The 221,695-nt window shown below is 62.0% G+C and carries 230 protein-coding genes and 8 pseudogenes (1 of these 238 running past the window's edge); 144 read left to right on the forward strand and 94 right to left on the reverse strand.

Going from position 1 to position 221,695, the window contains the following annotated elements:
* The first annotated feature begins 20 nt into the window (after positions 1-20).
* Positions 21-848 carry a DUF3800 domain-containing protein gene (locus RHEC894_RS05280; protein WP_085736516.1) on the forward strand — a complete coding sequence of 276 codons (828 nt, stop codon included), beginning with the start codon at positions 21-23 and terminating at the stop codon, positions 846-848.
* Positions 849-987: 139 nt separating this feature from the next.
* Here RHEC894_RS05280 and RHEC894_RS05285 read toward each other — a convergent pair.
* From RHEC894_RS05285 to RHEC894_RS05295, 3 genes and pseudogenes are all read right to left on the reverse strand, one after another.
* Positions 988-1,391 (reverse strand): annotated as a pseudogene (locus RHEC894_RS05285) (phosphotransferase); the annotation flags it as partial.
* Between the two features lie 567 nt (positions 1,392-1,958).
* Positions 1,959-2,654 carry a class I SAM-dependent methyltransferase gene (locus RHEC894_RS05290; protein ID WP_085736517.1) on the reverse strand — a complete coding sequence of 232 codons (696 nt, stop codon included), beginning with the start codon at positions 2,652-2,654 and terminating at the stop codon, positions 1,959-1,961.
* A 424-nt stretch (positions 2,655-3,078) separates the two neighbouring features.
* Complete coding sequence (locus RHEC894_RS05295; RefSeq protein WP_085736518.1) at positions 3,079-3,552, reverse strand: nucleoside deaminase; 474 nt, start codon at positions 3,550-3,552, stop codon at positions 3,079-3,081.
* Between the two features lie 202 nt (positions 3,553-3,754).
* On the opposite strand from RHEC894_RS05295, the gene RHEC894_RS05300 reads away from it, so the two are divergent.
* Positions 3,755-4,585 (forward strand): glycosyltransferase family 25 protein, encoded by an 831-nt coding sequence (locus tag RHEC894_RS05300; RefSeq protein ID WP_010065665.1) that lies wholly within the window; start codon positions 3,755-3,757, stop codon positions 4,583-4,585.
* A gap of 62 nt (positions 4,586-4,647) precedes the next feature.
* Here RHEC894_RS05300 and RHEC894_RS05305 read toward each other — a convergent pair whose 3' ends face one another.
* The 4 genes from RHEC894_RS05305 to RHEC894_RS05320 form a co-directional block, all read right to left on the reverse strand.
* On the reverse strand, positions 4,648-6,045 hold the full coding sequence (locus RHEC894_RS05305) for a HAMP domain-containing sensor histidine kinase (protein WP_085738861.1): 1,398 nt from the start codon (positions 6,043-6,045) through the stop codon (positions 4,648-4,650).
* Between the two features lie 111 nt (positions 6,046-6,156).
* Entirely contained in the window at positions 6,157-6,834 is a 678-nt protein-coding gene (locus tag RHEC894_RS05310) for a winged helix-turn-helix domain-containing protein (RefSeq protein WP_085738862.1), read from the reverse strand.
* Positions 6,835-6,974: 140 nt separating this feature from the next.
* The gene (locus tag RHEC894_RS05315) at positions 6,975-8,312 is read right to left on the reverse strand and encodes a TadE/TadG family type IV pilus assembly protein (protein ID WP_085736519.1); all 1,338 of its coding nucleotides are present in this window, start codon (positions 8,310-8,312) and stop codon (positions 6,975-6,977) included.
* Between the two features lie 186 nt (positions 8,313-8,498).
* The gene (locus RHEC894_RS05320; RefSeq protein ID WP_010069739.1) at positions 8,499-8,843 is read right to left on the reverse strand and encodes a helix-turn-helix domain-containing protein; all 345 of its coding nucleotides are present in this window, start codon (positions 8,841-8,843) and stop codon (positions 8,499-8,501) included.
* Between the two features lie 107 nt (positions 8,844-8,950).
* Here RHEC894_RS05320 and RHEC894_RS05325 point away from each other — a divergent pair, with 107 nt between their 5' ends.
* Complete coding sequence (locus RHEC894_RS05325) at positions 8,951-9,697, forward strand: glucose 1-dehydrogenase (protein ID WP_085736520.1); 747 nt, start codon at positions 8,951-8,953, stop codon at positions 9,695-9,697.
* 275 nt (positions 9,698-9,972) lie between these two features.
* Here the strand turns inward: RHEC894_RS05325 and RHEC894_RS05330 are convergent, their stop codons facing one another.
* Positions 9,973-11,679: an adenylate/guanylate cyclase domain-containing protein gene (locus RHEC894_RS05330; RefSeq protein ID WP_085736521.1), complete on the reverse strand. Its 1,707-nt coding sequence runs from the start codon at positions 11,677-11,679 to the stop codon at positions 9,973-9,975.
* Positions 11,680-12,206: 527 nt separating this feature from the next.
* Here RHEC894_RS05330 and RHEC894_RS05335 point away from each other — a divergent pair.
* A complete protein-coding gene (locus RHEC894_RS05335) occupies positions 12,207-14,168 on the forward strand; it encodes an elongation factor G (RefSeq protein ID WP_085736522.1) in 1,962 nt (653 codons plus the stop codon).
* 33 nt (positions 14,169-14,201) lie between these two features.
* Here RHEC894_RS05335 and RHEC894_RS05340 read toward each other — a convergent pair whose 3' ends face one another.
* Entirely contained in the window at positions 14,202-15,140 is a 939-nt protein-coding gene (locus RHEC894_RS05340; RefSeq protein ID WP_085736523.1) for a sialate O-acetylesterase, read from the reverse strand.
* 285 nt (positions 15,141-15,425) lie between these two features.
* On the reverse strand, positions 15,426-16,238 hold the full coding sequence (locus RHEC894_RS05345; RefSeq protein WP_085736524.1) for an alpha/beta hydrolase: 813 nt from the start codon (positions 16,236-16,238) through the stop codon (positions 15,426-15,428).
* 223 nt (positions 16,239-16,461) lie between these two features.
* Between RHEC894_RS05345 and RHEC894_RS33235 the strand changes: the two genes are divergently transcribed.
* The 3 genes from RHEC894_RS33235 (at position 16,462) to RHEC894_RS05360 (ending at position 18,153) form a co-directional block, all read left to right on the forward strand.
* Positions 16,462-16,998: a hypothetical protein gene (locus tag RHEC894_RS33235; RefSeq protein WP_206427897.1), complete on the forward strand. Its 537-nt coding sequence runs from the start codon at positions 16,462-16,464 to the stop codon at positions 16,996-16,998.
* A gap of 135 nt (positions 16,999-17,133) precedes the next feature.
* Positions 17,134-17,475: a hypothetical protein gene (locus RHEC894_RS05355; RefSeq protein WP_085736525.1), complete on the forward strand. Its 342-nt coding sequence runs from the start codon at positions 17,134-17,136 to the stop codon at positions 17,473-17,475.
* A gap of 135 nt (positions 17,476-17,610) precedes the next feature.
* Positions 17,611-18,153, forward strand: coding sequence for a YidB family protein (locus RHEC894_RS05360; RefSeq protein WP_085736526.1), 543 nt, complete (start codon positions 17,611-17,613; stop codon positions 18,151-18,153).
* A 129-nt stretch (positions 18,154-18,282) separates the two neighbouring features.
* Here the strand turns inward: RHEC894_RS05360 and RHEC894_RS05365 are convergent, their stop codons facing one another.
* The gene (locus RHEC894_RS05365; protein WP_085736527.1) at positions 18,283-19,128 is read right to left on the reverse strand and encodes a dienelactone hydrolase family protein; all 846 of its coding nucleotides are present in this window, start codon (positions 19,126-19,128) and stop codon (positions 18,283-18,285) included.
* Positions 19,129-20,115: 987 nt separating this feature from the next.
* Here RHEC894_RS05365 and RHEC894_RS05370 point away from each other — a divergent pair.
* The 18 genes from RHEC894_RS05370 (at position 20,116) to RHEC894_RS05455 (ending at position 38,034) form a co-directional block, all read left to right on the forward strand.
* Positions 20,116-20,352: a hypothetical protein gene (locus tag RHEC894_RS05370; RefSeq protein ID WP_085736528.1), complete on the forward strand. Its 237-nt coding sequence runs from the start codon at positions 20,116-20,118 to the stop codon at positions 20,350-20,352.
* Between the two features lie 18 nt (positions 20,353-20,370).
* Positions 20,371-20,841 carry a terminase small subunit protein gene (locus tag RHEC894_RS05375; RefSeq protein WP_085736529.1) on the forward strand — a complete coding sequence of 157 codons (471 nt, stop codon included), beginning with the start codon at positions 20,371-20,373 and terminating at the stop codon, positions 20,839-20,841.
* Entirely contained in the window at positions 20,807-22,378 is a 1,572-nt protein-coding gene (locus RHEC894_RS05380; protein ID WP_085736530.1) for a terminase, read from the forward strand. The genes RHEC894_RS05375 and RHEC894_RS05380 overlap by 35 nt, the downstream gene beginning before the upstream one ends.
* The gene (locus tag RHEC894_RS05385; protein WP_085736531.1) at positions 22,378-24,513 is read left to right on the forward strand and encodes a hypothetical protein; all 2,136 of its coding nucleotides are present in this window, start codon (positions 22,378-22,380) and stop codon (positions 24,511-24,513) included. The genes RHEC894_RS05380 and RHEC894_RS05385 overlap by 1 nt, the downstream gene beginning before the upstream one ends.
* 17 nt (positions 24,514-24,530) lie before the next feature.
* Positions 24,531-24,842: a hypothetical protein gene (locus RHEC894_RS05390; protein ID WP_010064012.1), complete on the forward strand. Its 312-nt coding sequence runs from the start codon at positions 24,531-24,533 to the stop codon at positions 24,840-24,842.
* A 92-nt stretch (positions 24,843-24,934) separates the two neighbouring features.
* Positions 24,935-25,951 carry a hypothetical protein gene (locus tag RHEC894_RS05395; protein ID WP_085736532.1) on the forward strand — a complete coding sequence of 339 codons (1,017 nt, stop codon included), beginning with the start codon at positions 24,935-24,937 and terminating at the stop codon, positions 25,949-25,951.
* 49 nt (positions 25,952-26,000) lie between these two features.
* On the forward strand, positions 26,001-26,975 hold the full coding sequence (locus tag RHEC894_RS05400) for a phage major capsid protein (protein WP_085736533.1): 975 nt from the start codon (positions 26,001-26,003) through the stop codon (positions 26,973-26,975).
* A 24-nt stretch (positions 26,976-26,999) separates the two neighbouring features.
* The gene (locus tag RHEC894_RS05405) at positions 27,000-27,785 is read left to right on the forward strand and encodes a hypothetical protein (protein WP_010067950.1); all 786 of its coding nucleotides are present in this window, start codon (positions 27,000-27,002) and stop codon (positions 27,783-27,785) included.
* A gap of 198 nt (positions 27,786-27,983) precedes the next feature.
* Positions 27,984-28,550, forward strand: a complete 567-nt coding sequence (locus tag RHEC894_RS05410) for a hypothetical protein (RefSeq protein WP_085736534.1) — start codon at positions 27,984-27,986, stop codon at positions 28,548-28,550.
* Between the two features lie 219 nt (positions 28,551-28,769).
* Positions 28,770-29,708, forward strand: a complete 939-nt coding sequence (locus RHEC894_RS05415; protein WP_085735807.1) for an IS110 family transposase — start codon at positions 28,770-28,772, stop codon at positions 29,706-29,708.
* 191 nt (positions 29,709-29,899) lie between these two features.
* Positions 29,900-30,607 (forward strand): hypothetical protein, encoded by a 708-nt coding sequence (locus RHEC894_RS05420; protein WP_010065681.1) that lies wholly within the window; start codon positions 29,900-29,902, stop codon positions 30,605-30,607.
* Positions 30,604-32,427, forward strand: coding sequence for a hypothetical protein (locus RHEC894_RS05425; protein WP_085736535.1), 1,824 nt, complete (start codon positions 30,604-30,606; stop codon positions 32,425-32,427). The genes RHEC894_RS05420 and RHEC894_RS05425 overlap by 4 nt, the downstream gene beginning before the upstream one ends.
* Entirely contained in the window at positions 32,424-32,840 is a 417-nt protein-coding gene (locus RHEC894_RS05430; RefSeq protein ID WP_085736536.1) for a GNAT family protein, read from the forward strand. Before RHEC894_RS05425 ends, RHEC894_RS05430 begins: the two co-directional genes overlap by 4 nt.
* Positions 32,806-33,810 (forward strand): tail fiber domain-containing protein, encoded by a 1,005-nt coding sequence (locus tag RHEC894_RS05435; RefSeq protein WP_085736537.1) that lies wholly within the window; start codon positions 32,806-32,808, stop codon positions 33,808-33,810. Before RHEC894_RS05430 ends, RHEC894_RS05435 begins: the two co-directional genes overlap by 35 nt.
* Complete coding sequence (locus RHEC894_RS05440) at positions 33,807-34,115, forward strand: hypothetical protein (protein WP_085736538.1); 309 nt, start codon at positions 33,807-33,809, stop codon at positions 34,113-34,115. The genes RHEC894_RS05435 and RHEC894_RS05440 overlap by 4 nt, the downstream gene beginning before the upstream one ends.
* Positions 34,116-34,274: 159 nt before the next feature.
* Complete coding sequence (locus RHEC894_RS05445; protein WP_125460942.1) at positions 34,275-36,026, forward strand: hypothetical protein; 1,752 nt, start codon at positions 34,275-34,277, stop codon at positions 36,024-36,026.
* Between the two features lie 38 nt (positions 36,027-36,064).
* The gene (locus tag RHEC894_RS05450) at positions 36,065-37,423 is read left to right on the forward strand and encodes a hypothetical protein (protein WP_085736540.1); all 1,359 of its coding nucleotides are present in this window, start codon (positions 36,065-36,067) and stop codon (positions 37,421-37,423) included.
* 50 nt (positions 37,424-37,473) lie between these two features.
* On the forward strand, positions 37,474-38,034 hold the full coding sequence (locus RHEC894_RS05455) for an acyltransferase (RefSeq protein WP_085736541.1): 561 nt from the start codon (positions 37,474-37,476) through the stop codon (positions 38,032-38,034).
* A 220-nt stretch (positions 38,035-38,254) separates the two neighbouring features.
* Here RHEC894_RS05455 and RHEC894_RS05460 read toward each other — a convergent pair whose 3' ends face one another.
* Positions 38,255-39,904, reverse strand: coding sequence for a hypothetical protein (locus RHEC894_RS05460; protein ID WP_245339500.1), 1,650 nt, complete (start codon positions 39,902-39,904; stop codon positions 38,255-38,257).
* Positions 39,905-40,317: 413 nt separating this feature from the next.
* On the opposite strand from RHEC894_RS05460, the gene rffA reads away from it, so the two are divergent.
* The 14 genes from rffA (at position 40,318) to RHEC894_RS05530 (ending at position 50,594) form a co-directional block, all read left to right on the forward strand.
* A complete protein-coding gene (rffA, locus tag RHEC894_RS05465) occupies positions 40,318-41,445 on the forward strand; it encodes a dTDP-4-amino-4,6-dideoxygalactose transaminase (RefSeq protein WP_085736543.1) in 1,128 nt (375 codons plus the stop codon).
* Complete coding sequence (locus RHEC894_RS05470; protein WP_085736544.1) at positions 41,442-42,326, forward strand: class I SAM-dependent methyltransferase; 885 nt, start codon at positions 41,442-41,444, stop codon at positions 42,324-42,326. The genes rffA and RHEC894_RS05470 overlap by 4 nt, the downstream gene beginning before the upstream one ends.
* Complete coding sequence (locus RHEC894_RS05475; RefSeq protein WP_085736545.1) at positions 42,323-43,033, forward strand: WbqC family protein; 711 nt, start codon at positions 42,323-42,325, stop codon at positions 43,031-43,033. Before RHEC894_RS05470 ends, RHEC894_RS05475 begins: the two co-directional genes overlap by 4 nt.
* A 91-nt stretch (positions 43,034-43,124) precedes the next feature.
* A complete protein-coding gene (locus RHEC894_RS05480; protein WP_164517665.1) occupies positions 43,125-44,066 on the forward strand; it encodes a glycosyltransferase family 2 protein in 942 nt (313 codons plus the stop codon).
* Between the two features lie 37 nt (positions 44,067-44,103).
* Positions 44,104-44,868: a TylF/MycF/NovP-related O-methyltransferase gene (locus RHEC894_RS05485; protein ID WP_085736547.1), complete on the forward strand. Its 765-nt coding sequence runs from the start codon at positions 44,104-44,106 to the stop codon at positions 44,866-44,868.
* A 25-nt stretch (positions 44,869-44,893) separates the two neighbouring features.
* Positions 44,894-46,345, forward strand: a complete 1,452-nt coding sequence (locus RHEC894_RS05490; RefSeq protein ID WP_085736548.1) for an FAD-dependent oxidoreductase — start codon at positions 44,894-44,896, stop codon at positions 46,343-46,345.
* 64 nt (positions 46,346-46,409) lie between these two features.
* The gene (locus RHEC894_RS05495; protein WP_085736549.1) at positions 46,410-46,772 is read left to right on the forward strand and encodes a hypothetical protein; all 363 of its coding nucleotides are present in this window, start codon (positions 46,410-46,412) and stop codon (positions 46,770-46,772) included.
* A gap of 309 nt (positions 46,773-47,081) precedes the next feature.
* Positions 47,082-47,336, forward strand: a complete 255-nt coding sequence (locus RHEC894_RS05500) for a hypothetical protein (protein WP_085736550.1) — start codon at positions 47,082-47,084, stop codon at positions 47,334-47,336.
* The gene (locus tag RHEC894_RS05505) at positions 47,311-47,775 is read left to right on the forward strand and encodes a lysozyme (protein ID WP_085736551.1); all 465 of its coding nucleotides are present in this window, start codon (positions 47,311-47,313) and stop codon (positions 47,773-47,775) included. Before RHEC894_RS05500 ends, RHEC894_RS05505 begins: the two co-directional genes overlap by 26 nt.
* Entirely contained in the window at positions 47,775-48,137 is a 363-nt protein-coding gene (locus RHEC894_RS05510) for a hypothetical protein (protein WP_085736552.1), read from the forward strand. Before RHEC894_RS05505 ends, RHEC894_RS05510 begins: the two co-directional genes overlap by 1 nt.
* A 22-nt stretch (positions 48,138-48,159) precedes the next feature.
* Positions 48,160-48,369, forward strand: coding sequence for a hypothetical protein (locus RHEC894_RS05515; RefSeq protein WP_085736553.1), 210 nt, complete (start codon positions 48,160-48,162; stop codon positions 48,367-48,369).
* Positions 48,366-49,961, forward strand: coding sequence for a hypothetical protein (locus tag RHEC894_RS05520; RefSeq protein WP_125460943.1), 1,596 nt, complete (start codon positions 48,366-48,368; stop codon positions 49,959-49,961). The genes RHEC894_RS05515 and RHEC894_RS05520 overlap by 4 nt, the downstream gene beginning before the upstream one ends.
* A gap of 10 nt (positions 49,962-49,971) precedes the next feature.
* Complete coding sequence (locus RHEC894_RS05525) at positions 49,972-50,319, forward strand: DUF1515 family protein (protein WP_085736555.1); 348 nt, start codon at positions 49,972-49,974, stop codon at positions 50,317-50,319.
* A gap of 89 nt (positions 50,320-50,408) precedes the next feature.
* Entirely contained in the window at positions 50,409-50,594 is a 186-nt protein-coding gene (locus RHEC894_RS05530) for a hypothetical protein (RefSeq protein ID WP_010066856.1), read from the forward strand.
* A 572-nt stretch (positions 50,595-51,166) separates the two neighbouring features.
* Here RHEC894_RS05530 and RHEC894_RS05535 read toward each other — a convergent pair.
* The 4 genes from RHEC894_RS05535 to RHEC894_RS05545 form a co-directional block, all read right to left on the reverse strand.
* Complete coding sequence (locus RHEC894_RS05535; protein ID WP_085736556.1) at positions 51,167-51,364, reverse strand: hypothetical protein; 198 nt, start codon at positions 51,362-51,364, stop codon at positions 51,167-51,169.
* A gap of 291 nt (positions 51,365-51,655) precedes the next feature.
* Complete coding sequence (locus RHEC894_RS33310) at positions 51,656-51,796, reverse strand: hypothetical protein (RefSeq protein WP_010067426.1); 141 nt, start codon at positions 51,794-51,796, stop codon at positions 51,656-51,658.
* A gap of 42 nt (positions 51,797-51,838) precedes the next feature.
* Positions 51,839-52,150: a hypothetical protein gene (locus RHEC894_RS05540; RefSeq protein WP_010067425.1), complete on the reverse strand. Its 312-nt coding sequence runs from the start codon at positions 52,148-52,150 to the stop codon at positions 51,839-51,841.
* Between the two features lie 166 nt (positions 52,151-52,316).
* Positions 52,317-53,822 (reverse strand): DegQ family serine endoprotease, encoded by a 1,506-nt coding sequence (locus tag RHEC894_RS05545; RefSeq protein ID WP_085736557.1) that lies wholly within the window; start codon positions 53,820-53,822, stop codon positions 52,317-52,319.
* A gap of 552 nt (positions 53,823-54,374) precedes the next feature.
* Here RHEC894_RS05545 and RHEC894_RS05550 point away from each other — a divergent pair.
* Positions 54,375-55,412: a LacI family DNA-binding transcriptional regulator gene (locus tag RHEC894_RS05550; RefSeq protein ID WP_085736558.1), complete on the forward strand. Its 1,038-nt coding sequence runs from the start codon at positions 54,375-54,377 to the stop codon at positions 55,410-55,412.
* A gap of 42 nt (positions 55,413-55,454) precedes the next feature.
* Here RHEC894_RS05550 and RHEC894_RS05555 read toward each other — a convergent pair whose 3' ends face one another.
* Complete coding sequence (locus RHEC894_RS05555; RefSeq protein ID WP_010068579.1) at positions 55,455-56,426, reverse strand: quinone oxidoreductase; 972 nt, start codon at positions 56,424-56,426, stop codon at positions 55,455-55,457.
* 71 nt (positions 56,427-56,497) lie between these two features.
* Here RHEC894_RS05555 and RHEC894_RS05560 point away from each other — a divergent pair, with 71 nt between their 5' ends.
* Entirely contained in the window at positions 56,498-57,364 is an 867-nt protein-coding gene (locus tag RHEC894_RS05560) for a LysR family transcriptional regulator (protein ID WP_085736559.1), read from the forward strand.
* 125 nt (positions 57,365-57,489) lie between these two features.
* Here RHEC894_RS05560 and RHEC894_RS05565 read toward each other — a convergent pair whose 3' ends face one another.
* From RHEC894_RS05565 to RHEC894_RS05580, 4 genes are all read right to left on the reverse strand, one after another.
* Positions 57,490-59,805: a PBP1A family penicillin-binding protein gene (locus tag RHEC894_RS05565; RefSeq protein ID WP_085736560.1), complete on the reverse strand. Its 2,316-nt coding sequence runs from the start codon at positions 59,803-59,805 to the stop codon at positions 57,490-57,492.
* A 174-nt stretch (positions 59,806-59,979) separates the two neighbouring features.
* On the reverse strand, positions 59,980-61,476 hold the full coding sequence (gene cysN / locus RHEC894_RS05570; RefSeq protein ID WP_085736561.1) for a sulfate adenylyltransferase subunit CysN: 1,497 nt from the start codon (positions 61,474-61,476) through the stop codon (positions 59,980-59,982).
* Between the two features lies 1 nt (position 61,477).
* Entirely contained in the window at positions 61,478-62,431 is a 954-nt protein-coding gene (gene cysD, locus RHEC894_RS05575) for a sulfate adenylyltransferase subunit CysD (protein WP_085736562.1), read from the reverse strand.
* Between the two features lie 114 nt (positions 62,432-62,545).
* On the reverse strand, positions 62,546-63,286 hold the full coding sequence (locus RHEC894_RS05580; protein WP_085738864.1) for a phosphoadenylyl-sulfate reductase: 741 nt from the start codon (positions 63,284-63,286) through the stop codon (positions 62,546-62,548).
* 420 nt (positions 63,287-63,706) lie between these two features.
* Between RHEC894_RS05580 and RHEC894_RS05585 the strand changes: the two genes are divergently transcribed.
* Positions 63,707-64,153, forward strand: a complete 447-nt coding sequence (locus tag RHEC894_RS05585) for an Rrf2 family transcriptional regulator (protein WP_010069502.1) — start codon at positions 63,707-63,709, stop codon at positions 64,151-64,153.
* Positions 64,154-64,170: 17 nt separating this feature from the next.
* Here RHEC894_RS05585 and RHEC894_RS05590 read toward each other — a convergent pair whose 3' ends face one another.
* Positions 64,171-65,505, reverse strand: coding sequence for a chloride channel protein (locus tag RHEC894_RS05590; RefSeq protein ID WP_085738865.1), 1,335 nt, complete (start codon positions 65,503-65,505; stop codon positions 64,171-64,173).
* 141 nt (positions 65,506-65,646) lie between these two features.
* On the opposite strand from RHEC894_RS05590, the pseudogene RHEC894_RS05595 reads away from it, so the two are divergent.
* The 3 genes and pseudogenes from RHEC894_RS05595 to RHEC894_RS05605 form a co-directional block, all read left to right on the forward strand.
* Positions 65,647-65,841: pseudogene (locus RHEC894_RS05595) on the forward strand (hypothetical protein); the annotation flags it as partial.
* Positions 65,842-65,963: 122 nt separating this feature from the next.
* Positions 65,964-66,245, forward strand: a complete 282-nt coding sequence (locus tag RHEC894_RS05600) for a YlcI/YnfO family protein (RefSeq protein ID WP_085738866.1) — start codon at positions 65,964-65,966, stop codon at positions 66,243-66,245.
* Entirely contained in the window at positions 66,242-66,541 is a 300-nt protein-coding gene (locus tag RHEC894_RS05605) for a type II toxin-antitoxin system RelE/ParE family toxin (protein WP_010069506.1), read from the forward strand. Before RHEC894_RS05600 ends, RHEC894_RS05605 begins: the two co-directional genes overlap by 4 nt.
* Here RHEC894_RS05605 and betA read toward each other — a convergent pair whose 3' ends face one another.
* From betA to betI, 3 genes are all read right to left on the reverse strand, one after another.
* On the reverse strand, positions 66,542-68,191 hold the full coding sequence (gene betA / locus RHEC894_RS05610; protein WP_085736563.1) for a choline dehydrogenase: 1,650 nt from the start codon (positions 68,189-68,191) through the stop codon (positions 66,542-66,544).
* 203 nt (positions 68,192-68,394) lie between these two features.
* On the reverse strand, positions 68,395-69,858 hold the full coding sequence (betB, locus tag RHEC894_RS05615; RefSeq protein WP_085736564.1) for a betaine-aldehyde dehydrogenase: 1,464 nt from the start codon (positions 69,856-69,858) through the stop codon (positions 68,395-68,397).
* A gap of 1 nt (position 69,859) precedes the next feature.
* Positions 69,860-70,456, reverse strand: a complete 597-nt coding sequence (gene betI / locus RHEC894_RS05620; protein ID WP_010067468.1) for a transcriptional regulator BetI — start codon at positions 70,454-70,456, stop codon at positions 69,860-69,862.
* A gap of 140 nt (positions 70,457-70,596) precedes the next feature.
* Here betI and RHEC894_RS05625 point away from each other — a divergent pair, with 140 nt between their 5' ends.
* The 7 genes and pseudogenes from RHEC894_RS05625 (at position 70,597) to RHEC894_RS05655 (ending at position 77,352) form a co-directional block, all read left to right on the forward strand.
* Positions 70,597-71,193: an HdeD family acid-resistance protein gene (locus RHEC894_RS05625; RefSeq protein ID WP_085736566.1), complete on the forward strand. Its 597-nt coding sequence runs from the start codon at positions 70,597-70,599 to the stop codon at positions 71,191-71,193.
* A 107-nt stretch (positions 71,194-71,300) separates the two neighbouring features.
* Positions 71,301-71,540, forward strand: coding sequence for a type II toxin-antitoxin system ParD family antitoxin (locus RHEC894_RS05630; RefSeq protein ID WP_085736567.1), 240 nt, complete (start codon positions 71,301-71,303; stop codon positions 71,538-71,540).
* Positions 71,541-71,702: 162 nt separating this feature from the next.
* Positions 71,703-73,523, forward strand: coding sequence for an EAL domain-containing protein (locus RHEC894_RS05635; RefSeq protein WP_085736568.1), 1,821 nt, complete (start codon positions 71,703-71,705; stop codon positions 73,521-73,523).
* A 109-nt stretch (positions 73,524-73,632) separates the two neighbouring features.
* Positions 73,633-74,628 (forward strand): NAD(P)H-quinone oxidoreductase, encoded by a 996-nt coding sequence (locus RHEC894_RS05640; RefSeq protein WP_085736569.1) that lies wholly within the window; start codon positions 73,633-73,635, stop codon positions 74,626-74,628.
* Positions 74,629-74,789: 161 nt separating this feature from the next.
* Entirely contained in the window at positions 74,790-75,569 is a 780-nt protein-coding gene (locus RHEC894_RS05645; protein ID WP_010068030.1) for a class I SAM-dependent methyltransferase, read from the forward strand.
* Positions 75,570-75,734: 165 nt separating this feature from the next.
* A pseudogene (locus RHEC894_RS33315) lies at positions 75,735-75,983 on the forward strand (MarR family transcriptional regulator); the annotation flags it as partial.
* A 361-nt stretch (positions 75,984-76,344) separates the two neighbouring features.
* Positions 76,345-77,352, forward strand: a complete 1,008-nt coding sequence (locus RHEC894_RS05655) for an asparaginase (protein ID WP_085736570.1) — start codon at positions 76,345-76,347, stop codon at positions 77,350-77,352.
* A 66-nt stretch (positions 77,353-77,418) separates the two neighbouring features.
* Here RHEC894_RS05655 and RHEC894_RS05660 read toward each other — a convergent pair whose 3' ends face one another.
* Positions 77,419-78,174, reverse strand: a complete 756-nt coding sequence (locus tag RHEC894_RS05660; RefSeq protein WP_085736571.1) for a DeoR/GlpR family DNA-binding transcription regulator — start codon at positions 78,172-78,174, stop codon at positions 77,419-77,421.
* 142 nt (positions 78,175-78,316) lie between these two features.
* Here RHEC894_RS05660 and RHEC894_RS05665 point away from each other — a divergent pair, with 142 nt between their 5' ends.
* Positions 78,317-78,673, forward strand: coding sequence for a hypothetical protein (locus RHEC894_RS05665; protein WP_010066995.1), 357 nt, complete (start codon positions 78,317-78,319; stop codon positions 78,671-78,673).
* A gap of 256 nt (positions 78,674-78,929) precedes the next feature.
* Here the strand turns inward: RHEC894_RS05665 and RHEC894_RS05670 are convergent, their stop codons facing one another.
* A complete protein-coding gene (locus RHEC894_RS05670) occupies positions 78,930-79,868 on the reverse strand; it encodes an IS110 family transposase (protein WP_085735979.1) in 939 nt (312 codons plus the stop codon).
* A 318-nt stretch (positions 79,869-80,186) separates the two neighbouring features.
* On the opposite strand from RHEC894_RS05670, the gene RHEC894_RS05675 reads away from it, so the two are divergent.
* Entirely contained in the window at positions 80,187-80,807 is a 621-nt protein-coding gene (locus RHEC894_RS05675; protein WP_085736572.1) for a glutathione S-transferase, read from the forward strand.
* A 32-nt stretch (positions 80,808-80,839) separates the two neighbouring features.
* A complete protein-coding gene (locus tag RHEC894_RS05680; RefSeq protein WP_085736573.1) occupies positions 80,840-81,346 on the forward strand; it encodes a GNAT family N-acetyltransferase in 507 nt (168 codons plus the stop codon).
* A 36-nt stretch (positions 81,347-81,382) separates the two neighbouring features.
* Here the strand turns inward: RHEC894_RS05680 and RHEC894_RS05685 are convergent, their stop codons facing one another.
* Entirely contained in the window at positions 81,383-81,748 is a 366-nt protein-coding gene (locus tag RHEC894_RS05685; RefSeq protein ID WP_085736574.1) for an MmcQ/YjbR family DNA-binding protein, read from the reverse strand.
* 37 nt (positions 81,749-81,785) lie between these two features.
* Positions 81,786-81,974, reverse strand: coding sequence for a hypothetical protein (locus RHEC894_RS05690; RefSeq protein WP_010068806.1), 189 nt, complete (start codon positions 81,972-81,974; stop codon positions 81,786-81,788).
* Positions 81,975-82,084: 110 nt separating this feature from the next.
* On the opposite strand from RHEC894_RS05690, the gene RHEC894_RS05695 reads away from it, so the two are divergent.
* The gene (locus RHEC894_RS05695; RefSeq protein WP_010068807.1) at positions 82,085-82,981 is read left to right on the forward strand and encodes a LysR substrate-binding domain-containing protein; all 897 of its coding nucleotides are present in this window, start codon (positions 82,085-82,087) and stop codon (positions 82,979-82,981) included.
* Between the two features lie 2 nt (positions 82,982-82,983).
* On the opposite strand, the gene RHEC894_RS05700 is transcribed toward RHEC894_RS05695, so the two are convergent.
* The 7 genes from RHEC894_RS05700 to RHEC894_RS05730 form a co-directional block, all read right to left on the reverse strand.
* A complete protein-coding gene (locus RHEC894_RS05700) occupies positions 82,984-83,649 on the reverse strand; it encodes a glutathione S-transferase family protein (protein ID WP_085736575.1) in 666 nt (221 codons plus the stop codon).
* Between the two features lie 117 nt (positions 83,650-83,766).
* Positions 83,767-84,339, reverse strand: coding sequence for an NADPH-dependent FMN reductase (locus tag RHEC894_RS05705; protein ID WP_085736576.1), 573 nt, complete (start codon positions 84,337-84,339; stop codon positions 83,767-83,769).
* Positions 84,340-84,416: 77 nt separating this feature from the next.
* On the reverse strand, positions 84,417-85,085 hold the full coding sequence (locus RHEC894_RS05710; RefSeq protein WP_010069640.1) for a nitroreductase: 669 nt from the start codon (positions 85,083-85,085) through the stop codon (positions 84,417-84,419).
* A gap of 64 nt (positions 85,086-85,149) precedes the next feature.
* A complete protein-coding gene (locus RHEC894_RS05715) occupies positions 85,150-86,061 on the reverse strand; it encodes an MBL fold metallo-hydrolase (protein ID WP_085736577.1) in 912 nt (303 codons plus the stop codon).
* A gap of 206 nt (positions 86,062-86,267) precedes the next feature.
* Positions 86,268-86,636, reverse strand: coding sequence for a type II toxin-antitoxin system MqsA family antitoxin (locus RHEC894_RS05720; protein ID WP_010069642.1), 369 nt, complete (start codon positions 86,634-86,636; stop codon positions 86,268-86,270).
* Positions 86,637-86,677: 41 nt separating this feature from the next.
* Positions 86,678-86,980, reverse strand: coding sequence for a type II toxin-antitoxin system MqsR family toxin (locus tag RHEC894_RS05725; RefSeq protein WP_010069643.1), 303 nt, complete (start codon positions 86,978-86,980; stop codon positions 86,678-86,680).
* A 164-nt stretch (positions 86,981-87,144) separates the two neighbouring features.
* Entirely contained in the window at positions 87,145-88,512 is a 1,368-nt protein-coding gene (locus RHEC894_RS05730) for a TIGR03808 family TAT-translocated repetitive protein (RefSeq protein WP_085736579.1), read from the reverse strand.
* A 249-nt stretch (positions 88,513-88,761) separates the two neighbouring features.
* Here RHEC894_RS05730 and RHEC894_RS05735 point away from each other — a divergent pair, with 249 nt between their 5' ends.
* Positions 88,762-91,059, forward strand: a complete 2,298-nt coding sequence (locus RHEC894_RS05735) for an EAL domain-containing protein (protein WP_085736580.1) — start codon at positions 88,762-88,764, stop codon at positions 91,057-91,059.
* Between the two features lie 36 nt (positions 91,060-91,095).
* Here RHEC894_RS05735 and RHEC894_RS05740 read toward each other — a convergent pair whose 3' ends face one another.
* Positions 91,096-91,818 carry a LuxR family transcriptional regulator gene (locus RHEC894_RS05740; RefSeq protein ID WP_010063632.1) on the reverse strand — a complete coding sequence of 241 codons (723 nt, stop codon included), beginning with the start codon at positions 91,816-91,818 and terminating at the stop codon, positions 91,096-91,098.
* 528 nt (positions 91,819-92,346) lie between these two features.
* On the opposite strand from RHEC894_RS05740, the gene RHEC894_RS05745 reads away from it, so the two are divergent.
* Positions 92,347-94,215, forward strand: coding sequence for a diguanylate cyclase (locus tag RHEC894_RS05745; protein WP_085736581.1), 1,869 nt, complete (start codon positions 92,347-92,349; stop codon positions 94,213-94,215).
* Positions 94,216-94,255: 40 nt separating this feature from the next.
* Here RHEC894_RS05745 and RHEC894_RS05750 read toward each other — a convergent pair whose 3' ends face one another.
* Positions 94,256-95,227 carry a glycerophosphodiester phosphodiesterase family protein gene (locus tag RHEC894_RS05750; protein ID WP_085736582.1) on the reverse strand — a complete coding sequence of 324 codons (972 nt, stop codon included), beginning with the start codon at positions 95,225-95,227 and terminating at the stop codon, positions 94,256-94,258.
* Positions 95,228-95,418: 191 nt separating this feature from the next.
* Between RHEC894_RS05750 and RHEC894_RS05755 the strand changes: the two genes are divergently transcribed.
* From RHEC894_RS05755 to RHEC894_RS05780, 5 genes are all read left to right on the forward strand, one after another.
* The gene (locus tag RHEC894_RS05755) at positions 95,419-96,069 is read left to right on the forward strand and encodes a glutathione S-transferase family protein (protein ID WP_085736583.1); all 651 of its coding nucleotides are present in this window, start codon (positions 95,419-95,421) and stop codon (positions 96,067-96,069) included.
* 29 nt (positions 96,070-96,098) lie between these two features.
* Positions 96,099-96,929 (forward strand): alpha/beta hydrolase, encoded by an 831-nt coding sequence (locus RHEC894_RS05760; RefSeq protein ID WP_085736584.1) that lies wholly within the window; start codon positions 96,099-96,101, stop codon positions 96,927-96,929.
* Between the two features lie 213 nt (positions 96,930-97,142).
* Positions 97,143-98,501 (forward strand): tetratricopeptide repeat protein, encoded by a 1,359-nt coding sequence (locus RHEC894_RS05765; RefSeq protein WP_085736585.1) that lies wholly within the window; start codon positions 97,143-97,145, stop codon positions 98,499-98,501.
* Between the two features lie 183 nt (positions 98,502-98,684).
* Positions 98,685-99,695 carry a ligase-associated DNA damage response exonuclease gene (locus RHEC894_RS05770; RefSeq protein WP_085736586.1) on the forward strand — a complete coding sequence of 337 codons (1,011 nt, stop codon included), beginning with the start codon at positions 98,685-98,687 and terminating at the stop codon, positions 99,693-99,695.
* Positions 99,696-99,965: 270 nt separating this feature from the next.
* Positions 99,966-101,609 carry a cisplatin damage response ATP-dependent DNA ligase gene (locus tag RHEC894_RS05780; RefSeq protein WP_085736588.1) on the forward strand — a complete coding sequence of 548 codons (1,644 nt, stop codon included), beginning with the start codon at positions 99,966-99,968 and terminating at the stop codon, positions 101,607-101,609.
* On the opposite strand, the gene RHEC894_RS05785 is transcribed toward RHEC894_RS05780, so the two are convergent.
* Positions 101,590-102,165, reverse strand: a complete 576-nt coding sequence (locus RHEC894_RS05785; RefSeq protein ID WP_010066997.1) for a nucleotidyltransferase family protein — start codon at positions 102,163-102,165, stop codon at positions 101,590-101,592. The two genes, RHEC894_RS05780 and RHEC894_RS05785, sit on opposite strands and share 20 nt — an antisense overlap.
* Before the next feature lie 165 nt (positions 102,166-102,330).
* Here RHEC894_RS05785 and RHEC894_RS05790 point away from each other — a divergent pair, with 165 nt between their 5' ends.
* The 7 genes from RHEC894_RS05790 to RHEC894_RS05820 all read left to right on the forward strand — a co-directional run bounded on the left by RHEC894_RS05790 (position 102,331) and on the right by RHEC894_RS05820 (position 106,669).
* On the forward strand, positions 102,331-103,251 hold the full coding sequence (locus RHEC894_RS05790; RefSeq protein ID WP_085736589.1) for an alpha/beta fold hydrolase: 921 nt from the start codon (positions 102,331-102,333) through the stop codon (positions 103,249-103,251).
* Positions 103,252-103,401: 150 nt separating this feature from the next.
* Positions 103,402-104,208, forward strand: a complete 807-nt coding sequence (locus RHEC894_RS05795) for a L,D-transpeptidase (RefSeq protein WP_085736590.1) — start codon at positions 103,402-103,404, stop codon at positions 104,206-104,208.
* Positions 104,209-104,346: 138 nt separating this feature from the next.
* Complete coding sequence (locus tag RHEC894_RS05800) at positions 104,347-105,081, forward strand: L,D-transpeptidase (RefSeq protein WP_085736591.1); 735 nt, start codon at positions 104,347-104,349, stop codon at positions 105,079-105,081.
* 269 nt (positions 105,082-105,350) lie between these two features.
* Positions 105,351-105,560: a cold-shock protein gene (locus RHEC894_RS05805; RefSeq protein WP_010068541.1), complete on the forward strand. Its 210-nt coding sequence runs from the start codon at positions 105,351-105,353 to the stop codon at positions 105,558-105,560.
* Between the two features lie 212 nt (positions 105,561-105,772).
* Positions 105,773-106,057, forward strand: coding sequence for a hypothetical protein (locus RHEC894_RS05810; protein WP_010068540.1), 285 nt, complete (start codon positions 105,773-105,775; stop codon positions 106,055-106,057).
* A gap of 55 nt (positions 106,058-106,112) precedes the next feature.
* Positions 106,113-106,349: a 30S ribosomal protein S21 gene (gene rpsU / locus RHEC894_RS05815; protein WP_003569533.1), complete on the forward strand. Its 237-nt coding sequence runs from the start codon at positions 106,113-106,115 to the stop codon at positions 106,347-106,349.
* Between the two features lie 86 nt (positions 106,350-106,435).
* Positions 106,436-106,669 (forward strand): hypothetical protein, encoded by a 234-nt coding sequence (locus RHEC894_RS05820; protein WP_010068539.1) that lies wholly within the window; start codon positions 106,436-106,438, stop codon positions 106,667-106,669.
* A gap of 42 nt (positions 106,670-106,711) precedes the next feature.
* Here the strand turns inward: RHEC894_RS05820 and RHEC894_RS05825 are convergent, their stop codons facing one another.
* Positions 106,712-107,200, reverse strand: a complete 489-nt coding sequence (locus RHEC894_RS05825) for a MarR family transcriptional regulator (RefSeq protein ID WP_085738868.1) — start codon at positions 107,198-107,200, stop codon at positions 106,712-106,714.
* A 125-nt stretch (positions 107,201-107,325) separates the two neighbouring features.
* On the opposite strand from RHEC894_RS05825, the gene RHEC894_RS05830 reads away from it, so the two are divergent.
* Positions 107,326-107,748, forward strand: coding sequence for an organic hydroperoxide resistance protein (locus RHEC894_RS05830; RefSeq protein ID WP_010065781.1), 423 nt, complete (start codon positions 107,326-107,328; stop codon positions 107,746-107,748).
* Positions 107,749-107,934: 186 nt separating this feature from the next.
* Here RHEC894_RS05830 and RHEC894_RS05835 read toward each other — a convergent pair whose 3' ends face one another.
* Positions 107,935-108,441 carry a MarR family transcriptional regulator gene (locus RHEC894_RS05835; protein WP_085738869.1) on the reverse strand — a complete coding sequence of 169 codons (507 nt, stop codon included), beginning with the start codon at positions 108,439-108,441 and terminating at the stop codon, positions 107,935-107,937.
* A gap of 86 nt (positions 108,442-108,527) precedes the next feature.
* On the opposite strand from RHEC894_RS05835, the gene RHEC894_RS05840 reads away from it, so the two are divergent.
* The 3 genes from RHEC894_RS05840 to RHEC894_RS05850 are packed head-to-tail and all read left to right on the forward strand — an operon-like array spanning position 108,528 to position 110,585.
* A complete protein-coding gene (locus RHEC894_RS05840; RefSeq protein ID WP_010068715.1) occupies positions 108,528-109,256 on the forward strand; it encodes a thioredoxin family protein in 729 nt (242 codons plus the stop codon).
* Between the two features lie 31 nt (positions 109,257-109,287).
* Entirely contained in the window at positions 109,288-109,755 is a 468-nt protein-coding gene (locus tag RHEC894_RS05845) for a DUF1579 domain-containing protein (RefSeq protein WP_010068714.1), read from the forward strand.
* Between the two features lie 50 nt (positions 109,756-109,805).
* Positions 109,806-110,585: a VOC family protein gene (locus RHEC894_RS05850; RefSeq protein WP_085736592.1), complete on the forward strand. Its 780-nt coding sequence runs from the start codon at positions 109,806-109,808 to the stop codon at positions 110,583-110,585.
* Positions 110,586-110,655: 70 nt separating this feature from the next.
* Here the strand turns inward: RHEC894_RS05850 and RHEC894_RS05855 are convergent, their stop codons facing one another.
* A complete protein-coding gene (locus RHEC894_RS05855) occupies positions 110,656-112,176 on the reverse strand; it encodes an ABC-F family ATP-binding cassette domain-containing protein (protein ID WP_085736593.1) in 1,521 nt (506 codons plus the stop codon).
* A 538-nt stretch (positions 112,177-112,714) separates the two neighbouring features.
* On the reverse strand, positions 112,715-114,307 hold the full coding sequence (locus RHEC894_RS05865) for an ABC-F family ATP-binding cassette domain-containing protein (protein WP_085736595.1): 1,593 nt from the start codon (positions 114,305-114,307) through the stop codon (positions 112,715-112,717).
* On the opposite strand from RHEC894_RS05865, the gene RHEC894_RS32865 reads away from it, so the two are divergent.
* Positions 114,306-114,485 (forward strand): hypothetical protein, encoded by a 180-nt coding sequence (locus RHEC894_RS32865; protein ID WP_010069082.1) that lies wholly within the window; start codon positions 114,306-114,308, stop codon positions 114,483-114,485. The two genes, RHEC894_RS05865 and RHEC894_RS32865, sit on opposite strands and share 2 nt — an antisense overlap.
* A gap of 18 nt (positions 114,486-114,503) precedes the next feature.
* Here the strand turns inward: RHEC894_RS32865 and RHEC894_RS05875 are convergent, their stop codons facing one another.
* The 3 genes from RHEC894_RS05875 to RHEC894_RS05885 form a co-directional block, all read right to left on the reverse strand.
* Entirely contained in the window at positions 114,504-114,833 is a 330-nt protein-coding gene (locus tag RHEC894_RS05875) for an XRE family transcriptional regulator (RefSeq protein ID WP_085736597.1), read from the reverse strand.
* The gene (locus RHEC894_RS05880) at positions 114,823-115,125 is read right to left on the reverse strand and encodes a type II toxin-antitoxin system RelE/ParE family toxin (RefSeq protein WP_125460945.1); all 303 of its coding nucleotides are present in this window, start codon (positions 115,123-115,125) and stop codon (positions 114,823-114,825) included. The genes RHEC894_RS05875 and RHEC894_RS05880 overlap by 11 nt, the downstream gene beginning before the upstream one ends.
* A 217-nt stretch (positions 115,126-115,342) precedes the next feature.
* Positions 115,343-116,905, reverse strand: a complete 1,563-nt coding sequence (locus tag RHEC894_RS05885; protein WP_085736598.1) for a helicase HerA-like C-terminal domain-containing protein — start codon at positions 116,903-116,905, stop codon at positions 115,343-115,345.
* A 224-nt stretch (positions 116,906-117,129) separates the two neighbouring features.
* Here RHEC894_RS05885 and RHEC894_RS05890 point away from each other — a divergent pair, with 224 nt between their 5' ends.
* A complete protein-coding gene (locus RHEC894_RS05890; RefSeq protein WP_085736599.1) occupies positions 117,130-117,522 on the forward strand; it encodes a hypothetical protein in 393 nt (130 codons plus the stop codon).
* Positions 117,523-117,560: 38 nt separating this feature from the next.
* Here the strand turns inward: RHEC894_RS05890 and RHEC894_RS05895 are convergent.
* Positions 117,561-117,874 (reverse strand): annotated as a pseudogene (locus RHEC894_RS05895) (type II toxin-antitoxin system RelE/ParE family toxin).
* 2 nt (positions 117,875-117,876) lie between these two features.
* A complete protein-coding gene (locus RHEC894_RS05900; RefSeq protein ID WP_085736600.1) occupies positions 117,877-118,143 on the reverse strand; it encodes a type II toxin-antitoxin system ParD family antitoxin in 267 nt (88 codons plus the stop codon).
* Positions 118,144-118,296: 153 nt separating this feature from the next.
* On the opposite strand from RHEC894_RS05900, the gene RHEC894_RS05905 reads away from it, so the two are divergent.
* A complete protein-coding gene (locus RHEC894_RS05905; RefSeq protein ID WP_085736601.1) occupies positions 118,297-118,752 on the forward strand; it encodes an NUDIX domain-containing protein in 456 nt (151 codons plus the stop codon).
* Positions 118,753-118,883: 131 nt separating this feature from the next.
* Positions 118,884-119,198: a hypothetical protein gene (locus tag RHEC894_RS05910; RefSeq protein WP_085736602.1), complete on the forward strand. Its 315-nt coding sequence runs from the start codon at positions 118,884-118,886 to the stop codon at positions 119,196-119,198.
* A 12-nt stretch (positions 119,199-119,210) separates the two neighbouring features.
* Here the strand turns inward: RHEC894_RS05910 and zwf are convergent, their stop codons facing one another.
* The 4 genes from zwf to RHEC894_RS05930 form a co-directional block, all read right to left on the reverse strand.
* Positions 119,211-120,728 carry a glucose-6-phosphate dehydrogenase gene (zwf, locus tag RHEC894_RS05915; protein ID WP_085736603.1) on the reverse strand — a complete coding sequence of 506 codons (1,518 nt, stop codon included), beginning with the start codon at positions 120,726-120,728 and terminating at the stop codon, positions 119,211-119,213.
* Positions 120,729-120,861: 133 nt separating this feature from the next.
* Positions 120,862-121,632 (reverse strand): trans-aconitate 2-methyltransferase, encoded by a 771-nt coding sequence (gene tam, locus RHEC894_RS05920; RefSeq protein WP_085736604.1) that lies wholly within the window; start codon positions 121,630-121,632, stop codon positions 120,862-120,864.
* Positions 121,633-121,717: 85 nt separating this feature from the next.
* Entirely contained in the window at positions 121,718-122,992 is a 1,275-nt protein-coding gene (locus tag RHEC894_RS05925) for a hemolysin family protein (RefSeq protein ID WP_085736605.1), read from the reverse strand.
* Positions 122,993-123,766: 774 nt separating this feature from the next.
* Positions 123,767-124,246, reverse strand: coding sequence for a cupin domain-containing protein (locus tag RHEC894_RS05930; RefSeq protein WP_010069744.1), 480 nt, complete (start codon positions 124,244-124,246; stop codon positions 123,767-123,769).
* Positions 124,247-124,577: 331 nt separating this feature from the next.
* Here RHEC894_RS05930 and RHEC894_RS05935 point away from each other — a divergent pair, with 331 nt between their 5' ends.
* Positions 124,578-125,396, forward strand: coding sequence for a sugar phosphate isomerase/epimerase family protein (locus tag RHEC894_RS05935; protein WP_085738870.1), 819 nt, complete (start codon positions 124,578-124,580; stop codon positions 125,394-125,396).
* A 324-nt stretch (positions 125,397-125,720) separates the two neighbouring features.
* Here the strand turns inward: RHEC894_RS05935 and RHEC894_RS05940 are convergent, their stop codons facing one another.
* Positions 125,721-126,764, reverse strand: a complete 1,044-nt coding sequence (locus RHEC894_RS05940; RefSeq protein ID WP_010069746.1) for a zinc-dependent alcohol dehydrogenase family protein — start codon at positions 126,762-126,764, stop codon at positions 125,721-125,723.
* A 249-nt stretch (positions 126,765-127,013) separates the two neighbouring features.
* Between RHEC894_RS05940 and RHEC894_RS05945 the strand changes: the two genes are divergently transcribed.
* A complete protein-coding gene (locus tag RHEC894_RS05945) occupies positions 127,014-127,901 on the forward strand; it encodes a branched-chain amino acid aminotransferase (RefSeq protein WP_010069747.1) in 888 nt (295 codons plus the stop codon).
* Between the two features lie 170 nt (positions 127,902-128,071).
* Here RHEC894_RS05945 and RHEC894_RS05950 read toward each other — a convergent pair whose 3' ends face one another.
* The gene (locus tag RHEC894_RS05950; protein WP_003587811.1) at positions 128,072-128,347 is read right to left on the reverse strand and encodes a DUF4242 domain-containing protein; all 276 of its coding nucleotides are present in this window, start codon (positions 128,345-128,347) and stop codon (positions 128,072-128,074) included.
* A gap of 86 nt (positions 128,348-128,433) precedes the next feature.
* Here RHEC894_RS05950 and RHEC894_RS05955 point away from each other — a divergent pair, with 86 nt between their 5' ends.
* Positions 128,434-129,822, forward strand: coding sequence for a tetratricopeptide repeat protein (locus RHEC894_RS05955; RefSeq protein WP_010069749.1), 1,389 nt, complete (start codon positions 128,434-128,436; stop codon positions 129,820-129,822).
* A 259-nt stretch (positions 129,823-130,081) separates the two neighbouring features.
* Here RHEC894_RS05955 and RHEC894_RS05960 read toward each other — a convergent pair whose 3' ends face one another.
* Both RHEC894_RS05960 and RHEC894_RS05965 read right to left on the reverse strand, forming a co-directional pair.
* Positions 130,082-130,636: a hypothetical protein gene (locus RHEC894_RS05960; RefSeq protein ID WP_085736606.1), complete on the reverse strand. Its 555-nt coding sequence runs from the start codon at positions 130,634-130,636 to the stop codon at positions 130,082-130,084.
* Positions 130,637-130,796: 160 nt separating this feature from the next.
* On the reverse strand, positions 130,797-131,699 hold the full coding sequence (locus tag RHEC894_RS05965; RefSeq protein ID WP_085736607.1) for a LysR family transcriptional regulator: 903 nt from the start codon (positions 131,697-131,699) through the stop codon (positions 130,797-130,799).
* 136 nt (positions 131,700-131,835) lie between these two features.
* On the opposite strand from RHEC894_RS05965, the gene RHEC894_RS05970 reads away from it, so the two are divergent.
* The 4 genes from RHEC894_RS05970 (at position 131,836) to nadE (ending at position 136,915) form a co-directional block, all read left to right on the forward strand.
* Positions 131,836-133,050, forward strand: a complete 1,215-nt coding sequence (locus tag RHEC894_RS05970) for an HlyD family secretion protein (protein WP_085736608.1) — start codon at positions 131,836-131,838, stop codon at positions 133,048-133,050.
* Positions 133,051-133,148: 98 nt separating this feature from the next.
* Positions 133,149-134,762, forward strand: coding sequence for an MDR family MFS transporter (locus RHEC894_RS05975; RefSeq protein ID WP_085736609.1), 1,614 nt, complete (start codon positions 133,149-133,151; stop codon positions 134,760-134,762).
* 18 nt (positions 134,763-134,780) lie between these two features.
* The gene (locus RHEC894_RS05980; RefSeq protein WP_085736610.1) at positions 134,781-135,965 is read left to right on the forward strand and encodes an adenylate/guanylate cyclase domain-containing protein; all 1,185 of its coding nucleotides are present in this window, start codon (positions 134,781-134,783) and stop codon (positions 135,963-135,965) included.
* 116 nt (positions 135,966-136,081) lie between these two features.
* Positions 136,082-136,915 (forward strand): ammonia-dependent NAD(+) synthetase, encoded by an 834-nt coding sequence (gene nadE / locus RHEC894_RS05985; protein ID WP_085736611.1) that lies wholly within the window; start codon positions 136,082-136,084, stop codon positions 136,913-136,915.
* 9 nt (positions 136,916-136,924) lie between these two features.
* Here the strand turns inward: nadE and gstA are convergent, their stop codons facing one another.
* Positions 136,925-137,608, reverse strand: coding sequence for a glutathione transferase GstA (gstA, locus tag RHEC894_RS05990; protein ID WP_085738872.1), 684 nt, complete (start codon positions 137,606-137,608; stop codon positions 136,925-136,927).
* 116 nt (positions 137,609-137,724) lie between these two features.
* Between gstA and RHEC894_RS05995 the strand changes: the two genes are divergently transcribed.
* Positions 137,725-138,342 (forward strand): TetR/AcrR family transcriptional regulator, encoded by a 618-nt coding sequence (locus RHEC894_RS05995; RefSeq protein WP_085736612.1) that lies wholly within the window; start codon positions 137,725-137,727, stop codon positions 138,340-138,342.
* Here RHEC894_RS05995 and RHEC894_RS06000 read toward each other — a convergent pair.
* The gene (locus tag RHEC894_RS06000; protein ID WP_085738871.1) at positions 138,304-139,548 is read right to left on the reverse strand and encodes an MFS transporter; all 1,245 of its coding nucleotides are present in this window, start codon (positions 139,546-139,548) and stop codon (positions 138,304-138,306) included. The genes RHEC894_RS05995 and RHEC894_RS06000 overlap by 39 nt on opposite strands.
* A gap of 117 nt (positions 139,549-139,665) precedes the next feature.
* Between RHEC894_RS06000 and RHEC894_RS06005 the strand changes: the two genes are divergently transcribed.
* Positions 139,666-140,007: a nuclear transport factor 2 family protein gene (locus RHEC894_RS06005; protein ID WP_010067670.1), complete on the forward strand. Its 342-nt coding sequence runs from the start codon at positions 139,666-139,668 to the stop codon at positions 140,005-140,007.
* Between the two features lie 15 nt (positions 140,008-140,022).
* On the opposite strand, the gene RHEC894_RS06010 is transcribed toward RHEC894_RS06005, so the two are convergent.
* The 3 genes from RHEC894_RS06010 to RHEC894_RS06020 form a co-directional block, all read right to left on the reverse strand.
* Complete coding sequence (locus RHEC894_RS06010) at positions 140,023-140,754, reverse strand: sulfite exporter TauE/SafE family protein (protein WP_010067669.1); 732 nt, start codon at positions 140,752-140,754, stop codon at positions 140,023-140,025.
* 91 nt (positions 140,755-140,845) lie between these two features.
* Positions 140,846-141,499 (reverse strand): class I SAM-dependent methyltransferase, encoded by a 654-nt coding sequence (locus tag RHEC894_RS06015; protein WP_085736613.1) that lies wholly within the window; start codon positions 141,497-141,499, stop codon positions 140,846-140,848.
* Positions 141,500-141,605: 106 nt separating this feature from the next.
* A complete protein-coding gene (locus RHEC894_RS06020) occupies positions 141,606-141,932 on the reverse strand; it encodes a hypothetical protein (RefSeq protein ID WP_085736614.1) in 327 nt (108 codons plus the stop codon).
* A 224-nt stretch (positions 141,933-142,156) separates the two neighbouring features.
* On the opposite strand from RHEC894_RS06020, the gene RHEC894_RS06025 reads away from it, so the two are divergent.
* The 3 genes from RHEC894_RS06025 (at position 142,157) to RHEC894_RS06035 (ending at position 145,049) form a co-directional block, all read left to right on the forward strand.
* A complete protein-coding gene (locus RHEC894_RS06025; RefSeq protein ID WP_003569477.1) occupies positions 142,157-142,759 on the forward strand; it encodes a superoxide dismutase in 603 nt (200 codons plus the stop codon).
* A 137-nt stretch (positions 142,760-142,896) separates the two neighbouring features.
* A complete protein-coding gene (locus tag RHEC894_RS06030) occupies positions 142,897-143,742 on the forward strand; it encodes a metallophosphoesterase (RefSeq protein ID WP_085736615.1) in 846 nt (281 codons plus the stop codon).
* A 110-nt stretch (positions 143,743-143,852) separates the two neighbouring features.
* Entirely contained in the window at positions 143,853-145,049 is a 1,197-nt protein-coding gene (locus RHEC894_RS06035) for an IS4 family transposase (RefSeq protein ID WP_085736616.1), read from the forward strand.
* 254 nt (positions 145,050-145,303) lie between these two features.
* Here the strand turns inward: RHEC894_RS06035 and RHEC894_RS06040 are convergent, their stop codons facing one another.
* Complete coding sequence (locus tag RHEC894_RS06040) at positions 145,304-145,996, reverse strand: YafY family protein (RefSeq protein ID WP_085736617.1); 693 nt, start codon at positions 145,994-145,996, stop codon at positions 145,304-145,306.
* A 130-nt stretch (positions 145,997-146,126) separates the two neighbouring features.
* Between RHEC894_RS06040 and RHEC894_RS06045 the strand changes: the two genes are divergently transcribed.
* The gene (locus RHEC894_RS06045) at positions 146,127-146,762 is read left to right on the forward strand and encodes a LysE family translocator (RefSeq protein WP_085736618.1); all 636 of its coding nucleotides are present in this window, start codon (positions 146,127-146,129) and stop codon (positions 146,760-146,762) included.
* Between the two features lie 47 nt (positions 146,763-146,809).
* On the opposite strand, the gene RHEC894_RS06050 is transcribed toward RHEC894_RS06045, so the two are convergent.
* The 3 genes from RHEC894_RS06050 to RHEC894_RS06060 all read right to left on the reverse strand — a co-directional run bounded on the left by RHEC894_RS06050 (position 146,810) and on the right by RHEC894_RS06060 (position 149,143).
* A complete protein-coding gene (locus RHEC894_RS06050; protein WP_085736619.1) occupies positions 146,810-147,712 on the reverse strand; it encodes an MBL fold metallo-hydrolase in 903 nt (300 codons plus the stop codon).
* 125 nt (positions 147,713-147,837) lie between these two features.
* On the reverse strand, positions 147,838-148,446 hold the full coding sequence (locus tag RHEC894_RS06055) for an NAD(P)-dependent oxidoreductase (protein ID WP_085736620.1): 609 nt from the start codon (positions 148,444-148,446) through the stop codon (positions 147,838-147,840).
* 28 nt (positions 148,447-148,474) lie between these two features.
* The gene (locus RHEC894_RS06060; RefSeq protein WP_085736621.1) at positions 148,475-149,143 is read right to left on the reverse strand and encodes a DsbA family protein; all 669 of its coding nucleotides are present in this window, start codon (positions 149,141-149,143) and stop codon (positions 148,475-148,477) included.
* A gap of 96 nt (positions 149,144-149,239) precedes the next feature.
* Here RHEC894_RS06060 and RHEC894_RS06065 point away from each other — a divergent pair, with 96 nt between their 5' ends.
* The 4 genes from RHEC894_RS06065 (at position 149,240) to RHEC894_RS06080 (ending at position 152,066) form a co-directional block, all read left to right on the forward strand.
* Entirely contained in the window at positions 149,240-150,121 is an 882-nt protein-coding gene (locus tag RHEC894_RS06065; RefSeq protein WP_085736622.1) for a LysR family transcriptional regulator, read from the forward strand.
* Positions 150,122-150,303: 182 nt separating this feature from the next.
* Positions 150,304-150,744, forward strand: a complete 441-nt coding sequence (locus RHEC894_RS06070) for a cytochrome c (protein ID WP_085736623.1) — start codon at positions 150,304-150,306, stop codon at positions 150,742-150,744.
* Positions 150,745-150,880: 136 nt separating this feature from the next.
* Entirely contained in the window at positions 150,881-151,795 is a 915-nt protein-coding gene (locus RHEC894_RS06075; RefSeq protein WP_085736624.1) for a cytochrome c, read from the forward strand.
* A gap of 7 nt (positions 151,796-151,802) precedes the next feature.
* A complete protein-coding gene (locus tag RHEC894_RS06080; RefSeq protein ID WP_010068854.1) occupies positions 151,803-152,066 on the forward strand; it encodes a hypothetical protein in 264 nt (87 codons plus the stop codon).
* Here RHEC894_RS06080 and RHEC894_RS06085 read toward each other — a convergent pair.
* On the reverse strand, positions 152,063-152,557 hold the full coding sequence (locus RHEC894_RS06085; RefSeq protein WP_010068853.1) for a GNAT family N-acetyltransferase: 495 nt from the start codon (positions 152,555-152,557) through the stop codon (positions 152,063-152,065). The two genes, RHEC894_RS06080 and RHEC894_RS06085, sit on opposite strands and share 4 nt — an antisense overlap.
* Positions 152,558-152,816: 259 nt before the next feature.
* On the opposite strand from RHEC894_RS06085, the gene dmeR reads away from it, so the two are divergent.
* The 3 genes from dmeR to bla all read left to right on the forward strand — a co-directional run bounded on the left by dmeR (position 152,817) and on the right by bla (position 155,136).
* Positions 152,817-153,089, forward strand: coding sequence for a Ni(II)/Co(II)-sensing transcriptional repressor DmeR (dmeR, locus tag RHEC894_RS06090; protein WP_049734460.1), 273 nt, complete (start codon positions 152,817-152,819; stop codon positions 153,087-153,089).
* A gap of 23 nt (positions 153,090-153,112) precedes the next feature.
* Positions 153,113-154,114: a CDF family Co(II)/Ni(II) efflux transporter DmeF gene (gene dmeF / locus RHEC894_RS06095; protein ID WP_010068851.1), complete on the forward strand. Its 1,002-nt coding sequence runs from the start codon at positions 153,113-153,115 to the stop codon at positions 154,112-154,114.
* Between the two features lie 92 nt (positions 154,115-154,206).
* The gene (gene bla, locus RHEC894_RS06100) at positions 154,207-155,136 is read left to right on the forward strand and encodes a class A beta-lactamase (RefSeq protein WP_085736625.1); all 930 of its coding nucleotides are present in this window, start codon (positions 154,207-154,209) and stop codon (positions 155,134-155,136) included.
* 614 nt (positions 155,137-155,750) lie between these two features.
* Here the strand turns inward: bla and RHEC894_RS06105 are convergent.
* Both RHEC894_RS06105 and RHEC894_RS06110 read right to left on the reverse strand, forming a co-directional pair.
* Positions 155,751-158,090, reverse strand: coding sequence for a glucose/quinate/shikimate family membrane-bound PQQ-dependent dehydrogenase (locus tag RHEC894_RS06105; protein WP_085736626.1), 2,340 nt, complete (start codon positions 158,088-158,090; stop codon positions 155,751-155,753).
* A 204-nt stretch (positions 158,091-158,294) separates the two neighbouring features.
* Positions 158,295-159,797, reverse strand: a complete 1,503-nt coding sequence (locus RHEC894_RS06110) for a protein adenylyltransferase SelO (protein ID WP_085736627.1) — start codon at positions 159,795-159,797, stop codon at positions 158,295-158,297.
* A 255-nt stretch (positions 159,798-160,052) separates the two neighbouring features.
* On the opposite strand from RHEC894_RS06110, the gene RHEC894_RS06115 reads away from it, so the two are divergent.
* A complete protein-coding gene (locus RHEC894_RS06115; RefSeq protein WP_085736628.1) occupies positions 160,053-161,531 on the forward strand; it encodes an MFS transporter in 1,479 nt (492 codons plus the stop codon).
* Positions 161,532-161,565: 34 nt separating this feature from the next.
* Here the strand turns inward: RHEC894_RS06115 and RHEC894_RS06120 are convergent, their stop codons facing one another.
* Both RHEC894_RS06120 and RHEC894_RS06125 read right to left on the reverse strand, forming a co-directional pair.
* Positions 161,566-162,084, reverse strand: a complete 519-nt coding sequence (locus RHEC894_RS06120) for a DUF1697 domain-containing protein (protein ID WP_085736629.1) — start codon at positions 162,082-162,084, stop codon at positions 161,566-161,568.
* Between the two features lie 232 nt (positions 162,085-162,316).
* On the reverse strand, positions 162,317-164,425 hold the full coding sequence (locus RHEC894_RS06125) for a S9 family peptidase (RefSeq protein WP_085736630.1): 2,109 nt from the start codon (positions 164,423-164,425) through the stop codon (positions 162,317-162,319).
* Positions 164,426-164,679: 254 nt separating this feature from the next.
* Here RHEC894_RS06125 and RHEC894_RS06130 point away from each other — a divergent pair, with 254 nt between their 5' ends.
* The 3 genes from RHEC894_RS06130 to RHEC894_RS06140 all read left to right on the forward strand — a co-directional run bounded on the left by RHEC894_RS06130 (position 164,680) and on the right by RHEC894_RS06140 (position 166,607).
* Positions 164,680-165,069, forward strand: coding sequence for a DUF930 domain-containing protein (locus RHEC894_RS06130; RefSeq protein ID WP_010069440.1), 390 nt, complete (start codon positions 164,680-164,682; stop codon positions 165,067-165,069).
* A gap of 99 nt (positions 165,070-165,168) precedes the next feature.
* A complete protein-coding gene (locus RHEC894_RS06135) occupies positions 165,169-165,966 on the forward strand; it encodes a polysaccharide deacetylase family protein (RefSeq protein ID WP_010069441.1) in 798 nt (265 codons plus the stop codon).
* An 86-nt stretch (positions 165,967-166,052) separates the two neighbouring features.
* The gene (locus tag RHEC894_RS06140) at positions 166,053-166,607 is read left to right on the forward strand and encodes a PH domain-containing protein (protein WP_085736631.1); all 555 of its coding nucleotides are present in this window, start codon (positions 166,053-166,055) and stop codon (positions 166,605-166,607) included.
* 13 nt (positions 166,608-166,620) lie between these two features.
* Here the strand turns inward: RHEC894_RS06140 and RHEC894_RS06145 are convergent, their stop codons facing one another.
* Both RHEC894_RS06145 and RHEC894_RS06150 read right to left on the reverse strand, forming a co-directional pair.
* Positions 166,621-167,919: an FAD-dependent oxidoreductase gene (locus RHEC894_RS06145; RefSeq protein WP_085736632.1), complete on the reverse strand. Its 1,299-nt coding sequence runs from the start codon at positions 167,917-167,919 to the stop codon at positions 166,621-166,623.
* An 18-nt stretch (positions 167,920-167,937) separates the two neighbouring features.
* On the reverse strand, positions 167,938-169,104 hold the full coding sequence (locus RHEC894_RS06150; RefSeq protein WP_085736633.1) for an AI-2E family transporter: 1,167 nt from the start codon (positions 169,102-169,104) through the stop codon (positions 167,938-167,940).
* Positions 169,105-169,318: 214 nt separating this feature from the next.
* Between RHEC894_RS06150 and RHEC894_RS06155 the strand changes: the two are divergent.
* Positions 169,319-169,591, forward strand: a pseudogene (locus RHEC894_RS06155) (hypothetical protein); the annotation flags it as partial.
* Between the two features lie 38 nt (positions 169,592-169,629).
* Here the strand turns inward: RHEC894_RS06155 and RHEC894_RS06160 are convergent.
* The gene (locus tag RHEC894_RS06160) at positions 169,630-170,595 is read right to left on the reverse strand and encodes a VOC family protein (protein ID WP_206427898.1); all 966 of its coding nucleotides are present in this window, start codon (positions 170,593-170,595) and stop codon (positions 169,630-169,632) included.
* A 186-nt stretch (positions 170,596-170,781) separates the two neighbouring features.
* Here RHEC894_RS06160 and RHEC894_RS06165 point away from each other — a divergent pair, with 186 nt between their 5' ends.
* The 4 genes from RHEC894_RS06165 (at position 170,782) to RHEC894_RS06180 (ending at position 173,452) form a co-directional block, all read left to right on the forward strand.
* On the forward strand, positions 170,782-171,201 hold the full coding sequence (locus RHEC894_RS06165; protein WP_010063341.1) for a universal stress protein: 420 nt from the start codon (positions 170,782-170,784) through the stop codon (positions 171,199-171,201).
* 117 nt (positions 171,202-171,318) lie between these two features.
* Positions 171,319-171,987, forward strand: coding sequence for a hemolysin III family protein (locus RHEC894_RS06170; protein WP_085738873.1), 669 nt, complete (start codon positions 171,319-171,321; stop codon positions 171,985-171,987).
* 53 nt (positions 171,988-172,040) lie between these two features.
* The gene (locus tag RHEC894_RS06175) at positions 172,041-172,580 is read left to right on the forward strand and encodes a GNAT family N-acetyltransferase (RefSeq protein WP_085738874.1); all 540 of its coding nucleotides are present in this window, start codon (positions 172,041-172,043) and stop codon (positions 172,578-172,580) included.
* A 170-nt stretch (positions 172,581-172,750) separates the two neighbouring features.
* Positions 172,751-173,452: a pentapeptide repeat-containing protein gene (locus tag RHEC894_RS06180; protein WP_085738875.1), complete on the forward strand. Its 702-nt coding sequence runs from the start codon at positions 172,751-172,753 to the stop codon at positions 173,450-173,452.
* 318 nt (positions 173,453-173,770) lie between these two features.
* Here RHEC894_RS06180 and RHEC894_RS06185 read toward each other — a convergent pair whose 3' ends face one another.
* Complete coding sequence (locus RHEC894_RS06185; protein ID WP_085736635.1) at positions 173,771-174,298, reverse strand: GNAT family N-acetyltransferase; 528 nt, start codon at positions 174,296-174,298, stop codon at positions 173,771-173,773.
* A gap of 79 nt (positions 174,299-174,377) precedes the next feature.
* Complete coding sequence (msrB, locus tag RHEC894_RS06190; RefSeq protein WP_085736636.1) at positions 174,378-174,791, reverse strand: peptide-methionine (R)-S-oxide reductase MsrB; 414 nt, start codon at positions 174,789-174,791, stop codon at positions 174,378-174,380.
* Positions 174,792-174,980: 189 nt separating this feature from the next.
* Between msrB and RHEC894_RS06195 the strand changes: the two genes are divergently transcribed.
* The 9 genes from RHEC894_RS06195 (at position 174,981) to RHEC894_RS06240 (ending at position 182,334) form a co-directional block, all read left to right on the forward strand.
* Positions 174,981-175,196: a hypothetical protein gene (locus RHEC894_RS06195; protein ID WP_085736637.1), complete on the forward strand. Its 216-nt coding sequence runs from the start codon at positions 174,981-174,983 to the stop codon at positions 175,194-175,196.
* A 115-nt stretch (positions 175,197-175,311) separates the two neighbouring features.
* Positions 175,312-177,675, forward strand: coding sequence for a putative monovalent cation/H+ antiporter subunit A (locus RHEC894_RS06200; protein WP_085736638.1), 2,364 nt, complete (start codon positions 175,312-175,314; stop codon positions 177,673-177,675).
* Positions 177,675-178,094 carry a Na(+)/H(+) antiporter subunit B gene (locus RHEC894_RS06205; RefSeq protein WP_010068036.1) on the forward strand — a complete coding sequence of 140 codons (420 nt, stop codon included), beginning with the start codon at positions 177,675-177,677 and terminating at the stop codon, positions 178,092-178,094. The genes RHEC894_RS06200 and RHEC894_RS06205 overlap by 1 nt, the downstream gene beginning before the upstream one ends.
* Positions 178,094-178,471 (forward strand): Na+/H+ antiporter subunit C, encoded by a 378-nt coding sequence (locus RHEC894_RS06210; protein WP_010068037.1) that lies wholly within the window; start codon positions 178,094-178,096, stop codon positions 178,469-178,471. The genes RHEC894_RS06205 and RHEC894_RS06210 overlap by 1 nt, the downstream gene beginning before the upstream one ends.
* Before the next feature lie 250 nt (positions 178,472-178,721).
* Complete coding sequence (locus tag RHEC894_RS06220; RefSeq protein ID WP_085736639.1) at positions 178,722-180,296, forward strand: Na+/H+ antiporter subunit D; 1,575 nt, start codon at positions 178,722-178,724, stop codon at positions 180,294-180,296.
* Entirely contained in the window at positions 180,293-180,766 is a 474-nt protein-coding gene (locus RHEC894_RS06225; protein ID WP_085736640.1) for a Na+/H+ antiporter subunit E, read from the forward strand. Before RHEC894_RS06220 ends, RHEC894_RS06225 begins: the two co-directional genes overlap by 4 nt.
* Complete coding sequence (locus RHEC894_RS06230; RefSeq protein ID WP_085736641.1) at positions 180,763-181,134, forward strand: cation:proton antiporter; 372 nt, start codon at positions 180,763-180,765, stop codon at positions 181,132-181,134. Before RHEC894_RS06225 ends, RHEC894_RS06230 begins: the two co-directional genes overlap by 4 nt.
* On the forward strand, positions 181,131-181,463 hold the full coding sequence (mnhG, locus tag RHEC894_RS06235; protein ID WP_085736642.1) for a monovalent cation/H(+) antiporter subunit G: 333 nt from the start codon (positions 181,131-181,133) through the stop codon (positions 181,461-181,463). Before RHEC894_RS06230 ends, mnhG begins: the two co-directional genes overlap by 4 nt.
* Positions 181,464-181,902: 439 nt before the next feature.
* Positions 181,903-182,334 (forward strand): MucR family transcriptional regulator, encoded by a 432-nt coding sequence (locus RHEC894_RS06240; protein ID WP_011424588.1) that lies wholly within the window; start codon positions 181,903-181,905, stop codon positions 182,332-182,334.
* Between the two features lie 273 nt (positions 182,335-182,607).
* On the opposite strand, the gene RHEC894_RS06245 is transcribed toward RHEC894_RS06240, so the two are convergent.
* Both RHEC894_RS06245 and RHEC894_RS06250 read right to left on the reverse strand, forming a co-directional pair.
* The gene (locus RHEC894_RS06245; RefSeq protein WP_010067216.1) at positions 182,608-183,030 is read right to left on the reverse strand and encodes a SufE family protein; all 423 of its coding nucleotides are present in this window, start codon (positions 183,028-183,030) and stop codon (positions 182,608-182,610) included.
* Positions 183,031-183,329: 299 nt separating this feature from the next.
* Positions 183,330-183,818 carry a DUF5330 domain-containing protein gene (locus tag RHEC894_RS06250; protein WP_085736643.1) on the reverse strand — a complete coding sequence of 163 codons (489 nt, stop codon included), beginning with the start codon at positions 183,816-183,818 and terminating at the stop codon, positions 183,330-183,332.
* 410 nt (positions 183,819-184,228) lie between these two features.
* On the opposite strand from RHEC894_RS06250, the gene RHEC894_RS06255 reads away from it, so the two are divergent.
* The 3 genes from RHEC894_RS06255 (at position 184,229) to RHEC894_RS06265 (ending at position 187,356) form a co-directional block, all read left to right on the forward strand.
* Positions 184,229-185,809: a HAMP domain-containing sensor histidine kinase gene (locus tag RHEC894_RS06255; RefSeq protein WP_245339501.1), complete on the forward strand. Its 1,581-nt coding sequence runs from the start codon at positions 184,229-184,231 to the stop codon at positions 185,807-185,809.
* On the forward strand, positions 185,781-186,704 hold the full coding sequence (locus RHEC894_RS06260) for a peptidoglycan-binding domain-containing protein (protein WP_085736645.1): 924 nt from the start codon (positions 185,781-185,783) through the stop codon (positions 186,702-186,704). The genes RHEC894_RS06255 and RHEC894_RS06260 overlap by 29 nt, the downstream gene beginning before the upstream one ends.
* A gap of 307 nt (positions 186,705-187,011) precedes the next feature.
* A complete protein-coding gene (locus tag RHEC894_RS06265; RefSeq protein ID WP_085738877.1) occupies positions 187,012-187,356 on the forward strand; it encodes a DUF1491 family protein in 345 nt (114 codons plus the stop codon).
* 27 nt (positions 187,357-187,383) lie between these two features.
* On the opposite strand, the gene RHEC894_RS06270 is transcribed toward RHEC894_RS06265, so the two are convergent.
* Positions 187,384-188,433, reverse strand: coding sequence for a DUF2336 domain-containing protein (locus RHEC894_RS06270; protein WP_085736646.1), 1,050 nt, complete (start codon positions 188,431-188,433; stop codon positions 187,384-187,386).
* A 252-nt stretch (positions 188,434-188,685) separates the two neighbouring features.
* The gene (locus RHEC894_RS06275) at positions 188,686-188,892 is read right to left on the reverse strand and encodes a hypothetical protein (RefSeq protein WP_085738878.1); all 207 of its coding nucleotides are present in this window, start codon (positions 188,890-188,892) and stop codon (positions 188,686-188,688) included.
* 560 nt (positions 188,893-189,452) lie between these two features.
* Here RHEC894_RS06275 and RHEC894_RS32870 point away from each other — a divergent pair.
* On the forward strand, positions 189,453-189,620 hold the full coding sequence (locus tag RHEC894_RS32870; protein WP_164517668.1) for a hypothetical protein: 168 nt from the start codon (positions 189,453-189,455) through the stop codon (positions 189,618-189,620).
* Positions 189,621-189,634: 14 nt separating this feature from the next.
* Here RHEC894_RS32870 and RHEC894_RS06285 read toward each other — a convergent pair whose 3' ends face one another.
* The 3 genes from RHEC894_RS06285 to RHEC894_RS06295 form a co-directional block, all read right to left on the reverse strand.
* Positions 189,635-190,183, reverse strand: a complete 549-nt coding sequence (locus RHEC894_RS06285) for a hypothetical protein (protein WP_010067782.1) — start codon at positions 190,181-190,183, stop codon at positions 189,635-189,637.
* A complete protein-coding gene (locus tag RHEC894_RS06290) occupies positions 190,176-190,763 on the reverse strand; it encodes a DUF1214 domain-containing protein (RefSeq protein WP_085736648.1) in 588 nt (195 codons plus the stop codon). The genes RHEC894_RS06285 and RHEC894_RS06290 overlap by 8 nt, the downstream gene beginning before the upstream one ends.
* 334 nt (positions 190,764-191,097) lie before the next feature.
* Positions 191,098-193,284 carry a PBP1A family penicillin-binding protein gene (locus tag RHEC894_RS06295; protein ID WP_085736649.1) on the reverse strand — a complete coding sequence of 729 codons (2,187 nt, stop codon included), beginning with the start codon at positions 193,282-193,284 and terminating at the stop codon, positions 191,098-191,100.
* A gap of 194 nt (positions 193,285-193,478) precedes the next feature.
* On the opposite strand from RHEC894_RS06295, the gene RHEC894_RS06300 reads away from it, so the two are divergent.
* From RHEC894_RS06300 to RHEC894_RS06315, 4 genes are all read left to right on the forward strand, one after another.
* Entirely contained in the window at positions 193,479-193,955 is a 477-nt protein-coding gene (locus tag RHEC894_RS06300; protein WP_010068262.1) for a YcgN family cysteine cluster protein, read from the forward strand.
* A 271-nt stretch (positions 193,956-194,226) separates the two neighbouring features.
* On the forward strand, positions 194,227-195,210 hold the full coding sequence (locus RHEC894_RS06305) for a TerC family protein (RefSeq protein ID WP_085736650.1): 984 nt from the start codon (positions 194,227-194,229) through the stop codon (positions 195,208-195,210).
* 43 nt (positions 195,211-195,253) lie between these two features.
* Positions 195,254-195,556: a hypothetical protein gene (locus RHEC894_RS06310; protein WP_085736651.1), complete on the forward strand. Its 303-nt coding sequence runs from the start codon at positions 195,254-195,256 to the stop codon at positions 195,554-195,556.
* Between the two features lie 27 nt (positions 195,557-195,583).
* Entirely contained in the window at positions 195,584-196,210 is a 627-nt protein-coding gene (locus RHEC894_RS06315; RefSeq protein WP_085738879.1) for an exopolysaccharide biosynthesis protein, read from the forward strand.
* A 19-nt stretch (positions 196,211-196,229) separates the two neighbouring features.
* Here the strand turns inward: RHEC894_RS06315 and RHEC894_RS06320 are convergent, their stop codons facing one another.
* Positions 196,230-196,790, reverse strand: coding sequence for a TetR family transcriptional regulator (locus RHEC894_RS06320; protein WP_085738880.1), 561 nt, complete (start codon positions 196,788-196,790; stop codon positions 196,230-196,232).
* A 108-nt stretch (positions 196,791-196,898) separates the two neighbouring features.
* Between RHEC894_RS06320 and RHEC894_RS06325 the strand changes: the two genes are divergently transcribed.
* Positions 196,899-197,813 (forward strand): SDR family oxidoreductase, encoded by a 915-nt coding sequence (locus RHEC894_RS06325; RefSeq protein ID WP_085736652.1) that lies wholly within the window; start codon positions 196,899-196,901, stop codon positions 197,811-197,813.
* An 8-nt stretch (positions 197,814-197,821) separates the two neighbouring features.
* Here the strand turns inward: RHEC894_RS06325 and RHEC894_RS06330 are convergent, their stop codons facing one another.
* From RHEC894_RS06330 to RHEC894_RS06340, 4 genes are all read right to left on the reverse strand, one after another.
* Positions 197,822-198,925 carry a fatty acid desaturase gene (locus RHEC894_RS06330; protein ID WP_085736653.1) on the reverse strand — a complete coding sequence of 368 codons (1,104 nt, stop codon included), beginning with the start codon at positions 198,923-198,925 and terminating at the stop codon, positions 197,822-197,824.
* 226 nt (positions 198,926-199,151) lie between these two features.
* Positions 199,152-199,295, reverse strand: a complete 144-nt coding sequence (locus RHEC894_RS32875; RefSeq protein WP_164517669.1) for a hypothetical protein — start codon at positions 199,293-199,295, stop codon at positions 199,152-199,154.
* Positions 199,296-199,337: 42 nt separating this feature from the next.
* Complete coding sequence (locus RHEC894_RS06335) at positions 199,338-199,730, reverse strand: hypothetical protein (RefSeq protein WP_206427899.1); 393 nt, start codon at positions 199,728-199,730, stop codon at positions 199,338-199,340.
* 108 nt (positions 199,731-199,838) lie between these two features.
* A complete protein-coding gene (locus RHEC894_RS06340) occupies positions 199,839-200,702 on the reverse strand; it encodes a LysR substrate-binding domain-containing protein (protein ID WP_085736655.1) in 864 nt (287 codons plus the stop codon).
* Positions 200,703-200,834: 132 nt separating this feature from the next.
* On the opposite strand from RHEC894_RS06340, the gene RHEC894_RS06345 reads away from it, so the two are divergent.
* Entirely contained in the window at positions 200,835-201,221 is a 387-nt protein-coding gene (locus tag RHEC894_RS06345; protein ID WP_010066194.1) for an ectoine synthase, read from the forward strand.
* A 92-nt stretch (positions 201,222-201,313) separates the two neighbouring features.
* Here RHEC894_RS06345 and RHEC894_RS06350 read toward each other — a convergent pair whose 3' ends face one another.
* Both RHEC894_RS06350 and RHEC894_RS06355 read right to left on the reverse strand, forming a co-directional pair.
* Positions 201,314-201,694, reverse strand: coding sequence for a VOC family protein (locus tag RHEC894_RS06350; RefSeq protein ID WP_010066195.1), 381 nt, complete (start codon positions 201,692-201,694; stop codon positions 201,314-201,316).
* A 179-nt stretch (positions 201,695-201,873) separates the two neighbouring features.
* A complete protein-coding gene (locus RHEC894_RS06355; protein WP_085736656.1) occupies positions 201,874-202,491 on the reverse strand; it encodes an NAD(P)-binding domain-containing protein in 618 nt (205 codons plus the stop codon).
* A gap of 102 nt (positions 202,492-202,593) precedes the next feature.
* On the opposite strand from RHEC894_RS06355, the gene RHEC894_RS06360 reads away from it, so the two are divergent.
* Positions 202,594-203,478, forward strand: coding sequence for a LysR family transcriptional regulator (locus RHEC894_RS06360; protein WP_085736657.1), 885 nt, complete (start codon positions 202,594-202,596; stop codon positions 203,476-203,478).
* A 42-nt stretch (positions 203,479-203,520) separates the two neighbouring features.
* On the opposite strand, the gene RHEC894_RS06365 is transcribed toward RHEC894_RS06360, so the two are convergent.
* On the reverse strand, positions 203,521-204,426 hold the full coding sequence (locus tag RHEC894_RS06365) for a S1C family serine protease (protein ID WP_085736658.1): 906 nt from the start codon (positions 204,424-204,426) through the stop codon (positions 203,521-203,523).
* Positions 204,427-204,642: 216 nt separating this feature from the next.
* On the opposite strand from RHEC894_RS06365, the gene RHEC894_RS06370 reads away from it, so the two are divergent.
* Positions 204,643-206,046: a PLP-dependent aminotransferase family protein gene (locus RHEC894_RS06370; RefSeq protein ID WP_085738881.1), complete on the forward strand. Its 1,404-nt coding sequence runs from the start codon at positions 204,643-204,645 to the stop codon at positions 206,044-206,046.
* Between the two features lie 229 nt (positions 206,047-206,275).
* On the forward strand, positions 206,276-206,644 hold the full coding sequence (locus RHEC894_RS06375) for a DUF983 domain-containing protein (RefSeq protein ID WP_085736659.1): 369 nt from the start codon (positions 206,276-206,278) through the stop codon (positions 206,642-206,644).
* Between the two features lie 59 nt (positions 206,645-206,703).
* Here RHEC894_RS06375 and RHEC894_RS06380 read toward each other — a convergent pair.
* Positions 206,704-207,610 (reverse strand): annotated as a pseudogene (locus RHEC894_RS06380) (LysR family transcriptional regulator).
* Positions 207,611-207,745: 135 nt separating this feature from the next.
* Here RHEC894_RS06380 and RHEC894_RS06385 point away from each other — a divergent pair.
* The 4 genes from RHEC894_RS06385 (at position 207,746) to RHEC894_RS06400 (ending at position 210,519) form a co-directional block, all read left to right on the forward strand.
* Positions 207,746-208,357, forward strand: a complete 612-nt coding sequence (locus tag RHEC894_RS06385; RefSeq protein WP_085736660.1) for a glutathione S-transferase — start codon at positions 207,746-207,748, stop codon at positions 208,355-208,357.
* Between the two features lie 61 nt (positions 208,358-208,418).
* A complete protein-coding gene (locus tag RHEC894_RS06390) occupies positions 208,419-209,372 on the forward strand; it encodes a pyridoxamine 5'-phosphate oxidase family protein (RefSeq protein ID WP_085736661.1) in 954 nt (317 codons plus the stop codon).
* Positions 209,373-209,471: 99 nt separating this feature from the next.
* A complete protein-coding gene (locus RHEC894_RS06395) occupies positions 209,472-209,933 on the forward strand; it encodes a nuclear transport factor 2 family protein (RefSeq protein ID WP_010062686.1) in 462 nt (153 codons plus the stop codon).
* 25 nt (positions 209,934-209,958) lie between these two features.
* Complete coding sequence (locus RHEC894_RS06400; RefSeq protein ID WP_085736662.1) at positions 209,959-210,519, forward strand: TetR/AcrR family transcriptional regulator; 561 nt, start codon at positions 209,959-209,961, stop codon at positions 210,517-210,519.
* Positions 210,520-210,643: 124 nt separating this feature from the next.
* On the opposite strand, the gene RHEC894_RS33745 is transcribed toward RHEC894_RS06400, so the two are convergent.
* A complete protein-coding gene (locus RHEC894_RS33745; RefSeq protein ID WP_281069152.1) occupies positions 210,644-210,775 on the reverse strand; it encodes a hypothetical protein in 132 nt (43 codons plus the stop codon).
* 146 nt (positions 210,776-210,921) lie between these two features.
* Here RHEC894_RS33745 and RHEC894_RS06405 point away from each other — a divergent pair.
* Positions 210,922-211,598 (forward strand): annotated as a pseudogene (locus RHEC894_RS06405) (hypothetical protein); the annotation flags it as partial.
* A gap of 27 nt (positions 211,599-211,625) precedes the next feature.
* Positions 211,626-211,931 (forward strand): Dabb family protein, encoded by a 306-nt coding sequence (locus RHEC894_RS06410; RefSeq protein WP_085738882.1) that lies wholly within the window; start codon positions 211,626-211,628, stop codon positions 211,929-211,931.
* Positions 211,932-212,212: 281 nt separating this feature from the next.
* Here the strand turns inward: RHEC894_RS06410 and RHEC894_RS06415 are convergent, their stop codons facing one another.
* Positions 212,213-213,436: an MFS transporter gene (locus tag RHEC894_RS06415; protein WP_085736663.1), complete on the reverse strand. Its 1,224-nt coding sequence runs from the start codon at positions 213,434-213,436 to the stop codon at positions 212,213-212,215.
* Positions 213,437-213,562: 126 nt separating this feature from the next.
* A complete protein-coding gene (locus RHEC894_RS32300; protein WP_125460948.1) occupies positions 213,563-213,769 on the reverse strand; it encodes a hypothetical protein in 207 nt (68 codons plus the stop codon).
* A 131-nt stretch (positions 213,770-213,900) separates the two neighbouring features.
* On the opposite strand from RHEC894_RS32300, the gene RHEC894_RS06420 reads away from it, so the two are divergent.
* From RHEC894_RS06420 to RHEC894_RS06460, 9 genes and pseudogenes are all read left to right on the forward strand, one after another.
* Positions 213,901-214,149, forward strand: coding sequence for a hypothetical protein (locus RHEC894_RS06420; RefSeq protein ID WP_010066013.1), 249 nt, complete (start codon positions 213,901-213,903; stop codon positions 214,147-214,149).
* 54 nt (positions 214,150-214,203) lie between these two features.
* The gene (locus RHEC894_RS06425; protein WP_018241306.1) at positions 214,204-214,875 is read left to right on the forward strand and encodes a response regulator transcription factor; all 672 of its coding nucleotides are present in this window, start codon (positions 214,204-214,206) and stop codon (positions 214,873-214,875) included.
* Positions 214,865-216,268, forward strand: a complete 1,404-nt coding sequence (locus RHEC894_RS06430; protein ID WP_003569355.1) for a HAMP domain-containing sensor histidine kinase — start codon at positions 214,865-214,867, stop codon at positions 216,266-216,268. Before RHEC894_RS06425 ends, RHEC894_RS06430 begins: the two co-directional genes overlap by 11 nt.
* 118 nt (positions 216,269-216,386) lie before the next feature.
* Positions 216,387-216,812, forward strand: a complete 426-nt coding sequence (locus RHEC894_RS06435) for a hypothetical protein (RefSeq protein WP_085736664.1) — start codon at positions 216,387-216,389, stop codon at positions 216,810-216,812.
* A 59-nt stretch (positions 216,813-216,871) separates the two neighbouring features.
* Positions 216,872-218,087 (forward strand): annotated as a pseudogene (gene ccmI, locus RHEC894_RS06440) (c-type cytochrome biogenesis protein CcmI).
* Positions 218,084-218,566 carry a cytochrome c maturation protein CcmE gene (ccmE, locus tag RHEC894_RS06445; RefSeq protein ID WP_085736666.1) on the forward strand — a complete coding sequence of 161 codons (483 nt, stop codon included), beginning with the start codon at positions 218,084-218,086 and terminating at the stop codon, positions 218,564-218,566. The pseudogene ccmI and the gene ccmE overlap by 4 nt, the downstream one beginning before the upstream one ends.
* Positions 218,563-220,560: a heme lyase CcmF/NrfE family subunit gene (locus RHEC894_RS06450; RefSeq protein ID WP_085736667.1), complete on the forward strand. Its 1,998-nt coding sequence runs from the start codon at positions 218,563-218,565 to the stop codon at positions 220,558-220,560. The genes ccmE and RHEC894_RS06450 overlap by 4 nt, the downstream gene beginning before the upstream one ends.
* Positions 220,561-220,736: 176 nt before the next feature.
* Positions 220,737-221,201, forward strand: a complete 465-nt coding sequence (locus tag RHEC894_RS06455; protein ID WP_010066359.1) for a cytochrome c-type biogenesis protein — start codon at positions 220,737-220,739, stop codon at positions 221,199-221,201.
* A 195-nt stretch (positions 221,202-221,396) separates the two neighbouring features.
* A protein-coding gene (locus tag RHEC894_RS06460) for a Do family serine endopeptidase (protein WP_085736668.1) crosses the window boundary here: on the forward strand, positions 221,397-221,695 show its 5' portion. It continues 1,303 nt past the right edge of the window; only the first 299 of its 1,602 coding nucleotides appear in the window; its start codon is at positions 221,397-221,399; its stop codon lies off the right edge, out of view.

The following is a 221,695-nucleotide window of genomic DNA, read 5'->3' on the forward strand; positions in this document are numbered from 1 at the left end:
CCAAGATGGAGGTGCTATGAATGAGTTTTGGCTGGAATCGTCGGCTTGTGAGGCAAATCTACCTGGACGAGGCAGGGACTTCGGCTAATGACACTCACGCTGTCGTGGCAGGGCCTGTTGTCCACGCAGATGACGTTCTTATCCCCCTTCAGACTCACATACATTCTCTAGTTGAAGAATTTATCCCCAAAGAAGACCATAACAGTTTTGGCGTATTCCATATGACTGACTTATGGAACAACGGGAAATATTTCAAAGACAAGAGTGTTTGGACTTGGGAAAAGAAAAAGCCAATTATTGATGCGCTTACAGACATTCCTAGACACTTTAAGCTGCCAATAGTGATGCAGTTCATTGAGCGTTCAAGTTTTGTAGAAGAGCATCCAGAACTCAAGGCTGGCGACGTTGATCTAGCTATTACGGCAATTGCGTTCTCAGCATGTGAGATGGTGGCTGAATCCCTGATGCGCTCGGTTTATCAAGATGAGATAGCTCAAATAATCGCCGAGGATAACGACCACACCAGAAAGTTAATTAAGGAGGCACATAATTCATTCCGTGATCCGAGGAAGTGGGCAGATAACGAAATGGGGACCGATATTTTCCCCTTCCGTCACATACAAAACGGCGTTCTTTTCGCCGCTAAGGGCGAATCCCCCGCACTGCAAGTTGCTGATATGTGCGCCTTTTTCATAAGGGGGCACCTTCGGGGCCAAAGGAATTCGGATCAGTACTACAATAAATTGAAACCTTGGATGTGTGTTTTTCCAAAAGGTGAGGCCGAATATTTTCCTAGTCTTCGTCCTTCGTATCCATTCGGTCCATTGGTGATGGTTTATGGAGAATGATTTTCCTCATGCTTCCTTCGAACTCAACATCTCTTTCATCTACTTCAAGCTCTAGGTGTTTTGTCGCTTCAGCCGGTGGAGCCAGAAGGGTGTCTGGGTGGCGTGTCTTCGAAGCGATGTCGGATGACAGTGATTTTGTATGTTCGAGGTCAAGCCGATAGAGCGCTCCGTCCGGCGAGAATGCCTTGGCTGCATTGTGCATCAGAGCAAGGGTCTTCCCGTTCGCCAGGGCATCGCCGGCCATCCATTGCCTGCGGCTGCGGCCATCGATCGCCCGCAAGAGCATGCCCTCCGGCGCACGTCCCTGAAGGAACAAGGCGCCATCGCGTGTCGGGATCGGCGCGGCGACAGGAACGCCCGTTTGCCGGAGATGGGTGAGAAAAGCCGTTTCGTTTTTGACGTCGGCTGGACCACGCGCGCGCTGATGCGAGAGGCGGAAGACATAGCGCTCGCTGTCTCCGCCAACGGCTAGATAAACGTCGTTCAGGCCGCGTTGAAGCAATCGGCAAGAGACCGGCCTGCCAGGGGATAATGCGGAGTGATGAACCGTTCGACCGCCTCGACCTGAGGAGTTGAATAGAGCGGATAAAGTCGAGCATGGGCGTTGTTCCAGGGCTTGGCGAGAAGGGCATTTCCTAGATTACGGGGAGTAAAGGCGGCGCTGGCGGCCGTCCGGGTTGCCAGTGCTTGTTTGCAGACGCTCGCAAGGTGTGAACCCGAAACCCCTCCCCAACCCCTCCCGACAAGGGGGAGGGACTAACGTGTGGCACCGCTGCAGATAACCTCCAACGCACCAATCCGTGGAACGGCAACACCGGCAAGGCCTCTTCTTTTAGTCGCCGCCGGGGACCGCAGCTTCCCTTGTGGGGAGGGGTTGGGGAGGGGGCTTGGCCGCCGGCGCCAACCGGACAGCCGGAACTCAAGGCCTGGGGATGACGGAGGGGGCGCGAGTGCCGCTGAAAGAATGCGACGCGCTGGTTTTGGCGTGTAACAGGAGCGGGCCGCACAGAGTATCGAAGTGCATGGCTGTGTTGTTACGCACCTCCGCACGGCCCATCATACTTACGATCGGCAAAGCTTCTTGTTCCCGAGACGATGGAAAAATTATCGTCATCCTTTCACCACCGAAAAGAACAGAAACCGCGGTGTGGTCGTCAAGCTCCGATAGGCCTGCGGGAGCAGCGTGGCGGCGCGGGGATCGGGCTGCGGTTCGCTGACGATATCGATCTGAAATCCGGCCGCCTTGAGGGCGTCGAACATGGCGTGCAGCGGCCGGTGCCAGAAACGCATGGCGATCTCCTGTCCGCCGCGCTGCCAGGTCTCGTCGAAGCTGTAGGTCTCGAAATAATTGTCGCGGCCGCTCGACGGGTGATCCATGAAGGGGTGGTGGGTGGAGAAAACCAGGCGGCCGCCTTGAGGCAGCAGCCGGTTGAATTCCCGGAGCGCGCCCGACCAGTCCGGCAGATAATGCAGGACGAGCGAGGCGAGGATCAGTTCGAACGCCTGATCCTCGAACGGCAATGCTTCGCCGAGATCCGCCTGCAGCAGGCGTGCGCGTCCTTCCAGGCGGCGTTGCGCGATCTGCAGCATGCCGGCGCTGGCATCGATCCCGGTCACCACGGCCCCGCGCTCGACAAGCGCTGCCGCATGCGCCCCGCCGCCGCATCCGGCATCGAGCACCGAAAGCCCGGCGACCGCGCCGGCCAAGGCAAGAATGGCCGGCCGCTCGTAATAGGCATTCCAGGCATTGGCCTCATTATCCGCGTCATAAGCGGCCGCGAAGGCGTCATAGTCATTCTCGGCCATGGTTTGCCTTTCCGGTGTCGGACGATTGCGTTGGGTCATGCATGTTTGGTTAAGGGGCAGCCGCACCATTTTTGCGAGAATCGCCGGCGAATGCAAGCTGATGCGGAGCGCATGGCGGCGCCACGGCCGAGAGGTCGTGCCGTGGCCGCCCCCCTCTGCCCTGCCGGACCCGGGGCGAGCCACGGGTCTCGCCCGTCCTTCGGACCCCCCACAGGTGGGGAGATTGGCTAGGCGCGATGGTTTCCCTAAACAACTGGTGTCACAGCAGGGCGAACCGGTAGAGGGACGGGAAGGTTTCGCCACTCGTGATCTCCCCACCTGTGGGGGAGATGCCCGGCAGGGCAGAGGGGGGCTTGAACGGCACATCGGCAGAAATGGGAGGACGGAGATCGGGGGCGCGGTTTCGCCAAACTCCCGGCTGAGGCTAAGCCTTGCCCAGGTGTTTCGGCCAGAATTCCTGATGCACTGTGGCGGCTTCGTCTTCGAGGTTCGTCGGGCCAACCACGGTGACGATGCGTGCGCCGGTTTGCAGCACCGCCCGGCTCGGCACGTTCAGGCCGACCCCTGCCATCTCGCCCAGCCGGGTTTCGGAGCACGCAAACACCATATGCCCGATGCCCGACCAGTAGATCGCCCCGGAGCACATCGCGCACGGCTCCGTGCTGGTGTAGAGCGTGCAGTCGGCGAGAAAACCGGTGTCGTAGTGCTGCGCCGCAGATTTAACCAGGTTCATCTCGGCGTGGTTGGTCATGTCGTGGCCGGTGAAGACGCTGTTTTCGGCGCGCAGGATGACCTCGCCATCCTTCACCAGCACCGAGCCGAATGGTTCGTCGCCGCGGTCCATCGCGGATCTCGAGAGCGCAATCGCCTCGCGTAAAAACAGCTCGTGATCTTCCATCAGAGTCTCCCCAAAGGTTAGAGCCGGACGATTTTGTCTTGAATCGGAGGGAATTCCAAGGGCTGCAAATCCGATTGACGATCGGCGGAGCGGATCGAGTGCAGACACCCGGACCTTACGAAAATGTATAATCCCGGCGAGGTCCCGGTGAGATTTGGGGCGCAGGCTTGGCGCCGTCATTGCCAAGTCGAGGCCAGTTCTCATGAATATGCGTGCCACACCTGCCGCCCTTCTGCCGGCGATCCATCCGGTCAGCCTGCGGCTCGATACCTATCTGATCAATCTCGACCGGGCGCCGTTGCGCCGGTTTCGCATGGAACGGCTGCTGACGGATTTTGGCCTTGCCTTCGAGCGGGTGGCGGCAGTCGATGGCGCGGGGCTGAGCCTGCCGCATCCGGGCTTCGACGAGGCGGCCTATCTCAGCCGGCACGGCCGCCGGCCGAACCCTTTCGAGATCGGCTGTTATCTGAGCCATGTCGAATGCGCCAGACGCTTCCTGGCCGGCCATGCCGAATTCGCGCTCGTTCTGGAAGACGATCTCGACTTCGACGACGATCTGACTGAGCTGCTCGAAGCCGCCCTCGAACACCATGAGCGTTGGGATATCCTGCGGCTCTCCACCGTCAATTCCGGGAAAAAGCACAGGGTGGAGACGCTGACGGCGTCGCGCTCGCTGGCCATCGCGCTGACCCGCGAGAAGGGGTCCGGCGCCTATCTCATCAACCGCAAGGCGGCAGGCTGGATTACCGGCGCGCTTTTGCCCATGCGCCTGCCCTATGATCTCGCCTTCGATCTGGAGTTCGATGCGGGGCTGAACGCCTGTTTCGTCGATCCGCTGCCGGTCAGCCAAAGGGCGGATGGCCATTCCCAGATCCAGGCGGGGCTTTCGGCCTACCGGCTTGGCCGCCGCCGGCCGTGGAGCGTCCTGCCCTATCGCACGGCGGCCGAGCTGCGCCGGTTTACGCGCCGCTTGCGCCGTCTTGCCGCCTTGCGCATGAGCATTCAGGACGTCTCCTCCGAGACCGGCGATTAGGACGTCTCGGAGAGGGCGTTCACCCCAGGTGAGCAGTTAGGACTGCTCACCCATGTGAGCGCTTAGGGGCGCTCATCCGGCATGAGCGGAAAGGCGATCGAGAGGGTGAGGCCGGGATGATTGTCGGCCATGCTGATCTCGGCTGAATGCAGGTCGGCGATCGCCTTGACGAGGCTGAGCCCGAGCCCGCTTCCGGGCGTCGTGCGGCTCTTGTCGAGCCGGTAGAGACGCCGGAAGACCTTGTCTCTTTCGCCGGCGGGAATGCCGGGGCCGGTATCGGCGACCGAGACGATGGCGCGGCCGCCCCGGCAGCGGAGCGCAACCGTGATATCGGTGCCGGCAGGGCAGTGGTTGATCGCATTCTCCACCAGGTTGGCGATCATCTGCGTCAGCAGATCGCGGTCGCCCCGGATGAGCGCCGGACAGCGCTCGGTGATCCTCAGCGATTTCAGCGCATCTTCGGCGACATCGGCATAGACCTCGGAAATGACGGCGAGCACAGCGTCGATATCGGTTGCCTGGAATCGTTCCTTGCGGGCGCCGGCCTCGATCTGCGAGATGCGCAGCAGCGCCTCGAAGGTGGCGTTGATCCGGTCGCTCTCGTGCCTCGCCTCGTCGAGAAGGGTCGAAACGTCAGCCTGCCGGTCATTTCCCGCCACTGCGGCATCGAGCGTCAGCCGCAGCCTGTTGAGCGGCGTTTTCAGATCATGGGCGATATCGGTGCTCACCTGCCGCATGCTCTCGACCAGGCTCTGCAGCCGCACCAGCGCCGCGTTGATCTGGATCGCCACCGTGTCGAGATCGTCGCCATTGCCGCTGATCGGAATGCGGGCGTCGAGCGCGCCGTGGGAGACGTCGTTCATGGTGAGGGCCACCCTGTCCAGCCGCGCCTGGGCGCGAAGGGCGAGAAAGACGCCGCCGCCGATCGCCGTCGCCACGACGATCGCTGCCGCCCATTCGAAACTGACCAGCACGATCCGCAGCATCTCGTCGACATCGTTGAAGTTTTCGCCGACCACCAGGCTGTAGGGGCCGATCGTCGATACCTGCATCCGGTAGCGTTCATGGCCCTTCAGCGCGACGTCGCGCGAGCGGACGGTATAGACGCCGTTCGGGATAGGCGGTGCGGCGAAATTGCCGGCGAGCTTTTTGCCGGCATGGTCGGTCAGCGAATAAAGCCCGTCCGAGGTCGACTGGAAGCTCGCATAATTGTTCAGCGTATTGACGAGATCCTGGGTGTCGCCCGGCTCGTAAGTCGAGACGATGAGCGAATTCATCTCGGTCAGCGACTGTTCGAGATCGCGGGAGAGGCCGAGGTCCAGCATGTGATAGATGACCGCGCCGCTCAGAAAGAAGGTGACGACGAAGAGCACGCCGAAGGTGACGGCAAGCCGGAACGGCGTGCTCCGGCGCAGGCTGGAGAAGGATGCCGAAAAGCGTGTGCGGTCGGGAAAAATCATCATGTTCTACAGCGCGTCGCATCAAACTTGATTCATGCGACGCGCTTTCGTCCTTTGTTTTTATGCATGTCGTTATCCCGGAACCGCTGCACACTTCCGGGCGAACATGCACTAACGCGGCGCATGCAGGCTGTAGCCGGTGTTGCGGATCGTGTGCAGGAGCTGGGCCTGGAACGGCTTGTCGAGCTTGGCCCTGAGGCGGCTGATATGGGTCTCGACGACACTGGTCTTCGGATCGAAGTGGAAATCCCAGACGCGCTCGAGCAGCATCGTCTTGGTGATCACCCGGCCTTCGCCGCGCATCAGCACCTCGAGCAGGGTGAATTCGCGCGGCTGCAGTTCGATCACCTGTCCGGCGCGCCGCGCCTCGCGCCGGATCAGGTCGAGCTCGAGATCGGCGACCTTCAAGACCGTGCGCTGCTCCTGTACCGGCGGCCGCCGGCCGAGCGCATTGACGCGGGCCAGAAGCTCGGAGAAGGCAAAGGGTTTGGTGAGATAATCGTCGCCGCCCGCCTCCAGCCCCTCGACCCGGTCGTCGACGCCGCCGACCGATGTCAGGAACAGCGCCGGTGCGCCGACCTTGGCAGCCCGCAGCGACCGGACGATCGCCAGCCCATCGAGGCCCGGCAGCATGCGATCGACGACGATGACGTCATAGGCCTCGCGCTGCGCCTGAAACAGCCCGTCGCGGCCGTCGCCGATGACGTCGCAGACATGGCCGGCCTCGGAGAAGCCCTTGGCGATATAATCGGATGTCTTGGTATCGTCCTCGATAAGCAGGATTCGCATCGGCCCGATCGCTTTCGCCATGCCTGTAGCGATCAGATCTAGCCGAGGGGGCGGCTTGGCCGCAACTTACGGATTGGTAAGGCGAGGGGTGGGCAGCGGCGCAGCACATTCCCGCCGCCGACAGATCCGCGCAGCCCCGATCAGCTGGTGATCCGCGGGGCGCTGACGATCTTGCGGAACAGGGCTTCCATTGCCTCTTCGATGCCGTCGGTGGGACTGACCGCGAAATAGAAGCCGGGGCTTGCGCATTCTTCCATTTTTGCGGCGATGCTGGTCTCGAAGGGCTTCACCCAGTCCTTGTAAAAGTTGTTGTCGGGCAGGGGCAGGTAGGTCGTATAGAGGACGGCGACCTTGATGCCGCGATCTTTGAGCTTCTTGCAATAAGTCGTGTCGATCGGTTCGATGCAGCGTCCGCCGTTGGCGCCTTTCGGGCTGGTGCAGCCGGCCGGCTTGTAGCTGTCGCCAACACCGTCAGCGACGAAAAACACGATCTTCTGGCGATCGGCATTGCTGGTGCCGGTGCCGATGTTGCCCTTGATTTCGCCTTCGATGCCTTTCAGCGCTTCGTCAAAGCTCGTCTGCTGGTCGTTGTAATAGTTCTGAAAGGGAATGCTCATCAGTTTGATCATATTCGTCGCGTCTGCCACGGCGCCAAGATCATAGTCGAGGTCGGAGACCTTGAAGAGCTTGGCGGCTTTGGCGTCCTGCGCGGTCTTGCCGAACGTATAGGCAGCCACCCGGAATTGGCTTGGCATGGACTGCGTGTCCTCTGCCTTGGCCATCAGGGCTTTCACGGCAGCGGCGACCACGTCGATACGGATGGTCACGCCATTGTTGCGTGCGACATTGTAATAGCTGTTCTTGTCCTCGACGCCCTTTTCCGAAACGATGTGGCATGCGAAGGCGCAGTTTTTATCCTTGCCGCCATCATGGCCGTTGGCCGTGGCTTTTTTCATCGCGGCGATGTCGTCGGTGGTCGCCCCAACGCCCATCGACGGGGTGTTGTCCAGCAGCATGAAGAAATCCATGTAGGACGGCGTCTCGAACTGGGCGGTTGCCGCCCCGGTCACGGCGATCTCGTCAAATCCCATCACCTGCATGAAGGTTGTGGGCATCGCCGCGTTGAAGGATACGGTCGAGCTGAGCGTGCCGCCCTTTTTCTGAACGCTGATGTCGACCGTCACCGGCACGTCGCCCTGTTTTTTGGACATCTGCGAAAAGAAGATCTTCTGCGCTTCGGATTTTCCGAGCGTCAGCGACCCGTCGCCCGACATCGTGTTGGCCTGCGTCGCCGCCTCCGAAGTCGGTGTGATCGATCCCACGGCTGCCGCGTCCGCAGCGGCATAAAGCTCGGTGCGCAAAGACAGGGCATTGCCGAAATCAATGGCTGTACCGGCCACCCCCAGCAGCGGAACGACGAGCAGCGCCGTCATGATTCCGAAGTTGCCGGATCGGTCAGAGATGAAACGATGCAACATGCAAAGGCGGCCTTCCCGTGGGGGCTGTGTCACAGCCCGATCGCGATGCGGCGATCACTAGCAGCCGAACTTAAACCAAAGGCAAATACGTCTGGTTGTGTTCTAACTAAATTGCGCGGGAATTCGCGGTCGCCATCATCCGCGCCGCGGGCGCGTTCGCTCGTCGGCGCCCACATCTTTGGGCCGTCAACCCGTCATCAGTTGCTCGGGAAGCTGTCCGTAAGCCGTCAGAATAGCCCTGACCAAGCCGGGAAAGCGCTCGTCCAGTTCCGGGCAACGGGTCTGATTGCGCATCTCCACCCCCTGGCGCTCGCTGCGGATCAGCCCGGATTCGCGCAGCACCTTGAAATGGTTCGACAGCGACGATTTCGGAATGACGCGGTCGCCGAGATCGGCGAGCGCTGAACAGGTGCCGCCGCAGGCGGCGCCGGCGAGCTTGGCGAAGATCGCAACGCGCTCGGGATCGGAGAGCGCATAGAGGATCGCCTCGGGCTTGATGTCCTCCAGGGCTGGGTGAAAGAGCGGTCGCATGAATTTTATATAGTGCCTCTTGAAACCGAGATCAACAGTTCCGAATTTCTGAACTACGGAACAAGGCCGTCAATTCCGGCGGCCGTCCGGATCAGAAGGAACAAGAGATGGCTAAGCTCACAGGGAAGGTCGCAGTGGTCACGGGAGCCTCCAAAGGCATCGGCGCCGCGATCGCCAAGGCGATGGCGGCCGAAGGTGCGCAAGTGGTGGTCAATTACGCCTCGAGCAAGGCGGGAGCCGACGCCGTCGTCGAGGCGATCGGGGCGGCCGGCGGCAAAGCCATCGCGGTGCAGGGCGACGTTTCCAAAGCCGAACAGGCGCAGGGCGTGGTCGAGGCTGCGGTCAAGGAATTCGGCAAGCTCGACGTGCTGGTCAACAACTCCGGCGTCTATGAATTCGCGCCGATCGACGAGGTGACCGAGGAGCAATATCGCCGCATCTTCGATGTCAATGTTCTCGGCGTTCTCCTCACCACCCAGGCGGCAGCCAAGCATCTCGGCGAGGGCGGCAGCGTCATCAACATCTCCTCGGTCGTCACCAGCCTGGGCCTGCCGGCCACGGCCGTCTACACCGGCACCAAGGGCGCCGTCGAGGGCATCAACAGCGTGCTTGCCAAGGAGCTTGGCCCGCGCAAGATCCGCGTCAACGCCATTCTGCCGGGCATGGTCGAGACCGAGGGAACCCACACGGCCGGCGTCATCGGCTCGGATTTGCAGCAGACCATGGTCGCCCAGACGCCGCTCGGCCGCATCGGCCAGCCGGACGATATCGCCGGCATCGCCGTCTTCCTCGCTTCCGACGATGCCCGCTGGCTGACCGGCGAACGGCTGGTCGCAAGCGGCGGTTTCCGCTGAGATGTGAGTGAAAAGCGCGCGCTTCTCGAGCGCGCGCATACGCGGATACCGGTCCACCCACCCTCCGTCGTTCTCGGGCTTGGCCGGGGAGATCCATGCCGGCCGCCTCGGCTGCGACCATGGATTCCAGGCTCAGGGCCTGGAATGACGGAGGTTGAAGGTGCGTTTCTGCCCGACGCGCCGGCGGCGCAGCGCCTCGCTGTGACAGAGATGGCAGATATGCGCCGCCAGCGCATATCCATTGATCGACGCTTGGGGATTGTCCCCGCCCGCTGTCACGTCTCCGGTAGGCCAGCCTTTCGGAAGCCCTCGACAAAGTGGTCTCGCACAGATGCATCGCGCAGCGGCTGGGAGCTGAGCCAATGACCGATCGTGAAATGAGGGTGGGCGATCAGGAACAATTCTGCTTCTCGCCGCGCCTCCTCATGGTGGCCCAGCTGCGCAAGCGCAGCAGCCAGGAATTTGCGTGAGTTGGTACGATACGTGTCTTTCCTGCGGAGTGTCGCGGTTGCCGCCTCATAGTCACGCGCGGCGTATTGCGCCTGCCCAAGATGACAAAGATACCAGCAGGCCGGATAGGGATTGAGCCGCAGAGCTTTTTCGATCTGCGCCAGTCCGTCGGCAATCCTGCCGTCCAGCACTGAAATATCCGACATGGCGGCCCAGGTGTCGGCGTGGTTGGGGTCCAGTTCCAGGGCCTTGGCGAAGGCCGCCTCCGATTCCTCCCATCGCCGCTCATAGGCCAAAATGGTCCCCAGAACGTAACGGCAGCCGGCATCGTTGGGATCCAGGTCGACCGCCTTCTGCGCTGATGTCGCCGCCATCCGACGGTTCGGATCTTCGGGCTCGCCGAAATGAGTCCAGGCGAGCCAACGGTTATAGGCGAGCAGACCGAGCGCCTCGGCATATGATGGCTCGAGTCTGACCGCGCGCTGGAGCAGCATATAGGCCTCGCGCTCGGTTTGCGGCGACTCTTCCGTCAGCAGGCGGGCGCGCACACACAGGTCGTAGGCCTCGAAGTTCTTGGGCCGATTGCGTGGCGGCGGGGTGGTCAGCCGGCCGACGAGGGCTTCGACAATCTTGGCGTTAACCTCATCCTGCAATTCGAAAACATCTTCCACCGTCCGGTCGAACCGCTCGGCCCACAAGTGCCCGCCGGCAAGCGCGTCGATCAATTGGGCATTGATGCGGACACGGCCCATTGCGCGTCTGGCGCTTCCCTCCAGGACGTAGCGGACGCCGAGTTCCTGGGCGACCAGCTTTACGTTGACCGGCTTGCCCTTGTAGCCGTAGACGGAATTGCGCGCGATGACGAACAGACCGGCCGTACGGGAAAGATCGGTGATCAGGTCTTCGGTCAGGCCGTCGACGAAGGGCGCGTCGGCTTCATTCCCACTCATATTCGTGAACGGCAATACAGCGATCGAGGGACAGTCGGGCAGCGGCAATATGCTCTGCAGCGCATCCGGCCAATGCCACACATGGACAGGGCGGGTCAGGTTCTTCAGGTAGCGTTCGCCTGCGTCGAAGAACCGGTCGTCGATCTTGCCGACGATCTCGCCGTGAACGCCGGCTGAAATGCAGATACCTCCCGGCGCGGCCTGTGTCTCCAGGCGCGCCGCGACATTGACCCCGTCGCCGAGGACGTCTGAACCATCGTCAATGACATCTCCGAGATTGACGCCTACACGTAAAAGTAGTCGCCTGTCTCCGGATGCCTCGACAGGAGTGTTCGCCCGTTGCATTTCCAGCGCTGCTTCGACCGCGTCCACCGCGCTGCCGAATTCGACCAGGAAGCCGTCGCCCACGACCTTGAAGATGCGACCGTTGTGGCGCATCACCGCCGGCTCGATAACGCCAGAACGGAGTTCCCTGAGGTTCTCAAGCGTTGCGACTTCATCAGCCTCCATCAGGCGTGAATATCCCACCACATCGGCAACGACGATGGCAGCGAGACGACGCTGAAGAGATTGATCCGTCATGTGAGAACAAGCCCAACGACCAAATTAGCAAGTTATTGTTCAACTGCGGGTGAGTCAACAACAAGTGGTGAGAGGTAGCGTCCAGGCGATCTCCACCTCCATCGAGCCGTCATCCTTCTTTGTGACCGACGGCGTCGAAGTAAGCGGCGGCTTCCGCTGAGATATGAGTGAAAAGCGCGCGCTTCTTCAGCGCGCGCATACGCGAATACCGGTTGGACCCACGCCGGCCACCTCGGCTGTGGCATGGATTCCAGGCTCAAGGCCTGGAATGACGGAGGCCGGAGGTGCGTTTCCGCCCAAGCCGGCGCGGCAGCCCGCAAGTTCACGCCCAACGACTTGTGTGAGCAGCTTCGGAGTCTCTGGATGGATCGTTTTGAACGCGTCTGCAGCCCCGCTGGCAATTCGGGAACAGCTCCTGCGTCTTCAGGTCAAAGCGGTCTCAAACCGAACACCTCTGGCGCCTTGCAGCGGTTCAGGGCATCCTATGATGGCCGAAAATTGTGTTCATGGCAGTTGGAGGAATGCCGATGCGCTGCTTTACCGTGCTTGGACCTTCGCAGACCGGAAAATCGACAGTGGTGGAAAAGCTCGGCTCCCTGGAGGGGGCGCCGAGAAAATCCAGGTCCCCTTATGGATTGAACCTCACGGAATTCACCTTTGGAAACGAGGCGTGGTGTGCGCTGGATGCGCCAGGACCCAACGAAGCGTTGGCGCATGCACAGCACGCGCTTCTTGCCAGCGACGCCTGCATCCTGTGCGTTTCATCGGCACCGGAGGAGGCCGTGCTCGCCGCGCCCTATCTCAGGATCGTCGAAGCCTCGGGGACGCCGTGCATCCTCTTCGTCAACCGGATGGACGAACCGAGAGGGCGGCTCAGGGACGTGATCGCCGCGCTTCAAGACTACGCCAGCCACACGCTTTTGCTTCGCCAGATCCCGATCCGCGAGGGGGACAGGATCATAGGCAGTTGCGATCTGATTTCGGAACGGGCGTGGCGCTACCGGGAAGGCCAGACTTCGGCGCTGATCGCAATCCCCGAAAGCATCGCCGAGCGCGAGCACGAAGCGCGCAGCGAGCTCCTGGAACACCTGTCCGAATTCGATGACTGGCTTCTCGAGGAATTGGTCGAAGATCGCGAGCCGCCCAGCGACGCCCTTTATGCCATTTCATCGCGGGTTCTGCGCGAAAACAGGATTATTCCAGTCCTGATCGGTGCCGCAAGTCACGGCAACGGCATGATGAGGCTGATGAAGGCGCTGCGCCACGAGGCGCCGCCGGTAGGGATTCTGAGACAGCGCCTGGCTCGTGCGGGCAATGTCGATGAAAACAAGCTGACCGCCGTGAGCTTCCATGCCTATCATCGTCAGAATATCGGCAAGACGGTGCTGGTGCGTGCGTTTGGTGAGGGACTGCGGCAAGGCGCATTACTGGGCGGCTCCGGCCTCGGCGCCGTGCAGGATCCCGCAAACGGACGGTCCAGCGCGGCGATCACGCCTGCACCGGGGGATGTCTTCGCAACGGTCAAGTCCGACCACTTGCCCGTCCCGTCGCTGTTGACATCAGGCGCGGCGATCGCCCCGCCCGAATGGACAGAGCCACCGACGCCGATGCTTGAAAGGATCCTGGTCCCGGGCAGCGACCGCGATGAAAACAAGCTCTCCGAAACGCTGGCAAAACTTTCCGAGACGGATCGCGGTCTTGTCGTTTTGCAGGAGGAAGGCACCGGCGCCCAGCTCGTCCGCGCCCAGGGCCCGGTACATCTGCGCGATCTCTGCCGAACCCTGTCCGACGTCTTCCACATCGACGTCACCGATCGAACGCCCAGCCCGATCTACCGCGAGACAATCGCGAAGCCCTCCGAGGTTCACTACCGGCATCGCAAACAGACCGGCGGTGCCGGGCAATTCGCGGATGTGAAGCTGAGCATTCGCCCCAACGAGCGCGGCCGGGGCTTCACCTTCAGCGAAACCGTCAAGGGTGGCGTCGTTCCACGCAACTACATCCCTGCCGTCGAAGCAGGCGCGCGCGAAGCGATGGAGAAAGGGCCGCTCGGGTTCCAGGTCATCGATGTCGGCGTAACGCTGTTCGATGGCCAGTACCATGCGGTCGACAGTTCGGAACACGCCTTCAGGACTGCGTCGAAAATGGGAGTGCGACAGGCGCTTTCCGAAGGGGCGGCCGTTTTAATGCAACCGGTCTTCCGCAGCGAAATTCACATTCCGTCGATCTATTCCGGCAGCCTCGTCCAGATCGTCTCCGCTCTCAAGGGTCAGGTTCTCGGCTTCGACCGGGATGAAACCGCCAAGGGATGGGACATCTTCCGGGCACTCGTTCCGGGCGGCGCACTCGACGATCTGGCGCGGGCGCTGCGCTCGGCGACGCAGGGCATTGGTTACTTTTCCAAGACCTTCGATCACTTCGAGGAGCTATACGGCAAGGAAGCGGACGCCATCGTGAGAGCACGCGAGGAAGCAGGCGTCGCACACTGAAACGTGTTTTCGCTCAACTCGCCGCCGGGAAGACTATCGCGAGGTTTCCAGGCGGCGATCGCCGCCCAGAATGTTCAGCCAGGCGCGCGACACTTTCTCCGCGCCCGAGCCCCCGATATGGCAATCGTCATAGCGGTCGTCTCCGTCGAGTAGCGCGTCGGAATTGACGCCCTCGCGGATGCCGTGGCCGCTTTTTGACAGGGCCACCTGCGCCTGCACGATCGCATTGTCCGGAATATGCTCCTTGAAGCCGCCGTTGCTCGGCTCCAGGCATTTCGATGCGATCGAAATGTAAACGGGAGCTTCGACGCCGTGCTGACGCAATGTGTCGACCATCGATATGAAACGTTCCTGGTAGGCCTGCGCGGTGGTGCCCAGAACCAGGTCCGCCTCTCCCTGCACCCAGAGGACGCTCGTTATCCGGTAACCGGAATCCTGAAGCTGTTTTATTGTATCGATCAGCACGGGATTGATGTCACCGCCTGTCGCCCATCGTGCGACCGGAGATCCGGAATAGGCGAGAGGCGCGAGGACGACGCTGTCATTTTGCCCCGATGCGATCAAATCATTGCCAAGCAGCGTCCAGTACTCTCCCTTGGTATCGGTCGATCCAAGAAGGGGCGACGCCGCGATGAAGCACTTGCTGTCAAAGGCGTTGACGACGTGAGGGCCATAATTCGACCGGTGCCGTTGTCCACCGTCATTGGCCGCGTTCGATTGGCCGAGAATGAGCAGGACAGCAGTTCGATCCGTTTGAACCGGGCAGGTCACAGGCGTTTTTGTTTCATCCCCGATCAATCGTTCCTTGTCGTCGAACTTGTAACGGCTTGGAGCTGCTGCCTTCTGTCCGCCAACCATTTTTCTCAGCGCGGAAAGTTGCGGCCAGGGAAAGATCTCATGTCTCGCGCTCATGCCGCCGAGAAAGTACATAGCAATCATGGCGATCAGGCCGACTGTGAGCGTTTTGCGCATGTCGTCACCTCTTAATCATCATCCGATGACGAATCGAGGCTGGTTCAGCCGCGAAGGTTCCTCTAAACCAGCCATATCTGCTTGCTCGGGCGTGATCGTTCAGAAAGAATTCGTCATGAAGATCGATGCCCGTCGCTGCTTTCAATTATAGCCCGGACCAGTGATTGCAATCATCCAGTTGGATGAGAGGTCACAGATTGGCGGCGAGGACACAGTCGGCGCGGAGCGCCGGTGACAGCCGGAGCCTGACGATGTGGAGGGCGCGATGATTGTTCTGGAAGCGGCTTACGGCCCGTTTCCCTGCAGCGCTTCCACGAAACGGATCACGTCACCGATCATGCTGTCGTTCCACATATCGTTGTGACTCGCACCGTCATAGATCACCATCCGCTTGGGCTCGGGTGCGATGCGGTACAACGCCTGGCCTGAAGAAAGCGGGATGCTATCGTCAAGCCGGCCGTGGAGGAACAACTTCGGTTGTCTTACCTTGGCGATGTTGAGGTCCGAGCGAAAGGGATCCTTGAGCAGAGCCTCGACCGGCAGGAACGGATAATGCGTCTGCGCAACCGACAGAACCGACAGGTAAGGAGACACAAGGATGACGCCCGCGGCCGGCCTGTTTCCAGCCGTATTCACGGCAACGCCGGTGCCAAGCGACCGGCCCAGCACAACGATCCGGCTTCCGGTGTGTGCCGAAAGCCAGTCGAACGCCGCGATGCCGTCCGTCAGCAGCCCCTGCTCGCTGGGCGAGCCGGTCGATCCGGGATAGCCGCGATAGGAAATCGCCAGCAATCCGATCCTCCGCGCGGCCAGCGCCTGTGCGAGGAACCCGTAATTACCGACGCTATCGCCGTTTCCGAAAAAGAGGAGCACGCAGGGCTTGTCGCTGTCGCCCTGGCTGTACAATCCCCGAAGCATCTCTCCGTCGGGCGTCTTGACGTGGACCGTCTCGCCCCAGTTCGCATGCTCCGGAACCGGTGTGGCGCCTGCTCCGGGATAAAGCAGGGTTCGCTGAGAAAAATAGACCAGCCCGACGAGCGCCATGTAGGCGATGACCGCCATCAGCGGCAGGATCAGCAAGTACCTTGTAGCGCTCACGACAGAATGTACCCGCCGGTTTGAAGTGCCCAGAACGCGTTGCAGCAACCGCGGACCGTTGCGGCGTGGCTCAGCGTAGCGGCAATATATGCACGAAGCTTTCCTGCAGAGAAGAGGGTCGAGGCCCGTCCTTCGACTGCCGCGGGGTGATCGGCTGCGCCGTTGTCTTGCTTTCTCCACCAACCAAACTACGGTGCCGGCAGGGTGATTTGGGGGTGAGTGCTTGCGTTTCTTTGCAGCTTTGACGATTGCAATCCTATCGAGCCAGGTGCAGGCGGTTGCGTGCCCTCTCGATGATACCTTGAAGCTCTGCGTGTTGAATGGCCGAAGCCTGTCTGCCCTGCACAGCGGCGTCGATCGCGGTGATTGGAAAGTCGACGCGATTAGTTCTCCGGTCAATGCAATTTCGGAGCCTCGAACCGGCCGCGAGATTTACACGATGCCGAGCGGGCAGCGGTTCGCCATATATTTTCAGGAATACCAAAATCTCTTTTCGTCCAACTGCTCATTCGATTTTTTCTTAGCCTTGGGCAAGGGCGGTCAGGAAGGGATGCGTTGTTCGAACGCTGAACTTGAAGCCTTCGAAGCCGGGCTCTCTGCTGCCTCTTTGGGTCGGATAACGAAAGAACGCAGGCAAGGCGGCACGGCTTATTTGATAGAGGACCGGAACGCGTGGGTAACGGTAGTGGTCACAGACAGCGGCACGCCGCAGGATGTTTCGAACGCGTGGGTCGAGACTTCAGTCGTCAAAGGGCCGTAGAGCCTGACGAATCTCTGTCGGCGGCTGTACCACGGTCGTCCTGGCAGAGCGGCGCCGGCTCCTCCTCCCGCCAAGGAACAAAATCCGCATGGTGAGGTTGGGATTGCGATAAGCAAAAAACCATCGGAGGAACTCATGCGGAAATCTCTTCAGTTCATCCTGGTCGGGCTGGCGGCCATGACCGGCTTGACGGTTTCGCCGACGATCGCGGCGGCGCAGGATCTGGAATTCCGGATCGGCCCCGGCGGCGTCGGCGGTTACGATCGGGATCGCGACCGTGGTCGGTATGACTTGTATGACCGCCGCGGGCGGCGCGGCTGCGATCCGGAAGATGCGCTCGACATCGCCCGCGGCGAAGGCCTTCGCCGGGTGCAGATCGTCCGCATGTCGCCGCGCAGCATCGTCGTCCAGGGGATGACGCGCCGGGGACCGGAGCGGATGTTCTTCGCCAACCGGCGCGGCTGCCCGGAAATCTGACCGGCAGGCGTGCGGCAAGGCGGACGGCCGGGCCTTTGAGTGCCCGGCGCGGAACCTTTGGCCGCTCCGGACATTGCTGCCCATGCAGCGCTCTGCTTGCGCCTGCGGTCTTTAACGCCATGGGAGGATTTCATCATGATGAGCGGTCAATTGAAGGCGCTTCTCGCCGTTCTTGCCGTCGCCGGTTATCAGAACAGAGACAAGATCGGGGAGCTTCTGCGCGGCATCCAGAACCCGCAGCCGGCCGACCCGCAGCAGGCGCCTGAAGGCCAGCAGCCGGGCGGGCTTGGCGGTCTCCTCGGCGGGCTCGGGGGCTCCGGCGGTTTGGGAGGACTGCTCGGCGGGCTGACCTCCGGCAGCATCGTCAGCGGCGGTCTCGGCGATCTCCTCAAGACCTTTCAGCAGAACGGCCATGGCGACACGATCGACTCATGGGTCAAGCCCGGGCAGAATGCCGAGATCAATGACGGCCAACTGGCCGAAGCCCTCGGCCCCGATGTTTTGAACGAGATCGCCAGAAATACCGGCCTCTCGCGTGAGGAAATCCTCGGCCGGCTGAGCCGCGATCTGCCGAAGGCCGTCGACGATCTGACGCCGCAGGGGAAAGTGCCCACGGCGGAAGAGGCGTTTTTGTCTTCGGCGAGCCAGGCGACATCCGGGCGGCCGAGCAGCATCTAGCCTGCTCTTGCGATAAGGGCGCGCGATCGGCGGGCATGGATTCCAGGCTCAAGGCCTGGAATGACGGAGGTTGGGGAGGCGGTTCTGCCAAACCCGGCCGGCACACGATCTTGCGCAGGTGACCGGGCTTCAGTTCGCCAGGTAGTTGCGAAGAAAGGCGTGAACGCTGCGGATCGATTTTTCCGCGGCGTCGGGATTGTATTTTTCGATATGACCCAGCACCCTTCGTCCCACCTTGAATTCCGGGGCATCGAAATCGTGGTAGGTGCCCTTGTAGATATCGAGCTCGATCGGCGGGCCGTTGTCGCTCAGGCGGGCAAGCCGCTTGCGGCAATGTTCAGCCGGGCTCCAATTGTCTCGATCGCCGGTCATGATCAGGGTTGGCACCGTCGCATCGCCCTGATTTGCGTCGCAGGCGGGGTAATAGGCGACCGCCGCCCTGAATTTGCGCTCCATCAGCTGTTCGTTGCCTTCGATTTTCGTGGCGTCGAGCGTCACCGTGCCGCCGGCCGAAAAGCCCATCAGCGCGACGCGCCCGATATCGACAAAGCCTTGTTTCGATAGGAAATTCAAAGCGCCATAGGCGTCGAAGACGCGATCGGGGAGAGGGCTTTGACACGTGTCCTGAATGTTGCGGGTGGTGAAGCTGTCGACCACCAGCACGGCGTAACCCCATCGGACCAGCCGCTGCGGCCAGAGGCCTTTGACGCTCAAACGCAGGCCGTCGCAGCCATGCAGAATGACGACGGCCGGGAAGGGGCCGTCACCCTGCGGGCGGGATAAATAGCCGAGCAATGGCGTGCCCGACGGTTGGGAGAGAATTTCGCCTTGTTCGGCAGCCTTGCGGATTCGAAAGGCGCTGAGCTTGACGGGCACGCTTTCGAACCGCACCAATTCGTCGGCATCGGCCGGGTTTCCCGCAAGCGTGACGCTGAGAAACGCGGCAAGGCAAAGAAAGAGTCTCGCGGCTTTCACGGAACGCCTCCACCGTTTGACCGAAGCCTGGTGATTGTACGCCGGAGCTGAAAGGCTGGCAAAGCGGGCGGGGCGGCGACCATCGCCGTGGGAGGTTCTTGATCGCTCTGCCATTGTGGATTTGCCACGGAACTCACCTCTTGCTCCGTCTTCCCAGGGCTTGCCCCTGGGATCCATGCCCGCTGCTGGTGGAGGCAAGGTGGATTCCAGGCTCAAGGCCTGGAATGACGGAGTTTCGGGGTAACGTCCGCATATCGCTGCCGGCTCGGAAATCGATCGAAGTTAGCGCTTGATCACCGCCTGGCGGATCACTTAAGACTACCGTAAATCCAAGCTGCGAAATTTGAATCCAGAGGTGATGTCGACGGTCAAGTCGGCGCCGCCCTTCGAACGCATGCGCCGTTCGCCAAGGCTTGCGAACCGGTCCGCGTCAGAGCCGCCACCGCAGATTTGCCAGGGAGCTTACCCTTTGCTCCGTCTTCCCAGGGCTTGACCCTGGGGTCCATGCCCGCTGCTGGTGGAGGCAAGGTGGATTCCACGCTCAAGGCCTGGAATGACGGAGTTTCGGGGTAATTTCCGCATATTGCTGCCGGCTCGGAAGTTAGTGCTTGATCACCCCCCGGCGGATCACTTAAGACTACCGTAAATCCAAGCTGCGAAATTTGAATCCAGAGGTGATGTCGATCGGCGCCGCCCTTCGAACGCATGCACTGTTTGCCAATGCTTGCGAACAGGGGCTTGCGAACACGGGCTTGCGGACGGTCAGCGTCCGAGCTGCCATCTCAGATTTGCCATAGCGCTCACCCCTTGCTCCGTCTTCCCAGGGCTTGACCCTGGGATCCATGCCCGCTGCTGGTGGAGGCCAAGGTGGATCCTCGGGTCAAGCCCGAGGAGGACGGAGCAAGAGTTGAGCGCTGTGGCAAATCTACTGAAGCAGCATCGTGCGGCCGCATCGGCAGCGCATCCACCATCACAAGGAGAACTGCAATGGACCCTTCGATTGCTCCGGCCTCGCGGGCCGCCGTTGTGACGCCGAATGACAGTGCCATTGTCGGGGCGCGCGCGCTCTATATCGGCACGGCGGGCGATGTGGCGATTGCGCTGCGGCGCGACGTGGATCCGGTCGTCTTCAAGAGCGTGCCGGCCGGGACGATCCTGCCGGTGCATGCGGCGATCGTGGCGCTGACCGGGACCACGGCCTCCAACATCATCGCGCTGTTCTGAGCTTCAGACGCAATCTCCATGGGCAGACCGACCAAGTTCACCCAGGCGCTGGCGGAAAAGATCTGCGAGCGGATCGCTGACCGGGAAAGCCTGCGGACGATCTGTCGGGATGAGGATATGCCGGCGAAATCGACGGTGCTCTCCTGGCTTGCCGATGAAAGCAAGGCGGCCTTTCGGGCGCGTTATGCGCTGGCCCGCGAGATCCTCGCCGACGGTTTCGTCGACGAGCTGGTCGAGATTGCCGACGACCGCAGCAATGACTGGATCGAAAAGAAGAATGCTAGCGGCGAAACCACCGGCTGGCAGGAGAACGGCGAGGCGATCAGGCGCTCGCAGCTGCGCATCGCCACGCGGCAATGGGTCGCCGAGAAGCTGAGGCCGAAGAAATACGGCGCCAAGGCCGAGCCCGAACAGGGCGTCACCGGCGAAGTCTCGCAATTGCTGGAAGATATCAATGGCAAAACCCGCGGACTTCCAAACGGCGGTTGACCAGTTTTCCGACTGGCGCTGGCGGCTGAACAATCTCTACTGGATCACCGACAAATCAGGCCGGCGCGTCAGGTTCGAAATGAACGTGATGCAGACGACCTTCTTCGAGCAGATGCATTATCTGAACGTGCTTTTGAAGGCCCGCCAGCTCGGTCTCACCACCTTCATCCAGATCTTCATGCTCGATGCCTGCGTCTTCAACCGGGATATCAGGGCGGGCACCATCGCCCATACGCTCGGCGACGTGCAGACGATCTTTCGGGACAAGATCAAATACCCCTATGACAATCTGCCCGAAGGCATTCGCAATGCCGTGCCCGTCGTCAGGACCAACCAGACCGAACTGCTGCTCGCCAACAATTCGAGCATCCGGGTCGGCACCTCGCTGCGGTCGGGAACGCTGCAATATCTGCATATTTCCGAATATGGAAAGCTCTGCGCCAAATATCCCGAGAAGGCGAGGGAAGTCCGCACCGGCGCTCTGAATACGGTGCAGGCCGGCCAGCTGGTCTTCGTCGAAAGCACGGCGGAGGGCCAGGAAGGGCATTTCTATTCGCTCTGCGAGGACGGCCAGGTCAAGCAGCGCCAGGCGGCGAAGCTGACCGAACTGGACTTCAAGTTTCATTTCTTCCCCTGGTGGAAGGAGCCGCAATATTCGATCGCGGCCGATGGCGTCATCCTCAGCGATGCTTTCGTCAAATATTTCCGCCAGCTCGGCGAACAGGGGATCACGCTGACCGACGGGCAGAAGGCCTGGTACGTCAAGAAGGCCGAAACCCAGCTCGGCGACATGAAGCGCGAATATCCCTCGACGCCCGCCGAAGCCTTCGAGGCGAGCGTCGAGGGCGCCTATTACGCCGATCAGATGGCGGTGGCCGACGCCGAGGAACGCATCGGGGTTTTCCCGCATGTCGATGGTTATCCGGTTCATACCATCTCCGATATCGGCATGGACGACACCAACAGCGTCTGGCTGTTCCAGGTGCTGCCCGGCCGGGTGCGGATGATCGGTTATTTCGAGCATACCGGCACCGGCATGGACGGCATGCTCGATGAGCTGGCACGGCGCAGTACCGAGCACGGCTATGTCTACGGCGTGCACAACATGCCGCATGACATCAAGGTCAGGGAATGGACGCGCGGCGGCATGACCCGCATCGAGATCATGCTGAGAGAGGTCAGGGCGCGCGGTCTCGGCACGGTGCGCAAGGTCGAGCGCGCCTATGTCCATGACCGCATCAACGGCACGCGGCGCATTCTGGCAAAGGTCGAGTTCGACCAGGCCGGCTGCATCGAGGGCATCAAGTGCCTGAGGAACTACCGCAAGGACTGGGACGAGGATCTCGGCGTCTTCCGCGACGAGCCGCTGCACAACTGGGCCTCGCACGGCGCCGACGCTTTCGGCGGCCTGGCGATCATCTTCACCGGCCTGGCGCCGGAACCCTTGAAGCCCGCACCGAAGGCGCTGGCGACCTTCCAGACGATGACATTCAACGAATTTGCCGATTCCACCCCGAGACAGAGCGAGCGTGTTTGATGGAAGATGAAGCAACGGCTCCAGAGGGCGGAGAACATTGGGATCCGGCAAAGGTCGGCGCCCACTGGCAGCAGGAACTCGAGCGCGCCCAGCGCTATTTCAAGTCCTGGCACGACCGCTGCGTCAAGATCGAGAAGATCTATCTCGACCAGCAATCGGACCAGACGAGCGCCGCCAAGCGCCGCTTTCCGATGCTCTGGGCCAATACGTCGGTGATGCAGCCGGCCGTCTATGCCCGCGTGCCGCAGCCTGTGGTCGAGCGCCGCTTCAAGGATGCCCAGCCGGTGGCGCGCATCGCCTCGGAACTGGTCGAGCGCAATCTCGCCTATACCGGCGACGAGGCCGATCTCGATTCCATCATGCGGGCGGTGCGCGACGATTTCCTGCTCTGCGCCCGCGGCACGGTGTGGCTGCGCTATGAGGCCGATTTCGAGCCGCTCGACATGGGCGTCCAGCCCTCGGACCCGGCGGTAGCCCAAGGTCCTGGCGCAGGCTTGCCCGGAGGCATCGGCGGCGAGATCGGCGCCATGGGCGGTCCTCAGCCCGAGGTGATCGCCGACGAGCGCGTGTGCATCGATTATGTCCACTGGTCCGATTTCCTGCATTCGCCGGCCCGCCGCTGGAAGGATGTCACCTGGGTGGCGCGGCGCGTGCCGATGACCGACGAGGAGATGGAGAAGCGCTTCGGCCCCGACGCGATGGCATCGCGGGCGGCGGAAGGTGCCGCCGGCAAAAAGGGCGAAAGCCAGGCCGAGCGCGCCGAAAACGAGGGCAAGACCCATATCTGGGAGATCTGGTGCAAGAGCGAGAATTATACCGTCTGGATCGCCGACGGCGCGCCGGTGGCGCTTGAGGTTTCCGAGCCGCCGCTGGAGCTGACGCATTTCTGGCCGTGCCCGCGCCCGGCCTACGGCACGATGTCGACGAGCTCGCTGATCCCGGTTCCCGATTATGTCTATTATCAGCAGCAGTGCGACGAGATCGATCTCTTGACCAAGCGCATCAACAAGCTGACCGATCAGCTCCGGCTGAAGATCTTCTATCCCTCCGGCGACGGCGCGATCTCGCCGGCGATCGAGAAAGCGATGCGGCCTGAGAACGACATGGTCATGGTGCCGATCCCGGAATGGGCGGCGTTCACCGACAAGGGCGGCTCGAAGGCGATCGTGACGCTGCCGATCGATGAGGTGCAGAAGGTGATCGTCGCCTGCATGGCGGCGCGCAAGCAGCTGATCGAGGATGTCTACCAGATCACCGGCATATCCGACATCGTGCGCGGCGACACGCAGGCGTCGGAGACGGCGACGGCGCAGCGCATCAAGAGCCAATGGGGTTCGATCCGCATCCGCGACCGCCAGGCGGAGCTCGCCCGCTTTGCCCGCGACATCATCCGCCTTGCCGGCGAAATCATCTGCGACCAGTTCCAGCCGGAAACGCTGATGCTGGTGAGCGGCATCAAGCTTCCCACCATGGCCGAGAAACAGCTGGTGCAAATGCAGATGCAGCAGATGCAGATGGCGGCGCAGCAGGCGGCCATGCGGGCGCAGCAGACCGGTCAGCCGGCCCAGTCGTCCCCAGGAATGGCGCCGCCCGAAATGCCGCCGCAGCTGCAGCAGATGATGGGGCAGCCGACGATCGACGAGGTGGTGCAGCTCCTGCGCAATGACAGCATTCGCGGCTTCCAGATCGAAATCGAAACGGATTCGACCATCGAGCCCGACGAGGACGCCGAAAAGCAGCGCCGCATGGAATTCGTCCAGATGGTCGGCGGCTTCATGCAGCAGGCCGGCGCCATGGCGCAGCAGAGCCCGATGCTGGTGCCCGTCATGGTCGAGACGCTGCTCTTTGCCGCCCGCGGCTTCCGGGCCGGCCGTCAGCTGGAAAGCACGCTGGAGCAGGTGGGCGCTCAGCTCTCGCAGGCCGCCAGCGCCCCGAAACCGGAGCCGCAGCCTGCGCCCGGCGAGATGATCAAGCTGAAGACCGCTCAGGTGAAGGCCGGCGCCGAACAGCGCAAGGCCGAGCTTGGCGTGGCGCAAGCCGAGATCGAGCACCGCGCCACGGTGGAAAAGGCGCGCGGCGAGATGGCGGCGCAGGCGATCGATCAGATGCGCTCTGCGCAATCCCTCTACCAATAAGCAGCGGGGAGCAAAACATGAGAGAACGCTATTGCCGCGTCTGCGGCGGCTGGCACGCACTCGACCAATGGCCGCACAGTTGCATGCCGGCGCGAAATGCGGCGCAGTCCGATCTGCCGGCACCGCATTTCGTCAGCGACAGCATCGATATCCGGTCGATGCATGACGGCCGGCACTACACCTCGAAAGCCAAGTTGCGTTCCGAGTACCGCGCGGCCGGCGTGGAAGAAATCGGCAATGAGAAACCCCGGCCGATCGAAAAACCGACGACGGATCGCAACGAGATCCGCAAGGAGCTGCGGCGGGTCTACGCCGAATACAACGCCTGACGCATGTTGCCCGGAAGTGTGCAGCGGTTCCGGGATTACGACATGCACAAAGGCTTAACCGGGCATCAATCCCCGACATAGGAAATTTCCCAATGGATATGGAAGACCTCAACGAGGCCGGCAACGGCAGCGAAGATTTCGGTGCGTTCGACGACAAGCCCGTCAGCATCCGCGACAGCCTGAAGGCGGCGATCGATACCGTCGAAGGCACTGGACCGGGCGATATATCAGGCCAGTCACGCGACGGCGAAAATGGCCGCTTCCTGGCCAAGGGCCAGGAGCAAGCCGGCGCCCAGCAGATGCTGCAGGCTGAGAGTCGCGGGCAGGGCGCCGAACAGTCTGCCGCCGGCAGCAGCCGGGTGCCGCCCGGCTGGTCGGCGGAAGCCAAGGCGCAGTTCACCAGCCTTCCCGGCGAAGTGCAGGCGGCGATCGCCAAGCGCGAACAGGAGGTCGATAACGGCTTCCGCGTGCTGCAGGATTACAGGGGCCTCGAGGAGTTCACGCCGCTGATCCGCCAGGCCGGCATGACCCATGCCGATGTCATGCGCCGGGCGATCGACTGGGAAAAGGCGCTGATCCGCGATCCCGTCAACACCGTTCTTCACGTCGCCAAGGTGGCCGGGGTCAATCTTCACGCCCTCGTCAACGGTCAGACGGGGGAGGCCCTGCAGCGCAATGCGCAGCAGGTACAGCCACAGCCTCGATCCATCAATGTCGAGGCCACGGTCGAACATGTTCTGCGGAAAAGGGACACCGAAACTCAAGTCGATGCCTTCCTTTCCGACCCGGCAAACGCGCATGCCGAAGATGTGCTTGACGATATGGTCGCCCTTATCAACGCCGGGCGGGCATCATCGCTTCAGGACGCCTACGACGCCGCATGCTGGATGCGCCCGGACATTCGCCGCCAGTTGATCAGCCAGACTGCGCAGCCCGTCCGAGACCACCAAGCCCAGAGGGCCGCAGCGGCAGATCAAGCCCGCCGCGCCTCGCGATCCATCTCTGGTTCTTCCGCACCGGGCCCGACCCGCGATGCGGCAAGGGGCCAGCCCACCTCCATCCGCGACTCGCTGCGCGACGCCATGCGTTTTTCGCGCGGCCAAGTCTGATCAAAGGCCAATTCTGATCAAAGGCCAAGTCTGATTAAAGGAACGATCGATGCCCATCTCGCCCAATCTCTCTGAAATCGTCACCACGACGCTGCGCAACCGCAGCGGCACGGTCGCCGACGACGTGACGAAGAACAACGGTCTTCTCACCCGTCTGAACAGCCGCGGCCGCAAGAAGCCGATCTCCGGCGGCCGCACCATCGTCCAGGAACTGCAATATCAAGAGAATGGCAGCTTCAAGCGCTATTCCGGCTACGATATCCTGAACGTCCAGCCCTCCGACGTCATCACCGCCGCCGAATACGATCTCAAGCAGGCCGCGGTCGCCGTCTCCATGTCCGGCCTCGAACAGCTGCAGAATTCCGGCGAGGATGCGATCCTCGACCTGCTCGAGCAGCGCATCGAGAATGCCGAAACGACGCTGAAGAACAACATCGCGCTCGACTGCTATTCCGACGGCACGGCCGATGGCGGCCGGCAGATCGGCGGCCTGCAGCTGCTGATCTCGACCTCGCCGACTTCGGGCACCGTCGGCGGCATTTCGCGCGCCACCTGGGGTTTCTGGCGCAACCAGAAATTCTCGGCCTCGGCCGATGGTGGTGCGGCCGCCACCAATGCCAACATCCAGAGCTACATGAACCGGCTCTATATGTCCTGCGTGCGCGGCTCCGACGCCCCCGATCTCGTCGTTGCCGACAACAACTTCTTCCGCCTCTACTGGGAATCGCTGCAGGCGATCCAGCGCATCACCTCGGCCGACAAGGGCATGGCCGGCTTCCAGTCGCTGCAATATATGGGCGCCGACGTGATCTTCGACGGCGGCTTCGGCGGCGGTGCGCCTCTGAACCAGATGTTCTTCCTCAACACCAAGTACCTGTTCTACCGCCCGCATCGCGACCGCGACATGGCGCCGATCGGTGACGAGCGCATGAACACCAACCAGGATGCCTTCGTCCAGCTGATGGGCTTTGCCGGCAACCTCACCATGAACAACGCCTTCCTGCAGGGCGTGCTGTTCGCCTGATCGTCCACGAAAGGAACAAAGCAAATGTCGGTCGCTACAATCCAGTCCGATCGTCTTGGCGCGAACCCGTTCGTCGTCGAAGGCCCGATCGTTTCCGGCTCCGGTATTCCCGGACCGAACTTCGCCCTCGGTGCTATCGCCGGCGGCGATCGTGAATCCGAATGGGTCTATTGCCAGCTGGTGCTCGCCTCGCAGACGACCCTTCAGCCCGGCCAGTGGTTCCAGTGGACCCGGGATTATGTCGCCTCGCTGCTGACGACGGCGGCGGCCGTCGTCGGCCAGCGCTGCGGCGTCTTTTCCGGGGCCGCCCAGCCGCCGACGCTGACCGGCGGCCCGGTCGGTGCCGTCACCCTTGCCGCCGGCACCTATTACATCTGGCTGCAGCGCAACGGCCAGGCGCCGTCGCAGGTGGCGACCGCAACGGCGGCCCTCGTCGTTGCCGAAACCACCGCCACCGCAGGCCAGGCAAGCGCCCCGGCCTCGGCGACGACGACCACCAAGGCGATCGCCAACGTCAACTTTGCGGCCGCCAACCAGACGTTCACCGCAACCACCGTCAACGGCTCCAACCTGCTGACCAGCCTTTCCGGCCTCAATGCCGGTTCCGGCCCGTTCATCGGTGCGGCGGTTGCCGGCACGGGTATATCAGGCGGCACGACGATCTCGGGCATCACCTACAACCCGAACGGCGTCGTCCAGAGCATCACGCTCTCGGCCAATGCCACCGCCAACGGCACTGCTATCACCATTACCGCGACCGGCGTGCTGGAGGCGACTTTGATGCGGCCGTTTCTGTCGAAGGTGAACTAAGCAATCGGCGGGCGTTTCGGCGCCCGCCATGGCTAGTTTCAACGCTGCACACTTCTCTTCCGTCATGCTCGGGCTTGTCCCGGGCATCTGCTGCCGGTCGATACGTAGCAGATCCTCGGCACAAGGCCTGGGATGACGAGAGGAGATGTTTCCCCCGCCCATTCCTCATCTCCCCGCCATCAACAGCGAGCAACCATCATGCCCGACAACACCGGAATCTATGCCTCCTTCAGCCTCGAACCGGTCGAACAGACCTTTCTGACCGAGAAGGAAGGCCGGCCGATTTTTGCCGACAAGGAATTCGTCCGCATCTTCATCGCCGGCGACAAGCACACCGAAGTCTACCGCGAGGTGACCGACAACGACAAGCAGCGCTTTGCCGACGCCTATAAGCGCTTCAAGGAAGGGGCCGAGGCCCGCGAGCAGCTGACCGGCACGCCGCTTTCGCAATGGCCTTATCTCAAGCCCAGCCAGATCAAGGAGATGGAGGCGGTGAATATCTATACCGTCGAGCAGCTCGCCGCCCTTTCCGACACCGCCAAGCAGAAGATCGGCATGGGCGCCACCGAGCTTGTCGCCGCCGCCCGGGCCTATCTGGCAACCGCCGAGAACTCCAGCGCGGCGTCTGCCTTTGCCGCCGAAAACGAGCGGCTGAAGGGCGAAGTCACCCGCCTGCAGGAGCAGATGCGGGAGATGGCCTTGCGCTTTGAGGCGCTCGAAAAGGAAGGCGAGGGCGGCAAGGGGCGCGGCCGGCAAGCGGGCTGAGGAAGCGCTGACGCAAGCGGCCCCCTTGTATCTGCACGTTAGTAATTTCGTGCGATGGAAGCGATTGAGCCTCTGGCCGGGTGGCCACCCGGCCAGAGGCGTGACGAAGTCGCCCGCACCCCCTCCGGTTACAACCGTGGATGAGCCTGGGATCTTCGTCATCGTCACGTACGACCGAATAGTCGCTTGGCTTCAACCGCACGCACAAGGCAGGTTACCGTGAACAGAGTTATATGTGGAGTGGATGTTTCGAAAGACTGGCTGGATGCGCATATCCGCCCATCCGGGACGTTTAAGCGTTTCGGCAACGATGCGGCCGGCATCGGCGCGCTTGCTGGGCTCTGCCGGGCCGAGAATGTCGAACTCGTCGTCATGGAGGCGTCGGGCGGTTACGAGCGGCAGGCCTTCCTGCTGTTGTGGGAGTTTGGGATCGCCTGCGCGCTTGCCAATCCGCGCCATGTGCGCCGCTTTGCCGAGGCCATGGGCTTTCTGGAAAAGACCGACCGCATCGACGCGGCGATGATCGCCCATTACGCCGAGACCAAGCGGCTGTCTGCCCTGTCGCCGCCGAAAGCCGCGCAGTTGCGCCTGTCGGCGCTGATGACGCGGCTGTCCCAAGTCACGCGAGACCTGATCGTTCAAAAGCAGCGCCGCAGTGCGGCCGGCGATGGGGCGATCGTGGAAAGCCTCGACGAGGTGATTGCGCTTTTGATGCGCCAGGGCAGCAGGCTGGAAGGCGAGATTGCCTCAATGATCGATGACGATCCGCTCTGGGCCTGCCTCAATCGGGCCTTTCGCTCGGTCAAGGGTGTGGCCGACCGCACCGTTGCCCGGCTGATGGGCGAATTGCCCGAAATCGGCCGGATCTCCAACAAGGCGATCGTCAAGCTGGCCGGCCTGGCGCCGATTGCCAACGACAGCGGCAAACGCAGCGGTCCCCGGCCGGTGCGCGGCGGACGCTCCGGACCGCGCGGCATCCTGTTCCTGGTCGCCGCCGTCGCGGCCAGACACGATCCGCATCTGGCTGCCTTCAGGCAAAGGTTGCAGAGCGCAGGCAAGCCGAAGATGGTCGTCCGTATTGCTCTCGCCCGAAAACTCCTGGTCATTCTCAATGCAAAAGCACGAGATGCGCGAAGAGAATTCGAACATGCAACTTGACAACCCAGATAGTCGCTCATCCGCCCTACGGGCACCTTCTCCCCGCGGGGGAGAAGAGGGAATCGAGACCTCGCGGCATAACCCCTTCGCCCCAACGGGGAGAAGGTGCCGGCAGGCGGATGAGGGGGCTGCACGGCACAACCTTCAAGCAAATTCACCCACGCCAACCGCCCTGAACCGGAGATCCGCGCATGTCGCTCTTGACCATCATTCAGAACGTCTGCGCGGAGATCGACCTCGATCCGCCGACGGCTGTCATGTCCTCGGCGGATCCGCAGATCATGCAGCTGCGCATCCTCTCCACCCGCGCCGGCCGCGATCTGATGCGCGAGCATGACTGGTCGGCGCTGCTGGTCGACAGGCAGTTCACCGCGACGGGTGTCAACCCCGAGCCGGCCGAGCCGCCCGCCGATTGGGACCGCTTCGCCGCCAATGCGAAGATCTGGAACGCCGCGCGTCTCTGGCAGCTGAACGGCCCTGTGGAGCCGCAGACCTGGCAGCGCCAGACGATCCTGAACGCAAACCCGGTGCCGCAGATCTGGCGCATGGCCGGCGGCAAGCTCGACATTTACCCGAACGCCGCGGGCGAGACGATCAGATACGAATATATCTCCGGCTTCTGGGTGGCGGTGAATGGCGGGTCGAGTTTTGCCGGCAATTGGGCCAACGACACCGATACCGCCCGTTTCCCCGAAGATCTTCTCGAACTCTCGCTGATCTGGCGCTGGAAGCGGGCCAAGGGCCTCGATTACGGCGAGGAGATCGCCAGCTTCGAGCGATCCAAGGAAGCGGCGATCGGCGCCGATCGGGCGGCAAGCCCTGTCGACCTCTCGCTGTCGGCGAGGGGTGAGGCGCGCGAGAATTATTGGCCCGGCACGATCACGGTGGCAAATCCATGACCCGCAGACCTGTCCCTCCGAATGGGCGCACCGGCCGCGTTTCGCCGGGCAAAGACTGGATCGCGCCGATCGGCGGCTGGCGAACCGATGTCGAGATGGCGGATATGCCTGCGGATGCGGCGTTTCAGCTCGACAATTTCTTTCCCGAGGCCAATCGCGTCCGCGCCCGCTACGGTTTCCTCGCCTTCTCAACCGGCCTTGGCGGCGACGTGCAGACGGTCATCCCCTATTCGGGCGTCAGCAACAGGCTGTTTGCCGCCGCCGGCGACAAGATCTTCGACGTGACGGTCGGCGGGGCCGCCGGTGCGCCGGTCGTTTCCGGCCTCTCCAGCGCCCACTGGTCGGTGCAGCAATATACCAACCCGGCCGGCCAGGAATTCCTGCGCCTGGTCAACGGCCTCGACACGCCGCTGCTCTTCAACGGCACCTCCTGGACGAACAATTTTCTCACCGGCACCGCAACGCTCGCCACCCAGAACGTCGCCGTCCGCAACACAGCCTATACGCTGAGCTTTTTCGGCACCGGCTCGGTCGCGCTTTCCGGCGCCTTCACCGGCACGCTGAACGGCACCGGCGTCAACAACCGGGTGTCGCTCACCTTCACGCCGGCGGCCGGCACGCTCACCGTCACCGTGACGGGGTCGGTCACCAATGCGCAGCTGGAAAAAGCGTCGGCCGCCACACCCTACGTCGCCTCGACGATGATATCAGGTATATCCGATGCCTCGCTGCTGATCGCGGTGACGGCCTATCGCTCGCGCCTGTGGTTCATCGAGAAGAACTCGACCAATGTCTGGTATCTCGCCACCGATGCCGTCAGCGGCGCGGCAACGGTTCTGCCGGTCGGCGGCAATATGAAATATGGCGGCACGCTGGTTGCGATCAACGTCTGGACGATACCGGTCTCGACCGGCCTGCAGCAGTGCCTGGTGCTGATCTCCTCGGAAGGCGAGGTGATCGTCTTCCAGGGCTCCGATCCCTCGAATGCGGCCAATTGGAGCCTCATCGGCACCTTCAAGCTCGGCCGGCCGCTTGGGCTCGATCGCTGCCTGCTGTCGGTCGGCGCCGATCTCGCCATCATGACGACCGACGGCATCGTGCCGATCACCAAGGCGGTGCAGCTCGATCGCGGCGCCACCAGCCTGGGCGCGATCACCGCCAGGATCGGCCCGACATGGCGCGAGACGGTGGCCGCCACCGGCACGACCTCTGGGGAGTGGCAGCTTTCGAGCTTCCCGGCCAGGCAGATGGCGATTGTCAACCTGCCGTCGTCGTTCGGTCCTTATCAATATGTGATGAACACCGAGACCGGAGCCTGGTGCCGCTTCGTCGGCATGCCGGCCTCCTGCTGGGCGAGCTGGCAGGACCGGCTGTTCTTCGGGGCGGCCGACGGCACGGTCTACGAGGCCGAGGTCGGCGCCAACGACAATGGCGTGGCGATCGACGCGCTGATGGTCGGTGCCTGGAGCCGCTATGGCGACGGGCTCTCGACCAAGCTCTCGAAGCTGATCGGCGTGACGGCGCAGATCGGCGTGTCCACGGTGATGTATGCCGGCATCTCCGTCGACTACCAGACGAAGATCCCGACAGCGCTTCTCTCCTCGGTCGAAAACAATGCGGCGGCGAAATGGGGAACGGCGATCTGGGGCGTGTCGAAATTCCCCGGCATTTCGCTGGTGCGCAAATTCGCCTCCGCCGGCGGGGCGGGGTCGGCGCTGGCGCCGACGATCCGTGCGCTGATCTCCGGCTCCTCAGGCTCCGTCTCCGAGGCCGCCGTCGTCGGCGGCTCGGTGCTTTACGAAAAGGGCGCGCCGATTTGATCGTCTGCCAACCCAGTGAGGAGATCGCCGCCTGGGTGGGCGGCAGGATCGGCGTCGCCTTCCACCCGCCTTACACCACGCTTGCCCATATCGACCGCGGCCGGATCATCGCCGGCTTCGTCTTCAACGTCTGGACCGAACATGACGTCGAGGTTTCACTCGCCGCCGACCGGCTGTCGCTGACGCTGATGCGATCGGTCTTTGCCTATGTTGTGCATCAGCTCGGCTGCCGCCGCGCAACCGCCAGGACACGGGCCGACAATATCGACGCCCAGACGATGCTCACAAGGCTCGGCGCCCGTCTGGAAGGCCGCCAGCAGGCCTATTTCGGCGACTGCGACGGCCTGCTTTACGCAATCATGAAGGAGGATTTTCCCTATGGTCTCCACGCCGAAGGCCCCGAAGGCGCCTGATCCGACCCAGACCGCAGCGGCGCAGACGGCCACCAACGTCGACACCGCCATCGCCAATGCGGGACTGAGCCACACCAACCAGTACACGCCGGATGGTTCGCTGGAATACAAGAGCAGCGGCTACCAGACGATGAAAGACCAGACCGGCAAGACCTATCAGCTGCCGACCTATTCCGCCTATCAGACCTATTCGCCCGAAAACCAGGCGATCTACGACCAGACGCAGCAGACCCAGCTCGGCCTCGCCAGGCTCGCCAACGACCAGACCGGCAAGATTTCCGGTATCCTCGGCACCAATGTCGATCTGAGCGCCGGCAATGTCGACAAATATGTCAACGATCACTGGCAGTCCGGCTTCAACAATCAGTGGGATCGCGATCAGGCGAGCCTCGACCAGAGCCTGGCCGACAAGGGCATCTCGATGGGCTCGGCGGCTTACGACAACGCCATGCGCGATTTCTCCACCCGCAAGCAGGCCGCCTCCGACCAGTATCTCGGCGACATGTATTCGAATGCCCAGAATTCAATCGTGACCGAGCGCAACCAGCCGCTGAACGAAATTTCGGCGCTGATGTCGGGCTCGCAGGTGCACCAGCCGAGCTATGTCAATTCGCCGACAACGCAGCTGCCGAATGTCGACCAGGCGGGGCTGATCAACGAGAACTTCAACCAGAAAATGGGCCTCTACGATCGCCAAGTCTCCCAGTCCAACGCCGCGATGGGCGGCCTCTTCGGCCTCGGTGGCTCGTTGCTCGGCGGCTGGGCAAAATCCGACCGGCGGCTGAAGGAAGACATCAGACGGGTCGGCAGCCTGGATAACGGCCTGCCGGTCTACGCATTCCGCTACAAGGACGGCGGCCCGATGCAGCTCGGCCTGATGTCCGACGATGTGCGCAAGACCCATCCGGACGCGGTGTTCGAGCATGCCGACGGCTTCGACCGCGTCTTCTACGAAAGGGCAGTGGCATGATTCCAACGATCTTCGCCGGCAATACCGGCAGGACACAGGGCGACATCGACGACAAGCGCAAGCAACTGGCCTACGCCATGCTGCAGCAGGGCATGGATACGAGCCCGGTGCAATCTCCATGGCAGGGAGCTGCGCGGTTGGCGCAGGCGCTGATGGGTGGTCTGGAAATTAGGCAGCAGAATGAGGCGCAGCGGGCAGGGACTGCCGAGGCCCCCACCGCGCCGACGAGCACGCCTTCCACTCCGTTGGCGAAGTTTCCCGGCTTCCTCTCATCGCTGTTTAGCGGCCAGCGCAATGTTCCATGAATAGCGCGCGGACTTGGCTGTCCAGAGTTAAGTCAGCGCTCTGAGGCCGGAGCCCTTGAGCCGCTTTCGCCCAACCTGCCCGTCCGCGGTTGAAGTAGACGTCAACAAGCGGCCGTCCGGAAAACCTTACATCGATCCCCAAATCCCCAGGAGCCTTTGATGTCAAACTTTAAAGAAGCCCCGGCATTGAAGAAAATGCCCCGCCTTGGGGCCGCCCCCAATACGGGGCAATCCGGCGAGCAGACAGGACAGAAGCGCGAGCATAACCCGCTCGAGAAACTGATCACTGGCGAGCTGCAGACGCCTGAAGAGCCTTCGATCGTTGGCGATGTGGCGAAGAGCTTCGGCAGTGGCATTGCCCGTGGTGGTGTCGAGCTCGTCATGTTCCCGGTGACCGCAAAACGTCTCTTGGAGCAGGGCACGGAATACGTCTACAACCAAGGTATCGATCTCGGTCGATCCGCCCTCGGCATGCCGCCGGTGAGTGACGAATGGAAAGCCAAAGTCCAGCAAGCTAAGGACATGAACTGGCTTGATTTGGATAAAGCCATCTATAGCGGCCAAGACTATGTTCGTGGGGCGATGGATGACAATCTATATGCGCCAAAGACACTCCCCGGAAAATATGCGGAAACGGTTGGCGAGTTCGTTCCGGGCGCGCTTACTGGTGGATCCAGCAATTTGCTGACGAACATCGGCAAATTCGCCGTGATCCCTGGAGTTGCCAGCGAAGCTGCAGGGCAGTTCACCAAAGACACGAAATTGGAGCCATATGCTCGCCTCGTCGGCGCGCTTCTCGGCTCCGGTATTGTTCCAGCTGGAGAACGTTTAATTACGCCGCTACCGGTCTCCGCCGAGCGACAGATGATGAATCAGACGCTGAAAAACGAAGGGATTGATGCTGTGTCGGGGGGGCAGGCGTCCGGCAGTGTCGCCTTACGCAACGCCGAAGGCGACCTTGGCGGAGCAGCGGCGCAAGAATTGAACAGACAGCAGGGCGACCAATTCACCCGCGCGGCACTTGCTCGTGCAGGCATCGACGCCAACCGCGCCACGCCTGAGGTTATGGTTGAGGCACGGACGCGCATCGGCGATGGTTTGGATATGCTGGCCGTCAATCACAGCCTGATCCCGGATCAGCAACTCGTCGACGACATCACGACTGCTATGGGCGGCTACAATAGTGTTACGGGGGAAGGGGCGCGTGCGCCGCTCCTCAAGAATTCGGTAGTTGATATTGCACGTCTGGCGAACGGTGAGACCTACAAAGCGGTCCGCTCTCGACTTGAAGACGCACAAGCGCGTAGCTGGAACGATCCGAATCTTTCGGAAGCATTGTCCAGCATACGCAACGCAATGGATGACGCCATGGAGCGATCGATCGCGGTGCAGAATCCGAATAGCTTGAGCGGGTGGCAGGAGGCAAAGCGTCAATACCGCAATTTTCTGGATCTGGAAAGGGCCGTCGCCGCTGCGGGCGAGGATGCTCGGAAAGGCATCATCTCTCCATCGCACTTGCAGAGCGCCACGAGACCGCAGAACCCTCGCGCGCTCGCCCAAGAGGATGGGGATTTCACCGCCCTGGTAAAGGCAGGGGAAGAAATCCTCAAACCGCATTCCAGTTCCGGTGGCTCACCGGTGCGCAGTTTTATCCAAAAAGGCATTACGGCTCTTGTTAGCGCCGGCGCGGGCGCTAAGTTGGCTGGCGGTCATGGAGCAATGCTCGGCGCCATAGCCGGCGGCGCTGTCCCCTATGCGGCCGGAAGAATTCTTTTATCTTCCCCGGTTCGCGCCTACCTCCAGAACCAACTGATCCAGCCCACACGTCTAACTAACCCGCGGGTCGCTGCGCTTGCTCAAGCCCTTCTTTCGCAGCAAGCCGCTCAAGGGCAGCAACAACCAAATCGGTAGCGTAACACGCCAGCAGTCGTTTCTTCCGGAGAAGACCAATGCCCAGAAACCCATCAACCGGCGTCTATTCCAAACCCGCCGGAACGACACCCTCCGTCGGCCAGGTCATCGACCCGGCGCCGTGGAACGCGCTGACCACCGATCTTGGCAACGAAATCACCAATTCGCTGCCGCGCGATGGCTCGGCGCCGATGATCGCACCGCTCAAGGCTGCCGGCGGAACCGTGTCCGCGCCGGGCGTCGGCTTCGCCTCGACCCCGCAGACCGGCCTCTATCTGAAGGGCGGCGGCCTGCTGGGCTTTGCCCAGAACGGCGTCGACGTCTCGTTCGATCACGCTTTGGTCTATGCGGCCAAGTCGGGCGATTACACAGCACTTGCATCCGACGACAACGCGGTTCACCGCTTTACCGCGGCCGCGACGCTCACCCTGAGCGCAGCGGCAACGCTCGGCGCAAACTGGCACTATTGCGTCATCGCCGATGGCGGGGATGTGACGATCGATCCGAACGGTTCGGAGACGATCGACGGTGCGGCTACGCTCGTCCTCAAGGACGGCTATAGCGTCAACATCATATGCTCCGGTGCGGCTTTGTTCACCAACAAGCTCTTCGCCAGGATCCAGAGTAAAGCCGACAGCGCGGCGGTCGGCGATTTCGTCGTCGGGCTCATCCTTTCCAACAACGGCGGCAGCCCGAACACCCATATCGATTTCACCGCCGGCTCTGCCAGATCAGGGTCGAGTTTCGTTTCCAGCGCGGCGTCGTTCACCAAAAGGGTGACGGGAACATTTGCGGCCGGAACAGGCGCAGGCGGCCTCGACGCCGGCGCGGTGGCGGCAAATGCGACATATTTCGCCTATGCCTTGCGCAAGGATGCGGATCTGTCTTTCGACGTTGTTCTCTCGACATCGGCAACCATCGGCGGCGTCACCACGACGCTGCTCACCGGCTATACCATCGTGAAATGCATCGGTGTGGTGCTGACCGATGGAAGTTCGAATATTCGGCCGTTTATCCTGTACCCACGTGACGAATATACCTTCGTGACGCCGGTCAAGGATGCTGTCAGTGCTGCTATCTCTACGAGTTCGGCGCTTCTGGCGCTGACAGTGCCAAATGGAGTGAAGGTCAAGACGAAGCTGCGTTTCGAACTCACGTCGTCGGCAACCACTAACGCTGCACTGTTATCCGACCCTGCACAAGGTGTGCTTGTTGCCGGCGCCGGCAGTGACGGCGCCAACGTCGGCTCTATTCAGGTAGCGAGCGGTTTCGCAGTGGGATCGCAGGAGATTTGGACAAATACAAGTCGGCAAATTCGCATGGCAGTGGGCGGCTCTACCGGCAGCATCTGGATATGGACCGATGGCTTTCATTTCCTTTGCGGAAGGAGCTCTTGAATAAGCTCCACACCTGTGTTTGACATGCCGCCATCACGCCAGGAGTAGAAATGGCACAGGTCGACAAGGCATCCTATCGTAATCGAGGCGGCTTAATCCAGCGGCTCGTCACTGCTTATAAGCGCTTCCGCCACTTCACCGCGGCCGGCGAAAATCTCGTGGTGAAGCCCAGCGCTGAGTTTCGCATGGTCGGTCATGCCGTCCTTGAGGTCGGCGATAACGTCACGATCCAAGACCAGTCGTTCTTCCAACTTACAATGCCAGAGCCCAAAGTCTTCATCGGCAATAACACCGTAATCGGCCGCCGCAACATCATCACGGCGAAAAACCGGATATCGATCGGTAATGATGTCTTGATCGGCTCTGATGTCCAGATCATCGATCACGGCCACGGCATGAGGCGCGATACGCTGATCAGGCTTCAGAAGGCCGAAATCGGCTTTGTCCAAATTGGTGATGATGTCTGGATTGGGGCAGGCGCCAAAATATTGATGAACGTCACGATCGGAACCGGTGCCGTGATCGGAGCAAATTCCGTCGTCACGTCCGATATTCCCGATTATGCGATCGCGGTGGGTTCGCCAGCGAAGGTCATCAAATATCGCACTTAACTTACATCCGGGGAGCGTAAATTGAGGTTGAATTTCCAACGCGCCGGTTCCGGTGCTGTCTCGAGCGCAGGAAAGCTTGCCTGGCGTCCATCGGTACGGTCGTCCTTCGTGGTTCTCCGGTTTGGCTCCTTTTTATGCCCGACCTTGTGGATGACGCTTGCCATTCGTTCAAGACTTGCAGTCAGCGCCAATTAGCCAATCTACCCCGAGCACGTCACATTCACCGAGGCGATTGGCAATAGGGGCCATCAAGAGTTAGGAGATGCCTTGCCGCATAGTGTTCAGGATCTCTTATCTTGGTGATAAAAGCACTCACCATATAGGACCACTTGCTTTGCACGTCGCGTCCGCGATGAACGATGTAGAGGCATCCTGGAACGTCAACCGCCGCATCTTCGACTTTCGACCAGGCTCCCAAGAACCGTTTGAAATTGCCAACAAATCCCGACCAGCCGCCATACGCAGTCATGGAATCATAATCCAGGATCAAGGCGTCGTGTTTCCCGGTCGCGGCCTCGTGCAAGCCGGCATATTCTCCCAGTCCGGGCATCGTATCGAATGCGTTCAGGCCAGATCTATCGAGGATCACGTAATTGCGGCTTTGCAGGGAAGGGGTATTCCTGATGGTATCGGCAAAAGCCTCCTGGCGCAGGTGGTCCACATAAAAAATGGCATAAACAAACCACCAATTTACAATGAACACCGCTATCAAGCCGGCAAATGAGGCCACTTTGATCCGATGACGGATCCCGGGATTCTTCGCCGGTAAGACGGCACATGTGATCTTGAAAAGGCCCAGGGTCGAAAAGGCGGCGCCAAACGGAAGCAGCACTTGAAAGCGGGTCGCCATCCAAGGCTCATAGGAGGGTTCCTTCCCAACCAGGACATAGGCCGAGGCTCCAAGACCCAACAGCACGACACCGATGCCTATCAATCCTTTTCCATTGCATTTGACTTCCGTGTCGCTCCCCGAAGAATTTGCTCCAATCAAGTAAACAAACAACAGGGCAGCCAAAAATATCGCCAGGGCAGCGGGTTTTCCAATGTATATTCCATCATATGGGAGAATGTATAAAATTATGACTTTGATTTCCGAAAATATTGTGCCGAAATTGATGTCGATGACATTGTAGCTGGCGGCAAACATGCCGGTTTTCTTGAATAGGAAATGTTGTATTACGGTGTAAAGGAAGGGCAGTAGCAGGATTGCCACCGTTCTCTTTATAACAAATTTGAATTTGCTTAAATAGTTTCTATAATGAATCGGATCTGTTGAAGTCTCGGCTTTCTTGTAAAGCAGGATGGCAGCGATGAAAAAGACCAATAGAAAGGGCGGTATCAGAGCGTTGAACTGAAAGGAAAACATAAATAAAGCGTAAGAAATATACTCTGTATATAAATTTTTATTTATCACTGAAATTACAAAAATATACAACGCAAAAACAAATAGCAGTAGAAAAAATAGCCCTGGATTATTTATAGCGGCAATCCCGGCAAAATTAACCGGCAAAGCTGCTGCGAGTAACGACAGGGCTGTTGCATCAGATTTTGAAAAATCGAAAGATTTTAAGATAAGATAGAATACATGAATGATGAGGTAACCGAGCGCAAAGGTCGAGAAAGCGTAAAACCACCAGCCGATCACTTGAACGGCATAATGATAATATCCGAGAAGCGGAAATCCGGCCTGGGTAAAAACTGATACAAGCATTTCTTTGCTGGCGCCGGAAAGGCTCCAGTCATCCCAATATCGTGCACCCGATAAAAGAAAGATGGGAAGGTGGGCGCCCATATAAACGAGAAATATTTGCAATTCAGCTCTTTTGAAAAGTCCTTTCATGTCGGGCATCTTATGGCTTTCCTTGGACATGCGGGACATCCATTTTTGTACAAATGATCGGTATTGCGTTGTCGGCTCTGTCATTGTTTTCAATCAATGTCAAAGTCGAATGAGCCATCGAAGATGACGGCTAATCCAATGAATGGGACCGATAGACAGGTGCAATAGCAACGAGCGTGATTCGGTTGCCGAACGTGCGCGGTTGATAAACGGTCCTCGGCTAAGTCACTGTTTGCAAACCGAGCGGTTCTCTTAATATAAATTTGCAAACCAATCAGTTCCTTTAATGGAAAAATGTATCGTCGCGAGCGTGGTGGCCTATGACCGCAGTCCTGGCGGAATATCACTTGTCTTATGTGGATTATAATTTAATTAGGGGCGCAAAGCGGGGGCTTTTTTGCTATCGAGCCTTTGACGCTATACGCTGTTTCGGATGTTCGTGAATGAATCGTGTCTCTTTTGCATTGCCTCACCTGATCGGGAAGGAGGCGCTCTATCTCAATGAATGCCTTCTCTCGGGCCAGTGGGGCGGCGATGCAAGCTTCACAAAGCGATGCCATGCGCATCTGGATTCGATGTACGATGCCAGCACGCTTCTGTGCCACTCGTGTACCGCCGCCTTGGAAATGGCCGCAATGCTTCTCCGCCTCGGGCCGGGGGATGAGGTTATCATGCCGTCGTTCACCTTCGTGTCGACGGCCAATGCGGTGGTGCTGCGAGGAGCTGTGCCGGTATTTGTCGACATTCGCAGCGATACGCTCAATATCGATGAAACGCTGATCGAGGCCGCCATCACGCCGAGAACCAAGGCGATCTTCGTCGTTCACTACGCCGGAGTGGGTTGCGAAATGGAGCCTATTCTGGCTATCGCCTCGCGCCATGGACTGGCTGTGGTGGAGGATGCAGCCCAGGCTTACCTGGCGTCCTGGAAGGGGCGTGCTCTCGGAACATTCGGCCAGTTGGCCACCCTAAGCTTTCATCAGACCAAGAATATTGTCTCCGGTGAAGGTGGGGCTTTGATCATCAATGATCCCGCTCTCGTCGAGCGAGCGCAAGTTATCCGGGAGAAGGGCACTAATCGCTCCCAGTTCATTCGCGGCGAAGTGGCCAAATACGATTGGCAGGATATGGGGTCCTCCTTCCTGCCATCTGATTTGGTGGCTGCCGTGCTCCTGGCTCAGCTTGAATACGCCGAAGATCTGACGCGGCAGCGCCTTTCGCTGTGGCATGCCTACGACGCAATATTCAAAGCGGCCGGCCATAACGGGTTGCGCCTTCCTGAAATTCCGGCCGACGCTGCACATAACGGACATATCTATCATCTGCGCTTCGCCAATCTTGAACGTCGCGAAGAAACGCGCCGCAAATTGGTGGCAGAAGGCATAGGGGGCGTTACGCACTATGTTCCGCTGCATTCTTCGCCGGCCGGTGAACGATATGGACTCACGCCCTCGTCGATGGCGGTCACCAACCAGACGGCCGATACCCTGCTTCGGCTGCCCCTGCATGGCGGACTGACCGAGGCAGATATTGCCCGCGTCGCGAGCCGGGTTCTGGAATTTGCGCAATGAAACGTTGTTTGGCGTGCGATGCCGTGTATGAGGCGGACATCTGGCGATGCCCCAAATGCGACACGATCGTGCCTCTGGAAGATGGTTTCCTGACCTTTGCGCCCGCGCTTGCCCATGACAATGACGGTTTTGCGAGCAGTTCACATGAACAGCTTCAGGCCCTGCAGCATGGCAGCTTCTGGTTTCGGGCCAGAAACCGCCTGATCACAGATCTTGTGCGACGGTATTTTGTCAAAAGCCAACGGGCGCTGGAAGTGGGATGCGGCACGGGCTTCGTCCTCACGGCTTTGCGCGAGGCTCTCCCGCAGGCGGTCCTGTGCGGCAGCGAGATCTATCTGAACGGCTTGCCTTACGCGCGCGAGCGGTTGAAAGGGGCGGGCCAGCTTTTCCAGATGGACGCGCGCGACCTCCCTTTCCATGGGGAATTCGACTTGCTTTGTGCGTTCGATGTGCTGGAGCATATCGACGAGGACGAGCTGGTCTTGCGGCAAATGGCCCAGGCCCTGCGGGCGGATGGTGGAGTGTTGCTGGCTGTTCCGCAACACCCCGGCCTTTGGAGCCGCAACGATGATCTGGCATTCCACAAACGCCGTTATCGGCGCGGCGAACTGGAGCAGAAATGTGCGGCCGCTGGTCTCGATGTGATTTTCTCGACATCATTTGTGACGAGCCTGTTGCCGGTTTTCGCGCTCCAGCGCGCCACGCGCAGCCGCTCCAAGGATCATGATCCGGCGCGGGAGCTGCAACTGCCTCGGTTCGTGGACAGGTCGTTCGAGATGTTGCTGGATGGCGAACGACAGCTTATCCGCCTCGGGGTGCGCTTGCCGGCCGGCGGATCGCGTTTCGTGGTGGCAAGAAAGACTGCAGGTGCGCGGTCATGAAACGTGTAGCGATCATACAGTCAGCTTATGTTCCCTGGCGCGGCTTCTTCGACCTTATCGGTCGCTGCGATGAATATATCATTTATGATCAGGTCGCCTACAGCAAAGGCCACTGGCACAATCGGAACAAGATCAAGACTGCAACGGGCACGCGCTGGATCACCATTCCCGTGGTGACTAGCGGCAGGTTGGGGCAGCCCATCGAGGACGTTGAAATCAAGGGCGATTGGGCCGAGGGGCATTTTGCCCAGATCCGTCAGGCCTATAAGGCCGCACCCGCCGCCAAGCTCGTTCTTCCTGTTCTCGAAGCGCTCTACAGCCAGGCCGGGAAATTGAAATTTCTGACTGAAGTCAATGAGTTGTTCCTCAGGCATTTCGTCGAAGCGTTAAAGCTGGATGTTCTGATCACACGCGACAGAATATATGCGCCGCACTCGACGCGAAGTGAGCGCGTTCTTGCCACTTGCCTTGCGGCCGGCGCGACACATTATTTGTCGGGTCCGTCCGCGAAAGTGTATTTGGACGAAACAATGTTTCGGGATGCAGGGATCACGGTGGAGTGGATGAGTTATGGCCCTTATCCGGAATACCCCCAGCTTCACGGTGTTTTCGACGGGCAAGTCAGCATCATAGATCCTATTCTGAATGGGCACGGGGCTGGATCTGTGACCGCGCCCGGCCCGCAACAGGGAGCAGCAGCATGGTAAGCCGTTTGACCTTCATGCGCAAAGCCGAAGATGCTCGGCCGTCTGGGCACGCAACTGAGCAGGCTGGCTTCGCATATATCGGATGCAAACTGTGAATTACTCGATTGTCGTGCCCATCTATGGCGATGGCGGTTTGGCCCGAGACCTCTGTGTGGAAGTTCAGCGGGTCATGCGTGCATTTACAGGTCGCGAGGATCTTGGGGCGATACTGGAGTTGATTTTCGTTAATGACGGTAGCCGGGACAACAGCCTTGAGCTGTTGCTTCCGTTGCAGGCCGAGTTCGATTTCGTCAGGATCATCGATCTGTCAAGAAATTTTGGCCAGCATATTGCCATCGCTTGCGGGTTTCGCGAGGCCGCGGGCGATGTCGTCATCCGAATGAATGTCGACATGCAGGATCATCCGGACCAGATTCCAGCATTGCTCGAGCATATGGCGGCGACGAAGGCGGACATCGTGATCGGACAGTACGAGCAACGCGAAAGCCCGCTGATCAATCGCATGACCGCTCGGCTCTATTATAGTTTTTTTCGAATTATGACCGGTCTCGATTCGCCTCAGAACACGTCTCCCCTGCGGGTGCTGAGCCGCCGATACGTCAATGCTTACAATTGCCTGACAGAAAAGACGCGGTTCCCCCAAGGTCTTGATCAATGGTTAGGCTTCTCGCCACGTTACACTCAAATTGCCCACCGGCCGCGACTGAAGGGCAGGTCTTCCTATAATTTCTGGTCACGGCTGCGGCTGGGGCTTGATGGGCTGCTGTATTTTTCCGAGCGTCCGCTGATCATAATGATGTCGCTGGGGCTGTTCCTCAGCGCATTTGGTACAGTGATGGGCTTGTTGCTTGTGGTGATGCGCCTGTTTTTGACCAACATCGAACCCGGCTTCACGGCTCTTGCTGCAATCGGCCTATTTGCTTTTGGTGTCCAGCTGATTTGTTTGGGAGTTGTCGGCTTTTACGTCGGAAAGATTTTCAAGGAAGTTCAAAATCGTCCGCTCTACATCATCAAGGACAGATTTTGGAGCTAGAGATATCAACTGCTTAGCCACAAATCAGAGATAGACCATGTCGCACGAATCCACCACCATCAGCTATTCACCTTCCACCAGCATCGACGCTAGGCAGAAGATATTCGAATTGCAGAAGACCTATCCTGCAACGCCGGAGGAAAAAGAGCGTTCGCCCGGTCTTTTCCTGCGTGGTTCATTGCTGGCACGTATTCTGGCGATCCGGGATATTTATGTGCAGATCGTCGATATTCCGGGCTCCATTTTCGATATTGGCACATGGCGCGGCCAGACTGCCGTGCTATGCGAGAACCTCCGGGCCATTTACGAACCTCTGCATCTCAATCGTCGAATTGCCTGTTTCGACACGTTCGAGGGCTATGTCGGCTTCTCCGACAAGGATGCTCCATCCGAGCTGCATCGCGACGGCACCTATGGCGTCGGAGGCGAGGAATATGCTGCCTATCTCGACGAATTGCTGAAGCTGCATGAACAATCCAACGCCATGGGAAACAATTTCGGCAAGCATAAGGTGATTAAGGGGGACTGCTGCGAGACTATCCCGAAATATTTCTTTGACAATCCCCATGAATTTGTGGCGCTCGCCTTCTTCGATGTGAATTCGTATCAACCGTCGCTCGAAGCCTTCGAGGCTGTTTGGCAGCGGATGGTACCGGGCGGCATTGCTGCTTTTTGGCAGTTGACCAGAAATGTCATTCCGGCTGAAGGACGCGTTTATGCAGAGAACATCGTCGGCAGATACGGCCATAGTCTGCACCGATGCCCTACCTATCCTGGGCTATGTTATCTGAAAAAGATCTAACTCGCATTTTTCGCTTGGAGTGCACATGAAACGGGTGGTGCTGGGAAACGGCGTTGTAGGACTGTCGATCGCTTTCGGCTTGCTGCGGCGCGCAAACGCGTCGGATGAAATCGTGGTGGTCGGCCCCCCGCAACGTCCAGGGTCCGCGACGCTTGCAGCGGCGGCCATGCTCAATTCCTTCGCTGAAATTGAGCATGGCGGTCTCGATACCGATATCGATCTCTTTCGATTTGAGATGAGTCATCGGGCAACGCGCCTCTGGCCCGCTTTTGAGCAGTCACTTATCGACGCAGCGGGGGACACACTTCCCTCTGGTTGCTCTGCCTGCCAGGGATGCTCGGGCGGCGGATGCTTTAAGTCAGGCACTTACGTCGTCAACAACAATGCCGCCGACGATCTCGATGACCTTAATTTCGACGCCATTCTCACTGCGCTGATCGATTTCAACGAGCAACACGACGTTGTTTCGCCGAAAGACATTCCCCACTACAAGCCGCACCAGCGTTACCGCGCGAGCCGCGCCCTCTTCATTCATAACGAGGGCTGGTTTAATCCGCGCATCATGCTGGAGAAGATGGAGGGTGCGCTACGCCGAGCGCCGAATGTGCGCTTCATCGAAGAAGGTGTCGATCGCTTTAACCATGCGGATGGGGCGATCACTTATGTCACTCTGATGTCCGGCAAACAGCTCGAAGGCGACCAGTTTGTCCTGGCTACCGGCGCAACGGCGTGGGACGTCCTCGATCGCAGCGGGCTGCGGGACGTAATCCAGCGCATCTTCTATGGCATCGGCACATCGATAGAAATCCGCAGCCCCGATGACGCACTCTCCCATGTCATCCGGACCCCCAACCGCGGCCTGGCCTGTGGCCTGTATGCTGCCCCCTATTTCCAAGGGCCAAACGAACCGAACGATCACGTGCTCGTCGGGGCCAGTAACTTTATCGCGCCGCAGCTCCATGCGCATGGCCGCCTGACGAGCATAGAAGGCCTGCTTAATGGAGCCATAAAGCAAATTAACAGCAATTATTACCGGGCCGACCTGATCCGTGTGAACGTCGGTGCGCGACCTAACAGCCAGGACACCTACCCGCTGCTCGGCAAGACGTCGATCGATAATCTTTTCGCTGCCACGGGAACAAAGCGAGACGGATTCCATCTCGCACCTTTGATCTCCGAGGTGATGGCCAAGATGTTGCACGGTGAAACCGTTGACGAGCGTTACGCACTTTTTGCACCTAGTCGTAAGCCGCTGCGCACGATGACGCGGGATGAAGCTGTCTCGAAAGCCGTCCGTCACCAGATGAGCGCTGCCTACCAGCACGGATTTTCGCCTGCGACGAGCCGCATGCCGGATCAAATTGCGGCAAACATGCGCGACGCCGTGGAACGTTTGCACGATCAGGTCGGCGCCAAGGACTGGGGCATACCGCCTGAAATGCTTGACATGTATCGCTACGGACATGCCATTCCATGATCAATGAGGTCTTGAGAGCATGGCAGTCTGTCCCTGATACTATTTGCGACCGGAGCGCAACGCCATGAAGTTGCTTCTGGCGATCCTGCCGACTGTCATGCTTACGCTGTACAGTCAATTTATCACCAAATGGCGCGTCGGAGTGCTGTCGGAGCAGGTTGGCTCTGCCGCCGTACTGGCAAGGGTCATTCGCTATCTGAGTGATCCATTTATTCTTTCATCCTATGCTATGACACTTATCGCGTCGATCGCGTGGTTCGCCGTGCTCGAACGCTATGAACTGTCATTGGCCTATCCGATCTTCATCGGTGTGATGTTTGCTTCTGTGACGGTTGGAGGAATGCTCGTCTTTGGTGAGCCGGTAACGGCCATCCGGCTTTTTGCTATTGTGTTGATCTTCCTAGGAATTATCGCTGGCACGCGTTAAGTGTGTGATCCAAGGCGACCTGCTATGGCCTGTTGAGTGCACTGGCTGGCCTGCTGCCGTCTTCGCAGACACCGAGATAAGGTGTTGGACGAAACACAGAGTTGGAACGCAGAGAAGCAGGAAACGGCCTGCTCTTCGCCTAGACCCAAGACCATCTCGTTGAACGTGATGTCCTTTTCTCTTCGGTCATGTCGAAGATAAAATCCTCATAAGCATCCAGACTGGAGCCGCGGCGCTACCCCAGCGTCTTCCTCCGTGAGCCGCGCGCACCGCGACACCCAACATTTATCACAACCCGGAGCCCACCCCATGCTCGTCCATAACTGGCGCGCCGTGATCAAGCACGCCTGGTCCGTCCGCCTCATGGCGCTGGCGCTGCTCTGCATCATGCTTGAGCCCGTCATCAATTTCGTCGCGGCAACCTGGGTGTCGCGCAATCTCTACATCCAGCTCGCCATGTCGGCGGCAACGGGACTTTTCGCCGTTGCGGCGATCGTCGCCCGCATCTTCGTTCAGCAGAAAATCTCAGGAGAACTGAATGGCAAACCGCCTGCAGAAGGGTAGTGCCGCAGCTGCCATGGCTGTGGCGCTGGTCGGGTCGTTCGAGGGATTGCGGCAGAATGCCTATCCCGATCCGGCAACAAAGGGGCAGCCGTGGACGATCTGCTATGGCAGCACCAATGGCGTCAAGCCTGGCGACCACAAGACGGTGGAGCAGTGCAAGGCGCTGCTGGCGCTGGAGCTCGACACCTATGCGCGCGGCGTCGAAAGCTGCGTGCGCGTGGCCCTGCCGGATGCCCGCTTCGTGGCGCTGACCTCCTTCGCCTATAATGTCGGCGTCAAGGCGGCCTGCGGCTCGAGTGCGGTCAGGCTCATCAATCAGGGCAGGACGGCCGAGGGCTGCGAGGCGCTGTTGAAGTGGAACCGTGCGGCCGGCATCGTCTTTCCGGGCCTCACCCGGCGCCGGCAGAAAGAGCGGCAATTCTGCCTGGAGGGCATCTGATGTTCTCCGTTCTCGACACGCTCAAGATGGGCGCCGGCATCGCCGCCGGGCTGGTGCTCTATCACCTCTATGCCGTTTCGATCGGCTATCCCTCGGCGGCCCGGCAGGCCCGCGCCGGCTATATCATGCTGGCCGAGAAGGCTGCGGCCGAGGCGAGGGCGGCCGAGATGGAGCGCCAGCGCAATGCGGCCTCGCTCGCCACCGAAGAGAACCGCAAGCGCCTTCTCGCCGCGGAGGCGGCTGAGCAGGCGGCCAGAGACACACTCGAAATCGAGATCCAATCCTATGAGCTTCAGCTTTCGGAAAAGAACCGCGCTTGCGCTGTCACTGCTGCTGATCGCCAGTGGCTGCTTCGCCACTGAGCGGCTGAACAGGGCCTCAGCGATGAAGGGGCAAACGGCAGCCGGCATCACGCTGCCGCCCTTGCCCGACGATCTGCGCCGGCAGGAAGCGCATGCGCCCGTGCTCGAAGGCGAGCCCGTCATCGCGGTTCTCGCCCGCGAGCGCCAGGCGCTCGACCGCGCCAATGCCCGCCAGGGGCGCAGCGTGCAATTTTATGACGACCTCACCAGCAGATATGGAGCGCGCCGATGACGCTTGCACTCGGTATGGGACTCGGTCCTTCATTCGCGAACGCTATGGCCGATGGCCATCCGGATTGGGTGCCGGACCCGAACCGCTATATGCCCTTCTCGATGGGATGGCGCTGGCCGGCCGGCTTCGTGATGGCGGCCGGCACCGGGCTCGGCGCGGTCGGCGGAATTCTCGCCATGGCGAATGGTCCGTGGGACATCACGTCGCCGAGGTTCCACTTTTCAGGTTGGGCATGCACGGAGGGCAGCAACGCTCCGCAGGAGATTGTCTATCCGACGGCGGCGTTCGATATCGGCTGCGACATCTCGACCGACCGCATCAACTGGGTTCCCTTCGACTTCGCCGGCAGCGCAAGCTTCAATATGCCCGCGCAGAACCAGGGAACATGGGCTACGGCGAATATCACGCTTCCGAAGGACTCGATCTTTTATCTGCGTCCGAAGCTGCTGATCGCCGAAGGGCAGTCCTATATCGGCAACTACCGCATCCAGAAACATCGCAATGAGAAGATGTGGGGAGCGGCGGACTGGACAGCCCTGCAGGCTTTGATGGATGGGGACGCACCGAACACCGCCGCGCTCGACCAGTTCTACAATACGGTCGGCAACGCCAGCAACAGCCAGCTCCTGCTCTACGGCCCCGATCTGATGGTGGGGCTCGGTTGGGATGGCCGGCCGATCCCGATCATTCTCAATGACAGCCTTGTGGAGCGCCAGGAAATATCCGCTTCAGCGGACGCTCGCAGGAACCTCGGCCTATGGCGTCGATGGCTGGATGAGCCCGATCCGAAGCAGGGCAGGCTCGTTGGCCTGATCATGGGCGTGCCCGGGTCAAAGGCCGCGAACGAGCTGGCGGGCTCCGGCGCCACGATCGCGACAAGGCGATGGGCAATCATCGACGAGGTGAAAACGCTCAATGGCGGCAAGAACTGCTGGACCGGGATCGCTGCCATTGAGGATGGGTCGAACGACAACAGCGCGACCCTGTCGACCTGGCAGAACGCTATCTACTCCTTGACCTCCACGCGATTTCTCGGCCGCTATCCCGGCGCCAGGATGCTCGCAGTTCCGATCCCGGGGCGCACCAGCGTTGGCACGAGTCTCAACTTCCAGACCGTCGCAGGGCAGACGATCGGTTCGCCATGGAGCACGAACCTCGACACCGTCAACGATGCGTTGCGCGCGGGCGGCGGCGGCCGTTTCGCCGACTACATCGACGCGTATGCGTTCACGATGGATCCCGCGAACCATGGAAAGTTCAAGGGTGCCGAAAGCTTTCCGATCGGGAATGTCTCCGGCGCGACGACGAGCTCCGCCGCGGTCAAGGTTACTCAGCCGATCCTTCCCGGCGCACGGGTCAATTTCGAGACAGTGCCAGGCACCACCTACACCACGCAGATCGTGCTCACCTGTGCTCCGGACGGAGGCGGCCTCTATGACGTCGTCCTGCAAGGCAACATGACCCTGCCCGACGGCGCCGCGGTTTTTGGACGGGTGACAGAGGACGGCACGCATCTTGCCCTTTACGGCATCATGGATTCTTTCGTGCGCTGGCCGCAGGCCCATAAATCAAAATTTTATCCCGTAGTTTAGAGGCACCAGCATGAACACATCCGACTTCGACCCGCGCCTGCACCAGCAGATGGGGGAGCTCCTTGCCGAGGTCCGCAATCTCCGGGATGCCTTTCGGCAGTCGGAGATAAAATCGGATAACAGCCGGTCGCAGATGCATGGCCGGCTTGATTTGCTCGTCGACCGGGTCGCCAAGGTCGAAGGCACCGTCTCCGCCGTGCAGGAGGATATTTCGGAAATGCGACCGGTGACCGACGACGTGCGCAGGTGGAAATTGATGGGGCTTGGCGCTCTGGGGATCGTCGGGGTCGGGGGCACGGCCCTCGGTGTCAGCCTCGCCGGCGTGTTCGACCAAGTGATGAAGTACCTGCACCGGTGAAGGCAGAGAGGCAAACAACCCTCAAATTTTAGAGGTCGCTAACGAACAAACGGCCGCCCTGCTGGTTCTCCTTTCAGGAGGAAACAGTCATGAAGAGCATGAACGATCGCCAAGTTCGCATTCCCGGTCCGCGGGAGCATGATGTTGCGGAGCATTGCCGCAAGTTCGGGATCGGTCCGGCGGAGGAGAAGAAGCTGAAGAAGCTTCTCGGGTCCCGGGCGCCGCTCCATGAGATCAGGGCGAACGCTCCGCCGCGTCAGCCGCGGTGGCGTTAGCCGCTGACCATTCACGCCGCGTTACGGCGATGATTCAAAGATTGAGCGGAGGGAGCAAGGCCGCGAAGGCGAGGGACGGAAATGCCGTTGCCGGGCTTGCGAGGTAATCGATGTTTCTGCTGATACCGCTGCGACTAGCATAAAACCCCGCTCCGGCGGGGTTTTTTCGGCGGCGGGTGGCGCTCTGAATTTTTGCGGGTGTCGGGGCATACCAGTCTAACGATTGGAATATAACGGGAACAATTGGCGCTTGTTCCCCCGGCAGATGGGCCTGGGCGCCGGCTCATTTTCAGCCCCGCATCCTTGGGAACTTCCGACAAACATCGGCGTTGTGGCCGACGGACCGTGCAGCAGGCCTCGTCTCCTGTGCCGTTGCTGCTACCCCTGCAGTTGCTGTGCGGTCCACTGTCCACCTGTGCCGAGGGAAGCGTTTTGCCTGGCCGGCAATGGCCGGGAAAGCCCATGAGAGCGGGATGATTTTAAGCCGGACCCGGCCTAAAATCATCCCGCTCGGTGGAAGCGTTGGAGCATGATCTCGTCCGAACGCCGCGCACATATTTCGGGCATCGGCTCTAACGCCCCTGCCGCGACAGCATGAGAATGTAGTCGTCGGCGATATCGGCAACCATCATGGCGGCTTCCGCCGGCTGATATCCCTTGCAGACCGCGTCGCTGACGATTTTCAGGACGGCCGATTCAAGCTCTTCCCGGTAGTCGGCCAGGCTTTCGGCTTGCGGGCATTTTGCACGAAATTCCAACACGTTGTTCACGGCATACCCTCCATTTGATCTTGCTCGATCCCGATGCCTGGAAGCCGGCCTCTCCGCCCGGAGGCGGGTCAGGGGTTCCGGCGAGCTGCTTCAGGAACCAGAAATGTTGCCCTGATGATAGGATGGCACAGGGACCGGCGTATTCAAGCGCATGCTGATATTAAGGTAAGCCAGTAGGGTTAATTCCTCCGCCGATGTTGCATCGTGGCATCGCAAGCCGATGCAGGGGCTGGCAGCGGCCAAAGCGCGGCGCATCGAACGTGATCCATGCGACGCGCTTCGGCTCTTGTTTCAGGCGCTGATGCGGCGGCCGGCCTTGTCTGCTTCTTTGCGATCGGCGCCATATTTTTCGACGATCTCCTTGGCATCCTCGACCTTGGACGATGTGATGTAAAGGATGGCCGCCCTGCGAATAGGGAGCCGGTGCGGCAAGTCCGAAGGCTGCAGCTTAAACCACAGGTTTCTCGATCCGGGTCAAGCCAGGTGATCCGGCGGGGAGACCAGGCGCAGATGGGTTCGGGTCTTGCCGGGCGGATGGCGGGGCGGGCGAAGCTCGGGGAAGACAATGCTTTCGCATAGCATCGCTTCGATCAGCTTCAGGCGGTCGAGTTTGCGTCGTTGAGTGTCGTAGAGCCTGTCCAGCAGCGCGTAGGCCGGTCCGGCAGGGCTGCCTTTGAGCTCCAGTGTCCTGATCATCATTTCCTGATCGGCAATGCGGTGCGCGGCCTTCACGATGTGGCAACGGACAAGCTTCAGGTCTTTCCGGCGGTATCGTGTGGAAACCATAGGCTTTGCTCCCCTGTCGCTTCGCTGCTGAACTCTCCTGCCTGTAAAATGGGTCCCGCCACGGGGTTATCAATGGCGGCCGGCGATGACATGCGCTCGGGTGCAAAAGGGAAAAGCCCGCTTCAAGCAGGCTTTTCCCAGTACGGCGAGTTCGGGCGATGGTTGGTCAGGCCGCGGCAAACGGCACGGCGACGAAAGTTTTATTTCCGTCGCGTTCGACGAGCAGCAGCACCGATTTGCGCCCGGATTTGCCGGCCTCGGCGATCGCCGCCTTGGCGTCGCGGGTGTTGTGAACCGGCCGGTCGTTGACCGAGACGATCACATCGCCCGGCTGGATGCCGGCGGCAGCGGCCGACTTGTCGGGATTGACGCTGGCGACCACCGCGCCGCTGACGGCGCGCGGCAGGTTGAGCTGCTGGCGCATGTCGGGCGTCAGATCGGCAAGGCCGATGCCGAGGCTCGGCTGGCCGCTGCTCTCGCCCTTGCTGTCCGGGATTTCGGCGGCGGCCTGTTTCTGGCCGTCCTCATTGCCGCCGACGATGACGTTGAGGTCGATCGTCTTGCCGTCGCGCCAGACGCTGAGCGATTTCTTCGCACCCGGCGAAAGATCGGCCACCAGCCGCGACAGGTCCTTCGGCGTCTTGACGGTCTCGCCGCCGACCGATGTGACGATATCGCCCGGTTTCACGCCGGCATGGGCGGCCGGCGTATCGGCGGTGACGGCGGCAACCAGCGCACCGCCCGGTTTATCGAGGCCGACGGCATCGGCGACATCCTTGGTCACCGGCTGGATCTGCACGCCGAGATAGCCGTGATCGATCGTACCGTCCTTCTGCAGCTTGGCGACGATCTTCCTGGCCTCGTCGGAGGGAATGGCGAAACCGACGCCGACGCTGCCGCCGTTCGGCGAATAGATCGCGGTGTTGATGCCGACGACATTGCCGCTGCGGTCGACGAGCGGCCCGCCCGAATTGCCGTGGTTGATCGGCGCGTCGATCTGGATGAAATCGTCATAGGGCCCGCTGTGCAGGTCGCGGCCGCGCGCCGAGACGATGCCCGCCGTCACCGTGGTGCCGATGCCGAAGGGGTTGCCGATCGCCAGGATCTGGTCGCCGAGCTTCAGCTTGTCGGAATCGCCCCAGGCGATGGTCTGCAGCGGTTTGCCCGCCTCTATCTTGACGACGGCGACATCGGATTTCGGATCGGTGCCGATCAGCTTGGCCGGCAGTTCGGTGCCGTCGTCGAGCGTCACCTTGATGTCGACGGCATTGTCGATGACGTGATTGTTGGTGACGACAACCCCGTCCGGGCTGATGATGAAGCCTGAGCCGAGCGCCATTGCCTGCTGCGAAGGCCGGTTTTTCGGTGCCTGGTGCGGCAGCGGGATGCCCTGATCTTCGAAGAACTGGCGGAACTGCTCGTCCATCGGCGAATCCTGCTCCCCGGCGCTGACATCGGTCGCCTTCACAGTCGTGGTGATGGTGACGACGGCAGGCTTGTCGGCGTCGACGATCGACGCGAAGGAGCCGCTTGCTGCAAGAACCCCGCCGGTATCGGCCGTCGCGGCAACGGCATTCGATGTGTTGATGGTGAACGGCAGGCATGCCGCGCCGGCAAGGATGGCGGCACCGACCAGGGCTGCGGCGCGGTGTTTGCGGAGGATCTGTGACATGGTGGTGGTCCTTGGATGGGCGCCCCCTTGCGAGAGCGTCGGCTTTGGATGGCGTCGGGCTTCCCCTGGACCTGGCGTCGGATGGCGTTTGGCGCCAATGGCTCTCATCGCAGCGCAGTCGTTGGGGGGCGACCGGGCGAAAAGAAGAATTCGCGCTGGTGATTCATATGATCGCGGCCGGCGGATTTACAAATTAAATATTGATCATGTTTATATTGCCGATCTGTAAGACATGACTGGAAGTTAATCTTTGGGCCGACGGCTTTTTGAATCGGCGGCCACGCTCCGGAAATTCCAGGCCGGCTTTGCTCCGCCTTGCGCCCTCCGCGGCGGTCTCATTTGAAAATAAAGGGACTTATTCCCGAAGTCGGTGATCCGGCCGCCCGGCACGCCCGTATTTCCGCCAGACGATCCGGCGGCCCTTCCTGACGGGTTACCCTCGGATTCTGTTGCTAATTTAAAACGTTAGTAGACTCTAAATTATTTCTTCTTCAGAAAGTAAAGGCCGCGAATCGAGGGTTGGTGAGTCTCGCGGGCAGCATTTGAGGGGCAATGAACAAGTCAGTGGGGCCGGGGCGCACAGCCAGGCGCGGTGCGCAGGTGAAATTGAGCGATGTGGCGAAGAAGGTGGGCGTCAGCCCCATCACCATTTCGCGCGCGCTTCGCAATCCCGGGATCGTCTCGGAAGATCTGCGCGAGGTGATCCTGCGCGTGGTCGACGAGATGGGCTATATGCCCAACCTCGCCGCCCGGGCGCTGGCCGGCCGCCACAACGGCGTCATCGGCGTCATCACGCCCGCCTTGCATCAATCCGGCTTCACCAATCTGATGGTCGGGATCGAGGATCGCTTTCGCGACACCGAATTCACCGTGCAATATTCCAACACGCTGCGTCACACGGAGGGGGAGGCGGGCCTGCTCAAATCCTTCCTGACGCAGAAGCCGGCCGGCGTCATCATCGCCGGCGCCGAATCCTATTGCGATCTTCTGCCGCTGATCGAAAGTGCTGCCTGTCCCATCGCCCATATCGCCGATCTCAGCCAGGAGCCGCAAACGCTGGTCGTCGGCCTCGATCATTATTCGGCAGGCACCGGGCCCACCCGTTTCCTGTTGTCGAGAGGCTATAGGAGGATCGCTTTCATGGGCCGCGGCGCCGATGTCCGCTCGCGCCGCCGTATCGAAGGTTACGAGGCTGTGATGCGGGAAGCCGGGTGTTTCGATCCCGATCTCATCATCGGCGGGGATGCGGCCAGCCGCACCGGCCTCGGCCGGGACCTGTTTGCCCAGCTGTTGCAGCGCGTGCCCGATGTCGATGCCGTCTTTGCCCAGAGCGACGAAATGGCGCTCGGCGTCCTCATCGAATGCAAGGAGCGCGGTATCCGCGTGCCGGAGGATCTCGGCATCTGCGGCTTCAACGATCTGGAATTCTCGGCCTTTACCGAGCCGTCGCTGACGACGGTGCACATCCCGCGCTACGAGATCGGCTGCCGCGTCGCCGACATGCTGCTGCGCGCCGTCCGCGACGAACCGCCTGATGAGGACAAGGCCGACCTGGGCTTTACCATTATTCCGCGGGGCTCGACGCGATAATCTACCGTCGAAAGCTGCCGCGCGGATCGGAAGCGCTGGCGATCAAGGTATCAGCAGGATACTGCCCGACGCGCGGCCGGATTCCATCTCTTCATGCGCCTTTGCAACGTCGGCCAAACGGTATTCGGCACCGATGCGCGAGACGATCCCCGTTTCCATCGCCCGGATCGCAGCGACAGCAGCCTCGCGATACTGTCCGACGTCAGCGCACCAGGCCATGATGCTCGGATGGCAGAGCGCTTTGCCCGGGCGAAGTTCCTCGACAGGCACGGGTGGAATGGCGCCGGCGGCCTGACCGATGGTGACAGCCATGCCGAATGGGCGGACAGAGCGTATGCTCTTGAGAAGCGTCGCGCCGCCTATCCCGTCATAGGCGACGTCGACGCCGAGCCCGTTCGTCAACCGCTTCACTTCCGCAACGATATCGGCGCCGCGTCCGACGATCAGATGATCGGCTCCACAAGATGCGGCGAGAGCTGCTTTTTCGGAGGAGCCGACCGTTCCGATCACCGTGGCTTCGAGCGATTTGGCCCAGCGAACCAGGATGCTGCCGAGCCCGCCCGCGGCCGCATGGATCAGAACGTGGTTTCCTGCACGCACATTATAGGTCTTCTTCAACAGCATGTAGGCGGTCATGCCTTTGAGCAGCGAACTCGCTGCCGTTTTTGCCGAAATGGCATCGGGTAGCTTGATCACCCTTTCAGCGGCGATGTTCCGTGTCGTGCGATAGGCACCAACCGGAGGTCCGGCATAGGCGACGCGATCACCTCTCTCGAACATGGAGACGCCGGGGCCGACATCCTCGACGATGCCCGCCGCCTCGGCGCCGATCACCGAGGGATAGGACGGCATCGGGTAGAGACCTTTTCGGTGATAAACATCGAGGAAGTTCGTTCCGATCGCCTCATGACGGATCCGGATCTCGCCATGGCCGGGATCCTCACACTGGTGCTGCTCGACATGGAACTGGGTGATGTCACCGGGGGCATTCAGCCATATGATCTGGTCGGTCATCGCTCGTGTTCTCCTTGGTTGGGACAAACTAGGCGATGGCCTAATGGGTGAAAATTCCCTATTGATGCACAATGATTGGGAAAGATTTCACAAAGCTCGACTGGGACGACCTTCGGCATTTCCTGGCGCTGGCGCAATCGGGAACGTTGCTGAGTGCAGCAAAGCAGCTCGGCGTCGAACATGCGACCGTCAGTCGGCGTGTTTCGTCGCTTGAAGCCGGTCTCGGACGTAAACTCGTGGATCGCCGCGGGCGCCGCATCATCTTGACTTCGGACGGAGAGCAGGTTGCCAGGCACGCGGCTCTCGTCGCCGTCCAGGCGGCCGCCATCGAGCAGCTTGGTCGCAGCAGCGCCACGGAATTGCGCGGCCATGTCAGAATCAGCGCGCCTCCCGCACTCTCAAGCGTGCTGCTCGCAAAACCGATCGCGGCCGTCAGGCGAGACCATCCCGGCGTTGAGATCACGCTTGTCGGAGAAAAGCGGCTCGCCTCCCTGAACAGGCGCGAGGCGGATGTCGCCGTGCGAATGTCGCGTCCGGAGGAGGGAGATTATGCTATCGCCAAGCTCGGCGAGACGAGCTTTCATCTCTACGCATCGAAGGCCTATCTCGAAACGGTTCCACCATCGGACTGGACCTTCATCGGTTACGACGAAACCATGAACGCCTCGCCGCAACAATTGCGGCTGGCCGAATTGGCCGCCGGCCGGCCGATCGCCGTGAGGTCGTCCGTTCTGGAGTTTCAGGCCGCAACGGCAAGCCTTGGTGCAGGGGTCGTCATGCTCCCCGATTTCGCCGTCGCGGAGTCCAGCGGTCTCCAGCGCATTGAAACCGATCAGCCGTTGACGAGAGAGGTCTGGCTGGTTGTCCATGCTGATATCAAAGACGTGCCATCCGTCCGCGTCGTCGTCGATGCGCTGAAAAACGCTCTGGGCAGGTAGAGCATGTCGCGCAAAAGTGTGCGGCGGTTTTGCGGCAACGACATGCGGAAAACAAAGACCTAAAGCGCGAGGAGCGAATCCGAAAGATCGCGACGCGCTTTAGTTCCGGCCTCCGCGCAACCGCCTCACTTTTCGCAAAGCCGCCGGCCGCCGGAATAGGGTTGATAGGTACAGTCGGATGGGCGGAAGGATCGGTAACTGCGCGAGCAGGCGGTGATGTTGCAGGACTGCGGCGCGCCTTGACCATCGACGGCTTCTTCGTTCGATCGCACTCCGCTCAGCGTCGGCTCGACGGTCGCCTCGCTGACGAAGTCCCGCCAGATATGGGCTGGCAGGGCGCCCCCCGTCACCCCCTTCATCGGCGCGTCATCGTCATTGCCAACCCAGACACCCACCACGAGGGCGTCCGTGAAGCCGACGAACCAGGCATCCCGATTGTTCTGGCTGGTGCCGGTCTTGCCGGCCGCAAAGGTGCCGGGATCTGCTCCCCGTCCAGTGCCGCGCTCGACCACCAGTTGCAGCAGCCCGAGGAGATCGGACTGGTAGGGCGAGAGATCGACACTCGGCTTCGATTGTGCGCCAACGCGAAAGGTCTTGGGCTGCCCTGCCGCTTGGAAATCGATGATGCCCCAGGGCCTGACAGGTGCCCTGCCGAGCTGGACGGACGCATAGGCGCTGGTGAGATTAAGCAGATTGACTTCGGAGGTACCGAGCGCCAAAGACGGCGTGTTGGCCAGTGGCGCATCGATGCCGAGTTCGCGCGCTGCGGCAATCACATTGTCCAGGCCGACCTCTTGGGCAAGCGTTACTGACGCGGCATTGAGCGATCGCGCGAACGCCTCGGCAAGCGTGACCCAACCGTGATAATTGCCGCCGGAATTTTCCGGCGACCAGCCATCGATGTCGATTGGCGCGTCCAGCACCTGGTCGGACAAGGTGAGCCCAGCTTTCAATGCCGCGAAGTAGACAAACAGCTTGAAGGTGGAGCCCGGCTGGCGCATCGCAGTGACGGCGCGGTTGAACTGGCTCGCCTTGTAGTCGCGCCCGCCAACCATCGCAACGACCGCGCCGTCCGGCGTCATCGCAACCAGCGCGGCCTGCGATGCTCCCACTGTTTTTCCTTCACCATCTAAGGACCTTGTCACGATCCTTTCGGCGATCTGCTGCAATTGCGGCACCAGCGTGGTGCGCACCGTCGTCGAGCCTGGCGAGGAGCCGGCGATTTCGCTCGCCTGCGGCGAAATCCAGTCTGCAAACCAGCTTCCGGAGCGCGGCGTGGGCGTCGTTGGGTGCAGCCTGGCAAAGCTCGTCTTGGCCTCCGCCGCCTGTGGCGCGGTGATTTTGCCATTGGCCGTCATCGCGTCGAGAACGACCATGGTGCGCTGCCGGGCGCCTTCGAAATTGTCGATCGGGTTCCATTGGCTCGGCGCCCGCAGCAGCCCCGCCAGCATCGCCGACTCCGGCAGGTTGAGGGCGCCGATATCCTTGTTGAAATAGATGCGCGCGGCGGCAGGCATGCCGGTTGCGCCCGCGCCAAGATAGACGCTGTTGAGATAGCGCGTCAGGATTTCATGCTTGCCGAGCTTCCACTCCAGCCAGACGGCGATGACAAGCTCCTGAATCTTCCGTTTTATCGTTCGATCGCTGTCGAGATATTGCAGCTTGATGAGCTGCTGCGTGATGGTGCTGCCGCCCTCGACCACCGAGCCGGCCTCCAGGTTCCGCAGAAACGCCCTGCCGATGCCCCTCGGATCGACGCCGAAATGGTCCATGAACCGGCGGTCCTCGATCGAAAGCACGGCGTCGATCAGATGGGGTGGAAACTGGTCGTATCGCGCATATGGTCCTTGATAAGGCCCCTGTCTGACCAATGGCGCGCCGTCGGCGGTTTCCAGCACCACGACCGGCTTCAGTGTTCCATCCCGGATTTCGCTCCAGGGCACATCCTTCAGTGCCCATACCAGCACGCTGGTGACGAGGAGGCAGACAAGCAACGCCGTCCCTATGGCGAATTTCCGCCAGCCCGCCAGAAGCGGCCGGCGCCGCCGGCGACTTTCACCAGGATTGCCACGCCGATCGCGAATTCCGCGTCCGGCTCTGGCCAGAGCAGTGGTCATCCACCGAATTGGCGCCGATGTGGTTACCAGCCGCATCGACCTCCTCAGCTTCCGCCTTAGAACCGAAGCGGCTGTCCTGGTCTTCGCCAACGCCGAACTTGCCTGCAAATCGTGACGCAGCGCACGGAACAGACTGCTCGCGGCCCGTCTGGTTTGGCCGAAGGATCCCTGGGGCGGTTGCGGGTCGTCGACTTGGGTGATGTCTTGCGAATCCGAGGCTGCGGCTTGCGGCGCCGAATCGACTGTCTGATTGCGACCCGAGCTCGAGCTGCCAACGCTTTCACCTGAGGATTCGGCACTTGAGGATTCGGGCGAATTGGGCATCGTTTACCGCTAAAAAGCCAACGCAGCATGACCTTTATAGCCGGGTGATGCCGAGTGTTCTACCGCAAAAGGCCAAACGTTTCCCGTTTCCCGTCTGGCCGCCGGAAGCAGACACGAAGCTCATTTCACAACGTCCAAGTCCTGGAGGCCAGTCCTGCTGGCCCCCAGATCTTATCAGATATCGCTGGCAGCGCTCGACCAGAGGTCGGCGGCTTCGGCTGCCGTCATGCGCCGTACCTCGGCCTCGTGGCTGCGGCTGGCGAAGAGTTCGCTGGCCATGATCTGTTCGGCAAGATCGGCCGGCAGCGAGAGAATGACGCGGCCTTCGCCATTGTGCAGGCCGCCAAGTTCGGTGCGCTTGCCGGTCACCATGCCGCCGGCGACCGTGTTGTTGGTCTCCGGATCGATCAGGATGAAGGAGCCGGACTGCCGGTTCTGCTCATACGGGTCGAAGATCGCCGCTTCGTCGAAGGAAAGGCGCACTTTGCCGATTGCGTTCATGTAGAGCCGCTGGGCGGCGTTCCATGTGCCGGTCTTGAGTTCCAGCTGGCTGAGCGGCTGCACCTGGACGCGCTGGCGGCGCGAACCGCTTTTCAGCCAGTAGCGTTTGCCGGGCTCGATGCCTTCGGGCTGGAGTGCGACGATCTGTGCGTCGAAGGCAAGGCCGACCTGCGGCTGGGCGTCGATCGAGACGATCATGTCGCCGCGCGCCACATCGACCTGGCGGTCGAGCACCAGCGTGATCGCATCACCGGCAACGGCGGCATTGCGCACCAGATCGAAGGTGACGATCTTGGAGACATTGGCGACCATGCCGGACGGCAGGATCATGACGCTGTCGCCCGGCTTGACCGAGCCGCCGGCAACCGTGCCCTGATAACCGCGGAAGCTTTCGCCCGGGCGCGAGACACGCTGCACCGAAAGGCGGAAGCCGACCGTCTGCGACGAGCGCACGGTCGCAAGCTCCAGCGTCTCGACCAGCGTCGGGCCGGTGTACCAGGGCATGGCGGCCTGGCCGGAATAGACGACGTTTTCGCCCTTCAGCGCCGACATCGGAATGGCGGTGATCTGCTTGACGCCGAGCGACAGGGCAAATTCCCGGAATTCATGGCTGATCTTGTCGAAGCCGGCGCGATCATAGCCCGTCAGGTCGATCTTGTTGACGGCGAGCACGAACTGCTTGATGCCGAGCAGCGAAGCGATCGTCGCGTGGCGGCGCGTCTGCTCCAGAATGCCGAAGCGCGCATCGACGAGCAGGATGGCGAGATCGGCGGTCGAGGCGCCGGTCGCCATGTTGCGGGTATATTGCTCGTGGCCGGGCGTGTCGGCGACGATGAAGGAGCGCTTGTCGGTCGAGAAATAGCGATAGGCGACATCGATGGTGATGCCCTGTTCGCGCTCGGCCTGCAGGCCGTCGAGCAGCAGGGCGAAGTCGGGCAGGCCGAGATCGTTCTGCTTGCCGGTGGAATCGCGCTGCAGCGTGGCGGCCTGGTCTTCCTTGACCGCCTTGGTGTCCCAGAGCAGGCGGCCGATCAGGGTCGACTTGCCGTCATCGACGCTGCCGCAGGTAATCAGGCGCAACGGGCGCGAGTCGCGCAGAGCTTTCTGCGGCTCGGCCGCAGGCAGGCTGACGGCGGTGGCGGCCGAGACGGCGGTGTTGGCTGCGGTCATCTCAGAAATATCCTTCACGCTTCTTCTTTTCCATGGAGCCGGACTGGTCGCGGTCGATGGCGCGGCCCTGGCGTTCGGACACCGTTGCAATTTCGAGTTCGGCGATCACCTCTTCGAGGGTGGTCGCCTGGGAGCGGATGGCGCCGGTCAGCGGGAAATCGCCGAGCGTGCGGAAGCGGATCATGCCTTCCTGGCGCACTTCGCCGGGCAGCAGTTCCAGGCGCGGATCCTCGGCCAGGATCATCATGCCGTCGCGCTCCACGAACGGCCGCTTCCTGGCGTAGTAGAGCGGCACCAGCGGAATGTCCTCGGCCTGGATGTAGCGCCAGATATCCACTTCCGTCCAGTTCGACAGCGGGAAGGCGCGCACGCTCTCGCCCTTGCGGATCATGCCGTTATAGACGTTCCAGAGTTCCGGCCGCTGGTTGCGCGGATCCCAGCGATGGTCGGGGGTACGGAAGGAATAGATGCGCTCCTTGGCGCGGCTTGCCTCCTCGTCGCGGCGCGCGCCGCCGAAAGCGGCGTCGAACTGGCCGGCATCGAGCGCCTGGCGCAGGCTTTCGGTCTTCATGATGTCGGTGAAGGCGGCCGAACCATGGGTGAAGGGCGTGATGTTTTCGGCCGCGCCGCGCGGATTGATGTGCTCGATCAGGTCGAGATCGTACTTCTTCGCGGTTTCGTCGCGGAAGGCGATCATCTCGCGGAATTTCCAGCCGGTATTCACATGCAGCAGCGGGAAGGGCACGCGGCCGGGATAGAAGGCCTTGCGCGCCAGGTGCAGCAGCACCGAGGAATCCTTGCCGATCGAATAGAGCATGACGGGACGCTCGAATTCGGCCGCGACCTCGCGGAAGATATGGATGGATTCGTTTTCCAGCGCCTTCAGATGCGGGTCGAGCGGCGCCTTGGTGCTCTGGGGATTGCTGAGTTCCGTATCCGGACGGCTATCGGGCATGTCTTACTCCAGGCTGTCTGTCGTTTGCGGCGGCCCGCAAACAATTCCTTGATGTTGGCTTTCCCAAGGCAGCGGCGGTCGCCGCGCCTTGAATTGGGATAGCCGTGAAGTTGATTATACCGCGGCGATCGCCGCAGCTTCTTCGGCGACATGCAGGCCGCATTCGCGCGTCTCGTCCTGCTCCCACCACCAGCGGCCGGCGCGTTCCGGCTCGCCGGGCTTGATCGCCCGGGTGCAGGGCTCGCAGCCGATCGAGGGATAGCCGCGGGCATGCAGCGGGTTGACCGGCACGCCGTTTGCGGCAACGAAGGCCTTGATCGCCTCGAGATCCCAATCGGCGAGCGGATTGACCTTCAACAGGTGCCGTTCGGCATCATATTCGGCAAAGGGCGTTTCAGCGCGGTTGGCGGATTGGCCGCGGCGCAGGCCGGTGATCCAGATGGTGGCACCTTCGAGCGCGCGCGCAAGCGGCTTCAGCTTGCGCACGCCGCAACAGGCATGCCGGGCCTCGACGCTCTCGTAGAAACCGTTGAGGCCGTATTGCGCCGCATAGGCGTCGATATCGGCCTTTTCAGGCTCATAGCGCTGGATCTTGATGTCGTACTGGCTTTCCGTCTCTTCGATCAGCGCCAGCGTCTCGGCAAACAGCCGGCCGGTCTGCAGCGTTGCGACATCGATCGGCAGGCGGTGGGTGCCGATCTCGGCTGATATCACCTGGTCCTCGATGCCGAGCGAAGTGGTGAACACCACACGGCCGCCGAGGCTCGAGACCAGCGACAGACGCCCGGCCAGGTCGAGACCCGCCAGCCTGTCATTCACAGCCTCGGCTTCGGCAATCGAATTGATAACAGTCATAGATTCCTGTCCTTTGTTGACCGGAGTATCGCAGTTCAATCCAGGATCGGACAGAAAAAGGGATTTCGAAAGCTGCGGCCGGAGGAGCAAATATCTCTCCTAAGCTGCCGCAATGCAAAAAAAACAGCCGCCCGAGGATAAAAATCCCCGCGAACAGCTTGTATGTCTATAAAAATAGTAGAGTTACACGTAGCCTGTCAATCCGAAATCTGAAGTGATGCCGAAAAAGGTGCGAAACGGACCGTTTTGGCGTAGATTGCAGAACGTTGGCCGAGGGTGAAAAACAAGGCCAAAATGCTTGTTCCTCAAGGCCTTCCCCGGCGCGTTCAAATTCCGTTCATGCTGGTTGTGCCATAGAGGCGAAAGTACTTCCGTAGCGGTGCGGAGAATCGCGCCGCCTGTGTGTGTCGATGGTCTGAGATGATTACGCAAAAGGCGAAATATGCGCTGCGGGCGCTGACGGCTCTGGCCGATGCCGATGCCGACGAACCGGTGATGATTTCCGATATCGCGGCACAGCAGAAGATCCCGAAGAAGTTCCTCGAACAGATCCTGCTCGACCTGAAACATCACGGCATCGTCGTCAGCCGCCGCGGCAAGCAGGGCGGTTATCTCCTGCTCAAACCTGCCCACACCATCACCTTCGGCGAGATCCTGCGCATCGTCGACGGCCCGATCGCGCCGCTGCCCTGCCTGTCGATCACCGCCTACCGCCGGTGCGACGATTGCGACGGCGAACAGAACTGCCAGATCCGCCACGTCTTCGCCAAGGTGGCCGACGCCACCCGCAAGGTGCTGTTCTCCACGACCATCGCCGACGCCGCCCAGCCCGCCCACAGCGCCGAAGTCACCCGGCTGCTCGCCTGATCGGCAGCTTTCCCAGATCATCCCGCTCCCGCCCGCCGCGCCCTGATCGCCGCGGCGATGAACACGCGTGAGAGGCCGTGGTAGAGCGGCTCGCGCGACAGGAGCCGCGAGGTGATGTAGCCGATCATCGACACCGCCATGATCGGGATGACGGCCTGGTGATCGCCGGTCATTTCCAGAATGATGACGAAGGCCGTCATCGGCGCCTGCACCACGCCGGAGAAATAGCCGGCCATGCCGAGGATCGCCGCAAGCGCAATGCCGCTGCCCATCAGCTGGCCGACGGTGCTGCCGAAGCCGGCGCCGACGGCAAGCGAAGGCGCGAAGATGCCGCCCGGAATGCCTGAAATCATCGACAGGAAGCCGGCAACCAGCTTTTCCAGGAAGAAGATCAGGGGCAGGGGGTTGCCTTCGACGGCCCCTTTCGCCTGGTCGTAACCGGTGCCGAAGGTCGTGCCGCCCGAGAGCATGCCGATGACGGCGACGGCAAGGCCGCAGACGGCCGCCAGCAGCACCATCCGCCGCAGCGGCTGCGGCTGCGCGAAACGGCGGATATGCTGGCCGGCATGGAGCGCAAGGCCGCTGAACGCAGCGCCAAGGGCGCCGCCGCCGATGCCGCAGACGAGCACCAGTTCCCAGTCGCGCAGCGAAGCCGGCGCAACGGATGTCGAGCCGAAATAATTATAACTGCCGGCAAGCCCGAGCGCGGCAAGGCCCGACAGGATGACGGCGGTCAGGACAAGGCCGTTGGCGCGCGATTCGTAGGTCCGGCTCATTTCCTCGATGGCAAAGACGATGCCGGCAAGCGGCGTGTTGAAGGCGGCTGCAATGCCGGCGGCCGAGCCGGCGAGGATCAGGCCGCGGGCCTGCGCCATGCCGCCGAAGCGGGCGACGGCCAGCATGATCGATGCGCCCACCTGCACGGTCGGCCCTTCGCGGCCGATCGATGCGCCGCTGAGGAGGCCGAGCACCGTCAGCACGATCTTGCCGAAGACGAGCCGCAGCGACAGCAGGCGGGTGCGGTCTTCCGCATCGCGCAGATGCCGCGCGGCGATCGCCTGGGGAATGCCGCTGCCCTGCGCATTCGGGAAAAACCGCGCCGCAAGATAGGCCGACAGCATGAAGCCGAGAGGCGTGATGACGAGCGGCAGCAGGAAGCCCCATTCGCCCGATGCGGTCAGGCCGGCAAAGGCGCGCTGGGCGAGATCGGCAAGCCTGGCAAAGCCGACGCTGATGATGCCGATCGCAAAGGCGCCGCACCAAAAGATCAGCCGCGGACGCCAGAGCGCGAGAGAACCCCAGAGAACACGGGATCGGCGAAGAAGTCGGGACTTGCGGTACAACACTGGCAGGCCGGAGCGGATATTGACTGTGCCTCTTCCTAACCCCGTTTGCGGGGAGAGGACCACCTCTTTCTTCAAGATTTGGTGAAATGGCTTTTCACGCCGCCGCAATGCGCCGCCTGCCTGCCCATTCGGGTAGGGAGAAGATCCATGTTTGCACTTTCGATAAAGCATGTGCTGGCTGCCGTCGGTCTGTCGGCTGCCTTTGCGACGAGCGCTGCTGCCCACCACGGCTGGTCCTGGGTCGAGGCGGGTCAGATCGAGCTTCGCGGTACCATCGAGACAATATCATGGGGCGGACCGCATCCGACGCGTGATGTCGCGACCGCCGATGACGGCGTCTGGTAAGTCGAACTCGGCAAGATTTTCTCAGTCGCTGCCGCGCATGAATTGTGCCGGTGCAGGGAGTTGAATAAAACACGTTGATCCGCCATATTGCATTGCAAATGCAACGCATGAGGCAGGCTATGAAAACTGCATCGCTCCCATCCCTTCGCGTGGATCCTGAATTGCGTGCTGCCGCCGAAAGCGTTCTGAAAGAAGGTGAGAGCTTATCGTCGCTGATGGAAGACTCTCTTCGCCGCCAGATCGATTATAGAAAGACGCAGGCGGAGTTCATCGCGCGGGGTCTGGCTGGTCTGGCGGAAGCGGAACGGACTGGTGTCTATTACACGACGGATGACGTTCAGAAGTTGATGCGCAACAAGCTTGAAAAGGCTAAAGACCGCAAAGCAGCGCAACAGCAATGACTTTCGAACTGAGATACACCCAGACCTTTTATGAAGATCTGGATCGGCTCTCAGACTTTCTTATCGAACGCAATCCGGATTTGGCGGAACGCGGCATCGGCGCCATTCAGAAAGCGCTGATGATACTTGAGGATTTTCCTCTTATGGCCAGACGGGCATCTGAGGATGATCCCTTGTTGCGCGAACTCGTCGTACCCTTCGGCTCGGCCGGATACGTCATCCTATTCAAAGTGACGGGCGAAACGACCGTAACCGTCCTCGCCATCCGTCACCAGCGAGAAGAAGATTATCACTGACTATCGATCGCTGACCGCCGCCCTCGGATTGATCCAGGGCTCCTGGTTCGAGCGCGCGAGCGGCTGCTTGCCGAGAATGTGGTCGGCGGCCTTCTCGCCGGTCATGATCGAGGGGCCGTTCAGATTGCCGTAGGTGACGTGCGGGAAGATCGAGCTGTCGGCGACGCGCAAGGCCTCGACGCCGATCACCCGGGTCTGCGGATCGACCACCGCCATCGGATCATCCTTGGCGCCCATCTTGCAGGTGCCGCAGGGGTGATAGGCGCTTTCCAGATGTTCGCGCAGGAAGGCGTCGATCTGCTCGTCGCTCTGTACACCTTCGCCCGGTTGGATCTCCGGGCCGCGATAGGCGTCGAAGGCCGTCTGCCCGAAGATCTCGCGGGTCAGCCGCACGCAATGGCGGAATTTCTCCCAGTCTTCCGGGTGGCTCATATAGTTGAAACGCAGCACCGGCTCGGCCTTGGGGTCGGGTGAGCGCAGCGTCACGTTGCCGCGCGATTTCGACAGGTTGTAGCCGACATGCACCTGGAAACCGTGGCTTTTGGCCGCCGCCTTGCCGTCATAGCTGATCGCAACGGGGAGGAAATGATACTGGATGTCGGGCTGCTTCAGCCCCGGCGCGGAGCGCAGGAAGGCGCAGGCCTCGAATTGGTTGGAGGCGCCGAGCCCGCCCTTCGACAGCAGCCATTGCGCCCCCGCCACGCCCTGCCAGAACCAGGGCAGCCAGGAATAGAGCGACACCGGCTTGGTACTGACCTGCTGGAAGTAGAATTCCATATGGTCCTGCAGGTTGGCGCCGACGCCCGGCCGGTCGGCCTTCACATCGATGCCCATATCGTTGAGATGCTGACCCGGGCCGATGCCCGACAGCATCAAGAGCTTCGGCGAATTGAAGGAGGAGGCCGAGACGATCACCTCGCGGTTGGCCTTGACCACCTCCGTCCTGCCGCCGCGTTCGATTTCGACACCGGTCGCCCGGCCGTTCTCGATCACGATCTTGCGCGCCAGGCCGTACACGATTTCGACATTCTGCCGCTTCAGGGCCGGCTTCAGATAGGCGTTGGCGGCAGACCAGCGGCGGCCGGCAAAGATGGTCTGCTCCATCAGCCCGAAGCCTTCCTGCTTGCGGCCGTTATAATCCTCCGTCGTCTCGAAACCCGCCTGTTTGCCGGCCTCGACGAAGGCGCGAAACAGTGGATTGGTGAAGCCGCCGCGCTGGACATGCAGCGGCCCGTTGGTGCCGCGCCAGCCTTCCTCGCCGCCATGCGAATGTTCCATCCGCTTGAAATAGGGAAGCACGTCGGCATAGGCCCAGCCGCTGGCGCCAAGCTCCTCCCAGCGGTTGAAATCTTCGGCGTGGCCGCGCACATAGACCATGCCGTTGATTGAGGAGGAGCCGCCGATCACCTTGCCGCGCGGCGCAGTGATGCGCCGGTTGTTGAGGTTGGGTTCCGGCTCGGAGAGATAACCCCAGTTATAGCGCTTCATGCTCATCGGCCAGGCAAGAGCCGCCGGCATCTGGATGAACGGCCCGAAATCGCTGCCGCCCGCCTCGATGACGAGAACGGAATTCTTGCCGTCTTCGGAGAGGCGATAGGCAAGCGCCGAGCCGGCGGAACCGGAGCCGATGATGACGAAATCTGCTTGCATAGTCTTGTCTTTCTCGATTTGCCCTTCGTCCGGCTGCTTGTTCGCCGGGCCTGCCCCTCATCCGGCTGCCGCCACCTTCTCCCCGCTCGCGGGGAGAAGGGATATGCCGCACCGTTTCGGCATTCTTGACCGCCCCGTTTGCCACGTCCCCTCTCCCCGCGTGCGGGGAGAGGGTTAGGGTGAGGGGCAGCGTCTTGCGCCGTTCAATACGGCGCCTGTACCGGCCCCATGCCGACGTAAACCGTCTTCAGCTCGGAATAATGCTCCAGCGCCGCCAGCGAATTCTCGCGGCCGAAGCCCGATTGTTTCGAGCCGCCGAAGGGGATTTCCACCGGGCAGAGATTATAGGTGTTGATCCAGAGCGTGCCCGCCTCCAGCCGGTCGACGACGCGATGGGCGCGGGTGAGGTCGGCGGTGAAGACGCCGCCGGAGAGGCCGAATTCGCTGGCATTGGCGCGTGTGATGACCTCGTCCTCATCGTCGAAATCGAGCACCGACATGACGGGCCCGAAGATCTCCTCGCGGGCGATGGTCATGTCGTCGGTGACGTCGGCAAACACGGTCGGCTGCACGTAATAGCCTTCGCCCGAGACGTTGTTGGGAATTCCGCCGCCGGCAACCAGCGTTGCGCCCTCGGCCTTGCCCTTCTCGATATAGGCAATCACCTTCTCGCGCTGCGCCCAGGAGACCATCGGCCCGATCTGCGTCGCCTCATCCATCGGATCGCCGATCAGCATCGCTTCGGTGCGCGCCTTCAGCCGCTTGAGGAACTCGGCCTTGATGCCCTTCTGCACGAAGACGCGGGTGCCGTTCGAGCAGACCTGGCCGGTCGAATAGAAGTTGCCGAGCATGGCGCCGCCGACCGCCGAATCGAGATCGGCGTCGTCGAAGACGATGAGCGGCGACTTGCCGCCGAGTTCCATCGTCACATGCTTGAGGTTGCCGGCGGCCGCCGCCGCGACCCTGCGGCCGGTCGGCACCGAGCCGGTCAGCGACACTTTGGCGACATCGGGGTGGTTGACGAGCAGCGGCCCGGTGTCGCGGTCGCCCTGGATGACGTTGAAGAGCCCCTTCGGCAGCCCCGCCTCATGCAGGATCTCGGCGATCTTCAGGGCGCCGAGCGGGGTGTTTTCCGAGGGCTTGAACACCATGGCATTGCCTGAGATCAGCGCCGGCGCACTTTTCCAGCAGGCGATCTGCTGCGGATAGTTCCAGGCGCCGATGCCGACGCAGACGCCGAGCGGCACCCGCTTGGTATAGGCGAAATCCTGGCCGAGCGGGATATGCGAACCGTTGAGCCCGGCGGGTGCGACGCCGCCGAAGAATTCAAAGGCGTCGGCGCCCGAGGTCGGGTCGGCGACGATCGTCTCCTGGATCGGCTTGCCGGTATCGAGCGTTTCCAGTTCGGAGAGCGCCCGGTTTCTCTCGCGCATGATCTCGGCGGCGCGCTTGAGGATGCGCCCGCGCGCCATCGGGCTCATCGCCGCCCATTCCGGCTGGGCGCGTTTGGCCGCCGCAATCGCCTTTTCGACGATCGCAGGCGTTGCCGCATGCAGGCGGGCGATCACCTCGCCGGTCGCCGGATAGAGGCTCTCGATGACGGTGCCGTCTGTGTCCTCGACATATTCGCCGTCGATGAAGTGCGAGGCTTTCGGCTGGGCTTTCATGTCATTTGTCCTTGGGGGAGGTGGTGGATAGAAGCGCGTTCACATAATCCTCCGTCAGCGCGATCGAGGCTTCGATGCCGATCGGCGCGGATTTCAGACTTTGCCTGATATAGAGCCCGTCGATCATCGCCGCTGCGCCTTCGGCGATGCGTTCTGCGGCGTCGACGGGCAGCAGCGCCTTGAGATCGGCAAGCAGATTGGAGCGCAGCCGTCTGGCATAGATCACCAGGAAACGCCGCGTCTCTTCCGAGCGCTGCGCTTCGGCATAAAAGGCAAGCCAGGCGGCAATCGTGTCGGGCGCGAACTGGTCGGCGTGGAAGCTGACGCGGATGACGGCCGAAAGCCGCGCCCGCGGCGTCTTGGCTGCCTTCAGCGCCGCCACCGTATCGCGGCGCAGCTGCCTCAGAAGCGAGCGGATGGTCTCGATCAGCAATTGCTCCTTGCTGCCGAAATAATGGTGCGCAAGCGCCGCCGACACGCCGGCCTGGCGGGCGATGTCGGACATGGTGACGGCAAGCGAGCCGTGATCGCCGATCACTCGCAGCGCTGCATCGACCAGCGCCTTGCGGCGCACCGGTTCCATCCCGACCTTCGGCAACGGACAATTCTCCCTGAAATTCATAGGCAGAGTATTTTTGATTGATTGATCAATCAACAAAAATCTTTCTCGATTTGACCGAGATCAGATCTTTCCCTGAAAAATTGCTGCAACATATTCCAAAATTCAGGAGGTGCGCCATGGCCGATGTCTTCAACGCAGTGCCCACATCCTCGCTGCAGTCGAAATGGATCTGGTTCGTCGGTCTCGGCGTGTTGCTGCTCGTCTGCGGCCTGATCGCGCTCGGCAATCTGATGCTCGCCACCGTCGTCTCGGTCTATTACGTCGGCATGCTCATGCTGTTCGGCGGCGTGACCTATCTCGTCCATGCCTTCCAGGTCCGCGGCTGGGATCACGTGCTCTTCTGGATGCTGAGCGGCTTGCTCTACGTGCTCGCCGGCATCTGCGCCTTCATCAACCCGATCCTGACGTCGGCGGCGCTGACGCTGTTTCTTTCGCTCGCGCTTGTCATCGCCGGCGTTTTCCGCACCTGGGTCGGCATGCGCATGAAACCGACCAGGCGCTGGCGCTTTATCGTCGCAAGCGGCGTCATCACCGCGCTTGCCGGTTTCGTCATCGCTCTCGGCTGGCCGGTCAACAGCCTGTGGATCCTCGGCCTGTTCCTGGCCGCCGACCTCACCATCCAGGGCTGGACGATGATCGCCTTCGGCCTCGGCATCCGCCATGGACCTGCCGAAAGTGGTGCGCCTGCGCCGCTGTCCGATCGTTCTTTTTGACAAGGGGGTGAGAGGGGATTAAACTTTAGGGGTATATGCGATCGCCGCAAATGGTCATGCGTCCCCCAAAGGCAGGGTTCTGCCTGAATAAAAAAGGGAGGAAGTTCATGCCGATGGTCACCGTTTCCATCTCTCCGCAACAGGCAGCGGGCATCCGTGCCGCCGTCGACAATGGCGGTTATGCCTCCAGCAGCGAGGTCGTCCGCGAGGCCCTGCGCCTCTGGGATACCGCCCGCAAGCTCAACGAATTCAAGGCCGATGTCCTCGACGAGATTTCTCCGTCCGGCGGCAGATGCGTCGGCGACATGTTCGCCGATCACGAGGCGGCGCGCCGTCGTTCCGCCTGAACAGCAAGCACATGATTGCATTGGGGGATTCGAATAAACGCGGAACGCGTAGCGTTCCCTTGCGTCTTTCACAAAAGTTTCACATTGGCGAAAGGGTTCATTGATCCTTCTGCGGCAAGTTCCTGACGAAAAAGAACAGGTCACAGTGGAGATCGGCCCGCAATGAAGACGGGAACGTCCTTGTCCGCCGCCTTCGAGCCCGGCGTGCTACGCCGCTATGCCAGCGATCAGATCGTCACCCTGGCCAAGCTCGTGGTCGAAAACGCCTTCCAGCCGATCGTCGAGGCCGGGACCGGCACGGTGTTCGGTTATGAATCGCTGATGCGCGGCCAGGAACGCATCGGCTACGACACGCCGGTCGAAATCCTCGACGAGGCCCATCAGGCCGGCCAGTTGCTGCAGTTCGAACAGATGCTGGCGAGCCGGGCGCTCGCCAAATTCGCGACGCTGTCGAATTTCTCCACGGCGACGCTGTTCCTCAATCTCGATGTCCGGCTGATCCCGCATGGCGAGCGCCTGGTCGAGAACCTGCTGCAGCACCTGCGCAAGGCCAGCATCCCGCCGTCTTCCGTCTGTTTCGAATTCTCCGAGCGTTTCGACAATACCAGCGTGCCGGAATTTTCCGACCTGGTTTCGAAGCTGCGCAAGGCCGGCTTCAAGCTGGCGATCGACGATTTCGGCGTCGGCCACGGCGAGATGAAGCTGCTTTGCGATCATCCCGTCGATTATCTCAAGATCGACCGGCATTTCGTCGCCGAGATCGACCGCAGCCCGCGCAAGCGCCATCTCTTGAAGAGCATCGTCAATATCGCCCATGTTCTCGGCACCCGCGTCATCGCCGAAGGCATCGAGACCGAGGCCGAGTTCATCGCCTGCCGCGAATATGGCGTCGACCTCGTCCAGGGCTGGTTCATCTCCCGCCCGACGACACATATGTCGGAACTGGCGCCGTCCTTCCCGCATCTGCAGGAACTCGGAAAGACCAAGCGGGGCAGCCAGTCGCTCGATGAGATCCTCATCCGCAGGCAGATCGAGCTGCTGCCGGCGGTTTACGAGAACGACAGCATCGACAGCGTCTTCGAACTCTTCCGCCGCAATCCGCGCCAGGCCTTCTTTCCCGTCCTCAACGCCAATGACGAGCCGCGCGGCATCATCCACGAGCATCATCTCAAGGAATATATCTACCAGCCCTTCGGCCGCGATCTCCTGAAGAACAAGATGTATGAGCGCTCCATCTCGCATTTCGTCGAAATGGCGCCGATCGTCGGCCTCGACAGCGATGCCGAGCAGCTGATGGCGATCTTTGCCAATATGGAAGGCAGCAACTGCCTGATCCTGACCGATAATATGCGTTATGCCGGCGTCGTCTCCGCCGCCTCGCTGATCAAGGTGATCAACGAGAAGCAGCTGAAGACCGCCCAGGACCAGAACCCGCTGACCGGCCTGCCGGGCAATCGCGCCATTCGCGATTTCATGCGTCAGTCCGGCCGCGACGGCGATGAGGTCCGCCATTTCTGCTATTGCGACTTCGACAATTTCAAGCCGTTCAACGATGCCTATGGCTTCCATCTCGGCGACCACGCGATCTCGCTGTTTGCCGCGCTGATGCGCCGCTATTTCTTCGCCGAGCGGCATTTCCTCGGCCATGTCGGCGGCGACGATTTCTTCATCGGCGTCGTCGGCTGGACGCAGGAGGAGCTGACCGAGATTCTCGACCGGCTGATCGGCGATTTCCACGACGACGTGCTCGATCTCTATTCCGACGAGCACCGCGCCGCCGGCCGTATCCTCGGTCACGACCGCGCCGGCGCGGAAGCCCTGTTTCCGCTGATGCGCTGCTCGATCGGCGTGATCGAACTGCCGGAAGGCCTTGTCATCGACGATATCAACCGCGTCAGCGCCGAGATCGCCGTCATCAAATCGGCCGCCAAGGAGAGCGACGAAGGCCTCGCCTTCCATCTCCTGGAGCGCCACGCGTCTTGACGCAAAGGAGGCGGCAGGCGAGGCGAATTGACGCCCTTGCCACATCAAGCCTTCCCAAGCCTCCGGGGCTGATCTATTCCGGTTGCCTCAGATCAGGGAGGGTCGCGCCATGTCACTGCCTCAGCAAATGCGTTTCGTCGATCTCAAGTCCTTCGGCGGGCCGGAGGTGATGGTGATCGCCAAGCGGCCGCTGCCCGTGCCGGGTCAAGGCGAGGTCCTGGTGCGCGCCGAGGCCGTCGGCGTCAACCGCCCCGATGTCGCCCAGCGCCAAGGCAGCTATCCCGCGCCCAAGGATGCAAGCCCGATCCTCGGCCTCGAACTTGCCGGCGAAATCGTCGCGATCGGCCCCAGCGTCAGCGGCTATCGCATCGGCGACAAGGTCTGCGGGCTGGCCAATGGCGGCGCCTATGCCGAATATTGCCTGCTGCCGGCAGGTCAGATCCTGCCCTTTCCAAAGGGCTATGACGCGGTGAAAGCGGCCGCTTTGCCGGAGACCTTCTTCACCGTCTGGGCCAATCTCTTCCAGATGGCCGGGCTGACGGAAGGCGAGACGGTGCTGATCCATGGCGGCTCCAGCGGCATCGGCACCACGGCGATCCAGCTTGCCCGCGCCTTCGGCGCCGAGGTCTATGTGACGGCCGGCTCAAGCGAGAAATGCGAGGCTTGCGAGAAGCTCGGCGCCATGCGCGCGATCAACTATCGGACCGAGGATTTCGCGGCGGTGATCAAGGCGGAGACCGGCGACGGCGTCGATATCATCCTCGACATGATCGGCGCCTCTTATTTCGAGCGCAACCTCGCCGCGCTGGCAAAAGACGGCTGCCTGTCGATCATCGCCTTCCTCGGCGGCGCTATCGCCGAAAAGCTCAACCTTGCGCCGATCATGGTCAAGCGCCTGACGGTCACTGGCTCCACCATGCGTCCGCGCACGGCGGAGGAAAAACGCGCCATCCGCGACGATCTGCTCTCGCAGGTCTGGCCGCTCCTGGAAGCGGGCTCTGTCGTCCCGGTCATCCACAAGGTCTTCGCCTTCGAAGAGGTCGCCGAAGCCCACCGGCTGATGGAAGACGGCAGCCATATCGGCAAGATCATGCTTTCCCTCTGAGGTCAGCTTCGGACCAGCATTCATGCGCAAAGTGAAGTTGATCCTGGCTGCTTGCGAGTCTCCGGGTTCGTTGAACAGTCGTCTGATCGAAACTCGGCCCCGAAACTGCGCATCTTGATGTGGTGTTGCTTGCGCATTGTACGGTCCCTACGAGGAATGCAATGGCTCTATTCCACGCTTGCCCCATCTGCCGCAACAGAATTCCGCATTTCGTACCGCTTCCGCGCTACTACATCGACAAGGCGGTCGAGCACGGCTTTCCCTATGGCGTCGATGAATTCGAGACAATCAATCATCAGGCTTATAGCTGCCCCAATTGTCATTCGACCGATCGCGACAGGCTCTACGCGCTGTTCCTGACGCCGGTGTTCCAGCGCCTTGATCAGGCGCAGCCCGTCCGCTTCCTGGACATTGCGCCGGGACGCGCCTTGACCTTCTGGCTCAAGACTCACCCGCATGTCTTCTACCGCAGCTGTGACATGTATTTGCCCGAGGCGGACGACAAGGCTGATATCCACAACCTGCCTTATGCTGACGAGAGCTTCGATTTCGTGCTTTGCTCCCACGTGCTCGAACACGTCGAGGATCCGGTGCGGGCAACCGCCGAAATCCGGCGTGTTCTCAAGCAGGACAGCGTCGCCATCCTGATGGCGCCGATCTGCCTGTCGATCGAGGACACCCATGAAGATCCCAAAGTGACGACGCCGGAAGGCCGCTGGGCGCATTTCGGCCAGGATGACCATGTGCGTCTCTTCTCAAAGTCCGGGTTCATCGATGTGATCCGGCGCGCCGGTCTGGCTGTCCAGCAAATTCCTGTCACCGAATTCCTGACGCCCGACGTCTGCGATACCTATGGCATCGGCCGCAGCTCCGTCCTCTATCTCGGCGTGAAGCAGCAGGCCGTCCGGCAGCAGCCGGAACCGGAGCGCAACGTCGCTTGAGAGTACGGCTATAGGCTCTGCGTTAAGGTGTAAAAGGCGCCCCGAACCGAGGCGCCTTTTTTAGTTTCGGCTGCCTCTCAGCGTCATCGCCGCCGCAATCGCGATAACGCCCGGCAGCGCCATCAGCAGATAGAGCCAGTAGGCCGCCGACAGCGCCCCGGATATGCCGCCCGGATCGACGAGGCAGGCCTTGCCGCCATCCGCGCCCGCGAGGGCTATATGGCCGATCACTGGCAGGAGGCGGACGGCTCCTTCATGCCGGTCGAAAACCACTGTCCGATCTGCGCAGCGGCGACCGCCTGCGCCGGCTTCTGCCGCTCCAAACTCAAAACCTTCCGTGCCGCCCTCGGCGCCGACGTCGAGCGCAGCGAACACATCCTCTTGGGCGCCCGGCGCTGCACCTACCGCATCACGGGTTGTTCGACGGAGCCTCCCTGGATGAGCGCCGCGCCGCGCATGGATTCCAGGCTCAAGGCCTGGAACGACGGAGGGTGGGGCTCGACAGGCAGGAGGCGCGACGACCCGGACACAGCGGCAGAGCTTGACCAAGGAGGCGCAACCACCTGCTGCTCCGCCGCACGTCGCGTCTTGCTGCAGACGCTTACTTGCCGTAGACGTTTACCCCACCCTCCGTCGTGCTCGGCGTTGAGCCGAGCATCCACGCCACATCCACCAGCGGTCGTTGCCCGAATTCCGGCGTGACCTAAACCCCGTTGGCTTTCGTGCCGCGACGCGGTATGCCTGCCGCATCCCGTCAGCACCTGGATGAGCGCTCATGACCAACCCCGTCACCGTCGAAGTCACCCGTGGCCTGCTCGTCGAAAGCCGCCATCGCGGCGCGGTGGCGGTTGTCGATGGCGACGGCAAGCTCGTTTTTTCGCTCGGCGATATCGCCGCCGCCGTTTTTCCGCGTTCTGCCTGCAAGGCGATGCAGGCGCTGCCGCTGGTGGAAAGCGGTGCGGCAGATGCCTATGGTTTCGGCGACAAGGAGCTGGCGCTGGCCTGCGCCTCGCATAATGGCGAGGACGCGCATGTGGCGCTTGCCGCCTCCATGCTCGCGCGTGCCGGCCGAAATGCCGAGGCGCTGGAATGCGGCGCCCACTGGTCGATGAGCCAGAAGGTCCTGATCCAGCAGGCCCGTACGCTGGATGCGCCGACCGCGCTGCACAACAATTGCTCGGGAAAACATGCCGGCTTCATCTGCGCCTGCTGCCACGGAGATGTCGATCCGAAGGGGTACGTCGGTTACGAACATCCGCTGCAGGTCGAAATCCGCGCGGCGATGGAAAGCCTGACCGGCGCCGTGCTCGGCGCCGAGAGTTGCGGCACCGATGGCTGCTCGATTCCGACCTATGCCGTACCTCTGCGCAGCCTGGCCCACGGCTTTGCCAAAATGGCGACCGGGGCCGGCCTGGAGCCCGTGCGCGCCAAGGCATCCCGCCGGCTGATCGAGGCCTGCATGGCCGAGCCCTTCTATGTCGCCGGCTCCGGCCGCGCCTGCACGGCGTTGATGCAGATCGCCGCCGGCCGCATCTTCGTCAAAACCGGCGCCGAGGGCGTCTTCTGCGCCGCGATCCCGGAAAAGGGCATCGCCATCGCGCTGAAATGCGAGGACGGCACCACCCGCGCCGCTGAAGCCATGGTGGCCGCCACACTCGCCCGTTTCTTCGAGACGGAGAGCGAGGTGCATGAAGCCCTGATGGGCTTTGCCGCCACCTCGATGCGCAATTGGAACGGCATCCATGTCGGCGATATCAGGGTGACCTCCGCCCTGACCGCATGAGCCGGCGCGCATGTCGCGTGAGCATGCTCTCTGGATATCGTAAGGGCAGGGCAAGCCGCAGATCAATCACGCCACGGCGATCGTGTCGTTGAGGTCGCGATAGGGCTTCAGCCGCTCGGCCGGCATATCATCCGGCACGATCAGTCCCGCCACCTCGGAAATGCCGAGCACCGGGCAGGGCGAGACGAGGTCGAATTTTTCCTCCGTCAGCAGCACATGCGTTTCGGCCGCGCAGCGGGCGATATGGCGCTTGATTGCCGCCTCCTCGAAATCGCCGGTGGAAAGCCCGTGCACGGGATGGGCGGCGGTGACGCCGAGGAAGAACAGGTCGGGGCGTAGCTGCGAGATCGCCGCCATCGCGGCTGCCCCTGTCGCCACCATCGAATGTTTGTAGAGCCGTCCGCCGGCGAGAATGACCTCGGCGGTCGGATGGTGCTCCAGTTCGGCGGCGATCGTCGGGCTGTGGGTCGCAACCGTCAGCGGCATGTCGCGTGGCAAGTGCCTGGCGATCTCCGCCGTCGTCGTGCCGCCGTCGAGGAAGATCATCTGCCCCGGCCTGACCATCGCCGCGGCTTTAGCCCCGAGCCGCGCCTTGATCTGCGATGAAACGCTGCGTCGCGCCGAAAAATCCGGCAGTTCCGGCGAAAGCGGCATCGCCCCGCCATGCACCCGTTTCAACAGCCCCTCCGCCGCCATTTCTCTGAGGTCACGCCGGATCGTGTCTTCCGAAAGCGAAAAATCCTCGGCGACGCGTTTGGCAATCACCTGGCCGTCCTGGCGCAGGATGTCGAGAATGAGGGCCTTGCGTTGCGTCGTCAGCATCGTCTCTCCGCACGAAATTAAACGATATGTCGCAAATTGCACGAATAGACTCGACATTCAAGAAATATCATGCATTTTCGTGAAATCCCGTGCATGACGCCGGGAGAGTGCTCACGCATCAAGCGGAGCGATGGAGTGGATCATGTTGATTTTGATTGCCGGGCCTTATCGGTCCGGAACGGGCGACGACCCGGAAAAGATGGCCGCCAACCTGAAGCGGCTGGAAGAGCCCTCGCACAGGCTGTTTGCGGCCGGCCACGTGCCGATGATCGGCGAATGGGTGGCGCTGCCGATCTGGCACGCCGCCGGCGGCAAGTCGGTCGGCGATGCGCTTTACGAGGAAATCTTCCACCCGGTCGCCGGCCGGCTGCTGCAGCTCTGCGAGGGCGTGCTGCGCTTGGCAGGCGACTCCAAGGGCGCCGACAACGACGTGCGCATCGCCAGGGAACGCGGCATCCCGGTTTGGCACCGGCTGGAGGATGTGCCGGGCTGCGGTTGAGGGCTTTTCCCTTCGCCTGCGCTCAGCGCATTCGCGGCTAGGCCGCTCACCCCCTCAACCGACCCTTCGGGCCCCCGACCGGGGTCGAGCCACAGGTCTCGACCCGTCCTTCGGACCCCCGCTGGGGAGAAGAGAGAGCAAGCTGGTTTCCCGGTTTCCACGATAGGCGCTTTGAGAGGGAGTGGGGCGCTGCCCAATATCCCTTCTCCCCTCGGGGAGAAGGTGCCGGCAGGCGGATGAGCGACTATCTGGGTTGTCAAGTTGCACATTCGAATTCTCTTCGCGCATCTCGTGCTTTTGCATTGAGAATGACCAGGAGCTTTCGGGCGAGAGCAATACGGACGACCATCTTCGGCTTGCCTGCGCTCTGCAACCTTTGCCTGAAGGCAGCCAGATGCGGATCGTGTCTGGCCGCGACGGCGGCGACCAGGAACAGGATGCCGCGCGGTCCGGAGCGTCCGCCGCGCACCGGCCGGGGACCGCTGCGTTTGCCGCTGTCGTTGGCAATCGGCGCCAGGCCGGCCAGCTTGACGATCGCCTTGTTGGAGATCCGGCCGATTTCGGGCAATTCGCCCATCAGCCGGGCAACGGTGCGGTCGGCCACACCCTTGACCGAGCGAAAGGCCCGATTGAGGCAGGCCCAGAGCGGATCGTCATCGATCATTGAGGCAATCTCGCCTTCCAGCCTGCTGCCCTGGCGCATCAAAAGCGCAATCACCTCGTCGAGGCTTTCCACGATCGCCCCATCGCCGGCCGCACTGCGGCGCTGCTTTTGAACGATCAGGTCTCGCGTGACTTGGGACAGCCGCGTCATCAGCGCCGACAGGCGCAACTGCGCGGCTTTCGGCGGCGACAGGGCAGACAGCCGCTTGGTCTCGGCGTAATGGGCGATCATCGCCGCGTCGATGCGGTCGGTCTTTTCCAGAAAGCCCATGGCCTCGGCAAAGCGGCGCACATGGCGCGGATTGGCAAGCGCGCAGGCGATCCCAAACTCCCACAACAGCAGGAAGGCCTGCCGCTCGTAACCGCCCGACGCCTCCATGACGACGAGTTCGACATTCTCGGCCCGGCAGAGCCCAGCAAGCGCGCCGATGCCGGCCGCATCGTTGCCGAAACGCTTAAACGTCCCGGATGGGCGGATATGCGCATCCAGCCAGTCTTTCGAAACATCCACTCCACATATAACTCTGTTCACGGTAACCTGCCTTGTGCGTGCGGTTGAAGCCAAGCGACTATTCGGTCGTACGTGACGATGACGAAGATCCCAGGCTCATCCACGGTTGTAACCGGAGGGGGGACGGGCGACTTCGTCACGCCTCTGGCCGGGTGGCCACCCGGCCAGAGGCTCAATCGCTTCCATCGCACGAAATTACTAACGTGCAGATACAAGGGGGCCGCACGGCACGCCGATCATTGCCCCTCGTCCCCGCCACGCAGAGACAAAACGCCATCTCCCCAGTTCCGGCGCACCGATCCCTGCGCTATACCAGCGGCCGAAAGGGAGACGAGAACCATGCTGACATTGTACTACGCGCCGGGAACCTGCGCGCTCGCAAGCCTTATTGTCCTGGAGGAATCGGGCCTCGCCTTCGAAACCAGGAAGCTCAGCTTCGCCAATGGCGAACAGCGCTCCCCGGATTATCTGAACATCAACCCGAAGGGCCGGGTGCCGGCACTTGTCACCGAGCGCGGCGTGCTGACGGAAACGCCGGCGATCCTCGGCTTTATCGCGGAAAGCGCGCCGGCCGCCAAACTGGCGCCGCTCGGCGATGTCTTCGAAATGGCGCGGCTGCAGTCCTTCAGCAGCTATCTCTGCTCGACCGTGCATGTGAACCATGCCCACCGCCCGCGCGGCTCCCGCTGGGCCGACGATCCGGCGGCGCTCGAGGCGATGAAGGCGAAGGTGCCGCAAAATATGGCGGATTGTTTCACCCTGATCGAAGAGACGATGTTCGAGGGCCCCTGGGTGATGGGCGAGACCTATTCGCTCGCCGATCCCTATCTCTTCGTCATGACCGGCTGGCTGCCGTCTGACGGCGTCGATCCCGCCCGCTTCGCAAAAGTCAGCGACCACCACGCCCGCATGCTGCAGCGCCCGGCCGTCCAGCGGGCACTGGCCTTCGACCGAGGCTGATCTGCCGCCATACCGGGCTTGGAGACCGGCACATGTTCAATGTCGAGAAAAACATGATCGTCGAGCTGTCTGCTGATGATTTCGACGCGCTGCTGAAAGGCTCCGCGCCCGCAAATACCCGCCTGGTCTGCGATAGCGTCATCGCCCCTCCTGAGGTCCTGGAGATGCTGGCCGGGATTGCAGCCGAGATCGGCGCCAGATTTAGCCCGTCGGCCTGGATGATTGTCGAGGCGGGCGAGATCGTCGGGCTGTGCTCCGTCATCCGCGCACCTGAAAACGGCGAAATCCATATCGGTTATGGGATTGCGCCCAGCCGTGAGCGGCGCGGATGCGCGACGCGCGCCATCGGCCAGCTGCTCGAATGGGCGCGCAAAGATCCGCGTGTGACGCGGCTCTCCGCCGAAACCGGGGTGGAAAACATCGCCTCGCAGCGTGTCCTCGAACGCAACGGATTTATCCGCATCGGCGAGCGCATCGATCCCGAAGACGGCCCCGTCATTTGCTGGCAGATATCTGCTGATAAGCCGGCGCTGGCTTAAAATGCGCCGACCGCTGCGCACGTCCGGGCGGCCCGATCAGGATCGGGGCCGATGTTCAAACCGCTCGGCAACTTTCCTCGGCGCCCGGAATAGCCAGGCGCCGGTCAGCCGCAACCGCAGTTCTTCGTCGCTGATCATGGTGGCGCGCACCGGCAGATGCGGCCAGCCGACATAATGATCGGTCTGGAAGTAGATGTCGGGCGCCATCTCCAGCAGGTGATCCTTGTCGTCGAGCGAAATCGAGATCACGATCGTCTCGGCGTTCTTCACTGCGGCGAAGCTCTTGCCGCCGACCTTCAGCGCCGGGTTGCCATAGGACGTGCTCTCCTCGACATCGAGCAGGCCGGCTTCCGCTGCCAACCGTTTCAAGCGTTCGAAGATCGCGGCAACAGTGTCTGCCATCGTTTCGCCCTTCTGCCGGGGCGAACCTAACATGTTTTCAGGCGCATTTCGCCAGCGGCTTGGCTTCGGCGGGAAAGCCGGGCGTCCCGAGCGGCAGATCGGCGATTTCGCGCATGGACATGCGCTCGACCTCGGGATGGCGCAGCGGATCGTCCTTCCAGGCGTCGGCCATTTCGGCGTTGCCCGCATGAACTGCTGGCCTCAAGAAAAACTTCAGCAACGACATGGCATGCCTCGCTTTCTCCAGCGGTGAGGATATTGATCGCTGCTACAATGTCGGCTCCGCCAAGCGGATTTTCAATTGAGATTCACGCGGAACCGCTATAGAAAAACTATATGAAAAACCTGAACACGGTCCATCTCAACGGCCTCAGGGCGCTCGAAGCCGTCGGTCGCCTCGGCTCGCTGCAGGCCGCCGCCGACGAGCTCGGCGTCTCGGTCGGCGCTGTCAGCCAGCAGGTGATCAAGGCCGAAGCCCAGCTTGGCCTGGTGATTTTCGAGCGCACCGCCCGCGGAATGATCCCGACAGAAGCCAGCCGGCCGGTGCTGCTGGCGCTCGATGAGGGTTTTGCCCGTCTTTCGGCCGCCGTGTCGATCGCAGGGCGCAAGGACGATACGATCCTGACCATCTCGGTGGCGCCGGTTTTTGCCGCCCGCTGGCTGGTCTGCCGGCTCGACCGTTTCGCCGAGCGCCACCCCGAGATCAAGCTGCGGCTCGATGCAACGACCAATCTCGTCAATCCGGCCATCTGTGACGTCGATATCGGCATCCGTGTCGGCACCGGCAAATGGCCTGACGTGAAGGCCGAGCTGCTCCTGGAGCAGGAGGTATTCCCCGTCTGCTCGCCGGAGATGGCGGCGCAGTTGAAGGAGCCTGCCGATATCCTGACGCTGCCTGCTGTCGTCGACGGCCGCGCCATGTTCGGTTGGGAGGTCTGGATGCGGGAGGCGGGGCTGTCAGGCGCAACACCGGCGACCCGCCACGTCTTCAACGACGCCTCGCTTTGCCTCGATGCGGCGATTGCCGGCCAGGGCGTCATGCTTGCCTGGCAGACGCTTGCCGCTTTCGCGCTTGCCGAAGGTCGGCTCGTCGCCCCCTTCGGCATCCGGGCGCGGACCGGCTTCGGTCATTATTTCGTCACTTCCGAAGGCATGCGCGAGCCGAAGAAGGTCAAGGATTTCAAGGCCTGGATCCGAGAGGAAATGGCCGGCACCCTGGCCCTCTTCCCATAATTTCACACTTCGATCGGTTCTTTGGCCCGCGTCGCCTGCATCGCCTTGTAGGCGGCACGCGACTGGCAGCGTTCGATCCAGGCTTTGATATTCGGATGCGCCTGGAACAGCGCCTCTTCGCTTTGGGCGTAGCGCAGCACCTCGGCGAGGTTGAGGTCGGCGACGGTGAAGCGGTCGCCGACGATCCATTGCCGGCCGGCCAGATGGCCTTCGAGAACCGCCAGCGGCCGGCGCAGCGAGCGGCAGGCGACGGCGATCGTCTCTTTGCCGGCATCGCTGTTTTCGAGGCCGTTATCATAGGTCAGCACGATCTTCACCGTCTGCGGCTCGACCTCCGCCGCCGCCCAGACCGTCCACATCGTCAGCAATCCGTCTTCTTCGACGGTTTTGCCGGAAAGCGGCCCGCCATGTTTGCGCGCGAGGTAGAGATTGATCGCCAGCGACTCGTGCATGACGAGGTCGCCGTCCCGAATGCTGGGGATCTGCGCCATCGGGTTGACGGCGATGAAATCAGCCGAGTGCGTGTTGAGCGGCGCCTGAGGCGCCAGCGGATCTGCGAGCCGTCTTGCCTGCAGCACCGGCACCGACTGAAAGTCGAGCCCAAGCTCCTCCGCCATCCAGTAGACGCGTGAGGCGCGCGATCGATAGACCCCGTAGATTGTCAGCATGAACGTTTCCCCGCGATGTTGTGCGAGGAAGGGTAGATGCCCGATCGGCCCCGGAAAAGTCCCTGGCGCTGATGGGACGATGAAAGCTTTTGATAACAAGCAATTCCGCGAGCTGTTTCAGGCATCTTTCGGCAGCACGGAGCGAACCCTTGCGACGAAGACATGGAAGTCCTCCATGAACGTGCGGAGGAACTTGGTGGTGGCGTCGTCGGTGACATCGCCGTCATCGGTGATCAGCCCCGGCGTGAACTGGATATAGGCTTCCGGGGCATTCATCTGCGGGGAGTTGCAGAAACTGAGCACGCTGCGCAAATTCTGCTGGGCGACCGCCGTGCCGATCGCGCCCGGCGACGTGCCGATCACCGCCGACGGCTTGCGGGTGAACGAGTTGGTGCCATAGGGGCGGCTTGCCCAGTCGATCGCGTTTTTCAGCCCGCCGGGGATGGATCGATTGTATTCGGGGGTGACGAACAGCACGGCGTCGACGGCGGCGATATCAGCCTTGAATGCCCTGCCGGCCGGAGGGTAGTCGGCGTCATAATCGTAGCTGTAGAGCGGCAGGTCCTTGAAGGATATTTCCGACATTTCAAGTTCCGGCGGAGCCAATCGCACCAGGGCCTTGGCGAGCTTGCGATTGATCGAGCCCTTGGCGAGGCTGCCGATGAGGTAACCGACTTTATGCGTGGTCATGGCGTTCTCCGATATCACGCATGATTAAGAACGTATCACACGTAGGGATCATGGCCCTCTGGTCCTCTGAGCGCAAGTCACGCATCGCCGAGGAACGTGACCGTCTCGGCAAGCGGCGCGCGGCCCGTGCGGGCGTAACTGACCGTGGGGTCTTCGTAGCCGATCGACATGCCGCAGAAGAGGACGAGCCCGTCCGGCGGCGACAAGGCCTCCGCCACCGTTTCGCGAACCTGCGACCACGCCATCTGCGGGCAACTGTGCAGGCCTTCGGCACGCAGCAGCAGCATGACGGTCTGCAGATACATGCCGACATCGGCCCATTGGGGCAGGCCCAGATCATCGTCGATGTAGCAGAACAGCGCGGCGGGTGCGCCGAAACAATTCCAGTTGGCGATTGCCGCCCGCTGGCGCGCCTCCCAATCCTCACGGGCAATGCCGAGCGCGCTGTAGCGCTCCTTGCCGAAGGCGGATCGGCGCTCCCCGTAGGGGGATTTCAGTGTGGATGGATACATCTCGTATTGCCGCTTGTCCCAGGCGTCGCCATGGGCCACGCGCTCGACGGCCGATGTCTTGAGCTCGGCCAGCGGTGCGCCGGTCATCACATAGGTATTCCACGGCTGGATGTTCGACCCCGATGGCGACCAGGCTGCGGCCGCGAGCACGCGCTCGAGCACCTCCCTCGCCACAGGCTTGTCTTTGAACCCACGCACCGACCGCCGGCTTGTGACTGCCTCATATACGTCCATGATCGCCTCCATGCGCCGTTTCGTTCAAACGGCGGCGTCCAGTTCAGCCCCGACCCGCAAGCGGTCAGTAGTCCCAGAAGATCGGCACCCAACGGAAGGCGTCGCCTTCGATCGCCACATGGCCGATGGACGGGAATGGCAAGTGAGTGGCCACCAGCAGCTCGCCGGTCGCCGAAAGCTCCCGCAAAAGACGGACGCGGACGCGGGCCGCCTCTTCCGGGTCGTGTTCGAAGCCGTTGAACCAGTCGGGGTGCTCGAACCCGACCGCGAACACGGCGTCGCCGGCAAACATCAGCCGGTCGCTGCCGGAGGCCAGGCGGATCACGCTGTGCCCGGGGGTGTGGCCGCCGGTGCGCGTGACGACCACGCCGGGCGCCACCGTGTACTCCTCCTCGAATGTCTGCAGATGGCTGCCATATTCTTCCGCGAACCGCTTGGCCGCCTGCCGAAGTGCGTCCGGGAAGCCCGGCGGCATGGAGACATGGGAGAAATCGGGCGACGTCCAGAACTTGACCTCGGCCGCCGCCACGTGGATGCGCAGGTCCGGACGCAGCTGCTCCTTCACCCCGTCGACCAGCAGCATGCCAATATGGTCCATGTGCATATGGGTCAGCACCACATCGGTCACGGAGGCAAGATCGATGCCGGCGGCCTCCAGTCGATGGGCCAGTTGCCCGGCGCGCGGCAGGTTCAAGTTCGGGTCCGCCCCAAGCCCGGCATCGAGTAGTATGGTTTGGCCGCCGCTCCGCACCACGACCACGTTCAGCCCCCAGTCGAGCGTCTCCGTCGGCAGGAAATTATGGTCCAGCCAGGCCGACCGGACGGCCGGATCGGCGTTGTGGCCGAGCATCGCGCCCGGCAGCGTCAGCACGCCATCGCTGACCACCATGACGTCGATCTCGCCGATCTGCAGCGAGTAGCGCGACGGAACCAATTCGTCGGGTTTTGCTCTACCGGGGCGTGAGATAGTGTCCATGCTCGTCTCCTCCTGACTGTCCGTTTCTGATGTGGTTCATTATCTCCGTTCGCAACGGAGACGTAATCACACCCAGGTCTAGGAGGCGTACGTCGGACGTAGGGATGGATATGCCCAAGGGCGTGCGGGCGATGCAGCGCGGACTGCGCCATTGTACCCCGGCTTCGGCCCCCTGAACGGCTTCAGCTTGGCTTGCAAAATGCCGGTTATGCGCGTCGCAATTCCTCTACATCGTCCGGATGCCGCTCGAGCAGACGAAAGAGATTGACGACGGCAGGCGGCGGACTGACCTTTCCCGTCTCATAGCGAGAGAAGGCATTGTGCCCACCCCCCGTCAGCGCAGACGCTTCAGTCTGATTGAGGCGCAGTTTCTTGCGAATTCGACGCAGATCCTCGCCGACCGCTCGCCTATCCTGCAGAACCAGCGCATCACTGGCCTGGGCATAACGCTCAGCACTGACCTGATCATACTCGATCTCGCCGCATGCGCCGCAACGAAACCCCGACAAGCCTTCGACGTCCGCTTTCAGATTGCGAAAAGCAATGTGGTGAGTTTCGTTGAAGAATGGCGTCATTTCGGACTTTGCGTCACAGCAAACACATATCCTGGCCATTGTTACAACTCCTTGAATTGGATGACGGGTGCACCGTCTTCCCTCAGCGTGACTTTGATATAAGCCTTCCCGGCCGGCGTATTGGCGTGATAAACATCCTGCCAGATTGTGGTGTCGTTATACGTCGTCATCGACTTATAAAGGTGGGTATTCCTAAGCCCGGAGACGACGTCGATCATCTCCGAAGTGGTCAATCCCATCGATCTCCCGCCATCGATGGCGCTTTTGGTGAAGGCTGCCGCCTTTCGCTCCCTGACGATGGCGATGATCGCCGCGAGGTTGTAGTGGGCCTTCCGCTTTTCCATGCTTAAATTACCCTCTCAGGGTAAAATTTCAAGTCCGCATATCGCGTGATCAATGCGTTCCCCTAAGGTGCTATCATTGTGAAAACGAGCCCGGAGTTTCACGGAAATTTCGTGAAAATGAAGAGGTAAAGCATTGCTCCGGCCGGCGGAAGCAAATGCTTTCATTACGACGCGCGGTTTCGCTCGACGGTCAGCTGCGCATAGGGCGCGCCGCCGCCGGCCATCTCGCCGGAGACTTTCTTCTCCCACTCAAAGCCTAAAACCGCCCCTTCGGTGGTTTCCTGGAAGATGTTGTCGGTGATGACGGCGGTGCCGGCGCCATCGGCGACCGAGACGGCGCAGCCGACCGGTGCCTTGCGCACCACATTGCCGCTGACGACGACGTTTCTGAGATAGGGACCCCAGCCGATCTGCATTCCCCAGCGCGGCGCGCCTTCGATCACATTGCCTGAAATCAGCGTATCGGCCTCCGCTGCAATCCCGATGCCGAAACCGACCTCGTGCTGGTAGGGGCCTTTCAGCGTCAGGTTGCGCACGACATTGCCGGTGACGCTTGCCAGCCTGCCGCCCTCGTCGAAATTGGCGATCGAGATCCCGTTCGCCGCCCCGTCGATCATGTTGGCGGAAACCACCGCGCCCTCGAAGGCGAATTCGACATAGATCGCCGTCTCGCCGGATCGCCGGCACTGATTGTTGCTGATCTGGATGTCGGAGGCCGAATTGGCGCGGATCGCCGTGAAGGCGCAGTCGGAGACGTGGTTGTTCACCACCATCACCCCGTCGGCGCGGAAAATATTGATGCCGTTGCCGTTCTGGCCGGTGCCGCCGTCATTGGCGCGGATGTTGAAGATGCGGTTGCCGGAAACCACCGTGCCGTCCTCCGCCTGCTTCCAGCGATGCACCAGAATGCCGCCATTGCCGCAATCCGTGATCGTATTTCCCGTGGCCGAGAGATTGGCGGAATCGACCGCATACAGCCCTGCTTGGGCAGCACCCGAAATGCGGCTGCGCTCGACCCGCCCACCGCAGCGCTCCAGTTGCAGCCCGTGTTTACGGCTGCCGCCGATCTCGCAATTGTCGATCAGCACCTCGTCGACGCCGGTCAATTGCACGAGCGCGCCGGCATAATCGCCGAGCCTCCGGTTGCCGCCGTCGATGACGAGATTGGAAAGCTCGATGCGGCGGACGTTCTCGGCTGAAAACAGGTGACCTTCGCCGGTATAGACGATCCGCGAGGCGCCGGGCACGCCCGTGATGCGGGTATTGTCGGGCAAAGTGAGATTGGAGACCTTGTAGGTGCCGGGCGGCAGGAAGACCGGCACGTTTTCGCGCGCCGCTTGTTCGATCATCTGCTGCAGGTTGCGGGTCTTGCGGTCACCGCTGTCGGGAATGGCGCGATATTCCACCGCGCCGATCGCGCCGCGCAGATCGGGTTGCCCGGCAGCCGTCAGCGGCGAGGCCAGTGCACGCGACGTCCCTCCTACGACGGCCGAAGCGGCGAGAAAGAAAAGCATGTCGCGGCGTGAAGGCATCCGGGGATCACATGTCATGACCGCCCGTAGCAGAAAACGTGCCAGATGGCCTGCATTCTTTTGGCACAAGCGGGGCACCGGGCAGGCCGGATTGCCGTTGCCGCTGAAGCGGACGGCAGGATATCGCCGCCGATATTGTCCTCTCGTTCACCCTTTCATTTAAGCAAGCCGAAGGAAATGGGGACTACTTTGAAGGGAATTTTAGGGGTTTTGCGGGTACGGCCTTCGGCCGGCGGGGAGAATGGCGTCATGCAGGAACCGAGTGCCAGGCGATGGGAGCCGGCCGATGCTCTGTCGGCCGAAACGCGGCGCATCGTCGCCGCGACGGAGGCGATGATGGCCTCGACCGCCCACCACCTCTCCGAAGGCATCGAGAACCTGCGCCTGAAGGCGATCGTCCACGAACTTCCGGACTTTCTCTACGTCAAGGATCGTGACAGCCGCTTCGTCTTCGCCAACGCCGTCACGGCCAGCAGCCTCGGCCTGCAGAGCGCTGACCTGATCACCGGAAAACGTGATTTCGACCTGTTCGATTTCGAGACGGCGCGGCGGCATTTTGATATCGAGCAGCAGATCATGGCGACGGGCCAAGCCCGCATCGACATGGAGGAAAGCTACTTCCTTCCCGGCGGCAAAAAGCAGATATGCCGGCTGACCTCGAAGATACCGCTGCGCAACGATCGCGGCGAGATCGTCGGCCTGATCGGCGTTTCCCGAGATATCACCGAGCGCAAGCTCCAGGAAGACCTCCATCGCGGCCAGGCGAAATTGCTCGAAATGATCGCCCGCAACGAGCCATTGCCGATGATCCTCGAAGCGCTGGTGCTGATGATCGAGGCGCAGCTGACGGATATCGACGGCTCGGTGCTGCTGCTCGACGGCGAGGGCACGAGGCTCTATCACGGCGCGGCTCCCAACCTTCCCGGCGGCTATAGCCGCCTCATCGATGGCGTCACGATCGGTCCCAAGGTCGGCTCCTGCGGCACCGCCGCGTGGCGCGGCCAGGCAGTGGTCGTCGAAGACATCATGGCCGATCCGCTCTGGGAGGATTTTCGTGCGCTTGTTGCGCCATTCGGTTTCCGCTCCTGCTGGTCGACGCCGATCGCCACGGCGCAGAACAATGTGCTCGGCACCTTCGCGCTCTATTCCAGGCAGGTCCGTCGTCCGACCGAGCACGAGATAAAGCTGGTGGCGCTCGCCACCCACATCGCCGGCATCGCCATCGAGCGCAAGCGGGTCGACGACCGCATTCATTTCATGGCCCATCATGACGATTTGACCGGCCTGCCGAACCGCGCCTTCCTCAAGGAACGGCTGGCGAAAATCCTCGACCAGGCCCGGCGCAACAACCGCAAGGTCACCGTCGCCTATATCGATCTCGACAATTTCAAGGACATCAACGACGGTCGCGGCCACGCCGCCGGCGACGAGGTGCTGAAGGAAATCGCCGCCCGCATGGCCAACAGCGTCAGGGCGTCCGATATGGTGGTGCGTCTCGGCGGCGACGAATTCCTGGTGGTGCTCGTCCACCAGTCGAGCCATGATGCCGGCATCACCCGCCGCCTTCGCGAATTGCAGAAGGCGATCAACCGGCCGGTCCGCGGCGACGGCGGCGAATTCGCCGTCACCTCCAGCATCGGTGTCGCCGCCTTCCCCTTCGATGGCGCAACCTCGGAAGAGCTGCTCGCCAATGCCGACCGCGCCATGTATCGCGCCAAGGAGCTTGGCCGCAACACGTTGCAGCATCACGACGGCGGCGGCGTACCTGTGGGAATGCCGCTCGGCGAGCAGGAGGAACTGCATCAGGCGATTACCGGCGACCAGCTGTTCCTGCAGTACCAGCCGCAGGTCGATGTCGCCACCGGCCGTATCACCGGCATCGAGGCGCTGGTGCGCTGGAACCATCCGGCCAAGGGCAGGGTGCCGCCGGTCAATTTCATTCCGCTCGCCGAAGAGACCGGCCTTATCGTTCCCCTTGGCCTCTGGGTGCTGAACGAAGCCTGCCGCCAGGCGCGCCACTGGCAGGATATGGGCTTGGCGCCGCTGACCGTCGCCGTCAACGTCTCCGCCAAGCAGTTTGCCGATCCGGATTTCGCAACCCACGTCGCCGAGGCGCTGGAGCGCCACCGCCTGCAGGCCCGCTGGCTGGAGCTCGAGGTCACCGAAAGCGTGGTGATGCAGGATGCAGAACGGGCGCTCGCCATGATGGAATCGCTGCGGGTGCTCGGCGTGCGCCTGTCGATCGACGATTTCGGCTCCGGCTATTCCAGCCTGGCGGCGCTGAAGACCTTCCCCTTCGACCGCCTGAAGATGGACCGCTCGCTGGTCGAGGCGCTGCCCGGCGACAAAACCGCCGTCGCCATCGCCTCGGCGGTCATTTCGCTCGCCCGGACGCTAAAGCTTTCGGTCCTGGCCGAAGGTGTGGAAACCGACGCCCAGATGGATTTCCTGCGGCACGCCCGCTGCGAGGAGGCGCAAGGCTACCGCTTTTCTAAACCCGTCTTCCCGGAGGAGATCCCGGCCTTGCTGCGGGCGCGCAGCCTCTGAAGCCGCGTTTCACCAGCCTGCCGGTCGCCGCGATCGCTAAACGCGAATGATGTTGAGCCGCAGAGCGCTGACGACGGCCTGCGTTCTTGTCGTGCATCCGAGTTTCTTGATCGCGCTGCCGATGTGATTGTTCACCACATTTTCCGTAAGGTCGAGAAGCTTGGCAATTTCACTGCCCTTCCGGCCTCCGGCGGTCAGCCTCAGGCAGTCCAGTTCGCCGGGCGTAAACTCGATGGGCTTGTGTTTTTCGTTCAGTGTGAGCTGCGAGAGCCGGTCATAGATAAGGGTGGCGATGAACAGAAGCTTCGCCATTTCGATCATGCTGAAATTCCGGGGTCCCGAAATCGACATGGCGCCGCGTCCGCCGGCGGCATCGTGAACAGGAAAATAGGCGCCTTTCTCCATGCCGTATCGGAAAAACAGCTCAATGACCGTCGACTTCTTGCCTTCGCCGCGATTGGTATTGATCGCTTCGACATCATAATTGAACGGGCTGGTCGATCTCAGCATCCGGCGGATGACAGGACTGTCGATCAGCAAACTATGGGCGTCATAATAATCCACCATTTCCGCCGGCCAGTTGGTGATGATTTTGGTCGCGCCGATTTCAACATTGTCGACGGTGGGCAGCGTCATGAACAGGAAAGCGTTCATTCCAAGGTCCTGGGTCAGACCTTTCATATATTTGAACACTTCGTAATGCGTGTTGAAGCCTGCGGCGACTTCCTCAATTCGATTGAATTCGGCCGCGAGCTTCATGTTTTTCTCCGTTCGGCAGTCGCATCCGCCCCCTGGCAGCCGGGTGGGGAAATACAAGGCCTGCCGCTGCTGCGAAGTAAGCTTATGAGGCAACAGGTCCTTAACAAACAGTGAAGGCACTTTCCGGCTTCCCGGCACAAAGACGACAAAAAATCGTCGATGCCCGTGCGGGAAATCCCCTTGGGAAAATCCCGTGCCGGACCGATGCGTTCACAGTGATTCTGATATCATACTGATTTTATTGAGATATTTCTTTTCTTCCGGATGCGCCGGAAGGGGCCTTATCGGTGAATGACCGGGTTAATGGATACTTAAAGAATTTGCCGGATTTTATCTTCAGATTGCTCGCCCGGCGCAAGCCCGTGGTGGGATCGTGGCAGCACTCGCTCAGGGACCGTTTAAGAGGAGGAACGGGCGGCAATGGTTGGTCCCGGGTGCGAATAGCTCCAAGACCGGCGGCGTTCTTCAGCCAATCTGATTTCATCGGCAAACTTATATTGAGTACTGTAAATATTAGGGGAATGTGCCGTGCCTTGGCAGGTCTTGATCGGAAATGTGGCCGCGGTCTCACTGGTTATTTCGGTGTGGATGCACCTGCATTACAAGCTTTACCGCCTGACCGAGGTCCAGGCACAACTTGGTTTCGGCCTGATGATGGGCCTCGGGGCGGTCTTGTCGATGCTGCTGTCGGTCGAAGTCGGCAGCGGCTACTTTCTCGATCTCCGTTCGACCTTGCTGGCGGTCTCGGCTGTCTACGGCGGCCCGCTGGCGGTTCTCGTGACCGGAGCCCTGACCGCAGCACAGAGGATTTCCATGGGCGGCGCCGGTGTCGAACCGGCGTTGATCTCGATCATGCTGGTTTCCGCACTTGGGCTGGCGGTCCGCATCCGGTTCGGCAGGGGCACGGCGGATGCCAAAAAGGCCGTGGCCTGCGCCGTCACGGTGGCTGCCGTCACATTGACGATGAGCATTCTCCACCGAACCGGCAACCCGCCCGTGACGACGCTCAGCCTTGCGATAATAGCCGGGAAATTCGCCGCGACTTTGGCGGCGGCATCCGTCATCACCTATTTCCATGCCTTTACCCTTGAACGGGATATCTTGAAGGCCGCACTGACCCAGGCGCCTGATTTCCATTATGTCAAAGACCGCAATAGCCGCTTCGTCGTCACCAACCTCAACGTCGCGCGAGATCACCACCGCACCAGGTCTTCGGAGATGGTCGGCCTGACCGATTTCGATCTTTATCCCAGCGAAATGGCGCAGTCATTCTTCGACCGCGAACAGAAGATCATGTCGAGCGGGGAACCGCTGGTGGATTTCGAGGAGCCGCTTGTCGAAAAGAACGGCCGGCAACGCTGGTTCCTGACGTCGAAGGTGCCGTTGCGAAACCGCCACGGCGATCTCATCGGCCTTTCGGGCGTGACCCGCGATATCACCGAGAAAAAACGCCTCATTCAGGAAGCCGTCGACAGCAAGAACGTGCTTTCCCAGGCGATGACGGAAATGTCCGATGGCCTCGCCATGTTCAATCCCGAGGGCCGGCTGGTCTTTTGCAACGATCAATATCGCGCTGCCTTTCCCGGCTCCGCCGACGCCAGACAGCCGGGCGCGCACATTGCCGATATCCTGCAGGCCGTCATGCGCAGCGGCGAGCGGATCGACGTGAGCCCGGATGCCGGCGAAGACTGGATCGAAACATCGGCAGCGCAGCTTTTCCTCACCCATGACAGCGAAATACCGATGTTCGACGGACGCTGGCTCAGGCAGCGCACGCGTTTGGCCGCCGACGGCTCCGCCCTGGTGGTGGTGTCCGACATCACCGCGATGAAGCATTCCGAAGAAAGGCTGACGCAGCTCGCCCTGAAGATGAAAGGGCTGGCCGATACCGACGCATTGACCGGCATCGCCAATCGCAGAGTCCTCGACGAGGCGATCGCGGAGGAGTTTGCCCGCGCCCGCCGTGTCGACTCCGCTCTCAGCCTGCTGTTGATCGACGTCGATCACTTCAAGGCCTACAATGACAGCTATGGTCACCTCGAAGGGGACAACTGCCTGAAGGCGATCGGCGAGGTCCTCGGGTCGGTCACCAAGCGGCCGTCCGACCTTGCGGCGCGATTTGGCGGCGAGGAATTCGCCATTCTGCTTCCCGGCACCGACAGGGATGGCGCGCTGCGCCTCGCCCGGATGCTGCTCTCGGCATTGCATCGGCGGGCAATCCCGCATCGTGAAAGCAGCAAGGGGACGGTGACGGTCAGCATCGGCGTGGCGAGCATATCAGAGAGATTTACGACGCCGGCAGAGCTGATCGAGGCCGCAGATCAGGCGCTCTACGCGGCAAAGAAAAATGGCCGCGATCGTGTCGAGGTTGCCGCAGCCCAAGCCAGAGCGGCGTGAACGGCTCGAACACCTCCTCGATCTTACGTCCAGGCAAACCTTATCTCGCAAGCTTGCCGATCGCCTCGATCTCGTTCGTCCATATGCCCGCCGCATAGTTCTTCGGCAGCCGCGCCAGTTCAGCGGGATCGTCGATACCGGTGGAAAAATCACTGCCGCGATAGGGGCCGAGCACGAAGACTTCGGTGCCGGCATCTTCCATCCGGTTGAGAAAGCGGTCCGGCCAGCCCCAGAGCCATGGCGCGATATTGATCGGCACCAGCATCATCCGATGCTTGCAGGCCGCCGGCGTCAGGCCGATCCATCCATAGCCGATATAGCTGAACAGGCAGCCCTTCAGGCTCGCGCGCGAAGCAGTCCGGATGTCGGGCGCCAGGCGGCGGATGGCGTCGATCGGCTCATCGCCGCCATAGACGATGATGTCGGCCCGGCGCTCGGCAGAAAGCCCGTTGAGCACGGCGGCAAGTTTTTCGCCCTCGGAAGGGTCGCGGCTCTTGACGTTGATGAGGAAGCGCCGATCCGGAAAGGTCGACAGCACTTGCGCCAGCGTCGGCATCATGCCGGTGCCGCGGCCGCGAAAGGGAAAGGTCTTGCCGCCATCGGCGGTGTAGCCATAGCCGATATCGAGCTTGCGCATCTCGGCCATCGAATGTTCGCGCGTCACACCGTGTCCGTCGGTGCGGCAGTCGAGCGTCCAGTCGTGAAAGACGGCGAATTCGCCATCCGTCGTCGGATGTACGTCGATCTCGACGATATCGGCGCCGCCGGCAAAGCCCGCCCGCATCGAGCGGATGGTATTCTCGAGATAATCGTGTTTCGGCGCCAGCATGCGCGCGGCGGTGCAGGTGTCGTTCTTCAGGTCGGTTTCATCGAACCGCTGGGCGATGCCGCGATGGGCGAGCAGCACCGGCTTTCCCGGCCGATGCTCCGCCAGAAGGCTGGTATTGTTGAGGTAGAGGCCGGCCGTGGCGACTACGGCGGCCGCCGCGCAATAGTAAAGCTTCCTGCCCAATATTGCCCCTCCTGATTGTATCGAGGACTGCGACAGCTAGAAGGCGATTCTGGTTGTAGTTGGGCTGTTTTCCGGCTTTTCTGAGCCGGTCCGGGAAAACGCGACGCGGTTTTTGCAGGAGAACGCACACAGGATGTCGGAATCTCGTTTGGCCGATCGTCTTCAAGACGGATAAGCGGTGGAGAACAGCCATGACGATTACCATTACGGCCTTTGAACGCTCGCCCGATCGGGGCAGGGGCCTGGCGCGTGACATGCGGGTTCGCTGGGCGCTCGAGGAAGTCGGCGAGCCTTACGAGGTCCGCCTTGTCTCGTTCGCGAAGCTGAGGGAGCCCGCGCATCTCTCACGTCAGCCTTTCGGGCAGATTCCGACCTATGAGGAAGGCGATCTCGCTCTCTTCGAGTCCGGCGCGATCGTCTTTCATATCGCCGAGCGCCATGCGGGCCTGCTGCCGGAGGGTGCGAATGCCCGGGCACGGGCGATCGCATGGATGTTTGCCGCGCTCAACACCATGGAGCCGCCGATTTTCGACCGGGCGCTTGCCGCCATCCTGGAGCGCAACGAGCCTTGGTACGAGCAGCGCCTGCATTCTCTCGAGCTCACCATCGGCAAACGGCTCACCGATCTTTCCCGTCGCCTCGGCGATGCCGAATGGCTTGACGGCGCCTTCAGCGCCGGCGACCTTCTAATGGTCACGGTGCTGCTCAGGCTGAAGGGCTCTGCTTTACTGGACGACTATCCCAACCTCTTGGCCTATCTCGCCCGCGGCGAAGCGCGGCCCGCTTACAAACGTGCCTTTGCTGCCCAGCTGGCGGTTTTCACCGCCGCATCGGCCGGCTGATCCGTGTCGCAACAATCGAGGGTATCACCATGGAACCACAGGACGACGAGCTCATCCGTTTCGAGACGCAGGGCGCTGCACCCTTGCCGCCGGCTTCCGTCGAAGGTCATGTCGAGCGTGACGGCGCCCGCATTTGGTATGCATCCTACGGCGCCGGCCCTCCGGTCATTCTGCTGCATGGCGGCCTCGGCCACAGCGGCAACTGGGGGTATCAGCTTGCCGCGCTCTTGAGCAGCGGCCGCCGCGTCGTGCTGATCGACAGCCGCGGCCATGGAAGAAGCACCCGCGATGCCCGTCCCTATAGCTATGAGTTGATGGCGGCCGACGTGCTTGCCGTCATGGACGAGCTCTCTCTTGAAAAGGCAGCACTCGTCGGCTGGAGCGACGGCGCCTGCATCGCTTTGATCCTTGCCGCGACAGCGCCGTCCCGTGTCGAGGGCGTCTTCTTCTTCGCCTGCAACATGGATCCGAGCGGCACGTTGGAATTTCATCCGACCCCGGTGATCGACCGGTGTTTCAGCCGCCACGCCAAGGATTATTCCACCCTCTCGGCAACGCCGGATGATTTCAACGCCTTCGTCGAAGCGGTCAGCCTGATGATGCGGACGGAGCCGAATTATCAGGCTTCCGACCTTGCCATGATCAAGGTGCCGGTGGCGGTCGTGCTTGGCCAGCATGACGAATTCATCAAGCCCGAGCATGCCGAATATCTTGCTCGCAGCATTCCGGACGCGCAGATGATTTATCTCGAAGGTGTCAGCCATTTTGCCCCGCTGCAGCGGCCGGCCGAGTTCAACGCGGCGCTGGAACTGTTCCTGGACGGCATCGGCACACGAAAAAATGAAGGCTTGCGGCGTTGAGCCGCGGCAGCGGAATTTCTTAAGAATTCAGTAACTTTTTTGGAACGGTAAACGTAGGGTCCGGTGGGAAGGATTCGTTTTGTCGTTCGCTCACGGAAACCTTCGAGCCGCCGCCCGTTCATGCCAGTCTGTGCATGGGCAGGTTGCGCGGCCCGATGGTCTGTGCTCGTCCGCGGCTCCTCCGCTTGTTTTGAGAAGGCCCAGGGAGCCGGAATGACCAGCATCGATATGGAAGAAAGAATTTCGATCGCACGCAAATCGCTGAACGACGCCATGAGTTTTCAGGCGTCGGGCGATTTCGAAAACGCCGAGAAAGCCTATGTCAGAGTCCTGCATAAGGACTATCGCACGACAGACATCCTGCCGCTGCTGGCGGGCGTCGTCGCCAAGAGAGGCGATGCCGAAACCGCTCTCTACTATTGGAACAAGCTGCTCGGCCTCAATCCCGGCCATCTCGTCGCCCTCATGGAAAAGGGTGCGCTGCTGCGCCAGCTCGGCCGGTCAGCGGAAGCGGTCGGCTGTTACGAGATGGCGCGTGGCCTGTCGCCCGAAAATCCTGTCGTGCGGAACAACCTCGCCGTCGCACTGGCCGATTCAGGTCGGCAGCCGGAGGCACTGGCCGAATTCCGTCATGTTCTGCGTCTGCAGCCGGACAATATCAATGCCTGGCATCAGATAAGACGCATCTCTTCGTCGATCGTGCCCTTCTGGCACATCGCCATGATGAACGACACCAGACGCAACGACGCCTTCGAAACGGCGATCCGCCGTGCCATAGAGTTGCGTGGAGCCGATGCGCAGATCCTCGACATCGGCGCGGGCAGTGGCCTGCTGTCGATGATGGCGGCGCGCGCCGGGGCTACCAATATCGCCACCTGCGAGAGTGTGCCTGTTATAGCGCAGGCCGCGGAGAGGATCATCGCCGCCAATGGTTATCGCGAACAGATCGACATCTTCGAAAAGCCCTCGACCGGACTTTCTGTCGGTAGGGAGTTGAAAGCCCGGGCCGACATCTTGATTTCCGAGATCCTTTCGAGCGATCTCCTGGCCGAAGACGTGCTGAAAACCTTCGAGGACGCCCACGCTCGACTGCTGCGCGAGGATGCCATCGTCATTCCACGCGCTGCCACCGCCATGGGTTGCCTTGTCGCCAGCGAAACGCTCTCCAACCATGCCCATGTCGGCGAGGTCTCCGGCTTCGACATGTCGCAGTTCAATGCGCTCGCCCCGTTGCGCCTGCCCGTTCACGGCACGATGACCGAGTGGACCCGCCTTTCGGACGATTTCGAAATCGCGGCAGTGAACCTCACCGCCCGCAAACACGCCGCGGCATTGCGCAAGATATCGGTGCCGGTTCAGGCAAACGGCACTGCCGTCGGGGTCGTCCAGTGGATGAAGGTCGATCTGATCGAGGGTGTGGTTTTCGACAACCACCCCGACGACTATCATGAGGGCGGCTGGCTCCAGGTTCTTCACACCTTCCCGGAGCCGGTGGAGGTCCGCGCCGGTACCGCGCTGGACATGCTGGTCGGCCACGACAGGACAAGCCTGCTGATGACGCCCATCGCCTGAGCAGCGGACTTCCGTTGCAGCCAAGATCATCATGGCCGCCTTGGGCAAAGGCGGCCGTTCCCGATCGAATCAGTTTTCTCGGCCGGTGTCATGACGCACTTGTGTGGCGTCGTGCTGACGCTTTCGATAAGACCTTCTTCCCACCCTCTGGCCTCGCGTCCATTTCCCGCTATCTCTAGCCCTATGAGACCTGATGCGCTGCTCTATCCCGCCCCCGAAGGGCTCTATTGTCCCGAGGGCGGCTTTTATGTCGATCCGGTGCGGCCGGTTGAGCAGGCACTCGTCACCCACGGCCATTCCGATCACGCCCGGCCGGGCCATGTGAACGTGCTCGCCACCCGCCAGACGCTCGACATCATGCGCCTGCGTTACGGCGACGGCTTCTGCGCTAGCGAGCAGGCTGCCGTCTTCGGTGAGGAGCTGCTGGTCAACGGTGTCAAGGTGAGCTTTCATCCCGCCGGCCACGTGCTCGGCTCGGCCCAGATCGCCATCGAGAAGAACGGCACCCGCATCGTCGTCTCCGGCGACTACAAGCGCCGCCCCGACCCGACCTGCGCCGCCTATGTGCCGGTGCCCTGCGACGTCTTCATCACCGAGGCGACCTTCGGCCTGCCGGTCTTCCATCACCCCGATCCGATGGATGAGACGGCCAAGCTGCTGGCCTCGCTCCGGCAATTTCCCGAGCGCACCCATCTCGTCGGCGCCTATGCGCTGGGCAAGGCCCAGCGCGTCATCCGGCTGCTGCGCGACGCCGGTTACACCGAACCGATCTATATTCACGGCGCCATGGAAAAACTCTGCGACTATTATGTCGGTGAGGGTATCGATCTCGGCGAGCTGTTGCCGGCGACGATCGAGAGCCGCGACAAATCCGCTTTCAAGGGCGCGGTCGTCGTCGGCCCGTCCTCGGCCTTCGCCGACCGCTGGGCGCGGCGCTTCAACGAGCCGCTGCCGGCCTTCGCCTCCGGCTGGATGATGGTGCGCCAGCGCGCCAAACAGCTCGGCGTCGAGCTGCCGCTTGTTATCTCAGATCATTGCGACTGGCCGGAACTGACGGAAACGATTCGTGAGCTGCACCCGGCCGAGGTCTGGGTGACCCACGGCCGCGAGGAGGCGCTGGTGCGCTGGTGCCAGCTGCAGGGCATCAAGGCCAAACCGCTGCATCTGGTGGGCTATGAGGATGAGGCGGATTGAGGCGATGAGTTGTGTCGTGCGTGAAAACCCCTCTCTATTCGACCTTGCCGCCATCGCCGGCACTTTGGATGTGGCAGCGACGCCTGCCCCACACTCCCTCATTCCTGTGCTTGTCACAGGAATCCAGCCACCGCGCGTCGGCGCGGTGAATGAGGCACGTAACACCAAAGAGTCTCCCGCGCCCAAGGACTTGGGCGCACTGGATTCCTGTGACAAGCACAGGAATGAGGGAGTTCCTATGGAGCCTCATCATGCCAGAAGGAGGCCGACATGAAAGCCTTCGCCGACCTCCTCGATCGCCTGGTGCTGACCCCCGGGCGCAACGGCAAGCTGAAGCTGCTGACCGATTATTTCCGCGATACGCCGGATCCCGACCGTGGCTACGGCCTTGCCGCCATCGCCGGCACGCTGGAGGTGCGCAACGTCAAGCCCGCCATGCTGCGCGAACTGGTGCTGGAGCGCATGGATGAGGTGCTGTTCCGCTATTCCTACGATTATGTCGGCGATCTTGCCGAAACCATCTCGCTGGTCTGGGACAATGAGCGGGATATCGACCGCTCGGCCCTGGCCCAGCCGCATCTCGGCGAGGTCGTCACCGGCATGAATGCGCTCGGCCGCACCGAGGTGCGCGGCTACGTCCGCGACCTGCTCGACCGGCTGGACGCTTCCGGCCGGTTCGCCTTCATCAAGCTGGCGACCGGCGCCATGCGCATCGGCGTTTCCGCCCGCCTCGCCAAACAGGCGCTGGCCGATCTCGGTCACAAGGACGTCACCGAGATCGAGACCCTCTGGCACGGGTTGCAGCCGCCCTATGAGGCGCTGTTCGAATGGCTGGCCGGCGGCGGCGAGAAACCGGTGCTCGCAACACCGGCGATCTTCCATTCCGTCATGCTCGCCAATGCGGTGGAGGAAGGGGATCTTGCCGGTCTCGATGTCGCCGATTACGCCGCCGAATGGAAATGGGACGGCATCCGCGTCCAGCTCTCCCGCTCCGGCGACAGGCGCAAGATCTATTCCCGCTCCGGTGACGATATTTCGGGCGCCTTTCCCGATGTCCTCGATGCGATCAGTTTTTCCGGCGTTGTCGACGGCGAGCTGCTGGTCGGCGGCACCGCCCGTTCCAACAGCCCGACCCGCACCTTCTCCGACCTGCAGCAGCGCCTGAACCGCAAGACGGTGACGCCGAAAATGCTGGCCGACTACCCCGCCTTCATCCGCAGCTATGATCTGCTGTTTGACGGCGAGGAGGATGTTCGCGGCCGCGCCTATGTCGATCGCCGCGACCGTCTCGCCGAGATCATCGACCGCACGCCGCATGATCGTTTCGATCTCTCGCCGCTCGTGCCATTTTCGTCCTGGGACGAACTCGACGCTTTGCGCGCCGCCCCGCCGGATCCCGTCATCGAGGGCGTGATGATCAAGCGCCGCGACAGCGTTTATCAGGCCGGCCGCATGAAGGGCCCCTGGTTCAAGTGGAAGCGAAACCCCTATAATGTCGATGCGGTGCTGATGTATGCCCAGCGCGGCCACGGCAAGCGCTCCAGCTACTATTCCGATTTCACCTTCGGCGTCTGGGCCGATGACGAGGACGGCGAACAGCTGGTACCTGTGGGAAAGGCCTATTTCGGTTTCACCGATGCCGAACTCGAAGTGCTCGACAAGTTCGTGCGCAACAATACCACCGAGCGTTTCGGTCCCGTCAGGGCCGTGCGCGCCGACAAGGATTTCGGCTTCGTCGTCGAAGTGGCCTTCGAAGGCATCAACCGCTCGACCCGGCATAAATCGGGTGTCGCCATGCGTTTCCCCCGCATTGCCCGCCTTCGCCCCGACAAACCCTCCTACGAGGCCGACCGGCTGCGCACGCTGATCGCCATGATCGACGCCAAGCCCGCGCCTATCGATCCCAGGCGATGATCTCGAGATCCGGCCACAGCGTGCTCCACCGCGCAATCTTCTTTTCGTAAACCTCCCGGGTGATCTGTTTCTTGTTGGCGCGCACGAGCGGCGCCAACAGGTCGGACAATCCGTAAGGCGCGCATAGATCCAGCTCATTGCCCACGGGGCGAATGCCGACGGCCGCAGCCGTCGTCGGGAAGGTCGTGATCGCATCCTGCGTGGATGTGTAGGGCGCTATCGAATAGCCGAATTTTTCCTTGTACCAAACATGAACTCTGGCCTGGTTCTTCACATCTATCCAGACAGGCAGGTCGCGGAACAAGCCCCGGATACGGGCTGAGTGGTCCGCTTCGGTGCTTTCCGACAGATCATTGTCATCGAAATAAACAATATCGATATCGTTGATGCCATGATCGTGGGCAAAGCCGAAGGCATGGTTCCAGACGGTCTGGGCGAGCGCGCCGGCGACCAGGCGCACATCGGGCAAGGCGATACGGTCCCAGCGATCGAGAACCGTCCGGAGAAGCGGACTCTTTGAAATGATTGCCTGGAGTTCCATCCGCGGCTTCGGCATCGATCCCTCATTTCGCTATCCAACGCGGAGACTGTCGCGATCCGCTTTGCCTGGCAACCTGCGCAACAGTGACGCAGGGCAATATTTTCAACATCATGTGTATTGGCGGCACCGGTTTTCCGGTGCAAATCTGGCATGTCGGGGAGATGATTTGGGTGCTGCGTTATGAGCTCGCATGAACGAAATTCCTTTTTCCGCCAACGCCGCGCCGTGCTGGCGGGTCTTGCCGGTGCATTGGTGCTGCCGCAAATGGCGGCGGCCTTCGATGTCCCGGACGAGCCGCGGCTTGCCACGCACGATTACGCCAAGGTCCGCAGCCACTTCCGCACGAAGCTGCTGCAGAAGGGCCCGGCGCCGGACAAATACGAATCGCTGACAGCGCCTGCCGATGCCGACAAGATCTTTTACCGCTCCGGTTACGGCGAGCTGGAGTTGGCCGCCTGGGTTTCCAAGTACAAGCGCGAGCGCACTGCCAAACCGGCCGTGCTCTTCCTGCACGGCGGCAACGCCATGGGCATCGGCCACTGGCAGTTGATGAAGCCCTATATGGATGCCGGCTACGTCGTGATGATGCCGTCGCTGCGCGGGGAGAACGGCCAGATGGGCAATTTCTCCGGCTTCTATGACGAGGTCGACGATGTGCTTGCGGCCACCGAGCGCCTGGCGCACCTGCCGGGCGTCGATTCCGGCCGGCTCTTCATCGCCGGCCACAGCATTGGCGGCACGCTGACCATGCTGACGGCGATGAGCACCCATAAATTCCGCGCCGCCGCGCCGATATCGGGCAATCCCAACGCCTTCCGCTTCTTCAGCCGCTATCCCCAGGATATCCGCTTCGACGACAGCAACACGCATGAATTCGAGGTGCGTTCGGCGCTGTGTTATGCCCAGAGCTTTAAGTGCCCGATCCGTGTCGTCCACGGCACCGAAGAGGCCCATTTCAACGATCGCGCCGATCTGCTTGCCCGCCGCGCCCGCGCCGCCGGCATCCACATCGAGACCGACACTGTCGCCGGCAATCACACCTCGGCGCTGCCGGCCGAGATCGAACAGAGCATCCGCTTCTTCCACGGGGTGGCGGCCTGATTTTGCGCGGACTATGAAGCCGTTGTCGACAGCGGCTTCATAGTTTCCCGTTTTTTAGTTTCCCGCCTCAACGCCAGCCTCGCGCCAGCCGCAGATGCCATCCTCCCGGCAGATATCGTTGTCTCGCCGATCGTTGATAGGGGTGGTTCCATGAATTTTCTGCGCCGGGTCTCCCCGCTTGCCGGGCTCGTGATTGCGGTTGCGCCGCTCGCCGGCTGCAACATCCTCATTCCCGATGTCGCCGCCGATTCGCCCGCCCGCTTCGTCCAGGAAACCTCGCCGGTCTTCTATCAGCCGCCCGGCGTCGATCCGCGCCGGGTGCGGCCGATCCCCGATCAGCCGGTGCCGCAGACGCGCGAACTCTACAAGACCCAGTTCCATCAGACCTACGGCCTGCCGGTCAGCAATCCGGTGCATATGGCAATGTATGGCGAGTTGCGCGATCAGGATTTCACCCTGCCGGCGATCCCGATCAGCCGGGTGCAGCCGCAGTTCCTGCGCCAGGAGGTCGATTACCAGACGACCGAACGTCCGGGCACCGTGATCGTCGATACCAAGGCGCATTTCCTCTATTTCGTCGAGGCAGGCGGCAAGGCGATGCGTTACGGCGTCGGTCTCGGCCGCGAGGGCTACGCCTGGTCGGGCCGCGGCGTCATCCAGTGGAAGCAGAAATGGCCGCGCTGGACGCCGCCGGTCGAAATGGTCTCGCGCCAGCCCGATGTCCGTGCCTTTTCGGCCGAAAACGGTGGCATGAATCCTGGGCTCCAGAACCCGCTCGGCGCCCGCGCCATGTATATCTTCAAGGACGGGCAGGATACGCTCTATCGCATCCACGGCACGCCCGACTGGCAGTCGATCGGCAAGGCCACCTCGTCAGGCTGCGTGCGCATGCTGAACCAGGATGTCGTCGATCTCTACGATCGCCTTCCCGCCAAGGCCGAGATCGTTGTGATGTAGCGCTGCAACAGCGCCGCTGATATCGTCTGCTCAAGGTTGGACACGTCTGCGTGAAGCTATGGTTTATTTGGCGCAAGCCGATAGATCTTCTGATGTTGTCATTCCGGATTCCGCATCAGAGGAAATCAGTCCCGCGTCATGAGCTTCGATAGACATCTTTCCCGCCGCAGCTTTCTTTCCTTTTCGGCGTTGACCGCAGCCTCAGCGCTTACCGGCTGCGCCTCCTCGGCCAATACGGTCACATCGGGCGATACGACGATCATCTACCGTTCGCCGATGCGCCTGTTTCAATCCCCGGCTGCATCGAGCGTGCCGAGCGGGGCCGAGCTTGCCGTCATGTACGGCCCGGTCGAGGATGGCGGCTTCCTCATTCCCGCCGTGCCCTACGAGCAGATCGACCCGCGCTATTATCGCCAGCGCGTCGTCGACCCCACCGGCCAGCCGCCCGGCACCATTGTCGTCGATACGCCGTCGCGCTTCCTCTATCTCGTCCAGGGCGATGGCATGGCGATGCGCTACGGCGTCGGCATCGGCCGGGAAGGTTTCGCCTGGCAGGGATCGGGCGTCATCCAGTGGCGGCAGAAATGGCCGCGCTGGAAGCCGCCGAACGAGATGGTCGCCCGCCAGCCGGAACTGGTCAAATATTCGATCGACAACGGCGGCATGGAGCCGGGCCTGAAAAACCCGCTCGGCGCCCGCGCGCTCTATATCTTCTCGAATGGAGAAGACACGCTCTACCGCCTGCACGGCAATCCCGACTGGCGCTCGATCGGCAAGGCCGTCTCCTCTGGTTGCGTCAGGCTGATGAACCAGGACATCATCGATCTCTACGACCGCGTGCCGACAAAGGCACCGATCGTCGTCTTGCAGTGATGTAAGCGGGCGGCCGCAATCCGGCCGCCCGATCTTGCTCGGTCTAAGCGGCGGTTCAGGGGTAAAAACTCGCCGTTTCCGACGCCCGGAAAAGTTTTATTTTCAGAAAACCATTGCTTAATTCGGTAAATAACCTACATGGTGCATATCGAATTGCTTGCGACCTTTGTCCATGCGCTGAAGCGCTCCGTCAGATATCCTCTCAACATCGATACGGCTTGTCGGACATTCTTCCGCAGGCGAACACAACGGTTGAAAAGGAGATCGTTATGAATTCAGGCGTCGTCAAGTGGTTCAATGGCACCAAGGGTTTTGGCTTTATTCAGCCCGATGATGGTTCTACGGATGTTTTTGTCCACATTTCAGCGGTCGAACGCGCCGGCATGCGCGAACTCGTTGAAGGCCAGAAGATCCGCTACGATCTCGTCCGCGACAAGCGGTCGGGCAAGAATTCGGCCGACAACCTTCAGGCCGCATGATTTGTCATTCGCCTATGCTGTCCAGATGCTGGCAGCGCGCTGACCACGGATGTACTGGCAGTGAGCTGACCGACTGGCGGAGAAATGGCTGAGTGACTGGAAGAGGTCGGGTGCCAACCCGGCCTTTTTGCTTTCATCGCCGGTATATCCGAATTGACCGCGGTTATTCTGATTGACCGGTTGAGCAGCCGAAGAGTTGAAGGGGCGCTGAAATGGGCAGACCAAACTATCAAATCGGCGATATGATCGTGCTGAAATCCGGCCTCACCCGTACGGCGAAAGCCGATAAGCGGTGCCGGATCGCCAGCATACTGCCCAACGACCACGGGCATGTGCAATATCGCGTCCGGTTCGACGCGGAGAATTTCGAGCGTCGCATCACCGAGGCCGACATTGATACCGGGGAATCGCCCTCCAGGGCTTCCCCCGAGGCGGCGGCCAAGTCTGATGGCGCCGAGCCTTGGCTGAAGTTTTCGAGCATCCGGACGGGCAAGTAGTCCGCCGTCTTTACTCTCACAGCGCGGCCCGGCCGCCGACAGGAAGGATATCGTTTTGCAGGTTCTCGTCAGGGATAACAACGTCGATCAGGCGCTCCGCGTGCTCAAGAAGAAGATGCAGCGGGAAGGCCTGTTCCGGGAAATGAAGGCGCGCAGCGCTTTCGAAAAGCCGTCCGAGAAGCGCGCCCGCGAAAAGGCCGAGGCCATTCGCCGCCAGCGCAAGCTTGCCCGCAAGAAGCTGCAGCGTGAAGGTCTGCTGCCGGCGCCGAAGAAGGTACTCCGCGCCCGCTAATCCCCGGCCGCGGCATCGCGGCCAACCGCGGCATCGCGGCTGTTAGCCATGGCTAAAGCCTCCGTCATCACCTGAGAAAGGGGCACATGACCGCCACCAAGGGAGAATTCTTCAATCCCGCCAAGCTTTCGTCTCGCGAAAAGGCGGAAGCGACCGATCACACGGCGCGCGCTATCATCGCGGCCGAGGCGTCGGCTCGTGACAAGAAGACGGAAAAGCTGAAGGCTCTGCGTCTGCAGCAGGCGGCCGAGGCCGAATCCGAAGCGGCGCCCGCCAAGAAAGGCCGGTCGCCGGCCAAGGCGGCTATGAAGCGGCCCTGATCATCAGGCCTACATCGTTTTAGGCTAACCGGGCGGATGCGGTCAGCCGCCATCCGTGCCGGCCCGGCCGAGATTGCCCCGCAGCCGATGCAGCATGTCGCGCATCGCAGCCATTTCCTCAAGCGTGCAGCCGGCCGCTTGCCCGATCGCCGTCATGATCGTGTCGATCTCCTCTTTCATCGCCTCACCTCTCGGGCTCAGCGACACGATGACCTGCCGTTCGTCGCGCTGGTCGCGCAGGCGTTTGATCAGCCCGCTCTGCTCCAGCCGTTTCAGCAGCGGCGACAGCGTGCCGGAATCGAGATCGAGCTGCTCGCCGATCGTCTTCACCGGCAGTTCGCCGCGTTCCCACAGCACCAGCATCACCAGATATTGCGGGTAGGTGAGGCCCACCCTGTCGAGGATCGGCTTATAGGCGCGGGTGAAGGCATGCGCCGTCGCGTAGACCGCGAAGCACAACTGTTTTTCCAGTCGTTTCTCCTCCTGCGGTATCTCCATTGTCTTTACCGTTTGCGCTTTCATATCCACCATCCCTGCGGCTGCGATTGTCTGCTTTTCGCCATCGAAATGCAATTTGCAAAATTCACTTGCGTACAATTTAATTGTGCGATAGTAAAAATCCAACCCGATCGAAGGGCCAACCAAAGGAGATCGTCATGCCTATTCTCTATACGACCAAAGCCTCTGCCACCGGCGGCCGCGCAGGCCGCGCCGTTTCCGAAAACGGCGTTCTGGACGTGACGCTGACCGTTCCCAAGGAACTCGGCGGCGACGGCGCGACCGGCACCAATCCCGAACAGCTCTTTGCCGCCGGCTACTCCGCCTGCTTCCTCGGTGCCCTGAAATTTGTCGCAGGCCAGCAGAAGGTCAAGATTCCGGAGGACACGACGGTCTCCGCCAAGGTCGGCATCGGCCCGCGCGAAGATGGCACCGGCTTCGGCATCGAAGTGGCGCTGACGGTCGACATCCCCGGTCTCGACCGTGAGACCGCCGAAAAGCTTGCTGCCGCCGCCCACATCGTCTGCCCCTACAGCCACGCCATGCGCACCTCGACCGAAGTTCCGGTCACGGTCGCCTGATCGGCGCGCTCAGCAAAACTGAGGGCGATGGCCTTTTGCTTCGGTCGGGGCCGTCGCTTTTCTTGCTGACATGAACGTCCTGCTCCTCAACCTCCGTCGTGCTCGGGCTTGACCCGAGCACCCACTCCGGTTGCATGGCGTGAACGACGTGATTTCTCGAAGGTCCAAGTTGACGTTCGGCTCGCCCTAAGCGCCCATCGCCCGTTCGCTTCGCGGCCCGGCCGGTTTCACCGTCTCGTCCGTCATCCCTGACGCCGCCTGCAGATCCTGCCGCAGCCGCGCGGAACTTCCATCCGGGAGCTTTTGGTCGAGCGCCGCATGCGTCTCTTTCCAGATCGGCAGCGCTCTTGCGAGCACCGCCTTGCCTTCGCCAGTGAGGGCAAGCAGCCGGCCGCGCCGGTCCTTCGGATTTTCCATCACGCTCACCCAGCCTTTGCGCTGCAGCGGCTTCAGCGCCGCCGTCAGGGTCGTCTGGTCCATGGCGAGCAGGGAGGCAACCGGCCCCATCGGCGGCGGTTCCGGCCGGTTCAGCGACATCATCAGCGAAAACTGGCCGTTGGTCAGTCCCGCGGGCCGCAATGCGTCGTCGAACAGGCGGGCGAGTGCCCGCGCCGCTCGCTGCGCATGCAGGCAGAGGCAGGTGTCGCGCACCAGCAGTGTTGTAGAGAAAGGAATTTCAACCGAATTTGACATGACCATTTTATATTGATATCAATCTTTTTAGTCAAGGAGAAGGAGATGGGCCGGCTCGCCGGCAGCGCCGGAGGAGGGCGCATCCGATGCAGAACGAAGTTGTTTCCCGCGAGCAATGGCTCGAGGCCCGCCGTGCCCTGCTCTTGAAGGAAAAGGAGGCGACGAAGCTGCGCGACAGCATCAACGCCGCGCGTCTGGCGCTGCCCTGGGTGAAGGTCGACAAGGATTATGTCTTCGATACGCCCGAGGGAAAGAAATCGCTCGCCGATCTGTTCGACGGCCGCAGCCAGCTGCTGATCTACCATTTCATGCTCGGCCCGGATTGGGATGCCGGCTGCCCTGGCTGCTCCTTCCTGTCCGATCACGTGGACGGCGCCTTGCCGCATCTCAACCATCACGATGTCACCTGGGTCGCCGTCTCACGCGCGCCGCTCGACAGGATCGCCGCCTACAAAAGCCGCATGGGCTGGAAATTCCCCTGGGTCTCGTCCTTCGGCAGCGATTTCAATTTCGATTATCACGTCTCTTTCAGCCCGGAGGATCTTGCCAAAGACAAGGTCTTTTACAATTTCACTCCCATGCAGCCGGCTGACGCCAATGACGAACTGCCGGGCCTCAGCGCTTTCTACCGCAACGACAAGGGCGAGGTCTTCCATACCTATTCGAGTTATGCCCGCGGGCCGGAGGAACTGATCGGCACCCTGATGATCCTCGACCGCGCCCCGAAAGGCCGCAATGAGGACAGCACGATGAATTTCGTGCGCCGCCATGACGAATATGAGGAGGCTCAAAAGTCGCCATCCTGCTGTCATTGACGTGGGCCACCATCACTCAAGGGAGAAGAGGATGATGAAGACCGCAGAAGTGCTGAAGGAACATTCCTTCCTGGAAAGGCTGGTCGGTGACTGGACCGTCAGCGCACCCGAAATGTCCGGCGGCGAGCCCTGGAAGGAGACCGTCCGTTCGCTGCACGGCATCTGGTTCGTCGCCGAAGGCGCCGGCCGCATGCCGGATGGCAAGCCGGCGAGCAGCATCCTGACGCTCGGCTACAACGCTGCCAAAGGCAAATATGTCGGCAGCTGGATCGGCAGCATGATGGACTATATGTGGGTCTATGAGGGCGAGCTCGACGCATCCGGCAACGTCTTGGACCTCTATACCACAGGGCCGGACTTCAACGGCGAGGGGCTTGCCGATTACCGCGAGCAGATCGCTTTTTCCGACGCCGATCACCGCACCTTCATCTCCAGCGCCAGGCAGCCCGATGGTTCCTGGAAGCAATTCATGGAAGCGCACTACACCCGCAGGATCTGACAATCACGGCGCAGACCTCGAAAAAAGGGCGCCGACAAAGGGAGAGCACGATGTCTGAGACGCATGGAAAGTTCATCTGGTGCGAATTGATGACCCCCGATACGGCGGCGGCCGCGAAATTCTACAGCTCGGTCGTCGGCTGGACGACCTCGGAAATGAAAATGGAGGGCATGCCGTCCTATACGATCTTCGAGGCGAACGGCATCGGCGTCGGCGGCCTGATGGAATTTCCGGCCGAACTCGAGGGAACCGGCATTCCACCGAACTGGACGGGTTATGTCTGCGTCGACGATGTCGACCAGTCGGCGAGGGACTACGCCGCCAATGGCGGTTCGGTCCGCCGCCCGCCGGAAGACATCCCGACCATCGGCCGCTTCGCCGTCGTCGCCGATCCGCATGGTGCGGTGCTCTGCATCATGACACCGGCGCCGATGGACAAAACCTGGCCGGAACTGGCCCCCGATGCTTCAGGCAATATCGGCTGGCACGAACTCTATGCCGGCAACGGCAAAGACGCCGTCTCCTTCTATTCCAAGCTGTTCGGCTGGACGAAGGACAGCGAAATGGACATGGGTCCGATGGGCGTCTACTACCTCTTCGCCCGCAATGGCCGGCAGATCGGCGGCATGATGACCAAGCCGGAAAACATGCCGATGCCGTTCTGGTGCTATTATTTCATCGTGCCGACCCTCGATGCCGCGATCGAACGCCTCACCTCGGGCGGCGGCAAGGTCGTCCACGGCCCGATGGAAGTCCCCGGCGGCAGCTGGATCGTCCAGGCCATCGACCCCCAGGGTGCCTTCTTCTGCCTGGTGGCGCCGAAGCGGTAGGCATTTGGCGATGTTGGCGGTAGTGCCGAGTGGCCACTCGGCACGCCTCCAACACAGTCACGCCCATCCATCACCCCGCCACCGAAGCAAAGAACCCTTCCGGGCTCTCCACTTCCACCAGCCGCTTCTTCTCGATCAGCCAGAACCGGTTGCCTACAGCCCGCACGAAACTGCGGTCGTGCGAGACCAGCAGGCAGCTTGCCTCGTGCGCCATCAGTTCGCTCTCCAGCGCTTCCTGCCCCTCAATGTCGAGATGGTTGGTCGGCTCGTCGAGCAGGGTGAAATTCGGCTCGGTCAGCCTGAGCACCAGCATGCCGAGCCGCGCCTTCTGGCCGCCAGAAAGCTGGCCGATCGGTTTTGCCTGCATGTCGATCGTCATGCCGGCGCCGGCCAGCAAGGCGCGCGCCCGCTGATCGCCGACATCGAAGCGGCGGATGATCGTGCCGATCGGCGTGTCGCGGTCGTTGAGATCGGCAAGCGCCTGGTCGCCATAGCCGAGAATGACCGACGGCGTCGCCTTGATGCCGTCCTGTCCCGCCGCCGGTGTTTCGATCGCCTGTTTCAGCATCGACACCAGCCGTGACTTGCCGGCGCCGTTGAGGCCGAGAAGCACGATCCGGTCGCCCTGGCGGATGAATTGCCGGCCGGTCTTGAACAGCAGAGTTCCGTCCGGCGTTCTCACCGCCGCATCGTCAAGCGTCACCAGCACCTTGGCATGCGTGCCGCGGTTGGAAAGCCGGATGGCGCCGGCCGAGCGTTCCAGATGCGCCGGTTTCGCCGCATCCTCGAGCTTCTCGGCCCGCTGCTTCAACTGCTTCGTCTTGACGACGAGCAGGTCGCTGCCGGAATTGATGCCGATATTGTTGAGCTTCGCCGCCTGTTTGCGCAATTGCTCCGCCGCCTTCATGTCGCGCTCGTAGCGCCTGGCTTCGGAAGCGTCGGCCTCGTCGAGGGCGGCGCGCGCTCGTGTGTAGGGCAGGGCAAAGACCGGCGACTGCTCCGGCCGCAGGAACAGCGTCCGGTTGGTGGTCGCATCGAGGAAGGCGCGGTCATGGCTTGAGAGGATGACCGGCACGTCGCGCGGCAGGCCATTCAGCCAGCCCTCCAACTGCGCGATCTTTTCGAGGTCGAGATGGTTTGTCGGCTCGTCGAGCAGCAGCACGTCAGGCTCGGTGACCCAAATGCGGGCAAGCATGGCGAGCCGCTGCCATCCGCCGCTCAGATGCTTGAGCGGCCGGCCGCGCATGGCCTCAGGCACTTCAAGCGATTCCAACACGACGTCGACGCGCCAGCTCTCGCTTTCAGCCTGATCGGCCGGCAACGCCTGCAGCACCGCATCGTAGAACGGCGTGTCGAAAAGTGCTGCCGGCACATTCTGCGCGACATGGCCGATGGTCAGCCCGCGCGCCTTGGTGATCTCGCCGGCGCTCGGCTCCAGCGTACCGGTGATGCAGGCAAAGAGCGTCGATTTCCCGCGGCCGTTGGCGGCAACGAGGCCGATGCGGTCGCCTGAATTGACGACGAGGTTCAGTTTCGAAAACAGCGGATTGCCCAGCGTCACGCCGAGATTGCGGATATTGATGAGGGTCATGATCGTTCTCTGGTCTTGACCGGGGACGCGATCCGGGGCGTTCAGCCATCACGGGATTGCGCCTATCGGGCCCGGGAAATGACAGGAATGCAGGCACCATGGTTACGGCGCCACATTGGCCACGAAGGGCAGACCAGGAAAAGATGTCGGGAACGGTCTCTGGTCAGCCCTGCAAACGTATTTGCAGGGCGTCGACGGGACCACGCTGGCGATTAAACCGGAAATAATACTGCATGGCGTGATCCTCCTTTCTCGAAAGAGTCGCAGGATTGAAATACCATTGCCGGCAAAATGAGGCAAGGGAACCGCGGAGCCCAAGAGAGCCTCATCCTGAGGTGCCCCGCAGGGGCCTCGAAGGACGAGGCGGGTGCGCCGGCGTCAAAGGGATGCAAGAAGCAGCGTTGCGGCGTGCTTCGAGGCTACGCCCTTTGGGCTTCGCACCTCAGCATGAGGGACGCTGGAGGATGCCTCGCTCCCGAAAGGCGGGTGGGGATGGAGAGATGTCTCTGGCGGGAGGCAGCGCTGCTCCCTCCTAAAATCACCCACCCACACTGCCAGCCAATTCCAGCCGCCGCTCTATTCCGATACTCTCGAGAAACGTCTCGTCATGGCTGACGACCACAAGCGCGCCGTCATAAGCACGCAGCCCGGCCTCGACCGCTGATATCGAATCGATGTCGAGATGGTTGGTCGGCTCGTCGAGGATCAGCAGCGACGGCGGTGCGGAGCCGAGAACGCAGGCAAGACCGGCGCGCAGGAATTGTCCGCCGCTCAACGTCGAGACAACCTGCAGTGCCGCGTCGGCCCTGAACATGAAGCGGGCAAGGGCGGCCCGGCAGGTGTTTTCATCGGCCTGCGGGTTGATCCGGCGGAAATTGTCGCGGATCGAGGCCGAGGGGTCGAGAAGGCTGATCTTCTGATCGAGCATGGCAAAGTCGGTCATGACGGCGACAGTGCCGGCCCAGGGCTTGAGTTCGCCGGTGAGAAGCGAAAGCAGCGTCGTCTTGCCAGAGCCGTTCGGCCCGGTGACGGCAATCCGTTCCGGCCCGGTCACGGCGAAAGAGAGATTGCCGATCACGGGATCGTCAGGCCGATAGCCGACTGCAACACCTTCCATCTTCAGCACGGTCTTATTGGTGGCGAGCCCGGTCCGTGGCAGGCGCACCGACAAGGGCTGGAGGATCTCGATCTTCTCGCGCGCCGCTTTTGCGTCTTCCTGTGCCGCCGCGCGCCGGCGTTCGGCAAGACGGGCGTTGTCGCCGCCGGTCGTTTCGCTCCGCTCCTTCATGCCGCCGAGCATGATGCGCGGGATGCCGCCCTTGGCGGCCATCTTTCGTCCGGCGCTATCCCTGTGCGCCTGACGCTCCACAGTCGCCTGCGCCTTCCCGGCAACTTCGGCAATTCGCTTTTCGGCTTCGGCGAGGTCATGCCGTGCGGCGGCAAGCTCCAGCGCCTTGCGTTCGCGATAATGGCTCCAGTTGCCGCCGTAGCGGGTGGCGCCGAGCGACGTCAATTCGACGATTGCGTCCATGCTTTCGAGCAGTTCCCGGTCATGGCTGACGATGATGGCCCCGGCCCGCCAGCCCGATATCAGCGCGATCACCGCATCGCGGCCTTCGCGGTCGAGATTGTTTGTCGGTTCGTCGAGCAGCAGAAAATCCGGCTCGGTGAAGACAAGGGCCGCAAGCCCGGCGCGGGTGCGCTGCCCGCCGGAAAGTGCGGCAAGCCGTGTCTGCGGCTCTGCGTCGAGCCCGATGCGATCAAGGGCTGCGGTCATGCGCGCCTCCAGCGTCCAGTCCGCCGCTGAAAGCTCGTCGGCCGTTGCCGCGCCAGCTTCGGCACGGTGAAGAAGACCAAGCGCCCCGACTACACCGAAGAGATCGGCAATGGTTTCGTTAGGCGCGACCTGAACGCTCTGCCGGAGGAGGGCGAGACTGCCGTTGACCGATAGCGTCCCCGATTGCGGCTGGATCTGACCGGAGACGAGCTTCAGCAGCGTCGTCTTGCCGACGCCGTTGCGGCCGACGAGACCGGTGCGGTCCGTCCCGAAACTCAGATCGAGATCGGAAAAAAGCGGCCGCCCGTCAGGCGTGGCCCACGAAACTTTGGAGAGAATGATGGATGCAGGCATGGATTTCCCCGTTGGCAAGGCGAACTGGCATTGCGATCGGGTTGAAATCCATTGCGGCACACATCCTGTTGAAATGGTCGATGGCGGGGAATTTAGGGAAGAAAGCCACCGGGTTCAAGGCACCGCAGCGATTCTGCATTCTTTCAGGCATACCGTGAGAAGCGCCTACCGCTTCTAGCTCCGTAGGGCCCTGCGGCTAGACAATCTGCTTCACATAAATCTCAGGATCAAAGTCAACGCGCCTCGCTTTCCCGTCCGGTGTTTTCAAGACAAGCTCGACACCGCCTCCGAGGGAATGCATGTAGCGCACGACCGACGACAGCAGGACATCGTCAGCGCTTTCGATTTTTGAAACGGTGTTCTGCGTCATGGCCGCACGCGCAGCGACATCCCGCTGCGTTGCCTGCATGGCTTTGCGCACTTCCGCCAAAGCCTTGCCCAGACGGCGCTCTTGACGTTTCATGTCGAGCCGAGTGCGAACATCTTCCGGAAGTTCGGCGCGTAGTGTCTTCCACTCAGTGCTCATTTTTCGCCTCCTTCAGCCACGCACCGAACCGAGCGTCAGCTTTGTTGATCAGTTGCTTGTAAAAGAGCGCCTCGTTCATGCCTTGCTTGTCTCCTCCGCAAAGAACAATGGCCCTCTGAGCAGGGTCGAAAGCGAAAGCAAAACGCCACACCTGTTTTCCAAATTTGACTCTGATCTCCTTCATATTCGCATAATCGGAACCCGAAAGCGTATCGACCTCAGGGCGGCCTAAGAAGGGGCCATCGTCTTCGAGATGGTCCAGCACGTCGCCAACCAGTTCCTTCAACCCCATGTCCAGCGCTTTCCATTCGGGAACGAAGTCGGGATGGAATTTGCACCTTGTAGGTCATTGGCTGCCTTTAAAAATATATATTCAAAGATATAAAAATCAAGGCCACTTCTTGGCTGGCAAGTTGTACAGCCTCGCTCGCCATGCCTGCATGGACCAGGGTCGAGCCGTCAGGTCTCGACCCATCCTTCGGATACCCGAGGTAAGAAGAGAGGTGACCCTACCGCTTCAAGCTCCCCAAGATCCCGCGCACCAGCGCCCGGCCGACCTGGGTTGCGACCGTGCGCGCCACGCTCTTCATCGCCGCTTCCACCACCGTTTCGCGCTGATAGCCGGAAGAGCGGCCACGGGATTGGCCGCGGCCCTGCTGGTTGTCGTCATTGCTGCCGCCGAAGCCCGGCAGGCTCCAGCCGGAGGTGCTGCTCGGCTGCTCGGCCGCTTCCTCTTGCGCCCGCTTGGCGGCGTCGGCATCCGCTGCCTTCTTGGCGCGTGCGGCCAGAATCTCGAAGGCGGATTCACGGTCGACGTCGTCGTCGTAGACGCCGAGGACCGGGCTTCTGTCCATGACCTGCTGGCGTTCGGCATCGGTCAGCGGACCGACGCGGCCTGATGGCGGGCGGATCAGCGTGCGCTCGACGATCGAAGGCGCGCCCTTGGCCTCCAGCGTCGATACCAGCGCCTCGCCGGTGCCGAGATTGGTGATGACGGTGGCGCAATCGAAGGCGGGGTTCGGGCGGAAGGTATCGGCCGCCGTCTTCACTGCCTTCTGTTCGCGCGGCGAATAGGCGCGCAGCGCATGCTGGGCGCGGTTGCCGAGCTGGGCAAGCACCGTCTCCGGCACGTCGAGCGGGTTCTGCGTAACGAAATAGACGCCGACGCCCTTGGAGCGGATCAGTCGCACCACCTGCTCGACGCGTTCGGTCAGAACCTTCGGCGCGTCGTTGAAGAGCAGATGCGCTTCGTCGAAGAAGAAGACCAGCTTCGGCTTTTCCGGATCGCCGACTTCGGGCAGCTCCTCGAACAGTTCCGAGAGCAGCCAGAGCAGGAAGGTGGCGTAAAGGCGCGGGTTCATCATCAGCTTGTCGGCGGCAAGCACCGAGATCTGGCCATAGCCGTTATTGCTGGTGCGCATGATGTCGGAGATCTTCAGCGCCGGCTCGCCGAAGAAATGTTCCGCACCCTGCTGCTCGAGAACCAGCAGTGCCCGCTGGATCGAGCCGACGGAAGCCTTGGAAATCAGCCCGTACTGGCTGGAAAGCTCGGTGGCGTTCTCGCCCATATAGTTGAGCAGCGAGGTGAAGTCCTTGAGGTCGAGCAGCGGCAGACCGGCCTGGTCGGCAATCTTGAAGGCGATGTTGATGACGCCTTCCTGCGGCTCGCTGGCATCCATCAGACGCGCCAGCAGCAGCGGCCCCATCTCGGCGACGGTGGTGCGCACCCGGTGGCCCTTCTCACCGAACAGATCCCAGAAGATCACCGGGAACTGATCGAATTCATAATCGGTGAAGCCGATCTGCTCGGCCCGCTTGGTGAGGAAGTCCTTGGCCTCGCCCCTGGCGGCGATGCCGGAAAGGTCGCCCTTGATGTCGGCCGCAAAGACCGGGACGCCGGCCCGGGAAAAACCTTCGGCCAGCACCTGCAGCGTCACCGTCTTGCCGGTGCCGGTGGCGCCGGTGACGAGGCCGTGGCGGTTGCCGAATTTCAGGTCGAGATATTCCGGCTTGTTGATGCTGTCGTCGGGGTTGCGGCTCGCGCCGATGAAAATCTTGCCATCCTCGATCATCCGCAATACTCCCTTCGGCGCTGCCGCCATTTGTTGAGAAGGTTTGGCTCCCGCTACCTTCATCGAACCATCGTTTCCCTGTTATAAGCAGGCATGCGGATGCCGACAACTGTTTGCATCGAAAGCGAAACCGCACACAGTGCCCATCGGGCGGGGTCGACTTGAGTTGCGCTCGAATCTCGATTAACGCTGACGTTAACGTCAAAAAAAACAGGAGGCTGACGATGAATGAAATTGTTACCCAGATCGCCGATCGCGTGGGTATTTCTCCGGAGCTGGCCGAAAAGGCGCTCGGCATGATGCTCGGCTTCCTGCAGCGCGAGGCGGCCGACGGCCCCGTCGCCCGGATGATCGAGGCGATCCCCGGCGGCGCCGATCTCGTCGCCCAGTTCAACGGCGCGGGCGCCGGCGGTGGCGGTCTGCTCGGCGGGCTGATGAGCTCGCTCGGCGGCGGCGGCATCATGGGCCTCGGCCAGCAGTTGATGGGCGAGGGCCTCGGCATGGGCGAGATTACCTCGCTTGCCAAGGAAACCATCGCGATCGCCAAGCAATATGCCGGCGAAGAGGTTGTCGACGAAGTCGTCGCTTCCGTCCCGGGCCTCAGCCAGTTCGTCTGAGCAGCCGAGCCAAAAGGAGCCTCGCCGAGTGGCGAGGCTCACCCGTGTCGTTCTTCCAGAATCTCTTCGGTGATGTCACGCCCACGTGCGAACACGCCCAATATGATGACATCGTCGCCAGCGACCGAGAACGCAACGCTGACGCTGCGCCGGTAGCCGATAATCCGCAGGCCGGGAATCCGGCTTTCCCGCCCGCACCTCGTTCCGGGAACGTCTCCAGGGCCTCGATGAAGGTGATCACTGCGTCGACGAAGTTGCCAGCGATGCGGGTTCCCGCCTTGACGGCGATATCGGCGTAGAGTTTCTCGAGTTCGGCTTCTGCTTTCGGACGGTAGAGAATGCGATAGGCCATGCCTATTTGGCTTTCGCCGCGTCATTTCGGCGCCTGGCTTCAAAGCGGGCGCGCACCGTCTTCGCCGGGATGCCAAGCTCCGGCTTGTTCATTAACTCATCGTAGCGCGCCGGGATCTCCTCGTTGAGCCAGCGCTCGCGCGCCACCTCATGATCCTCCAGCAGCCGCAGGCCCGCCCGCACGACCTCGCTGGCATTATTGTAGCGACCGGATTCCAATTGCTTCCGGACAAACTCCTCGTAATGGCTTCCAAGCGCAACGTTGGGCATGGCTTTCCTTTCGTTATCAGCAGTATCGTGTAGTCACCTCACGATGGCAATAGATGTCAATCTTTGACCATATGGGTGGGATGATTTCTGATCGCCCTTGTCATGCGGCCGGGATAAGTCAGGATTCTCGTCGAAAAGAAGGAGAAGAACCGCATGACCGTCTGGCGCCCGCCGCAGCAGATCAGGGTAAAGGTGATCGGCCTTGCCTGGAGGGGAGAGCGGCTGCTCGCCGCGGAAGTGGAGGACGACGGCGGCCGCATCAAGGGCATTCGCCCGCTCGGCGGCTCGATCGAATTCGGCGAGACGCGCGAACAGGCCCTGCAGCGCGAATTCCGGGAGGAACTTGAAACGGCGATCCGCATCGTCGGCCCCTGGCATCTGCTCGAAAACATCTTCGAGCATCATGGCGCGACCGGTCACGAATATATCTTCGCCGCCGATATCGAACTCGCCGATGCATCGCTCTATGCGCGTGATGAAATCCGCTATTCCGAGCTCGACGAGACGGCGGCGACGGCGCGCTGGTTCGGCCGCGAGATGGTGCGCGATGCCGGCATCGATCTTTATCCGACAGGGCTGGAAAAGCTGCTGTCACGCTGGCGCGATTGATCCCGAGAATACATTTCCGCGAGACCGATATTCTGCTCGCCAAACTTTGATCGTCCGCGCCCGTTCAAGCGGAACAAGGAAGATCGAATTGCTGTTATTATCGCATCGTTGAAACCAGAGGGAACAGCATCATGCGCAGGTTTATTGCAGCAACGTCGATCGCTCTCCTCAGCCTCTCCGCCCCGTGTCTTGCCCAGTCGAATATGGGCATGGACGCCAGCGGCCGGATCGACGGAACGCCGCCGCTCGGCACCGCGCCGGGCGTCGAGACGCAAAGCGGGCTAGTCATTCCGCTCGATTCGATCGAGACCGGCAGCGTCGGCAACGGCGCCCCGAGCGGACGGGTCGATTGGGCGCGCTGCCCGCCGCGCAAGGCCCGTGGGGCGCTTGCCACCGAAGGCGGCAATAGCGGCGCCTCCGTCAGCGCGGCCTGCCGCGATCGATAATATCGGAGCGTTCTATTTGCTGTCCTTGCCGTTGCGATGCAGCAGGACGCCAAGTTCATGCCATTGCCGCCCGTCGCGCTCGATGAGGCGATCGGCGCAGGCCGGTCCCATGCTGCCCGGGGTGTAAGCGTCGGGCGTGCTCGGGTCCTTTGCCCAGATGTCGAGGAAGGGCTGCACCGCCGCCCAGCCGGCTTCGATGCCGTCGGCGCGCTGGAACAGCGTCTGGTCGCCGATAAAGAGGTCGTAGAGCAGCGATTCATAACCGGTGGTCTTGCCGATATCGAATTTGTCGGCATAGCGGAAATCGAGTGAAACCGGCGTGGTATCGACCGAAAGCCCCGGCGATTTGATCGAGATTTCCATGCTCATGCCCTCGTCCGGCTGCACCTGGATCACCAGCCGGTTCGGCGGCAGGCGGCGGTTGACCTCGGTCTCGCGGAACTGCGCGAAGGGCACCGGCTGAAAGGTGATGACGATTTCGGTGTCGCGCGCCGTCATGGCCTTGCCGGTTCTCAGATAGAAGGGTACGCCGGCCCAGCGCCAGGTATCGGCATAGAGCTTCAGCGCCACATAGGTCTCGGTCCGGCTGTCGGGCGAGACGTCCTTGCTGTCGCGATAGGCCGGAAGTTCGGCGCCGTTGAGCGGGCCGGCGGTATAGGCGCCGCGCACGCCATGCGTCTTTGCCTCCTCGGGCGTATAGATGCGCAGCGCCTTCAGCACCTTGCTCTTCTCGTTGCGGATCGCCTCGGCATCGAAGCTGTTCGGCGGTTCCATGGCGATCATCGCCAGCAGCTGGAAGAGATGGTTCGGCACCATGTCGCGCAGCGCGCCTGTCGCATCGTAGAATTTGCCGCGGCTGCCGACATCGACGATCTCGGCGGCGGTGATCTGCACATGGTCGATATAGCGGCTGTTCCACAAGGACTCGATGATCATGTTGGCGAAACGCGCCGTCATCAGGTTCTGCACCGTCTCCTTGCCGAGGAAATGGTCGAGCCGGTAGACTTGGCTTTCGTCGATCTGGGCGAGAATCTGCGCATTGAGCGCCCGGGCCGAAGCGAGATCGGTACCGAACGGCTTCTCGATGGCGACGCGGCGGAAGGTGCCGTCCCTTTCATCGGTCAGCCCATGGGCGGCCAGCTTCTCGACGATCGAACCGAAGAAGGATGGCGGCACCGCGAGATAGAAGGCGGCATTGGCATCCGGCCCCAGCCGCTTGCCGATCTCCAGGAAAATATCGTCCTTGGTAAAATCCCCCGCCGTATAGGAAATGCGCCGGCGCAGGCTTTCCCAGACTTCGTCCTTCGCCGTCTGCTCTTCGCCGCTGAGATGGCTGAGGAATTCGTCGAGCCGCCCGCGCAGGAACTCGTCGTCACCCGGCTCGATGCCGATGCCGAGGATGTGGAGATCCTCGCCGACGAGTCGCTCGCGCGTCAGGTTGATGATCGCCGGCACCAGCAGGCGGCGCGTCAGATCGCCCGTGGCGCCGAAGATGACGAGGGTGACGGGCGGAGTAGGGGTGGCCATGATGTCGTTTCCCGTGATTTTCCGGCCGACTATAATGCGTGCCGGTTTCGCCGCAACATAGGCGGCGAGGAGTAACAGGCATTTGACAGCGGCGGGGCGCCCCGGGCCGCAAAAACCCTCATTCGGCTGCAGCCGGCTACCCCTTCACCGCCACCATGAAAATCCTGGGAAACCGCAGCAGCACCCGCCCGTCCGACAGCTTCGGATAGGCCTTTTCCACTCGCTGCAGATAATCAGCCAGAAACGCCTCGCGATATTTCTCGCCGGCATGGGCGAGATAGGGCATCAGCCCGGTTCCCTTTACCCATTCGACGATATCGGCCGCATCCGCCATCGGGTGATTGTAGATCGTATGCCAGACATCGACGCGCGACGCCTTGGCGATCAGACGGGAGTAATAGGCGGATGGCGCAGGCAGCCCCTTGCGGCGCACGCTCGTCGCCTCGAAGGCTGTCTTCCAGGGGCCGGCATGGGCGGTCTCCTCCATTGCCAGATGCGAGGGTTCGCCGAGATTGTCGGGCATCTGCACGGCGAGCACCCCGCCTTCGGAAAGCCCGTCCATCAGTCGGTCGAAAATGTCGAGATGGTCGGGCAGCCATTGGAAGACGGCATTGGCAAAGAGCAGGTCTGCCGGTTCCTGAGGCTGCCAGCTGGCGAGATCGGCCTCGACGAAGGCCGTGCCGGGAAGCCGCTTGCGCGCCGCTTCCAGCATGTTCATGTCGCTGTCGAGGCCCGAGACGCCTGCCGCCCCATAACGCTCGATGATCAGCTCGGTCGAGTTGCCTGGCCCGCAGCCGAGGTCGACGGCACGGCGGATGCTTTGCAGCGGCACTTGCGCCAGAAGGTCGCGCACCGGTCGTGTGCGTTCATCCTCGAATTTCACATACTGGCTGGCAGACCATGCCATGGCGTTCACTCCTGCTTCCAAATCATTCCTGTGCTGGATGCCAATCTCAGATGTTGCGGCCGGAAACGAAGGCACCCGCCGACCGTCACTCCGCAGACACGAGTATCTTGTCCACACGCCTCCCATCGAGATCGATGACTTCGAAGCGCCATCCGTCTCTCGTGAAACTCTCGCCCAATTCCGGCAGGTGTTTCAGCTCTTCCAGCACCAGGCCGGCCACCGTCTGATATTCGAGATCATCATCGAGCTTGAGATTCAGGAATTCGGCGAATTCGTCGATCGGCGTCCAGCCGGACACCAGGTAGGAACCGTCGTCGCGGCGAGCGATGGCCTGTTCGTCGACAGGTCCCTCCTGCAGAGCCCCCATGATCGCTTCCAGAATGTCGCCCGACGAAACAATCCCCTCGAAATGGCCGTATTCGTCGAAAACCAGCACCATGTGAACAGGTGATTTCCGGATGGCTTCGATCACGTTGATCGCGGTTGAAAGGTCTGAAACCACAGGTACGTCCTGCGTCAGGGCCTTGATGTCGGCACTGCCGTGTTCGGACATCGAGTCGTAAAAATCCTTGACCGGAAGGATGCCGATCACCTCGTCCGAACTGCCTTTGCGAACCGGCAGGCGCGACCGTTTCGTCCGGTGCAATTGCGTGCGGATTTCATCGAGGCTGTCGTCGATATCGATAATTTCGACGTCGCGCCGGGGCGTCATCAGCGCACGGGCGGTGCGGTCCGCCAGCCGCATGACGCCTGAGATCATCGCCGACTCCTCGCTTTCGATGACGCCGGCCGACTGCGCCTCGGCGAGAACCGTTTTGATCTCCTCGTCGGAGACATTGTCGCCACCTTTTCCCGCCTGGCCGAGAAGCTTGAGCACAAGATTTCCCGAGGCGTTCAGAAGCCAGACGAGGGGCAGGGCAATTTTTGAAAGCACCGCCATCGCCGGCGCGACCTTCGCCGCAACCGCTTCGGGTTCTCGCAGCGCGATCTGCTTGGGAACAAGTTCGCCGACGATCAAGGAGAGATAGGTGATTGCGACGACGACCGAACCGACGCCGATAGCGTCGGCGGCCGTCGATGACATCCCCTGGGCTTCCAGCCATCCGGTCAGGCGGCCCCCGAGGGTCGCGCCTGAGAAAGCACCGGAGAGAACACCGACCAACGTGATGCCGATCTGCACCGTCGAGAGAAAACGCCCGGGGTTTTCGGCAAGCTTGATCGCTTGGGCCGCACCCTTGCTGCCGTTGTCGGCAAGAACTTTCAGGCGGGCCGTCCGCGAAGACACGACGGCCAGCTCCGACATGGCGAGCACACCATTGAGGATGGTGAGAAACGCCACAATTCCAATTTCCAGAAACACAGGGACCCTATTCGTTGAGGTTGTAATGCCGCGTCAGGCGACACGGCGGGGCGGGGTCGTCGTCACGTAAGACCGCGCCTTTGAAGTGGAAATCATATGCCGCCTGCACGAGAAAGCCGGCCATATCAGGCCTGTCGGCGGCAAAATTTGAGAAAACGGCCCTCTCGGCACGCGCGGTGATAGACCCAAGGCGCGGCTGGAATCATCACGCCGTCTACAGTCACCGCCCGCGTCTTCGGCCGGAAGGTCCCGGTTGGAACGGGCGGAGCTTATACTGGATGGGTCGCTGTCAGGCATGGCGCAATTTTGGCGATGAAACCGATCCGGCGCAAGAGGCGTCGGGCGAAAATCCTTTTACCGCATTGATGTGACAGTTTCGAAACGGCGGCGAACGCATGTTATGGCGTAGCCGCAGACCTCAAAGTCAAGGTAATTGAGTTTCATTTCAGGCATTCGGCGGCTCGAGCATCAGACTTCTGAACCAGGAGGAAAAGCCCCCTCTTTCCGTTGGCTAATAAGGCCTGATTTTGGATGGGAAGCTGGAAGAGGTCGATGAGATTCCCAGCGATTTCACGGCTCTGGTCGACGAAATCCCATCTGCGCTCTGCGTCTAATCATTCCGAGCACCTCATGCAGGCGGGCTGGCCGCCTTGCCAGCGCAAGCCTGGCCGGTTGTGATCGTCACGCTACACCAGTTGGCGACGCCCGCCATGGGCGCAATTCCATTATGGTTGACACAGCACGAAAAGAAGGCCGCCCGCCAGCCCCGCACCGTCAAGCTGCCAGGATCGTAATCCCATAGGCATTGGCGGCCGCCGTCATCCGGGCGATGGTTTCCGCAGAAGGGCGGGCCTTCGGTGGCTCGGTCGCGCCTTCCTCTTCTATGAATTCCGCCATGTCACGATCGACGACTGCGGAAAAGACGGCGGGGACGGTTCCGCGGTTGGCATAGCCGTGCACCATGAAGGGGGCAATGCTGACGATGTCGCCGGCGCCGGCCTCGATCTCTTCGGGACCGTTGTCGGTCTGGCGCCAGATCGTCAGGCACCCCTCGAGGATGCGGAACACCTCAGGGCTCGCATGCGCATGTCTCGGCGTCCGGCTGCCCGGTGGTACGGTGACGTCGAAGAGATTGAGCCAGTTTCCGCGGATGCGGAGCCGCCGCTCGATCCTTTCGCCGAGGACGAAGAAGCGCTTCGCCTCGTCACCCGTCTCTTCACCGGCATGCACGTTCACAAATGAGTTGGACATCATGTCTCTTTCTTCTTGCAGGCTTTTTCTTGTTGGCTTTTCTTGCGGGCGCAGCCGATAAGCCTTTGCGCCGCCTTTGGCAACCACCGCGATATAGAGGTCGGGAAGCCGATCGCCCCCGATATCGGTGCGGCGAGGCCTTTTCGCAAGACCTGCCGGGCTGCGGCAAAAGCTCCTGATCGTCGAACTGCCGGCCTTCGAAGGCTCTCAGCCTGTAATACCGCCGACACAGAAGGGGCGCATAGAACGCGGCGGCTGTTCCGGCCGTCCCTTCACGCCGCGCCGGCATTCATTGCCGGCATTGATCGCCGGCATTCATCGATGGAGCGCATTCATGTCTTCTCTTCCCGTCGTCGGCGCCGCCATGACGCTCGATGAAGTCGAGATTCACCGCGACTGGCTGTTCGAAAAGCCGCGCGATCTCGAATTGCAGAGCTTCGTCGATGCGGAGGTCCTGAATGGCGACTGGGCGCTGCTCGCCGCACACGCGCGCAGGCTTCTCGACGGCCATAGCGGCCGCTTGGGCATTCACGGCCCGTTCTGGGGCTTTACCATCGCTTCGCACGATCCCGACATTCGCGCCGTCGTCAGTCGCCGCCTGTTGCAGGGCCTCGATGTCTGCGCCGCCATCGGTGCGACGCAGATGGTCGTCCACAGCCCTTACACCTCGTGGTCCTACAACAATCTCGACAATAATGACGGCGCCCGCGCGGATCTGGTCGAGCGCGTACATCTGACGTTGCGCGACGCCGTCAGGCGCGCCGAGGATATCGGCTGCACCATGGTTCTCGAAAACATCGAGGACAAGGATCCGCATATCCGCGTGGCGCTCGCCGACAGCTTCCATTCGCCCGCCGTCGCCGTCTCGATCGATACCGGCCACGCCCATTACGCTCATGGTTACACCGGTGCGCCGCCGGTGGATTATTACGTCAAGGCCGCCGGCAACCGCCTGCAGCACGTCCACCTGCAGGATGCCGACGGCTATGCCGATCGTCACTGGAGCCTCGGCGAAGGCTCGATCCACTGGCGCGCCGTCTTTGAAGCCCTTGGCAAGCTCGACAGCAATCCGCGCCTGATCGTCGAGATCAAGGACAAATCGAAAATCCCGGCCTCTGCTGCCTATCTTGCCTCGATTGGGGTGGCGGAATAGGGTTCGTTGCAACGCGGAGAACCTGTGAGACACTATTATATGGGATGACTAAGGTCGCGGCTGGGTTCCCTCTTCTCCCCAGCGGGGGTCCGAAGGACGGGTCGAGACCCGCGGCTCGACCCCGGTCGGTGGCCCGTAGGGTCGGATGGGGGCCACACGGCACATCCTATCATTGCCCTTCGCATGTGCTCAACGAATTTACCGATCTGCCGCGTAGCCCCCTCATCTGCCTGCCGGCATCTTCTCCCCGCTGGGGAGAAGCGGAATCGTGGCAGCGCCTTGGTTGCCTCTCACGCTTGTCACAGGCGAGAGGGCAGAACTCCCTTACGAAAACCGCGTAATCACGCTGATTCCCGTCGCCTCCGCCTTGTCGAGCGCCATCAGCGCCGGCACGGCCTCCTCGAGGCTGATCCGCCGTCCGATCAGCTTCTGCGGGGCGATTTTGCCGGCTGCCAGCATCGACAGCATGGCGTCGTAGCGCCAGGCCTGCATGCCGTGGCTGCCGTAGATCTCCAACTCGTGGCCGATCACCTCAGCCATCGGGATTTGCGGCGTGGCATGTTCGCCGAGCATCAGCCCCACCTGCACATGCCGGCCGCGCCGGCGCAGATTCTTGATCGAGTTGAAACAGGTGACGGGATGGCCGAGCGCGTCGATCGAGACATGCGCGCCGCCCTTGGTGATCTCGCGCACCGCCTCCGCCACGTCGGCGACGCCTGATGCGTTGACTGTGGCCACGGCCCCGCATTCCCGCGCAAAGGCAAGCTTCTCCTCCGATATGTCGATGCCGATCGCATTGGCGCCGAGGGCCGTGGCGATCATGATCGCCGACAGGCCGACACCGCCGCAGCCATGCACGGCGATCCATTCGCCGGGCCCGGTGCGTGCCTGGTCGGCGACGGCGCGAAACGAGGTGGCGAAGCGGCAGCCGAGGCTGGCCGCCGTCGCATCGTCGATCGTATCCGGCAGATGAACCAGATTGGTGTCGGCATAATCGATCGCCACATATTCGGCGAAGGAGCCCCAATGGGTGAAGCCCGGCTGGAACTGGTTCGGGCAGACCTGCTGGTTGCCGGAATGGCACTCTCCGCAATGGCCACAGCCGGAAACGAACGGTACGGTCACCCGGTCGCCCACCTTGAAGCGCATCACGCCGCGACCGGTGGCGACGACCCGCCCGGCAAGCTCGTGTCCCGGCACATGCGGCAGGCGGATATCGGGATCGTGTCCCATCCAGCCGTGCCAGTCGCTGCGGCAAAGCCCGCTGGCACCGACGGATATGACGACGCCGTCCTCGGAAGGCGTCGGATCGGGAAGGGTGCGGATCTCGGGCGCCTGTTCGAAGGCTTCGTAGTACATGGCTTTCACAGGCGTCTTCCTTTGCTGCTGTCCCGCGATTTTTCCCTATGATCGCACGCGGCAGGCCGCCGTTCCAACATCCCATTCCATCATTTTTGCTGATGCACCCATCGCTGAAGGCGTGGACGTCGCGCACGAATATTGCGGGCCGGACCCATCCTCCGGCATTTTCTTGCTTCCGCATTTCCCATCCGGATTTGTCCTTGACCCCGCCCGCTGCGGCGGTTTTTGCTTCCGAGCTTTACAGGGGAGGGCAGCATGGCCGTCGATACATCACCGCGTTCAACCACCTGGACTCATGTCGACGGGGAGTGGCTTTCCGGCAATCCGCCGCTGATCGGGCCGACCTCGCATGCCATGTGGCTCGGCTCCACGGTCTTCGACGGCGCCCGCTGGTTCGACGGCATAGCGCCGGACCTCGATCTGCACTGCCAGCGCATCAACCGCTCCGCGCTCGCCATGGGCCTGAAGCCGGTGAAATCGGCCGAGGAAATCGCCGCACTCGCCTGGGAAGGCGTTGCGAAATTCAATGGCGCCACGCCGATCTACATCAAGCCGATGTATTGGGGCGAGCATGGTTCGCCCGGCAGCGTCGTTTCCGTCGATGCCGAATCGACCCGCTTCGCGCTCTGCCTGTTCGAGGCGCCGATGGGCGGCCATGGCGGCACCAGCCTCACCGTCTCGCCCTACCGCCGCCCGTCGCCGGAAACCGCGATGACCGAGGCCAAAACCGGCTCACTCTATCCCAACAGCGGCCGCATGATCACTGAGGCGCGCAGCCGCGGTTTCGACAATGCGCTGGTGCGCGATCTGAACGGCAACGTCGTCGAGACCGCCTCCTCGAACGTTTTCCTGGTGCGCGACGGCGTGGTGATGACGCCGGCCGCCAACCGCACATTCCTCGCCGGCATCACCCGCGCCCGCGTCATCTACCTCTTGCGCAAGGCCGGCTTCGATGTCGTCGAAACCACGCTTTCCGTCGAGGATTTCCTTGCCGCCGACGAAATCTTCACCACCGGCAACTACTCCAAAGTCGTCGGCGTCATCCGCCTCGACGACCGCAACCTCCAAGAAGGCCCAGTCACCCGCAAGGCGCTGGAACTCTACATGAACTGGGCCCACGGCAGAAGCGAGAGCGAGGAGTGAGGAGAGGTCCCGCGAAGCGGGAGCAATCGATCCAGTGAATCGATCACTTCGCGGAATCCAAGTCCCCCCTGCGCCCACCAACACCTTGGCCCGGGGTCAAGCCCGGGTCTTAATCCGTCTTTTGGATCGGGTTTAGCGGATCGCGGCCGCCCGTCCTTGAAAATAACATCTCAGGCCAGATCATCCGCCGCAATGTGCTGGACTTCGATAATGCGCTGCAAAGGAAGTTGCGCGATCTGGTTCGCTTCCTCGACACGCTCGGCAGAAGGCGCATCGAAGAGGCAAAAAGACTTCTCTTCCGATGGCACGAAAGTCGAGCGCAGATACCGGACGGGCTTGCCTTGTTCAGTCATTTCGGCAGTCACGACCTTTGCGCGTGCCGCGGCGGCTGAAAGCTGCTGCGGAGTGATGCCGGGCAAGTGTCTTTCGACCATATACTGTGGCATGATGAGCTTCCTTCTGCATGCTGGATGAAGTTCAACCTCGATGCGCCTATTTTTTAAGATGATAGCGCCGATTGACGGTAAGAGAAATGAGTATCTACTTCGCCGTAATCTTCACCGACCTCGTCCGCCACTCCGCGGTCTGGAACAATGTCTCACGGGATGCGGCAGCGGGGATCATCACGGAATATCGCTACCTGTCGCAGTCCCTTGCCAGCCAGTACGGCAGGCGGCATGAAAATTTCACTGGGGATGGTCACCTCTTTCTTTTCGAATCCGCCGACGTCGCAGTTCATTTCTCGCTGAAGCTTATCGCGTATTGGAAACAACGCCGCCGGTCCCTGGCCGCATCTCAGCACGGGCATGATCTTCCCATCCGGGTGGGCTGCCATTTCGGCGAATGCTACAGGATTGCAGACGACGACGCATGGATTGGCCGGGCCATCAATATCGCAAAGCGCGTGGAAGCGAGCGCCGACCCGGACTCGTTATTTATCTCACAGACCATTCTCGAGCTTATCGACCTTCCCGTTTATAATTTCGAGGACGCTGGAAGTTTCGAGCTCAAAGGCGACTTCCTGCCTTGTCGCCAGCTCTACAGGATGGTGTCCGTCGACCAGGCCGCACTTGCCGCGAGACCGGAGGACAAGATGACCGCGGAGGACTGGTTCCTGAGAGGGGTCGGGCTCGGATCGGGTATTGCCGGTGCTGTGGAAGAAGAACTGCGTTGCTATCGCAAGGCCCTGGAACTCCGTGCAACATATCCGGAGGCTCACAACAATCTCGGAATTCTTCTGAAAAGGCTAGGTAACGTCGTGGAAGCTGCCGAGCATTACCGGGAGGCGCTCCGCCTTTGGCCGAATTATCCCGAAGGCCATTATAATTATGCGATCCTCTTGCAGGAAGTGGGCGATATTAGCTGCGCGGAAACGCACTATCGTGATGCCATTCGTCTTCGTCCCGACTTTGTGGATGCTCGCCTGCGATACGCTGGCCTTCTCGAGGCGAATGACGACCCGGTTGAGACCCACTGCCAATACCGGGAGGTCCTTCGTCTCCGGCCCGGCTTTGCCGAGGCCAATAACAACTACGGCGTCTTCTTGGAGCGAATGGGAGATACGGCCGACGCAGAAGCCCATTATGTGAGAGCGCTGGAGCATCAGCCCGATTACGCAGAGGCGCATTACAACTATGCCATGCTGCTCGAACCAGGCGACCTGCGCAGGGCGAAGGAAGAGTACCGTGCAGCTATTCGTGCGAGGCCCAACTATGTCGAGGCCCATAACAATCTCGCCGTCCTGCTTCACGAGAACGGGGATTTGCCCGCGGCGGAGCGTCATTACCTCGCCGCTCTCCAGTTGAAACCGGACGACCCGGGTACGAACTACAATTTGGCTCTGCTCGCTCAGGCAAAAGGCGACGCAGAAACGGCCAGTCGCCATTTCCGGCTTGCGGAAGAGTTGCGGAGCGGCGGCTAATGCAGGTCACCTGAGGTAGGGCATTCCCGCACCGATCAATTTATCCACTTGCGATGCTCCGCAATCTATCCAGCAACAGGGCTGGGCGCGGGAAAGACGCCTCACATCGTCCTGGCTGAAACGAGCCGGCCAATGGGTTCGCTCCCCGTGGGCATCGGTCTCCCACTCGCGCCGGGCACGGGTCACGGTCCCGATTTGGACAGCGCCCTATCTCTGCTGTGTGAAACAAAGATGACAGCTTTCCGTTTCGTCCTGTGGGTCAGAAGTACTCGTTTCGCCTGTAGAAATTGCCGTAGAGGTGCGTCAGCACCGAATTGGATGCCAGTTTGTCTTCATCGCTGTCGCCATAAACCAGTTTGTGCGGATCGCTTTCGCAATAAATGACAGCGACGAAATGGTTGTCACCCATGCCGGCGATCCCTGTCGAAACGTCGCGCCCCTCGATGACCGAAAATTTTGTACCGTTCTGTGAAGAGCCGCTCGCGGCTGCCGCCGCTTCGAAACTCGATTTATTGAAAATGACGTACCATAGCCAAGGATCGAACAAAGGCACGGTAATCATCGTCGCAAAGCAAACCGGAACAATGATGATAGCAACAAGGCGACTCACCATTCCACGGAGACGACGACGACATAACGCGATAAATGCGCCGATAAACCAGACGAACAGAACGCCAACGACAGACAGAAAGAGCAGCGCCCCTCCTAATAGATCGAAGAGCCCTCGTAGCCCATTGGCCGAACCAAGCGGCCAAAAATCCAACGCGAGATGGTAAGCGGCACACGTGGTGCCAAGACAAGCGGCGATGACCATTCGCCGAACATTCCAAGTGTCTACGGGCACAACCGACGCACCATCCCGTTGTTTTTCATAGTCGAATTGTGTTCAGTGAAGTCGAGGCATTTTTGGGGCAGAGCGGTTCTGCTGCCACTATGTCGCAGTGAAGGGCGACCTCTGATGTAAAATTACCCCCTCACGTCATCCACTTCCGATGCTCGGCAAATCTCTCCGCAAGCAGGTCGATGAACAGCCGCACCTTCGTCGCCAGATGGCTGCGGTTGGGATAGACGGCGTTGATGTTGAATTCGATCGGCCGGTAGTCCGGCATGATCTTCACCAGCCGTCCTTCGGCGATGTCGTCGAAGACCACGAAGCTCGGCGCCAGGAAAATGCCCTGGCCATTCAGTGTCAGGAAGCGCAGCATCTCGGCGCTGTTGGAGATGGCGTTGCCGCCGATCTTGACGCTTTCCTGCCGGCCTTCGCCATCCTCGAAGCGCCATTCCTCGCCATAGGGATAATAGGCATATTGCAGGCAATTGTGATCGGCGACCTCGGCCGGTCTTTGCGGCATCGGACGGCTGTCGAAATAGGCCGGCGAGCAGACGAGCATATGGCGCCAGGGCGTCAGCTTGCGGGCGACGAGCGACGAATCCGGCGGCGGCACGGTGCGGATCACCAGATCGTAGCCGTCCTCGATCATGTCGACCATCCGCTCGCCGACGCTGAAATCGAGCGAGATCGACGGATAGAGCGCCATATATTCGCTGACGACCGGCAGCAGGAAACGCACGATCGAACTGCTGGTATAGACCTTCAGCGTGCCGCGCGGCGTGGTGCTGAGCGCGCCGGCCGTCCGGTCCGCCTCGTCGAGTTCGGAGAGGATCTGTGAGGAGCGTTCATAATAATATTTGCCGGTTTCCGTCAGGCTGACCTTGCGCGTCGTGCGGTTGAGGAGGCGCACGCCGAGCCGGTCCTCCAGCGATTGCACATGATTGCCCACCATAGTGACCGACATGTTGAGCCGTCGCGCGGCGGCGGAAAAACCGCCGCATTCCACCACCCGGCCAAAGACGGCAAGGCTTGTCAGTCGATCCATATTGCCCTCGGATTATCCGCTGAGAGTTGATGATCCTTCCCGATATAAGCAGATTATCACAATGAACGGCAGGGTGCATTTTCCCTTCAATCGAACAGGCCTCTGAAACGGAGGCCGGCATTGAAGGAGAAGCACGATGGTTGAGTTGCCCCGCAAGGACGTTTTCGACACCGCCCGGCAGGTTGATGCCGCACCTGCGGCCGAAGCGCCGACCGCCCCGGTGGCAGAAGCGCCCGTCGTCGGGGTCCCGGCCGCGGAAGCCCAGGCAAGGACCGGCCGCAGGACCGTCAAGCGTGCGGTCATTGCCGCAGCACTGCTTGCCGGCGTCGTCCTGTCGGGCGATTTCGGCTATCGCTATTGGACGGTCGGCCGCTTCATCGAATCCACCGACGATGCCTATGTGAAGGCCGATTACACCACGGTCGCCCCGAAGGTTGCCGGCTATATCAAGCAGGTACTGGTCAACGACAATGATACGGTCAAAGCAGGCCAGGTTCTCGCCCGCATCGACGACCGCGATTTCCAGGCAGCCCTTGCGCAGGCGAGGGCCGATCTCAAGGCGGCGGAAGCCGCCATCACCAATATCGACGCTCAGATCGCCCTGCAGCAGTCGGTGATCGAGCAGGCGAGGGCGACGATCGGTGCCTCGCAGGCCTCGCTGGATTTTGCCGTTTCCGATGCCGCCCGCTCGGCCCGGCTCATCACCAGCGGCGCCGGCACGCAATCCCGTGCCGAACAGACTCAGTCGGCCCGCGACCAGGCCGCCGCCGCCGTCGAGCGCGACTGGGCAGCCCTTGTGGCGGCCGAGAATAAGGTGCCGGTTCTTCAGACCCAGCGCGAACAGACGGTTGCCCAGCGCGACCGCGCGGCAGCCGCCGCCCAGCAGGCCGAACTCAACCTCTCCTATACTTACATCGTCGCCGCCGTCGACGGCACGGTCGGCGCCCGCTCGATCCGCGTCGGCCAATACGTCACCTCGGGCACGCAGCTGATGGCGGTCGTGCCGCTGCATGCGGTCTATGTCGTCGCCAATTTCAAGGAAACGCAGCTGACTTATGTCCGTCCCGGCCAGCCGGTCGAGATCAAGATCGACAGCTTTCCCGATATGTCGATCAAGGGTCATGTCGACAGCGTTTCGCCGGCGAGCGGCCTCGAATTCTCGCTGCTGCCGCCGGACAATGCCACCGGCAATTTCACCAAGATCGTCCAGCGCATCCCCGTCAAGATCGTCATCGACGACGAGGCTCTGAGCGGCCTGTTGCGCTCCGGCATGTCGGTCGAACCCGAAATCGATACCAAGGCCGCGCAGACCTCTGCGGCCGAGGAAGGATTATCCCGGCACGCCGGATAATTCTTCCGCCCTTTCCCGAATGATCACGATCATTCTCCAATGATCACCCGAACCCCGTCATGAGAAGGTTTTCCGTGAGAACCGGAAAGAGATCAGCCATGGCCACTCTTCAGATCGCTGCAAACAGCAACTCGCGTCCCGCCGCGGCGGCGCCCGCCCAATCCGCCGCCATCAGCCCGCTGCGCATGTGGACAGCCGTCATCGGCTCCACGCTCGGCGCCTTCATGGCGGTCCTCAATATCCAGATCGTCAACGCCTCGCTTGCCGATATCCAGGGCGCCATCGGCGCCGGCACGGATGACGGCGGCTGGATCTCGACCTCCTATCTGATCGCCGAGATCGTCGTCATTCCGCTCAGCGCCTGGCTGGCGCGGGTCTTTTCTCTCCGCAACTATCTGCTCGCCAACGCCATCCTCTTCCTCGTCTTTTCGGTCGCCTGTGCTTTTGCCGCCAATCTGCAGCAGATGATCATCCTGCGCGCCATTCAGGGCTTTTCCGGCGGCGTGCTGATCCCGATGGCCTTCACCATCATCATCACGCTGCTGCCCAAGGCCAAGCAGCCGATCGGCCTTGCCCTCTTTGCCCTGTCGGCCACCTTCGCGCCGGCCATCGGCCCGACGATCGGCGGTTATCTCACCGAGAACTGGGGCTGGGAATATATCTTCTACGTCAATCTGGTGCCGGGCGCGCTGATGGTCGGCATGCTCTTTGCCTCGCTCGACCGGGCGCCGATGAACCTGAGGCTGCTTGCCAAGGGCGACTGGCCTGGAATCGTCACCATGGCGATCGGCCTGGCAGCACTTCAGACCGTGCTGGAAGAGGGTAACAAGGAAGACTGGTTCGGCTCGGATTTCATCCTCCGCCTGTCTGTTGTCGCCGCCGTCTCGCTGACCTTGTTCATCGTCATCGAGCTGAAGACCGCCCATCCGCTGCTGAACCTGCGACTGCTGGTGCGGCGCAATTTCGGCTTCGGCATCGCAGCGAACTTCCTGCTCGGCATTGCGCTTTACGGGTCGGTCTTCGTGCTGCCGATCTATCTCACCCGCATCCAGGGCTATAATTCCGAGCAGATCGGCATGGTTCTGGCCTGGACCGGCATTCCGCAGCTGCTGCTGATCCCGCTGGTGCCGCGCCTGATGAAGCGTTTCGACGTCCGCCTGCTGATCGCCGTCGGTTTTGCGCTCTTTGCCGCCTCGAATTTCATGAATGTGCATATGACCGGCGATTATGCGAGCGACCAGCTGTTCTGGCCGAACATCGTCCGCGCCATCGGCCAGGCGCTGGTCTTCACGCCGCTCTCGGCGATCGCCACGGCGGGCATCGAGCAGGAGAATGCGGGTTCGGCGTCCGCCCTCTTCAACATGATGCGCAATCTCGGCGGCGCCGTCGGCATCGCCTCGCTGCAGACCTTCCTGTCGAAGCGCGAACAGTTCCACTCGAATATCCTGACCAATTCGGTCTCGGTTTTCGAGGAAGCCACGCGCGATCGCATTGCCAGGCTGACGGCCTATTTCATGAGCCACGGTGTCAGCGATCAGGCGCTCGCCGGCCACAAGGCCATCGTCGCCATCGCGCTCAAAATCCGTAAACAGGCCAATATCATGGCCTTCAGCGACACCTTCTTCCTGCTCGGCGTCGCCCTCGTCGTTGCCCTGCTCGCAAGCCTGCTTCTCAAAAAGCCCGGTCAAATCTCCGGCGGCGGCGCCCATTAAATGCAGGAGGAGATAGCCATGACGACTGCGATCCCTCAGCCAAAGGCGGCCGGCAATGCAGTCAGCACCGGCGCGCTGCTCTCGGTCATCGAATGGCTTTCCGGTGACGAATGCCACGCGCTCGACGAAGCAGGCCTCGTCTCCGGCCTCGGCCGCAGGCTTCAGGCCCTCGGCCTGCCGGTCGACCGGCTGACCCTGCATCTGATGACGCTGCATCCCGAGCTTATCGGCCGCACCGTCGCCTGGGCGCCGGGCGAGCCGGTGGAGATCCACGATCGGGAACACGGCGCCCGGGTCGCCATATCAAACACGCCGCTGCGCAAGGTGATGGAAACCCGCGAGCCGCTGGTCGTCGGCATCAGTGAAAGCGCCCATGGCCGCTGGCAGCATATCGATGTCTTTGCCGATCGCGGCCTGATGCAACTCGTGATCGCGCCGCTCTGCAATGTCGACGGCCCGGTCAGCGCCGCCGTCTTCGCCACCAGGCGGCCGGGCGGCTTCACGGCAGCCGAGCAGCAACTGATCGAGCGCATCCTGCCGGCGCTGCGCAACGCCAGCGAGCTGCGCATCCTGCGCCAGGTCGAGCTCAGCCTGCTCGATACCTATATCGGCCCGCTGACGGCAAGCCGGATTCTGGCCGGCCGCATCCGCCGGGACGAGGTAGAATCGATGCAGGCGGCCCTGCTGCTCTGCGATCTCAGAGGCTTCACCGAACTGTCGAACCGGCTGCCCGGCAGCACCGTGCTCGGCCTGCTCAATGCCTATTTCGACAGGATCGTCCCGGCGATCACCCGCGAGGGCGGCGAACTCTTGAAATTCATGGGCGATGCCGTGCTCGCCTTCTTCCCGGGTTACGATGCCACCCATTCCTGCGGCGCCGCTCTCGCCTCGGCCCGTGCCATCCTCCATGAGATCGATCATTTCCGGTATGAAGGCATCGGCGTGAAGGCCGGCATCGCCCTGCATTATGGTGAGGTCAGCTACGGCAATATCGGCTCCGGCCTCCGCCTCGACTTCACCCTGATCGGCCGCGACGTCAATCTCGTCAGCCGCATCCAGGCCGCCTGCAGCGAGTTGGGCGAGCCCTTGCTGATGTCGGCACCCTTCCGCGAAGAGGCCGGGGCAGGGGATACCATCTCCGCCGGGGCGCATCGGCTGAAGGGTTTTGCCGAGCCGGCGGAGTTGTTTACGATCGCAAGGTAGGTGCCGGTAGCACCCCCCTCTGCCGGGCAGGGCAGAGGGGGGTGCCACACACCTTACCCTTCTCGCATCTTTCCGCCATAGTGCCCCGCGAACCCCACAACACCGAGGAGAATCCCATGACCGTGCTGTCCGATGAACAAGGCGAAATCATCCGTGAGCTGGGCGTTGCCGCTGATATCGATCCCGAGCGTGAGATCGAGCGGCGAACCGAATTCCTCAAGGATTATCTCGTGGCGTCGGGCATGCGCGGCTATGTCCTCGGCATCAGCGGCGGCGTCGATTCGCTGACGGCGGCACTGATTGCCCAGAAGGCGGTGCGCGAACTGCGGGCCAGCGGCCATGCGGCGGAATTCATTGCCGTGCGGCTTCCCTACGGCATCCAGGCGGATGAGGCCGATGCGGCGAGGGCGCTTGAAACGATCGGTGCCGATCGCACGATGGTGGTCAACATCAAGGCGGCGGCGGATGCGATGCTGGCCGCCACTCGGAACGGCGGCCTCGCATTTGCCGATGCCGGCCGGCAGGATTTCATCCTCGGCAACATCAAGGCCCGCCAGCGCATGATCGCCCAGTTTGCGCTCGCCGGCGCGCTCGGCGGCCTGGTGATCGGCACCGACCACGCCGCCGAGGCGGTCATGGGCTTCTTCACCAAATTCGGCGATGGCGCCGCCGATATCCTGCCGCTCGCCGGCCTCAACAAGCGCCGCGTGCGCCTGCTCGCCAAGCGGCTCGGCGCTCCTGATGAGCTGGTGTTCAAGGTGCCCACCGCCGATCTCGAGGATCAGCGGCCACTGCGCCCCGACGAGGAGGCCTATGGTGTCAGCTACGACGAGATCGACGATTTCCTCGAAGGCAAGCCGGTCGGCGAGATCGCCCGCCGCCGCATCCTCGCCGCCTATCGGGCGACCGCCCACAAGCGCGCTCTGCCGGTGGCCGTCAACGCGCTCTGAGGGACACGCTCAGGGCTGCACCGGCGAACCCGTCCAGTCCGACGAGGCGAGATAGGCATTCGGCGCGAAATAGACACCGTCGACGTCGAAGGCCTGGAGATCTTCGGCGCGCAGCGCTTCGCGCACCTTCGGGCGTGCCGCCACGCGGGCCATGAAACCGTGCAGCGCCGGCCATTGCTTGAGATTGATCTGCGTCCAGGGCGACCAGTTCAGGCAGACGAAGAGATAGGCGTCCGCCACGGTGAAGGCCTCGCCGGTCAGATAGGGTCCGGCAAAACGGCCGCTCAGCCAGGAAAGCCGCTTTGCGACCTGGGCGCGGATCTGCGCATGCACGCTGGCATAAGCCGGCTCGAACAGCAGCACCATCGGCTTGTGCAGTTCGGCGGATATGAAATTCAGATAGGATTGCACCTCGTTGCGTCTGAGGTTGCCGACCTCGGGCAGCATCGCGGCGCCTTGCGGCACGCTGTCGGCGAGGAACTGCGCGATCGCCGGTCCCTCCGTCAGCACCTTGCCGTCGTCGAGCATCAGCGCCGGCACATAGCCGTTGCCGTTAATGGCGAGATAGTCCTTGCCGTCGCTCGTCCGTTGGGTTTCCCGGTCGACCTCGACGAGCTCGATGTCGAGCCCCAGCTCCCGGCAGACGATATGCGGTGAAAGCGAGCAGGCCGCGGCGTTCATATAGAGTTTCATGGCAATTTCCTCTCTCATGCAGGCGGTCGAAGCCGCCTGTTCGATATCATTGAACATCTGTACTGTTTCGCATAAAATAGACTTCGTCAAGAATTTAATGCGAAACGGTACAAAATATGAAGGATGAGAAGAAGCGCGGCCGCCCGAGGACTTTCGACGCCAAGGCAGCGCTCGGCAAGGCGCGGGATGTCTTCTGGGACCGGGGCTTCGCCGCCGCCTCGCTCGATAATCTGAGCGCGGCGACCAACCTCAACCGCCCGAGCCTCTACGGAGCCTTCGGCGACAAGGAGGATCTCTATCTCGATACGCTGGAAGGTTATCGGCAGGACGGCATGGATGCACTGGCCCAAGCGCTCGACCCGTCGCTGCCACTGCGCGACAATCTCGCCCGCGTCTATGAAAGCGCACTGGCGGTCTATCTACACGGTGAAACGGCCGCCCGCGGCTGTCTGCTGATCGGCACGGCGACCGTCGAAGCGGTCGAGCGTGAACGGGTGCGCGAGGTGCTCGGCCGCAGCCTCAGCGATTTCGACGGCGAGATCGAAAAGCGCATGCACCTTGCCGTGGAACGCGGCGAACTTGCCGAAGGCGCCGATCCGCAGATGCTGGCAAGGCTCGCCTCCGCCGTCATGCATTCGCTTGCGGTGCGCGCTCGGGCCGGCGACAGCCGTGAGGTGCTGGAGGCGATCGCCCGCTCAGGCGTCGAGCTGATCTGCGGGAACCGGCATGTTTGATGCCTTGGCGTCCCTCGGCCGCACGATCCAGGCATAGGCAGCGCCGGCCAGAAGCAGCAGCGACGTGCCGAGGAAAACCGAGCGCATGCCGATATGCCCGCCGACGAAGCCGCCGAGAACAGGACCGGCGACCTGGCCGACATATTGCGAGGAAATGGAAAGCCCGAGAATGGCGCCGGCCGCACTGTCCGGGACGTTGTGGCGGATCACGGCGGTAATGCAGGGCAGCAGCCCGCCGAGGGCTGCACCCATCAGGAACCGCAGCATGATCAGCTGCCAGGAGCTGGTAACGAGGGCCTGCGGGATCAGCAGCAGCCCGGCAACGGCAAGCGCGCCGGAGATGACAGGCCAGTGGCCGATCCTGTCGGCGAGCTTGCCGAGTCGGGAGGCCGAAAGAATGCTGCCAAGCGCGGCGGCCGACATGACGAGACCCGATATCATCGTCACCTGATCGGCCGCCGGCACGATCTGCGCGACATAGACGGTGATGATCGGCTCGATCGACATATTGGCGAACATCAAGAGCATGCCGGTCGCCAGCATCGCGATCACAGGTCGCTTGTCGGCAACGGATTTCCAGCCGCCGCTTGCCTTGGCCGCCTGTTTGCGGGCCGGAGATTTCTCTTCCTTGATCAGCAGGGTGGTGGCGAGAAAGGCGAGGAAGATCATCGCCCCGGCGGCGAGAAAGGTGCCGCGGATGCCGATGACCGCAGGCAGTACGCCGCCGACGAGCGGCCCGACGAGATTGCCGGCCATGATTCCGGAAGAGAGCACGCCGAGCGCCCAGGCCGAACGGTCCTTCGGCGTCTGCGTCGCCACCAGCACCATCGAGCCGGAGGAATAACCGCCGGCAAGCCCGACGAAGAGGCGCAGCGCTGCCAGCTGCCAGACATTGCCGGCCATGCCCATCAGCGAGATCGCCACCGTCATGCCGAGGCTGGCACGCACCAGCATCAGCTTGCGGCCATAGATATCGCCGAGCCGCCCCCAGAGCGGCGCGACGAGAGCGGCCGCCAGGAAGGTGGCGCCATAGGCAATGCCCGACCATTGCACGATCGCCGCATGATCGGTCACGCCGAGTTCTTCGACATAAAGTGGCAGGAAGGGAAGTAGCAGCGTCATCGCCACGATCGTGGTGAAGGAGCCGATCAGCGAGACGGCAAGGTTGCGCCTCCAGTAGATCGAGCCTGCTTGCGTGTCGGTCATTCTTGCCTCGGCATCGATCCTGCGGGCGCAGTTGCGCCGCAAGCTGGATCATCTCGGGTGAAAGTGGTAAAAGATAACCGATTGCATAATGCAATCGGATAATCGGAGGATTTTGCCATGAACGAGATGCGATCCAGGCAACAGACTGTCCGCGATCTCTACACCGCCTATCTCGCCGATCGCAAGGACCTTGTCGGCGCCATGCTGACAGAGGATTTCGCCTTCTCCAGTCCGCGCGACGACCACATCGACCGGGCGGCCTATTTCAAGCGCTGCTGGCCGAAGGAGCCGGTCTTCCGTACGATCGAGATCGAATTCCTGGCGGTCGACGGCGACGAGGCTGCTGTTCGCTACCGCGCCGAAAAACTGGACGGCGCCAGCTTCGCCAACATGGAGAGCCTGCGCTTCCGTGGCGACAGGATCACCTCCGTGGAGGTCTATTTCGGCCGGAATTTATGACCTCGACCCAGCGGCTTAGAAGATCCGCATTGCCGACGTCATGATGATGATCATCGACACCGCCACCATCAGCGCCCGCACCGGCAGCCGCTTGACGAGGAGGGCGCCGAAAGGGGCGGCGATGACGCCGCCGATGATCAGGCCGATCGCCGAATTGAGCTCCGACCAGCCGAGCGTGACGACGAAGGTCAGCGAAATCGTCAGCGTCACCGCAAATTCGGTAAAGTTGGTCGAGCCGATCACCCGTTTCAGATCATGGCCGCGGCTGACGAGCGTGCTGGTGACGACAGGCCCCCATCCGCCGCCGCCGATCGCATCGAGCAGGCCGCCGCAAAGCCCGACCGGCGGCACGATCCAATCGCGGACATCCCGTTTCGGCGGTGAGCGAAACGCCTTGTAGAGGATCAGCAGGCCGATCGCGATCAGATAGGCCGAGACGAAGGGCGCGATCGTCTTGCCGTCGATATTGGCAAGCAGATAAGCCCCGATCGCGCCGCCGATCATGCCGGCCGGTGCGAGCCGCGCCACCAGGCGCCAATCGACGTTGCGATGATAGGCATGCGAGAGGCCCGAAGCGGCGGTCGTAAACATTTCCGCCACATGCGTCATGGCGCTGGCATTGGCCGCCGGCACGCCGAAGGCGAGAAGGCTCGTCGTCGACAACACGCCAAAGGCCATGCCGAGTGCGCCGTCGACGATCTGCGCGCAAAAGCCCACGACGATGAAAAAGAAGAAATCCGATGTCATGCGGCCCCCTCACGAACGGTAGCATCAGAACAGGCGACGCGGGGAAAAACTTCCGGTCTCAGGCGGCCAGTTTCTCAGGAGGCCAGTTCTCTCACGAGGTAAGCCCGCGCTGCTTCAGCCGGACGATTTTGAAAAAGCCGTTCGGGAAGACCGGCAGGACCTCGGCAGCGGCAAAATCGCCGCGGCGCTCGGCCCAGGCGAGGATGCGGTGGAGGCGGAAGGCGGAGGACCAGCCGATGTGACGCATCAGGGGCGCCACCGCCGTCTCGATCGCGCCCTGCAGACCGGCGCCGTCGCCGAGCTTGCTGGCGAGGATGATCTCGCCGCCGGGCCTCAGCACCCGGGCGCATTCGTCCAGTGCCCGTTCGGGTTCGGGGATGAGCGTGATGACGAAGGGCAGGCTGACCGCATCGAAAGACCGGTCGGCAAAGATGAGCGCATGCGCATCCATCACCTCGAGCGCCTGCACATGCGCAAGATTCTCGCGTTTCGCCTTTTGGCGGGCCCGCGCGATCATGTGTTCGGAAATATCGATGCCGGTCACCCGGCAACCTCGCGGGTAATGCCCGAGCGTCAGCCCGGTGCCGACGCCGATCTCCAGTATATCGGGCCCGGCCGCGGCTGCGAGTGCGGCAAGCTTGCGGTGGCCATCGCGCAGGATGCCGCGATAGACGCGGTCATAGACCGGTGCCCAGCGCCGATAGATTTTCTGCTGATCTTCCGCGCTGTTGCCAAGCCCTGACATGCCGCCCCTCCCTGAAGCCCAGTCCTCAACTCCCGAGAGCAGGTTCCGGTTCCACTCGGAATGTGATGGAAGACACAAACTGCCGCGGCAGGCGGCCTGCATCAGCCTATTTTGCCGGCATGATCCCGAGCTTTTCGGCGTCCAGCTCGCTGCCGATCTCGACCGACTTCGTCTGCTTGTCATAGATGCAGATCTGGGCGACCAGTCCCTTGGCGCCCTTCGGTTTGCCGGTCAGCAAAGCGAGCCCGTAATGGGGCGTGCCGAAGGGATCGACAGCAGCATTCGGCGTCTCGATCGCGACAGCCGCCTTCTTGCACTTGGCCTCGACATCTGCCGCCAGCTCTTTCCAGGCCTCATCCGAGGAGGCGTGCGCCGTAACTGAAAGGAAAGGCAGCGCGGCGATGGCCAGAAGCGGGATTATATTCCTGTTCATATCGGATCTCCGTTGATCTCAATGGCGGCGAAGCGGTTTTCGCGGGCGGCATCCCCAGTGATTTGTCCGGGCAATTCGCAAGCGCAACTCCAGCCTGGAAAGTGAGGCAAATTTTCCTCCGGCGGCGCGTTTTTTGATATTTCGCCGGTTGCCTCTCCGTGCTTCCCCTCCTATGTTCCGCCTCACCTGCCGAGACGCAATCTATTGCCAAGAGGAGATCTGACATGGCTTTCGAATTGCCTGAACTTCCCTATGATTACGAAGCGCTTGCTCCCTTCATGTCGAAGGAAACGCTGGAGTTTCATCACGACAAGCACCATAAGGCCTATGTCGACAACGGCAACAAGCTCGCCGCTGAAGCCGGTCTCTCCGACCTCTCGCTCGAAGACGTCGTGAAGAAGTCCTTCGGCACCAATGCCGGCCTCTTCAATAACGCTGCCCAGCACTACAACCACATCCATTTCTGGAAGTGGATGAAGAAGGGCGGCGGCGGCAATAAGCTGCCGGGCAAGCTCGAAGCAGCCTTCGCTTCCGATCTCGGCGGCTACGACAAGTTCAAGGCCGATTTCGCCAATGCCGGCGCCACCCAGTTCGGCTCCGGCTGGGCCTGGGTTTCCGTCAAGAACGGCAAGCTCGAAATCTCCAAGACCCCGAACGGCGAGAACCCGCTGGTTCACGGCGCCACCCCGATCCTCGGCGTCGACGTCTGGGAGCACTCCTATTACATCGACTATCGCAACGCCCGCCCGAAATATCTCGAAGCCTTCGTCGACAGCCTGATCAACTGGGACTACGTCCTGGAACGCTACGAAGAAGCCACGAAGTAAGCGGTGCGAGGCTGCCGCCATCGGCGGCGGTCTCTCGGCTTGTTTGATTTTGCACCCGGCGTTCCCCCGAACGCCGGGTGTTTGTTTTCACATCCCGTCGTCATACCCCTGTTACCGACCGATCCTAGCCACGCCTCATGTCCATGTCCGCTCTTCCCCTCTTCCGCTTCGGCATCATTGCCGATCCGCAATATGCGGCCATTCCGCCGCATGCGGCGATGGACCGCTACTATGCCAACAGCCTCGCCAAACTCGCCGAGGCGATCGAGGTCTTCAACGGCTGGGAGTTGAGCTTCGTCATGACGCTCGGCGATGTCATCGACCGCAGCTTCAGGAGTTTCGACGATATCCTGCCGGTTTACGAGAAGCTCCGGCACGAGGCGCTCTTCCTGCTGGGCAATCACGATTTTTCCGTCGCCGCCGGGCATCTGACCGAAGTCGCCGTACGTCTCGGCATGCCGTCGCCCTATTACAGCTTTTCCCGCCACGGCTGGCGCTTCATCGTGCTCGACGGCAACGAGGTCAGCACCTTCGCGCCGCCCGAAGGCCATCCGCACCGCGTCCTTGCCGCGCAAATGCTGGCAGCGCTGGAGGCGAACGGCGCCAGGAATGCGCATCGGTGGAACGCTGCGCTGAGCGACGCGCAGTTCGCCTGGTTTGGCGATCAAATCGCAGGGGCGGCTGCGGCCGGCGAAAAGGTGATCGTCATGAATCACTATCCCGTGCATCCGCCGAGTGAGCACGGCATGTGGGACAGCGAGCGCATCGTCGCGCTGCTTGCCTCGCAGGGTAATGTCGTCGCCTATCTCAACGGCCACGATCACGTCGGCAATTACGGCAAGGCAGGCACCTGCCACTTCGTCAATTTCAAGGGCGTGGTCGACACCGAGGCTGAAAACGCCTTCGCCATCGTCGACGTCCACCCCGACCGAATCGAAATCCGCGGCTTCGGCCGCGAGGAGAGTCGGACGCTGGTTTATTAGGTGACGGTTCGCACGCCCGGTTCGTGCGGATGGCTGCCCCTCACCCTAGCCCTCATATGCGCTAGGTTTAGCTCTGGACATGATGAATCTGCTTATGATTCAAGCTTGGGATGAAGATTCGTCCTGAGATTTTGGATCATTGGCCGGAAGTGAGCGCGCGGCTTCCGGCTGGTTTTGACTTGGAAGCAACGGCGCGGTTGCGCGGTGCCTTCACGCGGGTGCGGGAAATCAAGAACGCCGAGACGCTGTTGCGGCTGGCGCTTGCCTATGGCGGCCTTGGCATGTCGTTGCGCGAGACCTGTGCATGGGCCGAGGCGAGCGGGATCGCGCGGCTGTCCGACCCGTCGCTGCTTGAGCGGCTGTGCAAAGCAGCCCCTTGGCTTGGCGACATCGTGGCCGCGCTGATTGCCGAACAGACCAAAGTGCCGGCGGGGCGTTGGGCGGGATATCGCTTGCGTGCGCTCGACGGAACGTCGATCTGTCACCCAGGTGCCGACCGCACGTCATGGCGGCTGCATGTCGGCTACGACCTGGCAACGGCTCAGGTCGATCAGCTTGAGTTGACCGACATTCACGGTGCCGAAAACCTCCAGCGCCTGACCTACGCACCCGGTGATATCGTGCTGGCCGATCGCTACTATGCAAGGCCGCGCGACCTGCGGCCCGTGATCGATGCCGGTGCAGACTTCATCGTGCGGACCGGCTGGAACTCGTTGCGGCTGCTGCATACGAACGGCGAGCCCTTTGATCTGTTTGCCGCGCTCGCCGCTCAGCAGGAGCAGGAAAGTGAACTGACGGTCCGTATCCACGAAGGCGTGAGGGTGACGGCGCCACTGCTTCTGCGCCTCGTTGTCCGGCGCAAGGATCCGCAACAGGTGGAAGCCGAGCAGCAGCGCCTGCTCAAGGCCGCCAGCAAGCGCGGCAAACAACCCGATCCGCGCAGTCTGGAGGCGGCGAAATACATTCTGCTGCTGACCTCGCTGCCGATCACCACCTTTCCGCCAGCCGATATTCTCACCCTCTATCGTTTCCGCTGGCAGATCGAGTTGGCGTTCAAACGGTTCAAGAGCTTGGCCGGCCTCGACAATCTGCCGGCCAAGAAACCGGAACTGGCGCGGGCATGGATCTGCGCCAGACTGATCGTTGCCATCATCGCTGAACAGATTGCCGGGCAGGTCCCGGACTCTTCCCCCTCTGGACACGCCAATCCCAAAGGCAAGCCCGTCGCGCTGGCGTCTCATGAAGATGGCCCTGAGTACCGTCTACGACGCCATCCGCGGACCACTGCTGTGGCAGGCTGTCTGTAATGTCTTCACCCGAAGTCGGCGTAACTTTTGTGAGTCGTCACGCCGACGCCGAAAACAATGCGACGATCTAAATGCCCGCCTAACCTAGCGCATATGACCCTAGCCCTCTCCCCGTAAACGGGGCGAGGGGACATGCCCTGCGAGAGGTCTGTGGGGGAACGGAGAGCTCACGGCTATCCCCCTTCGCCCCGCGTGCGGGGATAAGGTGCCGGCAGGCGGATGAGGGGCAGGCGGCGTTCTCAGGCCTCACATTTTCACCCCACCACAGCCTTCTCCGTCCACCCGCTCGTCCAGAGCTCCCGCAGCCTGTCGCCATCACCCTTGAAGAAATCCTCGGTTGCCGTGCAGCGCTCCACCCGGTCGCTGCGGAAATTGCGAATCGCCTGGCGCAACTCGCACCAGGCGACGATATTGGCGGTCTGCGAATAGTAGATCAGCGCGATCGGCTGGATCGTCCGCTCGCTCGCGCGGCCGAGCTCGTCGCGGTAGGCGAGCATCAGCTTGCATTCGTCGCGGATCGCCCGGCGCACGATTGCAAGGTCGAAGCCGGCCGGCTGCGCGGTCGAGCCCCAGGCATAAAGCGCCTTGCTGTCCATCGCCTGGCGCAGCGGCGGCGGCACGGCGACTGCGATCTTCTGGTTGACCCGGCGGGCGGCCTGCTTCAGCTCTTCGTCGGCGGTGCGTTCGAGCAGCGCCAGCGACAGCACGATCGCCTCCATCTCCTCGATCGAAAACATCAGCGGCGGGAGGTCGAATCCCGGCCGCATGATGTAGCCGATGCCGCGCCCGCCCTCGATCGGTACGCGCATCGCCTGCAGCGCGGCGATATCGCGATAGATCGAGCGCACCGTCACTTCGAGCGTCTCGGCCATCGCAGCCGCCGTCATCGGTTTTCTGGCGAGCCGCAGGATCTGAATGATCTCGAAAAGCCGCGAGGCCTTGCGCATTTTGCCTCTCCCATCCCTCACGCTCCTGACAATACACTGTCAGTTGGGTTTGCGTATAGAGCCGCCTATCGGATTGAAATCTATCAGGGTCTTTCGACACGACCCCCGGGACAAAAAGGCGTCAACTGACATGAATTACCACGAAAACCTCTGGCTCTTCTTCACCCTTCTCTTCGGCATCATCATCGTGCCGGGTATGGACATGCTTTTCGTGCTCGCCAATGCGCTGACCGGCGGTATCCGCCGGGGACTGGCGGCAACCGGCGGCATCATGGCCGGCGGGGCCGTGCATTCGGCCTATGGCGCGGCCGGCGTCGGTGTGCTCGTCACCATGCTGCCGCAGCTTTTCAACGTGCTGCTCTTTGCCGGCGTCGCCTATATGATCTGGATCGGCATTTCGCTGATGCGCAGTTCGATCACCGTCGAGGCGGTCGGGCCGGCGACAGCGCGCTCCGGCTGGCGCGCCTTCCGCCAGGGCGCCGTCACCTGTCTGATCAATCCCAAGGCCTATATCTTCATGTTCGCCGTCTATCCGCAGTTCCTGAGGCCGGAATTTGGCCCGGTCTGGAGGCAGGGCCTGATCATGGGCGCCATGACGATCGCCACCCAGTTCGCGATTTACGGCACGCTGGCGATGACCGCCGGCCGCAGCCGCGATCTTCTCGTCGCCAATCCCGATGCGACGGCCTTTGTCGGCCGCTGTGCCGGACTGCTTCTGGTCGCAGTCTCCGCGCTGAGCCTCTGGCAGGGATGGAAAAGCGCCTGAGGGCGGACGGAGCTCGCGGCTCGGATCAGCCGCGAGTCCCGCTGTTTTCACTGCCAGGTCATTTCGCCCTTGGCGACTTTCGCCCCTAGTTCCAACGAAACCGGCATGGCGGCGTCGGGATAGAGTTTCTTCATCGCTGCGATCAATGCCTTGGAGTCCGCGGCCTTGGCTGCCGCGGCGTCGAATGCGATCAGGTAATCGCGCGTGTAGCTGACGCCGGAAGCATCCATCGGCCAGCTGGGAGTGCCGTGACCCGGTACGACGATCTTGGGCTTGCGGGCGAGGATGTCATCAAGCGCGGCGAGCCATGCTTTTCGTTCTTCGACAGTCGGGAGATCGGCGACCCAGGGATACATGCCGCCGAAGACAGGCACACCGCCGAACACGGCATGGAGCGACGGAACCCAGATATAGCGGCCGCGATCCTTCAGATCCGGCGCGGTGACGATTTCGAGCTTCTCGCCATCAACGGAGAGCGTGCTGATGTCGCTCGCTTCCGGGAATACGAGATCGGAGACCGACTTCGGACCATTGTCGCCGAGAACAGGCGACCAGGCCTTGATCTTGCCTTCGGCCTTCTTCCGCATCAGTGCGACGGTGTCGGGAGCAGCGAGAATGCGAGCATCCGGAAAGGCCTGATGGACGGGCGCGAGGCCGAAGTAATAGTCGGGATCGTTGGTGGTGATGTAGATCGTGGTCAGGTGCTTGCCGCTCGCCTTGATGGCATCGGCGATGGCCTTGCCGTCCGAATAGCTGAAGCTCGAGTCGATGAGGACGGCCTCCGTCTTCCCGGTCACGAGCACCGGCGCGCGCAGGAAGCCCGCTTCGGTCGTCCTGAACGCCGTCCATGACAGTGGAGACTTCTCCTGCGCCACGCCGGATGTGGCGAGCGGGATCATGATAGCCGCTGCTGCGGCGATCGTCTTGAGGGTGGTGCGTCTGTTGATCATCGTGGATTTCCGAGGTTTTTGGGATGAGCCTAACTCTGCCTTCGAGGCAGAGGGGACCTGCCGCAGCCGACACCCGAACGGTGTCGACCACGCTGCGGCAAGGAATTCGGATTGGGGAGATCGGATCAGTAGCCGACGGTGAACCGCTGCCTGACGTGAGCCGGAGCTTCGATCTCGTCGACCAGCGCCACGGCGAAGTCCTCGAAGGAAATGCTGCTGCCGTGTTCGTTCGTCAGCAGTTCGTCCTTGCCGAGGCGGAAGGTGCTGGTCCGCTCGCCGGGGCCGAATGCGGCCGAAGGCGACAGGAAGGTCCAGTCGAGGTCGCTTTCACCCTTGAGCTTGTTGAGGTAATCGACGCCGCCTTGCGCTTCGGATTTGTAGATTTCCGGGAACTTGGGCGTGTTCACGAGGAGGACGCCTGGAGCGACTTCGAGGCTGCCCGCCCCGCCGACCACATAGTAGCGGCGAACGCCGGAGGCCTTGACTGCGCCAAGCAGCTTGTCCGGATCGCTGGCGGAGAAATGCACCGAGCTGATAACGGCGTCATGCCCCTCCAAGACCTTTGCCAGAGCGTCAGGCGCCTCGATGTCGCCGGCGGCGGCGGTGACATCAGGCAGAGAGGCGACCTTGGCGGGGTCTCGGGCAATCGCGGTGACGCTATGGCCGCGAGCCGACAATTCGGACAGGATGCGGGAGCCGGCCTGACCGGAGGCTCCGATGAGAGCGATTTTCATGATGGTACTCCTGGTTGGGATTGATGTTTCAGGCGACTGCGCAGAGCTCGTCGAGTGCCGCGAAGAGATGAGCCGGACCTTGATAGAGCGCCTCGCCGCCAAGCACGTGCGCATGGCCGTTGATGCGGGCGACGAGCTGCGGAACCCCGCGAATGCCGAGGATATTCATCTGACGCTGCGCATCGTCCATCCGCTCCAGCGTGCGCTCGCTGAGATCGGGGTCGTTCCGGAGCGTCTCGGCGAAGATCTCAGCGGTTAGTTCGACGCCATGCTCGGCAGCCACCTGAACGGCGACCGTCGCCACTTCCTGGACGTTGGAAGTGTCGCGTCCCTCGACATAACGTGCGATCTGGATCGCATGCAGGAAACGAGGCTCGAGCGTCGTATCGTGTTCCCCAAGGGCGGTGAGCGCAAGCGTCGCGGGGCCTGAGTCGAAAACGCCGTTCGGCGCCAACAGCACGTTCTGATGGTACTCCTTGGAGAAGCGCTGCCCGGTGAGAACCTCAATCCTTTGGTCGTTGCGCCAGGCATGATCTGATATCGACGAGATCGGCCTTGCTCCGACGAAAAGACCGGAGGGGAGCATCCTGAGGCGATCTGGAAATCTATCGGCAAGACCAGCCAGCGCCGGAGCGCTTGCGTAGCACCAGCCGCAGAAAGGGTCGAAGAAATATTGAAGGTCGATATTGGTGGTCACTGCGATCTCCCTGTGTTTGAAAGAGATATAATGTTGCGTGGATCAAAGATAAACGTCACTATGGTCGACAGAATGTTGCATGAATCGAGCGAATAGATGGATCGGATCATTGCCGCGAAAGTGCTCTTGAAGACTGTCGAGCGCGGCAGCGCTTCGGCTGCAGCCGAAGAATTGGGCATGTCCCGAGCGATGGCCTCGCGCTACATCGCGGCCATGGAAGACTGGTCGGGAACGCGGCTTCTCCACCGCACGACGCGACAGCTCAGCCTGACATCGGCGGGCGAACGCGTTCTCGACATGTGTCGGGACATCGTCCGTGTTGCCGACGCAGTGACGGAGGTCGCAACCCATGCAGAGACTCCGCACGGTCTTCTCAGGGTGACGGCGCCCGCCATCCTCGCCGAGGCGCAGCTCATTCCTCTTCTTTCCGATTTTGCCGACCTCTATCCGCGCATCAAGGTCGATTTACAGATTTCCGATCGAGCGATCGACCTCGTGCAGGACCGCATTGATCTGGCGATAAGGATCGCCAACCGCCTGGATCCATCCTTGATCGCAAAGCGGCTCGGACAGTGCTCGTCGCTGCTCTACGCCTCGCCGCGTTATCTCGAGCAATACGGAATTCCGACAGGACCGGAGGATCTCGACCGCCACAGGTGCCTCACTTACACCCACCTTGGAGGGAGCGAATGGTCGCTCAGGAATTTCGAATCTCAGATCGTGATCTCGGTGGAAGGAACCTTCCAGACCAATGACGCGGTCGCGCTGCGCCGGGCCGCTCTGTCCGGTCTGGGCATCGCCATGCTGCCGCGTTTCGCCGCTGACCAGGATGTTCAGACAGGCAAGCTAGTTGTCGTCTTGCCAGCATGGCAACCGAGCACGCTTGGCATTCATGCTCTTTATGTTTCCCGCAAGCACCTGCCAATGGCTGCGCGAGTCCTGATCGACTTCCTGGCAACGAGGCTGGCGGATGCATAGGATTGCCGGGTTTGAGCTAATTCGGTGGCAGCCTGTCTGGCCCGTCCTGCCTGTTCGCTATTTATCACATTGTTTTTACGCTGATCCGGCAAGACGTGACCGCCTTGCGCCATGGATTTTGTCATGCTCCCGGTGCAGATTGGCCATCGGCCGCCTTGGCCTCTAGAAAATTGGAGAGGAATATGAATTGGAAAGCAGTAGCTGCCGCCGCAGCGATGGCAGGAATAGCCTTCGGTTCGGTGACCGCCGCCGACGGGACACATGATTCGCGCATTGCCCTGATGAAGCAGATCGGCGGTGCGGCCGGCGCCCTCAGCGCCATCGCCAAGGGCACCAAGCCCTATGACGCCGAAGCCGTGAAGGCGGCGCTGACGACGATTGCCGCAACGGCCAAGGTCTTCCCCGATCAGTTCAAGCCGGGCACGGAAACGGGCGACCAAGAGGCGAGCCCGAAGATCTGGGAAAACATGGATGACTTCAAGGCGCGCTCCGCCAAGCTCTCCACCGACGCCGAAACCGCGCTCGCCCAGCTTCCGGCCGATCCCGCCGCTGTCGGCGCCACGGTCAACACGCTGGGCGCCAGCTGCGGCGGCTGTCACAAGGCCTATCGTATCAAGGATTGATAGGCCGTTTGATCTGGAACTTGATACGTGATCCGCGCCGGCCTTGCCGCTGGCGCGGATCACCTTATTCTCCGCCCGTGCGGGCCGGTCGCAGAATCGCTCCGCACAGAAAATTCGGCAAAAGGGGAGGCGGGGCATGATCCGCAGGTTCATCCGGTTACTGCTCTGTCTGATCGGCGTCGCCGTCCTTGGCGGGGGCGCCTTCTATGTCGTCACCGCACCCGATCCGCTGCCGGAAAGCCATTGGGCCGGTCTCGGCGCGCCCGATCCGGTCAACGGACAGATGGTCTTCTGGACGGGCGGCTGCGTCAGCTGCCATGCCGCCCCAGATTCGGAAGGCGATGCCAAGCTGACGCTGTCAGGCGGTCTGGCGCTGAAGAGCCCTTTCGGCACCTTCCACGTGCCGAATATTTCGCCGGATGAAAAAGCCGGCATCGGCGGCTGGACGCTTGCCCAATTCGGCAATGCGATGAAGCGCGGCGTCGGCCCTGACGGTCAGCATCTCTACCCGTCCTTTCCCTACGGCTCCTATGCCCGCATGAGCGACAAGGACGTCAACGATCTCTTCGCCTTCCTGAAAACCCTGCCGAAAAGTGGGAACGTCGCTCCCCCGCATGAACTGCCGTTCCCCTTTAACATCCGGCTGGCGCTTGGAGGCTGGAAATTCCTTTATTTCAACGATCAGCCGCGCGTCGTTCTCGCCAAGAGCGACGACAAGATCAAGCGCGGGCAATATCTCGTCGAAGGCCCCGGACATTGCGGCGAATGCCACACGCCACGCGATGCGCTCGGCGGCTTCCAGGCAGGTCAGTGGCTCGCCGGCGCGCCCAATCCGGAAGGCAAGGGCCGCATACCCGATATCACCCCGGCCTCCAAAAGCATCGGCGGCTGGAGCGAGGCCGATATCGCCAGCTACCTCGAAACCGGCTTCACCCCCGATTTCGATTCCGTCGGCGGCTCGATGGTCGATGTGCAGCAGAACATTGCCCATCTGCCGGCTTCCGACCGCGAGGCGATCGCCGCCTATCTGAAGGCCGTTCCGGGCCGTTAGACAATTCATGAAAACCAAACCGACCCTTGAACAGCTTGATCTCGTCATCGGCCGCATGCGTGCCCGTCTTGCCGGGCGCAACGCGCTGCTTGCCAACTGGTTCGACGAGACGATGAGGGTGATGGAGGCGCGCTTCGCCGAGAAGCTGGAAGATCCCCGCGATCTGGCGTCGGCGCGTGCCGCTGCTCTTGCCTTCGTCAAGGCCGCGCTCCACCAATGGGCGACGCGGCCGGCGCATGAAGGGCAGGCGGGCAAATCCCCGCCGGTTTAGGCGATCGACTGCATGTAACGCATGCCGGTGACCGGCCGCGGGGTGAAGTCCAGCTGTTCGTAGAAACGATGCGCCAGCACATTGCCGGTGGCGGCACTGACGGAGAGGTAGCCGCAGCCGGCATTGCGCGCCGTATCGCGGGCGCGGTCGACGAGCAGCTGGCCGGTGCCGTGGCCGCGATGGCCGTCGCGCACGAAGAGATGGTGCAGGTCCATGCCGCGCTTGCCTTCCTGCGCCCTGTAGAGCGGCACGAGAATGGCATAGCCGATCAAGCCTTCGCCGGTCTCGGCGACGAGCGCCTGGATCCACGGCAGCGGGCCGAAGAGGTCGCGCTCCAGCTGCTCCGGCGTCGTCGCGGCCGCATCGCCGTGATGGCCGGCAAGCAGGGCGATCATCTCGTTGAGTTCGGGCAGGTCGCGCGGCTTGGCGGTGCGGATCGTCACCACCGATGGGCGCATCAATGAAATTTCGCTGTCTTCGATTTCGGTCATGGTCTTCGCGTCCTTTGATAATCTGCCGTCAGGACGCTGCCGATACAACAAAGCCGCCTGACGGCGGCTTGTTGACAATATGATCTGTCGGGCCGCCCTTTACAGGTACAGCCAAAAATACGAGCGGCTCTGGTGCGCGTTTTTGATCATGATGCATCAATCGTCGGAATTGCCGCATTTGTCAATGGCCGATCGCCGCGCATCTACAGCGATGACGTTTCCCCTTGATAGTATACCCCCCTATGCTACATAAGAGCCCATGTCGCACACTACCCTGCAGAAAAAGAAACTCATCGCCCGCGTCAGCCGCTTGAAGGGTCAGATGGAAGCCGTCGAACGCGCGCTCGAGGCCGAGCGCCCCTGCGGCGAGATATTGCAGCTGCTCGCCTCCGTCCGCGGCGCCCTGACCGGGTTGACCGGCGAGGTGCTGGACGATCATCTGCGCGAACATGTGCTGAATGCCGATGACGATGCCGCGAGAGCAGAGGCGGTCGAGGAAATATCGGAAGTGCTGAGAACCTATATCCGCTGAGTGCCGTGACGAAGGAGCCTGTAATGAGTGCTGGGATCGAGAAGGCTGGAACGAACGCCCTGGAGCATGATCATATCTTCCTCGGCGCCGATCACGCGGTGAACGAGCGGCGCATCTGGCTGGTGATCGCGCTGACGGCGGTGATGATGGTGGCGGAAATCGCCGCCGGCACGGCCTACGGCTCGATGGCGCTGGTTGCCGATGGTTGGCACATGTCGACTCATGCCAGCGCACTTTTGATTTCGGCGCTCGCCTATCTCTTCGCCCGCAGGCAGGCGCGCAACCCGCGTTTCACCTTCGGCACCGGCAAGCTCGGCGATCTCGCCGGTTTCGCCAGCGCCATCATCCTGGCCCTGATCGCCCTGCTGATGGCCTGGGAAAGCTGGCTGCGCCTGTCAAATCCGGTGCCGATCGGTTTTGCCCAGGCGATCGCCGTGGCGGTAATCGGCCTTGCCGTCAACCTCATCAGCGCCTGGCTGCTTGGCGGCGGCGGCCATGGCGGGCATCACCACCATCACCACCACGGTCACGGTCATCACGGGCATGGTGATCATGCCCATCACGGGCATGGTGATCATGACCACGATCACCACGCAAAACCCGGCGACAACAATATCCGCGCCGCCTATCTGCATGTCATTGCCGATGCGATGACCTCCGTGCTCGCCATCGCGGCGCTGACGCTCGGCAGTCTCTATGGTTGGCTCTGGCTCGATCCCATCATGGGCATCGTCGGCGGCCTGGTCATCGCCAACTGGTCCTGGAGCCTGATGAAAGCCTCGGGCGGCGTCCTTCTCGACGTCGTCCCGCACGGCGAGACGCTGCCTTCGGAAATCCGCGAGGCGATCGAGACCGAGGAAGACCGGATTACCGATCTGCATGTCTGGCAGGTCGGCCCCGGCCATCATGCGGCGATCGTCGCCGTCGTCACCTCGGCGCCACGCGAGCCGGCCTTCTACAAGGGCAGGCTTTCGGCGCTGACGGAATTGTCGCATGTGACGGTCGAGGTCACGCGCGCCGCGTAATCGGGGCGCGCGACGGCAACAGTGTTGTCGTGGGGACGAGATGCCGCCGCAATCTCGCCTTAGCTCTGTTCTCCGACTCACCGGAGGATGTCATGGATCTCAGCCTTACCCGCCGCCTGCTGCTCGGCTCGGCGCTTTGCCTGCCTGCTCTGGGCCTGCCTGCGCTGGCGCTTCCCGCCAATGCCGAGGATGGGGCCGAGAAGGGGGCCCAGGAAAAGACCGGGGAGGGCGACGACAACGTCGAGAAGCGTCTTGCCGCGCTGGAAAAACGCACTGGCGGCCGCCTCGGCGTCTCGGTACTCGACACCCAGACCAGCATCTCTTTCGGCTACCGCGGCAGCGAGGCCTTTCCGATGTGCAGCACCTTCAAGGCGCTGGCCGCGGGCTTCGTGCTGGCCCGGGTCGACAAGGGCGAGGAGAAGCTCGACCGGCGGGTGACCTACGGCAAGGACAAGCTCGTCGACTATTCGCCGCTCAGCGAAAAACACGCCGATGCCGACGGCATGACCATCACAGAACTCTGCGAGGCGGCGGTGACGGTCAGCGACAATACCGCCGGCAACCTGCTGCTCGAAAGCTTCGGCGGGCCGCCAGCGCTCACCGACTGGCTGCGCTCGATCGGCGACGGTACCACCCGCCTCGACCGCACCGAACCGACGCTGAACGAGGGCAAAAAGGACGATCCGCGCGACACCACGACACCGGACGCGATGCTCGACACGCTCGGCAACCTGACCCTCGGCTCGGTGCTGACAGAGGCCTCCTCCGACAGGCTGGTCGCTTGGCTGGTGGCAAGCACGACCGGCGGCGAGCGGCTGCGGGCCGGCATGCCGGCCGAGTGGAAGGTCGGCGACAAGACCGGCACCGGCCCGAACGGCTCCTTCGGTGATATCGCGGTGATCTGGCCCCCCGACCGCGGCCCGATCGTCGCTGCCGTCTATATCGCCGAAGCGACCGTGCCGGTGAAGGAGCTCAATCCGGTCTTTGCCGAGGTTGGGCGGATGATTGTCGAGATGGTTTGAGTTGGGGGAGTTTGTTGAAATGACAAAGGCGGCCGCAGCCGAGCAAATCGAGCGAGGCGCGTGCGGCATGGATACTCGGGTCAAGCCCGAGTATGACGGAGGGTGGGGGAGGCGATCGGCAAGAGGCGGGACGTCCGGAGGAATTCCAGCAAGATGCGGGAGCTATTTTGCGTGGGAATTGCTGAAACAAAGACGGCAACTCCAACAAAATTGCGAGGCACTTGCGGTTCTTGCCGCAGACGTTCCCCCACCCTCCGTCGTCCTCGGGCTTGACCCGAGGACCCACGGCCGCAAGCACTCGTTGGGGTTCGCACTAAAACGCGACCGCTGCCAAACAAATCGAGCGAGGCGCGTGCGGCGTGGATACTCGGGTCAAGCCCGAGTATGACGGAGAATGGGGAGAGCGGCCGGCAAGAGGCGAGAGGCCTGGAGGAATTCCAGCAAAAAGCGCGGGCGGTTTTGCGTGGGGATAGCGTGAAATAATAGGCGTCAATTCCTGCAAATCACCACGCGCTTGCGGTCCTTGCCGCATCGGCTCCCCCACCCTCCGTCGTCCTCGGGCTTGACCCGAGGACCCACGGCCAAAAGCACTACGTTGAGAGGGCAGCCTCCGGTCACGGCAGCGTATAAGCAATCACATAATCGCCGGGCTTGGTGCCCACAGAGCCGTGGCCGCCGGCGACCATGACGACAAATTGTTTGTTGTCGTCAGTCGTATAGGTCATCGGCGTCGCCTGGCCGCCGGCGGGAAGGCGGGCCTGCCAGAGTTCTCGCCCGTTCGTCACGTCGTAGGCGCGCAGGTAGTTGTCGACCGCGGCTCCCAGGAAGGCGACGCCGCCCTTGGTCAGCATCGGCCCGCCGATGCCGGGCACGCCGACCTTGAAGGGCAGGGGCAGCGGCGTCATGTCGTGCACGGTGCCGTTCTTGTGCATATAGGCGATCTTGCCGGTGCGCAGATCGACGCCGGCGACATAGCCCCATGGTGGCGCCTGGCAGGGGATCTTGAGCAACCCGAGGAAAGGGCCCATGAAGACGCCGTAGGGTGCGCCGTCATTGCGGTTCAGCCCCTGTTCGCTGCCCTTCTCGTCCTGGCCTCTCGGCGGAATATCGGCAGCCGGCACCAGGCGCGAGGTGAAGGCAAGATAGGTCGGCATGCCGAACATGATCTGCCGCTCCGGATCGACCGCCACCGAACCCCAGTTGAAGGTGCCGAAATTGCCGGGATAGACGATCGTGCCTTCCAGCGACGGCGGCGTGTAGCGGCCCTCGTAGCGGTAGCGGTGGAAATCGATGCGGCAGGCGAGCTGGTCGAACAGCGATACGCCCCACATGTCCTTTTCCTTCAGCGGCTCGGGCGAGAAGGTGAGGTCGGAGATCGGCTGGGTCGGCGAAGTATGATCGCCGGTGATCGCGCCGCCGGGTGCGGGAATTTCCTTGACCGGGATGATCGGCTCGCCGCTGCGCCGGTCGAGCACATAGAGATCGCCCTGCTTGGTCGGGCCGACGAGGGCGGGAACCACCGTGCCATCCGGCTTCGTCAGATCGATCAGCGCCGGCTGGGCCGGCACGTCCATGTCCCAGAGATCGTGATGCACGGTCTGGCGCACCCAGCGCAACTGGCCGGTGGCGATGTCGAGGGCGACGATCGAGGAGGAGAATTTCTCGACATTGTCGCTGCGGTTGATGCCGAGCTGGTCGGGCACCTGGTTGCCGAGCGGGATGTAGACCATGCCGAGGCCCTCGTCGACGCTTAAGACCGACCAGCTGTTCGGTGAATTGGTCGTATAGGTCTGGCCGGCGGCCAGCGGCGTCGTCACGTCGGGATTGCCGGAATCCCAGTTCCAGATCAGCGCGCCGGTCTTGATGTCGAAGGCGCGGATGACGCCGGATTGCTCCTCCGTCGAATAATTGTCGTTTACCGCCCCGCCGACGATGATCTTGCCGGCCACCGCGACGGGCGGCGAGGTGGAATAATAATAGCCGGCCGGATTGTAGCGCATGCCGGTTTCCAGATGCAGCACGCCCTGGTCGGCAAAGCTCGTGCAAACCTTCCCGTCCGCAGCATCGAGCGCAATCAGCCGGGCGTCCGATGTCGGCAGATAGATACGTTCGGCGCAGGGCTGGCCGGCGGCAACGGTTGATTCGGCATAATAAGTGACACCGCGACAGGTCTGGTGCTGCCGGTTGGGGTTCATGCCCGAATTGGCGTCGTATTTCCATTTCTCCTTGCCGGTCTTGGCGTCGAGCGCGATCGCCCAGTTGTGCGGCGTGCAAAGATAGAGCGTGTCCTTCACCTTGAGCGGCGTCACCTGATAGGTCGTTTCGCTGATATCATCCGGCCGTTTGACGTCTCCGGTCTGGTAACGCCAGGCTTCCTTGAGGGTGGAGACATTCTGAGCGGTGATCTGGTCGAGCGGCGAATAACGCTGGCCGAAAGGCGTGCGGCCGTACTGGTGCCATTCACCATCAGGCACGCTGCCACCGAAGGCGGGGTTGGCGGCGACCTTGTCGGCCGGCAGCTCGCCGGCGAGATCGTGCGGGTCCGTCGTCATCGAATAGACGGCGACGAGGATGGCGAGAATGACAGGCACGGCGAGTGGCCAAGGATTGGCGCCATAGGTGAAGCCGGTCGGGCTGCGCAGGCCGAGCGGCCGGCGGATCCACGGCGTCAGCAGCCAGAGCCCGAGCAGGATGATCATGCCGCCGCGCGGACCGAGCTGCCACCAGTCGAAGCCGACCTCCCAGACCGCCCAGGCGAGCGCCATGATGACGAGCGCCGCATAGACCCAGAGCGCCAACGCCTTGCGCATCAGAAGCAGCCCGGCGGTGATCAGGAACATTATGCCGGCGAACAGATAGAAGATGCTGCCGCCGAGCGTGACGAGCCAGAGCCCGCCGCCGCCGAGCGTCAAACCGATGATGATGAAGAAAATGGAGGTGATGACGATCGCCATAAGGGCTGTCTCCCGCTTGATTTAGCCGGGTGGAGGTCGGCGGAAAACCCCGCCGATCAGGCAGATAGCGCGAAGGAGATGCCTTTCAACGGCAGCATTTGCCGCAGGCCGTCGTCACGGTACGGTTGTATCGGGCCAGGCCGCAGGGGCGGATGGCGGTGTATCTGGCTGCCGGGTTGCTGCGCGCAAACGGAAAGGTCGCGCTCACGTCCCGCAGAAGGTCGCAAGCACCCGTTCGTTCGGCTTCGGCGGTTCCAGATAGGCGGCAAAGCCCGGCTGGTCCTCATAGGGCTTGGAAAGAACGGCGAGCAGCGCTTCGAATAGCGAGAAATCGCCGTTCTCGACAGCGGCCTCGATCGCCTGCTCGACCCGGTGGTTGCGCGGAATGAAGGCGGGATTGACGCGGCGCATGGCAATGCTGCGCTGGGCCTCGGTCTGCGGATCGCGGGACAGCCTCTCGCGCCATTGTGCAAGCCAGGTGCCGCAGGCCTCCGCTTCGCGGAAACTTGCCGCAAAGGCGGGCTCTGCGGCGGCATCGCCGGCAAGATCCGACAGTCGCCGGAAGGTCAGGGTGAAATCGGCGCCCTGCGCCTGCATCAGCGACAGCAAGGCCTGCACCAGTTCGAGGTCGCCGTCCTCTTCGCCGGCAAGCCCGATTTTGTCTCTCATGCCGGCCAGCCAATGCGCCTGGAAGCGTTCGCCATAGGCGCGGATCACCCCATTCGCCTTGTCGACGGCGCCGTCCGGCTCTTCGTCGATCAGTGGCAGCAGCGTTTCGCCGAGCCTTGCAAGGTTCCACTGGCCGATGCCTGGCTGATTGGCATAGGCATAACGGCCATGCTGGTCGATCGACGAGAAGACGGTCGCCGGGTCGTAAGCATCCATGAAGGCGCAGGGGCCGAAATCGATCGTCTCACCGGAAACGGTCATATTGTCGGTGTTCATCACGCCATGGATGAAGCCTATATGCAACCAGCGAGCGATCAGCGCCGCCTGGCGCTCGCAGACCGCCTCGAACAGTGAGAGATAGGGATTGTCAGCCGCCTTCAGCGCGGGATAGTGCCGGTCGATCACATAATCGGCGAGCGCCCGCACACCCTCGGTATCACCCCTTGCCGCAAAGAACTGGAAGGTGCCGACCCGGATATGGCTGGCCGCGACGCGGGTGAAGACCGCGCCCGGCAGCACCTCTTCGCGATAAACAGGCTCGCCCGTCGTCACCGCCGCAAGCGCCCGTGTGGCGGGAATGCCGAGCGCAAACATCGCCTCGCTGAGGATATATTCGCGCAGCACCGGCCCTATTGCCGCCCGTCCGTCGCCGCGGCGGGAAAAAGGCGTCGGCCCGGCGCCCTTCAGCTGGATGTCGAAGCGCCTGCCGCCACGGTCGACCACCTCGCCGAGCAGGATGGCGCGCCCGTCGCCGAGCTGCGGCGAGAAGCCGCCGAACTGATGACCGGCATAGGCCATCGCCAGCGGTTCGGCCCCTTCGGGAACGAGATTGCCGGAGAAGATCGCAGCGCCGTCGCGGCGCAGCGTCTCGACGTCGAGCCCGAGTTCGGCGGCCAGCGGCTCGTTCAGCTTGATCAGCCAGGGCTCCGCCACCGGCGTCGGCACTTGCGGCGCAAAGAAGCGCTGCGGCAAGCCGGCATAGCTGTTGTCGAACGGAAAGGCCGCACGGGGCCGATTTGTCTCGAGGGCGGAGGTCATGCTTCATAGGTAGGGCCGGGGCGTCTGCGGCGCAAGCCGCTCATGACCGCTGAATGAGCTTCACGAAGATCAGGCCGATGCAAGCAATCGTGATCCGCCTTTACCTCTCGTCAAAGCAGCTTTGCCATAAAGGACATAGCGCCGCCATGATCTGAGGCGTATAGCAAATCGTCTCCCCTTGGCCTTGTGCCATATCATCTCCGCGGCCTTGCTGCCTCGTGTGCTCCGCCGCGTCACCGCGAGTGATTCCGGACGATGTCGGATCAGATTTACCAGGCGCCGATGGTTCGGCGCGCCGCGCCCAATTTCCGGGTGATCGCGATGATTATCGCGAGTGCGATGCTGATGGAAAATATCGACGCGACCGTGCTGGCAACGGCGCTGCCGACCATGGCGCGCGATTTTGCCGTCAGCGCGCCGGCCATGTCGATTGCGCTCACCTCCTATCTCCTCAGCCTGGCGATCTTCATTCCGGCGAGCGGCCGGATGGCCGACAGTTTCGGCTCCCGCACCGTCTTCCGCGCGGCCATCGCCGTCTTCGTCATCGGCTCCATCCTCTGTGCGCTGGCGCCGACCCTGTCCTTCCTGGTGCTGGCGCGGCTGCTGCAGGGCATAGGCGGCGCGATGATGATGCCGGTTGGGCGCCTGGTGCTGATGCGCAGCGTCGCCCGCAAGGATATGGTCAGCGCCATGTCCTGGCTGCTGGTGCCGGCGCTGATCGGCCCGATCGTCGGCCCGCCGCTCGGCGGCTTCTTTGTCACCTATCTCGACTGGCGCTGGATCTTCTACATCAACGTGCCGATCGGCATCATCGGCATGATCTTCGTCTCGATCTACATCGACGAGGTGAAGGGCAAGGCAAGCGGGCCGTTCGATACGATCGGTTTCGTGCTCTCCGGCATTTCGCTCGGTTCGCTGCTCTTCGGCTTCGAAATGTCGAGCCACGAGGGCGAGGGCGCCTTCTCGATCTTCCTGATCGCCCTCGGCCTCATCTTCGGCATCGCCTATTTGAGGCATGCCCGTCGGCATCCGTCGCCGATCATGGATTTCTCGCTGATGAAGGTGCCGAGCTTCGGCACGTCCGTCATCGCGGGTTCGCTGACCCGCATCACCCAGGGCGCGCAGCCCTTCCTGCTGCCGCTGCTCTTCCAGATCGGCTTCGGCCTGTCGGCCGCCGCGGCCGGCCAGATCGTCATTGCCACAGCACTTGGCGCGCTCGCCATGAAGCCGATGGCGAAGTTCGTCTTCAGCCGGCTGGGCTTCCGCCGCAGCCTCGTCCTCAACGGCATCTTCGGCACGGTCGGTTACGGCCTCTGCGCCGCCTTCCGGCCGGACTGGCCGATGCCGCTGATCTTCGTCGTTCTGGTGCTCAGCGCCTTCTTCCTGTCGTTCCAGTTCACCGCCTATAACACCATCGCCTATGACGAGATCGACAAGGAGCGGATGAGTTCGGCCACGAGCTTCTACACCACCTTCCAGCAGCTCATGCTGTCGCTCGGCATCTGCATCGGGGCCTTGGCACTGCACGGCTCGATGGCCTTCAACAATGTCGAAACGCCGTCGCTGGACGATTTCTCCACCGCCTTCGTGGTCGTCACCCTCATCTCGATCACCGCGACGATCTGGAACTTGCGCTTCTCGCCGACCGCCGGCGAGGAGATCAGCGGCTATAAGGCCAGAGGGATAAAGGTGCCGCTGGAGGCTGACGCGACGCGCGTGAAAACAAAGGCTTGAGGTCCCTCGCTTGAATCAAATTCTGCGCCGGCCCTCAGCCTTCCATCGAAGCCGCCATGTCTGCGAGCTTGCGCACGGTGTTGAGATTGCGCGAAGTTCCCGGCTTCAGCGCCGGCAGTTTCAGCTTCGAGCGGCCGGACCCACTGGGATAGTGCACATAGATTTCGCGGGTCCCGAGCTTCACTTCCTCGCCATCGGGCGCCACCATTTTATCAAGCGCATCGGCCGGTGGCTTTTCGGGCAGGAAATAGACGAGCAGAAAATTCGGTTTGGCATCGGGAAAGGGTGCGTTCGCGGCAATGGCGGTGAGCTCCTTGCGGGTCCGCACCGTCACCCCCGGCCGCTTGCCCATCTTCTGCCCGAGCGCCGCGTCGAGCTTTTCCTCCACCGCCGTTGCGGAATCATCCGAGCGGAAGAGTACGTTGCCGCTCTGGATGTAGGTTTTCACGTCCGTGAAGCCGAGGTCTTCGCAGGTCGCCTTCAGCTCGGCCATCGGCAAGGAGCCGGTGCCGCCGACGTTCACGGCACGCAGGAGGGCGATGTAGACTGCCATTTGTTTCTCCCTCGGCTGTTGTGCCGTGGTAGCCCCCCTCTGCCCTGCCGGGCATCTCCCCCACAGGTGGGGAGATCACAAGTGGCCAAACCTTCGCATCCGTCTACCGTTTCGCCATGCTGTGACGTCAATTGTTTGAGGAAGCCAGTGAGCCCAGCCAATCTCCCCACCTGTGGGGGAGATGCCCGGCAGGGCAGAGGGGGGTACCTCCACGGCACACCCTATCAACCCCTCACATCTTCCCCGCCACCTTGATCGCAAACGCATACTCGAACGCAATCTCCTCCAGCCGCTGGAAGCGACCGGACGCGCCGCCATGGCCGGCATCCATATTCGTCTTGAGCAGGATCGGCGCTTCACCGGTCGTCTCTTCGCGCAGCTTCGCCACCCATTTGGCCGGTTCCCAATAGGTGACGCGCGGGTCGGTCAGGCCGCCGAGCGCCAGGATCGGCGGGTAGGGTTTTGCGCCGACATTGTCATAAGGCGAGTAGGCTGCGATCTGCTCGTATTCTTCTTTGCTGTCGATCGGGTTGCCCCATTCCGGCCATTCCGGCGGCGTCAGCGGCAGCGTATCGTCCAGCATGGTGTTGAGCACGTCGACGAAGGGAACGGCGGCGATGAGGCCGGCGAATTTTTCCGGCGCCATGTTGGCAACAGCGCCCATCAGCATGCCGCCGGCCGAGCCGCCTTCGGCGATGATCTTCGCGTAGGAGGTGAACTTCTGTTGATTCAGATAATCGGCGGCGGCGACGAAGTCCTTGAAGGTATTCGTCTTCTTTTCCATTTTGCCGTCTTCGTACCAGGCAAATCCCTTGTCCTTGCCGCCGCGGATATGGGCGATGGCATAGACGAAGCCGCGGTCGGCAAGCGACAGACAATTGGTGTTGAAGCTGGCCGGAATGGTGATGCCGTAGGCGCCGTAGCCGTAGAGCAGACAGGGGGCGGTGCCGTCGAGCGGCGTATCCCTGCGATAGAGCAGGGTGACCGGCACTGTCTCGCCGTCCCAGGTCGGGGCGAAGACGCGGCGGGTGACGTAGTCGTCGGGATTGTGGCCCGACGGCACCTCCTGTGTCTTTAAGAGCGTGCGCTCGCGCGTCACCATGTTGTAGTCGTAGAGCTGCGACGGCGTCGTCATCGAGGAATAGGAGAAGCGGATGATATCCGTATCGTATTCCGCAGCTCCCGAAAGCCCCAGCGAATAGGCTTCCTCGGCAAAGGCGATCGCATGTTCCTCGCCGGTCGCCCGATCGCGGATCATGATCTGCGGCAGCCCGTCCTTGCGCTCCAGCCACAGGAGATGGCGGGCATAGGCCATGTGGCTGATGATTAGCGTGCCGGGCTTGTGGGCGACGACTTCGCGCCAGTTCTCCTTGACCGGATTGTCGACCGGCGCTTCCATGATCTTGAAATCCTTGGCGCCGCCGTCATTCGTCAGGATGTAGAAGACGTCGCCGCCCTCGGTTAGCGAATATTCGATGCCTTCCTCGCGCGCCGCCACCAGCTTCGGCTCGGCGGTGAGATCCTTGGTCGACAGCAGCCGGTATTCACTGGTCTCGTGGTCGTGAATATCGATATAGATGACATCGTCAAGCAGCGAGCCGCCGACGCCCATGAAGAAGCCGGCATCGGCTTCCTCGTAGACCAGCCGGTCTTCCGACTGCGGCCGGCCGATAACATGGTGGAACACCTTCGACGGCCGGTGGTTCTCGTCGAGCGCCGAATAGAAGAAGCTCTTGCCGTCGGGCGCCCAGACGCCGCCGCCGCCGGTATTCTCGATCACGTCGTCGAGATCCTGGCCGGTCGACAGGTCGCGGACCTTCAGCGTGAAGAACTCCGAGCCCTTGTCGTCATAGCCCCAGATGCCGCAGCTGTGGTCGCTCGTATGGTCGAGGCCGGCGAGGCGGAAATAGGCCTTGCCTGATGCTTCCCTGTCGCCGTCGAGCAGTACCGTGCGGATCGTCTCGTCGGCGACGTCGCCGTCGCGGGTGATGCGGAAATAACGCGGCTGCTCGCCGCCGGTGACGTAGAAGGTGCCGTAGGCATAGGCGCCGTCCTTCATCGGCACCGAGCTGTCGTCTTCCTTGATGCGGCCGCGCATTTCGGAAAACAGCGCCTTCTGCAGCGGCTTGGTGTCCTCCATCGCCGCGTTCATATAGGTATTTTCGGCTTCGAGATGCTGGCGGATCTCGGGGTCGAGGATCGACGGATCCTTGAACATCGCCTGCCAGTTGTCGGCGCGCAGCCAGGCATAATCGTCCGTGCGGGTAATGCCGTGGCGCGTATCGGAGACGGGCTTCTTCGGTGCGGCGGGCGGTGTCGGCAGGCTCTTGAAAACGGACAAGGAATTGGCTCCGGTAGGAATGTCGGGTTGGCAAGAGATAGAGGCGCGCCGCCGCCGGATCAAGCGGCAAGGCTGCGCCAACAGTGCGGGTCACCTTCCACAGGCAAGGAGGCGGCTCTGCCCGCTTTGCCTTGATGTCACCACAATATTTAAGAATGTCCGCTCTCGCTGAGCGAAATTTGCACATGCCAAGCCCCCGGCAAGCTGCCCGGGGCAGGGTGAAGAATGGACAACAGTAAGGGATTTTCTCCACAATGCCGAAACGTCTGCTCCTGTTCGTATCCCTCCTTGGCCTTGCTGCCCCCGCCTTCGCCGTCGATCCCGCCATCAAGAAACAGCTGGAAAAACTCGATCCCTCGACCCGGCTGGAACAGAGCTGCGACACCGAGGCGATGAGCCGCATCAACAATGACAGCACCGGCTTCAAGCCCGACAAGGTGATCGCCTATACGTTCAAGGATCCCGTCGCCGGCGACAATTCGCTGCAGGCGCCGGGTGCGGTCTTCCGCAGCAAGGGCGACTGGTACCATCTCTCCTACAATTGCATCACCGGTCCGCAGCATATCAACGTGCGTGAGCTCGATTACCAGATCGGCGACAAGGTGCCGCGCGAGAAGTGGGACAAATATTATCTCTACGATTGATGCCGTGGATTGTTCGGGCGGCTGCGGTGACATCCAGCCACATGGCACCATGCAAGAACACCCGCTAAAATCGACGGACCCAATCGTAGAAGCCCCGATATGAACCGCATCCTTTTCGCTTCGGCCTTCCTCCTGGCCGCGATATCAGCCGCATCGGCGGACGAATTGCCGTCTGCGCCGCTGATCTCGGCCGCAACAGTTCCGGTCTCGAAGTCGCCGGCGGTAAAACTCGTCGAGCCGCATCTGCATATCGCCCGCTCCAACCTCGCCGGCCATGCCCGCATCGCGCTGACTTTCGATGCCTGCATGGGCCAGGCGGATGAGCGCATTCTTTCGACCCTGGTGCGGGAACGCATCCCGGCGACGATCTTCGTCACCGCCCGCTGGCTGAAGCGCAATCCCGCAGCCCTTGCCGTCTTCCTGGAGAATCCCGATCTCTTCGAACTGGAAAATCACGGTCAGAACCATATCCCGGCCGTCGACACGCCCACGCTGATCTATGGCATCGCGTCGGCCGGCTCGGCCCAGGCGGTAAAGCAGGAAGTCGAGGGTGGCGCTGCGGCCATGGTTGCATCAGGCATTCCCGCACCCCACTGGTTCCGTGGCTCCACGGCCAAATACGACCTTTCCGCCATCGCCGAGATCCGCGCCATGGGCTATCGCATCGCCGGTTATTCGGTGAATGGCGACGGCGGCTCGCTGCTCGGCGCAGCGATCACCGAAAAGCGCATCGCTTCGGCCAGGGACGGCGACGTCGTCATCTCCCACATCAACCAGCCGACCCATGCGGCAGGCGAGGGGGTGGCGAAGGCGCTGGTTGATCTGAAAGCCAAGGGCACGGAGTTCGTTCGCCTGGAGGATGTCGAGGATATGGGCGACGACAAAACGACGGAGTAGAGCCTCCGAATCTCTCTGCTTGTTTACCCGCAGAAATCGAATAATGCTGTTCTTGTTTGTTCGGTTGAGGGGACGTAGGGGAACGCATGTTTCGTGCGATTTGGGATGTCGAAAGTGAAATTCGAAATGAGCTTCATCCCGCGGAAGTGATTGTTTGGACAGGGCAGCCAACTGCCTGGGGAACTTTCGTTTTTAAATGGCCCGACGTGTTTCTTGGCGTGCTCTTCTCGATCCTGGGTTCCATTTTGCTGTTGCCGGCAGATAACCAGGTTGTCAGCATCGATAAGCCAGCTGGAATCATGGGCATCATATTCCCCGGAATTTTCGCGCTCATTGGCATCGCGGCTATCGCGCGCGTGGTTTTCGAGGTGATTGCGACAAGTCGAACCGCTTACGCCGTCACCGATCGCAGGCTTCTTATCATCCGAAATATGATCAGGCGACGCGTGACGACGATAGCGCCGACAGCCATCAACGTTGTGGAGGTCAGGGAAAAATGGGATCGCTCAGGAACCCTCACTTACCGTCGGGAGGGAGACGGAGATAGTGTCAAAAAATTCGGCTTTCTCGGTATCCCAGACGTTCGCGAAGTGGCCAAGCACGTTGAAGAATTGCGGATGACGGGAAAACAAGCGAGCTAGACCAACTGAAGTTTCAGTGCCTTTGGCTTTCCGTCACGTTTCGATGAACGCCCGAATGGAAACGCGCCAACCCCGGCCCATCCCGATCAAGCGCAAAATCCTCGAACCAGTCGCGATGCATGCCGGCCAACATCGCGCCGATCATCTGGGCTGCGAGGTAGGAAAAGGTGATGCCGTTCCCGCCGTAGCCGTAGGCTGCGAACACATGCGGCATCTCGGGCACCGGGCCGATCAGCGGCAGGCCGTCGGCGGTCTCGCCGAAGGTTCCGCACCAGGCGTGCTCCACCCGCGTATCCGCCTTCGGCCATAGCCGCTTCATCTTTTCCTGGATTGCCATGGTCTTTGCCGGCAGCTTGCGGTCGCGCATTTCGGGATCGATTGTGCCATCATCCTCACCGCCGGCAACGATGCGGTTGTCGGCTGTCGTGCGCATATAGAGATAAGGGTGGTTGTCTTCCCAGATCAGCGCCCTGTCGCGCCAGAAATTTGCCGGATCCTGCGGCACGGTGGCGAGTGCCCAGCTCGAACTGACGCGGTGCAGCTTCGGCATGTCGAAGCCCGGCATCGAATAGCCGGTCGCAAGCACGACATGGCGCGCCTCGATGAGGTGGCCTTCGTCCGTCTCGGCCGTGACATGATCGCCTTCGCTGTGAAGCGCCGTCACGGACGCCTTTACCAGCCGCGTGCCGCGCCGAACGGCCATGTCGATCAGCGCCCAGGTCAGGAGCAGCGGGTCGCACTCCGCCGAACTCGGCGAAAAGATCGCCGCATCCCGGTCGATTTCGAACTGGGTGAAGAGATCGGGATGTTCGAGATAGACGCCCGGCAGACCCGCCCGACGGCGAAGCTGGCGCTCCTCCAGAAGGTCTCGCGCGCCTTCGCGATTGCCGGCAAGATAGAGCGTGTTGCGTGACCGGAAGCCGCAGGCAATTCCGTTTGCGGCAATCAGCTTGGAAAGGCCGGCGACCGCCGCACCACTGCGGCGGTAGATGCCGGCCGCGCGCTCGAAGCCGTAATAATCCTCAAGCTCGGTCAGCGTGCTGTCGATTTCCCATTGCAGCATCGCTGTGCTCGCCGACGTGCTGCCGAAGCCGGGCTCCTCCTGGTCGATGATCACTACGGAAAAACCACGCGCCGACAGATGTTCGCCCACCAATGCGCCGGTGATGCCGCCGCCGATCACCGCCACCTCGGCGCAAAAACTCTGTTCGATCGGCCGCCATTGCGGCCGCATGCCGCTTTTCCCCCAGAGAGATCGGCCGCTGACCATCTGGTCGTGATCGGATTCGTTGAGGTCGAGATCGGATGCCATCCACGCCTCCCGTTCGGTTCACTTCGGCAATTGCGGCTGCGGTTTTTCCTCGATCAGCAGTTCATCGATAACAGTCATGACGATAAGCGACAGCGGCAGTGCCAGCATGGCGCCGACCGCACCCCACATCCATGTCCAGAACAGGATGGCGAGGAAGACGATGAAGGGATTGATTTCCAGCCGCCGTCCCATCACCGCCGGGAAGATCAGGTTCTCCATGAGAAGATGCACGGTGAAGAAGGCCGCGGCCGGCATCAGCCCGGTGAACAGGCTGTCATAGGTGAGGATGCCGGCGATCGCGACGGCAAGCGTCATCAGCGTGATGCCGAGATAGGGGATGAAACTCGACAGGAAGGCGAAGAAACCCCAGAGCACCGGCGCCGCCAGCCCGCTGGCATAGGCGATGATCGTCATGACCACGCCGAGCCCGATATAGATCAGCGAGGCTGTGGCGAAATAGAAGCCGAGCACCTGTTCGACGCCATTGATGACGCGGATTGCTGCCAGGCGCTGCGTGCGGGTGCGGAAGGTCATGATGATTGCCTTGCGCAGGTTGACCCGGCTGGCGAGGAACAGCAGCAGCGCCGCAAAGAAGATCATCCCCTGCACCAGTGCCGGCGTCAGGCTGGTGGTCACCACATGCAGCACATTGCCGGTGTTTTCGATCAGCGCTCCGATCGACATCGGCCCGCTTTCGAATGTCGCCGGCGTGATGTGCAGCCATTGAATGCGCTCGAGATAGGGCATGACGCGGTTGATGGTCCGCTCGGCAAAAGCCGGCGCTTCATTGGCGAACGCCACCAGCGGACCGGCGAGCGAGTTGACCAGCAGGAAGATCACCAGCGCGACGCAACTTGACAGCAAGACGGCGTTGGCAAGCCGCGGCACGCCCATTTTGCTGAGGTTTTCCGCCGCCATGCCGAGGATCATGCCGACGACGACGGCAAGCGTGATCGGGATGAGGATCAGCGACATCATGTAGACGGCGGCAAGGCCGAGTATGGCGAAGATGCCGATGATCGCCCAGGCCATGCTGATGTCGAGCCCGTCCTTTTCCAGCCGGTGCAGCGGCGGCGGCGGCAGCTCTTCCGCCGTCTCCTTCAGCGTCTGCGCCCAGGCGCTGGTGTGGCGTTCGCCGATGGCGATCTTCTTTGCATGTTTGCGGATGCCGTTGGCGATGCCCATGCGGTGAGGTCCCCGAAGCCCCATTGCTTCGCGATGGAAACGCGCTGATGCGGTTCCGGTTCCGCCCGGTTGCCGCCACTGCCGCCGGCATGACGTATTTCCTGCAGCGCAGGCGGGCGCGGTCACCGTCGACAGCATCCCGCATGCAATTTGCGATCCGCTGCCGGAACAAGTTTTCGCCTGCCGGAATTCGCCCTGGGCAGCAGTTAAAACGATGACCGCAGATCCCGATCAGACGAAATCCACCAAGGCCTACAGCACCGACCCGCCTTATGCCGACGAGGCGACGCTGAAAGCTGCCGAACAGCGGCAATGGTGGGGTTGGACGGTCATCTTGGCGGGCCTGGTGGTAGTGATCATCGCCGGCGTCAGCGTCGCGATCTGGCCTGACCCCAGTCAAAACGACCCGGCAGCCACGGCGTCGACCAAGCCGGATCCGATCAATACGCAGCCGTCCGGCTCCGGCACCTTTGACGATAACCCCGCCGGCACCGAGAAAGTCCAATAGCGGCCGATGCGTGGGTATCAGGCCGACAGCGTCAGGCCGATGCCCCAGGGATCCCTGAGGAAGGTGCCGCCGTCGCGCTTCTCGCTCTTGATCTCCAGTTCGTCGAGCTTGGCGACCGCCGCATCCAGCGTCGCCTTGTCGTTGAAGCGGATCTTGTAGTCCGACAGTCCGGTCATGTTGGCGGCGCGTGCCGTTGCGCCCCGGCTGTTCCAGATATTGGCGGCGATATGGTGATGGTAGCCGCCGGTGGCAAAGAAGCTCGCGCCCGGACGGCTCGCCATCAGCTTGAGGCCGAGCACGTCGCGATAGAAGGCGTCTGCTTTCGGAATATCGCCGACCTGCAGATGCAGGTGGCCGATCGCCGTTCCCAAAGCCATGCCATCCCAGCGGTCTTCGGGTGCGCTGTCATAGAGCGCCTGCAGGTCGAGGCGCAGCGTTGCCATATCGACCATACCGTCCTGATCGAATTTCCATTGTTCGTGTGGCCGATCGGCATAGATTTCGATGCCGTTGCCTTCGGGGTCGGAAAGATAGATCGCCTCGCTGACCAGATGGTCGGAGGCCCCGTCGAGCACGACATTGTTATGGGCTGCATGGCGCAGCCAGCGGGCCAGCTCGACCCTGTCAGGCATCAGGAAGGCAGTGTGGAAAAGGCCGGCGGCGTTGCGCGGCGCGATCGCGGCGTTCTTCGCTGTCGTCAGCGTCAGCAGCGGCTGCCCGCCGGCGCCCAGCACTTCGCCGCTCGCCGTCTTCTCGATGACCTTCAGGCCGAGCATCGATTGATAGAAGCCGGAAACCAGGCCGAGGTCGGTGACGACGAGGTGCGACTGGTCGACATAGGCGGGCCGCGTCAGCGCATAGGAAGTTTCGGTCGTCATGGATTGTTCTCCTGCCCTTGATCCGGCCTGTAGAATGGAAGGCGTACCGGCGGTGGCGGCAAAAGTGCCGCCCGCAGCAAGCCCGAGGAAGTTTCGCCGGTTCATTCGCCTCTGTCTCCTCGGTTGCCGTACTTGAGCTCTATATGGCGCATTCGGATTGTTCACAGAAGACACGTTTTTGAGGATGAAGCGTTGAGGAATTGTTGACGATGACTTGCGCCCACTTGATTGCGATCAATGCGATCATATCTTTTTAGAGGAAGCTTATGCATCGCAGTCATGGAGGGAGCCATGTATAGGAAGATCATCGTCGCGGTGGCGCTCGGCGGCATCGAAAAGGGAGAGAAGATCCTCCGCAAGGCGGCGTCTCTGCTCGACGCCGGCGGCGAGATTATCGCCCTCAACGTCATCGAGGATATACCGACCTATGTCGCGGTCGAACTGCCGGCCAATATGGTCGAGGACGCCATGCAGGATAGCCGCGACCAGTTGGAAACGCTGGTCGCCACGACCGGTATTGCGGCAACCGTCGAGATCCGCAACGGCCCACCCGCCAAAGCGATCATCTCGACCGCCGAAAGCCACGGCGCCGACCTGATCATCGTAGCCTCGCATGTTCCGGACTTTTCCAACTACTTCATCGGCGCCACCGCCGACCGGGTCGTGCGCCATGCCAAGTGCTCGGTGCTGGTCGACCGGCAAAAGATCTGAGTGCGGCAGGTCTTGCGGCCTGTCACGAAGATTTACCACCTGTGCGCTTAGCCGCAGTTGCGCACCCGTCTGTTCGATGAGACGATTGCAGGCGGGGTCCAAAACGGATTGGCGCGCATGGCCGAGTTCAACGGTATTCGCTGGGTTTACGACAAATATGAACTGATCGCCGACGGCATCGTCCATGGCGTCGGCCTCGTGCTGGCGCTGATCGGCGCCACCGTGCTGATCTTCTATGCCACGCTCTGGAGCTCTTACGGCGCGCTCGCCGCCGCCTGGATCTATGGCGTCGGGCTGGTGCTGACGCTCGCCATTTCCTTTTCCTACAATGCCTGGCCGGTGTCGCCCACCAAATGGTACCTGCGCCGCTTCGATCACTCGGCGATCTTCCTGCTGATCGCGGCGACCTACACGCCCTTCCTCCAACGCGGCGCCGACGATCCGCTGCTCTTCTTCATGCTGGTGGCGATCTGGCTGTTCGCCGTCGCCGGCATCGTGCTGAAATGCGTCTTTCCCGGGCGTTACGACCGTCTAGCCATCCTGCTTTACCTCGCCATGGGCTGGAGCGGCGTGCTGGTGGCCGGGCCCGTCGCCGCGCGCATTCCATCCGCTTCGATGCTGCTGATCGTCATCGGCGGCGTCATCTATTCGCTCGGCGTCATTTTTCATGTCTGGGAGAAGCTGCGCTTCCAGAACGCCATCTGGCATGGTTTCGTCGTTACCGCCGCAGCCGTGCATTATTCGGCCGTCTTCACCTGTTTCAGCCTGTCGGCGCCGGGCGTTTGACACGAGCTGTTCCCGAAGCCGCCGTTTACATCTTCGGGAGCGGGGCGTATGCCATCCCGGCAGTCAATTCGAGCCGGGCAATCATGACAGACGCCGTTCTCCTCCGCGACGCCAGCGAAGCTGATCTTTCCGCCATCCGCGATATCTACAATCACGCCGTCGAACACACGACGGCAATCTGGAACGATACGCTGGTCGATCTCGACAACCGGCGGGAATGGATGAAAGCGCGCAAGGCGCGCGGCTTTCCGGTCATCGTCGCCGAACTCTCGGGCAAGGTCGCGGGCTACGCCTCCTACGGTGATTGGCGGGCCTTCGACGGCTATCGCCACACGGTCGAGCATTCCGTCTATGTCGACAAGGATTGCCGCGGCGCCGGCATCGGCGAGCGCCTGATGCGGGAGCTGATCGTCCGGGCCGCGGCCGGCAATATCCATGTGATGATCGCCGGCATCGAGGCTGAGAATACCGCTTCGATCCGGCTGCACGAAAAGCTCGGTTTCCGCATCGCCGGCCGATTTTCCGAGGTCGGCACCAAGTTTGGCCGCTGGCTTGATCTGACCTGCATGGAGCTCCGTCTGCCTCAGGCCTGATCCGGCAACTCCCGGCAACCCTTTGTGAAGGGCGCTCGCCATCTTTTTATTGTAGTCTGAGCTGTGTAAGAAAGGGGAGGCAGCCTGCTTCGCGAGAGGCGGCTTCAGAACGGCATGCTCGAAACCGTCGTGCCCGAAAATGCCCGAATGTCATGGAGGTGAACAGTTCAATGGCAATGCACGCATCGTCGCTCGGTCTCCTTGCCCTCGTCCTTCTGGCATTTCCGCCGGTTGCCGCCCGGGCCGCCGATTGCGGCAGCCTGGCCTCGCCGAAGCTCGACTGGCAGGAATGCACCAAGAAGAACCTGATGCTGCAGGGCAGTGATCTCGAAGGCGCCAACCTCTTCGGCACCGATTTCTCGCTGACCGATCTCGCCGGCGCCAATGTCAAATCCGCCAATCTCGAAAAGGCGACTTTGGTGCGCGCCTCGCTCGAGGGCGCCCACGCCGAAGGCGCCAACTTCGCCAAGATCGAGGCCTATCGCGCCAGCTTCGCCAATATTGCCGCCGAAGGCGCGTCCTTTGCCGGCGCCGAGCTGCAGCGCGCCAATTTCGCCGGCGCCCGGCTTGCCGGCGCCAGCTTCGAAAAGGCGGAGCTCGGCCGCGCCGATTTCGACAAGGCGGTGCTGACGGGCGCGAAATTCGCTTTCGCCAATCTCTCCCGTGCCGATCTCTCCAACGCCACTTTCGAAGGCCCGGCGATATTCGAGCGCGCCTTCATGTTCCTGACCCGCATCGAAGGCCTTGATCTCTCGGCCGCATCCGGGCTCGAACAGGCCCAGATCGACCTCGCCTGCGGCGATGCCTCGACCAAACTCCCTGCCGGCCTCTCCACCCCGACAAGCTGGCCATGCCCTGCCGAGCACGAGTGATCGGGTGGGGTTTGGCCGCGTCGTCGAGTTGGGTACCGTTTCCTGGGATTCTCTAGATTTCCCCACTCTCCGTCATCCTCGGGCTTGACCCGAGGATCCACGCGACGAGCACTGCAGGAGAGGCGGAGCGATCCAGTCGAGGCTGAAGAGCGAGCCACGATCTTCGAGATTTCCGCCACCGCGCATGGATGCTCGGGTCAAGCCCGAGCATGACGGAGGTTGAGGGCGAAGCGCGGAGTCCCTCGCGCAATTCCAGCCAAAGTGCCGCATCGGGTTTCTCCGAAAGCATCTGAAAACAAACGGAGAAGTCAGAAAACCCTATGACTTCTTCGTAATATAGAGGTGGAACTCCACTTTGTCTCCATCTGAGCCCGCGGCTTTGACGAATGTTTCCCGCCGCCGATGCACCCGTTCCGCGACCCGTTGCGAGCGAATGTTGTCGGGCCTGACGATGGAGACGATGCGCGCACGGCCGAGGGCTTCAAGCGCGTAGTCCCGGCAGGCGCTCGCCGCCTCGGCCGCATAACCCTTGCCCCAGTGGTCGCGCCACAGGTGGTAGCCGATCTCGGGTTCCAGCCCTGCGGAGGTTTCCTGCAACGTGATGCCGCAATCGCCGAGCAATGTGCCGCTCTGCCGGTCCGTCACCGCCCAGAGGCCGAAACCGTGATTGGCATAGCTGTCGAAAGCGAGCCTCTGAAACCAGCTTCCGGTTTCGTCGAAGCTCTTGATGCCGGGGTAATAACGCATGCATTCGGCATCACCGAAAATGCGATGGAGAAACGGCAGATCGGCAAGCGTGATCTCACGTAGTATCAGCCGGTCCGTCCTGAGAATACCTCGCGCCATCAGCCTTCTTCTGCCCGTTGGATCACCAGTCCATCAGCGGCTCATCGCATCGGGATGAGCCGCTTGCTGCGCCGAACGCCTATTCCCCCGGCTCGAACACCATGGCATGGCCGTTGATGCAGTAGCGCAGGCCGGTCGGCGGCGGGCCGTCGGGGAAGACGTGGCCAAGATGGGCTTCGCAGCTGCCGCAGCGGATTTCGGTGCGCACCATGCCGAAGGCCGTGTCGCGATGTTCGGTCACCGCATCGGGTGATACCGCTTCGAAATAGCTCGGCCAGCCGCAGCCGGCATCGAATTTGGTGTCGGAGCGGAAAAGCGGGGCATTGCAGCCGACACAGCGGTAAAGCCCGGTCTCGAAGGAATCCCAGTAGGGGCCGGTGAAGGCGCGCTCGGTGCCGTGCTGGCGGGTGATGCGATATTGCTCGGGGGTGAGCTGTTCTTTCCATTCCGCATCGGTCTTATGGATCTTGGCGGTGGTTGCAGTTTCGGACATGCCATGCTCCTTTCGCCGAGGGGCGGTTCCGTTTTGCGAGAAAATGTGGTGCGCCGTCTCCGATTCATCAAGCCTTGGGCACCATCCCGCCCAATTCGCCGTGTACCGCTTTTTGGGGAGGACGCTTGCTCTTACATCCGTTAGGGGTTTTCTGTTAGGGTTAATGTTACGTGTATTGGGGAATCACTGGTGTTTGAAGCAGCAATCGTCCTGCTCTACGGCCTCGTAGCCGCAGCCGCCATGGCGGTCACGCTCCTGGAGGGCTGGGCCAACCATGACGGCTTGACGTTCCATCGTCTGGCCGGGCTTTTCGCCTGTTTGCTGTGGCCGCTGACGCTTGTGGTCTTCGTCCTGCACGGCTGCGTCGTCCGGCTGCTGACGCGTCGTTCCCGATCGGCCGCTTGATTACGTCGAACATCGCCTGCGGCCGAAATCGCTTGAGACGCCCTCCCGTTTCGCCTAAGTCAGAAGACGGGCCGGTTTTCGCCGGCGCTTCGTTTATCGCGGTTGGGGAGGAGACATGGCCGATGTCACGGCTCTGACATTTCTGGCCCTGTGTCTGCCGCTTGCCGGCGCTCTTGCCGCCCCCTTCGTCATCCGCATCTTCGGCGCCAACGGCGCCTGGCTGCTGGCGATCGCGCCCTTGCTGGCCTTCCTGCATTTCCTGCGTTTCATTCCCAAGATCGCGCGCGGCGAGGTCGTCACCGGCGGTTATGCCTGGGTGCCGAGTTTCAATCTCTCCTTCTCCTGGTTCCTCGACGGCCTGTCGCTGGCTTTCGCGCTGCTGATCACCGGCATCGGCACGCTGATCGTGCTTTATGCCGGCGGCTACCTCAAGGGACACAAGGATCAGGGCCGCTTCTTCTCCTTCATCTTCCTGTTCATGGGCGCCATGCTCGGCGTCGTCGTTTCCGACAGCTTCCTGATGCTCTTCGTCTTCTGGGAACTGACATCGATCACCTCCTTCCTGCTGATCGGCTTCGATCACGAGCGAGCGGCGGCTCGCCGCGCTGCCCTGCAGGCCTTGGTGGTGACCGGCGGGGGAGGGCTCTGTCTGCTTGCCGGCCTGCTGCTCCTCTGGAACATCACAGGCGTCACCCGGATGTCGCAGCTCATGGGATTCGGCGATCTCCTCCGCGAAAGCCCGTTCTATCTCGCCGTCCTCATCCTGGTCCTGGGCGGCGCCTTCACCAAGTCGGCGCAGTTTCCATTCCACTTCTGGCTGCCGAACGCCATGGAAGCGCCGACGCCGGTATCGGCCTATCTGCATTCGGCCACCATGGTGAAGGCCGGCGTCTATCTGCTGATGCGGCTCAACCCCATCATGGGAGCGACCACCGCCTGGGAAATCCTTCTGCCCTTTTTCGGCGGGCTGACGCTGGTGGTCGGCGCCGCGCTTGCCGTCGGCCAGGCCGACTTGAAGCTCAAGCTCGCCTATAGCACCGTTTCCTCGCTCGGCCTGCTGGTCATGCTGATCGGTTTCGGCTCGGAATATGCCGTGGCGGCGGCGGCGCTCTATCTGGTGGCGCATTGCCTCTTCAAGGGCGCGCTGTTCATGGTCGCCGGTATCATCGATCACGAAACCGGCACGCGCGATATCACCAGGCTCGGCGGCCTGATGCGGGCGATGCCGCTGACATCAATCATCGCAGTTGCGGCGGCGTTCTCCATGGCCGGCCTGCCGCCCTTCTTCGGCTTCCTCGCCAAGGAGGAGATCTATGCGGCATTGGTCGGCGGCGATGTCCGCGCGCTGACGTTCACCGCCATCACCGTCTTCGGCAACGCGCTGATGTTTGCCGTCGCCTTCGCTGTCGGGCTGAAACCCTTTCTCGGCAAGCCGCTGGAGACGCCGAAACATCCGCATGAAGCGCCCGTCCTGCTCTGGCTCGGCCCAGCCGTTCTCGCTGCCCTCGGCATGTTTGCCGCGGTCTTTTCGAATTTCACCCACGCCGTCCTGTCCTCGCCGATCGCAGCCGCCATCCGCCAGACCCCCGCCGACATAGACATTTCGCTGGTGCTGCATCCAGGCCTGCCCCTGGGGCTCTCCGCCCTGACCATACTGCTCGGCATCGGCGTGTACCGGCAGCTCGCGCCCGCCCGCTCGGCGATGGCCCGTTTCCTCAGCGCGGCCGGGAGCGGCCCGGATCATGGTTTCGACCTTGCCGTATCGGGGCTTGTCCGCTTCGCCGGCCGGCTCACGCGTGTCCTCCAGCCGGGACGGCTGCAGATCTATGTCACCTGCACCTTCCTCGCAGTCGCCGCCGTCCTCCTCATTCCTCCTGTCGTCCATGGCGAACTGCCGCACCCTCCCGCCTGGCCCACCGATGTCCGGCTCCATGAATGGGCGGTCTTGCTGATTGCCGCCTTCGGCCTTGCGGCCGTGCTTGTCGCCCGCGACCGGCTGACGGCGATCGTCTCGCTCGGCATCCAGGGCTTTGCCGTCGCCATCATCTTCCTGCTGTTCGGCGCACCGGACCTGGCCTTCACCCAGTTCATGGTCGAAACCCTGTCGGTGGTCATCCTCGCTCTGGTCATGACCAGGCTCCGCCTCTCGCCGGGCGATCGGCGCCCGCTCGCACACAGGCTCTTCGACGGCGCGCTTGCATTGGCCTGCGGCCTCGGTTTCACGCTTCTGCTGATGCGGGCAACGCAGGCGCCGTTCAACGATGCGTTGACGCTCTTCTTCAACGCCTATTCGAAATCGATCGCCCACGGCGCCAATGTCGTCAACGTCATCATCGTCGATTTCCGCGGCACGGACACGCTAGGCGAAATTGCCGTCGTCGCGGTCACCGGCCTTGCCATCCTGGCGCTGATCCGCATCCGCGCCGGCAGCGAGCGCAAGCTTGCCGCCAATGATCCCACGCTGGAGGCGGAGGGCTGATGAACACCCTGATCTTCCGGACCATCGCTCCGTTCCTCACCACGCTGATGCTGCTTTTTTCGGTTTTCGTGCTGTTGCGCGGCCACAACGAGCCGGGCGGCGGTTTCATCGGCGGGCTGATCGCCGCCTCGGGACTGGCAATCTACGGCATTGCTCTCGGCGTCGCCGCCGTTCGCCGGGCGCTGTTTTTCCATCCGCTGTCGATTGCCGGCTTCGGCCTGCTGCTGTCGACGGCAGCAGGTCTTCTTTCCCTGTTTTTTGCCGTTCCTTTCATGACCGGCCTCTGGATCTATCCCAATCTCTTCGGTCTCGAAGTGCCGCTGTCGAGCGTCATGCTCTTCGACGTCGGCGTTTATCTCGTCGTCTTCGGGGCCATCACCTCGATCGCCCTGGCACTGGAAGAAAAGGAGATGGAATGATGGAGCCGCTTCTTTCGATCCTCGTCGGCCTGTTCTTTGCCGCCGCCATCTATCTCCTGCTGTCGAAATTCACGATCCGCATCATGCTCGGCATCGCCATCCTCGGCAATTCGGTCAACCTGCTGCTCTTTACATCAGGCCGGCTGACGCGCGAAGTGCCGCCGATCATCCCGGCGGGCCTCGACAGCCTGCCCGCCGGCGCGGCCAACCCGCTGCCGCAAGCCCTCATCCTGACGGCGATCGTCATCTCCTTCTCCTTCCTTGCCTTCCTGCTGGTGCTGACCTACCGCGCCTATCAGGACCTCGGCACCGACGACACCAGCCAGATGCGCGCCGCCGAGCCCGACGACCGGCCGCTGCCGCCATTGGGGTATTGATGCGGATGTCGGCGCGGATGTTTACCCCCCTCTGCCCTGCCGGGCATCTCCCCCACAAGGGGGAAGATCGGCTGGGAGCGACGTCTCGGACCAGCCAAATGCCTCGGATGGGCGAAGCCGCCTGGCGTGAAATTGATATGTCGGCAAGCGGGTGCGTCTTGCCGATCTCCCCCCTTGTGGGGGAGATGCCCGGCAGGGCAGAGGGGGGTAGCCCGCGGCACGCCCCCTGCTATCCCGGAGGCCGTCCCTGATGGCCGCCCCCACCTCCGCCGTCGATCTCTCCGCCGCCTTGATCACCGCCCCGGTGCCGATCGGCCATTGGCTCGCCGTCCTGCCGGTCGTCCATTGCATCGCGCTCGGCGCCGTCCTTCTGATGCTGCGCGCCTATCCCCGCCTGCAGGCCGGGCTTGCCATAGCGGGCCTTGCGGGCCTGGTGCTGATCGATGCGGCGCTGCTTGCCAAGGTCGCTGCCGAAGGACCGCTCACCATGGTCATGGGGCGCTGGCTGCCGCCTTTCGGCATCGCCTTCACCGTCGATCTGCTCGGGGCGCTGCTGGCTTTCACCTCGGCCCTTGCGGCGCTCGCCGGCGGCATCTATGCGTTGGCCGATATCGGTGAAAGCGGCCGCCGCTACGGTTTCTTTCCGCTGCTCATGCTGCTGATGGCCGGCGTCAGCGGCGCCTTTCTCACTGGCGATGTCTTCAATCTCTATGTTTGGTTCGAGGTGCTGCTGATTTCCTCTTTCGGGCTGATCATCCTCGGCTCAGAACGCGAACAGATCGACGGCGCGCTGAAATATGCGGTGCTGAACCTCATCGCCACGACGCTGTTCCTGATCGGCGTCGGCATCCTCTATGCCGCCTTCGGCACGCTCAACATGGCCGATATCGCCGCAAGGGCGGGGGATTTGCGCGGCACGGCGCCGCTGATGACGCTGGCGAGCCTTTTCCTGCTTGCCTTCGCCATGAAGGCCGCGGCCTTCCCGGTCAATTTCTGGCTGCCCGCCACCTATCATACGCCGCGCATCGTCGTCTCGGCGCTGTTTGCCGGCCTGCTCACCAAGGTCGGCATCTACGCACTGATCAGGGTGATGGTCATGCTGCTGCCGGTGGAAGGAAAAGAGCTCAGCCTGGTGATCGCGCTCGCCGCTGCCGCGACCATTATTGTCGGCGCTCTCGGCGCGCTTGCGGAAAACGATATCCGCAGACTGTTCGGCTATATCGTCATATCCGGCATCGGCAACATGCTTGCCGGGGTCGCCCTCGGTGGCCCCGGCGGCGACCTCGTCGGCGGCATTGGCGGCATCGGCGGCGCGGTCTTCTATGCGCTCCATTCCATGGTGCTGATGACGGCGCTTTATCTTGCCGCCGGCGAGATCGCCCGGCGTGGCGGTGGCTTTGCGCTGTCTGATCTCGGCGGGCTCTATCGGCAAAGCGGCGGCTTTACCGCGCTCTCCCTCGTGCTCTTCCTGGCCGCCTGCGGCCTGCCGCCCTTTTCCGGCTTCTGGCCGAAAGTCATTCTCGTCAAGGCCGCGCTCGATCTTGGTGCCGGGTGGCTGGCGGCGGCAATCCTTGCCGGCGGTTTTCTGACGACGATCGCCTTCGGCCGTCTCTTCCTGCTCGCCTATTGGCGCCCGGCGCCGGTCGTACGGACGCCGTCGAAAGCCGGATGGCGCACCGGCCTGCCGCTTGCCGCACTGACAGCTCTGGTCATCGGCTTCGGCATCCTGCCGGAACGGCTGCTGGCGCTGTCGCAATCGGCAGCCGCCGGCCTTGCCGATCCGCAGGCCTATCTTCATTCGGTCTTCCCTGGAGGCGTGCAATGACCGCCTTTCTCTTCAACCTGCTGCTGGCCATTGCCTGGGTCTCTCTGACCGGCAGCGCCTCGCTGCATAATCTCGTTTTCGGTTTCCTGCTCGGCGCCGTGGCGATCATCATCATCCGCGAGCCTTTCGGCGGCAGAGGATATATCCGCCGTGTCTGCCTGGTGCTTTCGCTTGCTGCGCTGTTCCTGAAGGAATTGTCGCTGTCGGCCTGGAGGGTCACGCTCACCGTCCTCTCGCCCGATATGAAGCTGAAACCCGGTATTTTTGCTTTTCCACTGACGGTGACGAGCGATTTCGAGATTACCTTGCTCGCAAATCTCATCACCCTGACGCCCGGCACGCTTTCGGTCGACGTCTCCAGAGATCGCCGCACGCTCTATGTCCATGCGCTCGATTGTTCCGATCCTGAGACAGCCAGGCGTGATATTGCCAATGGTTTCGAGCGCAAGATCATGGAGGCCTTCCGGTGATCACCCCTGCCGACATCGTTGCCGTCGCATCTTCGGCCGCCCTCATCATCCTCGGCCTGGCGCTGATTCTGACCGTCTGGCGCGTTGTTGCCGGCCCGACCTTGCCGGACCGGATCCTCGCTCTCGATATGCTGACCGGCATATCAATCGGCCTCATCGCCGTCATTGCGGTCAAGACAGGCTTTTCGCTCTATATCGATATCGCCATCTCGCTCGGCCTCGTCGGCTTCCTGGCGACCGTCGCCTTCGCCCGATTCGTGCTGTCGCGCGGCAGCATCAAATCGCCGGCGCCCACATCTCCGGCAAAGGCCAGTTCTTCGACAAAGGCCAGTGCAAAAAAGCGTCACGGAGGAGGGAGGAAGCGATGATGGATTATATCCTCGCTGCCGTCGCCGCTCTGCTGCTGATATCAGGCGCGCTCTTTGCGCTTTCGGCGGCGATCGGCCTGCTCAGGCTGCCCGATCTCTATACGCGCATGCACGCGGCCTCCAAGGTGGGAACGGTCGGCTCCGGCCTGCTGCTGCTTGCCGCCGGCCTCTATTCGCAGGACCTGGCGATTCTCGCCCGCGCCATTGCCGGCTTCGTTTTTCTGTTGCTGACGGCGCCGGTCTCCGCCCATCTGCTGGCGAGAGCCGCCCACCTTTCGGGATATCAGCTCGGCGCCGTCTCGGTGCGCGACGATCTCGGCAAGCGCTGAGCCTATGCCGTTTCGCTGCTTTACCAGATTTATGCAAAACTTATGCACAGGAAGCTGTGAGTAAAGCTTGCCCAAGCGTGCCTTAATTCTTCATCCGTCATTTTTTCTCAAGAAAAACGACAAATAATAATTGGCCTTTTGGCCAAACGATGCTATTTGAAAATGCAAGTAGAGTTCTGATTGTGAATTACAATCGTACTGCTTCCAAGTCCCTCAGTTTTGATTTTTCATGTCTAACTGAGGCCATCGCCTGGGGCATGACGTAGTGGTTTGCAGTCAGGCAGTATAAGAACAGGTCTCGCTCTTCGGAATCTAGGGGTGGATTTCGCGTTTTTCGAAACAGAAGGTCGCTTCCCGTGCTTTTGCTGTTCGCTTCTACGAGGCGGGTCTTTGGCGTGTCAGTCAAAGGCCGTTTGAGCATGCTAACAGGAGAAAAAATATGACGGATATGGCGACCGGCAATGCGCCGGAGCTGCTTGTGGAACTGACGGCCGACATCGTCGCGGCTTATGTCAGCAACCATGTTGTCCCGGTCAGCGACCTGGCTAATCTGATTTCCGACGTGCACTCGGCACTGAGCAACACGTCCGTACCGCAGCCTGCTGCGGCTGTCGTCGAAAAGCAGAAGCCTGCAGTTTCTGTCCGCAAGTCCGTACAGGACGAGCAGATCACGTGTTTGGAATGCGGCGGCAACTTCAAGTCCCTCAAGCGTCACCTGATGACCCATCACAGCCTCTCGCCGGAAGAATACCGCGAGAAGTGGGACCTGCCGACCGATTACCCGATGGTCGCGCCCGCTTATGCCGAAGCGCGTTCGCGCCTGGCAAAGGAGATGGGCCTTGGCCAGCGCCGCAAGCGCGGCCGCGGCTGAGCTTTCGAAAGTATCGACGTCAAAAGCCGGGTCTTGTGCCCGGCTTTTTTGTGTGCCGTTTCAAAGCGATGACAATAATCACTCAGTATTTCGCGCCGCCGAAAATGATTCGAGCGGGCGCTCGGGATAATGTGAGCGATCCCCATCTTACGCTTTGCCGGCGGGCTTCGAATGGCTGCTATACTATGAGCAGGCGATAATATACTCGATTCGGCAGGAGCGCTTTCCGAATCGATTGGCCGGCCTCTCAAAGTCGATCGGCTGCGCTCGCGTTCAGGCCGCGGCTCGAACCCTGGCTTCTTCCCGGATCCTGTTGACCATCGACCGCAGCCCGTTCGAACGCTGCGATGACAGGTTCTCCACCAGGCCGATCTTCGAGAAAATCTCGAAGGCATCGAGACTGGCGATCTCGGCTGCCGTCTTGCCTGAATAGGTGGCAAGCACGATGGCGACAAGGCCGCGCACGATATGGGCGTCGGAATCACCCTCGAACTCCATGACGGGGTTATCGGGATTGCCGGTCGCATGGGTCACCAGCCACACCTGGCTGGCGCAGCCCATCACCTTGTTTTCGGAGGTGCGCTTCTCCTCGGCGAGCTCCGGCAGCGCCTTGCCGAGTTCGATGACATAGCGGTATCGGTCTTCCCAATCGTCCAGGAAGGTGAAGTCGTCGATGATCTGGTCGAGGGATGCCATGGGAAAGCCTTTCAATCTTACCAGTGCATATAGGTGAAAGACCCGCGGATTTGAACCGTTAAAGCAATTTCGGGAAAAGTGTGACGCGGTTTGTCAGGCAAAGCGCACAGCGGTTTTGCCAGGATTGCATCAATAGAGAAAGAAACGCCGTGAGGGATGGGCATCCTCACGGCGCAGCAACATGCTGAAATTAAACAGGGCAGGCACGTCAGGCATGGGGCATTTCCGCGTCATGCGGACCACCGATGCAAGCTGGAAAAAATGGTACGGTTACGGGTGGGTGCCCGCCAGAAATTTCGTCAGATCGCCGGCTTCGGCGTCGGCAGCGGGATCGCGCCGGTCGCCACGGTCTGGGCTTCGTCATCGACCGGCGGACGGTACGGCATCGGCTGGTTCAGCGCTGCCTTTGCTTCGCGCGCCTTCTCCTGAATGGCGGGCGCCGCCAGCGAAGGCATGTTAAGCGCGACCGGCGCCTGAGGTGCGGCGGGTTTTGCGGTCGTCGGCGCCTCGTCCTTGAACTGGCTGTCGAGAAGTTCGTAAGCGACGCGGGCGCCTTCACGGGCCCGGTAGCCAAGCGCAGTGATGGTTTCGGCGCCCTTGGTGCAGACCTCGGGTTTTTCCGAGCACATGCCCGTCAGATAGTCATAGGCGCCGCTTGCCGCCGTGTACGCGTCGGAAAGCTGCAGGTGCGGGCCGCCCGCCAGCGTGTCGGAACTCTCCGTGCTGAAGACGGACAGAAGCACGAGCACAAGGCCAAACCAGAAGGATCCTTTGATCAGAAACCACATTGTCGTTGCCCATCCTGTTTTCCCGTCCGGTTCTTGTCGCCGAATCAGGCCGGTTGTCCGGTGTTTTCACCCTACCGCCAAGTTGCGAATGCCGCTTTTCGAAACTCACGCGCATTTGCGGCAAATTTAGTTCAAATTTTAGCGATCGGCATTTGAGGGACATTTCAGTCGAATGCGAGCGATCGCCGTTAAACATCAGGGCAGCACCTGCTTGCAATTGCAGGGCTTTTGCCGGCTCGCCTTGCCACAGGAGTTAACGCAATGCTGAAATATGAGGAAAATCCGTCGCTTACCTGCTATTAACCACAAAAGGCAAAGAGCCTTCCAGATGCTTCAAAACGGGAATTCCGGCGGTTCCAAGCGGTGAACAGCGCTTTTGCCTTATCCTTTCTTTAAGTCGCCGGGGCCTATTGTCCGGATCGATAGACAGCCTTTTGGGCGGGTATTGCGTGCGTGTATTGAGTGACATTGGCGGCTGGGTGTCGGCGCTCGTAGACCGGGCGGCGACAAGCTGGCTCTCCCGGACGGGTGGCGGCGAAGCCATGCGCCAACGCGAACTCGCGATTCTGCGTCGCCTCGTGCTGTTCTCGTCGGCCGCTCTTATTATCGCTCCTGTCGGCCTGTCGGCGGTCACCAGTCCGGCCGTCGCCCTGCCGGCCGGTGTCGCCATGGTCTGCGCCGCCTTTCTCTTTTCCGCAGTCGGCAGCATCGCGCTCGCCCGTCAGGGTTCGTCCGCCGGTATCGCCACGCAGTCGGCCGAGGATTTCTTCCTTGCCGCCACCCCCGGCCTCGTCTTCTTCCTCGACCCGCACGGCAGTGTGGCGACCGTCGGCGGCCGCGACCGGCGCGATTTCCTCGCCTGGATGCGCGACCCCAAGGGCAGGGGTTTCCTCGAGCAGGTGCATGTCTCCGACCGCATCCTTTTCCTGCAGGCGCTCGACAGCCTGCGCCGGGGCGAGGAGGCTGCGAGCGTCGATCTGCGTCTCGACCGGCCCTCGGTCTCGCGCGATCAACGCCAGTTCGCTTATCTCAGAATGGACATGACCGCCCGGCGCGATGCCGACGGCGAACTTGCCGCCGTCATTGCTCAACTGCGCGATGTCTCCGTCGAGCAGCAACTGCGCGACGAAGCCCATAACCGTGCGGCCGACGCCGAATCGGCAAACGACGCTAAATCGCGTTTTCTCGCGGCCGTCAGCCATGAGCTGCGCACGCCGCTGAACGCCATTCTCGGTTTTTCCGATATCCTGATCGGCGAATATTTCGGCAAATTCGAAAACGACCGTCAGCGCGAATATGTCGGCCTGGTGCGCGAATCCGGCGCGCATCTCCTGTCGGTCGTCAACACCATGCTCGACATGAGCAAGATCGAGGCCGGCCGCTACGAGCTGATGCTCGATGCCTTCGATATATCGAGCTCGGTCAAGTCCTGCGAATCGATGCTGGCATTGCAGGCCAAGACCAAGGGCCTGACGCTGACCAGCCGTATCCAGCGCGGCCTCGGCGAAGTGGTCGCCGATCAGCGCGCCATCCAGCAGATCCTCATCAATCTCGTCGGCAATGCCATCAAGTTCACCGAGGCGGGCGGCGTCGTCTCGGTCGATGCGGCAGCCCGCGACGGCATCCTGAAGCTGACGGTCAGCGATACCGGCATCGGTATTGCGGCCGACAAGCTGGCCTTGCTCGGCCAGCCCTTCGTCCAGATCCAGAACGATTACACCCGCCGCTTCGAAGGCACCGGCCTTGGCCTATCTCTGGTCAAGGGACTGGTGGCGCTGCATGGCGGCCACTTCGCAATGGCCAGCCAGCCGGGCGAAGGCACGATCATCACCATTGAGATCGCGATGGACGGCTCCGGCGCCAAGCGCGCCGAAGACGCCGGTCATGGCGCGACTGTCGAATTTCCGCCGCGGCTGAAGGGCGCGGTCAACACAGGTGCAGAATTGGAAGAGGGGCGTTTCGATGGCCGCGCGCAAGCGAAAATCGCCTAAGGGAAGAAAGGGCCGGCAGCAGCCGGGCCTTCTGATCTCGGGCGCCGCCGCCCTGGGCGGCCTCAGCCTGCAGGGCGCATCCGTGCTCGGCGGTGTCATCGGCCGCAATCCATCGGTCGCCGGCGGCACGATCACCTTTGTCGTCATCTTCTCTTTCGTCGCCGCCAATGCGCTCTGGTATCAGCCAGGCCTCCATCCGCATCCGATTTTCCGCACCCGCGATCCACAGTCTCCGGCCGTGCTCGGCGCGCGTCGCCCGGCCGAGGAGCCGCAGGGCGACGTCACCACCTTCCGGATCGAACGGCCGGAGGATGCCGCCGCCACCACCAATGCAACGCCGGTGCCTGCCGCGCCCGGCCAGCAGCCGAGCCAGCTTGTCATGGATATTCAGCAGCAGCTGGTGCGCCGCGGCCTCTATAACGGCATACCCGATGGCATCATCGGCCCGCGCACCAGTGCGGCCATCCTCTTCTTCGAGGAAACCGTCGGCATGGCCCAGACCGGCGATCCGACGCCGGAGGTGCTGGCGGCGCTGAAGATCGATGCATCGGGCCCTTCGACCGTGCCCGCCGAAAAGCCGCCCGAGGATGTGAGTTCGAAGGCGGCGGCGGAAGACCCGGTGGCAGCGGCGATCCGCAGCGCCGAAAAGACCGTCAAAACCGCTCCTTCGGCCGCAAAGCAGCTTCCATCGAGCGAGATCACCAATGTCGACCTGGTGCTGAAGATCCAGAAGGGTCTTTCCAACATGGCCTATGCCAATGTCGGCGTCGACGGTGTCGCCGGCGAGCAGACCCGCGCGGCCATCCGCCATTTTCAGAAGCACTACAATCTGCCCGAAAACGGCGAGCCGAACCAGGCGGTGCTGAAGAAACTCAAGGAAATCGGCGCGATTTAGAGCATGTCGCGCAAAAGAGTGCAGCGGTTTTGCCAGGCAAAGCGTGAAGTGCTTTTGCCAGGCAAAGCGTGAAGTGCTTTTGCCAGGCAAAGCGTGAAGTGCTTTTGCCAGGCAAAGCGTGAAATGCTTTTGCCAGGCAAAGCGTGAAGTGCTTTTGCCAAGCAAAGCGTGAAATGCTTTTGCCGCAACGACATGCGCAAGAGCAAAGAGCTGAAGCGCGAGACGCGCTTTGGAAACCACCCCTGCCATCTGGAACACCGCCAATCGCCGCATTGCCGTCGCTGGCCGCCCGGTCTATACCGCGCCGATGAGATTACGCGCCGATATCTTCGTTTCCGCCCTGCTGCGCCGCGTCTTCGCCAGCGGCGATTTCGCTGCCGTCGAGAAGAAGGGGGCGGAGGAGGCGGGTGCGATTTTCATCCGCCAGCATTTCCGCGACGGCTTGGAAACGCTCTATGCGCCGGCGCCGCAGAGCGCCTTCGGTGAGGGTGAGGCCGGCGATCGCCTGTTCGAAATCCGCCTGTTGCGCAGCGATCCGGAAGCCGTGCGTGCCATGCTGGAGCGTGAACGCCGCTTCGACCCGGATCTGTGGATCGTCGAGCTGGAGGCAGAGGAATTGGGCGACATCATCCCGCTTGCGCGCGACGGCTGACGTGAAAAGACGCGCGGTGCCTTAAACTCAGCGAGACCGCCGTCCGAGGACGCGCAGGTCGCGTGGCGCCGGCGCCTGATGGATGAAACGGTGGTTTGGCGTTTCCTGCGGGGCCGGCACATCAGGCACATCGGGCTTGTAGGTGTAGCGATCGGCGCGGCGCCAGGCGTCCACGCGTTCGTGGCATTCTTCCGGGTCGAGCGCATCGAGCACCATCCAGCCGCGTGTGACGTTGTGCTGCTGTTCGGCAAGATGCGGATAGAATTTCTCCAGCACGAAGACGGCGTCGAGAAAGCCCATGCCGAGGCTCGTCAGCGTGGTGGCGAGCTGCTGGCCGGAAAGATCGAGCATGATGCGCTCGGCAAGCCAGCGGCTTGCCGACAGCGCATCGGCAAGCGCGGTCGAAAAATGCATCGCCTCGCGCGAGCGGGCGAAGCGCACCAGCAAAGCCTCCTGGATGTCGGTGAGCGTGCGCAGGCCGAGCCTGTCTTCCTCTCTATGCCCGAGATGACCAGCCAGGCCGAGGATGCGTTCGCGCAGCGCCTCTTCATTGGCAATCCGCTGTTCTTCCAGCGCATCCGCCTCGTTGGTCTCCGTCGGCGCCGGCGCAAGCGGCACAGTCTGTGTTTCTGTGATCGGCGCCGACGCGGCCGCCGGCCGCGGCTGGGTCTGGCGAAGTGACACCAGCGCATCGATGACCTTCGGCGAAAGCGAATCGCGGCTGACGATCGCCTTGACATGCGCTGCACCCTGCATGCGCGCGATGGTAATCAGCGTGTCGTCTGCAATTGCCTTGGAGGCGGCAAGAAAAGGGGCGGCGATCTCGATCGGCTGGTTGCCGATGAACAGCGCCACAGCCGCCGGCATGTTCTCGCATTGGGAGAGTGCTGCGACCGCCTGGCGCTTGGCCTCGTCGGAGGAGGCCTGGAAAAGCGGCATGAAAAGCTCGGCAAATTGGCGCAGCTCGGACCGTGTCGGATGCGACAGGTTCTCGAAACTGCTGACAGTCGCCATCAATACCACGTCCTTTTTCCTGACGGCCAAGGGGCCTTCTAGGTCTCGAAACCGGTCACGCACACGAACACCCCGAAAACGCCGAACCAAGGGGAACCACGGGTCGATATGCGTTGGCGGGACGCATGCCGGACCACGTCGGTTATGAACAAATCCTACACCGGTAGGGTTAATGCATGCTGAAGATTTTATTAAAATGCACCAGAAATATACACGCAAGACGTGTCGCGATTTGATGGGCCGGCAATATAAAATTGCCTGCTGGAGCATCGGCGCTGCTGCGATTGTTTATCGCTGATATGACGGTTGAAAAGGTCAGGTGGCCTTGCGATCGTGTAACGCATGCAGCAGCGTTTCGCGGCTGTCGTGACCGGCCTGATAAAGGTCGAGTGCTGCGGATACCGCAAACTGGGCCTCGGCGCTCTTGATGTCGACGTGCTGTTCCACGCACCAGGCATCGAGCGCACTGCGTAGCACGTCGAGATCTTCAGGCGAGAAAGATGAATTCACCAGCAAAGACACAGCGGTGTCCTCCGCATTCCGGCAAGAGCGTGGAAAATCCGCAATCGGCGGAAGATCCGCTGTCGACCGGCGCCCGGAAACGGTGATCGACGAGAGCAACCATACGCGCATTCGATTTGGTCGCAATTAAATATTTTCATGAAGTATTTCTGCAACACTCGCCATTTTGCCGCAGCTAATTCGCTTGGGTCTCCCGCAACTACATGATTTGTCTTTGATTTTATACGCTGGCCCGCATCTGGTGCTTTGCACGAGCGGCATGAAACCAAATCAACTCTCCGCGCGTTACAGGGAAAGTGACGTGAACTGTATTTGGCATCTGCTGAACATTAGTAAACTGTTAACTGTCATCTGTCTCAATTCGGATAGGAACGACGCGATTTGAGTAACTGGATCGTTGAAACTCCTGATCACGGTATTTCAATCTGGTGCCGTGGGAAAGGCGCGAATGCCCTCGGTCCGGCAATCCCGGCACCGCAGGACGCGCCGGCCCGCACATTGGCGGGCAGGGTGAAATCCATCGCAAGTTCATCCGTCTCGGGCAGTGCATGGAGACGAGCATGGCAATAGTAGTCGCATTGGCGGATCGGCTGCCGCGGGCGCCGCGTCGGCCGGACAAGGAGCCCCGCGAAGCCAAGATCCTGTGGTTCACCGGCGTCCGCTACGAGCGCTTGGTCGAGAGTCCGAAACGGCGTCGGGCGTCCGCGCCGCGCGTCAACAAGAAGTAATCGCAGGCGCAACCTCAGCGGGCAGTGAATTGCTCGCAGCCGGCTCCCGTCAGGAAGTTTCGTGCCGCCTCATCGAAACTTGCCTGCGGCGCCAGCGTCCGCAGCACGGCATAACCGTCCGGCCGTGCCATCTCCACCAGGATCGCCTGCTGCAATTCCTGCGGCAGGTTCTTGCGCAGGTCGGTCAGCTGAATCGGACCTCCGGCCAGCACGTCGAGCGCGCCGCCGACCGACGTCCTGTCGTTCATGCTGAAGACCTCGTTGGAGGCGCTGTCGTAAATCGCGATGGACCAGAAAGGCACATTGCCCTTGGCGGTGAAATGCACCGGCGCATCCTCGACGTCGAAGGAGCAGACGGCGGTGCGCAGGAAGGGGTCGCCATTGGCAAGGCCTGCCTCGTCATACTGGTCGCCGAGCAGATAGAAATTGTTGAGGTCGCCCTCTGCCTCCACACGGGTCGCCGCATCCCTGCCGGTGAAATGCGGCAGCGACAGGATGATGACGAGGTGCAGCAGCGCTGCGCCGAAAAGCCCGGTCAGGATGGCGAAGAAGATCCTAAGCATTGCCGCATCCGGTCTTGGTGAGCTTCGGCATGGCGAGGTCGATCACCCCGGAACTGCCGGCAGTCGGTGTGTCGAACAGCGTCAGCACCAGCCGGAAGGTTCCGGCCTGCGGCAAGGCCAGCCAGTTGCCCGGCTGCGCGGCGGCGGAGATGTCGATCGAGAAGCTGCTGTCGGGCTGACGCAGCACCGTCCAGGAATTCAGCGCCGAGGGAAGCCCGCTCTTCACCGCCGCCGGATTGCCGCCATTGTCGGCGGTAAAGAGGGTCCACAGCCGGGCAGGCGGCGTCTGCCCGCTGATGCGGTAGCGGCAGCCGGCATTCAGCCGCGCCCCATCGTCATCGACGCTCGCCGTAAAGGTCAGACCCTCGGCGCTGCCATAAAGCAGCTTGCCGGCGCGCGCCCGGTGCGACTTGGCGTAGGGGTCGGCCTCGACCGTCTGCAGCGCCGGAAAAGCCTCCCAGGCGCCGAGCTTGATCGCTCCGAAACCCTGCGTCGCATCCAGCGCATACAGCGAAATCATGATCCCGCCGCCGAAGGCGACGATCAGCGTGATCAGGATGAAGAGGGGGAATCGAAACACGTCAAGACCTTGGAAACCATATCAGATGAAGGGTTACCACTGATTCTGGCAGGGTGGAATGCCGGGCGACGACTTGGGACGTTGATTGATCCCCGGTTATATCCGCGAAGCGGTCATGCCGGGTGCGGCAATAAGGCTGCCCGGTTGGCCTATCCAAGACCCCTCCCCACAAGGGGGAGAGGCTTAACCTGCCGCGCCCGTTTTCCATATCTGCGACGTTTCGAGTGGAACGAGGCGGGCGTTCCGGGTTAGTCCCTCCCCCTTGTGGGGAGGGGTTGGGGAGGGGACTTTCACACAGGCGGATAGGGAAGCCATCGGCGAACTCCGCCGCCAACTACTCCGCGCTCGCCACCTTCGCCGGCGCCAGCGGCGCGGCATTCTTCAGCTTCTCGCCGAGCTTCTTGAGGATGTCGGTCGATTGCACCGAGAGCATGCGTGGCCGGATGAGCTGCGGCAATCCATCCTGCGGCTTGGCGGCGGCAGTCTTGGCGAGATCCTTTTCCGAGGGCAGGGGGTTCTGGATGCCGGGGATGGCGCGCAGCGTCACGCCCTGATGGGCGTAATCCATGGCGCGCTTGAAGGTCATCGCCGGCAGCGAGCCGCCGGTCATCTCGTTGGTCGAGGTGTAGTCGTCGTTGCCGAACCAGACGGCGCAGGTGTAGTTGCCGGTGAAGCCGACGAACCAGGCGTCGCGATAGGCCTGGGTCGTGCCGGTCTTGCCGGCGGTCACGATGCCGTTGTCGAGGGCCGCCTTGCGCGCCGTGCCGACATAGGGAACACGTGACAGCATCTGGTTCATATAGGCGTCGGCCTGTTCCGACAGCACGCGTTTCGCCGCCGGCTCGTCGCGGTCGAAATCATAGAGCACGTCGCCGTCGTAATCGAGGACCTGGGTGATGCCGTGGCGGCGCGACTGGTAGCCGCCGGCCGGGAAGGTGGCATAGGCGGTCGCCTGGTCGAGCACCGTGACTTCGGATGTACCGATCGGGATGGTGACGTCGTCGCGGATCGGCGTTTCGACGCCGAGGTTCTTCGCCATCGCCCGGATCGGCTGGATGCCGAGTTTTTCCTTGGCGAGCCGCACCGGCACGGTATTGATCGACTGGGCGATCGCCGTCTCCAGCGTGATGCGGCCGGCGTAGCGGTTCGCATAATTATGCGGGCTCCAGTTGCCCCAGGAAATCGGCGCGTCGACGATCGTCGTCTGCGGCGTCATTCCGCTCTCCATCGCCACCGAATAGGTGTAGACCTTGAAGGAGGAGCCCGGCTGGCGCAGCGCCTTGGTGGCGCGGTTGAACTGGCTCTCGCCATAATCCCGCCCGCCGACCATGGCGCGCACGGCGCCGCCGTTCTCGATCATCACCATGGCGCCCTGCTTGGCGTGATAGGCCTCGCCATATTCGCGCAGCGACGTTTCGACCGAATCCTCGGCCGCCTGCTGGATGCCCATGTCGATCGTCGTGCGCACGATCAGCGAATGCTGGTGGAAACGCGGCGAAAGCCGCTGCACCTCGTCGAAGGCCCAGTCGAGGAAGAAATCCGGCGATTCCACCTCGTTGCGGTCGACGACGGTCGCCGGGTTGCGCCGGGCGGCGATCACCTGCCCCTCGGTCATCAGCCCGCTCTGCACCAGATTGGTCAGCACCTCGTTGGCACGCGCACGCGCCGCCGGCAGGTTGACATGCGGCGCATATTTCGCCGGCGCCTTGAACAGTCCGGCCAGCATGGCGGATTCGGCAAGATTCACATCGGTGATGTTCTTGCCGAAATAGAATTGCGCCGCCGCGGCTGCGCCAAAAGTGCCGCCGCCCATATAGGCGCGGTCGAGATAGGTAGAAAGGATTTCCTTCTTGGAAAGGTTGGCCTCGAGCCAAAGCGCCAGGAAGGCTTCGGTGACCTTGCGGTCGATCGAGCGCTCGTTGGAGAGAAACAGGTTCTTGGCGAGCTGCTGGGTCAGCGTCGAGCCGCCCTGCACGACTTCGCCGGCCTGGGCGTTGGTGACCATGGCGCGGAAGAGACCGATGGCGTCGATGCCGAAATGGTCGAAGAAGCGCCGGTCTTCGGTGGCGAGCACCGATTTGATCAGCGAATCCGGCAGCTCGTCGATCGGCACGGAATTCTGGTGGATGACGCCGCGATGGCCGATGACGTTGCCGTAGCGGTCGGTGAAGGTGACGGCGAAATCGCCGCGGTTGCGCCAGTCCTCCTTGGTCGCCTCGAAGGCCGGCTGGGCAAGCAGCAGCATCAGCACCGAACCGGCCGCCCCGAGCGTCAGCCCTTCACCGGCGAGTTCGAAGACCATGCGCTTCCAGCCGCGCACCCGGAAGCGGCGGAAGAAGATGGTGATGTCTTCCCAGATCTCGGCGGCGCGGAAGCCGGCGTTCCAGACGGTCGAGTCGATCCAGGAGTCGATGCGAAGCAGAATGTGACGGTTCTTCGCCGGCCGTTTGCCGGCCGCGTCGTTCACCACTTTTTCCGGCCCATTTTCTGGCCCGTTTTTTGGGTTGTCCGGATCCTGCACGTCCTGTATTCCCGCCTGATCGCGCTTGCCTCATGTCCGTCCGTCGGAAGGCGATGGAACGCAAGCCTGCATATGGCCGCAAAGCTCTCCGATATCAGGAGCATGCTGAAGAATTGATTGATTTTGTGGCCGATAACAAGAGAGATGCATGACGGTCACGTGAATTTGCGGGCCGCTGTTGCAAGAAACGAACGATGATCGATCTGCCCTTCTGGAAGCGCAAGACGCTTGCCGAAATGACCGTTGCCGAATGGGAAAGCCTCTGCGACGGCTGCGGCCTCTGTTGTCTCAACAAGATCGAGGAATGGGATAGCGGCGATATCTATTTCACCTCGGTCAGCTGCAAGCTGCTCGATGGCGAAAGCTGTCGCTGTTCCAGCTATCAGAACCGCTGGGATTTCGTGCCGGACTGCGTGCAGCTGACGAAGGAGAATGTGCCCGATATCGCCTGGCTGCCGCCGACCTGCGGCTACCGGCTGGTCAATGAGGGCCGCGATCTCTATTGGTGGCATCCGCTCGTCTCCGGCGATCCGGAAACCGTTCATGCTGCCGGCATTTCCGCCCGCGGCCGCACGATCAACGAAACCGAGATCGATATCGACGATCTCGAGGATTACGTCGTCGACTGGCCGCTGACCGTGGGCGAGGCGAAGGACGAGGAGGAGGCCTGATCCGGCGCCGAATGCATGTCGCCCGGAAGTGTGCGGCGGTTCCGGGATAACGACATGCATAAAAACAAAGAGCTAAAGCGCGTCGCATGAATCAAGTTTAGTGCGACGCGCTTTACCGCCGATAAAATTGGCAGTGGCACCGCTTGATTGTTGAAAAGTGAGACCCTACCTGCGGTGGGACCCGCTGGTCCGGGCCCCTCTGGCGAGAGCTTCGGCACTCTTGCGATGTCGGACCTCTTCTCCGACAACCAGTGCCGACAGGGGACTATCCTTGAATCTCTCTTTTCTGTTCGCCGAGTGGCTGGGAACGCCGCTCTGGATGTGGTCGAGCTTTTTCGTCCTCGTCATCGCCATTCTATCCTTCGACCTCGGTATTCTTCATAAGCAGAACAAGGAAATCGGCGTCGGCGAAAGCATCAAGCTTTCTGCCCTCTATATCGCCCTCGGCCTGACCTTCGGTGGCTGGGTATGGTGGTATCTCGGTTCTGAGGCCGGCCTTGCCTATATGACGGGCTTCGTTGTCGAAAAGACGCTGGCGCTCGACAACGTCTTCGTCATCGCCCTGATCTTCTCGTTCTTTGCCGTGCCGCGCCTCTACCAGCATCGTGTGCTCTTCTGGGGTATCCTCGGCGTCATCGTGCTGCGTGCCATCATGATCGGTGTCGGCGCCACGCTGGTCGCCGAATTCGCCTGGCTTCTCTATATCTTTGCCGCGTTTCTGATCGTGACCGGCATCAAGATGCTGGTCGTCAAGGAGGCTGAGCCCGACGTCTCGAAGAACGTGCTCGTCCGCTTCATGCGCAGCCGCTTCAACGTCACCGAGGAACATCATGGCGAGCGGTTCTTCGTCAGAAAGGCAAACCCGAAGACGGGCAGGATGACCTGGTTCATCACGCCGCTGTTCATGGCGCTCGTCATGGTCGAAGTGGCCGACGTCATCTTCGCCGTCGATTCTGTTCCCGCGATCTTTGCCATCACCACGGATCCCTTTATCGTCTACACCTCGAACATCTTCGCGATCCTCGGCCTGCGCGCCCTGTATTTCGCGCTCGCGGCGATGATCCATCGCTTCCGCTACCTGAAGCCGGCGCTCGCCATCGTGCTGATCTTCATCGGCTCGAAGATCTTCCTGGCCGATCTCCTGGGTCTTGAAAAATTCCCGGCCGCGCTGTCGCTCGGCATCACCTTCGCGATCATCGCTGCCGGCGTGGTCTGGAGCCTCCTCAAGACGCGGGATCCGCAACAGCCCGCCTGAGCGGGCGCTGCATACCGACACCTGACAAAGGAAGGAAACAGATATGATCTCGAATTTCATCGGCTGGATTTTTGCCCTGCTCGTCGTCGATCCGCTGCAGGCCGAGATACAGGAACAGGTTGAGCGCGCCCGGCTTCCCGTGGAGATCGTCAGCCAGTCCCAGGCCTGTCTGGCGTCCCAGGGGCCGCAGCTCATCAAGCGTGCGGCCGGGGACTACGGCTGGGCGGCGGCCACGGTCGTCAGTATCGCGATCGGCCACACCTCGCCGGTCGAGCTTCTCGATGGCAAGGACCCGCAATGCGCAGCCATCATCGGCGTCCTGAGCGGGGCTGGCGCGGCTGCGTAACGGCAGCGGGCTGGAATGGACCGCATGATGTCTGATCAGGACGGAAATAGACGCACGCCGCGCGGTGTGGCCACCGCGCGGCTTCGGGAGATGCTGGAGCTCGCCCGGGTGAAGGGCGGCCTCTCGATCGGTGAGGCGCTGGAGGCGATGGGCCCGACCAGCATCGCTTTCACCATCCTGTTCCTGGCAATCCCGGCGCTGACCCCGATTCCCGGCCCGTTCGGGATGGTGTTCGGCACGGCGCTGGCGCTGGTCTCCCTGCAGATCGTCGCGGGCGGCCGGAAGGTGTGGCTGCCCGCCGTCCTCCGCAATCGCCAGGTTTCGCCTGCCGTACTCGATCTCGTCGTCGGTCACGCGGTTCCGGTGATCGCCCGGGTGGAGAAACTCGTGCGCGCCGGCCGGCTGGAACTGTTCACAGGCCCGAAGGTGCAGGCGCTGCTTGGCATTCCTGTCTTCCTGCTCGCGGTCGTGATCGCGCTGCCGATCCCGTTCGGCAATATTCTGCCGGTATTCTCGCTGGTGGTCCTGGCCGTCGCCCTGATGGAGCGGGACGGTCTTGTCACCCTGATCGGACTGCTGCTCACATCGGCGACGATCGGCGTGACCGTTGCTTTGGTTTATTTTATCAACGCGATGTTGGTCGCTGCCTATTAGGCGAAATGCCCGGGCAGGCTCAGGATGTCACCGCGGCGAGGAAGTGCCGCAATTCCGCCTCCACATAGGCGTTCACCGGTCCGCCTGCACCAAATCCCCACCAGGTGAGCGAGCCCTGCCATTGCGACAGCATCAGCCGGGCGATGGTCTCCGGTGCGCTTGCCGATGCGAAACATCGCGCGATTGCCGCCGTCAGCGCGGTTCCCCAGGCCGCACCGCGGGCCCGCAGCACCGGATCGCGGAAGTCCTCGCGAAGCACCAGCAATCCTTCGCCATAGGCAGCGGCATTGTCGCCGTAATCCTGCGACAGGCCGACGAGCAGCGCGACGGCGCCTTCCGGGGTTTTCGGCACGCTTTCGGCAAGCCTCGCCGTCTCCGCATCCAGCCGGTCCCAGGCATAGAGCAGGGCGGCCCGCAGCATCGCCGCCTTCGTCGCGAAACGCTGCACCAGCGTCGAGCCGGAAAGGCCGCTGGCTTTGGCAACCGCCGCAAAGGTCGCCGCATCAGGCCCTTCGGAATGAATGAGCGCCAGCACCATGGCGAGAAGCTGCTCATCGGACAGTGTGCGGCGGCGCGGCATGACATTCCTCTTGCATTTGCCAGGTTTATAAACGATCATTCGTTTATAAACAATACCGGCGGATCCGCCGATCGAACTGAAATCTTGTCTAGCCGGGAGGATGGAGAGGTGACAGCACAGTTGCGGGAGAAAGTGGCTTTGGTGGCGGGCGCGACACGTGGCGCCGGCCGCGGCATCGCGGTGGAACTGGGCGCTGCCGGCGCCACCGTCTATGTCACGGGTCGCACGACGCGCGCCCGGCAATCCGAATATATGCGGCCGGAGACGATCGAGGAGACGGCCGAGCTGGTGACGTCGGCAGGCGGCAGGGGCATTGCCGTGCCGGTGGATCATCTCATCGCGCCGGAGGTCGAGGCGCTGGTTGCCCGTATTCGTGGCGAGGCCGGCCGGCTCGATATTCTCGTCAACGACATCTGGGGTGGTGAGAAGCTGTTCGAGTGGGACAAATCCGTCTGGGAGCATTCGCTGGACAAGGGTCTGCGCATGCTGCGGCTCGGCATCGACACCCATCTGATCACCGCCCATTACGCGCTGCCGCTGATGATCGAGCGGCCGGGCGGACTGCTGGTGGAAATGACCGACGGCACGGCGGATTATAATGCCACGCATTACCGGCTGTCGCCCTTCTACGACCTGGTCAAGACGGGCGTCACGCGCATGGCCTGGGCGCATGCCCAGGATCTGGCAAAACACGGCGCCACTGCCGTTGCGATCACGCCCGGCTGGCTGCGCTCCGAAATGATGCTGGATGCCTATGGTGTCGGCGAGGAGAACTGGCGAGACGCGACCAAGGTGCAGCCGCATTTCGCCATTTCCGAAACGCCGCGCTTCGTCGGCCGTGCGGTTGCGGCCATATCAGCCGATCCCGACCGCGCCCGCTGGAACGGTCAGTCGCTGTCGAGCGGCGGCCTGGCCAAGGTCTACGGCTTCGACGATGTCGACGGTTCACGGCCGGATTGCTGGCGCTACTTGATAGAGGTCCAGGAGCCCGGCAAACCGGCCGATGTGACCGGCTACCGCTGAAGCGCCGTTTATCCCGCGGCTGCGAGCCGTGCCGCCTCGCGAAACGACACCAGCCGCTTCGTCTGCTCGTCCCACAGCACCAGCTTGACGCAGCGCAGGCTGTCCATGAGCGTGATGCGGCCGATATCGGCGAGTTCGGGATGGTCCCGCAGCACCTCGGGCAGCCGGTAATAGGGCACCCGGCTTGACAGGTGATGCACATGGTGGATGCCGATATTGCCGGTGATCCAGCGCAGCACCGGCGGCAGGTCGTAATGCGAGGCGCCGTGCAGGGCCGCATGCTGGAACTGCCAGTCCGGCTTCTTCGACCAATGCGTTTCCTCGAACTGATGCTGGACGTAGAACAGCCAGACGCCGGCCGCACCTGCCAGAAGTACGATCGGCAGATGCACCAGCAGGAAGGGGACGATCCCGACCGCCCAGATCAGCAATGCGGCGGCCACTGCGATGGCAAGATTGGTCGCCATGGTCGAGATCCAGGGTAGGGCGCCGGAGCGCATCATGCCGAAAGGCAGGCGCTGCTTGATGATGAACAGCCATGCCGGTCCGATCCCGAACATCACCGCCGGGTGCCGGTAGAGCCGGTAGCCGAGCCGGCCCCAGCGCGACAGCGCATTATATTCGGCGATCGTCAGCGTCTCGATGTCGCCGACGCCGCGCTCGTCGAGGTTTCCGGCCGAGGCGTGGTGTTCCGCATGCGCCCGGCGCCAATAATCGTAGGGCGTCAGCGTCAGAATGCCGATCGTGCGTCCCACCCAGTCGTCGAGGCGGCGACGGGCGAAAAACGAGCCGTGGCCGCAATCATGCTGGATCATGAACAGTCGCAGCAGGAAAGCGGCTGCGGGGATGACGAGGATCAGGCCGGGCCAGAAGCTATAGTGAACGGCCGCCCATGCGGCAGCCCAGAACAGCGCAAAGGGGATGGCCGTGACGGCAAGCTCGAAGGCGCTGCGTGCCGCTCTCGGCTGGCGGTATCCGGCAAGGATCTTCAACCAGGCCTTCTCGGCGAAAGGGGCGGTTTGTCCTGCGGGTTTTTCCGGGTTTTCACCAGGTGCGTCGAAAGTGGCGACCTGAATTTCCTCGCTCTCGTAGCGGCGTGCGGATTCGATCACTAGAGAACGCCGTGAAAGGCAGCGGCCGGCGACGGAGCGTCGACGCGGCCAATTGTTTGAGCAAGAGTCATGCTAAGTGGGTACCTTCCGGCCTATTCGAAAACACGGGTCATTCCTTGCGCGTCCGGAAGGACGCGCCGCCGCTTTTAACCGCACATCATCCCCAGCGCAAATCGATTGCGCTGCTCTGCGCCGGCGAAGGCGAGAGGCCGCGGGCGATGCAAGCCTATTTCTTCGGAGCACTGCCGTGCGGTGCGCTCTGGGTCGCCGTCTTCATCTGATTGGCGAATGTATTATCCCCTTTCGCCGCCTGCTTGTCCTTCTTCGGCTTCCGGACCTCGCGGTTGCTTCTCAGCTGTCCCTTTGCCATGGATGAATCTCCCTCTGGATCGAAATTGAAGGCGATAGCGCTTTACCCGCCCCTGAACGAACCCGAGGCGCGGCGCTCGCGGGGCAATCCCTGTATAGCATAGCGATTGCAGACGGGTGTGACCGGTTTCGGTGGTTTCTTCGGTTTGCCGAAATAATAGTCGAGTGCCTGTGACAGCATGGCCGGTGAGGTGACACCCTCCTGGAACAGTCTGATCAGCAGCACGGCTGCGACGTTGAAGAGCTCTTCGCCGTCGGCCGTGATCTTGGCGTCGTAGCCGGCGGCATCGAGCACGCCCTGAAGCATGTCGAGATCGCAGGATGTCAGATACGGCCTTTTGGAGGTGGAAGACATCGGTCCTCCTTTCGTCGGGGCGAGGGTATTCAAACCCTCAGTCGGCAGCGCCCGTGTAATGGCTGCCGACGCTGAAACCATGCGCCTTTCGCCGAGGCAACGCAACGGGATTCTTGGCTCCGAAGGAGGCGCCCGCACATGGGCCGCGTCTCGATTTCAAGAGAGGCGGCCTGATCCCCAGCCTGTCATCTATTCAATGACGGATTTGAACCATGTGCTGAAGGCGGAAATTGACTTTTGGGGCGACGCCTTGCGGATCAGAAAGTAATTCTCGTGTTCGAGAATCGGGATGTCCGAGAGGATGACGAGATCGCCGCTTTCGATTTCGCGGCGGCATAACTCGACCGGACAAAGTGCCACGCCATGACCGGCAATGACGGCCGTTGCGAGCAAATTGAAGTCTTGAAACACCGGTCCCTTCAGCGTTTGGGTGAACGGCACGCCGGCCTTGTCGAGCCACTGCGCCCAGTGCGCCGCGGTCTCGTCATGCAGCAGATCTGCCGCTGCGATCTGCGTTGCCTGGGGGAGGCTGCCCTTTCGTTCGAGATAGCGCGGGCTGGCGACAGGTCGAGCGGCACGGGAGAAAAGCGGCTGGCAAACGACGCCTTCGGAGGTGTCGGCGCCGAGTGTGATCAGGATGTCGCAGCCGGTTTCACGCAGGCGCTGTTCGGCCATGGCGTAGACCACCTTTATTGTGACATCCGGATGCCCGGCGAGGAAATCGCCGAGTGACGGTATGAGCCATCGCGTCGCGATGGACGGGATGCAGGCGACGGTGATCTCGGATCTGGTGCTCAGCTTCAGCAATTCCGCTTCGGCAGAAATTCGCTCGAAACTGCTCGATAGGATCTCGGCAAACCGCTTAGCCTCGGGTGCCAGCCGCACGCCGCGTTTTTCACGCAGAAACAAGGCGCGCCCGAACCATTCCTCCAAATGCCGGATCTGATGGCTGATCGCCGCATGGGTAACGCGCAATTCGTCGCCGGCGCGCGAGAAGCTGGAGAGACGCGCCGCTGCTTCGAATGCTCTCAATGCGCCGAAAGGGAGCGTCATCTGTAAGTTTTCCTCACCTGTTTGATGAGGAATCATCATTTGTCCAATCAGGAAAATCAAGAGACTATAGCTGCGAGAAGCAGATCTCCATAACGGATTGTATGTCAAATTTTCTTACATAAGGAGAGCGGAATGTACGTGCGCAGCCTGAAGGACGTCGAATCCACGGACCATTTCGTGGAATGGGGCAACGGAACGAGCCATCGTTTGCTGACGGAAAAGGACGGGATGGGCTTTACCGTTTGCCATACGATCGTACGTGCCAACACCGTCTCACTTCTCGAATACCGCCAGCATCTCGAAGCCTGCTATTGCATCGCCGGCGAGGGGGAGGTGGAAGATATGGCGGGCACTGTCTTTCCGATCCGCCAGGGCGATATCTACGTGCTCGACAAGCATGACAAACATCTTCTGCGCGGCGGACGCGACCAGGACTTGATCCTTGTCAGCGTCTTCAATCCGCCTCTTGCGGGATCCGAGCGGCACAATCTGAACGACCCCTCGGGATCGGCTTATTGACATTGGCCGGATAGGGACGGGGTAGGGCCGGATAAAGGAAAGTGCGCGGCTTTCTGCGGTCTCCGGGAGGTCGGCTTGCGGCTGACGGCCTGTTAAAGCTCGCCTTTGTGGAAATAGGCTTCGAGGCGGTAGCCGTCCGGGTCGATGATGAAGGCGGCGTAATAGAATTGCCCGTAATCCGGCCGGATACCTGGTTCGCCATTATCCGTGCCGCCGGAAGCGATTGCCGCCGCGTAAAAGGCGTCGACCGCCGCCTCGTTGGGAGCGACGAAGCAGAAATGCAGTCCGGATCGCATGTCGGCAAGAACGGGCTGTTCGACCTGCATCACCCAGAGGCCGACCTTTTCGGCGCCGTAGCCGATCATGTTGTCCGAATTGGACAGCCGCTCATATCCGAGCGGCGCCAGCGCCGCATCATAGAAACGACGGGCTCTTTCGAGGTCTTTTACGCCGAGCGAGATATGATCGAACATGGACCGCCAACTCCTATAACACGCCGGATCCGGGGTGGTGCGGCATCACCATCTTTCAACCGCTCTTCGAAGTCAACGAAGAGACCCGCCGCTGGGCGGTTGGTCGGCGCGACAACAGCCCCGCCGACCCTTCCGGCCAGCACGAATGGCTGGCCCCGCATGAGCGAGGCCACCTCACGTCAGGCTTTCATGGCAGCCCATTTCGGAGCAATGCCCGTACCGCGGCCCAAGCCGTAACCGAGGCGGATGTTGAGCATGCCCAAGGGCTCGAGCAGACGAGCGGCATCCAGCGATCCCGTCTTCTCGATAGTGAAGCCGGCGTCCTTGACCAGCGCTGCGGCCGTTTCGACGGCATCTTCGTCACCGGCCAGGAAGACCGGAAGAGTGACGGTCTGATCGGGAGAGGCAGCAAAAAGCTCGGCAAAGATCGTGTTGAACGCCTTCACGACCTTGGCGCCTCCGGCTTTGCGCTGGATCTCTTCGGCGGCCGACGTATCATGGCCAAACAGCAGGCCCGAGAAATCAGGTTTGAGCGGGTTGGTGATGTCGATGACAATCTTGCCTTCCAGTTGAGCGGCGCCGGCAAACTCGAGTGCCGAAGCATAAGGCAGCGCCAGCACCACAATGTCGGCTTGCGCCACGGCGCTCGTGATCGGCGCGCTCGAAGCGCCGATCTCCTCTGCCAGCGACGTTGCCGCGGCATCGTTCCGCGATGCGAGGATGAGATCGCGCTTGCCGGCGAGCCGACGTGCCAGGCCGGCACCCATGTTTCCAGTTCCGATAATGGCGGTTTTCATGTGGTCGTCTCCTTCGTGAGATTGAATGTCTCCGATATAGCCGACCGATATCCCATCTTTAATCGCATTGAATGGTTAGACATAATTGCATAAAAGTATCGAATGAGCGATCTTACCAATCTGAAGACCTTTGTCGCCGTCGCGACATCAGGCAGTTTCGCCAAGGCCGCAACACGGCTCAACCTGTCGCCCGCCATGGTCGGCCGACGAATTCAGGCCTTGGAGACGGATTATGGCGTCAAGCTGATCGAGCGCACCACCCGAACCCAGAGGCTCACAGAGATCGGCGTCAGGTTTCTGGAGAGAGCAAGCAGGGTCATCGACGAACTGGAGCAGTTGAACGATATCGCCGGCCCGCAGAACCACGAAATATCCGGCCACCTCCGCATCAGCGGCCCGACCACTCTCGGAGTAAAGCGGCTGGCATCGTCCATTGCTCGCTTCGCCAATCAGCATCCCGCTGTCAGTCTGGAGCTCAGTCTTACGGACCGGAACGTCGATATGATTTCGGAAGGTTATGACCTTGCCATTCGGGTGGCGCATCTGCGCCCGTCTTCCTTGATCGCAAGAAAGATCGGCACTTATCGCTTCGTCTGCTGCGCCTCTCCCGGTTATCTCGGCAAGAATGGCGTGCCGACCCACCCAGAGCAGTTGGAACGGCATCGTTGCATCCTAAGCCTCAACCTCGTCCCACGCGACCAATGGCATTTCGAAGGTCAGGATGGACGGGTGCTCGCGGCGAAGATCAACAGCAATATCGGAATCGACAATGGTGAAGCCATGCGGGTTGCCGCGGTGGAAGATGCCGGCATCGTTTACGCGCCTGAGGTTCTGGTAGAGGAGGACATCGCCGCGGGACGGCTGACCGAAGTGCTCGTCGATTGGGACAAGTACAGCCTGCCAATCCATGCGGTTCACCCGTCGCGGCAGTTCGTGCCGCGCCGGGTAAAGGCGGTGATCGGCTGGATCGCGGGAGATCTCCGTTGATGGAATTCCCCGCAGACAGCGGCCGCGAATGGCGGCGCGGCCTTACTGCAGTTGCGGTTTTTTGAGAAAGCTGTTGCGGTCGGCGGATTTGATGCGCAGCCAGGCTTCCCGGCCGTTCCTGAGGATCCGCATCGGAATCTCGGCGCCGGCCGGGCCGCTGCTCCAGATCTTGCGGTAGAAATCGGCCAGGCCGTCGACCTCTTCGTCGCGGATCTCCGAGATGATATCGCCCTGTCGCAGCCCCGCCTCAGCAGCCGGACCGCCTTCGGCAACGCTCATGACCACGACGCCGCCATTGCTTTCGGCGGAGAATGCGCCGAGCCAGGGCCGCGGCGGCTTGTTGACCTGGCCGCGGTTCAGCAGATCGTCGAGAATTGGCGTCAAGAGGTCGATCGGCACGACCATGTTGATATCGGCGACCTCGTCGCCCTGGCTCATTTGCAGGCGAAGCGAACCGATGCCGAGGAGCTTCCCGTCCGAACCGATCAGCGCCGCACCGCCCCAGGAAGGATGGGCCGGCGCCGTGAAAATCGCCTCATCGAGCAGATATTCCCAGTAGCCGGCAAATTCCTGTCGGGCGACGATGTTGGCCTCGACGAATTCGCCGATGCCGTCGGCAAGCACGACGGGATCGCCGGCCTTGGCGCTTGCCGCGTCGCCGAGATCCACTGCCGGCGCATCGAGCGCCCCCAGCGCCTGCACCAGGCCGAAGCCGCTTTCCTGGTCATAGGCGAGCGCGTGCGCCGGAACGACGCGCCCGTCATGGGTGGTCAGCCAGACCTCTTCGGCCTCGGTGATGAGATAGCCGATGGTCAGCACCAGGCCATTGTCGCGAATGACCACACCGCTGCCTTCCCGGACGGTGCCCAGCGTCTCGGCCGTAAAGGCATCTTCCGGAATGGAGGAACGAACGGCCACGACTGACCGCAGGATTGGATCGATATTCATGCTTTCATCCCGATCGGCGCGACAGGCTGGAAGCCGGCGCCTTCCACCTAGAATAAGTAAGAAGATGGATGGGCGGCGGCAAGACTGCAGGGCGGGAATTTGCCGCGACCGCCCCGTCACGCGGTGGAAACCGACGAATTTGCGGGGGGTGACAGCGGCGTCATGCAACAATATACAGTCAATCCCATCAGCAATCAGACTGACGCGGATTACGACATGAAAGACTGGCATCCCGATCTCAGCCGCAGCAGCAGCCCCCTATATATGGCGATCGCCGATGTGATCGAAATGGATCTGCGCAGCGGCCATCTTGTGGCTGGAGACCGGCTGCCGCCGCAACGCGAACTCGCCAAGCGGCTGAATGTCGACTTCACGACGGTGGCGAGAGGCTATGTCGAGGCGCAGAAGCGCGGGCTTGTCGATTCGCATGTCGGTCGCGGCACCTTCGTCACCGGTGGTGCGGATAAGGAGCGCCAGGATTTCACCGCCGACGCCACGCCCGATCCGCGCCGCGCCTCCGTCGTCGATTTTTCGATGAACATGCCACCGGAACCCGACGATCCAGACCTGATCGCCCGCATGCGCGAGGGCATGTCGGCGGTGGCGGCGAGCCTCATTCCGCTTCTGCGTTATCAGGGTTTCGGCGGCTCCGGCATGGACAAGGCGGCTGCCGCCGCCTGGCTCAACCGTCGCGGGCTCAAGCCGTCGCAGGAGCGGATCTTCGTGACGCCGGGCGCCCATCCGGCCCTGCTGGCGATCTTCGGCCTCCTGGCAAAACCGGGTGAAACCGTGCTTTCCGAAATCATCACCTATCCCGGCATGCGCTCGATCGCCGCCCAGTTGCGGCTCAATCTGACCGGTCTGCCGATGGACGAGGACGGTATCTTGCCGGACGCCTTTGCCGCGGCCTGCGAGAGATTGAAGCCGAAGGCGCTCTATCTCAATCCGACGCTGCAGAACCCGACGACGCTGACCATCCCGGCCAAACGCCGCGAGGAGATCGCCGCCGTTGCCCGCAAATATCACCTGCCGATCGTCGAGGACGATGCCTACGGCTTCATTCCGCTGGAAGGCCCGCCGCCGCTTGCGGCAACGGCGCCCGATCTGACCTGGCATATCGGCGGACTGGCGAAATGCATCGGCGCGGGCCTGCGCCTTGCCTATGTCGTCGCGCCCGACAGCAAGGCGGTGTGGCCCTTCGTCAGCGCCATGCGCGCCAACAATGTCATGGCCTCGCCGTTGACCGTGGCGCTCGCCACCCGCTGGATCGAGGACGGCACCGCCGATGCGATCCTGCGCTTCATCCGTGCTGAAGCCGCCGCCCGTCAGCAGATGGTCGCCGCCATCCTGCCGGCCGGCAGCTACCGTGCCGATCCGATCAGTTTCAACATCTGGCTGCCGCTCGCCAATGGCTGGACCCGCTCCACCTTCGGCAGCCACATGCGCTCCTCCGGCATCGGCGTCGTCGCAAGCGACGCCTTCACGGTCGAGGGCGCAGCGCCGGAGGCGGTGCGGATCTGCCTCGGCGGCCCGATCACCCGGGAGAAGCTGCAGGGGGCGCTGGAATTCATGGCCCACGCCCTGGAGGGGCCGCCTGAGATGGCCGCCTCGTTCTTCTGACCTTCAAGCCTCACTGCTAACCGTCAGCGCGTCCGTCGCTCCCAGCGCCCTGGGCTTGTCCGGCTCTTGGTGCTGCGTAGGAAATCTGCGTTCAGCCCGCCGTCTCACGGGACGTGTGCGGCATTCTGACGAGTTGACTGGCAATGTCGGAGCAATGTAGCTATATTGTATGCATACATTGTTGGACATTGATCGACTTAATGTCCACGCAGAATAAGGCGAGATCATCATGGAGACCGAATTTCCCCCGCTTCCTCCGCTGCAGACCGGCGTCAGGGGGCGCTGCCCGCGCTGCGGCCAGGGCCATATGTTCAAAGGCTTCCTGACGCTGCGGCGGGAATGCGAGGCTTGCGGCCTCGATTATTCCTTCGCCGATCCGGCCGACGGCCCGGCTTTCTTCGTCATCTGCTTTGCCTGTATCCCGAGCGTGCTGCTCGGCGTCTGGCTGGAGGTGGCCTTTTCGGCGCCGATCTGGGTGCAGCTTCTGGTCACCGGCCCGTTCATGCTCGCCACCTGCATTCCGCCGCTGCGGCCGCTGAAGGGCTGGCTCGTCGCCAGCCAGTATTTCTACAAGGCGGAAGAGGGCAAGCTCGCCTAGATCCGGGATGATTTTAGGCCGGAGCGGCCTAAATCCGAGTCCGCTCACACTCTTCGGCATCATGCTTTGGGGCCGTTCAGCGTCGCGCGCAGGCGCGGCGTGGCGAAGTCGAGCAGCGCCCGCAGTTTCAGCGGCACCAATCCCTGCGTGGGGTAGACGAGATGCACCGGCGCTGGCGGTGATTCGAAATCGGCAAGCAGCGGCACCAGCAGGCCTGCCGTCTCGGCGCGGGCGGCCTGGTAGGAAAGAACCCGGGTGATGCCGAGGCCGGCGACCGCCGCATCGACAGCAGCCTCGGCGGTGTTGACGGCAAGCCGTGAACGGATCGGCACGGGGAGATCGCGTTTGCCCTCGGCGAAAGTCCAGCTCACCTTCGAGGCCATGCCCTCGAAGGTGATGCAGTCATGCGCGCTGAGATCGCCTGGATGTCGCGGTGCGGGGTGCCGCGTCAGGTAATCCGGGCTGGCATAGACCGTCCGGCGGATCGTGCCGAGCCTGATGGCGATCAGGTTGCTGTCCGGCAGGTTGCCGATCCGCAGCGCCACATCGATATGATCCTCGACGAGGTTCGACAGCCGGTCGCCAAGCATCAGCCGCAGATTGATATCGGGATAGGCCTTCAGGAAGTCCACCACGACAGGCAAGACATGCAGCCGCCCGAAGACGATCGGTGCGGTCATCGTCAACTCGCCCTTCGGCGCGCTGTATTCGCCGGCCGCCGCCCGTTCCGCCTCTTCCACCCGATCGAGAATTTCCCGCGCCGCCTCGACATTAAGAGCGGCCGGCCTCCGTCAGCGCCACCTTCCGGTTGGTCCTTTGCAGCAGCCGGCTGCCCAGATGTGCTTCCAGTTCCGAAACCTTGCGGCTGACGGTTGCGAGCGGTGAGCGCAGATGCCGTGCGGCGGCCGACAGGCTGCCCTGTTCGACCACGGCCAGAAGCACCGTCATGGCATCGAGGCGGTCCATGCTATCCTTCCATAAATTGGTAATAATCCTTCCGAATATGCATTCTACTGCTTCCTTGTGGAAGGCAATAAATTACGCCGCAGATGGTTCGAAGCGACCATCGCCCCCCAACCGGGAAGACTGAAGGAAACCATCATGAAGCTCTATTATCACCCGCTTTCCGGCCATTCGCACCGGGCTCACCTGTTCCTGTCGCTGCTTGGCGTGCCCTATGAACTGGTCGAGGTCGACATGGCGGCAGGTGCCCACAAGGCACCGGAGTTTCTCAAGCTCAATCCATTCGGCCAGGTGCCGGTCCTCGACGACGGCGGCACGGTCATTGCCGATTCCTCCGCCATTCTCGTCTATCTCGCCCGGAAATATGGCCGCACCGACTGGCTGCCGGAAGAGGCATTGGCAGCGGCGCGCATACAGAAATGGCTCTCCGTTGCCGCGGGCGAGATCGCCTACGGGCCGTGTGCGGCTCGCCTGGTCACCGTCTTCGGTGCCGATTTCCGCACCGACGAGGTGATCGCCCGGGCGCATCGCATTCTCGCGCTGATCGAGGCGGAACTCTCCGGCCGCAATTTCCTGCTCGGCGACAAACCGGTGATATCAGATGTCGCCCTCTACAGCTACATCGCCAACGCCCCGGAGGGCAATGTCGACACCTCGGCCTATCCAGGCATCCGTGCCTGGCTTGCGCGCATCGAGGCGCTGCCGGGTTTCGTCGGCTTCCGCAAGACGAAGATCGGCCTTGCTGCATAAAACCTGTCGGGGCGGGGTCGCCGTCCCGGCTTCTCAAAATTGCCCGCAAGGAGGGCCTGCGATGCTGGAGCAGACGAGACAGGACGTGAATTCGCCCTGGCATGAGGGTGAACTGGCCATGCAGCGCAGCGTCGGCGTCGTCGAGCGCATGGACGGGCCGGGGCGGAATTTCGTTCGCAAGGCCATGCCGGAACAGCATCGCGCTTTCTTTCCGATGTTGCCTTTCGTCGTGCTCGGCGCCGTTGATGCCAAAGGTGATGTCTGGGCGACGGTTCGGGCCGGGCGACCGGGCTTCATGTCGTCGCCGGCCCCGGAGCTCCTTGATGTTGACCTGCCGCGTGATGCGGACGATCCGGCCGATGCCGGCATGGGGGATGGCGACGCGATCGCGATACTCGGCATCCAACTCGAGACCCGGCGGCGCAACCGGCTGAACGGCGTGATCCACAGGACGGATGCCGGCGCTTTCCGCGTGCGCGCCGGCCAGAGCTTCGGCAATTGCCCCCAATATATCCAGCCCCGCTCTTCCGCCTTTGCCCGTGATCCCCAAATACCGACAGCGATGACGCCGTTCTATTCCGGTCAACTCGACGATCGCATGCGTGGGATGATCGAGGGCGCCGATACCTTCTTCGTCGCCTCCTACGTCGATCGAGACGGTGGTGAGCGGCAGGTGGATGTCTCCCATCGCGGCGGTTATGCCTGCTTCGTGCGTCTCAGCGCCGATGGTGTGCTGACCATTCCCGATTTTGCCGGCAATCGCTTCTTCAACACCCTCGGCAATTTCATCGTCAATCCGAAGGCCGGGTTTGTTTTCATCGACTTTGAAACCGGCGACTTGCTGCAGATGACGGGACGGGCCGAGGTGCTGCCGGATTCGCCTGAGATCGACACCTTTGAACGGGCCGAGCGGCTGTGGCGTTTCACGCCTGGACAGATCGTGTTTCGCCCGGATGCCCTGCCGCTGCGATGGAGCAAGGAGAGCGCCGTTCTGCCGCACCGTTCCCGCGGGTAAAGGAGCCGCAACTCGACCTCCGAGGCAAAGCGCTGTTTCGGCGTCTTGCAAAAATTGTACTGATCAGTACAATCATCACCGTTCAGTACAGGAGCGTCCATGTCCAGCCTTGTCCCACCCTTCACCCTCGAGACTGCCACCCGCAAAGTCCGCCTTGCCGAAGACGGCTGGAACAGCCGCGATCCCGAGCGCGTTTCGCTCGTCTATACGCCGGATAGCCGCTGGCGGAACCGCGCCGAATTCGTCAACGGCCGGGCCGAGATCGTCGCTTTTCTCACCCGCAAATGGGCGAAGGAGTTGGACTATCGGCTGATCAAGGAAATCTGGGCCTTCACCGATGATCGCATCGCCGTACGCTTCGCCTATGAATGGCACGATGACAGCGGCAACTGGTTCCGTTCCTATGGCAATGAGAATTGGGAATTCGATGCCGCCGGCTTGATGCAGCGCCGCTTCGCCTGCATCAACGACCTGCCGATCCGGGAAGCCGAACGCAAATATCACTGGCCGCTCGGCCGGCGGCCGGACGACCATCCCGGCCTGAGCGAACTCGGCTTCTGACGCAAGCCAGACAAGGAAGCTGCGGGTGAAAACCGTCTATGAACGCGCCGACATCGTGCCGCTGCTGGCGGAAATCTTCCGCGAGTTCGGCTATGAGGGCACGTCGCTCAGCCGCATCACCGAACGCACCGGCATCGGCAAGGGCAGCCTTTATCACTTCTTTCCCGGCGGCAAGCAGGAGATGGCGGCCGCCGTGCTCGCCGATGTCGATGCCTGGTTCGAGCAAACGATCTATCAACCGCTGAGAACGGGCGACCCTCGTCAGGCGATTGCGACTATGTGGACTGATGTGAGTGATTATTTTCGCTCCGGCCGCCGCATCTGCCTCGTCGGCGCTTTCGCGCTTGATGAGACCCGGGAGCGATTTTCGACAGCAATCGGCGGCTATTTCATCCGCTGGGTCGACGCTCTGCGTTCGGCGTTGACGCGGGCAGGCTGTCCGCCGGAGGAGGCGCAGGCGCTTGCCGAAGAGGGCGTTGCCGGCATTCAGGGCGCACTGGTGCTGTCGCGGGCGCTGGATGACACAGCGGTCTTCGCCCGATCGCTGCAAGTGCTGGCGAAACGGCTCGATGCCGTGATGCGATGAGGGGTGGTCAAGCCGCTGGAATGTTTAGGCAGCTATCAAGAATTCACCCGGCCAGATCAATTGGCCGGGGCATTGATCGGGCGCGCGCGGCACTCGATCTTACATCGCTACTGTTTTGCGTATATCAGCGTTGCTGTTGAGGCTGCTGGGCCGGGCGCGGATTTTCCCGTTCAAGGCGAATCTGGCGCCACTCGTTTTCCATCTGGTCGACGAGATGCTGGGGAATGGTGGCTTGCGTGGTGGCGGGCGTCTGCATCGGAAGTCTCCTCAAGGCTTCAGGGCAAGAAGATGCATGGCACAAGACAAAAGGCGTGTAAATCAGTGGCTTAAACACTTTAAACGATTAAATTAATTTTAATCGATTAACTGGGGTTTAACCATGTCATTGGGAGGAGGCGCGGAATGGTTGTCCACATGGACCGAGGTTTCTTTTTCGAGGCGGTGCGGGGCGAGCTCTTCAAAGGAGAGATGACGCATCCTCAGGTAGTGGGCGCCACGGCGATTCTCGATGCATGGGAAAAGCGGTTTTCCCATGCCGACCGGCGATGGCTCGCCTATATCCTCGCAACCGCTTACCACGAGACCGCCTATACGATGCAGCCGGTTCGCGAGACGCTGGCGGAAAGCGATGCACGCGCGGTCGAGATCCTGGAGACGGCCTTTGCCGCAGGCCGGCTTTCCTGGGTGAAAACGCCCTATTGGCGGCCGGACGAGGATGGCCGAAGCTGGCTCGGTCGCGGCCTCGTGCAGCTCACCCACAAGCGGAACTATGAGGCGATGAGTGTGCTGACCGGCATCGACCTCGTTGCCGATCCCGACCGGGCAATGGAAATGGATACGGCGGTGACGATCCTGATCGAGGGCATGCTGCAGGGCAGTTTTACCGGCCACAAACTCGCCGATCACCTGAACGCCACGACCGCGGACTGGGTGAATGCGCGCCGCATCGTCAACGGCACCGACCGGGCGGAAAAACTCGCAGCCTACGCCATGGTCTTCGATGCGGCGATACGTCCCGATGCCGGGCAAGGACGCTCGCGCGGTTGAAGGCCCGCGGCGAGCGTGTTATCGCGCGGATGATCTCTGAATCTGACAGGAGCTGCCGCGTGATCCGCCATATCGTCTTCTTCACCGTGCAGGAGGAACATCTGCAGGAGGTGAGGGCCGGGCTTTCGATCCTGACCGCCATTCCGCATGCGCGGCTGCTGGAAATCGGCACCAATGTGAAGACCGATCAGCTGGGCACCGAGATCGATCTCGTCGTCTACGGCGAATTCGACGACGAGGCGGCTCTTGCCGCCTACAAGGCTCATCCCGATTATCAGCTGTCGATCGAGCGCGTCCGGCCGCTCCGGGAAAAGCGCATCGCTGCCGATTACGACAGCGACACGGCGGTGAGGCGGCCGCTCTGAATTTTCGTGCACCTTCGGCTGCCAGACCATATTCCATTGAATTTCAAATGGATGATTGACTTTCCGGAGTCGGGATTGCCCCGAAGCTTGCTCAACTTCTGAGCCGCCGGACTCAACTTTCGAAAAAGCGGCGGCAAGCGATTCATAAGATTCGTTAAAGTGACGCTGCGCTCATTGTGAGCTGGCTGCAGCAATCGCGATGCGTGGACGCAAAGCCGCGCGTGTCCTTATGTCGATGATAGTCAAAACAGATTAAGAATGACTGACGTGATGGGCCGGGTTCAAGAGACGACCGGGCTCGGCTGCGATGCGAGAGCGCCGCGCACCATCGCCATCAGCATCATCACTAAGATCAGCGCCAGGGCCGCAAGAGCGGCGCAGGCAAAGAGTGCCGGTCCGGTGCCGGCGCGGTCGAGAATGGCGGTAAAGATGACCGGGGCGATGGCGTTGGCAAGGTTTTGCGGCAAGGACAGCCGCGCCGCGTGCAGGCCGTATTCGCCCGGCGAAAACAGCGCCAGCGGCAGAAGCGCGCGGGCGACGGTCATGACGCCGGCGCCGAAGCCGTAAAGCAGGACGAAGGTGACCAGCAGCGGTGCGGATGGGCTGGCGACCAGCATGATCAGGAAACTGAACATCATCAGGCCGATGCCCATGGCCGCACTGAGCATGGGGTTGCCGCGCCGGCCGAGCAGCATGTCGAGGAAGCGCGCCGAGATGCCGAGCACGCCGCGGCCCGAGCCGAGCTGCAGCGCCAGCGCCGGCGAGGCGCCGGACTGGCGGAAGATTTCGAGCAGCGATGGCGAGATGCCGAAGGTGATGAAGGTCGAGATCGTCGTCGCCGCGGCAATCAGCAGGAAGGCCCTGCGCCGCGCCGCCCTGGTGAGCGGCACCGGGGCAATGTCGGCCGCGCCGCCTTCGGCATGCGTTGCGATCGGTTTCGGCAGGGCGAAAAGGTGCAGCGGCAGGCAGATGAACAATTGCAGCGCCGCGCAGACGAGAAAGGTCAGGCGCCAGCCGATCGTCTCGTTGAGCAGGCTGAGGATCGGCCAGAAGATGGCGCTCGACAGGCCGGTGAACAGCATGAGGATGGCGATGACGCGTTTGCCGTTTTCTCCTTCGCGCTCGACGACGGCGGTATAGGCCGGTGCCGAAAGGCCGAATGCGCCGCCGATGCCGATGATAACCCAGGCGCTGGCATAGAGCATGATGCCGTCTGCGGCGGCAAGCAGGCCGAGGCCGAGCGCAAAGATCAGCGAGGCGGCCGAAAGCACCCGGGCGGCACCGTAGCGGGCGAGCCAGCGGCCGGTCGCGGGACCAAGGATGGCGCTGACCATCATCATGATCGTCAGGCCGGCAAACACGACCTCATTCGCCAGGCCGAGAGCCGGCGCCACGATGCGGCCCATGACGCCGAGCATGTCGAAGGTCGTGCCCCAGCCGATCAACTGGGTGACGGCAAGCACGGTGACCGTCTGCGCCGAGCGGAAGCGGAAAGAATTTGGCATTGGTGCTGAAATGGCCTGAATGCGGAAGCCACGGACATAACAGTTTCAATCGGCCGGTCAAAGCTGCGATCGCACTCGCGGCCCGCGTTTTTCCCCGAGGGGATGGAAGGATGGAATGGTACAATTTCAGGACGACCCGGCGCGTGAAAACCGGGCCGGTGCCGGCAATTGCGGACGCGGTAAACAACACGATGCGGCTGCTTCGCAGATGACCGCATTGGGTTCGACTTGTCGTGTTCCCGCCTTTGCGCTGACCACGTTGCTCGCAAGGCCGAAGGCGATTTTTTCGCTGCCGGGAAGGCCGCCGAAGCTGGACGCGGCGGCGGTTTTCAACAGCCGGCGCCGGCTGCCGCAAACAGTCGAGAATGGTTCTAAATGCCCTGCATTACAGCGCATTCATTTGCCATTCAGGTCGCGTGAGTACATATTCGCAGCACGTTGGCATTACCTTGAAAGCATAGCACATGGCCCTTCCTCTGAGCGTCGCAGCATTGGCCGCCGGACTGGTGGTATCGGCGCCCTCACCGGACGGCGCGGGCAACCTCGTCCTGCGCGTGGCAGCCGATTGCAGCGCCGCTGCAGCCCAGGTGGTCGAGCAGACCGGCGGCCAACTCCTGTCCGTGCAACCGGTGGGCGATACCTGTATCATCACCGTTCTGGTGTCGGGCAATGGCCAGCGTCCACGCAAAGTGACGGTAAAGGTTCCGATGTAAGCGGAATCGGTCTATTCAGGACATGATCGATTTGAAGCGGGCGAAGGCGGACCGATGCGCATTCTGGTAGTCGAAGACGACGTCAATCTGAACCGGCAATTGGCCGACACGCTGAAAGAGGCGGGTTATGTCGTCGACCAGGCGTTCGACGGCGAGGAGGGGCACTTCCTCGGCGATACCGAACCCTATGACGCCATCATCCTCGATATCGGCCTGCCGGAAATGGACGGTGTTACCGTGCTCGAAAAATGGCGCGGCGCCGGCCGCGGCGTGCCGGTGCTGATCCTCACGGCACGCGACCGCTGGAGCGACAAGGTCGCCGGCATCGACGCCGGCGCCGACGACTATGTCACCAAGCCCTTCCATGTCGAAGAAGTGCTGGCGCGCATCCGGGCGCTGATCCGGCGTGCGGCCGGCCATTCCTCGTCCGAGATCATTTGCGGGCCGGTGCGGCTCGATACCAAATCCTCGAAGGCGACGGTCAACGGCACGACGCTGAAGCTGACCTCGCACGAATACCGCCTGCTCGCCTATCTCATGCATCACATGGGTGAGGTCGTCTCGCGCACCGAACTGGTCGAGCACATGTACGACCAGGATTTCGACCGTGATTCCAACACGATCGAAGTCTTTGTCGGCCGCCTGCGCAAGAAAATGGGCGTCGATCTGATCGAAACGGTGCGCGGTCTCGGCTACCGCATCCAAGCGCCGAAACATGCGAATTAAGTCGCTCACCGCCCGCGTTTTGTTGCTGACGACGGTCTGGTCGACGGTAGCGCTTGTCGTGATCGGCCTTTTGATCTCCACCCTCTACCGCAAGAGCGCCGAACGCGGTTTCCAGGATCTGCTGCGGGCGCAACTCTACAACGTCATCAACTCGGTGACCATAGGGGATCAGGGGGCGCTCAGCGGCAGCCCGCAGCTCGGCGACCTGCGCTTTGCCCAGCCGAAGACCGGCTGGTATTGGGTGGTGGAGCCGCTCGGCACCTATACGACGGCGCCGCTGGTGTCGCCCTCGCTCGGCTCGGCGCTCATTCCGGTTCCCTCCGTCGTCGAGGCGCCCTTCGACAAGAATTACGAACGCTACTACCAGGTGACGGATGCCTCCGGCAACCGCGTGCAGGTGGCCGAAACCGAAGTGGTGCTCGATACCGACGGGCGCGCGGCGCGTGTCCGCGTCACCGGCAATGTCGATGTCGTCGAGGACGATGTCCGCACCTTTTCCCACAGCCTCTATCTGGCGCTCGCCGGTTTCGGCGTCGGCAGCCTGATCGTCAATGCGCTGGCGATTCTCTACGGCCTGAAGCCGCTCGACAAGGCACGTGCCGCATTGGAGCGCATCCGTGCCGGCGAGAGCGAGCAGCTGAAGGGCGATTTCCCGCGCGAAATCCTGCCGCTCGCCAACGAGGTCAACGCGCTGATCGACAGCAACCGCCGCATCGTCGAGCGAGCCCGCATGCAGGTCGGCAATCTCGCCCATTCGCTGAAGACGCCGATTGCCGTGCTGCTCAACGAGGCGCGGGTGCTGGAAAAATCCCATGGCGAGCTGGTGCGCAGCCAGGCGGAATCGATGCAGGGGCAGGTGCAATCCTATCTCAACCGGGCCCGCATCGCCGCGCAGCGCGAATCCGTGCTCGCCCGCACCGATGCCGAACCGGCGCTCGAGCGGCTGGTGCGCGTCATGCGCCGGCTGAACGTCGATACCGAATTCGATCTCGTCGTCTCGCCGCCGCATCTGGCCGTCGCCATGGAGCAGCAGGATCTGGAGGAGACCGTCGGTAATCTTTTGGAGAATGCGGCGCGTTTTGCCAAAAGCAAGGTACGGCTTTCGGCCGTCGAGGCCGGCGACGACGTCAAGGGAGCGGAGGCGAGTGCGCGGCGCCACTGGGTGGAGCTCGCCGTCGAGGATGACGGGCCGGGCCTGGAGCCCGATCAGATCCGCGAGGCGCTGAAGCGCGGCCGCCGGCTCGACGAAAGCAAGCCCGGCACCGGGCTCGGTCTTTCGATCGTCACCGAGATATCAGGTGAGTATCAAGGGCGGCTCGAACTGTCCCGTGGCGAATGGGGCGGGCTCAAGGCGAAGCTTATTCTGCCCGGCATCACAAAGGATGTTGCATGAGCAACTGCTTGATGTCACAAAGATAGTGGCAAATGCATAGCATGCTTTGCCTTAATGCTGACACGGGGACGCTGCACTTCGATCGGCTGAATTTGACCCCTGATCGTGGTTCGACGCAATGATTTTACGCTCGCAAGGCATGATCGCTTCCGCTCTGCTCGTCGCCGTCGCGCTATCCGGCTGCACGACGACGAAGGGTGCCGCTTCGGGCGGCATTTTTTCGAGCAAGCCCTCGGCCTCGGCCGCCTTCCTGACCGCGCTGCAGGGCGGCCTTGTCGGCCGCAGCGGCGTGACCTTGAGCGATAGCGACAAGCAGCGGGCGCTCGAGGCAGAATATCGGGCGCTGGAAGGTGCCGCCGTCGGCCAGCCTATGCAGTGGACCGGCAAGGACGTCACCGGCAAGGTGGTCGCCGCCGCGCCCTATCAGGTCGGTTCGCAGAACTGCCGGCAATATACCCATACGCTGACTGTCGACGGCAAGGACACCGTGGTGCGCGGTGCTGCCTGCCGCAACGCCGATGGCAGCTGGTCGCCGCTCGGCTGAGCCGGGTTAAATGCGGCAGATAGCCTCAAATCTTCGTCATTCCGGCTTTGGCAGTTGGAATGACGGCCCGCTTCACGTATTTGGGCCGATATGCTGTTCTGGATTCTCGTTGCCGCTCTGACGGCGGTCGTCGCCGCCATCCTGCTTTACCCCCTTCTGCGCGGAGCGAAGGCGGCGGAAAATAGCCGTGCGGGCGAGGCGGCGGTCTATCGCGACCAGTTGCGCGAACTCGACCGCGATCTCGATGGTGGACTGATCACGCCCGAAGAGGCCGATTACGCCAGGGCCGAAATCGGCCGGCGGCTGATCGCCGTCTCCGCCGGTGAACCGGGGCAGACGCCGAAAGCCGCACGGCATCACCGTTTCACCGAGGCCTTCGTCCTCCTGCTTCTGCCTGTTCTCGGGCTCTGTCTTTATTTGACGATGGGCAGGCCGGACCTGCCGTCGCAGCCGCTGCAAGCGCGGCTTGATAATCCCGGCAACGATGTGGCGGTGCTGATCGCTAAAGCGGAACGACATCTGGCTGAGAAGCCCGATGACGGCAAAGGCTGGGACGTGCTGGCGCCGATCTATCTCCGCACCATGCGCGTCAACGACGCGCAGGTGGCCTACCGCAATGCCATCCGGCTTCTCGGCCCGAGCCCGGTTCGGCTCGACGGCCTTGCCGAAACGCTGATGGCGGTTTCCGACGGCGTCGTGACGGAGGAGGTGCGTCAGGTGCTGGAACAATCGCTGACGCTGGAACCCGACAATCCGCGCGCCCGCTTTTATATCGCTCTCAGCATGGAGCAGGCGGGACGTTCCGATGAGGCGCGCCAGGCCTTCGAAGCGCTGGCGAAACAATCGCCGGCCGTCGCGCCCTGGTTGCCCTTGGTCAACGACCATATCGCAAAGAACGGCGGTGCTCCGGCTGCTCCGAGTGCCTCCGGCAATCCGAGTGCCTCTGGCAATCCGAGCGCCTCCGGCAATCCGGGTGCCCCTGGCAACCCCAGCCAGCAAGATGTGGCGGCGGCGGAGAATATGAGCACCGGCGACCGGCAGCAGATGATCCGCGGCATGGTCGAGAGCCTCGATACCAAGCTCAGCGCCGATCCGAACAATTTCGAAGGCTGGATGCGACTCGTCCGCTCTTACGCCGTATTGAACGATAAGGATCGCGCAGCCGGCGCCCTGAAGCGCGGGCTTGCTGCTTTTCCGGCAGACAGCGAGCAGGGCAAGCAATTGCTGGCGCTTGCCAGCGAGCTCGGCCTTGCCACGGAAGGATCGTCACAATGACGCGCAAGCAGAAGCGGCTGGCGGTGATAGCGGGCGGCATGGGCTTCATCGCCGCCGCCGTGCTGCTGGTTATGTTCGCCTTCAGCCAGTCGGTCGCCTATTTCTACATGCCGGCCGATCTGGCAAAGACGCCGGTGGCGCCGGACACCCGCATCCGGCTCGGCGGCCTGGTGGGCGAGGGCAGCGTCGTGCGCGGCACCGGCTCGACGGTGGAATTTGCCGTCACCGACGGCAGCGCCAATGCCGTGAAGGTTCAATATACCGGCATCCTCCCCGATCTCTTCCGCGAGGGGCAGGGGGTTGTCACCGAGGGCATGTTTGCATCGGGAGGGAACGTCTTCATCGCCGACACCGTGCTTGCCAAGCATGATGAGACCTACATGCCGAAGGATGTCGCCGACCGGCTGAAACAACAGGGGCTGTGGAAGGAAGGCCAAGGGGGAGAAGGCCAGGGACAGGAAGCGAAGGCGACGCAATGATCATCGAGATCGGCCATTACGCACTGGTGCTGGCGCTCGCAACGGCGCTCATTCTTTCCATCGTGCCGGTGATGGGAGCCCGCCGCCACGACCGGGCGATGATGGATGTGGCGACGATCGGCTCGCTGGCGATGTTTGCGCTCGTCGCCTTCTCCTTCGGCGTCTTGACCTATGCCCATGTCGTCTCGGACTTCTCGGTCGAAAACGTCTGGGAGAATTCGCATTCGCTGGTGCCGCTGATCTACAAATATTCCGGCGTCTGGGGCAATCACGAGGGATCGATGATGCTCTGGCTGCTGATCCTGACGCTGTTCAGCGCCCTGGTCGCCGTCTTCGGCCGCAATCTGCCGGAGACGCTGAAGGCCAATGTATTGGCCGTGCAGGCCTGGATTTCGGTCGCCTTCACGCTGTTTATTCTGCTGACCTCCAATCCCTTTCTGCGGCTCGATCCGGCGCCGGCCGAGGGCCGGGATCTCAACCCCGTGCTTCAGGATATCGGCCTGGCCATCCACCCGCCGCTGCTCTATCTCGGTTATGTCGGCTTCTCCGTCTGCTTCTCCTTTGCCGTCGCCGCGCTCCTGGAAGGCCGCATCGACGCCGCCTGGGCCCGCTGGGTCAGGCCCTGGACACTGGCCGCCTGGACCTTCCTGACGCTCGGCATCGCCATGGGCTCCTACTGGGCCTATTACGAGCTCGGCTGGGGCGGCTGGTGGTTCTGGGATCCGGTGGAAAATGCCTCTTTCATGCCGTGGCTGGCCGGCACTGCGCTGCTGCATTCGGCCCTCGTCATGGAAAAGCGCGAGGCGCTGAAGATCTGGACGGTGCTGCTCGCCATCCTCACCTTCTCGCTGTCGCTGATGGGCACCTTCCTGGTGCGCTCCGGCGTGCTGACCTCTGTGCATGCCTTTGCCAGCGATCCCTCCCGCGGCGTCTTCATTCTTTGCATCCTCTTGATCTTCATCGGCGGGGCGCTGTCGCTCTTCGGCTTCCGCGCGCCGCGGCTCTCGGCCGGCGGGCTGTTCGCGCCGATTTCGCGTGAGGGGGCGCTTGTTGTCAACAATCTGATCCTGACGGTCGCCTGTGGCACGGTCCTGACCGGCACGCTCTATCCGCTGCTGCTGGAAACGATCACCGGCGACAAGATTTCCGTCGGGCCGCCCTTCTTCAACCTGACCTTCGGCCTGCTGATGGCGCCGCTGATCGTCATCGTGCCTTTCGGGCCGCTGCTCGCCTGGAAACGCGGCGATTTGCTCGGCGCCCTACAGCGGCTCTATGTGGTGGCAGGTCTGGCCTTTCTTGCCGCGGTGGCCTTCTTCTATATCGAACATGGCGGTCCGGTGCTGTCGGTGCTGGGGCTGGCTGCCGGGCTGTTCCTGATTCTCGGCGCTATTGCCGATCTCTGGTATCGTGCCGGCATCGGCAAGGTTGCGGGCTCGGTCGCCTGGCGCCGCCTGACCGGCCTGCCGCGTTCGGCCTTCGGCACGGCACTCGCCCATGCCGGGCTCGGCGTCACCGTGCTCGGCATCGTCGCGGTCACGACCTTCCAGACCGAGCATGTCATCGAGATGAAGCCGGGCGAGACCGCCGATGCCGGCGGCTACAGCCTCAATTTCGACGGCATGCAGGCGGGCAGGGGGCCGAACTACACCGAGGAGCGCGGCCACTTCACCGTCCGGCGCGCCGGCGTCACGGTCGCCGACACCTGGTCGGCCAAACGCCTCTATACCGCCCGCCAGATGCCGACGACGGAGGCCGGCATCCTGACCTTCGGATTGAGCCAGCTCTACGTCTCGCTCGGCGACGCCACCAAGGACGGCGGCATCGTCGTGCGCATCTGGTGGAAGCCGTTCATCCTCTGCATCTGGGGCGGAGCAGTGCTCATGGCTTTCGGCGGCCTCGTCTCGCTCAGCGACCGCCGCCTGCGCGTCGGCGCGCCGCGCAGGAAGGCGAAGGCGGCAAAGCCGGCAGCGCCCACGATGGAGCCGGCGGAATGACGGACGTTTCCTCCCCCTCATTCCTGTGCTTGTCACAGGAATCCAGCGCGCCCAAGTCCTTGGGCGCAGGAGACTCTTCTTCGCAAAAAGGTTCATTCACGGCGCGGACGCGCCGTGGCTGGATTCCTGTGACGAGCACAGGAATGAGGGGAGGAGAAGTTAGGCGCACTCCGCCTATGTCATCGGTTTTTTCCCGACTTCTCGTCGTTCTCTTCATCCTCTTCGCACCTGTCTCCGCCTTCGCCGTCAACCCGGACGAGGTGCTGGCCGATCCTGCACTGGAGGCCCGCGCCCGCACCCTTTCGGCGGAACTGCGTTGCATGGTCTGCCAGAACCAGTCGATCGACGATTCCAACGCCGATCTGGCCAAGGACCTGCGCCTGCTGGTGCGCGAGCGCATCACCGACGGCGACAGCGACGATCAGGTCTTGAACTATATCGTCTCGCGTTACGGCGAGTTCGTGCTCTTGAAGCCGCGTGTCGGCATGAAGACCGTGCTGCTCTGGGGCGCCCCGGCGCTGCTGGCGCTTGCCGGCGGGCTGTCGCTGCTCCTCTTTGCGCGCAGGAGGGCTGGTAAGCCGACCGGCAGCAAGCTGACGGCGGACGAGCAGGCGAAACTGAGCGAGCTTCTGAAAAAATAATCGGTTGAGCGGCGATTTGCTCATTCGGCCGGGCCATGCCCGGTGAAGTCCGCTGCGCGGTTCCGCCGGAAGCAAACATTACCAACTTTTCATTGGCCGGACAGTTCGCAGTAAGGTGCGGCGTCCTATATCTTCATTCATCGACTGATCCGGCGCCGCCGGTTCTGAGAACTAAGAACAAGAGAAGGTGCTCCAATGCTTAAGAATTTCAACGGACGTCCGTCCCTCGCCACGGTGCTCAAGGCTTCTACCGTCGCCGGTATCGCAGCCGCTGTGCTTGCAACCGGTGTTCCGCTCGAAATTACCAAGTCTTATGCTGAAGCCGTGAAAGTCCAGGCGCCTGCCGTTCCGAGCTTCGCCAATGTCGTCGATGCCGTTTCCCCGGCCGTTGTTTCGGTTCGCGTCGAAAACCGCGTCAATCCCGTCTCCGACAACAATGACGGCTTCTCCTTCGACTTTAACGGCCGCGGCTTCGACGATCTTCCCGACGACCA

This window comes from Rhizobium sp. CIAT894, assembly GCF_000172795.2.
Lineage (GTDB): Bacteria > Pseudomonadota > Alphaproteobacteria > Rhizobiales > Rhizobiaceae > Rhizobium.

Bases quoted from the DNA above. Each gene is read 5' to 3' on its own strand.
- RHEC894_RS06070 (WP_085736623.1), top strand. From the start codon at position 150,304: ATGAATTGGAAAGCAGTAGCTGCCGCCGCAGCGATGGCAGGAATAGCC.
- RHEC894_RS05505 (WP_085736551.1), top strand. From the start codon at position 47,311: ATGGCAAACCGCCTGCAGAAGGGTAGTGCCGCAGCTGCCATGGCTGTG.
- RHEC894_RS06080 (WP_010068854.1), top strand. From the start codon at position 151,803: ATGAAAACCAAACCGACCCTTGAACAGCTTGATCTCGTCATCGGCCGC.
- RHEC894_RS06185 (WP_085736635.1), bottom strand. From the start codon at position 174,298: ATGGCGCGAGGTATTCTCAGGACGGACCGGCTGATACTACGTGAGATC.
- RHEC894_RS05300 (WP_010065665.1), top strand. From the start codon at position 3,755: ATGAATATGCGTGCCACACCTGCCGCCCTTCTGCCGGCGATCCATCCG.
- RHEC894_RS05680 (WP_085736573.1), top strand. From the start codon at position 80,840: ATGTTCAATGTCGAGAAAAACATGATCGTCGAGCTGTCTGCTGATGAT.
- bla (WP_085736625.1), top strand. From the start codon at position 154,207: ATGGATCTCAGCCTTACCCGCCGCCTGCTGCTCGGCTCGGCGCTTTGC.
- RHEC894_RS06425 (WP_018241306.1), top strand. From the start codon at position 214,204: ATGCGCATTCTGGTAGTCGAAGACGACGTCAATCTGAACCGGCAATTG.
- RHEC894_RS06055 (WP_085736620.1), bottom strand. From the start codon at position 148,446: ATGAAAATCGCTCTCATCGGAGCCTCCGGTCAGGCCGGCTCCCGCATC.
- RHEC894_RS06285 (WP_010067782.1), bottom strand. From the start codon at position 190,183: ATGCTTAGGATCTTCTTCGCCATCCTGACCGGGCTTTTCGGCGCAGCG.
- RHEC894_RS05995 (WP_085736612.1), top strand. From the start codon at position 137,725: ATGAAGGATGAGAAGAAGCGCGGCCGCCCGAGGACTTTCGACGCCAAG.
- RHEC894_RS06315 (WP_085738879.1), top strand. From the start codon at position 195,584: ATGTCTGATCAGGACGGAAATAGACGCACGCCGCGCGGTGTGGCCACC.
- RHEC894_RS06245 (WP_010067216.1), bottom strand. From the start codon at position 183,030: ATGGCATCCCTCGACCAGATCATCGACGACTTCACCTTCCTGGACGAT.
- RHEC894_RS05905 (WP_085736601.1), top strand. From the start codon at position 118,297: ATGACCGTCTGGCGCCCGCCGCAGCAGATCAGGGTAAAGGTGATCGGC.
- RHEC894_RS06180 (WP_085738875.1), top strand. From the start codon at position 172,751: ATGGCAATGCACGCATCGTCGCTCGGTCTCCTTGCCCTCGTCCTTCTG.
- RHEC894_RS06205 (WP_010068036.1), top strand. From the start codon at position 177,675: ATGAACACCCTGATCTTCCGGACCATCGCTCCGTTCCTCACCACGCTG.
- RHEC894_RS05805 (WP_010068541.1), top strand. From the start codon at position 105,351: ATGAATTCAGGCGTCGTCAAGTGGTTCAATGGCACCAAGGGTTTTGGC.
- RHEC894_RS05320 (WP_010069739.1), bottom strand. From the start codon at position 8,843: ATGCGACCGCTCTTTCACCCAGCCCTGGAGGACATCAAGCCCGAGGCG.
- RHEC894_RS05380 (WP_085736530.1), top strand. From the start codon at position 20,807: ATGGCAAAACCCGCGGACTTCCAAACGGCGGTTGACCAGTTTTCCGAC.
- RHEC894_RS05770 (WP_085736586.1), top strand. From the start codon at position 98,685: ATGAGACCTGATGCGCTGCTCTATCCCGCCCCCGAAGGGCTCTATTGT.
- RHEC894_RS05335 (WP_085736522.1), top strand. From the start codon at position 12,207: ATGCGCTGCTTTACCGTGCTTGGACCTTCGCAGACCGGAAAATCGACA.
- RHEC894_RS05855 (WP_085736593.1), bottom strand. From the start codon at position 112,176: ATGACCCTCATCAATATCCGCAATCTCGGCGTGACGCTGGGCAATCCG.
- RHEC894_RS06160 (WP_206427898.1), bottom strand. From the start codon at position 170,595: ATGAACCGGCGAAACTTCCTCGGGCTTGCTGCGGGCGGCACTTTTGCC.
- RHEC894_RS06015 (WP_085736613.1), bottom strand. From the start codon at position 141,499: ATGTCAGGGCTTGGCAACAGCGCGGAAGATCAGCAGAAAATCTATCGG.
- RHEC894_RS05675 (WP_085736572.1), top strand. From the start codon at position 80,187: ATGCTGACATTGTACTACGCGCCGGGAACCTGCGCGCTCGCAAGCCTT.
- RHEC894_RS05330 (WP_085736521.1), bottom strand. From the start codon at position 11,679: ATGACGGATCAATCTCTTCAGCGTCGTCTCGCTGCCATCGTCGTTGCC.
- RHEC894_RS06340 (WP_085736655.1), bottom strand. From the start codon at position 200,702: ATGACGCTCCCTTTCGGCGCATTGAGAGCATTCGAAGCAGCGGCGCGT.
- RHEC894_RS05530 (WP_010066856.1), top strand. From the start codon at position 50,409: ATGAAGAGCATGAACGATCGCCAAGTTCGCATTCCCGGTCCGCGGGAG.
- RHEC894_RS05395 (WP_085736532.1), top strand. From the start codon at position 24,935: ATGGATATGGAAGACCTCAACGAGGCCGGCAACGGCAGCGAAGATTTC.
- ccmE (WP_085736666.1), top strand. From the start codon at position 218,084: ATGACGCGCAAGCAGAAGCGGCTGGCGGTGATAGCGGGCGGCATGGGC.
- RHEC894_RS05375 (WP_085736529.1), top strand. From the start codon at position 20,371: ATGGGCAGACCGACCAAGTTCACCCAGGCGCTGGCGGAAAAGATCTGC.
- RHEC894_RS06435 (WP_085736664.1), top strand. From the start codon at position 216,387: ATGATTTTACGCTCGCAAGGCATGATCGCTTCCGCTCTGCTCGTCGCC.
- RHEC894_RS05730 (WP_085736579.1), bottom strand. From the start codon at position 88,512: ATGCCTTCACGCCGCGACATGCTTTTCTTTCTCGCCGCTTCGGCCGTC.
- RHEC894_RS05845 (WP_010068714.1), top strand. From the start codon at position 109,288: ATGATGAAGACCGCAGAAGTGCTGAAGGAACATTCCTTCCTGGAAAGG.
- RHEC894_RS05390 (WP_010064012.1), top strand. From the start codon at position 24,531: ATGAGAGAACGCTATTGCCGCGTCTGCGGCGGCTGGCACGCACTCGAC.
- RHEC894_RS05835 (WP_085738869.1), bottom strand. From the start codon at position 108,441: ATGTCAAATTCGGTTGAAATTCCTTTCTCTACAACACTGCTGGTGCGC.
- RHEC894_RS06225 (WP_085736640.1), top strand. From the start codon at position 180,293: ATGACCGCCTTTCTCTTCAACCTGCTGCTGGCCATTGCCTGGGTCTCT.
- RHEC894_RS05545 (WP_085736557.1), bottom strand. From the start codon at position 53,822: ATGTCACAGATCCTCCGCAAACACCGCGCCGCAGCCCTGGTCGGTGCC.
- RHEC894_RS06120 (WP_085736629.1), bottom strand. From the start codon at position 162,084: ATGGCAGTCTACATCGCCCTCCTGCGTGCCGTGAACGTCGGCGGCACC.
- RHEC894_RS06355 (WP_085736656.1), bottom strand. From the start codon at position 202,491: ATGAAAACCGCCATTATCGGAACTGGAAACATGGGTGCCGGCCTGGCA.
- RHEC894_RS06050 (WP_085736619.1), bottom strand. From the start codon at position 147,712: ATGATCAACAGACGCACCACCCTCAAGACGATCGCCGCAGCAGCGGCT.
- RHEC894_RS05685 (WP_085736574.1), bottom strand. From the start codon at position 81,748: ATGGCAGACACTGTTGCCGCGATCTTCGAACGCTTGAAACGGTTGGCA.
- RHEC894_RS05695 (WP_010068807.1), top strand. From the start codon at position 82,085: ATGAAAAACCTGAACACGGTCCATCTCAACGGCCTCAGGGCGCTCGAA.
- RHEC894_RS06260 (WP_085736645.1), top strand. From the start codon at position 185,781: ATGGCCGCGCGCAAGCGAAAATCGCCTAAGGGAAGAAAGGGCCGGCAG.
- RHEC894_RS05880 (WP_125460945.1), bottom strand. From the start codon at position 115,125: ATGGGGTTGAAGGAACTGGTTGGCGACGTGCTGGACCATCTCGAAGAC.
- tam (WP_085736604.1), bottom strand. From the start codon at position 121,632: ATGGCATGGTCTGCCAGCCAGTATGTGAAATTCGAGGATGAACGCACA.
- RHEC894_RS05565 (WP_085736560.1), bottom strand. From the start codon at position 59,805: ATGCCCAATTCGCCCGAATCCTCAAGTGCCGAATCCTCAGGTGAAAGC.
- mnhG (WP_085736642.1), top strand. From the start codon at position 181,131: ATGATGGATTATATCCTCGCTGCCGTCGCCGCTCTGCTGCTGATATCA.
- RHEC894_RS05455 (WP_085736541.1), top strand. From the start codon at position 37,474: ATGGCACAGGTCGACAAGGCATCCTATCGTAATCGAGGCGGCTTAATC.
- RHEC894_RS05665 (WP_010066995.1), top strand. From the start codon at position 78,317: ATGTTGATTTTGATTGCCGGGCCTTATCGGTCCGGAACGGGCGACGAC.
- RHEC894_RS06320 (WP_085738880.1), bottom strand. From the start codon at position 196,790: ATGCCGCGCCGCCGCACACTGTCCGATGAGCAGCTTCTCGCCATGGTG.
- RHEC894_RS05340 (WP_085736523.1), bottom strand. From the start codon at position 15,140: ATGCGCAAAACGCTCACAGTCGGCCTGATCGCCATGATTGCTATGTAC.
- RHEC894_RS06145 (WP_085736632.1), bottom strand. From the start codon at position 167,919: ATGGCATCCGATCTCGACCTCAACGAATCCGATCACGACCAGATGGTC.
- RHEC894_RS32875 (WP_164517669.1), bottom strand. From the start codon at position 199,295: ATGGCAAAGGGACAGCTGAGAAGCAACCGCGAGGTCCGGAAGCCGAAG.
- RHEC894_RS06375 (WP_085736659.1), top strand. From the start codon at position 206,276: ATGGAGACCGAATTTCCCCCGCTTCCTCCGCTGCAGACCGGCGTCAGG.
- RHEC894_RS05490 (WP_085736548.1), top strand. From the start codon at position 44,894: ATGAAACGGGTGGTGCTGGGAAACGGCGTTGTAGGACTGTCGATCGCT.
- RHEC894_RS06365 (WP_085736658.1), bottom strand. From the start codon at position 204,426: ATGAATATCGATCCAATCCTGCGGTCAGTCGTGGCCGTTCGTTCCTCC.
- RHEC894_RS05785 (WP_010066997.1), bottom strand. From the start codon at position 102,165: ATGCCGAAGCCGCGGATGGAACTCCAGGCAATCATTTCAAAGAGTCCG.
- betB (WP_085736564.1), bottom strand. From the start codon at position 69,858: ATGAAAGCCCAGCCGAAAGCCTCGCACTTCATCGACGGCGAATATGTC.
- RHEC894_RS06105 (WP_085736626.1), bottom strand. From the start codon at position 158,090: ATGGCGATCGTCATCACCTCCATTTTCTTCATCATCATCGGTTTGACG.
- RHEC894_RS05400 (WP_085736533.1), top strand. From the start codon at position 26,001: ATGCCCATCTCGCCCAATCTCTCTGAAATCGTCACCACGACGCTGCGC.
- RHEC894_RS05760 (WP_085736584.1), top strand. From the start codon at position 96,099: ATGGAACCACAGGACGACGAGCTCATCCGTTTCGAGACGCAGGGCGCT.
- RHEC894_RS05540 (WP_010067425.1), bottom strand. From the start codon at position 52,150: ATGGTTTCCACACGATACCGCCGGAAAGACCTGAAGCTTGTCCGTTGC.
- RHEC894_RS06335 (WP_206427899.1), bottom strand. From the start codon at position 199,730: ATGGTTTCAGCGTCGGCAGCCATTACACGGGCGCTGCCGACTGAGGGT.
- dmeF (WP_010068851.1), top strand. From the start codon at position 153,113: ATGAGTGCTGGGATCGAGAAGGCTGGAACGAACGCCCTGGAGCATGAT.
- RHEC894_RS05690 (WP_010068806.1), bottom strand. From the start codon at position 81,974: ATGTCGTTGCTGAAGTTTTTCTTGAGGCCAGCAGTTCATGCGGGCAAC.
- RHEC894_RS32870 (WP_164517668.1), top strand. From the start codon at position 189,453: ATGGCAATAGTAGTCGCATTGGCGGATCGGCTGCCGCGGGCGCCGCGT.
- RHEC894_RS06000 (WP_085738871.1), bottom strand. From the start codon at position 139,548: ATGACCGACACGCAAGCAGGCTCGATCTACTGGAGGCGCAACCTTGCC.
- RHEC894_RS05950 (WP_003587811.1), bottom strand. From the start codon at position 128,347: ATGCCACAGTATATGGTCGAAAGACACTTGCCCGGCATCACTCCGCAG.
- RHEC894_RS06020 (WP_085736614.1), bottom strand. From the start codon at position 141,932: ATGAACAGGAATATAATCCCGCTTCTGGCCATCGCCGCGCTGCCTTTC.
- RHEC894_RS06035 (WP_085736616.1), top strand. From the start codon at position 143,853: ATGAAGATTCGTCCTGAGATTTTGGATCATTGGCCGGAAGTGAGCGCG.
- RHEC894_RS06310 (WP_085736651.1), top strand. From the start codon at position 195,254: ATGATCTCGAATTTCATCGGCTGGATTTTTGCCCTGCTCGTCGTCGAT.
- RHEC894_RS05735 (WP_085736580.1), top strand. From the start codon at position 88,762: ATGCAGGAACCGAGTGCCAGGCGATGGGAGCCGGCCGATGCTCTGTCG.
- RHEC894_RS06135 (WP_010069441.1), top strand. From the start codon at position 165,169: ATGAACCGCATCCTTTTCGCTTCGGCCTTCCTCCTGGCCGCGATATCA.
- RHEC894_RS05355 (WP_085736525.1), top strand. From the start codon at position 17,134: ATGCGGAAATCTCTTCAGTTCATCCTGGTCGGGCTGGCGGCCATGACC.
- RHEC894_RS05525 (WP_085736555.1), top strand. From the start codon at position 49,972: ATGAACACATCCGACTTCGACCCGCGCCTGCACCAGCAGATGGGGGAG.
- RHEC894_RS05450 (WP_085736540.1), top strand. From the start codon at position 36,065: ATGCCCAGAAACCCATCAACCGGCGTCTATTCCAAACCCGCCGGAACG.
- RHEC894_RS05420 (WP_010065681.1), top strand. From the start codon at position 29,900: ATGTCGCTCTTGACCATCATTCAGAACGTCTGCGCGGAGATCGACCTC.
- RHEC894_RS05795 (WP_085736590.1), top strand. From the start codon at position 103,402: ATGAATTTTCTGCGCCGGGTCTCCCCGCTTGCCGGGCTCGTGATTGCG.
- msrB (WP_085736636.1), bottom strand. From the start codon at position 174,791: ATGTCCGAAACTGCAACCACCGCCAAGATCCATAAGACCGATGCGGAA.
- RHEC894_RS05885 (WP_085736598.1), bottom strand. From the start codon at position 116,905: ATGATCGAGGATGGCAAGATTTTCATCGGCGCGAGCCGCAACCCCGAC.
- RHEC894_RS06010 (WP_010067669.1), bottom strand. From the start codon at position 140,754: ATGACATCGGATTTCTTCTTTTTCATCGTCGTGGGCTTTTGCGCGCAG.
- RHEC894_RS05630 (WP_085736567.1), top strand. From the start codon at position 71,301: ATGCCGATGGTCACCGTTTCCATCTCTCCGCAACAGGCAGCGGGCATC.
- RHEC894_RS05810 (WP_010068540.1), top strand. From the start codon at position 105,773: ATGGGCAGACCAAACTATCAAATCGGCGATATGATCGTGCTGAAATCC.
- RHEC894_RS05585 (WP_010069502.1), top strand. From the start codon at position 63,707: ATGATTACGCAAAAGGCGAAATATGCGCTGCGGGCGCTGACGGCTCTG.
- RHEC894_RS05485 (WP_085736547.1), top strand. From the start codon at position 44,104: ATGTCGCACGAATCCACCACCATCAGCTATTCACCTTCCACCAGCATC.
- RHEC894_RS05710 (WP_010069640.1), bottom strand. From the start codon at position 85,085: ATGGACGTATATGAGGCAGTCACAAGCCGGCGGTCGGTGCGTGGGTTC.
- RHEC894_RS05625 (WP_085736566.1), top strand. From the start codon at position 70,597: ATGGCCGATGTCTTCAACGCAGTGCCCACATCCTCGCTGCAGTCGAAA.
- RHEC894_RS06430 (WP_003569355.1), top strand. From the start codon at position 214,865: ATGCGAATTAAGTCGCTCACCGCCCGCGTTTTGTTGCTGACGACGGTC.
- RHEC894_RS05655 (WP_085736570.1), top strand. From the start codon at position 76,345: ATGACCAACCCCGTCACCGTCGAAGTCACCCGTGGCCTGCTCGTCGAA.
- RHEC894_RS06115 (WP_085736628.1), top strand. From the start codon at position 160,053: ATGTCGGATCAGATTTACCAGGCGCCGATGGTTCGGCGCGCCGCGCCC.
- RHEC894_RS06110 (WP_085736627.1), bottom strand. From the start codon at position 159,797: ATGACCTCCGCCCTCGAGACAAATCGGCCCCGTGCGGCCTTTCCGTTC.
- RHEC894_RS06140 (WP_085736631.1), top strand. From the start codon at position 166,053: ATGTTTCGTGCGATTTGGGATGTCGAAAGTGAAATTCGAAATGAGCTT.
- dmeR (WP_049734460.1), top strand. From the start codon at position 152,817: ATGTCGCACACTACCCTGCAGAAAAAGAAACTCATCGCCCGCGTCAGC.
- RHEC894_RS06370 (WP_085738881.1), top strand. From the start codon at position 204,643: ATGAAAGACTGGCATCCCGATCTCAGCCGCAGCAGCAGCCCCCTATAT.
- cysD (WP_085736562.1), bottom strand. From the start codon at position 62,431: ATGCCCGATAGCCGTCCGGATACGGAACTCAGCAATCCCCAGAGCACC.
- RHEC894_RS05865 (WP_085736595.1), bottom strand. From the start codon at position 114,307: ATGCCTGCATCCATCATTCTCTCCAAAGTTTCGTGGGCCACGCCTGAC.
- RHEC894_RS06220 (WP_085736639.1), top strand. From the start codon at position 178,722: ATGGCCGCCCCCACCTCCGCCGTCGATCTCTCCGCCGCCTTGATCACC.
- RHEC894_RS05850 (WP_085736592.1), top strand. From the start codon at position 109,806: ATGTCTGAGACGCATGGAAAGTTCATCTGGTGCGAATTGATGACCCCC.
- RHEC894_RS05790 (WP_085736589.1), top strand. From the start codon at position 102,331: ATGAGCTCGCATGAACGAAATTCCTTTTTCCGCCAACGCCGCGCCGTG.
- RHEC894_RS05970 (WP_085736608.1), top strand. From the start codon at position 131,836: ATGGTTGAGTTGCCCCGCAAGGACGTTTTCGACACCGCCCGGCAGGTT.
- RHEC894_RS06075 (WP_085736624.1), top strand. From the start codon at position 150,881: ATGATCCGCAGGTTCATCCGGTTACTGCTCTGTCTGATCGGCGTCGCC.
- RHEC894_RS06300 (WP_010068262.1), top strand. From the start codon at position 193,479: ATGATCGATCTGCCCTTCTGGAAGCGCAAGACGCTTGCCGAAATGACC.
- RHEC894_RS05315 (WP_085736519.1), bottom strand. From the start codon at position 8,312: ATGTTGCATCGTTTCATCTCTGACCGATCCGGCAACTTCGGAATCATG.
- RHEC894_RS05445 (WP_125460942.1), top strand. From the start codon at position 34,275: ATGTCAAACTTTAAAGAAGCCCCGGCATTGAAGAAAATGCCCCGCCTT.
- RHEC894_RS06240 (WP_011424588.1), top strand. From the start codon at position 181,903: ATGACGGATATGGCGACCGGCAATGCGCCGGAGCTGCTTGTGGAACTG.
- RHEC894_RS06455 (WP_010066359.1), top strand. From the start codon at position 220,737: ATGTCATCGGTTTTTTCCCGACTTCTCGTCGTTCTCTTCATCCTCTTC.
- RHEC894_RS05645 (WP_010068030.1), top strand. From the start codon at position 74,790: ATGGCTCTATTCCACGCTTGCCCCATCTGCCGCAACAGAATTCCGCAT.
- gstA (WP_085738872.1), bottom strand. From the start codon at position 137,608: ATGAAACTCTATATGAACGCCGCGGCCTGCTCGCTTTCACCGCATATC.
- RHEC894_RS05470 (WP_085736544.1), top strand. From the start codon at position 41,442: ATGAAACGTTGTTTGGCGTGCGATGCCGTGTATGAGGCGGACATCTGG.
- RHEC894_RS05725 (WP_010069643.1), bottom strand. From the start codon at position 86,980: ATGGAAAAGCGGAAGGCCCACTACAACCTCGCGGCGATCATCGCCATC.
- RHEC894_RS06025 (WP_003569477.1), top strand. From the start codon at position 142,157: ATGGCTTTCGAATTGCCTGAACTTCCCTATGATTACGAAGCGCTTGCT.
- RHEC894_RS05495 (WP_085736549.1), top strand. From the start codon at position 46,410: ATGAAGTTGCTTCTGGCGATCCTGCCGACTGTCATGCTTACGCTGTAC.
- nadE (WP_085736611.1), top strand. From the start codon at position 136,082: ATGACCGTGCTGTCCGATGAACAAGGCGAAATCATCCGTGAGCTGGGC.
- RHEC894_RS05305 (WP_085738861.1), bottom strand. From the start codon at position 6,045: ATGATTTTTCCCGACCGCACACGCTTTTCGGCATCCTTCTCCAGCCTG.
- RHEC894_RS05965 (WP_085736607.1), bottom strand. From the start codon at position 131,699: ATGGATCGACTGACAAGCCTTGCCGTCTTTGGCCGGGTGGTGGAATGC.
- RHEC894_RS05405 (WP_010067950.1), top strand. From the start codon at position 27,000: ATGTCGGTCGCTACAATCCAGTCCGATCGTCTTGGCGCGAACCCGTTC.
- RHEC894_RS05955 (WP_010069749.1), top strand. From the start codon at position 128,434: ATGAGTATCTACTTCGCCGTAATCTTCACCGACCTCGTCCGCCACTCC.
- RHEC894_RS06385 (WP_085736660.1), top strand. From the start codon at position 207,746: ATGAAGCTCTATTATCACCCGCTTTCCGGCCATTCGCACCGGGCTCAC.
- RHEC894_RS06210 (WP_010068037.1), top strand. From the start codon at position 178,094: ATGGAGCCGCTTCTTTCGATCCTCGTCGGCCTGTTCTTTGCCGCCGCC.
- RHEC894_RS05900 (WP_085736600.1), bottom strand. From the start codon at position 118,143: ATGCCCAACGTTGCGCTTGGAAGCCATTACGAGGAGTTTGTCCGGAAG.
- RHEC894_RS05550 (WP_085736558.1), top strand. From the start codon at position 54,375: ATGAACAAGTCAGTGGGGCCGGGGCGCACAGCCAGGCGCGGTGCGCAG.
- RHEC894_RS06130 (WP_010069440.1), top strand. From the start codon at position 164,680: ATGCCGAAACGTCTGCTCCTGTTCGTATCCCTCCTTGGCCTTGCTGCC.
- RHEC894_RS06420 (WP_010066013.1), top strand. From the start codon at position 213,901: ATGGCCCTTCCTCTGAGCGTCGCAGCATTGGCCGCCGGACTGGTGGTA.
- RHEC894_RS05935 (WP_085738870.1), top strand. From the start codon at position 124,578: ATGTCTTCTCTTCCCGTCGTCGGCGCCGCCATGACGCTCGATGAAGTC.
- RHEC894_RS05475 (WP_085736545.1), top strand. From the start codon at position 42,323: ATGAAACGTGTAGCGATCATACAGTCAGCTTATGTTCCCTGGCGCGGC.
- RHEC894_RS05325 (WP_085736520.1), top strand. From the start codon at position 8,951: ATGGCTAAGCTCACAGGGAAGGTCGCAGTGGTCACGGGAGCCTCCAAA.
- RHEC894_RS06085 (WP_010068853.1), bottom strand. From the start codon at position 152,557: ATGACCGAAATCGAAGACAGCGAAATTTCATTGATGCGCCCATCGGTG.
- RHEC894_RS05500 (WP_085736550.1), top strand. From the start codon at position 47,082: ATGCTCGTCCATAACTGGCGCGCCGTGATCAAGCACGCCTGGTCCGTC.
- RHEC894_RS06170 (WP_085738873.1), top strand. From the start codon at position 171,319: ATGGCCGAGTTCAACGGTATTCGCTGGGTTTACGACAAATATGAACTG.
- RHEC894_RS05290 (WP_085736517.1), bottom strand. From the start codon at position 2,654: ATGGCCGAGAATGACTATGACGCCTTCGCGGCCGCTTATGACGCGGAT.
- RHEC894_RS06045 (WP_085736618.1), top strand. From the start codon at position 146,127: ATGAATTACCACGAAAACCTCTGGCTCTTCTTCACCCTTCTCTTCGGC.
- RHEC894_RS05640 (WP_085736569.1), top strand. From the start codon at position 73,633: ATGTCACTGCCTCAGCAAATGCGTTTCGTCGATCTCAAGTCCTTCGGC.
- RHEC894_RS05715 (WP_085736577.1), bottom strand. From the start codon at position 86,061: ATGGACACTATCTCACGCCCCGGTAGAGCAAAACCCGACGAATTGGTT.
- RHEC894_RS06450 (WP_085736667.1), top strand. From the start codon at position 218,563: ATGATCATCGAGATCGGCCATTACGCACTGGTGCTGGCGCTCGCAACG.
- RHEC894_RS06415 (WP_085736663.1), bottom strand. From the start codon at position 213,436: ATGCCAAATTCTTTCCGCTTCCGCTCGGCGCAGACGGTCACCGTGCTT.
- RHEC894_RS05410 (WP_085736534.1), top strand. From the start codon at position 27,984: ATGCCCGACAACACCGGAATCTATGCCTCCTTCAGCCTCGAACCGGTC.
- RHEC894_RS06005 (WP_010067670.1), top strand. From the start codon at position 139,666: ATGAACGAGATGCGATCCAGGCAACAGACTGTCCGCGATCTCTACACC.
- RHEC894_RS05825 (WP_085738868.1), bottom strand. From the start codon at position 107,200: ATGGTGGATATGAAAGCGCAAACGGTAAAGACAATGGAGATACCGCAG.
- RHEC894_RS06030 (WP_085736615.1), top strand. From the start codon at position 142,897: ATGTCCATGTCCGCTCTTCCCCTCTTCCGCTTCGGCATCATTGCCGAT.
- RHEC894_RS05460 (WP_245339500.1), bottom strand. From the start codon at position 39,904: ATGTCCAAGGAAAGCCATAAGATGCCCGACATGAAAGGACTTTTCAAA.
- RHEC894_RS06165 (WP_010063341.1), top strand. From the start codon at position 170,782: ATGTATAGGAAGATCATCGTCGCGGTGGCGCTCGGCGGCATCGAAAAG.
- RHEC894_RS05910 (WP_085736602.1), top strand. From the start codon at position 118,884: ATGCGCAGGTTTATTGCAGCAACGTCGATCGCTCTCCTCAGCCTCTCC.
- RHEC894_RS06395 (WP_010062686.1), top strand. From the start codon at position 209,472: ATGTCCAGCCTTGTCCCACCCTTCACCCTCGAGACTGCCACCCGCAAA.
- RHEC894_RS05515 (WP_085736553.1), top strand. From the start codon at position 48,160: ATGAAGGGGCAAACGGCAGCCGGCATCACGCTGCCGCCCTTGCCCGAC.
- RHEC894_RS05980 (WP_085736610.1), top strand. From the start codon at position 134,781: ATGACGACTGCGATCCCTCAGCCAAAGGCGGCCGGCAATGCAGTCAGC.
- RHEC894_RS05440 (WP_085736538.1), top strand. From the start codon at position 33,807: ATGATTCCAACGATCTTCGCCGGCAATACCGGCAGGACACAGGGCGAC.
- RHEC894_RS05820 (WP_010068539.1), top strand. From the start codon at position 106,436: ATGACCGCCACCAAGGGAGAATTCTTCAATCCCGCCAAGCTTTCGTCT.
- RHEC894_RS05740 (WP_010063632.1), bottom strand. From the start codon at position 91,818: ATGAAGCTCGCGGCCGAATTCAATCGAATTGAGGAAGTCGCCGCAGGC.
- RHEC894_RS06345 (WP_010066194.1), top strand. From the start codon at position 200,835: ATGTACGTGCGCAGCCTGAAGGACGTCGAATCCACGGACCATTTCGTG.
- RHEC894_RS05360 (WP_085736526.1), top strand. From the start codon at position 17,611: ATGATGAGCGGTCAATTGAAGGCGCTTCTCGCCGTTCTTGCCGTCGCC.
- RHEC894_RS05435 (WP_085736537.1), top strand. From the start codon at position 32,806: ATGGTCTCCACGCCGAAGGCCCCGAAGGCGCCTGATCCGACCCAGACC.
- RHEC894_RS05560 (WP_085736559.1), top strand. From the start codon at position 56,498: ATGATTGGGAAAGATTTCACAAAGCTCGACTGGGACGACCTTCGGCAT.
- cysN (WP_085736561.1), bottom strand. From the start codon at position 61,476: ATGACCGCAGCCAACACCGCCGTCTCGGCCGCCACCGCCGTCAGCCTG.
- RHEC894_RS06200 (WP_085736638.1), top strand. From the start codon at position 175,312: ATGGCCGATGTCACGGCTCTGACATTTCTGGCCCTGTGTCTGCCGCTT.
- RHEC894_RS05280 (WP_085736516.1), top strand. From the start codon at position 21: ATGAGTTTTGGCTGGAATCGTCGGCTTGTGAGGCAAATCTACCTGGAC.
- RHEC894_RS05945 (WP_010069747.1), top strand. From the start codon at position 127,014: ATGGCCGTCGATACATCACCGCGTTCAACCACCTGGACTCATGTCGAC.
- RHEC894_RS05960 (WP_085736606.1), bottom strand. From the start codon at position 130,636: ATGGTCATCGCCGCTTGTCTTGGCACCACGTGTGCCGCTTACCATCTC.
- RHEC894_RS05800 (WP_085736591.1), top strand. From the start codon at position 104,347: ATGAGCTTCGATAGACATCTTTCCCGCCGCAGCTTTCTTTCCTTTTCG.
- RHEC894_RS05510 (WP_085736552.1), top strand. From the start codon at position 47,775: ATGTTCTCCGTTCTCGACACGCTCAAGATGGGCGCCGGCATCGCCGCC.
- RHEC894_RS05875 (WP_085736597.1), bottom strand. From the start codon at position 114,833: ATGAGCACTGAGTGGAAGACACTACGCGCCGAACTTCCGGAAGATGTT.
- RHEC894_RS05660 (WP_085736571.1), bottom strand. From the start codon at position 78,174: ATGCTGACGACGCAACGCAAGGCCCTCATTCTCGACATCCTGCGCCAG.
- RHEC894_RS06350 (WP_010066195.1), bottom strand. From the start codon at position 201,694: ATGTTCGATCATATCTCGCTCGGCGTAAAAGACCTCGAAAGAGCCCGT.
- RHEC894_RS33745 (WP_281069152.1), bottom strand. From the start codon at position 210,775: ATGCAGACGCCCGCCACCACGCAAGCCACCATTCCCCAGCATCTCGTC.
- RHEC894_RS06390 (WP_085736661.1), top strand. From the start codon at position 208,419: ATGCTGGAGCAGACGAGACAGGACGTGAATTCGCCCTGGCATGAGGGT.
- RHEC894_RS05425 (WP_085736535.1), top strand. From the start codon at position 30,604: ATGACCCGCAGACCTGTCCCTCCGAATGGGCGCACCGGCCGCGTTTCG.
- RHEC894_RS06040 (WP_085736617.1), bottom strand. From the start codon at position 145,996: ATGCGCAAGGCCTCGCGGCTTTTCGAGATCATTCAGATCCTGCGGCTC.
- RHEC894_RS06250 (WP_085736643.1), bottom strand. From the start codon at position 183,818: ATGTGGTTTCTGATCAAAGGATCCTTCTGGTTTGGCCTTGTGCTCGTG.
- RHEC894_RS06265 (WP_085738877.1), top strand. From the start codon at position 187,012: ATGAGATTACGCGCCGATATCTTCGTTTCCGCCCTGCTGCGCCGCGTC.
- RHEC894_RS06065 (WP_085736622.1), top strand. From the start codon at position 149,240: ATGGATCGGATCATTGCCGCGAAAGTGCTCTTGAAGACTGTCGAGCGC.
- RHEC894_RS05780 (WP_085736588.1), top strand. From the start codon at position 99,966: ATGAAAGCCTTCGCCGACCTCCTCGATCGCCTGGTGCTGACCCCCGGG.
- rffA (WP_085736543.1), top strand. From the start codon at position 40,318: ATGAATCGTGTCTCTTTTGCATTGCCTCACCTGATCGGGAAGGAGGCG.
- RHEC894_RS05830 (WP_010065781.1), top strand. From the start codon at position 107,326: ATGCCTATTCTCTATACGACCAAAGCCTCTGCCACCGGCGGCCGCGCA.
- RHEC894_RS05555 (WP_010068579.1), bottom strand. From the start codon at position 56,426: ATGACCGACCAGATCATATGGCTGAATGCCCCCGGTGACATCACCCAG.
- RHEC894_RS05705 (WP_085736576.1), bottom strand. From the start codon at position 84,339: ATGACCACGCATAAAGTCGGTTACCTCATCGGCAGCCTCGCCAAGGGC.
- RHEC894_RS32865 (WP_010069082.1), top strand. From the start codon at position 114,306: ATGGATTTCCCCGTTGGCAAGGCGAACTGGCATTGCGATCGGGTTGAA.
- RHEC894_RS05580 (WP_085738864.1), bottom strand. From the start codon at position 63,286: ATGACTGTTATCAATTCGATTGCCGAAGCCGAGGCTGTGAATGACAGG.
- RHEC894_RS05385 (WP_085736531.1), top strand. From the start codon at position 22,378: ATGGAAGATGAAGCAACGGCTCCAGAGGGCGGAGAACATTGGGATCCG.
- RHEC894_RS05295 (WP_085736518.1), bottom strand. From the start codon at position 3,552: ATGGAAGATCACGAGCTGTTTTTACGCGAGGCGATTGCGCTCTCGAGA.
- RHEC894_RS05370 (WP_085736528.1), top strand. From the start codon at position 20,116: ATGGACCCTTCGATTGCTCCGGCCTCGCGGGCCGCCGTTGTGACGCCG.
- betA (WP_085736563.1), bottom strand. From the start codon at position 68,191: ATGCAAGCAGATTTCGTCATCATCGGCTCCGGTTCCGCCGGCTCGGCG.
- RHEC894_RS05930 (WP_010069744.1), bottom strand. From the start codon at position 124,246: ATGATGTCCAACTCATTTGTGAACGTGCATGCCGGTGAAGAGACGGGT.
- RHEC894_RS05765 (WP_085736585.1), top strand. From the start codon at position 97,143: ATGACCAGCATCGATATGGAAGAAAGAATTTCGATCGCACGCAAATCG.
- RHEC894_RS06150 (WP_085736633.1), bottom strand. From the start codon at position 169,104: ATGGGCATCGCCAACGGCATCCGCAAACATGCAAAGAAGATCGCCATC.
- RHEC894_RS05520 (WP_125460943.1), top strand. From the start codon at position 48,366: ATGACGCTTGCACTCGGTATGGGACTCGGTCCTTCATTCGCGAACGCT.
- RHEC894_RS05635 (WP_085736568.1), top strand. From the start codon at position 71,703: ATGAAGACGGGAACGTCCTTGTCCGCCGCCTTCGAGCCCGGCGTGCTA.
- RHEC894_RS06360 (WP_085736657.1), top strand. From the start codon at position 202,594: ATGAGCGATCTTACCAATCTGAAGACCTTTGTCGCCGTCGCGACATCA.
- RHEC894_RS05600 (WP_085738866.1), top strand. From the start codon at position 65,964: ATGAAAACTGCATCGCTCCCATCCCTTCGCGTGGATCCTGAATTGCGT.
- RHEC894_RS05605 (WP_010069506.1), top strand. From the start codon at position 66,242: ATGACTTTCGAACTGAGATACACCCAGACCTTTTATGAAGATCTGGAT.
- RHEC894_RS05755 (WP_085736583.1), top strand. From the start codon at position 95,419: ATGACGATTACCATTACGGCCTTTGAACGCTCGCCCGATCGGGGCAGG.
- RHEC894_RS05310 (WP_085738862.1), bottom strand. From the start codon at position 6,834: ATGCGAATCCTGCTTATCGAGGACGATACCAAGACATCCGATTATATC.
- RHEC894_RS05840 (WP_010068715.1), top strand. From the start codon at position 108,528: ATGCAGAACGAAGTTGTTTCCCGCGAGCAATGGCTCGAGGCCCGCCGT.
- RHEC894_RS05700 (WP_085736575.1), bottom strand. From the start codon at position 83,649: ATGCTGACAATCTACGGGGTCTATCGATCGCGCGCCTCACGCGTCTAC.
- RHEC894_RS05975 (WP_085736609.1), top strand. From the start codon at position 133,149: ATGGCCACTCTTCAGATCGCTGCAAACAGCAACTCGCGTCCCGCCGCG.
- RHEC894_RS05720 (WP_010069642.1), bottom strand. From the start codon at position 86,636: ATGACGCCATTCTTCAACGAAACTCACCACATTGCTTTTCGCAATCTG.
- RHEC894_RS05890 (WP_085736599.1), top strand. From the start codon at position 117,130: ATGAATGAAATTGTTACCCAGATCGCCGATCGCGTGGGTATTTCTCCG.